The organism is Halomonas chromatireducens (genome assembly GCF_001545155.1).
GTDB lineage: Bacteria > Pseudomonadota > Gammaproteobacteria > Pseudomonadales > Halomonadaceae > Halomonas > Halomonas chromatireducens.
This window is the reverse complement of the sequence record NZ_CP014226.1, coordinates 2,800,455-3,031,140: the sequence shown is the minus strand read 5'-3', so window position 1 is coordinate 3,031,140 and position 230,686 is coordinate 2,800,455. Positions and strand designations below refer to the sequence as shown.

Genomic DNA, 230,686 nt, shown 5'->3' with positions numbered 1-230,686 from the left:
TGACGCGTGTCAAATGGGCTACATGGAGAAAATCTAGTCAGCCTGGGTTGCCGGCTGCCTTGGCTGCGTGAAATACTCCGTCCCAGGTTTGATCCCTACGGTAATAAAGCGACGCTAATGACCCGTTCCATCGCGACATGGCTGCTCTTCCTGCTGGCTATCACCCTGGTGATGCCAATGGGCGTCATGGCGGGTGCTTCCCACTATAACCATGAAGATGCCTGTCTCAGCGTGACTTCGCTGGAGTCGGCCTCGGCAAGCCATGCCGCCGAAGCAACGACGGAAGATCATGAGCGCCAGTCGCTGAGCTGCTCCTCGACCGGTTTCTGTGCCGCCCTGGTGCCCCAGGCCTCCGGCATGTCCGCTGCATCGGCACCACCGCGCCCGATGCCCGTCCAGGCGTGGCCCTGGTCACCCAGCGATCGCCTCGATCGTCCTCCTCGCGTTTGAACAGCATTTCTTGACGTCATCTCCCGCCTGAGACGGGGGGTGATCGCTGTTCGAATAACGAGGAAACCGATTCCATGAAGCATCGTCACTTTCTGCTCTATTCCACACTGGGCGGGCTGGCTCTTTCCACATCCGGCCTGCTCAGCTATGTCGTGGCCGGCCGCCATGGCGGGACCTCCCGGTGCTTCATCGAGCATGAAGAGCTGGGCATGATGGCCACGGTTCGGATTCGCTGATTTACCACCTTATTCGCCGGCGACCTGCTCCCCGCAGGCTGTCGGCCAGCAACGAGTCAATGCACATGACACGATACCGATTGCTTCTTCCCCTGCTACTGCTGGCGCTGCCACTTGCCGGTTGCTCAGGTGAGCCCGAAGGCATCAGCCTCGAGGAACTGCGCCAGAAGACGCACATTCATGGCGTGGCCTTCGACCGCGCCGACAGCCAACGAATCCAACTGGCGACTCACCACGGCTTTCATGTCATAGATGCCGACGGCAGGGCACGACAGGTCTCCAGCGAGACACACGACTTCATGGGCTTCTCGCCCCATCCGCAGGAGGCCGACACCCTCTTCGCCAGCGGCCACCCGGCGCGCGGTGGCAACCTCGGCGTCATGGTTTCCACCGATGGCGGCAGTTCCTGGGAGCAGCGTTCCGCCGGCGTCGATGGGCCGGTCGACTTCCATCAGATGACGGTCAGCGAGGCCGACCCCGACGTACTCTATGGCGCCTATGCCGGTCGGCTGCAGGTTAGCCGTGACGGGGGGCATGAGTGGCAGGTGCAGGCCGCTGTACCAGAGGGGCTGATCGATTTGGCGGCATCCAGTCGAGACCCGGATCACCTCTATGCCGCCACCCAGTCGGGGCTATTGATGAGCCCCAATGGCGGGCAGCGCTGGCGGCAGGGTCATCCCCAGCGCAACCCGGCCAGTGTCGTGGTGGCGAGCGGTGGCGAACTGTATGCCTTCATGCTTGGAGTGGGGCTGATCAAGGCCGATGAGGCGACCCGGGAGTGGGAGCCGCTCAGCGGCGACTGGGGCGAGCGCTACTTTACCCACCTGGCGGTGGACCCCGCGGACCCGCAGCGCCTCGTGGCTGCCGACAACCAGGGCGTGCTGCTGCTCAGCGAAGACGGCGGCAGGGAGTGGTCAAGCCTGTGACCTCCGCTCCCTCATATACTGCAACCGACATGGATGAATCATGATGGACTATCCCCAGATCGACTCGGTGGCCATCGCCATCGGACCGCTGCAGATCCACTGGTATGGCCTGATGTACGTTGTCGGCTTCGTTGCCGCCTGGCTGCTGGGGCGCTATCGTGCCCACCGCCTGGGGCTGAGCCACGATGACATCGGCGACCTGCTCTTCTATGCGGCCATCGGCGTCGTTGCCGGTGGGCGCCTGGGTTACGTGCTCTTCTACGGCATGGATCAGTTCTTTGCCAACCCGCTGTGGCTGTTCAGCATCTGGGACGGGGGCATGAGTTTCCACGGTGGGCTGATCGGGGTTCTGCTCGCCGCGCTGCTGTTTGCGCGCAAGAAACGCCTGGCCTTCTTCCAGTTGACCGACTTCATCGCCCCGCTGGTGCCGATCGGCCTGGGGGCCGGGCGTATCGGCAACTTCATCAATCATGAGCTGCCGGGCCGGGTGAGTGAACTGCCCTGGGCCATGCCGTTTCCCCACATGGGGCCGGAGCCGCGTCATCCGTCGGCACTCTACGAGTTCGTGCTGGAGGGGGTCGTGCTGTTCGTGGTGCTGTGGTGGCTTTCGAGCCAGCCACGCCGCCGCGGCTTGATTTCCGGCATGTTCCTGCTGCTCTATGGTGTGTTCCGCTTTGCCGTCGAGTTCGTGCGCCTGCCCGATCCGCATATCGGCTTCATCGCGTTCGGCTGGGTGACCATGGGCATGCTGCTGACCCTGCCAATGATCATTGGCGGCGTGGCACTGATAGTATGGTCGCGTCAACAGGTCCAGGACACGAAAGCGGCACTGACGCCGAGCCGAGAGACCTGACGGCATGCAATAGGTCATGACTGACCCGACAAGCGATGCGATGGGAGGAGAGTTATCCATGCAAGGAAGCCGGAATGCTGCGCCTCAGTCCAGGGTCGGGCACGAGGAGGCACAAAGCTCGGAGGGCGCGCCAGGTAGCGGCCCAGGCAAGCGTCGCAAGCGCTGGAGCAAGCTTGTTCTGTTCATGGTGCTGGCTCACCTGGTGGGACTGGCTTCCTCCGTCGAGGCCCTGATGTCGAGCCGAACGTCCGAAGGGGCCATCGCCTGGATCGTGTCCCTCAATACCGTGCCGTACGTGGCGGTGCCCACCTATTGGGTATTCGGGCGAAACAAGTTCGAAGGCTATGCGATGTCTCGTCGCGACGAGGACTCAGGGATCACTCGAGCACTGTCCGGAAAGCTCAATGAGTTGCGCTCGCATCGGGTCGAGTCGACGAGGAGCAGCCACTATCTGGATGGCGTGGAGCGCCTGGCCAAGTTGCCGCTGATGGGCGGCAACGAGACAACGCTGCTGATCGATGGTGAAGAGACGTTCGAGAGTCTGTTTGCAGGGATCGAGGCTGCCGAGCGCTATCTGCTGGTGCAGTTCTATATCGTCAGGGACGACGATATTGGCACCGAGTTTCAGCAGCGCTTGATCCAGAAGGCGAGGGAGGGGGTGGCGGTCTATTTCCTCTATGACGAGATTGGCAGCTACGCCTTGTCGAGTGACTATGTGAAGGAGCTGGAGGCGGCGGGTGTCAATGTCCATCGCTTTCACTCGACACGGGGGCCGGGAAACCGCTTCCAGCTCAACTTCCGCAACCACCGCAAGGTGATGGTGGCCGACGGAGCCACGGCGTGGCTCGGCGGATTCAATATCGGAGACGAATATCTGCACGGGGAGGAAGGTATCGGGCCGTGGCGAGACACCCATCTCAAGATCGCAGGGCCGGCGGCGCTGGCCCTGCAACTGGTGTTTCTCGAGGATTGGCACTGGGCCACGGAAGAGCTGCCCGAGCTACCCTGGGAGCCGGTGGTGCGCTCCGAGCAGGATGCACCGGTACTGATCCTGCCCTCCGGCCCGGCGGATCGCTTTGAAACCGCCAGCCTGATGGTTCAGCAAGCCATCCACTCTGCCCGGGAGCGAATCTGGTTTTCGAGCCCTTACTTCGTGCCGGACGAGGGCGTGCAGTCGATGCTCAAGCTGGCCGCGATCAACGGGGTGGACGTAAGAATCCTGATCCCGGAGCAGCCTGACAATCTACTGCTCTACTACGCTGCATACGCTTTTCTGGGGCCGCTCTTGGATGCCGGCGTCGAGATCCATCGTTATGAAGCCGGTTTTTTGCACGGTAAGGCGTTCCTGGTAGACGATGTCAGCGCCGCGGTTGGAACGGTTAACCTGGACAATCGTTCGTTTCGATTGAATTTCGAGATTACCGCAATGGTGATGGATCCGACGTTTGCGGCCGATGTCGAAGCGATGTTCGAGGCGGATTTTGCTCGCTCCCGTCGAATGGAGCTCGAGGAGATCGAGAATCAGCCGCTATGGCATCGCGTGGCTGCCCGGGGGGCTTACCTGTTTGCTCCCGTTCTCTAGATCTTTCCCAGACAATCGAAGCCAGGTCGATGACGTGTTTCCGGTATATCGCCGTAGAAGTGTAAGGAGGTCGATATGATGACGACTAACCTTTCAATGACCTTCCACCCCTGTGGTGAAGGTTGCGCAAGAGGCAATGAAGAATGAAACATAATGGCAGCAATAGCGCATGGCCATCGCCATTTCGCCCCCGTCCAGCGGTATGGGCTACTGTACTGAGCCTGGTGCTCACTGGTGCCATGCTGATGTCGGCCGCTGCGCTGGCCGACGAGCCCGACGAGGAAGCGGCATCCGAATGGCCGAAGGGGCACCATCCGTTACCGGAGGCAGGCGACGTCATCGGCGAGAACTATACCGTCGAGGCTCGGGAGGAGGAGACGCTGCTCGATATCGCTCGTGACCACAACGTGGGTTACGAGGAGATCCGCCTGGCCAACCCAGAGGTGAGCGTATGGCTGCCCGGCGAAGGTACCGAAGTGGTCATCCCAGGGCGACACATCCTGCCCGCCGTGGCTCGGGAAGGCATCGTGATCAACATTGCCGAGCTTCGGCTCTACTACTACCCGCCGGTCTCCGAGGGTGAGACGCCTCGGGTCGAGACCTACCCGATAGGCATTGGGCGCGAAGGGTATGACACCCCGCTGGGCAAGACCAAGACCACCATGAGGCTGAAGGACCCGGCCTGGTATCCGCCACGTTCCATGCGTGAAGAAGCGGCCGAGAGGGGCGAGCCGGCTCCCGCCGTGGTGCCGCCGGGTCCGGACAACCCCCTGGGCCGTCACGCCATCCTGCTGGACATCCCAGGCTACCTCATCCATGGAACCAATGATCCGGATGGCATCGGCATGCGTGCCAGCCGTGGCTGTATCCGCATGTTCCCCGAAGATATCGAGACTATCTTCAACCGTGTACCCGTGGGTATGCAGGTCAATATCATCAACCAGCCGATCAAGGCTGGCTGGGATGGCGATATGCCCTATGTGCAGGTCTTCGAGACGCTCGAGGACCAGGAGTACGGTATGGCGGCACTGATGGAGACCCTGTCTTTGCTGGAGCGCAACAGCGACGAGCCTTCCGTGCCGTTGAACTATGAGCAGCTGCGCTACCTGCTGGAGAACCCCAACGGCGCGGTCGTGGCACTGGAGCAGGCGCCGGAGCCTGAACCGGCGCCTGAATCGGAGCCTGAAGCGGGAGGGCTGTATGACGAGCTCGCTACCCTATAGATGCCAGGGCGTGTAAGGCATGACCAGCAAGAGGACGGGCGCCCAAGGCGCCCGTTTTTTTTCCGCATTGGCTAGAAGCCTGTCGGACGATCGGTCAAATCCGACAGGCTTCTAGTGCTGGTGGTCGCCGGACTGGCCATCCGCCAGGGTATAGCGGATATAGAGCACCACGGACCAGATGTCGTCTTCGTCCAGCTTCTCCTGGAAGCGGGGCATGGCGCTGGCCTTGTTGCCCTCTTTTATCAGCCAGGCGTATTCACCGGCCGCATGAGCGGCGCCATGCAGGGCCAGATTGGTCGGGCTGGGGTCGTAGTAGGCAGCGGCGGGTGCCAGCCCGTTTCCTTCTCCGCTAGGTCCGTGACAGGCCGAGCAATAGCGCTGATAGACCTGCATCCCCTGAGCCAGGGTCTCGGCATCGGGCTCCAGCGGGCTTTCGCGCTCAGCCCACTCCTGTGGTGCCGCCCATCCATGACCTCCATCCCCATGGGCGTGGTCAGCGTCGCCGTGAGCGGCATGGTCATCGTTGCCATGGGCGTGGTCATCGCCGCCGTGAGCGGCATGGTCATCGTCGCCGTGAGCGGCATGGTCATCGTTGCCATGGGCATGGCCATCATCACCATGTGCCGCATGGTCATCGTTGCCATGGGCATGGCCATCATCACCATGTGCCGCATGGTCACCGTCGCCATGGGCGTGGTCATCGTCGCCGTGAGCGGCATGGTCGTCGTTGCCATGGGCATGGCCATCGTCGCCGTGAGCGGCATGGTCGTCGTTGCCATGGGCATGGCCATCGTCGCCGTGAGCGGCATGGTCGTCGTTGCCATGAACATGGCCATCGTCGCCGTGTGCCGCGTGCTCTTCATTGCCATGGGCGGCATGAGCGTGGTTGTCCTCCGAGCTGTGTCCATGGCTCTCATCGGCATGGCCAGGGCTGGCCAGGGCGAGGGCGAGTGCCAGGCCGCCTGCAAGCACGATGGAAAAACGAAGCAGTCGGCCGCGATCCTGAGTGGCCACCTGAGTGGCAGAGTGGTATCGATTAGGGGTAGTCATGGGTTGCTCCTGAATACGGTCAAGCGTATGACGACGCGCTGGTCGCATCGTTTCGGTAACGGTATTCAGGCGAATCTGGGGGGGCGCTTGAGCAGATAAGCGGGTGATGGTGGAGAGTGCCCCGGCATGAACAGCGGCTGCTGCGTCATGGCATAGGCGGGAATAACGGCATGACCGGCGGTACCCGTCATGCAGTGGCTGTTGCCGATGCAGGACGAGGTGCAGTCTGACGTTTCCGAGTGGTTGTCCTGCGAACACTCGTCATGGCTGCTCTCCTGGCTCGCGTGATGGGAGGCATCGGACATGGCATCGATACTGGCCGCAGCAACGCCACCCGCCGAGAGGGCGAGAGCGAGGCAGAGATAGGCGAGTCGGACCATGAATCGACGCATGCGGAGCGGAACCTCGAAAACGTCAGGCGATTGAACACTACCGATCATCGCTGCTATGCCGTGATCAGGCAATCGCCAGGTAGTCTTGGCAGGGCTTGATCAACCGATTCCTGATCTCGGTCAGGAATCGGTCAACCGTCTTGACGCGGAGAATCGAAGGGTTGGTTGATGATGCGCCGGGGGTGAAGGCGATTGGCAAGCCGAGGGGCAGGCGAATGGCCTCGCTCCGACTTATCCCCGGGTATCGAACGACAGCACGCCGTCCACATCGGAAAAGGTCATACGCATCTGCCAGGCGCCGGACATGGGCAGCGTTGATCTGGCGGCAAAGCTGTCGGGGCCGGTTTGCCGAGCGGTCACCGTCATCTCCATGTCATGACCGGGCATGGTGAATACGATGGGAACCTGCATGGCTTGCCTGGGAGGGCTGCCATCCGGGCCCCGCAGCCGGAAGGAGAGTCGCGCCTCCCTGTCGGCATCGATTGCCAGGCTGCCCGAAACGGCCCACTGATGCACGGTGCCGGAAAAATGTACCCCGCCCTGTTCGGTGCCGGGCTCTGCCGGCACATGGCCATCGACCTGAAGGGTGGTTTCGTTCCCCGCCATGAAGGGCATGGCGAACAATACGGCCAGCACCAGCAGGATAGGGATACCCAGTGCCAGCGCAATAAGGCGGGACGAACGAGCCGCTGGATCGGGGGCGGTGCGAGAGCCAGTCATGGGTGGACACTCCAGAGTGAGGTTGGGCAAGCGTACGGCTGACGGACCGGTTCATCATGCCATGTTGCCGCCGGCCTGGGGCAGGAGTCGCCACTCTCATGATGTCGGTCAAACTCTGCCGGCCATGTCGCCCCCTCGTACTGCAGGAAAGGAGCAGGTCATTCTGAAGCGAGGTAGCCGGCACTCTCATCCGAGGCAGGACCATTTGCTCCGTCAGTCAGCAGGCACCGTGGGTGGTCGCCGTGTGCGCCTCGGCAAAGGAGACCAGTCGACGCTTCTCCTCGTCCCACAGAACGAGTGGCACCGATGAGAGGCTTTGCCAGAGGGTGAGGCGGCCGATATGGCGGAGTCGGGGATGGTCGCGCAGCACTTCGGGCAGCCGGTAGGAGGGGATGCGGCTGCAGAGATGATGGACATGGTGGATCCCGATATTGGCGGTGAGCCAGCGCAGGGGACCCGGCAGGTCATAGTGGGAGCTGCCGTGCAGCGCCGTCTCGTGGAACGTCCAGTCGTCTTCGTGTTCCCACAGGGTCTCCTCGAACTGGTGCTGGACATAGAACAGCCAGACGCCGATCGAGGAGGCGAGAAGCGTGATGGGGAGTTGCACGAGAAGAAAGGGGATCACGCCGACCAGCCAGATCATGGCGGTGACGATCAGCGCGATCGCCGCGTTGGTGCTCATGGTGCTCAGCCAGGGCATCCAGCCTGCACGCATGAATCCCACCGGCAGGCGATGGTCCAGGATGAACAGGTACGTCGGGCCGAGACCGAACAGCACCAGCGGGTGCCGGTACAGGCGATAGCGGAGCCGCTGCCTTAGCGGCAAGCCCCGAAATTCGCGTACAGTCAGGGTATCGATGCCACCGATACGCGGGCGATCGAGATTGCCGGAGCTGGCATGATGGAGGGCATGGCTGTGCCGCCACAGATCGTAGGGCGTCAGGGTCAAGACCCCGATGGCTCGGCCGACCCAGTCATTGGCAGCGCGAGACGGAAAAAATGACCCGTGGCTGCAGTCGTGCTGGATCATGAACAGGCGCACGAGAAAGAACGCGGCAGGCACGGCGAACAACAGGCCGAGCCAGTAGCCAGCGCTCAGGGTGCCCCACATCAGTATCCAGAGGGCGGCGAAGGGGATTGCCGTGGCCATCAGTTCCACCACGCTGCGCATCAGGCGCGGCGTGCGGTACTCACCCAGGGCGCGCTTCAATGCCCGTGGCTCGGCGGTGTCGATAGTCGTTTTTGGGTCCATGACGGTAGGTTGGTGGCCGTCACGCCCCCTGTCTGTACGGAACCGCACGTATATCGGGGAGATCGTCGGCGGGGCCCCGCCTGTGCTGCTGGCGTCACGGCGTGCGCCTGAGGCGACCTCCCTACTGCTGCCGTGGTTCCGTCGGCAGCGCCTCCACCAGCCCCAGCGCCACGCAGAGCCGCACCAGCTCGGCCAGGTTGTGCGCCCCCAGCGCCTTCATGGCCCGCAGCCGGTAGACCTCAACGGTCTTGGCACTGATGTCGAGGTGTTCGGCGATCTCGCGGCTGGTCATGCCTTCGGCGACGTGGACCAGTATCTGCCGCTCCTTGGGACGGAGGGCGGCGTAGCGGGCCTGGACGGTTTCGAGCCTGGCCCTGGTCTGGCGCAGGCGCTGGTGTTCGGCCATGGCCTGCTGCACGGCATCGATCAGTTGCTGATGGTTGAAGGGCTTCTCGATGAAGTCGAAGGCCCCCGCCTTGAGGGCCGTCACCGCCATGGGCACGTCACCGTGTCCGGTCATGAAGATGATCGGCGCGATGTCGCCGCGCTCGTTCAGGCGCTGCTGGACCTGCAGGCCGCTGAGGCCGGGCATGCGCACATCGAGCAGTACGGCAGCGAAGCTGTCGGGTTCTGCGGCCAGGAAGGCATCGCCGTCGGCAAAGGCGTGGGTGGCCAGGCCCACGGAGTCCAGCAGCCAGGCCAGCGAGTCGCGCAGGGCCTCGTCATCGTCGACCACGGCGATGCGGGGCACAGCGTGGTCTGAATGGGCCGAAGGGGTGGTCACGCGTCTCTCCTGGGCGAGCGTTCAGGCGGAGGCTGGCCGGGTCGTCAGCGAGCCGGGTTCGGCCTGCAGTGTACCCGCAAAGGTGGCGCCGTCGGAACCGCTGGTCAGTGCCAGGTTGCCGCCCATGGCTTCCATCAGCGAATGACTGATGGCCAGACCCATTCCCAGGCCGTCGGGGCGGGTGGAGTGAAAGGGCTCGAAGAGATGTGTCGCCTGGGCCTCACTGATGCCGGGCCCCCTGTCGCTGACGGTGAAGGTGACTTCCCGGGGGCCGCTGCGCCAGGCGTGGATTGTGACCCGGTCGGCGCCATGCCGGTCGCGGCTCGCCTCCAGCGCGTTGAGCAGCAGGTTGACGAGCACCTGTTCCAGTGCCACCGGATCGGCCATCACCCGAGGCAGGGCGTCGGCCAGGTCAGGCTCGATGGCGACGCCAGCCTGCTGATACTGCCAGTCGCAGAGGCGACAGGCGGCGTCGACGATATCGGCCAGCACCAGCGGTCGAGGCCGTGTCTGGCCCTTGCGCACGAATGTGCGGATATGGCGCAGCCGCTCGTCCAGGCGCTGGACCTGCTCGTTGATACGCGAGAGGGGGTGCGCCAGGTCGCTGGCGGGTCGGCTCGGGTCGGCCTGCAGCTGCATCAGCGCGCCGCTGGAGTAGTTGGCGATGGCCGCCAGCGGCTGGTTGAGCTCATGGGCGATATTGGAGGCCAGCTCGCCGGTGGTGGCCAGCCGGTTGGCATGGGCGATCTGCTCCTGATGGCGCCTCGCCTGATCCTCGGCGGCCTTGCGCAGCCCGATATCGCGATTGAGCAGCGAGAGATGGTCGGGCTCGGCGCCGGGCCCGTGGTGGGCCAGTACCACGCTGAGTACCGGCACCGGCCCCTTGGGACCCGGCATTTCCAGCTCACCGCTCCAGGAGCCGTAGCGTGCCACGGCCGGCAGCACGATATCGCGCAGAATGACGAGCGAGGCCGGCGTATAGGCCTGGTCGAGGCGGGCGTCGAGGCCCTCCCTGGGCAGGCTCAGCAACCGACGCGCGGCCTCGTTGGAATAGATGAGTCGCTCGTTGCCATCGGCGAAGAGCACATAGTCGGTGGTCGACTCCACCACCCGGGCCAGGCGCTCCCGGTTGGCCTCGGCGCGGATACGCCGGCCCACGTCCCGGGAGACGCAGAGGATATCGAGCAGTTCGCCGGTCGCCGGGTCGCGGCGTGTGCGACTGGTGGTCTCGAACCAGACGTAGCGGCCATCCTTGGCCCGGAAGCGGTAGGTCTGCTGGTAGAAGCCATCGTGGTAGTAGACCCGGGGCGACTTGTTGAGCAGGTCGGCCAGGTCGGCCGGGTGGAAGTGATCGTAGGCGGAGGCGCCGATCAGCTCCTCGGGCTCGAAGCCGAGCAGCTCCCGCGACGCCTGGGAAGCGTAGAGAAAGGTGCCGTCGCGGGCGTGGCGGGAGATCAGGTCGGTGGTGCTCTCCGCCAGCCATTGATAGTGGCGTTTTTCCTCCTCGAGTGCGGCGTTGCGCGACTCCAGCTCGGCGCAGCGGGCCTCCAGGGCGGCAAGCCGTTGGCGCAGGCGGGCAGTGTCGTCGCCAGCCATCAGCGTGCCGGGTCCACCAGGCCGCCCAGCGAGGCGTTGCGTCGGAACCAGCCGGCAATGCTGGCGCGGGGCAGGCGGGTCGGCAGCACCTCGTGGGGAACGCGCTCGGAGAGAAAGCAGGCGAAGTTGCCGGCGGCAGGCGCTACGCGGGCCACTTCACGCTGCGGGTCGTCGTCGGCGAAGATCACCATCTCGCCGCCGCCATCGACGGGCCAGTCGGGGTTGAGGTAGCCCACCGTGGAGACCACCCGATTGGCGCGCCCTTGAAAGCTGTCCAGGTGCCTCTTGTAGAAGGCCCCGGGCGGGTAGTGGGCGAAATGGGCCTCGTACTCGAAGAGCCCCAGGAACAGTGCCTGATTGAGCTCACGCTGCAGGTCGGCCATGGCCTCGAGGTAGCGCCGCTGGGCCAGGCTGCCGCGATCGAGCCAGTGGATGGCATCGCCGCGGATATCGCGGCGCAGGGTGTGCTGCGGGCCCCGGCCGATGCCGGCCGACTCGAGCGCTTCGCTCTCGGCCAGGGTCATCAGTTCCCGGTACAGGTCGTGACACAGTTCGGCGTCGAGCATGGCCTCACCGATATACCAGCCCTGGTCGACCAGGGCGTCGACCAGCCGGGGAAGGGCGCTGACATCGAGGGCCGGGCGGGTGGCTGGGGGCATCGGGACGTCTCTTCTCCGTGGCGACAGCGGTGGTCAGGGCGTATGCGTCTCGCTGTGCAGCGTGCGCAGCAGGCGTTCGGGAAAATAGCACAGGCGGCCGGTCGGTGGCTCCTCCAGCAGGCTCACCGGGCGCCCGAACCCCTCGGCCAGCAGTTCGACCAGCATCATCGAGGAGAGCCCCCAGATCACCTGGCCGGCGGCATGATAGCTGGGTACATAGTGGAGGCGCCCATCCACCGGAATGACATCGGTATGGTGTCGCCTGTCCTCGAGGAACAGCGACAGTTCCACCTCGAAGATGGCATCGAGCTCGCTGGGGTCTGGCACCAGCGGCAGGTCGGGAGGAATCAGGCCGACATAAGGCGTGACCAGGATGCCGTGCAGCGATATCACGTCCGAGAGCCGCCCCAGCAGTTCGACCCGCTCCGGCGGCAGGGCGATCTCCTCCCGGGATTCCCGCAGCGCGGTGAACAGCAGGTCGGGGTCGGCCTCCTCGCGCTTGCCGCCGGGGAAGGCGACCTGGCCGCTGTGGGTGCTGAGGTGGCTGGCGCGGCGGGTGAAGAGCAGCGTCGGCTCGGGGCGGTCGACGATAGGCAGCAACACCGCGGCCTGCGGCATGTCGAGTCGCATGCGACACGGGGTATGTGCTTGCAGGCGTTTGCGAAGTTTCTCTAACATGGGGTTTCCATCGGGTTTGATTCGTTCTACCGGCCGCCATTGCCACCGTCAAGCCCGAAGCCGCGCGGTATCGCACCGCTCGTCAGCCTGCCAGGGAGCCCCATGAACTTCTGCAGCCATTGTGGCCATACCGTGCGTTTCGCGATTCCGGAAGGGGATGACCGGCCAAGATACCTGTGCGATGCCTGCGGGGCCATCCATTACCAGAATCCGCGTATCGTTGCCGGTACACTGCCGGTGAGCGGTTCGCAGGTTCTGCTGTGCCGGCGTGCCATCTCCCCGCGCAAGGGCTTCTGGACCCTGCCCGCCGGCTACATGGAGAACGCCGAGACCACCGTCGAGGCCGCCGTCCGGGAGACCCTCGAGGAGGCCTGCGCCGACGTCAGCATTCACGGCCTGTATACCCTGATCAACCTACCCCATATCAATCAGGTCTACATGATCTTTCGTGCCGATCTGGCGGGCGGCTTTGCCGCCGGGTCCGAGAGCCTGGAAGTGGCGCTTTTCGAGGAGCACGAGATCCCCTGGGACGAGCTGGCCTTCCCCACCATCGAGCGTACGCTTCGCCATTTCTATGCCGACCGTGGCGGTAACGATTTTCCGCTGCATATCAGCGATATTACCGCCGAGGATCGCGAGCGCTACTTTGGCTCGGCCTGATGTCTGGGTTGGCGACACTCAGAAAGTCTCCAGTTTCCACACATCGAAGGCGGGTTCCTCATAGGGGTGAGCGGCTCTCAGGGCCGCCACCGCTTCCTCTATGAGATCATCCTCGCAGACCAGCTCCACCTTGAGCTCCTCCACCCGCTCCAGGTCGCCGACCTGGCCGATATGCGGGCTGGCTCCGTCCAATGGGCGGAACTGCCCCGTGCCCGGTGTCTGGAAGCAGCAGGCCTCGTAGTTGCCTATTCTCCCAGCGCCGGTCACGAACACGGCTTCCTTGACGGCTTCGGCGTCCTCGACGGGGACGTAGAACGCTAACTTGTACATATCTTGATCTCCTCTCTTTTCCTTCTCTTCTCTGCTCTATTCCTGTTCTTCTCTCGTTGGCTCGCTGTGATGGCAGCGACGGCACTGACAGGACCGTGACGTCGGTGGGGCGAGCGAAAAAAATGTTGTACAAGTGCTGAACTAGTTGTCCAGATAATGTACAAACATACTACCGTGTACAAGGATTCGGGCATCGCCCTCACTCCTGCCGGTCAATTTCACCGCCCTTCGGGGCAGCAAGACACCAAGGAGCATCACTAATGAATGCCTTTACCGTCACAGCACCCAAGTGGATCGGCGCCAGCTTTCTCGGCCTTGCACTCGCGACCTCAGCCCATGCCGGTAGCCATGATCATGCCCATGACGACATCGTCGATACTGCCATCGGCGCCGGGCAGTTCGAAACCCTGGTCGCAGCGGTTCAGGCGGCCGAGCTTGTCGAGGTACTCAAGGGTGAGGGACCCTTCACGGTTTTCGCACCGACCGATGAGGCCTTCGCGGCACTGCCCGAAGGTACCGTAGACACGCTGCTGCTGCCCGAGAACCAGGCCCAGCTGCAGGCGATACTCACCTATCACGTGGTGCCTGGAAACGTGATGGCCGCAGAGGCCATGGAACTGGACAGCGCCACCACCGTGCAGGGCCAGGACATCACCATCACCACCATGGATGGCAGCGTGATGATCAACGATGCCACCGTCGTCCAGGCCGATATCGAGGCCAGCAACGGCGTGATCCATGTGATCGATGGCGTTCTGATGCCGGAGTGAGACGAGCCCCGCATCTCGTCTCCCTTTACCGCTTGCCACTCTTCGGAGTGGCTTTTTTGTGCTCAGCTGTCCAGAAGCCTGTCGGGATTCGCAGTCGATGAGGGTCAAGCCCGACTGGCTCCCAGGTCTGGCTCACCGGATTCTGCCACGATGAACGCTCGGGCCTCGTTGCGCAGCCTGACCGCTTCGGACCAGTCCGAACTTCGGGGCTGGAGCGGGGCGCCCACCACGACATCTACCGTGCCGGGATGGGGCAGCCACTCCCTGCCGCGCAGCAACACACGACTCCCTCGAATGGCCACCGGTACTACCGCTACCTGGGCCTTGGCGGCCGAGACGAAGGCGCCCATATGGAAGTCCTGCACCCCGGGCTCCGGCCGAAAGGTTCCTTCGGGAAAGAATGCCGGCGATCCGCCTTGCCGGACGGTCTGGAGAACCTTTTCGGTGGTGTGGTTGGCCTCCCGCGTATTGTCGCGCTCGACGAACAGCACGCCCATACGCTGGAGTACGAACCGGGTGAGAAACGGCTGGCTGAGTTCGGCCTTGGCCAGATAGTGAAAGCCGTACGGGAACACGGCCGTCAGAATCAGCGCGTCCAGGTAGCTGGCGTGATTGGCCACCAGCACGCAGGGCTCGCGGTGGGGAAAGCGGGCCAGGCCATGTGCCCGGGTACGAATGCCCGTCAACAGCGAGGCGCTGCGGGCAATATAGTGGGCGACTCGCCAGCGCCAGGCGAGCCGGGGCAAGGGCAGGGCGAGGAGGGCGACCAGCGCCATGGCAATGCCGAAGATGGCCCAGGCATAGCCGGCATAGAGCCATTCTCCGGCTCGGCTGGCGCCATGGCGCCAGCGCTGCAAGGCCGAGCGTAGCGCCAGCCCGGTGACCTGTCGCCAGACGGGCGCCTGGCCCTTTTCCAACTGCCCGCTGCGGTAGCGCTCTGCCGTGGCACCGCGGCGGATCTTGCCGCTCGAGGTCTTCAGTACGCTGTGAGGTGGTACCAGGCGTATGTCGTCGGGCGGGAGGTTGACGATATCCACCGTTACGCTGGTGATCTCGCGGGTGATCGCATCCCGCTCTTCTGCGTCGTCGACATGGGTCTCGGCCACCACGACCAGTTCCTCGATGCCGCTTTCGGCATTGGGATTGCCGAATACCGCCACGCAGCCCTTTCTGACTCCCTCGAGACCGCCGATGGCCTCCTCGAGATCGTAGGGATAGATGTTGCGCCCACCGCGAACGAGGACATCCTTTCGCCGGCCACTGAGGTGGATGTCACCATCGGCGAGATAGCCCCTGTCCCCGGTGCGTAGCCACTCGCCGTGGCACAGCTTGCGGCTCTCCTCGGCGTTGTTGAAGTAACCCTGGGTGGCGGAGGGGCCGCGAAATTCGATGTCGCCTTCATGACGTTCAGGCAGCACTTCCCCCTGTGGATCGACGATACGAACTGAGTAGCCGGGTAGAGGCGGGCCGCAGTTGACGAAGGTCTGGGCGGCTTCGGGATCCGGTTCCGGCCGGGCCTCACCGGTGGTGGCGAAGACCTCGCGGTGGACGGCGTCGAGGATCACGCCGCGGCCGGGCGTGGCCACACAGAGCCCGACGGCGGCCTCGGCCAGCCCGTATACCGGCATCAGGGCCTCCTGGTGCAGCCCGCAGGGCGCCAGCGTCTCGGCAAAGCGCTCGAAGGTGCGAGCGCTGACCGGCTCGGCGCCGTTGAAGGCGATGCGCCAACTGCTCAGGTCCAGCGCCTCCAGCTGCTCCGGGCGTGCTGCACGAAGGCAGAGTTCGTAGCCGAAATTGGGCGACCCGGCGATCGTGCCCCGGTGGCGCTGGATCAGCTCCAGCCAGCGCAGCGGGTGCGACAGGAACGAGAGCGGCGACATCACCACCAGCGGGATGGCGTAATAGAGGCTGGCGAGCCAGGCCGCGATCAGCCCCATGTCATGGTAGAGCGGCAGCCAGCTGACGAACACGTCCTCGGGCGTGGCTTCCAGCCGCTTGCCCATGGCACGGATGTTGGCCAGCAGCTGCGCATGGGTCAGCATGACCCCCTTGGGGTCCCCGGTACTGCCTGAGGTGTACTGCAGCAGCGCCAGGCTCGAGCCCTCAGGTGTCATGGCCGCCGCGGTGTCACGTCCGTCGCAGAGCTCTGCCACCGTCACGATGGACCCGAGGTGCGGCGCGTCTGCGCGCAGCAGGTGGGCGACACGTCGCGCTTCGGGAACGGTGATCAGGACTTCCGCTCCGGCGTTGGTCAGAATGCGGCCATGGCGCCGCAGGTGCTCCTCGAGCTGTGCCGGCCGTGCCGGCGGGTAGATGGGTACCGGAACCGCACCGGCGCGAAGAATGCCCAGGAAGGCGATGAAGTAGTCCGGTGAGGTCGGCAGCATCAGGGCGACCCGGTCGCCGGCCTCGACGCCTCGGGCCAGCAGCGCCGCGGCGATGTCTCGGCCGCCCCGGTCGAGTTCACCGTAGCTCAGCGTCCGGGGCTGGTCATCATCGCCGTAGATGAACAGGTGGGGCCGGTCGGGGTGGCGCTCCAGGTGCCAGTCCATGGCCGCATTGAGCGTCTCGGCGCTTTCCGGCTCGCCCTCCACCGGCTCCAATGGGGTGGTGGGAGTAGCAGCCGGTTCATGCGCCGTCTCCACTACCGGGTCGGCGGCGGCATCTGCCTTGGCGGCCTTGCCCCGGGCGCTTTGCAGCGCATCCAGCAGCGCGGCGGGTGTCTCCGCCATCAGGGCCTCTTCGGGTAGCTTGACGTCGAAGGCGTGTTCGATTCGCAGGAGCAGCTCGGAGCGGGCCAGGCTGTCCAGGCCGAGATCCCGGTCCAGCCGCGATTGCAATGACGGGGAGCGTGGCGCAGTCCGGTCCGGCTGCAATTCGCGGGCCATCTCTTCAATGATGGCGAGCAGCCGCTGCTGTGGCGTCATATCTGTCGGCCGCTCGCGGTTGGAACGTTCCATCATTCGGCACCTCTCGTCATCCTCCCTGCGTATCCTGTGCTTCACTGTAGGCGTTCGGGTGCCAGGTTGTATAACGCCTGCGTTGTTCGCGTCACCCGATGCACGCCTTTGACAGGCGTTCTACTGCCGAAGACCATCAACACACCCACACATCGTCCGAAGAAGAGAGGGGCCATGGAAAGTACATTGACCTCGCTGCTGAAAGGCGCCGGACTCGATCCGCAGGGCGAGCCACTTCCGTTGAGCGGTGGCGATATCGCCGCCGTCTATTGGCTGGAGACCCGTCAGAAAACTGTGGTGATCAAGCGTGACGACTCCACCCGGCTGGATGGGGAGGCCGATGGGCTGCGTGCCCTGCGCGAGACGGGAACGTCGCTGTTGGTACCCGAGGTGCTGGCACTGGGCGACGGCTGGTTGGTAATGGAAGCCCTCGAGCGTATGTCGCCCTCTACGGCCAGTGCAGCGGCCCTGGGAGAGGGGCTGCGCCATCTCCACGGCCACACTGCAGCCGAGCACGGCTGGCCACGGGACAACGCCTGTGGGCGCACGCCCCAGCCCAATGCCTCTCTCGCCGATGGCCGGAATTTTCAGCGCGAGCGGCGCCTGCTGCCTCTGGCAAGGGCCTGCCATGAGCGCGGGCTGTTGGATGCCTGCCTGCGTGAACGGATCGAGCGTATTGCCCATGGGCTGGAAGCGTGGCTGCCCGATGTGCCGGCGAGCCTGGTGCATGGCGACCTCTGGTCGGGCAATGTGCTGTACACCCCGCGTGGGCCGGCGATCATCGACCCGGCGGTCTATTGCCACTATCCCGAAGTGGATCTGGCCATGCTGACGCTGTTCGGCTCGCCCCCTGACGCCTTCTTCGAGGCCTACTGGGAGGGAAACCGGCCCGATGACTGGTCGCGGCGCGAGGCATTGTTTCAGCTCTACCCGCTACTCAACCATCTGTTGCTGTTCGGTGGGGGATATCGCGATGCGGTTGCCCGAGCCACGGCCAGGGTCGAGTCGGGCGGCTGATCGGGCAGGCGACCCCCGTTCCTGGCCTATACTGATATTGATATCGGGCGGACGCACCGCCTGCAGGAATGTGAAGGAGAGCGTCATGTACACGCTCGTCAGGCGGTTGCCGCTGCTACTGCTCCTGGTGCTGCCGATTTGCGTCCTCGCCGACGAGGCGTCGACGGCATCGGGTGACCAGGACGTCTACTGGCACCCCCCCTACCTGGTGATCGATGTGCCTCATCAGCCGCCGGTCTCGGTGGTGCTGCCCGGCCCACTGCTGCCTTGGCAGCAGGGGTACTGGCATCGGGCACCGTCGCCGCCCCACCCGCCGAGCCCGCCGGGCGTGTTCCAGCGGCATGGTATGTGGCGCGACGATGTGGCCAGGCAGCGCCCCGACGGCGAGGCGCGCCGGGAAGGCACGCGCATCGAGTCTCATGCCGGCGGCACGATCACGCGTAGCCGCGTGAAAAGCGGCAGCCGCATCGAGACCCACCCGGGGGGCTCGGTAATCCGCAGCCGCCCCCGGGGAGAGTAGTGCCGTCATGGCCTCGGGCTAGCGGGCCTTCAAGCGGTTTTCCCGCCTCCTCGCCCAACTAAGCATGCGTTGCCACCAGGAATTCTCGAGGCGCTGTGGCCGGAGCGGCAGTCGTTGCCGGTGGGGGTGGGCGAGAAACTCGGCGATGGGGGCGACCTGGCTGTCACGGTCGAGCATGGGGGCATGGCCGCAGCCGGGCACCTCCAGGGAGACCAGGCCGGGCTGCGCCTCAGCCATGCTCAGGACGCTGTCGGCATCCAGCAGGGGAGATTCCGCACCACGTATCACCATCAGCGGGCAGCGGATCGCCCGCCAGTCGGCCCAGCTGTTGCGAGGCGTGTCATAGATGAATTGTTCGCCGATCCGTGGATCGTAGTGGTAGGTCCAGCTGCCGTCGGGCAGGCGTCGGGCGCTGCCCAGTGCCAGCTGGCGCCAGGCGTCATCGCCCTCGATGCCGAAGCCGCCATAGTGGCTGCGCAGCTCCGTCTCCAACTGGCCGAAGGTGGCGAAACGGTGCGGCCTGCCGAAATAGAGGGCCAGCTGCGTCAGGCCGTCGGTATTCAGTTCGGGCCCCACGTCGTTGAGCACCAGTCGTTCGATGCGATGGGCGCTGTCGGGCTCGGCCGCCAGCAGCATTCCCAGCAGCCCACCCATGGACGTGCCTACCCAGGGAACCTGTTCCAGCGAGAAGTGATCCAGCACAGCCAGCGCCACTTTCTTGTAGCGGTGATAGAGGTAGTCCTGGGCCGGAATGGGCGACCAGCTTGAGAGTCCGCGCCCCGGGGTGTCCGGCGCCAGGACTCGCCATTCAGGACCAAGCGCCCGGGCGAAGCCTTCGAAATCGCCGCCGTGGCGTGCCAGGCCATGCCAGGCAATCACGGTTCTCGGTGCGTCGGGGTGCCAGATGCGTACCGCTACTTCCAGCCCTCGCAGTGGAACCAGTTCCAGTGCATCCATGGGTCTCTCCGTGAAATCAGCTATGCTGCTATGCAGCATAGTCTGTTTCCCCTTCACTTGCCTCACCTCACTTGAGGGGAGGCAAGGCGAATTTGGCCAAGGCGCGGAGACCTTGTGCAAGGCTAGTATACATACAAGGTTGTAGCTATAATCCGTCGCACGCTAATAACCCGCCATGCGACCCCCTGCTGTTGGGCGTGTTGCCCCTGACGAACCACGATATGCAGCGGAGATCTTTTATGCATCAGTCACCCCCGGGAGGGAGTGCCCCCGTGAAATGGATTCTGGCGCTTGTGCTGCTGGCCACACTGCTCGCGGGCTGCGAGCAGGGCGACAACGCCGGTGGTGGCGCCATGGGAGGCGGCGAGCGTCCCCCGCCCCAGGTCAGCGTACTCGGAGTCGAGCCGCGCTCGGTCGATGTGGTCGAGGAGTATGCCGCCCGTGTGCGTGGCTCCCGGGAGGTGGAAGTGCGTGCGCGGGTGCAGGGCATCCTCGAGGAGCGCCTCTATACGGAGGGCCAGGTGGTCGAGGAGGGCGAGCCGCTGTTTCACATCGACCGCGAGCCCTATGAGATCGAGCTTCAGCGGGCGCAGGCAGAGCGCGCCAATGCCCAGGCGGAGTTGAACCAGGCCCGGCGCGAGTGGCAGCGTATCTCGACGCTCTACAACCAGAATGCGGTCAGCGAGCGTGAGCGTGACACGGCGCTGTCGGCTCGCGAACTGGCCGAGGCACGCTTCGCGCTCACCGAGACCGGGGTGGCAAATGCCGAGCTGAATCTCGACTATACCGAGGTGCGGGCTCCCCTGGCCGGGATGACCGGGCTCGAGAGCTTCCCGGAAGGCAGCCTGATCGAGCGGGGCACGCTCCTGACCACCGTGACCCAGCAGGACCCCGTCCACGTGCGCTTCTCGCTGCCCGAGGGCGACGCCACCCTGCAGCGCACCGCTCGCCGGGCCATGGCCGCCAGTGGTGGAGAGCATCAGCGGGAGGCGCTGCTGATCCTGCCCGATGGCAGCGAGTACACCGAGTCCGGCATCGTCGACTTCACCGCCAGCACCATCGACCCTCGCACTGGCAGCGTCTCGGCCCGGGCCGTCTTTCCCAACGCCGACGGCGATGTCGTGCCCGGGCAGTTCGTGCGTATCAAGCTGAAAGTGCAGACCCTCGACGATGTCTTCCTGATTCCTCAGGAGGCGGTGGGCCAGGGTCCCGAGGGGGCGAGCGTCTTCGTGGTGGTCGATGATACCGCCCAATCGCGCACCGTCGAGCTGGGCCCCGTTGTCGATAGCCGTCAGGTGGTGCTGGCGGGGCTCGAGCCGGGCGATCGTCTTGTGGTCAACGGTCAGGTCGCCCTGCAGGACGGCATGCCGGTTCAGGCCAATGAGGTCGAGAGCCACGAAGAGGCCCTGGAGGAAGCGGCAAATGCCGAGGCTTCTGCCGGAGAGACGTCTGGCGCCGAACTTGGGCCTGACGACGCCGAGGCCGATGTCCAGGCCGACGAGGAGGCATGATGTTAAGGCTATTCATCGATCGGCCGATCTTTGCCTCGGTCATCTCCCTCATCATCGTGCTGGCCGGCCTTGCCGCCCTGCGGGCGCTACCGGTGGAGCAGTACCCCGACGTGGTGCCGCCTCAGGTGGTGGTCCAGGCCCAGTATCCCGGTGCCAGCGCCGAGGTGATTGCCGAGGCGGTGGCCGCACCGCTGGAGCAGGAGATCAACGGCGTCGACAACATGCTCTACATGGAGTCGAGTGCCACCGACGCCGGCAGTCTGCAGATCACCGTGTCCTTCGAGATGGGGACCGATCCAGACCAGGCGGCGATCAACGTCAACAACCGGGTGCAGGCCGCCACGGCCCGGCTACCCCAGCAGGTGCGTAACCAGGGGGTTCGTGTCGAGGCACGCTCCACCAACTTGCTGATGGTACCGGTGATGTATTCGCCGGATGGCAGCCAGGATCCGCTTTTCATCTCCAACTACGCACTGCTCAACGTACTCGACGAGCTGGTACGGATCCCGGGCGTGGGGGACGCCTCGCTGTTCGGCGCGCAGGACTATTCGATGCGCATCTGGCTCTCTCCGGACAAGCTCGCCCAGTACGACCTGACGCCTTCCGAGGTGGCCGGCGCCATTCGCGAGCAGAACGCCCAGTTCGCCGCCGGCCGGCTGGGGGCAGAGCCATCGCCCGAGGACCAGGCCTTCACCTTCACGGTGACGACACGCGGCCAGCTCTCCGATCCCGAGGAGTTCGAACGCATCATCCTGCGCGCCGATGAAGAGGGCGGCACCCTGCGCCTTGGCGACGTGGCCCGCGCCGAGCTGGGTGCCCAGAACTACGCCTTTACTGCCACCTACAACGGGCAGGCGGCGGTGCCCATGGGCGTCTACCTGCAGCCGGGGGCCAATGCCCTGGAGACCGCCACTGCGGTGCGCGAGGCGCTGGACGCCGTGGCCGATCGCTTCCCCGAGGGTGTCGAATATACCGTGCCTTACGACACCACCGAGTTCGTCGAGATCTCCATACGCGAGGTGTTCATCACACTGCTGATGGCGGTGGGGCTGGTGGTACTGGTCACCTTCATGTTCCTGCAGCACCTGCGGGCCACCTTGATCCCCGTGATCGCCATTCCGGTATCGCTGATCGGTACCTTCGCCGGCATGCTGGCACTGGGCTTCTCGGTCAATCTCTTGACCCTGTTCGGCCTGGTCCTGGCCATCGGCATCGTGGTGGACAACGCCATCATTGTGCTGGAAAACGTCGACCGCCTGATCAACGAGCAGGGCATGCGCGCCCGTGAGGCCTCCATCGAGACCATGAAACAGGTGGCCGGTGCGGTGGTGTCATCGACGCTGGTGCTGGTGGCGGTATTTGCCCCGGTAACGTTCCTCGGTGGCCTAACCGGTGAGCTCTATCGCCAGTTCGCGGTGACCATCGCCATCTCGGTGGTGGTATCCGGCGTCGTGGCGCTGACACTGACGCCGGCCATGTGCGCCATGCTGCTCGACAAGCAGTCTCACACCGTGGCCAAGCCGTTCCAGTGGTTCAATGCCGGCTTCGACCGCTTGACCCGTGGTTTCAGCTGGCTGGTGAGCAAGCTGCTGCGCCACGCGGTGATCGGCGTGCTGCTGTTCATCGGCGTGCTCGCCCTGACGCTGTTCTCTCTGAGCCGTCTGCCCCCGGGCCTGGTGCCTCAGGAGGATCAGGGTGTGGCGCTTGTGGTCTATCAACTGCCGGCCGTCTCGGCGCTGGGTCGCACGGAGGCCGTGCGCGACCGGGTCTCGGCCATGCTCACCGAGATGGACGAGGTCGATGAATTCACCAGCTTTGCCGGTTTCGACATCATCGCCGGCTCGCTGCGCAGCAATACCGGGGTGGGTTTCGCTAACCTGGCGGACTGGGACGATCGCCGCGGGCCGGGTCAGGACGCGCAGTCGCTCACCGGCCGCATCATGGGCATGGGCGCCGGCATCGCGGAAGCCAACGTGTTCGCTTTCACCCCGCCGCCGATCATGGGGCTGTCGCTGACCGGGGGCGTAGAGGGCTACCTGCAGGTTCGCGGTGATTCCACGCCCCAGGAGATCCAGGCGATCGCCGGCGAGCTGGCGGCAGCCGCCAACGAGCGGCCCGAACTGTCCAACGCCCGCACCACCCTTGATACCAGCATTCCCCGCTTCACCGCCGAGGTGGACCGTGAGAAGGCGCGTGCAATGGGTGTGCCGATCAACCAGATCTTCGAGACCATGCAGAGCACCTTCGGCGCACTCTACGTCAACGACTTCACCCTGGCCGGCCGCAACTGGCAGGTCAACCTGCAGTCGGAGGGCGAGTTCCGCAGCCAGCCGGAGGACCTCAACAAGGTCTTCGTGCGCTCGGAGTATGGTGAAATGTTGCCGCTGAGTTCGCTGGTGACCCTCGAGCGCGAGCCGGGGCCGGACATCATCAACCGCTTCAATGTCTATCCGGCGGCCAAGTTCATGGCCGACGCGGCGCCGGGCTACACCACCGGCCAGGCCAAGGCGGCCATGGACGAGGTGGCGGCGCAGGTACTGGACCAGGGCAACACCCAGCTCGGCTGGATCGGCGAGGCGTTTCAGCTTGACGCCGCCGCCGGTGCCGGCGGGCTGGCCTTCGGCCTCGGCATGATCATGGTGCTGCTGATCCTGGCGGCCCAGTACGAGCGGCTGACACTGCCGTTGGCGGTGGTGACGGCGGTGCCGTTCGGCGTGCTGGGAGCGGCGCTGGCGGCGATGCTGCGCGGCTTCCCCAATGATGTCTACTTCCAGGTGGGGCTGCTGGTGCTGATTGGCCTGGCCGCCAAGAACGCCATCCTGATCGTCGAGTTTGCCGCTCAGAACCGGCGCGCCGGGATGAGCTCGACCGATGCGGCACTGGCCGCGGCACAGCAGCGCTTCCGGGCGATCCTGATGACGGCGTTGACCTTCATCATCGGCTCGCTGCCGCTGGTCTTCGCCACCGGCGCGGGGGCTGCCAGCCGACAGGAAATCGGCACCGTGGTAGTCGGCGGGATGCTGTTGGCAAGCTCCCTGGCCCTGATCTTCGTGCCGCTGGCCTACAAGCTGTTGGAGGATCTGGGGTCCTGGCGTCGCGATCGCAAGGCAAGCCGTCAGGGCGAGGAGCCGACCCATGCGTAACCGCTCACTGATTCGCACCGGTCGCCTGCCCGCGCTGGCATTGGCCACGGTACTGCTGGCCGGCTGTGCCATGGGGCCCGACTACCGGGCCCCCGAGCTGGCGCTGCCCGACGAGTGGCCCGAGCATGTGATGCTCTCCGCCGAGGCCCGCCAGGAGTGGCAGAGCTGGTGGTCCCGCTTCGAGGACCCGTCATTGGACAGGCTGGTCGAGCGGGCGGTCGACGACAATCTGGATATTCGCCTGCAGCTGGCGCGCATCGAAGAGGCGCGGGCGCGCCTGGGGCTGGCCCGGGCCGAGCAGTTGCCCTCGGTGGGCGCCCAGGCCGAGGCTTCGCGGGAGCGCACACCCGGCACGGCCTCCCCGCTGGGGCAGAGCTCTACCGGCAACCTGTTTTCGCTGGCCGGTGTGCTCAATTATGAGCTCGATCTCTGGGGCCGGCTGGATCGCGAGCGCGAGGCCTCCGAGGCTCTGCTCGAGCAGAGCGAGTTCGCCCGTGATGCGGTGCGGCTGAACGTGATCGCCGATGTGGTGGCCACCTACTTCGACCTGCGCAACGCTGAGCGTCAGCTGCGAATCACCGAGGAGACGGTGGCGTCCCGTGAGGAGACCTACCGGATCGAGCAGATTCGCTTCGACTCCGGCGAGACCGGTGAGCTGGCCCTGCGTCAGGCCCAGTCGGAGCTGGAAACCACCCGTGCCCAACTGCCCGGCCAGAAGCAGCGGGTCAGGATGCTTGAGGGTGCGCTGGCCATCCTGGTGGGAATGAGCCCGGCGGAGCTGATGGACGAGCTCGATTTCGGAGACACCCAGCTGGCGGATATCGTGCTGCCCGACAGTGTGCCTGCCGTACTGCCTTCCAGCCTGCTGCAGCGTCGGCCGGATATCCGCTCCGCCGAGGCGGGGCTGATCGCGGCCAATGCCTCCATCGGCGTCGCCGAGGCGAGCCGCCTGCCCACCCTCAACCTGGGCGGCTTCCTGGGCACCGCGGCAGGGGACAGCAGCGACCTGTTCACTACCGCCGCCCAGACCTGGGGGCTCTCCGCCACGGTCATGGGGCCGCTATTCGATTTCGGGCGCTCTCGCTCCCGGGTCGAGACTGCCGAAGCGCTGGCCGCCCAGGCCGAGGTTCAATACCGCGCTACGGTGAACCAGGCGTTCAACGAGGTCCGCAACGCGCTGGTCATCTTCGAGACCAGTGGCGAGCGCATCGAGGCGACACGCGCCCAGGTGGAGGCACTGGCGCGTACCCTGGAGCTGGCGGAAGTGCGCTATCGGGAAGGATTCGTCGGCTTTATCGAACTGCTCGATGCCCAGCGGGCACTGCTCTCGGCGGAGCTGGCGCTGTCGGAGGCGATGCGCGACCGCCTGACCGCCACCGCCACGCTGTTCAAGGCGTTGGGTGGCGGCTGGGAAGCCGAAGCCTGACGGTGGCGAAGACGTGAACGAAAACGGGCCGGATCCTCAGGGGATCCGGCCCGTTTTCATTGTGGTACCGCCAAACGTCAGGGCTCGCGGGCGAGCAGTTTCAGCAGCGTATCGACCAGCTCCATGCCGCGCTCGCTGATCGAGAAGTGTTCGTGGTTACGCAGCCAGTCGTGAAAAAGCCCGCCCAGGCTCGACTGCAGCAGCCGTGCTGCCAGTTCCGGTGTGATGTTGGGGCGCAGCAACCGATGCTCGCTGGCGACCGTGAAGTATTCGATGAGCGCGCCACAGGATTCCTCGGCCATCTCGTTCTGCATGGCCAGGGGATCGATTTCGCCAAACACTTCGCAGTGGTGGATCAGGATGGCGTGGACCCGTCGATAGCGGGGCTGCTCGAGCCGCGCAAAGCCCTGTCGGCAGGCCAGGCGAATCGCTTCGAGCGGCGCGTCGGCAAGTGCCGGATCATCTGCTTCGTCGACCAGTTCCTGAAAGGGCATGCGAACCCGATCGAGCATGGCGCGAAACAGGTCGGCCTTGTTGCGGAAATGCCAATAGACCGCGCCACGGGTCATGCCTGCCTGGCGAGCAATTTGTTCCAGCGAGGTACGAGCGACGCCACGTTCGAGAAATATCTCCTCGGCGGCATCCAGCAGGGCTTCACGGGTGGCAGCGGCTTCCGCCTTGGTGCGTCGGGCCATGGTAGTGGGCGTTTCTCCGTGACGGGGTATGACCATCATTCTACCGGAGCGGCCGGCTTTTTACATTCAACTCTGTATGGATGCGGCGTGAGGTCCGTCCTCGTCATTTTGCTGACATCGCGGTATAAGTGGGTGAACACTGTTCTGTTACAGGAAGCCTCAACATGGCTCGTGCTCCCTTCGAACTTGCTGGCGTCAAGGTGATGCCGGGAAACCGAATCCAGATCGATGTGCCGGTGGCACGCCTCTATACACACGCACCGTTGCACATTCCCGTGGAAGTGGTTCACGGGCGTCAGCAAGGGCCAATATTGCTGGTATGTGGCGGTATTCACGGTGACGAGATCAACGGCGTGGAGATTGTTCGCCGCCTGCTGCGCTCGAAACAGATACAGGGGCTGCGCGGTACCCTGGTGGCAGTGCCGATCGTCAATGTATTCGGCTTCATGCAGCACACGCGCTACCTGCCGGATCGGCGTGACCTCAACCGCTGCTTTCCCGGCAGTGAGTCGGGCTCGCTGGGAGGGCGTGTCGCGGCACTGTTCCGTGAGCAGATCGTCGACCACGCCACCCATATCATCGACCTGCACACCGGGGCCATTCATCGCACCAACCTGCCGCAGATTCGCGCCCAGCTCAGCCCCGGCAGCGAGACTGAGCGGATGGCCAACGCCTTCGGTGCTCCGGTGATTCTCAACGCCGAGCTACGTGAAGGCAGCCTGCGGCACTACGCACAGAATCGTGGTATTCCCGTACTGACCTATGAGGCCGGCGAGGCGCTGCGTTTCGACGAGTGGGCGATCACTCCCGGGGTGCGCGGTGTGCTGCGGGTCATGCGCCGGCTGGGCATGCTCACAGGAGAGCATCGGCGCCGGCTTCCGCCCGCGGCGGAACTGGCCAACGGCTCGAGTTGGGCCCGAGCGCCCATCGACGGCATCCTGCGCCCCAAGGTGCGTCTAGGAGCGCGTGTGGCGAAGGGCGAAATGCTGGGAAAGGTGGCTGACCCCTTCGGTAACGCTGAGGAGGCCGTCACCTCCATGGCCGACGGCATTGTCATCGGCATGAGCCGTCTGCCGCTGGCCAATGAGGGTGAGGCGCTGTTTCACATTGCCCGTTTCGATGAGATCGAAGAGGCGGAGAACGCCGTCGAAGGCTTCCATTCCAGCCTGGGGCCGCCGCCGGACTCGCTCTATTGAGGTCAGGCAGTCTCGGTCACCGGAGTCGTCTCCGGCACCAGGCTGAGCGCGTCGTCGTATACCCTCAGGCAGGCGCCGTCCAGGTGGCCGTTCTCGGATAAGTGGCGACGGAAGCGCCGCCCGCCCGGTCGACCCTGGAACAGGCCCAGCAGGTGACGGGTAATATGGTTGAGCTTGGCACCTTCCTCGAGCCGGCGCGAAATATAGGGACGAAAGGCACGGGCGGCGTCATGGCGGCTGGTTGCCGGACCCGTCACGCCGTAGAGCGCTTCATCCACGCCGGCCAGTAGCCAGGGATTCTGATAGGCCTCGCGGCCCACCATCACGCTATCGACCTGAGCGAGCTGTTCGCGGCACGCCTCCAGCGTCTTGATACCGCCGTTGATGCCGATATGCAGTTCCGGCCGACTCGCCTTGAGGCGATGTACCCGTGGGTAGTTGAGCGGTGGCACGTCGCGGTTCTGCTTGGGTGAGAGCCCCTGCAGCCACGCCTTGCGCGCGTGCACGATGAACACCTCGCAGCCGGCATCTGCCACCAGGGCGATGAAACGTTCCAAGTCGGCATCTTCGTCCTGGTCGTCGATCCCGATGCGACACTTCACCGTTACCGGAATCGAAACCGCCTCGCGCATGGCGCGCACCGCGGCCGCCACCTTCTCCGGATGCGCCATCAGGCAGGCGCCGATCAGATTGTTTTGGACCCTGTCGCTGGGGCAGCCCACGTTCAGGTTCACCTCATCGTAGCCCCACGCCTCGGCGATGGCCGCACACTCAGCCAGCTCGCCGGCATCGCTGCCGCCCAGCTGCAGCGCCAGTGGATGCTCCACTTGGTCGTAACCGAGGAAGCGCTCCCGCGGGCTGCCGTGGAGGATGGCCCCGGTGGTCACCATCTCGGTATACAGCAGGGCGCGCCGGGTCAGCGTGCGCACGAAGGCTCTCTGGTCCCGGGTAGTCCAGTCCATCATGGGGGCAACAGAAAAGGTTCGGTCAAGCTCAGGCATCGGCATCACTGGGTAGGGCGGAGGAAGGGCAATATTCTATCAGTTCTGGTCAATCCTTGACCATCTAAGGTACTGACCATCGCCGGGACAGCCTCATGCCGTGAACACCGCATACACCATCTGCAGCGCTAGCCCCATCAGCATGACGGCGAAGACCCGCTTGAGCAGCGCCACGGGGAGCTTGTGGGCGAGCCTGGCCCCGATGGGAGCGGTAAGGATACTGAAGGGCGCCATCAGCAGCAGGGCGGGAAGGTAGACGTAGCCCAGGGCGGCATTCGGCAGGCCCGGCGTGGCCCAGCCGTTGATGATGTAGCCCAGCGCCCCGCCACGGCGATGGGCAGCCCCACGGCCGCCGAGGTGCCGATGGCGCGGGGCAGCTTCACGTTGCACCAGGTCAGGAAGGGCACCGTCAGCGAGCCGCCGCCAATGGCCACCAAGGCCGAAATGCCGCCAATGCCGAGGCCGACACCGCTCAGGCCGACCGGGCCTGGCAGGCTGCGGCTCGGCTTGGGCTTCAGGTTTGCGAGCATCTGCAGCGACATCAGCACCATGAAGCAGGCGAAGAAGATGGCCAGGCCGCGGGTCGGGATCAGGGCGGCGATGAAGGTCGCCATGAAGGTGCCGATCAGTATGCCCGGCGTAATGACGCGTACGGTTTGCCAGCCCACGGCCCCGTGGCGATGGTGGGATAGCAGGCTGGCGGTGGCGGCGGGAATGATGGCAGCCATGGCGGTGCCCAGCGCCAGGTGGGCGAGGTGCTCGTGGGGCACCCCCTGCAGCACGAACAGTGAGGTAAGAATCGGCACCATGATACCGCCACCACCGATACCGAGCAGGCCGGCCATGATGCCGACCACGCCGCCCAGGGCAACGTAGGCCAGCCACCAGATGAGTTCCAAGGTCGCGTCTCCTGAAAGGGCTTCGCCAGAGTTGGCGGGCTATTGTACGGGAAGTGGGCTTCGGGCGGGGCCGGCGTGAGGCTATGCTATTGGCTGCACGGCCCGTCGATATAGGAAGTGCTTGCGGAGACATGGCACTGAGTGGGGCATGGCGTGAATGCAGGGGAAGGTGATGAGGATCGAGCGAGGGACCGATAGAGGGAATAAGAGAGAGCTGCCTGCTCATCGTGCCGTGGCTCACAGGGTGGCCATCGCCGGCCTGGAGGCCTTCAGCTTGGTCTCCGACAGAACGTTTCCCCGGCACGCCCACGACCAGTTCGGGGTTGGCCTGGTCGTCTCCGGCGGCCATCGCTCCTGGAGTAGCCTCGGCATGGTGGACGCCCGAGCCGGTGATCTGATCACGGTCAATCCCGGAGAGCTGCACGATGGCAGCCCGATGAATGGCATTCCCCGAGCCTGGCAGATGCTCTATTGCGACCCGGCCCTGGTGGCGTTCGGCTTGGAAGGAGCCCTGGATGGCGAGGGGAGCCGGCCGATCGAGTTTGCCAGGCCGGCTATTGATGATCCCCGGTGTGCGGCGCTGTTTCAAACCCTCATCGCCGTGGCAACGCGGCCTGGCAGTGAGCCGATGGCCATCGAGGAGGCGACGCTTCACTTCTTGGCCGAGGCGTTTCGTCGGCACGGTGCCTATCAGGCCCGCTGCGACGATCGTCTCCCCCGTATGGCAAGGGTGCGCCAGTGGCCGGACGAGGCGCCGGAGCAGACGGCCTCACTGGCAGATCTGGCTGCCCTTGTCGGAGTGAGCCGTTATCAATTGCTGCGCGGTTTTGTCCGCGAGACCGGCATGACGCCTCATGCCTATCGTGTTCAGCGGCGTGTGCGTATGGCAAGACAGTGCATCATCCAAGGCCAGACGCTGAGCCAGGCGGCGGCGGGGTCCGGCTTCGCCGACCAGAGCCATATGACCCGGGCCTTCACGCGGCAGTTGCGTATTTCACCCGGGCGCTACCGGGCGGCACTGGGATGACGTAGGAACCTGCAATTTCCTTCAAGACGCTCTACCCGATGGCGAGCACAGTGGTGGTGATCCAATGCTCGACCCACCTCAGCCATTGGGAGAGTCCTCTCGTGAGTATCGAATTTCTACTGATGTCCCTGGTCGTTGCCACCTTGCCTGGAACCGGGGTGATCTTCACTCTGGCTGCGGGAGTCACGCGTGGCGTGATGGCGGGGATCCTGGCGGCCGCAGGCTGTACCCTTGGCATCGTGCCGCACATGGTGGCCGCCACGCTTGGCCTCGCCCCCTTGTTGCATACCAGTGCCGTGGCCTTTCAGCAAAAATCCGCGTGAACCCTCGCCAGGGCGGGGAGCAGTCACCGGCTACGGCACTTTTGCGGCGGTCGTGCGCAACCATCTGTTTTCCAGGCCAGGGGTGTTGGCCTGGATGCGCCGAGGTTTGCGGCTGCCTTCGTGGCACTCGGCTTTCGGCTTGCCTTGATGGAGCGATAGCGGCGTGGCCGATGATCGTAGCTGATTTCCTACAGAGCGTGTAGGTGATTTCCTACAAACCTGGATAACCTGCGTTAAGCGTTTTTCCTGGCCAAGCTGGCATGGTGGAGGCATTGAGCAATGGAAGGCTCTACAGGGAAGATCGAGCCAGGAGGGCTCAGCAACCAGGGATGCGCGAACAGGAAGTTCGTGATGGACAGGAAAGGGAAGTGGAGATAGAAGCCCGGCCTTACGGCCGGGCTTTCTTGTGAGTGCCATGCGATTGGTGCCGGGCTCAATGAATAATCATCTGCTCTACGGAAAAGAAGGTAGGCTCGGCAGCAGCCATAGCCAATGCTGGTTACGCAGCGAATTTATTACCCATCTTGCGATCTTGATGAGCCATTCGGCGTTTCAGCAAAAATCCGCGTGAACCCTCGCCAGGGCGGGGAGCAGTCACGAGGAGGTGCAGTGCTGTTATTGCTGCAATTGCGTCGCCGTTGGGACGAACTGTTCAGGCTGGTGGTAGTCTAGAAGATCAATGTTCGGTTGGAGGAATTCATGAAGGTACGGCGTCGACTATCCTGCATTGGGTTGGTGGCTCTGCTGGCGCTGTCCGGCTGTGGTAACGAAACCGGGCCGGAAGAGGCCGGGCCGGAAGAAGACGCGGTGAATGAACAGGCGGAGGCGGTCGCGACCGATGAGGTGGGCATGGAGCCAGCCGAAGAGGTGGAGGAAAGAGAGCCGCTGGAAGTGGATGTCAGTCTGGCGGCCACTCTGCGTAACGATCGAAGATTGATGGTCGAAGGGGAAACCAACCTACCGGAAAGCGCGCGCCTGCTGATCGTGGTTGAACGTGAGCTGAGTGGTGTGCGTTGGCAATCTCGCACAGAGGTGCAGAATGGCCGTTTTGAAGCGGGGCCATTCGGTCCTGGAAGCGGGCTGCCGGATGGTGGCTATACCATTACTGTGAATCTGCCGGAGGCCAGTGTGCAGCCGCCGGCAATTCGTGAAGAGATCGGTAGCCAGGGGGAGTATCTGGCGGGCCCGCTGGTCCGGAGCTCGCGCCACGGCCTGGGGCAGGTGGCGACTTATTCACGACGCTATCTGATCGGCAACGAGCCTCGTCGGACAAGCGACGAGGTGGAAGTACTGGGAGTCGAGTGAACTGTCAGGGGTGGCTTAGCCCCCCTTCTGACACCAGTGCGCCAACAGCCTGCCAACCGGTTGGTCACTCTTCTGTAGCGGCGTGGCCTGGGTCGTTGTCGTTTTTTCTCCACTATAGAGCAACTCCCCGCTCCGGCTGCGTTCCAGCTGGCCGATGAACAGGCCCATTGCACCCTCTATCAAGTAGCGGCCAGGTTGGTCATAGTCTTTGATTGGCCCAAATGCGGCGAGATCGCCCGTGCCCAGATAGTCGAAGTGTTCACCTGGGGCAGGCGTGACCAGATAGCACGAACCTTGCCAGTTGGTACTGGCGAGAAAGGCCTCGGGTAGCGTGATGCGATTTGCGTTGGGGTCATGCCAGGGCGCTGGAGGTTGGCTACGCAGATAGAGTGGAGTGGGAAGCAGGTCGGCACTGTCATCTTCCAGCAGGCGGCGTAAGGGGCAGCCCAAGGCGTCGGCCAGGGCAACCAAGCGCTCGTGGCCGATCTGCTTGATGGCGCCGGACTCCCAATAGGAAATCGTCACATCAGAAACGCCGACTTTCCTTGCCAGTGCCGCCTTGTTGAGGCTCGCCTCTATCCGGAGCTGCTTGATGCGTGGGCCCAATGCGTGCATCTCTTGTTTCCTGCCAACGATGTAGAAAAGAAAGGGATAGTCAATGATCGGCATTAACTGTGCAAATTTGGCTGTTCAACGATAAAAAAACCTTCAAGAATCCCTCTGCAAGAAGCTTTAAAGAGCTGCTTGTCAAGCTTGTTTTGCGCTTGTACACAAGAAAGAGGGACGGGGCGGGCGGCGGGGGCGGTAGATCATGCTTGCGACGAAGTGTCTTGATCTTGGGCCCCTGATTTCTGGTATGGATTCTCGGGTACGGCTGCCTGTGTCGAGGCAGGTGCGTATAATGACGTCATGCTCATCCCTCAATGGATAAGGAAGACATGACCGTACGTACTCGTATTGCGCCGTCGCCCACTGGTGATCCTCATGTGGGAACTGCCTACATCGCCCTGTTCAACCTTTGCTTCGCGCGCCAGCACGGCGGGCAATTCATTCTGCGCATCGAGGATACCGACCGTGTCCGCTCCACGGCAGAGTCGGAGCAAATGATTCTGGATTCGCTTCGGTGGCTGGGCCTTGAATGGGATGAGGGTCCCGATGTAGGCGGCCCCCATGGCCCGTACCGGCAGAGCGAGAGGGGAGACATCTATGCCGAATATGCACGTCAGTTGATCGACGCCGGTCACGCCTTCAAGTGCTACCGCACCAGCGAGGAACTGGATGACCTGCGTGAGGCTCGCAAGGCGGCCGGCATGCATCTGGCATTGAAGCCCGCTGACCTGGCGTTGCCCAGCGATGAGCAGGAACGCCGCGAGCGAGAGGGGTGGCCCCATGTCGTACGCATGAAGGTCCCCACTACGGGTACCTGTCTGGTAGAAGACATGCTACGGGACACCATTGAGGTGGATTGGGCACAGGTCGATGCGCAGATCCTGCTCAAGTCCGACGGCATGCCCACCTATCACTTGGCCAACGTGGTCGACGACCATCTGATGGGCATCACCCATGTACTGCGCGGTGAGGAGTGGATCAACTCGGCACCGAAGCATCAGTTACTCTACGAATATTTCGGCTGGCAGATGCCGGTTCTGTGCCATATGCCGCTACTGCGCAATCCTGACAAGTCGAAACTTTCCAAGCGCAAGAACCCGACCTCGATCAATTACTATCGAAGGATGGGCTTCCTGCCCCAGGCCGTGACCAACTACCTGGGCCGGATGGGCTGGTCGATGCCCGACGAGCGCGAGAAATTCAGCCTTGACGAGATGATGACGCACTTCGATATCCAGCGAGTCTCGCTGGGCGGCCCGGTGTTTGATCTCGAGAAGCTGACCTGGCTCAACGGCCTTTATATTCGTGAGGACCTTGACGACAAGGCCTTCCTGAAGGCGTTGCTGGAATGGGCCTTCAACGAGGAGTACGTGGGGCAGATCCTGCCTCAGGTGCGCACCCGGGTGGAAACCCTTTCTCAGGTAGCACCCCTGGCCGGCCATTTCTTCTCCGGCCTGCCGGAGATCGAGGAGGGCGATTTCGACAGCGTGAAGCTTGGGCGGGAGGAGTTGGTCAAGCTGCTGCAATTCCTGGTCTGGCGCTTCGAGATCGCCCCGGCCTGGCACAAGGAGGTATTGCTCGGCGAGGTCAAGTCGCTGGCCGCGCATTTCGATCTCAAGATGAAGGACTTCCTGGCACCGGTCTTCATCGCCATTACCGGTTCTGCGGCGAGCACCTCGGTCATGGATGCCATGGCCATACTGGGCTCCGACATGACCCGGGCGCGCTTGCGCCACGCCATCGAGGTGCTCGGCGGGGTCTCCAAGAAGCAGGCCAAGCGCTTCGAAAAGGAGTACCGCGAGCTTGCCTGAGACGGGCCCCGGGAAATCGTCTTTATCTTGTTGACGAAGGCGAGGCTAATCAGTACCATACGCCTCGTCTTCACGAGATGCATGGGGCCTTAGCTCAGCTGGGAGAGCGCAACACTGGCAGTGTTGAGGTCAGCGGTTCGATCCCGCTAGGCTCCACCATCGAATACTTGAAATGCCGCCTTGCGCTCTGCGCCAGGCGGCATTTTTCGTATGCACTTGTCATATCCCAGATATTTCCCACACTCTATACGGACTCACTGGAAAAATTGGAGGTCCGTGTGAGCGATACCGATCTGGGGCTCATGGATGCCAGCCAGCTACGAAGTCTCTTCGAATCGCATGACGCTTCCGTGTCGGCGGTCATCCTGGCACTCTATACGCTGTTTATCGTCGCCTACCTGCTGTTCAATCCGGGACTCGACTACTACACCTGGAGCGGCCTGTTCGCCCAGACCTGGATGCGCATCTTTTCACTGCTGGCCTTTATCTCTCTTGCCGCTCACGCCTGGGTCGGTCTGTGGACAGTTACCACGGATTACATGAAGTCGACCGGTGCTCGTGTCGGCACCCAGCTCGTCATCATCCTGGCCATTTTCGTGTTCCTGGTCTGGGGCATTCTAGTTTTGTGGGGAGCCTGAATACATGTCAACCATGCGTAGTCTGACATTCGACGCCATCATCATCGGCGGCGGCGGCGCCGGCATGCGGGCCGCTCTCGAGCTGGCCAAGTCCGGCAAGAAGACCGCCGTGCTATCCAAGGTCTTCCCGACGCGTTCACACACAGTGTCTGCCCAGGGTGGTATCACCTGTGCCATTGCCTCCGCCGACCCCAATGATGATTGGCGCTGGCACATGTACGACACGGTCAAGGGCGGTGACTACATCACCGATCAGGACGCCGCCGAATACATGTGCTCCGAAGGCCCCAAGGCGGTCTTCGAGCTTGAGCACATGGGCCTGCCGTTCTCGCGCTTCGAGAATGGACGCATCTATCAGCGTCCCTTCGGCGGACAGTCCAAGAATTTCGGCGAGGGTGGCCAGGCGGCGCGTACCTGCGCTGCGGCCGACCGCACCGGTCATGCTCTGCTGCACACCTTGTATCAGAATAACCTGAAGAACAACACGACCTTTCTCAATGAATGGTTTGCGGTCGATCTGGTCAAGAATGCCGATGGCGACGTGGTGGGCTGTATCGCCATGTGCATCGAGACCGGCGAAGTGGTGCATGTCAAGTCCAAGGCCACCGTGCTGGCCACCGGCGGCGCCGGGCGTATCTACGCCTCCACCACCAACGCCCTGATCAATACCGGCGATGGCATCGGCATGGCGCTGCGTGCCGGCTTCCCCATGCAGGACATGGAGATGTGGCAGTTCCACCCCACCGGCATCTATGGTGCCGGGGTGCTGGTCACCGAAGGCTGTCGCGGTGAGGGTGGCTATCTGGTCAACAAGGACGGCGAGCGTTTCATGGAGCGCTATGCGCCCAACGCCAAGGACCTCGCCGGCCGTGACGTGGTTGCCCGCTCTATGGTCATGGAGATCCTCGAGGGCCGTGGCTGCGGCGAGAATGGCGATCATGTCTATCTCAAGCTGGACCACCTCGGCGAAGAGGTGCTCAACAAGCGCCTGCCCGGCATCAGCGAACTCTCCAAGATCTTCGCCCATGCCGATCCGACCAAGGCACCTATTCCGGTGGTGCCGACCTGCCACTACATGATGGGCGGGATCCCCACCAACGTTCATGGCCAGGCGATCATGCAGGATGCCGACGGCAACGACCAGATCGTGGGCGGTCTGTTTGCTTGTGGCGAAGCGGCCTGCGTTTCGGTACATGGTGCCAACCGCCTGGGCGGCAACTCACTGCTCGATCTGGTGGTGTTCGGCCGGGCTGCCGGCATGTTCATCGAGAGTGCGCTCAATGAAGGCATCGAGTACCTCGAAGCCAGCGAGTCCGATATCGACAATGCCATGAAGCGCATCAATCGCTGGAACGAGTCCAGCGGGGGTGAGTCGGTCGCCGACCTCAAGGTCGAGCTGCAGAGCATCATGCAGAATGCCTTCGGCGTATTCCGCCAGGAAGACAACATGCAGGAGGGCGTCAAGAAGCTTGCCGACCTGCGTGGCCGCATTGCCGAAGCGCACCTCGTCGACAAGTCCGGCGCCTTCAATACGGCTCGCATCGAGGCCCTTGAGCTCGATAACCTGATGGAAGTGGCAGAAGCTACCGCGATTGCGGCCCTGGAGCGCAAGGAGAGCCGTGGTGCACACTCTCGCTACGACTATCCGGACCGCGACGATGTCAACTGGCTGAAGCACTCCATGTACTTCCCGCTCGAGAAGAAGGTCGGTAAGCGCGACGTCAACTTCAAGCCGAAGACCGTTGACACCTTCGAGCCCAAAATCCGTACCTATTAAGGGGGAGTCACGATGTCCATGCTTCAGGTATCCATTTACCGCTACAATCCGGAAACCGACTCCGCGCCCTACATGCAGGAGTACCAGGTGGACACTCAGGGCCGCGACCTGATGGTCCTAAACATTCTGGAGATGCTCAAGGCCGAAGACACCACCTTGGCCTATCGCCGCAGCTGCCGCGAAGGCGTGTGCGGCTCCGACGGCATGAACATGAACGGCAAGAACGGCCTGGCCTGTATCACTTCACTTTCCGAAGTGGTCAAGAACAACAAGCTGGTGCTGCGACCGCTGCCGGGCCTGCCCGTGGTGCGTGACCTGGCGGTCGACATGGGGCTGTTCTACAAGCAGTACGAGCGCATTCAGCCCTACCTGCAGAATGACGAGCCGGCGCCCGCCATCGAGCGCTTGCAGTCGCCGGAAGAGCGCGACAAGCTTGATGGGCTCTACGAGTGCATCCTGTGCGCCTGCTGTTCGACCTCCTGCCCGTCGTTCTGGTGGAACCCGGACAAGTTCGTCGGACCGGCGGGGCTGCTGCAGTCGTACCGTTTCCTGGCCGACTCGCGGGATACCGCCACCCAGGCACGCCTCGCCGAACTGCAGGATCCGTTCAGCGTATTTCGTTGCCGCGGCATCATGAACTGTGTGGCGGTGTGCCCCAAGGGGCTCAACCCGACACGTGCCATTGGCAAGATCCGTGACATGCTGCTTGCGAATGCCACTTAAAACGTGGCCCAGGGCTTGCTATCATGGTTGCCGGAATCTGGCCGCGGCGAGTTGTCGCGGTCGTTCCCGTGCAGCAGGTCAAGAGCCGGTGCCATAGGTACCGGCTCTTGACCATGAAATTCAAGGATTCCGGCCTGGCGGCCGGAGCCGCCGGATAAGGAAGACGCCCTTCCGGCAGGGCACCAGCCAAGCCGTCACGGCTGGCCCGTGACGGCGCCGACAACACCCCATCAGTGTAGGGTGACCGAGAGATGCAACAAGGCATAATGGAGTTGATGTGGAACAGCTCCCACGTGAGCGGCAGCAACGTTCACTATGTGGAAGCGCTCTACGAGCAATACCTCGCCGACCCAGGTTCCGTCCCCGAAGAGTGGCGAACCTACTTCGACCAGCTGCCCAGCGTGGAAGGCGGCTCTACCCACGACGTTCCCCTCAGTCCCGTGCGTCATCAGTTCGAGCAACTGGGGCGTGCACGCCGAACGACGACGGCCGCCGCGGATAGCGGAGAGAGCAAGAAGCAGGTCAAGGTCCTTCAGTTGATCAACGCCTACCGCTTCCGTGGCCACCAGAAGGCCGATATCGACCCGCTCGACCTGCGTAGCCCGGTACCGGTACCCGACCTGGACCTCTCCTTTCATCAGCTTTCCAAGGACGACCTGGATACCGAGTTCCAGACCGGTTCTTTCTTTTTGGGGATCGACAAGGCACCGCTGCGTGAGATCGTCGAGGCGTTGGAGCAGACCTACTGCCGCTCCATCGGCTGCGAGGTCATGCATATCGTCGACACCGAGGAGAAGCGTTGGCTGCAGCAGCGTTTCGAGTCGGTTCGTTCGTCACCCAAGTTCAGCGACGACGTGCGCAAGCACCTGCTGGAGCGGCTCACCGCTGCCGAGGGGTTGGAGAACTACCTGGCATCCAAGTATCCGGGCACCAAGCGCTTTGGCCTGGAAGGTGGCGAGTCCTTCATTCCGATGATGGACGAGCTCATCCAGCGAGGGGGTGGTTACGGTGTCAAGGAGGTGGTCATCGGCATGGCCCACCGCGGACGCCTCAATCTGCTGGTCAATATACTCGGCAAGAACCCCTCCGAGCTTATCGACGAGTTCGACGGCAAGAAGCTGATCGAGCGAGGCTCCGGTGACGTCAAGTACCATCAGGGCTTCAGCTCCAATGTGATGACGCCGGGCGGTGAAGTCCATCTGGCGCTGGCCTTCAACCCCTCCCACCTGGAGATCGTCTCTCCTGTGGTCGAGGGCTCCGTGCGGGCGCGTCAGGATCGTCGCGACGACCTGGAAGGCACCAAGGTCCTGCCGATCAACATCCATGGTGACGCGGCCTTCGCCGGCCAGGGCGTGGTCATGGAGACGTTCCAGATGTCCCAGACTCGCGCCTACAAGACCGGCGGCACGGTTCATATCGTCATCAACAACCAGGTCGGTTTCACCACGTCGCATCCGCAGGATACCCGCTCCACCGAGTACTGCACCGACATCGCCAAGATGGTCCAGGCGCCGATCTTTCACGTCAACGGCGACGACCCGGATGCCGTGTTGCATGCGACACAGGTGGCACTGGACTACCGTCAGCAGTTCAAGAAGGACGTGGTCATCGACCTGGTCTGCTATCGTCGTCGCGGCCACAACGAGGCCGATGAGCCTTCCGGCACCCAGCCGATGATGTATCGCAAGATCAAGGAGCATCCCTCGTCGCGCACGCTCTACGCTCAGCGCCTGGTAGAGCAGGGCGTGCTCTCCGAGGACGATGCCAAGGCAATGATCGAGACCTATCGCGAAGATCTCATGGCTGGCAACCATGTGGCCAACGCCTTGGTGCAGGAGCCCAACACCTCACTTTTCGTCGATTGGCAGCCGTACCTGGGGCATGAGTGGTCCGGGCATGCGGAAACTGGCGTCGAGATGAAGCGCCTTCAGCGTCTAGCTGGCAAGATGTGCGAGATTCCCGACGGCGTCGAGGTGCAGCGCCAGGTGGCCAAGATTTACGAAGACCGCCGCAAGATGCAGGCCGGCGGTTTGGGCCTCAACTGGGGCTTTGCCGAAACCCTGGCCTACGCCACGCTGCTCGATGAAGGGCACCCGGTGCGCATCACCGGCCAGGACGTGGGTCGCGGTACCTTCTCCCACCGCCATGCGGTAGTGCATAACCAGAAGGATGGCAGCGTCCACGTGCCGCTGCAGCACATGGGCGACGGCCAGCCGCGCTTCACCATCCATGATTCCTTCCTCTCCGAGGAGGCCGTACTGGCGTTCGAGTACGGGTATGCGACAACAGCGCCTAATCACCTGGTGATCTGGGAAGCGCAGTTCGGTGACTTCTTCAACGGCGCCCAGGTGGTGGTCGATCAGTTCATCTCCTCCGGCGAGACCAAGTGGGGACGCCTGTGCGGCTTGACCATGCTGTTGCCTCACGGCTATGAGGGACAGGGGCCGGAACACTCATCCGCGCGGCTCGAGCGCTTCCTGCAGATGTGTGCCGAGCACAACATGCAGGTCTGTGTGCCGACCACGCCGGCACAGATATTCCATCTGCTGCGTCGCCAGGTGATCCGCAAGCTGAGAAAGCCCCTGGTGGTGATGACCCCCAAGAGCCTGCTGAGGCACAAGGAAGCCGTTTCCAGCCTGGACGACCTGGCCAACGGCCACTTCCATATGGTGCTGCCGGATCAGGGCAGTCTCGATGCCGGTCAGGTCAAGCGCGTCATCATGTGTGCCGGCAAGGTCTACTACGACCTGGCGGCCTGGCGTGAAGAGAACGAGCGCAATGATACGGCAATCCTGCGTATCGAGCAGCTCTACCCCTTCCCCAAGGAGGAACTCTTCGAGGCGCTCAAGGATTACGTCAACCTCGAGTCGGTGGTGTGGTGTCAGGAAGAGCCGCTCAACCAGGGGGCCTGGTACTCGAGCCAGCACCATATGCGGGCAGTCGCTGACATGCTCAACAACGGCCTGGGCGGAGAACTGAAGTTTGCCGGTCGCCCGGCTTCGGCGGCACCCGCCGCGGGCTACATGTCCGTGCATACAGAACAGCAGCGCCAGTTGGTGGAAGACGCCTTCAACGTCTAAGTAACACCACCGGGACGAGAGAGAACATACAAGGGAAACGACATGGCTACCGAGATCAAAGCGCCCACCTTTCCGGAATCCGTTGCCGAAGGCAGCGTGGCTGCCTGGCACAAGAAGCCCGGAGACAGCGTTGAGCGCGATGAACTGATCGTCGAGATTGAAACGGACAAAGTGGTCCTTGAAGTCCTTGCCCCCGAGGCGGGCACGCTAAGCGAGGTCATGGCCGAAGAGGGCGATACCGTCCAGTCCGAGCAGGTGCTCGGCAGAATCGGTGAAGGCAAGGCATCGGGTGGCGAAAAAGGCGGAAACAAGAGCGAGAAAAAAGCCGACGCCAAGGCCGACAAGGATGATGCCGCCAAGAGCGATGCGAAGGCGGAAAAGCCGGCCGGTGGTGGCAAGCAGCACCAGGTAAAGGCACCCACCTTCCCCGAGTCGATTCAGGAAGGCACCGTGGCCACCTGGCACAAGCAGGTGGGCGAGGCGGTCAAGCGCGATGACGTTCTGGCCGATATCGAGACCGACAAGGTGGTGCTCGAGGTGGTGGCACCTGCGGACGGCACGCTTGCTGAAATCAAGGCTGAAGAGGGCAGTCAGGTCGAGTCCGAGGCCGTGCTGGCAATCTTCACTGAAGGGGCGGCCGGTCCCGCAACAGCAGCTGACAAGACGCCGGCAGCTTCCGCCGATGACGGTGCCGGCGACGAAAAGGTGGGAGACAAGATTCTCGCGCCTGCGGCTCGCAAGATGGTTGCCGAGCACGACCTTGACGTCAGCAAGATCGACGGCACTGGCAAGGGTGGGCGTATTCTCAAGGAGGACGTGCAGCGCGCTGTCAATGAGGGCAGTGCCAAAAAGGCCGCGAAGCCGGCTGCCGCACCCAAGCAGGCCACTGCCGCGCCAGCCGTCGAAGGCGAGCGTCCCGAGAAGCGGGTGCCGATGAGCCGCCTGCGCAAGACCATTGCCAAGCGTCTGGTCGAGGCACAGCAGACCGCCGCCATGCTGACCACCTACAACGAGGTGGACATGGGGGCGGTAATGAGCCTGCGGGCCCAGTACAAGGACACCTTCATCAAGACCCACGATGTCAAGCTTGGCTTCATGGGCTTCTTCGTCAAGGCGGCTTCCGAGGCGCTCAAGCGCTTTCCGGACGTCAATGCCTCCATTGATGGTAATGACATCGTCTACCACGGCTATCAGGACATCGGCGTCGCGGTCTCCACCGATCGGGGCTTGGTAGTGCCGGTGTTGCGTGACACCGACAGCATGAAGATTGCCGATGTCGAAAAGGGCATCGTCGACTTCGGCAAGCGTGCGCGTGACGGCAAGCTCGGCATCGACGAAATGCAGGGCGGTACCTTCACCATCACCAACGGCGGGATCTTCGGGTCGTTGATGTCTACACCGATTATTAACCCGCCCCAGACCGCCATCCTGGGTATGCACAAGATTCAGGAACGTCCCATGGCAGTGAATGGCAAGGTGGAAATTCGTCCGATGATGTATCTGGCCGTCTCCTATGATCACCGCATGATCGATGGAAAGGACGCGGTACAGTTCCTGGTTACCATCAAGGAACTGCTCGAAGATCCGGCTCGCCTGCTGCTGGATGTCTGAGCGACGCCCGATTCAACGGACTCAAACGCGAACCGATCAAGGAAAACCACATGGCCGATAAATTTGATGTGATCGTCATCGGTGCGGGCCCCGGGGGCTACGTGGCCGCCATCCGCGCCGCACAGCTGGGGCTGAAGACTGCCTGCGTCGAGAAGTGGATCGGCAAGGAAGGCAAGGTCGTATTCGGCGGTACCTGCCTTAACGTGGGCTGCATTCCCTCCAAGGCGCTGCTTGAGGCTTCCCACAAGTTCGTCGAAGCCAAGCACGACTTCGCCGACATGGGCATTCAGGCCGGTGACGTCAGCATGGACGTCAAGAAGATGATGGCCCGTAAGGATACGATCGTGAAGAACCTCACCGGCGGTATCGCCGGGCTGTTCAAGGCCAACGGCGTGACCGGTATCGAGGGCACCGGCAAGGTTGTCGGTGCGAAGCAGGTTGAGGTCACCGATCAGGATGGCAAGGCCACCACCTACGAGGCCGACAATATCGTTATCGCCGCCGGCTCGGTACCGGTCGAGATACCCCCGACTCCGCTGACCGAGGGCCTGATCGTCGACTCCACCGGCGCACTGGAGTTCCAGGAAGTGCCGAAGCGCCTGGGCGTGATCGGAGCCGGTGTCATCGGCCTGGAGCTGGGCAGCGTCTGGAGCCGCCTGGGCAGTGAAGTGACGGTACTCGAGGCCATGGACAGCTTCCTGCCGATGGTGGATAGCGCCATCGCCAAGGAGACTCAGAAGCTGCTCAAGAAGCAGGGCCTGGACATCAAGCTGGGGGCGCGCGTCACCGGTTCCGAGGTCAAGGGCCAGGAGGTCGTCGTCAAGTACACCGACTCCGACGGCGAGCAGGAAATGACCTTCGACAAGCTGATCGTCTGTGTCGGTCGTCGCCCCTATACCCGGGGCGTGGTGGCGGACGGTGTCGGCGTTGGCCTGGACGAGCGTGGCTTCATCCATGTGGACGACCAGTGCCGTACCAGTGTGCCTGGCGTCTATGCCATCGGCGATTGCGTGCGTGGACAGATGCTGGCCCACAAGGCCTCCGAAGAGGGAATCATGGTTGCCGATATCATCGCCGGTCACAAGGCTGAGATGAACTACGACGCCATTCCCTGCGTTATCTATACCTTCCCTGAGGTGGCCTGGGTCGGCATGACTGAGCAGGATGCCAAGGCCAAGGGCATCGAGGTCAAGACCGGTTCCTTCCCGTTTGCCGCGAGCGGCCGTGCCATGGCCAATAACGCGACGGAAGGTCAGGCCAAGATCATTGCCGATGCCGAGACCGATAGGATCCTGGGCATGCATATCGTTGGCCAGCATGCGGGCGAGATGATCGCTCAGGGCGTGATCGCCCTGGAGTTCGGCTCCAGCGCCGAGGATCTGGCGCTGACCTGCTACGCTCACCCGACCATGTCGGAAGCCGTGCATGAAGCCGCGCTGGCGGTGGAAGGGCATGCCATCCATATGGCCAATCGCAAGAAGCGCAAGTAAGCCAGCTCGCGCACAGCTCAATAACAACACGGATTAGGCAACAACTAGCGTCACCCACGCGGGTGGCGCGTCGTACCCGGCCATGTATCGGGTACGAACGGGGGCAACCCGGGATAGATCGCATTCGGCGGTATTCCGCGGTTGCCGTTCGAGTCACATGCAACCAATGGCATGAATCGATGAACCTTCACGAGTATCAAGGCAAGCAGCTGTTTGCCGACTATGGTCTTCCGGTATCCAAGGGCTTTGCAGTCGACACCCCCGAGGAAGCGGCGGAAGCGTGCAAGAAGATCGGCGGCGAGATGTGGGTCGTCAAGGCTCAGGTCCACGCAGGCGGCCGCGGCAAGGCCGGCGGTGTCAAGCTGATCAAGAGCCCGGAGGAGGCCAAGGCCTTCGCCGAGAAGTGGCTGGGCAAGAACCTGGTTACCTTCCAGACCGACGAGAAGGGACAGCCGGTCGCCAAAATTCTGGTTGAGACCTGCACCGATATCGCCGATGAGCTTTATCTGGGGGCGGTTGTCGACCGTACTACCCGCCGAGTGGTCTTCATGGCCTCCACCGAGGGCGGTGTAGAAATCGAGAAAGTGGCAGAAGAAACGCCCGAGAAGATTCTCAAAGTCGAGATTGACCCGCTGGTCGGTGCGCAGCCGTACCAGGCGCGTGAACTGGCCTTTGCCCTGGGCCTCAAGGGCGATCAGGTCAAGCAGTTCACCAAGATCTTCCTGGGCCTCTCGCGCCTGTTCCACGAAAAGGACCTGGCGCTGCTCGAGATCAACCCGCTGGTGATCACCGACGAAGGCAACCTGCACTGCCTGGACGCCAAGCTCGGCCTGGACAGCAACGCGCTGTATCGTCATCCGGACCTGCAGGCCATGCGCGACCCTTCCCAGGAAGACGAGCGTGAAGCCGAAGCCGCTGCCTGGGACCTCAACTACGTGGCCCTGGAAGGCAACATCGGTTGCATGGTCAACGGCGCCGGTCTGGCCATGGGCACCATGGACATCATCAAGCTCAGTGGTGGCCAGCCAGCGAACTTCCTCGACGTGGGCGGCGGTGCCACCAAGGAGCGCGTGGCGGAAGCCTTCAAGCTCATTCTCTCCGACGACTCCGTGAAGGCTGTTCTGGTGAACATCTTCGGCGGTATCGTGCGTTGCGACATGATCGCCGAGGGCATCATCGGTGCCGTAGAGCAGGTCGGTGTCAACGTGCCGGTGGTGGTGCGCCTGGAAGGTAACAACGCCGAGCTGGGTGCCGAGAAGCTGGCCTCCAGCGGTCTGAACATCATCGCTGCTACCAGCCTGACTGACGCGGCACAGCAGGTCGTCAACGCGGCGGAGGGCAAGTAATGAGTATCCTGATCGACAAGAACACCAAGGTCATCTGCCAGGGCTTCACCGGTGGCCAGGGGACCTTCCACTCCGAGCAGGCGCTTGCCTATGGCACCAAGATGGTCGGCGGCGTGACACCGGGCAAGGGCGGCCAGGAGCACCTGGGCCTGCCGGTGTTCAATACCGTCAAGGAGGCGGTCGAGAAGACCGGCGCCGAGGCCAGCGTGATCTACGTGCCGGCCCCGTTCTGCAAGGACTCGATCCTGGAAGCCGCCAATGCCGGCATCAAGCTGATCGTCTGCATCACCGAGGGCATCCCTACGCTCGACATGCTCGATGTCAAGGTGAAGTGCGACGAACTGGGCGTGCGGCTGATCGGCCCCAACTGCCCCGGCGTGATCACCCCGGGCGAGTGCAAGATCGGCATCATGCCGGGTCATATTCACCAGCCCGGTCGCGTCGGTATCGTCTCGCGCTCCGGCACCCTGACCTACGAAGCCGTCAAGCAGACCACCGACCACGGCTTCGGCCAGTCCACCTGTGTGGGCATCGGTGGCGACCCGATTCCGGGCTCCAACTTCATCGACATCCTCGAGCTGTTCGAGAAGGATCCGAAGACGGAAGCCATCGTGATGATCGGCGAGATCGGCGGCACCGCCGAGGAAGAGGCGGCAGCCTATATCAAGGCCAACGTCTCCAAGCCGGTGGTATCCTACATTGCCGGCGTCACCGCGCCTCCGGGCAAGCGCATGGGCCATGCCGGTGCCATCATCTCCGGTGGCAAGGGTACTGCGGATGAGAAGTTCGCCGCCCTGGAAGACGCCGGCGTGCGCACCGTGCGTTCCCTGGCCGAGATAGGCGATGCGCTGAAGGAAGTGACTGGCTGGTAAGCCTCGCTTTCATCAGACGTGTAAAGGGCGCCTTCGGGCGCCTTTTTTCGTTGTGCGCCAGGCATGGCGCGCAGCGCCTGACTGGCGCTGTTCCCGAGGGTGGTGCCTCGGGATGACTCGGGGGTGAAAGTCCCCTACGGACCCTGATAGCGGGAACCGTTAGCTAAACAGCAAGGGCGTCCGTCGCGAGGCGGAGTCTGAAGGAAGCTGGAGGCAAACTCCCGGCCCGACGAACAGAAATCGCATATGAGGCTGTCGCACCTGGGCGAGAGGGCAATGAAACTCGAAGCCCAATAGCTATCCGGAAGGGGCGGCAGTAGATGCGGCGGGTAGATGGGAGGAAGGTCGCGCGTCTTACCCTGGGAGGTCTGGTGGTCTGCCACGGTGCTACCGGCGTCGAGAGGCGACGGGATGGGCCACCAGACGTCAGCCGAGGCCATAGTAAGTGCCGGTTCACCGCGGCACCAAGGGCCGAACATGAAGAACCGCGAGTAGGCGATGACGTCTCGAGGATCGATCATGAAGACAGCAATGGGCGCTAACACCGTCACCCACCCAAAGGGGCAGGGGCAGTACCCCGCGTCCCGGCCGGTGGGCGTCGAGACGGTCCCGGCGTCGTCATCGTGGACGAAAGCGGAGCCTGCCCCGCTCATGGAGGCCGTGGTAGAGAAGGCCAACATGGCGCGGGCTTACCGTAAGGTGGTCGCCAACCAGGGTGCGCCGGGTGCCGACGGCATGACGGTGCACCAGCTGGCGGATCACCTGAAACAGCACTGGCCGACGCTGCGCGAGCGGCTGTTGGCCGGTGAGTACCACCCCAGCCCAATCCGAGCCGTTGAGATCCCCAAGCCCAAGGGCGGGACGCGACAGCTCGGCACCCCCACGGTCACTGACCGGCTGATCCAGCAGGCGCTGCTGCAGGTACTGACGCCGATCTTCGATCCGGGCTTTTCCGAATCGAGTTACGGCTATCGCCCGAAGCGCAGCGCCCAGCAGGCCGTCTCGGCCATGAAGACTCATGTTGGCGCCGGCCACCGTTGGGTGGTCGACCTCGACCTGGAAGCCTTCTTCGACCGGGTGAACCACGACCTGCTGATGGCGCGGGTCGCGCGTCGCGTTCGCGACAAGCGGATGTTGCGCTTGATCCGCCGCTACCTGGAAGCCGGGATGTTCCAGCACGGCCTGACCACCCCACGTCGGCAGGGGACGCCCCAGGGCGGGCTGTTAAGCCCGTTGATGGCGAATATCCTACTGGACGACGTGGACAAGGAACTGGAACGCCGGGGCCACCGCTTCTGCCGCTACGCCGACGACATGCAGGTGTATGTCAGGAGTCGGCGAACGGGCGAGCGGGTCATGGCCAGCCTGAGTGATTTTCTCGAGAGCTCACTCAGGCTCACGGTCAATCGTGCCAAGAGCGCGGTGGACCGGCCCTGGCACCGTGGGTACCTGGGCTACACGCTGACCCGGCACAAGCTGCCACGACTGACGTTGGCCAAGGCCAGTCTGCAGCGCCTGCTGCAGCGTATCCGCGAGATCCTCCGGCGTGGAAGAGGGCGCCACATACGGCGAGTGATCGACGAGCTGACCCCGGTCCTTCGGGGCTGGGCCAGCTATTTCGCCCTCGTCGATGTGAAACGCCCGCTGGAAGCGCTGGATCAGTGGATACGTCGCCGACTGCGCTGCGTAATCTGGCGGCAGTGGAAGCGCCCATGGACCCGACGCCGCAAGCTTCTGGCGCTGGGTCTGGACGAGCAGCGTGCCTGGAAGTCAGCGGGGAATGGGCGAGGTCCCTGGTGGAATGCCGGCGCCTCGCACATGAACCAGGCCCTACCGCGGAAGGGGTTCGACCGGCTGGGTCTGATCTCGGTACTCGAAACGGTAAGAGGGGCTTAGTCGTTCTTCATGAACCGCCGTATACGGAACCGTACGTACGGTGGTGTGGGAGGGCGCCGGGGGTGACCCCGGCCCCTACCCGATTAATGGCAGAGGCTCGAAGCCAGAGACCGAATTGACTTCCATAATGGATTATCGTAGCAATACGGTATGCACAGCAAATTGCCTGGATACGTTTCGTTGGCACTCATGCCCAGTACGATTAAGTGGATGCAGAGACGATATGAACATACAGCCTATTCACACCGAAGCGGACCTCGAGCGTGCTTTTGCCCGTATGGAAGCCCTATGGGGGGTTGAAGACGGTACACCGGAGGCGGACGAGCTGGAAGTGCTCTCTATCCTGGTCGAGAAGTACGAAGATGCGCATTATCCCATCGGGCCATCCGATCCCATCGAGGCGATCAAATTCCGCATGGAACAGCAGGGGCTGACACAGCGCGATCTTGAACCCTATATCGGCTCGAGCGGACGAGTCTCCGAGGTTCTCAACCGCAAGCGCAAGCTGAGCCTTCGCATGATCAAGCGGCTGCACGATGGCCTGAACATTCCTTATGAAAGCCTGATGGAGCAATCTGCAGCCTGATGCAGGAGCGACAGTGGGAGGTCGTCGCTGAAGTGGCATAGCGCCTTGCTGGAAGTTCCATCTTGATGCAGCACTCGAGCCTCAAGTTATAACCCTCCCAGCCGATAGGTTCCTCACCGGAGCATAGGAAGCGCTGTGCAAATCGCCGAGCGAGGTGAAGCGCAAGGCGCACGGAGCACAGGAACCGGAGCATATGGGGTATATGTGAGGATTCCGACCGGGCTGGCGCACCAGCACCGCGCAACGCAGCGATTCGCTCGCACAGGCATTTGGGCAGTGTTTCCCTATCGCGCCCGGAAGAGGGCAAACCCGTGGCCATCATCAACACCAATATCCTTTCCCTGATCGTGCATGCCAACCTGCGTGGCAGCCAGCAGGCGATGCAAACCGCCATGCAGCGGCTGTCGTCGGGTTTGCGTATCAACAGTGCCAAGGACGATCCGGCCGGCCAGGCCATCGCCAACCGCATGACGGCGCAGATCCGCGGGCTCAACCAGGCGGCACGCAACGCCAACGACGGCATTTCCGTGTCGCAGACCGCCGAAGGGGCGCTGAACCAGGTCAACGACAACCTGCAGCGAATTCGCGAGCTCACCGTACAGGCGGGCAACAGTACCCTGAGCCCCAGCGACCGCACCTCTATCCAGAACGAGATCGACCAGCGCCTTGACGAGATCGATCGCATCACCGAACAGACGGCCTTCAATGGCATTCGCGTGCTGGGTGAAACCCGGGGGCTGCATATCCAGGTTGGTGCCAACGACGGCCAGACGATCCGCCTGGATCTGCGGGTCATGGACCGGCATGCCTTGGGCCTGGCGGGCTTTCGTATCGCGGAAGGTGAGGGAGAGGGTGCAGGTGTGACCGAATCGCCGCTGACGGCGCTCGACGAGGCGCTCAAACGCACCGATCGACAGCGTAGCCAGCTCGGGGCGGTACAGAACCGCTTCGAGGATGTGATTACCAACCTGCAGAGCACGTCGCTCAATCTCTCGGCGGCCCGGTCGCGCATCCAGGACGCCGACTACGCCCGGGAAGTCTCCAACCTCGTGCGCGCCCAGATTCTGCAGCAGGCGGGCTTCGCCATCCTGGCGCAGGCGAACCGAGTGCCGGAGACCGTGCTGGCGCTGCTGCGCTGAGGCGTTCTCCCTGCCTGCAGCCGCTTTACCGCCTCGCCGGTCAACATCCGAAGAAAAATTTTTCGCCCATTCCCTAAAGTCCTTCCGAAAGATGCCGTTAATCAGGGTAACGGCCAACGGCGCCGTTGCGGCGGGTCCGGTAGACAGGACCGCAACACCAAGATCAGCGGGCCCGCCAATGGAGCCCCCAACGCTAGGAAGGAACATCACATGTCCGTGATCAATACCAACATCACTTCCATGATTGGCCAGTCCAATCTGAACAAGTCCCAGAACGCCCTGCAGACCTCTATGGAGCGTCTCTCCTCCGGCCTGCGCATCAACAGCGCTAAGGATGATGCGGCCGGTCAGGCCATCGCCAACCGCATGACCAGCCAGATCACTGGTCTGAATCAGGCGCAGCGCAATGCCAACGATGGTATCTCTGTAGCCCAGACCGCCGAAGGCTCGCTGAACCAGATTAACGACAACCTGCAGCGTATTCGTGAGCTGACTGTTCAAGCGGCTAACGGCACCAACTCTGCTGACGACCTTCAGTCTATCCAAGACGAAATCAACCAGCGTCTGGATGAGATTAACCGTATCTCTGATGAAACCAGCTTCAACGGCGTTAATGTTCTCAAGGAAGACAATGCCCTGAAGATTCAGGTTGGTGCTAACGATGGTGAGACCATCACCGTCAATCTGCAGCAGATCAACTCTGAGACTCTTGGTCTGGAGGGTTTTTCTGTTAAGCAGGCTTCTTTGAATGTTAGTAGCCCCATCAGCGTTTTTGATGATGGCACTGGCGCTGAAGCAATTGACTTTGAGGTAATTGCTGACAATCTTTCTGTGGCGCTTGGTGGTGCTGCAGGCGATATCGACGCATCTGAAGTCAAGCTGCGTTCAGTGCTTGATGATGCTGGCGATGCGACGGGCAACTATGTTGTTGAGTACAATGGAGAGTACTACGCAGCAGACGTGACGGCTGCAGATGATATAGACATCGAAACTGTGGAGGTTGATGGTGAAGATTATGCCGTGAAAGTCTCCAATAATGCTGATGGCGATCCCACTGGCTATATCTCTACCGAAGTAGGTAATCTAGAGGTTGGGGAGTTTGGTGCTTTCGCCGCCGTTGCTACTTGGGACTTGGATGACGCCGAGACCTATGAAGACGATATTTTTTCCGGCGCAGCGACTGCTAACCCGTTGGCAGCTCTTGATTCAGCCCTGAACAAGGTCGACAGTCTGCGCTCCGAGCTGGGTGCCGTACAGAACCGCTTCGAAGACGCTATCACCAACCTGAACACCAACAGCACCAACCTGTCTGCCGCTCGTTCGCGCATTGAAGATGCCGACTATGCAGAAGAAGTCGCCAACATGACCCGCGCGCAGATCCTGCAGCAGGCTGGTACTTCCGTACTGGCTCAGGCCAACCAGATCCCGCAGAACGTGCTGTCTCTGCTGGGTTAATCTGGCACTTGATCAGGTGGGGCAGTCTCTGTTCCACTCATCAAGACCCTACAGGCGCCCTTGTGGCGCCTGTTTTTTTAGGAGCTGACGATGACGACGGATGACTACGAGCGAGTCATTGGTGAGTTGGAAAACCTCATCGTTGAGACGCGCGCCACGCTTGTTCGCTTCGAGGAGACCGGCATGGACGAGCAGATGCCGGCTGATTACCAGCGGCTCCATGATATTTATACCAAGGCCGTCAACGACCAGCGAGCCTATACGCTGGCGATGCTCGATCTTCCAGCGCCAATTCCAGAAACATTCCAGCAGCAGGGGAGGGGGCATGAATGAACCGCAAAAGATCACATTGCATGAACTGCTTTACGAGATACTGCCGAAGCTGAAGGCGGCGGAGGCGATGATTCAGAATACCCTGATGGCGATACTCGAGGCGACAGAGGAGCCATTGGAGAAGGCGAGGCGCCGGTAACAGCAGGATGAGATGGAACTCGAGCTGTTTACCATTCGCCTGAATATCAAACACCTGCTCATTCGCTATTCGCAAGACGTTCAGGCGATGCGGGACAGCCAGGAGAGCGGCGCCGCAATCGGCGATGGGCCGATATTGTCACTGGATGACGGCGAGGCCCAGGCAATAGAGAAGGCCAAGATGCTGCACGAGCGGCTGGTTGCTATGCAGAAGGAGCTGGCCAAAGGGTAGCTCCCAGCCTTGCGGCCTCACCCGGCCCTTGTCGGCGTCAGGCGCATAGCAGCTCAGAACAGTACGCTTTCCATTCGAAATGCCTGATCAAGAAATTTGACATTTGTCAAATTTCTTACTCCCTTGCTCTCAATCTTCACCTGCCCAGGCCGATAACGGGGGAAGGCAGGCAACATCTGCTTGCGTTGACAATAACGATAACGATAACGATGGCCTTATCGCGGCCTGGTTCACCAGGGTGGCTGAGAGGCAGGAGAGCAACGATGAATTCCATAACGCTGGGCCGTTTTCCCGACGATGCCGAAGCTGGGCCGTCGGCAGCGCAAACCTCCCATTCACCACAGCAGCGCCGCCCACGGCTGGGCTTCAGCAGCCGCTTGACGCTGATGATCGTCTCGCTGGTGCTGATCTCGGTGATGCTGGTGGCGGGGCTGGTCTATGCCCAGTATCGCCAGTCCTTTACCCAGGCAACGGTCGACCAGCTGCAGGGCACGGGCGAGATGATGGCCGGTTCCTTTACCCAGTGGCTGGATGCGCGTCAGGACGAGATCGGCTACGTGGCGGGTCTCGATCCGGTGCGCCAGGTGGAGATCGAACCGATTCAGCACCTGCTGACGCGTCTGGCCGAGCAGAGCGGCTACTACGATACGCTGTTCTTCGTTGGCCAGGATGGCATCGGCGTCGCCGGCGTGAGCTATGACGGTGGAGCGGCGGTGTTGTCCAGCGACGATGCCCGTGCCTTCAATGTGGCGGATCGAGCCTGGTTCCGCGAGGCGATCCAGGGGCAGCCGGTCTTCTCCCAGCCGCTGGTATCGCGGGCCACGGGCAATCAGGTGAGCAACGTGGTGGCGCCGGTCTTCGCCGACAACGGCGATGTCGTGGGGGTGGTGCGTGCCGCGGTACGCCTCGACGTATTGTTCCAGCGCATGGCTGATATGTCCCTGGGCGGCAGCTCCGACACCTACCTGCTGGGGGGTGATGGCATGCCGGTTACTCCGGTGGCGGCGTTGGCGGGCGAGAGCCGCGAGCTTGCCACCCAGGCGGCGGTTGCCATCGGCACCGGCGAAACCGGCGTGGGACGCTACGCGGATGTCGCCGGAACGCCGGTAATCGGCAGCTACACCTACCTCCCGATGCTCGACTGGGGCCTTGTGGTGGAGGTGCCCGAGGCGGAGGCGCTGGCAGGGGTAACGCGCCTGTTCTGGATATTGGTGGGTATCAAGGCGCTTGTTGTCTCGATTGCCGTGCTGGTCAGCCTTGGCATGGTGCGTTCGGTGGTGAAGACGCTGGGCGGCGACCCGCAGCGTGCCGCGGAAGTGGTGAGAAGGGTGGTGCAGGGCGATCTGACCATGCGGGTGCCGGTAAAGCGCGGTGATACCACCAGTCTGCTGGCACACATGCACGAAATGCAGCAGAACTTGCAGGCGATGATGGGTGATATCAGGCAGACGGCCGAGTCGGTTAGCGTAGCCAGCAGCGAGATCGCCCAGGGCAACGAGGACCTGGCCAGCCGCACCGAGCAGCAGTCCTCCTCACTGGTCGAGACCGCATCCAGCCTCGAAGAGATGACCGCCACCGTCCGGCAGACGGCGGAATCGGCTAACCAGGCCCGCGAGTTGACCACCGATCTCGATGGCCAGACCCGCGAGGCGAGTGGGGTAGGGCAGCAGGCAGCGGAGTCCATGGGCAGCATCAAGCAGGCCAACCGGCGCGTGGAAAGCATCGTTGAGGCCATCGACGGCATCGCCTTCCAGACCAACCTGCTGGCGCTGAATGCCTCGGTCGAGGCGGCCCGGGCCGGCGAGCACGGCCGCGGTTTCGCCGTGGTGGCCACCGAGGTGCGTCAGCTTGCCGGCCGCTGCTCGGCCGAGGCCAACAAGATCCGCGAGCTGGTCGATTCCAGCGTGGCCAGCGTGGACGAAGGCGAGCGCCTGGTGAATTCCGCAAGCCAGCAGCTATCCACCATTGCCGAGGGCGTGAAGCGGGTTTCGAGTTTCATCAGCGAGATCGCCACGGCAGCCACCGAGCAGTCGTCGGGCATCGAGCAGATCAACATGGCGGTGAGCCAGCTCGACGAGGTGACCCAGCAAAACGCGGTGCTGGTTCAGGAAGGTACCGCTGCCAGCCACTCCTTGAACGACCAGGCCCGCGAGCTTGCCAGGCTGGTGCAGCGTTTCAAAATTGACGAGGCAATCGCCTAGCTGCTCGTGTGGTGGGGAAAAGCCTCGCGTGAAAAAGCTGAGTGGCAAGTGCTTGCGCCTTCCCACTCAGTTTTCCGGTAACGCCGCTGGGGCGACCACCCGGTGAGCCTGGACGTATTGTTACAGACCGACCAACCCGGCTGCAGTCTGTGCAGCAGCGGGCATGTTCACCCATCAATTCAGAAAATGCTAAAGCCCCACATTTGCTGGTCGATAAGGATAATTAGGCTGCCAGCCTTCTCCGATGCTTGGTGACTGTGCTGCTAGTGCCTTCGTCAAACGGATTGGCCGGATGCCGGCGGGGAGGCTGGCGTTTAGCGTCGACTTAAGCAGGGTATCGAATAGCAAGGGGTTTATCATGTCTGAAACACACGTTCATAGCCTTGAGTCCTGGTGTTCGTGGTGTGGGGAGTTTAGTCGTCATACTCTGTTTGAGGAAAGTAGTATTGGTCGTTCCACCTTCAAGTGTTCAGCCTGTGAATTTCTGACGGTCAAGTGCCGGCACTGCGAGAACATGGCTCGGGCAGCGCTTGGCGATAGCGCGAAAACAGAGAATGATGACGAAGAGCAGGGCGGCAGCTTATTTGGTGATTCCATCAAGCGTGTTTCTCAACTCTTTACAGAGAATTGGCATAACGAACTCTGCGCCGAGCATGATGGGACGATGCCAGATTTTACCAAAGCAAAAGCTACCATACTTGAACTTGGAGAATTCAAGCATTTGATGCGGCCACGCAAGACAAACCTCTATGGCCTTACCAAACAGGTAGGTGTGGTTGCTGGGGGTATTGTGGCGGTGGGCACGGGGGCCTATCTGGCGGCGCCGGGTATCGCCGCCGGGCTTGGGTCGACAGGGGCGCTTGGGGCAGCCTCCACTGGCACGGCAATCGGGACACTCAAAGGTGCAACACTTGCGTCGGCCTCACTGGCAAAGGTGGGAAGTGGCGGTCTGGCGATCATCGCGGCAACAGGGGCCGGGCTTGGTGGAAAAACAGGCTATGGTCTGGCGAACGCCTATCTCAAGGATATTCCCGACTATCATTTTACACTAAAACGAGCCACTTCTAGTGATTGCGGACATAGAGTTGTCGTGGTTAACGGCTTTTTGTCCGAGGATGACTTGGAGGCGCATGACTGGTGTGATGGACTGGCAGATCACTACAAGGATGCCCCGCTCTGGTATCTTAACTGGGAGGCCAAAACGTTGCGTAAGCTGGGCGGTATGTTGAGTGGCACCAGTCGAAGCGTTTTCTCCAGCAGTATCTTGTCCAGTGGAGTCGGTCTGGCATCGAAAGCGTTGGCTAAAGGAGTATCTCACGGGGGCATGGCAATGACAGCAGTAGGGCTTGCTTCTAATCCTTGGCATTCCGCCATGTTGAATGCAGAAAAGGCGGGATTGCTTTTGGCCGAAGCGATCAGTCGTACCGAAGGCAAGACTTTCACTCTGATGGGGCATTCGCTGGGTGCGAGAGTGGTTTTCTTTGCACTGCTGGCTCTGGTGTCAATGGCCATCAGAAGTGACCCACCAGCGGTCATTAGTTTTGACCCACCCGTGATCGTCAGCTGAGCGTTTTCTGCTTCAGCCGGTAGCTCTCCCCGCCGAGCAGATAGAGGTGCGAGTGGTGGATGATCCGGTCGACGATCGGCACCGCCACGTTGTCGTCGTGGAAGAACTCCCCCCAACTGGTGAAGTCCTTGTTGGTGGTGATGATCAGCGAGCGGTGCTCGTAGAACCGGTTGATCAACTGGAACAACGCGTAGCGCGCCTGCCGGCTCATCGGCAGGTAGCCGAGCTCATCGATCACCAGGGCGTCGACCTTGGCGAGCTTGTGCAGCGTCTTCTTCAGCTCGCCCTTCATCTCGGCCAGCTCCAGCTCCTCGACCAGGTCCAGGGCATTGCGGAACAGCACCCGGTAGCCGGCCTCGATGGCCTTCTGGCCGATACCGATGCTCAAATGGGTCTTGCCCACCCCCGGCGGACCGATGAATACCAGGTTCTCGCGGTTGTCGAGGAAGGCGAAGTCGAGCAGAGCGTTGATCTGGCGCTTGGTAATGGTGGTCTGATGCCGGTAGTCGAACCCCTCCAGCCGCTTGTCGCTGGGGAACCCGGCCTGGCGCCGGTAGAGGTCGATGCGCTTCGCCTCGCGGGTCTGGCGCTCGTGCTCGACCAACATGTCGGCGAAGGCCAAGTAGGAGACCTCGTTGGCCTCGGCCTGAGCCAGTAGGTCGGTGAGGTTACCGGCGATGGCGCCGAGGCGCAGGCTACGGTAGCGCCCGGCGGTCAACTCAAGCTGCCCCATGGGTCACCTCCTGCTGACAACCGGAGCGGCCAAGTTGGGCGTAGGGAGCCAGCTCCGCCGGCGTTGTACCCGGGCTGGCAGGCACGTCAGCGTCGTGATCCCGGCCCCGCGCCTTGGCCAGCCGGGCCGCCGCCAACCGCTCCTTGAGCCGCCTAGCCGTGAGGCGCTCCCGGGTAACCCAGTCGCTGACCAGCGCCAGGTCCAGATCGGGCTCGCCTTCCAGCACCTTCCTGGCGCCGCGTAGCTGGTCCTTGTAGTGATGCGGCATGCTATCGCGCAGTCGGGCGCAGAGTTGCTGTCCCAGCGTTTCACCGAGGCACTGAGCAATGGCTTGCTCCAGGTCGGCCTCCTGCTGGCGGTGATCACGGTAATGGTCGCTGTTGCGTAGCGTGCGGCCCTTGCCCAGATGCAGGGTATGAGCGGCGATCTCGTCGCCGCTCTCCAGGTCGTGAACCGTCAGCCGGTCGCCCGCTTCTTGAACTCCGACACGGCCCTGCTGGTAGGCCATCGGCACCGAGTACTTGTTGGCCTTCCAGGCGATCAACCCGGTCTTGTCGACCCGGCGCGGGGCCAGGCCGTCGTCCTCGCGGCCCACGCAGGCCGGGGTCAGGTAGGGGCGCAGATGGCGCCGCTCCTCGGCGTCGCACAGAGCCCTCGGCTGCTGACCGGTGGTGCCGTGTGTCCGCACGTTGGCGACGTCGTCGAGCCACTGCCGCAGGTAAGCGCGCAGGTCGGCCTCGTCTCGGAACACCTCGCCATAGAAGGCATCCTGCTTGGCGTACTTCACTCCGGCCTCGACCTTGCCCTTGCTCTCCGGGTCGTAGCCGCAGCAGGCGCGGATCCGGAAGCCGGCGGTGGTGGCGTACTCATGGAAGCGCTGGTTCACCTCCAGCTCGCGGAACTGCTCGCTGATCACCACCATCTTGGTCTGGTCGTAGACGCACTCCTCGGGCAGGCCGCCGAAGTAGCGGAACGCCTCGTCGTGCAGGCGGATGAAGGTGGCGGTATCGAGCGGCGACAGGCTGACGCCGACATAGGACAGGCGCGAGTAGGAGAGCACGAACACCACGAAGTACAGAGGGCGCGGCTCGCCGTCGATCATCACCTCGCGCAGCTCGCCCGGATCCACCTGGCACTGCACCCCTGGCACCATGTCGAGCACCGGCTCGTAGTAGCGCCGCTGCCGGCTGGCCACCGTGCTCTTCACCTGCTGCACGTAGCGACGCAGGGTGCGCTCGGAGACCGCCAACTCGCCGACCTTCTCGCGCAGCTTGCGGGCGACCTTGACGCTGCTCAGCTTGGGAAAGGTGCGCAGCAGGTAGACGATGTAGTCGCGGTGGGCGTCGAGCTTCTTCTCGCGCTCCCGGTTCGACTGCGCCGTCTCGATGGTGGCCACGTCCTGGCGCAGGTACTTGCGGACGGTGTTGCGAGAGATGCCTAGCTCCTGGCCGATGGCGCGGATCGACAGGCCCTGTCCGTCATCGTGTAACGCTTTGATCTTGTGAATCATTCCCCAGTCCTTCACATCTCCGTCCCGACCCTTGGCTGAGCCGACACGGTAGGTGGATGGTGGCAGCGCTGCCACCTCGGGGGTGGGTCAAAAGCGTTGGCCGGTACTGGGTCACTTTACTTGGCCATTAACATCTGGCCAGCAAGGGAGGAGAAAAGTACGTCAGGAATGCTGTGCTGATGGGTGGGGCAGTGGGCAATGATAGTGAGGTGGACTGGACGACCGCGGCTAGTGCCACCTCGGAGGGAATATACAATTGCTACTCGGAGCAAGATGGAGTGCTCAAGTGGCTCTATCGTATGGCCAATGCCGGCCTTTCCACGCCGGCGGGTCTTGTCCCGGTGCCTCATGGCGTGGAAGGCGTCGTCAATAGTGATTTCAGCAACTTGATAGGCGGGCACAATGAGTGGAAAGCCAACCTGGGTGCCGTGCTCGACCGCCTTGATCTGGGCCGTGATACCTTACTGGAAGCATCGACCGTATCGGCCGCCATGGAAGCCGAGGAAAAATAAGCTACGCCTTCCCGCTCAACTTGCCCGTACCGCCGCTGGCAAAGGCGGCACGGGCGATGATGTCGTAGTTGGAGAGGGAGCTCTTGCTGGATTCGAGCGTGCCGCTGCCGCGCTGCTGGCTTGTACACTGGCCGAGGTTTCCGTGGTATTGGGTTCGGGGCGCTCGGCGCTATGTCTTGCGCTGGCCTGCTGGGCCATTTCCAGCTGGGCGGTGAGCAGGTACTGGCGGGCCTGGGCGGCGACCTGATGGTCCTTGGGTGAGGGGTCGGCCGGGGCGAGGGCGGCGCTGATCACCTGCTGCATCTTGCCGATGGTGGCGCGGGGGTCGCCGGGCACCGGGCCGTAGTCGATGGGGACTTCGCCGGCCACGGCATAGCGCTGGCCGTCCGGGCCGCGTTCGAACTGGTAGCTCACCGCACCGGTGTACTGTCCGCCGGCGATCTGGTGGGCCAGCTCATGCTGGCGCACTTCGCGGTCGGTGGTCTTGAGGTGTTCGAGGTGACGCAACTCTTCCTGGCTCAGCGTTTCACCATTGGGCTTTTGTGCGGCCTCGCCCTCGGCGACCTTGCCCTGGGCCGCATCCTCGGCGGCCCTGCCGGTTGCCTCGGCTTTGCCTGGTTCACCCACCCGCCGTGCGGCTTCGGCGTTGCCGACAAGGCCGGCGCCGGGCTGCCAACTGCTGGAAGAGAAGGGCACGGGGCCGATGACAGTGGATGCATGCATGGTGAATGTCCGTAGGGCGGGCCGAATAGAGTAGAGTATTGGCGACTTTTGCGTTGACGGCAACAATGGCCAGTGGCCGATTGCGAGTATGAATGACGAACCATGCCTACCATCGACGTGGTGATCGAGCTTTCCCATGATGCCTGTCTGGCCCATTACGAGGGCCGGGTAGGGCAGGTGCATACCCGCAGCCTGGATGGCAGGAAGGTGATCTTTCCCGCCGAGGCGCTGCGCCGCGTGGTGACCCGTGACGGGGTGCATGGCCGTTTCCGGTTGACCTTTTCCGAAGCGGGGCGGTTTGTTTCGATACAGAAACTCTAGCCAGCTCATATGGCTTGATGCAGGTCAACAATACGTAACATTTACCGCAGGCTACGCTGTTACCATTTGCACACTTGGGCACACTTTGTGCTGAATGGGCTGCTGGAGAAGCGCCTGCCAAACAGAGGTCATTCGATGCTCGTCGGTAAACTGAAGCTTAAGCGAGACTCGGAGCGCCGCACACGCCTGCTTGACAGGCTGGCCGAACCGCCCGAGGCGGGCCATGAGCTATTCGTCGGCTTCAGCTCGTTGCGCGATACCTTCAGTCGCCACCACCACTCCCGTGATTTCTCCTTCGCGCACGCCCGCTACCTGCGCAGCCGCGTGCTGGCATTGGGTATCATCTTCGCCATACTCTCCCCGCTGTGGATCGTGGTGGATGCTCTGGTGCTGCCCACCGAGCTGCTGAAGTACACCCTTGTCGGGCGGGTTGTGCTCATATTGGGCCTCGTGGCCGTGCTGCTGCTTGCGCTCTACAGTCAGGAGCGGATTCGTCGCATCCGCCTTTGTGCAGGCATGTTGCTGGCACTGCCCGCGGCGTTCTATACCCTCATCCTCGTCATGCTGCCGCCACATGAACTGCATAACCTGGTGGGGTACGGATTCATCCCCTTCCTGCTGGTGGCATCGCTCAGTGTTTTTCCCTTCACGATACTGGAGTCGCTGTTCGCAGGCATCGCCATGCTGGCCCTGCAGGTGTTTTCGCAGATGGTCGACGGCAGTTGGCTTACCGGGCGCGGTGCCGAAGCGTTCTGGCTGCTGTCGAGCCTGTTGGTGGTTTCCATGGCGGCCAACCATTTCCAGCTGAGCCTGTTGCTGCGTCTCTATCGTCAGGCCACACATGACCCGCTGACGGGGCTATTCAATCGCGGCGCGCTGGAGGAACACCTGGCCAAGATCCAGGCCTGGCAGCGCGACACCGAGGGGCTGGACAGCGCCGGTAGCGTGCCCTGTTCGCTGCTTATGCTCGATATCGATCATTTCAAACAGATCAACGATACCTATGGCCACTCCGTGGGCGATGGCGTGCTATGTCAATTCGCCGAGCTGTTGATCGGGCAGACGCGCAAGCATGACTGTACGGCACGCTATGGCGGCGAGGAGTTCGTGGTGCTGCTGCTCGGCAGTGGCCAGGCCAGGGCCATGGAGGTAGCCGACCGTATCCGGTTTGCCGTGGAGACCTTCGAATTCCGCGACCGCGAGCGACAGCGCATTTCGATTACGACCAGTATCGGTGTCACTCAGCTGATGCAGGATGAACCCGCCCAGGAGGCACTCAAGCGGGCTGACGAGGCGCTTTACCGCGCCAAGCATGCCGGGCGCAATCGAGTCATTGCCGCCGCGCCGCTCTCTCCGGGCTGACGGGTTCCCCCTGACGCAGTGTTCGCCTGGCTCTGTCGATTGGCGCCTGCCCCCTTGCTGTTCCTTCTCTATTTCTTCCCTGCTGCTCTCTATTTCCACGAGAGCCTCAAGAGTTTTGCCAAACGGCCGATAAGCCGACTATCAGGACTCATTCACGAGCAGGGGGCGATATGCCCAATAACTCTCAGCAGGTGGCACTTCATACCTGGCTGATTCTGGTGCCGATATTGCTCATGGTCATGGGGGTGTTCAACGGCCTGGCGACCTGGCAGCTGCCGCTTGACTGGAACCCTTCCAAGGCAAGCATGCCCTTGATGTTGCTTGTCGGCGGCGGATTGCTCGCAACCATGTTGAATCGCCCCCGCTGGGCTCGGCTTTGCGGTGCCTTGCTGCTGCCTTTCGGGTTGTATGCGCCCATGCTAGCCCTGCTGCCGGGCGGGCATTGGAGCTCGCTGGAAATCTGGCCGGTGCCGATGGCACTATCCACCAGCATTACCCTGTTGGCGGTCTCGGCGTGCCTGCTGGCGGGCAAGGCAACCCGGCGGGCACGCCTGGGCTGGGTGTTGGCAGGGCTGGTTGTGGTCTCCATCGGAGGCATCAGCCTGGCCGAGGTTCTAAGGCCAGGCGTTATCATGCCCGGCCCCTGGGGTACGGCATTTACCACGCCTTTTACCGCCTTGCCGGCCCTGCTCACCGGGGTGGCCATGGTCCTTGTCGGTCGTCGCGCCTCGGCGCCGCCGGTACTCAGTCGCGTCATGGTACTGGCGTTGGCGGGGGGGGTGATGGCGAGCGGTCTCGCCTGGTATGCCCTGACCTGGCAGCAGTATGACGCCAAGCAGCGCCATGCAACGGAGCTGTTGGCCAACTTCAAGATCACGGCGGAACGAGCAATCGATACGCAGCAAGTGACGCTTCAGCGCATGTCTGAGCGCTGGGCCCATTTTGGCGGACGCCCGCCTCTCCCTTTCCGCGAGACGGAATTCGACAGTTACTTTCGTGATATGCCTAGCCTGGTGTCGCTCTATTGGCAGGATGAGAGTGAGCGGTTCCGGTGGGGGCGTGATCGGAGCCATGAGCTGTTGTTTCATGGCTGGGTGCGACAGGACGACGCTTGGCTGCTGGATTGGTTGGCGGTGGGCGGCAGCTACCCGCGCTGGGTGATACCTGACCCCCTGAGCCCCGAGCTGGCAGTGGTTTCGCTGCCGCTACCCGGTGCGGGCTATGGTCAGATGGTCAGCGTGCTTGACCTCGAGCGCCTGCTGGGGGAGGAGCTTAACGCCATCGTGACGCCCTTGATGCTCTCGCTGTACCGGCAGGACAGGCAGTTGGCTGCCAATCATGCTGCCGAGCGCGAGCTAGGCTTGAGGCTCCATCGGGGGCTGATCGTTCTGCCGGGCGGGGCCACCCTGGAAGCGCGGGTATATGACGCCGCCGTGGGGCCGTTGGCCTTCGGCGGCATGATGCCGCTGAACGTGGCGATCGGCGGGTTGATTCTCAGCTACCTGCTGGCCTTCAGCCTGGGTATGGCAAGCTTGAGCCGACGACGCTCGGTCTCCCTGGCGAGAACCCAGCGACACCTGCGCGCCCAGCAGCGTGTACAAACCCTGATCGCCCGTGATCAGCCGTTGTCCGATACGCTCAGGGCGATCTGCCGAATGGTGGAGGCGCAGGCTCCCGGCTCCCAGTGCTCGATCATGCTCTGCGGTGACGACCACAACACGCTGGAGAGTATTTATTCGGTCAGTCTGCCCGAGAGCTACTGTGAAGCGGTGCGAGGGGTCGGCGTGGGTCCGGGGGTGGGTACCTGTGGCCGAGCGGCTCATATTCGCGACTTTGTGGTCTGCGCCGACATTGCCCTCGATCCCTACTGGGCCGGCTATCATGACCTGGCCGCCGAGCATGGGCTTCGCGCCTGCTGGTCCTACCCGGTGATTGCCAGCGATGGGCGCCTGTTGGGCGCCTTTGGCACCTACTTCAAGGAACCGGGAGAACCGACCCGAGCCGATCGTCGACGCATCATCGAGTCGGCAGAGCTGGTCTCCCTGGCAGTGGAGCGGGAGCAGAACCGCCGTGCCCTGCGCGAGAGCGAGCAGCGCTACCGCTCGCTGTTCACCTATCATCCGGATGCGGTCTTCTCGCTCGATCTGCAGGGCTATTTCCTGACCGCAAACGATGCCTGCTGCAAGATTACCGGCTATACCCTGGAGCGCTTGATCGGCTCGCACTTCTCCGACTTGATCGAGCCAAGTGAACAGGCGCGCATTGCTCAGCTCTATCAGGACGCCGGCAAGGGCGAGGCATTCCGCTATACGCTGGCTCTCAAGCGGCAGGATGGGAGTTCGGTCTACCTCGACTTGACCAACCTCCCCATCGTCGTCAACGAGCGGGTCATCGGCTTCTATGGCATCGCCAAGGATATGACCGAGCGCTATCGGCATGAAACCGAACTACGCATCTTGCAGCGCAGCGTAGAGGCGAGCATCAACGGCGTGGTTATCGCCGACGCCCAGGCGAAGGGCATGCCCATCATCTATGCCAATGGGGCCTTCGAGCGCATGACCGGTTATACCCGCGAGGAGGTGCTGGGGCGCAACTGTCGTATCCTGCAGGGGCGTGAGACCGACCCCGACTCGTTGGATCAGATTCGTCGTGCCCTGGCCGATTTCGAGGAGGTAAACGTCACCCTGTGCAATTACCGCAAGGATGGCTCGCCTTTCTGGAACAACCTCTACCTGGCGCCGGTACGCGATACGGCAGGGGTGGTGACACACTTTGTCGGCGTGCAGCACGACATTTCCGAGCGCAAGGCCTACGAGGCGAAGCTCTCTTTCCATGCCAGCCATGATGCATTGACTGGCCTGGCCAACCGGTCGCTGTTCGAGGACCACCTGCTGCACGATGTGCAGCTGGCAAGAAGACACGGCAGGCACCTGGCGGTGCTGTTCCTCGATTTGGATGATTTCAAGCCGATCAACGACAGCCTGGGGCATGAAGTGGGGGACCAGGTGCTGATCGAGGTCGCCCAGCGCCTGGCCGATGAGCTGGACCCCGGCGATACGCTGGCACGGTTCGGCAGTGATGAGTACGTGATCCTGCTGCCGGAATTGAGCCGGGAAGAGGCGGCCTTGAGGCTCACTGAGCGCCTGCTGGCCTGCGTCGCCCGGCCGTTTCGTATCGCCGAAAACGAGCTCTATATCGGTGCCAGTGTGGGTGTCGCCTTCCTGTACGAGGGGCTTAAGAATCCGGTGGAACTGATCCAGCAGGCCGACATGGCGATGTACCGGGCCAAGCAGAAGGGGCGCAATGCCTGGGAGTGCTTTACCAGCGATCTCAATGACGAGGTGAGTTCTCGCATGGCCCTGCGCAATGACTTGCAGGAAGCCATCGAGGCAGAGAACTTCGAGCTGCACTACCAGCCGCTGCTGAATGCCGCCGATGGTAGCGTGGTTGGCTTCGAGGCGCTGGTACGCTGGAAGCATCCGGTCAGGGGCTATCTCTCTCCGGGGCTCTTTATCCCGCTGGCCGAGGACACCGGTCAGATCGGCCCGATCAGCGAGTGGGTGCTGAGACGCGCCTGTCTCGACATGTGCTTGCTGGCAGCCCAGGGCTACGGACACCACCGGGTTTCGGTCAATCTTTCGCCGCTGCAGTTCCATCGCCCCAACTTCATGACCAACCTGCAGCAGGCGCTACTGGAGACCGGTCTCGCGCCCGGCTATCTCGAGCTGGAGCTGACGGAAGGCATCCTGATGAACGACACCGCTGCGGCCATCGCCACGTTGCACAAGCTGCGGGATATGGGAATCGAAGTTTCCGTCGACGACTTCGGTACCGGCTACTCCAGCCTGAGTTACCTGAAGCAGTTGCCGATCGGCAAGATCAAGATCGATCGCAGCTTCATTCGCGATGTCACCACCAACCCCCATGACAGCGCCATCGTCCAGGGGATCATCTCCATGGCGCATCACCTGGGGCTCATGGTGGTGGCTGAAGGGATCGAGGAGGAGGCCCAGCGTGACTTCCTCGCCGAACACGGCTGCGATGTCTTCCAGGGTTTCTATTTTGCCCGTCCCATGCCCCTGGATGGGCTCAAGCGTTACATGATCGAGCACCATCAGATGGCTCCCGATGCCTCTGACCCACAGGCTGCGTCCCACTGATCGAGTGGAAGACGCAACGGGCAAGCAATATGCGGACGTCATTAAGCGGACGCTGTCCGTGTCACTCTGGCCTGAGCGTGGTCGGGCCGTTGGATTGACACATTGATACAGTCTTGGGCTGGCCCGGCTAGGAAGGGTTGGCCTGTACAGAAGAAGAGGCAAGGATGGCGAAGGCGCTAGATGACTTTGTTCGAGTCGGCAGTCCGGCAGAAATCGAATTGCTGCTGGAGTCGATGATTCAGCCGGGTGGAGCATCGCTGCTGCTTGACAAGCCCGAAAGCACACCGCTTCCGGTGGTGCTCATGGAGCAGGTGCCCGCGGAGTCGCTGATCGTGGATATCACCGCGGTGCGCGAAATCGGCGGTGAACTCAAGCGCGGGGTGGGATTTCGCCTGCTGGGCCAGGCTCACGGCAAGATCGTGCGCACCCCGTTGCTCAAGGTGGTGGATTCTGAAACCGTGGCCGGCAGGGTGGTCTGCCACTGCGAATACCCCCTCTATCTTGAAGAGATGCAGCGTCGAGAGGCATTCCGGGCCCGGCTGCGGCTGGGCATGGAGGTGGGTGCCATCCTGCGTGGCGATGGAGAAGGCGAAGCGACCGTCCAGGGCGACCTCAAGGATCTCTCGCAGCAGGGGTGTCAGCTGGAGCTGCCAGCCTCGGCCGCTTCGCTGCTGTCGGCGACGCCGATGATCGAGATCGAACTCTGTTTTCCCAATGGCACACGCTTTGCGATCAAGGCGAGGGCCTGCCATACCGTGGCCGACAGTGATCGTCAAACCATACGCGTTGGTTTCAGGTTCGAGGATTGCAAGGCCGACCAGGAACGCAAGCTGTGGTTCTTCGTTCGCGAGATCGAGCGGGAATCGTCTCGTCATGCGGAAGAGGCGGATGTCGGTCGCCTGCCCTCCATGCTCTTCCAGAGCCAGGCGGCTGCCTCGGCACCGGTGGGGCGGCGCAACCTGTTGAGCTACCCCACGCCCATGGCGCGCCGGCTGGCAAGGGTTGCCGGATACCTGGACGGCCAGCTGCTGGAATTGCAGCAGGGAGGGCGTATCGATGCGGTTCAGCTCTCCCGGCATGCCGATATGCTGCTGATGCTGGCCGATGAGGATATGGAGTCGCTGCTCTTCGCCACCCGCTGCCTGTCTCGGGAGCCACTGCTGGTGAGGCATGGGCTTTCGGTGGCCGCTCATATCCTGGCCCTTGCCGATGGCACCAAAATACAGCGGGATGTGCGCAAGGCGTTGGCAGCCAGTGCCATGGTGCATGACCTGGGCAAGGGGATGATTCCCGGACACCTGCTCTCGGCCACCTCGCTGGACGAGGGCGGTTACGCTCAGTTGAAGATGCATGTTGCGCTGCTTGGCAAAGCCATGGACGGATGCCAGTGGCTTTCGGCGGGCGTGGTCAAGGCGGTGGTGGGAGGAATCAACGAGCGCCTGGATGGCAGTGGCTATCCGGCCGGGCATGATGGCGACCATCTGCAGGAGCTATCCCGCATGAGCGCGGTGGTGGATGTGGTCGATGCCATGCGTCGCGACCGGCCCGACCGTCCGGCCTGGCGCATCGATGCCGTCTACCGGCATCTGCTGAGCAGTCCCGGCCAGTTCGATCCGCGCTGGGTGAAGCGCTATATCCAGCATTTTGGCTTGCGCCCGATCGGTTCGCTGGTGCGCTTCGGCAATGGCGACATGGCCTGGATACAGCGACTGGACCAGCAGGGCAAGCCATTTCAGGTGCAGCTGACCGAAGCCATTGAGCCCCCGGGCGAGGCGCTGGGCGAGGTGCTGCGCGGCAATGTGGTTGCCCGCCTGGGTGAGCCCGTCGAGGAGATACCTGTCTCCACTTGATTCCGGCGTGGCCCTCGGGCGCCATCTGCAGTGTGGAAATGGTGCCGGCAGCGGGATGGAAATTGGGATGCGGCCCGACACTAAAGTTATGCGCCGCTGAGCCGATACAGGGAAATAACCCCAAGGTCGCGGGCTTTTCGCCAGAACCCCTGGCGCCGGGCCTGTCAGAATAGCCGGGATGAAAAAGGAACCATCATGACCACAATCACGTCACTGGGTATCGGGTCAGGGCTCGACCTGAATGGCCTGCTGGATCAGCTCAATGCCGCTGAGCGGGGCAAGCTCGAGCCGATCAAGCTGCAGCAGAAAAGCCATCAGGCCAGAATCTCGGCCTATGGCAAGCTGCAGGGCGCCCTGGCGACTTTCCAGAGCGCGGCGGCCAAGCTCAACGACTCGAAGTTTTTCCAGAGCGTGGGCAGCAATGTGACGGGAAGTGGCGTGAAGGCGGCAGCTAGCGCCGCAGCCCAGCCCGGCCGCTTTGATGTTGCCGTCAAGGAGCTGGCGCGTGCCCAGAGCGTTGCGACGGGTGGTTTTGCCGAGGGCGCCAAGTTTGGCGGTGAACTGACGATGACCGTCGGAACGGGTGACAAGGCGAAAGCAGTCTCTATTGATCTTGCACCGAACAGTTCGCTCTCCGATCTTCGTGATGCCATCAATGCCAAGAAAGCGGGAGTGACGGCCTCCATCGTCAATGACGGCGACCCTGACAGCCCCTATCGCCTGGTATTGACCGCCAATGCCACCGGTGAGAATGCGGCAATCCAGTCGGTTGCTCTGGGAGGCGAAAATGGCTTTAGCTTCGACCTTGGCGCCGAACCCGATGCAGCAGGTAGCATGTCTCAAGTCGTGGCAGCCCAGAATGCCGTGCTGGAAGTCAATGGTATCCGCATCACCAGCCAGTCAAACCAGGTAAAGGGCGCCATCCAGGGTGTGACGCTGGACCTTTCCGAAACGACTGCTGAAGGTTCCTCAGTCACCGTTGTTGTCGAGCGCAATACCCTGGCGATTCGCGAGGCAGTCAGCGGCTTCGTCAAGGCCTACAACGATATGCGCAGCACGATCAGCGGCTTGACGAAATTCAATGCCGATACCGGGGATGCGGGCGAGCTGCTGGGTGACAATACCCTGCGCACCGTTGAGAACCGCATGCGCAGCGTGCTGGCCGGCGGCGTGGGCGAAGGCGAGCTTCGCATGCTGTCGGATATCGGCATTTCACTGCAGCGTGACGGTAAGCTCAAGCTCGATGAGGATCGTCTGAGCAATATTGTCGCCAATCAGCCCGAGGCGCTGTCGGCCTTCTTCGCCGGGCAGAACAAGGCCGGGGGCATGGCCGGCAAGCTCAATGAATCCCTGGATCAGATGCTTGGTGATCGAGGCCTGCTGGACAATGCCAAGCGCGGCCTGGAGACACGTCTCAGCAGTTTGGCCGACCGCTTCGAGCGCATGGAGCGTAGCATCGAGAAAACCATCGATCGCTATCGGATTCAGTTCGGCCAGCTCGACAGCATGATCGCCACCATGAACCAGACCAGTGACTATCTGTTCCAGCAGTTCGACATGATGAACGCTCAGCTGGGCCGCAAGAAATAATTGGCTGGCGAGCCGGGGCACGATGCCCGGCAGGGCCGGTCTCGTGATACGACGGTCGACCACGACAGGAGAATGACTGCCATGAGTACCATGCGAGGAGCCGCCGCCTATGGCCGCGGGGCCGGAGCTTATGCCCGGGTTGGCGTGGAAAGCGGCGTGATGTCGGCAAGCCCGCATCAGCTGATCGTGATGCTGTTCGACGGTGCCCAGGGCGCTATTCGTGCCGCTCGCATCCATATGCAGGCCGGCAATGTGGCAGAGAAGGGCAAGTCCATCTCGAAGGCGCTGGATATCGTCAACAATGGCCTTCTGGCCGCCTTGGATACCGAGAAGGGCGGCGAGATCGCCGAGCGCCTCGGTTCGCTCTACGACTATGTCTCGCGGCTGCTGTTGGCGGCGAATCTGCACAACGACCAGGAGAGTCTCGACCAGGCAGAGCAGCTGTTGGAGGACATCGCCTCGGCGTGGCGTGAGATCGGCGTCACGGGAGCGCAAGGCTGAATGGCCACCACCACTGCACGCGCTGTTCTGGAGGGTTATACCCAGCTCAGGCGCCAGGTCGCTATCATGCTCGAGCTGGCAAGAGCCGGAGAGTGGGACGTGCTGATTGAGCGTCAGTCCGGTTACCTCCAGTTGGCAGATCGTCTCCGAGAGCTCGACAAGGCGGCCGAGCTCGATGATGAGGGCGTTCAGCGCAAGGCCGAGCTGCTCGAGTCGATCCTGGCCGACGACCTGGCGATTCGAGAGCAGCTCCTTGCGCGTCGCAACGAGCTGGGACAGCTGATGGACAGTTCGCGTCGCCAGCGTGACCTGCACCGCAGCTACGGCAAGCAGGCATCCTCGGTGGTGAGCAGCGCTGATGACTTCGGCCAAGGAATCTCGTGAGTGGTATCACGCCTCTGCTGATACCCTGCTCCATCAGGTGCTGGGCAAACGCATCGATACGGCGCCGCCGCGTGACCTGAACGAACCGGTAAGGGCGGTGGATCCCGGCGAAGGGCCCAGGGCGCTGCATAGCGATTCACGGCTGGATGGCCGTCGCCCCGCTGCGGCTCCTCTCTCAGGCACCACGACTCCGTCACAGCGGGGCGATACACCTGCCGGCCAGACGGATACTGCCCGTTCGCCAGCCTCCATTCAGACCCACTTCAGCCCGTCGGCCCGTACCATTGCCGATCTCTTGGTGCGCTTCCCGGCGCCACCTTCGGTACTCTCTGCCACATCACCCCTGATGGCGCTGGACGAAGCGCCGAGTGCCTCGACGCTGGCGAGCCGTCTGCAGGCTGGCGTGCGCGACAGCGGCCTTTTCTATGAATCCCACCTTTCGCGCTGGTATCGCGGAGAGGTCAGCCGCCAGCAGTTGGAGCGCGAGCCGCAGATGTGGCGAACCCTGCGCTTCTCTCCGGCATCTACGGCGCCTGGTGCAGCAGCGCCGGATCCGCGAGCTGCCCCCGGGGCGACGGGGGCGGGCAGCCTGACGGCAGCCGCTCCGGGTTCGTTGGCGCCTCCGCTGGCTGCCGGTAGCGGAACGCTCCAGGGCCAGGCGGCTCAGGCCGGCACATATTCCACTACCGCTGGGCTGCTGCCGGGTAGTGCAGGGGGTGGCCAAGGGGTCGGTACTCAAGCGACAGCGCATGGCGGAAGTGGCGCTGAGAGCTCGGCTGCTTCGCTGCGCGATACGCCGGCGCCCGGTCGTGGTGCCGCTAGCCCTCTGCAGGCTGCCGGTGATGCGGGAGCTGCTGTTCGGGAGCAGGGAGAGGGCCTGTCTCGGGCCCGGCCGGCCGGTGGCGAGGCCATCCACGAGAGTCTTCAGGGCCTGGTTCGGCACCAGCTGGAGATGCTGGTGACGCCCATGCTGCGCTGGGAGGGCGATGTCTGGTCAGGCATCTTCATGGCCCTGATGGTGCAGCTGCCTGCTGGCGCCAAACGCGAAGGTGAAGGTGAGCAGGGCGATGACGGACAGTCGGAGCGGGAAACCTGGCACTCCGAGCTTCAGCTCAGGGTGCCCAGTCTAGGGGACATCCGTGTTGCGATGTGGCTGCGCGACACGGACGTCAGGCTCGAGCTGAAAACGCATGATGAGGGCACCTTGGTGACACTGCAGCGGGGTGTCGTAAGGCTCGAGGAGCGCTTGAAAGCGGCCGGCATGTCGACGGTGCTGATCGACGTTCGGCACTTGGGCGAGGAGGGTCCCAGTGACGGAGAAAGGACCTGAGAAGCGTCGGCAGGCAATTGCCCTGGCGTACCGGGACGGTGATGACGCGCCCCGGGTCATGGCGAAAGGCTATGGCGATATGGCTGACCGGATTCTGGCCGAGGCTAAGCGGCAGGGAATCTATGTTCATGATGCCCCTGAACTGGTAGCGCTGCTGATGGGCCTGGACCTTGATGAACGCATTCCGCCGATGCTCTACCAGACCATTGCCGAGCTGCTGGTGTGGGTCTATGAGCTCTCGGATACATCACAGGAACGTTAAGAAATGTAAAAAAATGTTATAATATATTTCGTAAACTTTTGTCTGTCAGTTTGTCAAGATGCGATTGTTCTTTTTTTTCCTTGTCTGGCCAAAGGGTTAACAAAAGAATGGCAGAGGCTTATTTTTCTCATCATTGATGTTGACATTCTAATGCTTTTGGCTGGTTGGCAACACCGTTTCAAAACCTCACAATGGAGGCCGTAGAAAGAACGTCCCTTTTCGAGTGCTGTTTTGGCTTTTGCTGATGCGCTTTCTTCGGCAGCCCTTGGCACTTAATGGACCAACATAAAAATATAAGGACACGCGGCCACCGCGTGCAGGGAACCGACATGAAGACCACGAATCACCTGGATGATATCCAGGAGCTCAACCTAGCCTATCTGTTGCTGGCTCAGCGCCTGCTCAACGACGACCGGCCTGCGGCGATATTTCGCCTGAAACTCGATGATGAGACGGCAGACCTGATTCAGTCGCTGGGTGCCGCCCAACTGACCCGCCTGGCCCGCACCAACCAGTTGCTCTGCCATTTCGGTCTCGATGGGGCCGAGCAGTTGCGTCAAGTCGTCGATAACCCCCGTGACAATGGATTGTCCCAGTTCCATGCTTCTCTGCTGATGGCAGGGCGTGGTGCGGGATCCATTGCACGGGGGGGCGAGGCATGACGCAACAGAAAAGCCTTGTTACTGAGATGCAGCAAGTTCAGCTGGCCATCGAGCTGATTGAGCTGGGTGCGCGTCTGCAAGTGCTTGAAACCGAGACCGACCTGAGTCGGGCGCGTCTGATACGTCTCTTCAAGGAGGTGCGCGGCATGTCCCCCCCCAAGGGGATGCTGCCTTTCTCCACCGATTGGTTCATCACCTGGTTGCCGAATGTGCATGCCTCGCTGTTCTATAATATTTTCCGCAGCCTGCGGGAGGACCAGCAGTGCGAGCGGATGCAAGCCTTCGTTACCGCCTATCGACTCTACAGTGAGCAGGTGAGCATCGACCAGGTCGAGCCGGTACTGGGCTTGACCCGTGCCTGGACACTGGTGCGCTTCTTCGAAAGCGACCTTTTGCAACAGTCGACCTGTACCCAGTGCAGCGGCCATTTCGTGGCTCATGCTCACTCTCCCGACCATGACTACGTCTGCGGTATCTGCATGCCGCCTTCCCGTGCCGGCAAGACCCGCAAGCGTCGTGAAAGAGAGGCGGCGCAGCTGGCACCGGTTGACCTCGAGCTACCCGCCGCGCGTTGCGCCGGCTGACGGGGCAGCCTGAGCTCGGTTGGCGGCGGGTATTGTTCGAATACCGGCCGCTTCAGGCCGCGCCCTGTTGTCACCGATCTTGGTCGGACTCTCTTCGCCGCCTCGGCCCTGTGCCGGGGCGGCGTTGTTTTTATTCGCTCTTCTATGCCTTTTTCGGGTTCTGCCCTCAAGTCGGGGCGAGCCTGGCCGATAACTGAAATATCGACAAGTCGCGTCCCTATTAAGGATATCGGTTGTGCTGATTCTGCTTGGCTATCTCGTTGTCATACTCTGCGTCTTCGGTGGCTTCGTGCTCGCCGGAGGGTTCCTGGGCCCGCTCTACCAGCCGACCGAGCTGCTGATGATCGGCGGGGCGGGGGTGGGCGCCTTCATCGCGGCGAATAACGGCAAGGCGATCAAGGCTACCTTCAAGATCTTCCCCAAGCTCAAGCGTACCCGGAACTACAACAAAGAGATGTACATGGAGCTGCTGGCAGTTCAGTTCAAGCTGCTGAGCAAGATCCGCCGCGAGGGCATGCTGGGTATCGAGCGAGATATCGACACTCCCCAGGAGAGTGCCCTGTTCCAGGAGCATCCCAGGGTGCTGGCCGACCCGATGATCATGGATTTCCTGACCGACTACCTGCGCCTGATGGTCAGTGGCGGCATGGATCCCATGGAGATCGATGAGCTGATGCTCCATGAGATCGAGACCTTCGAGCAGGAGGCGCATATTCCCGCGGATGCCATCGCCAAGGTGGGTGACGCCATGCCGGCATTCGGTATCGTTGCGGCGGTCATGGGCGTGGTCAAGGCACTGACCTATGCCGATGCGGGGCCCGATCAGATGGGGGAGATGATCGCCCACGCTCTGGTCGGCACCTTCCTCGGCATCCTGATGGGCTACGGCTTCATCAACCCGGTGGCCAGCAGTATCGAGCGCCAGATCAAGGAGGCCGAGAAGATGCTGCAGTGCATCCGCATCACGCTGCTGGCCAGCCTGCATGGCTATGCGCCGCAGCTGGCCGTGGAGTTCGGCCGCAAGGCGTTGCACACCGCCGAGCGCCCAGGCTTCACCGAGCTCGAGGAGTATGTCCGTAACGCCAAGGCGGGTGCGGTAGGCGAATGAGTGCCGCCGGCGACAAGCGCCCGATCATCATTCGGCGCAAGAAAGTGGTCCATGGCCACCATGGCGGCAGCTGGAAGATTGCCCTTGCCGACTTCATGACGGCCCTGATGGCGCTTTTCCTGGTGATGTGGATTCTGTCGGTGGCAAGCGAAGAGCAGCGCCAGGGTGTGGCGGATTACTTCAGTACGCCACTGACTACCGCTATCGGCGGCGGCGATCGGTCGGGCAGCACCCGTGTCATCCCGGGCGGCGGTCCCGATCCGGTGCATAGCGAAGGTGAGCGAGCGCGGATCGATACTCGCAGCCAGACACGGCCCAGTGATCAGCAGCGGCGCTTCTTCATGGATCTGCAGCGTCGTATCGAGGCGGTGATCGAGGCGGACCCGGAACTGCGCGAGCTGCGCCAGCAGATGCGCTTTGATCTGACGCCGGAAGGGCTGCGGATCCAATTGCTGGATACCGAGCAGCGGCCCATGTTCAACATCGGTAGCGACCGCGTCGAGCCGTATATGCGAAACCTGCTGCGCACCATTGCGCCGTTGCTGAACGAGCTGCCCAACTATTTGAGCATCGGTGGGCATACCGACGGCCTGCCCTTTGCCGGCGGTTATCGCGGCTACAGCAACTGGGAGCTGTCCAGCGACCGGGCCAATGCCTCGCGGCGTGAGCTGGGCGCCGGCGGCTTCGACTCGGATAAGTTGCTGCGGGTGTCCGGTTTTGCCGACCGCGTACCGCTGCCGGATACCGACCCGTTTGACGCTGACAATCGACGGATAGAGCTGCTGGTCCTGTTGCCCGAAGTGGCGGAGTACATTCGGCGGCCCAGTGTCCTCAATGGCCCTGGCGTACCCAGCCCCATGAGCTCGCGTCTGGAAGGCGAGGTGGAGCTGGCACCAGTGGAACAATTTACGGAAAGCCTGCGCCGTTCGCTCAATCCGGAGTGAGCGGGGCTTGGAACACATTCTGACACCAGGTGGTAATGCGCATGGATATCACGGATTTCTATGACACTTTCTTCGAAGAAGCCGAAGAGCTGTTGGCCGACATGGAACGCTACCTCCTGGAGCTTGACGTGGACGAGCCGGATACCGAAGAGCTCAATGCCATCTTTCGTGCCGCTCATTCGATCAAGGGGGGGGCGGGTACCTTCGGCTTCGATGCGTTGCAGAAGACGACCCATCTGTTCGAGAACCTGCTCGATCATACCCGCAAGGGAGAGCTCACCCTGCGCCGGGATATCGTCGATACCTTTCTGGAAACCAAGGACATGCTCAGTGATCAGCTAGACGCCTACCGTAATGGCGACGAACCCGATCAGGAGGCCTTCGAGCGCATTTGCCAGATCCTGCAGCAGCTGGCACTCGAGGAGATCGGACAGGACCTGGATGAAGGGGGGGCGGCGGCACCGGCCGTGAAAGCCGAGCTCGAGCCCGCCGCCACGCCAACCTCTGCACCTGAAGCGGAGCCTGCCGCCGGTGCCGGGCAACGCATCGTGACCCTGCTCAATGTGGGGGAGAAAGATCGTCAACTGCTGGTCGAGGAACTGGGACAGCTGGGCAAGGTGGTCTCCCATCAGGGTGATGAGCAGCGCTACGAGGTGGTACTCGCCTCCACCGACAGTGACGACGATATCGAAGCCGTCATGTGTTTCATCATCGATGCCGAACAGTTTCAGATCAGGCCTGTCGATGCCGCTCAGCCGGATGTTCCGGCCGATTCCCGTGTCTCTGCTGAAGAGGGGCAGCGGGTCATCACGTTGCTGAACGTGGGAGAAAAGGATCGCCAGCTTCTCGTCGAGGAGTTGGGGCAACTGGGCGACGTGGTCTCCCAGCAGGGTGACGAAGTCCGCTACGAGGTCGTTCTGGCTTCCTCGGTCAGCAATGACGATATCGAGGCGGTGATGTGCTTCATCGTCGACGCCGATCAGTTGCAGATCACCACGGATGGCGGGGCCGCCTCCCCCGTGGTGAATAAGGAAAAGGCAGGCGCGGCGGCGGTCCCGGCTGAGGCCGCCCCCAAGGCGGAACCCACGCCCAAGCCGGCCGCCAAGGCGCCAGCGAAAGCCAGCAAGCCCAAGGCCAAGGGCCCCGAGACCTCTTCCATCCGCGTTTCCGTCGACAAGGTCGACCAGATCATCAATCTGGTCGGTGAGCTGATCATTACCCAGTCGATGCTCGACCAGACGGTCAGCGACATGGATGCCGTTGCCGATAGTGCCCTGCTCAATGGCATGAGCCTGCTGCAGCGCAACGCCAGGGATCTTCAGGAATCGGTGATGTCGATTCGCATGATTCCCATGGATTTCGTTTTCAGCCGCTTCCCGAGGGTTGTTCGCGAGACAGCCGGCAAGCTGGGCAAGGAGATCGAACTGGTCACCGAAGGCGAGTCCACCGAGCTGGACAAGAGCCTGACCGAGCGGATCATCGATCCGCTGACGCACCTGGTCCGAAACAGCCTCGATCATGGTATCGAGATGCCGGAGGATCGTGTGGCCGCGGGCAAGCCCCGTACCGGTCGACTTACCCTCTCGGCTCAGCATCAGGGCGGGAACATTCTCATTGAGGTGATCGATGACGGCGCCGGCCTGAATCGCGACCGACTGCTGGCCAAGGCGCGTGAGAACGGTCTGCCCGTCTCGGACTCCATGAGCGATGACGAAGTCTGGCAGTTGATCTTTGCGCCAGGCTTCTCGACTGCCAAGGCGGTCACTGACGTTTCCGGCCGCGGTGTGGGCATGGATGTGGTAAAGCGCAACATTCAGGGCATGGGCGGCCACGTCGAGATCATGTCCAAGGCCGGTGAGGGCACGCGAATTCGTATCGTGTTGCCGCTGACCTTGGCGATCCTCGACGGCATGTCGATCAAGGTGGGTGGCGAGATGTTCATCCTCCCGCTATCGGCGGTGCTCGAGTCACTGCAGCCAGCCAAGGAGGATCTCTATGCCATGGCGGGCGACGACGTCGTACTCAAGGTCCGCGATGAGTACCTGCCGGTGGTGGCCGTTCATGAAGCCCTCGACGTGCCCGATGCCAAGACGAAGCTGACCGAGACCATTGCGGTCATCGTTCAGGGCGAAGGGCGTCGCTATGCCCTGCTGGTCGATGATCTGGTCGGCCAGCAGCAGGTCGTGGTCAAGAACCTGGAAACCAACTATCGAAAGGTGCCGGGCGTTTCGGCGGCAACCATTCTGGGTGACGGCAGCGTGGCCTTGATCCTGGATATCACCGGCCTGCATCGCCTCAGCCGTGCCAAGAAGGAGGTGCGCCGTCCCGAGCGTACCTATCAATCTCTCGAAGCCTTAACCGACAAAGAGCTGGAGACTTCCTCATGAACCAGACGACCGAAGCAGCCATGACTGCGGCCGAAGCCCACAACCGTGAATTCCTGGTGTTCTCGCTGGGCGAGGAGGAATACGCGGTCGATATCCTGAAAGTGCAGGAGATTCGTGGCTACGAAAACGTTACGCGTATCGCCAATGCGCCGGATTTTATCAAGGGTGTGACCAATCTCCGTGGCGTGATCGTGCCGATCGTCGATCTGCGCATCAAGTTCCACCTCGACAAGGTGGAATACGGCGGCCAGACCGTGGTGATCGTGGTCAACGTCGAGGACCGGGTCGTGGGCATCGTCGTCGATGGCGTTTCCGACGTGATGACGCTCTCGCCGGATCAGATCAAGCCGGCGCCGGAATTCGGCGTCACACTGTCCTCCGACTTCCTCAGCGGGCTCGGCAGTCTCGAGGATCGCATGTTGGTGATCGTGGATATCGACAAGCTGCTCACCAGCGATGAGATGGAGCTTGTCGAACGCGTGGCCGAATAGCCTTGACGCCACTCCAGTTTTTCCATTTTGGCCGATAGCTCTTGATGAGACGGGGCTATCCGGGCGGCCTGGTTTGGCTTGCCAATAACGATAATCGGGCTTAGGCCCTGCCGAACACGAGGGAATGAAGTGAAGCTTCTCGACAACCTGACTGTGCGAGCCAGCTGGACTCTGGTGCTGCTGTTCTTCGGCGGCATGATCGTCGCTCTCAGCGCGTTGGGGCTGTATGCCCTGCAGCAGGGGCAAGCCGCGGTCACCGAGATGGCTCCCCATGCCGGTGAGTCTGGTGCCTTGCTGTTGCAGGGCTTCGACGTGGTAGCTGGTTGGATGCGTTTGGCCATCATGGCGGTGCTGGTCGGCTCGGCGCTGGTGATGGCGGTTGTGATGTGGGGTATCACTGTCAACGTGCTGCAGCCGCTTGCCAGGCTGGTTGGCTATTTCGAGGGGCTAGCCCGGGGCGATCTCTCCCAGCCTGTGGAGAACCGTGGCAACAATGAGATCGGGCGGTTGTTCACATCGCTCAAGCATATGCAGGATGGCCTCTCTGCCACAGTGGGGACCGTGCGCAGCAGCAGCGAAGGCATCTACCAGGGAGCCCATGAGATCGCCCGGGGTAATGGCGAACTCTCATCCCGCACCGAGCAGCAGGCCGCTTCGCTGGCCGAGACCGCTTCCAGCATGGAAGAGCTCGCCTCCACCGTGGAGCAGAATGCCGACAATGCGCGCCAGGCCAGTCAACTGGCGGCCGAGGCATCACGTACCGCTGCCCAAGGCGGCGAAGTGGTCAGCGATGTGGTGTCGACCATGCACGACATCAGCGCCAGCTCGCACAAGATGGCGGACATCATCAGTGTGATCGACAACATCGCCTTTCAGACCAATATCCTGGCCCTGAATGCCTCGGTCGAGGCAGCCAGGGCCGGTGAGCACGGTCGTGGATTCGCGGTGGTCGCCCAGGAGGTTCGTAGCCTTGCCGGTCGCAGTGCGTCTGCCTCTGGCGAGATTCGTGCCTTGATCCATGCGTCTCGCGAAAAGGTGGACGTGGGTACCGCTCGCGTCGACCAGGCCGGCCAGACCATGGAAGAAATCGTTGCCGCCGTTCAGCGTGTCAGCGACATCATGGATGAGATTGCGTCGGCGTCGCTGGAGCAGAGCAATGGTATCGGCCAGGTGAACCAGGCCGTCACGCAGATGGACCAGGTGACCCAGCAGAATGCCACGCTGGTGCAACAGGCCGCCGCCGGAGCCACGCAGCTGGAGGCCGAAGCCGGGCGTCTGCGTGAAGCAGTACTGCGCTTCCGCTTGGCGGGAGAGGCGGGCGCTGCGGCGCAGCCTGCAAAACCCGCTTCCAATAAGGAGCGCGCGGACAAGGTGCTTCCCTCCCCATCGGTGCGCGACCCCCTGCCAGCCTCTCGGCGCAATGCCCAAGCGCCGTCAACTCAGGCATCTCGTAAGACTACGTCACCAAAAGAGGAAGAGGAGTGGGCCTCGTTCTGAGGTAAGAAGCTCCCAATCGGTGGAGGCGCGTCATCTTGCCCCGCCCCTGATGAAGCCAAGTGGTCAAGGAAACAGGAACATGCGTGACAACCAGCCGGTAACTCAGCGTGAGTACATACTGGATGACAGACATCTGCTGATCACCCGCACCGATCTCGAGGGTCGAATCACCTATGCCAATGCGGCCTTTGTCGAAGCCAGCGGTTTCAGTCACGAGGAACTGATCGGGGCGAATCACAACCTGATTCGTCATCCCGACATGCCATCCGAGGCGTTTGCCGACCTGTGGCAGGCGCTTAAATGCGGCGAAACCTGGCAGGGTATTATCAAGAACCGGCGAAAGAACGGGGACCATTACTGGGTCAAGGCTACGGTCACCCCGATCATCGAGAATGGACAATGCCTGGGTTACACCTCAGTGCGCACTGCGGTTTCGTCGGATGTAGCCACCGCCACCGGCCGTGCCTATGAGCGCTTGCGCTCAGGTCGCACCGGTCTTGCCATTCGAGCTGGCCAGGTGGTGCGTCGTGGCCCCCTGGGCTGGCTTGGGCGTATCAACCTGCATAGCATCCGTGCGCGACTTTCCATGCTCACTGCCTCAGCGCTGTTGCTGCTGGCGATCAGTGGCGGCGTAGGACTTTATGGGATTCAGGCCTCAGGAGAGCGCTTGGCGGAGCTGAACCAGGATGGTCTGCAGGATGTGATACGGCTGCAGCAGCTTGACCAGTTGATCAATGACGGCCCGCAGCGGCTTTCCGGCGAGGAGCGAATGGCGCTTCTTGGTGAACGACATGCTATTGCCGACGCATTGGCGGACGGCCGCGCTCGTCTTGCCGAGCTATGGCAGGAGTATCTTGCCCGGGAGGTCAACCAGACCTCGGTGGCCATGGCGTTTGATGATTCGCTTTCCGACTATCTCAACGAGCGCTTGGAGCCTATGACGGCGGCGTTGGGTGGCCCCGAGTCCTTCGATGCCATGATGGCGCTGAACAACCAAACAGCCGGGCTGCGTGAAAGTGCCGAGGGATTGTCGGGGCTTGTCAATCAACTGGTGGAACAGCAGCGAATCGCGGCGTTGAGCATGGCCGAAGACGCCGAGCGGGGTCAGCAGCAGATGCTTGTTGGCCAAACGAGTTTCATGGCACTTGGTTTCGTTTTGCTGTTGGCCATCAGCGTATGGATCATGCGTGCCATTACCCGGCCGGTGCGTCGCGCTGCGGACTTCACCTTGCAGATCGCCTCGGGCAACCTCGCAGTGGCTACACCCAAGCAGAGCCATGACGAGATCGGCGCGCTGCTGGGCTCCCTGGATATCATGCGCCGCAGCCTTTATAGCACCACCCATAGCGTTCAGCAGGGCATTGCGGTGGTGACGCCGGCGTCTCGCTCCATCGCCCGCGGCAACGAGGATCTTTCGGCCCGCACCGAGCAGCAGGCCGCCTCGCTGCAGGAAACCGCTTCCAGCATGGAGGAGATGACCACCACCGTGCAGCAGAATACCGACAACGCCCGCCAGGCCAGCGGGCTGGCCCTGGACAACGCCGGACGCGTGCGGGACACCGGCGAACTGATGCACGGCGTGGTGAAGACTATGGAGAGGATCACCGCCAGTTCCAACAAGATGACCGACATCATCAATGTCATCGACGGTATTGCCTTCCAGACCAATATCCTGGCCCTGAACGCTTCGGTGGAGGCGGCGCGGGCCGGTGAGCAGGGCCGCGGATTCGCCGTGGTGGCCAGCGAGGTTCGCAGCTTGGCGGGACGCAGCGCGGATGCCGCCAAGGAGATCCGCCAGCTGATCGATGGTTCCTCCAGTGAAATCAAGGAGGGCGCGGCCCAGGTGCAGAAGGCAGAAAGTGCCATGGCGGAAGTGGTGTCCGCGTCCACGCGGGTCAACGACATCATGGGCGAGATCACCGCGGCCTCCGAGGAGCAGAGCAGTGGTATCGGCCAGATCAACCAGGCGATCACCGAAATGGACCAGGTGACCCAGCAGAATGCCGAGCGGGTTCTGGAAAGTGCGCGTGCGGCCATTGATCTGCAGCATCAGGCGGAGATGCTCGACCGGATGATCCGCGTGTTTCGACTGAGCGGTGCCGGCCCCGAGACGGTGCCAGCTGTCGGGGAGGCGGATGCGCTTCAGTCAGGCGGCTCCGGGTGGAGTCCGGCGGCCACAACAGACTTGCGGCATGATCCGATGCCCGCGAGGCGTGAGACAGGCAGAGCGGGGCGGCCAGTGACCGAGGAGGAGTGGGCTTCCTTCTGAGCGATGTGGTGAGGGTGCGGGGTTATGGGATTCAGGCACTGGGGTTAGGTATGGGTTTGGCGCCCCGGGCGTGGCTAGGTGACAAGGGAAAATAACTATGCGCGACAATCAGCCGGTAACACAGCGTGAATACAAGCTGAGCGATCAGCACCTTTTGATCACTCGAACTGACCTCGAGGGGCGAATCACTTATGCCAATGCGGCATTCGTCGAGGTCAGTGGCTTCACCCATGAGGAACTGATTGGGGCGCACCATAATCTCGTCCGTCATCCCGATATGCCGCAGGAAGCCTTTGCCGACCTGTGGCAGACCCTCAAGCAGGGAGAAACCTGGCAGGGGGTGATAAAGAATCGTCGCAAGAACGGCGATCATTACTGGGTGCAAGCCACTGTCACTCCGATTCTCGAAGAGGGGAAGTGTCTCGGCTACACCTCGGTACGCGTCAAGGCCGATCCGGCGACAGCCGAAAAGGCCGCGCACGATTACGCCCGCCTGCGCGAGGGGCGTACAAGGCACCTGGCCTTCCGCCAGGGGCAGCTGGTTCGGCGCGGTCCGCTTGGGCTCATCGCACGGCTCAATCTGCATACCATCCGCGCCAAGCTGGTCATGATGACTCTGGTGCCCGTTCTGTTGCTTATGCTCAGCGGCGCGGCCGGTCTCTATGGCCTGCAGGTATCGGGGGACCGAGTTGCTCAGCTCAACAATAATGGCGTGCAGGATATCGCCGACCTCCAGCGTATCGATCAGCTTCTGAGTCAACTGATGATTGACCTGGAGCGCCCGGTACGCAATCCCCGTGCGCTGCGTCTGGAGCAGATCCATGAACTCGATGATGAGGTCAATGTCGTCATCGAGCGTGTCGAGAGCTCCTGGGAGAGTTTCCTGGAGGGCGAGGACGCCACACAGCCGGAGATTGCCTCCCTGGACGGGCAGCTCGAGGTTGCCGTTGAAGAAGGCATTCGACCCACGATGCTAGCCCTGATCGAAGGTAGCGGTTTCGCTGCCTACGAGGCTTTCAATGATGTGCTGCGCGCGCAAGTCGAACTGATCGGTCAAAGCATCAATGTATTGGTGGAGGACAAGCTGATCTTTGCCAATGCGCTGGCCGAGGAGGCGGCACAGGGTCAGGCGCTGATGCTGAAGGGGCAGGTCATTGCCGTATCGCTCGGCGTTGCCTTCCTTATCATGCTGGGACTCTGGACCATGGCCTCCATTACCCGGCCGCTGCGCCGGGCCGTGGACTTCACCCTGCAGGTCGCCTCCGGCAACCTGGCGGTGCGCTCGCCGGAGCAGCGGCGCGACGAAGTCGGGATACTGCTCAAGGCGCTGAATATGATGCGCAAGAGCCTCTACACCACGACCCATAGCGTCCAGCAGGGCATTGAAGTTGTGACACCGGCCTCGCGCTCCATCGCCCGCGGCAACGAGGATCTCTCGGCCCGAACCGAGCAGCAGGCCGCCTCGCTGCAGGAAACCGCCTCCAGCATGGAGGAGATGACCACTACCGTGCAGCAGAATACCGACAACGCTCGCCAGGCCAGCGGACTGGCCCTGGACAACGCCGGACGCGTGCGTGACACCGGTGAACTGATGCACGGCGTGGTCAAGACCATGGAGAGGATCACCGCCAGTTCCAACAAGATGACTGACATCATCAATGTCATTGACGGAATCGCTTTCCAGACCAATATTCTGGCCCTGAATGCCTCGGTGGAGGCGGCTCGGGCCGGTGAGCAGGGCCGCGGTTTCGCCGTGGTGGCCGGCGAGGTTCGCAGCCTGGCGGGACGCAGCGCGGATGCCGCCAAGGAGATCCGCCAGCTGATCGATGGTTCCTCCAGTGAAATCAAGGAGGGCGCGGCCCAGGTGCAGAAGGCAGAAAGTGCCATGGCGGAAGTGGTGTCCGCGTCCACGCGGGTCAACGACATCATGGGCGAGATCACCGCGGCCTCCGAGGAGCAGAGCAGTGGTATCGGCCAGATCAACCAGGCGATCACCGAGATGGACCAGGTGACCCAGCAGAATGCCGAGCGCGTCCAGCAGAGTGCCCGAGCGGCCAGTGACCTGCAGTATCAGGCAGAGCAGTTGGCTCAGGCAATCCGGGTATTCCGCTTGCGAGGTGCAGGGCCTGAGCAGGTTGAGGCGATTGAATCGGTGCAGCCAGCGGCCAGGGCGGAAGCCCCGCGTGCCAATGTGCCACCTCTGCAGCATGATCCCCGGCCGGTGAAGTCGTCACCATCGAAGCAGGGCAAGGCTGCGTCATCCATGGATGAAGAGTGGGAAACGTTTTGACGACTACAGAGCCAGGCTCCGGCGCAGACCCGGGTCAGTGGTCCGGTCTCGGCCAACTCGAGCGTGATCTGGTCCTGACCGACGAGGACTTCACCCAGATTCGCAAGTTGATCTATCAGCGAGCGGGCATCGTGTTGGCCGAGCACAAGCGCGAGATGGTCTACAGCCGTCTTGCAAAACGCTTGCGTCATCATGGACTGATCCGCTTCAGCGATTATCTTGCCAGGCTGGCGCGCCAGCCTGAGGCAAGGGAGTGGGAGGAGTTTACCAACGCCTTGACCACCAATCTCACCGCGTTCTTTCGGGAGATGCACCATTTCCCGCTACTGGCCGAGCATGTCCGCCAGGCCAGTGGGCCGGTGCGGCTCTGGAGTGCTGCTGCGTCATCGGGTGAGGAGCCTTACTCGCTCGCCATGACCCTGCTGGAAAGCCTTGGCCCGAAGGCATCCGATGCTCGCGTGGTGGCCACCGACATCGATACGGAAGCCCTCGCAAGGGCCAGGGCGGGGGTCTATCCCATCGAGCAGGTGCGCAAGCTCGATGAAGCGCGAGTGAAGCGGTTCTTCCAGAAGGGCAAGGGACGGCATGAGGGGTTCGCCAGGATTCGGCCCGAAGTCTCCTCGCTGGTGGATTTTCAGTCAATGAACTTGCTGGCGCCCCAGTGGCCGGTCAAGGGGCCCTTCGATGCGATCTTTTGTCGTAACGTCATGATCTATTTCGACAAGGAGACCCAGGCGCGAATTCTCGAGCGCTTTGCCCCGTTGCTCAAGCCCAATGGGCTGCTGTTTGCCGGTCACTCCGAGAATTTCTCCTATATCAGCAAGGTATTCCGGCTGCGGGGGCAGACCGTCTACACCCTTGCCAGCCACCGTTGAGTTTTCACTTCATCCTTTCGGCCTGCCAACGTTGATCGCCTGAGCGCTAAAGTTCTGGCCGGCCAGGCCGATGGTAGACCTATACATCATTCGCCCTGGGCCGTGTCGAGCGGCCCTTGTCATCAAGGAGGCCTCGTCTTGGGATCGAACAGGATCAAAGTGCTGTGTGTCGATGATTCAGCCCTGATTCGCGACCTGCTGAGCGAGATCATCAACTCCCAGCCGGATATGGAAGTCGTAGCCGTGGCGCCGGATCCCTTGGTGGCACGTGATCTCATCAAGCGTCACAATCCGGATGTGCTGACGCTGGACGTCGAGATGCCGCGCATGGACGGCCTCGATTTCCTCGAGCGTCTGATGCGCCTGAGGCCCATGCCGGTCCTGATGGTGTCTTCGCTGACGCAGGCTGGGTCTGAAGTCACGCTTCGAGCCCTGGAGCTGGGGGCCGTTGACTTCGTCGCCAAGCCGGCGCTGGGGATTCGCAACGGCATGATGGATTATGCCAACGATATCGCCGAGAAGATTCGCGCCGCCGCCAAGTCACGACCAAGACAGGCCCGGCGACCAGAGGCGGCCACACGGCCAACGCTGAAGGCACCGCTGGTCTCCAGTGAAAAGCTGATCATCATCGGGGCTTCGACGGGTGGCACCGAGGCGATACGCGCCGTACTGGAACCGCTGCCGGCCAACAGTCCTGCCATCCTGATCACCCAGCACATGCCGGGTGGCTTTACCCGTTCCTTCGCCGAGCGGCTCGACCGGCTGTGCCAGATCACGGTCAAGGAGGCCAGCGACGGTGAACGCGTGCTACCGGGCCACGCCTATATCGCCCCGGGTGACTCCCACCTCAAGCTGGCTCGCAGTGGAGCCAACTATGTCGCTCGGCTGGACGACGGCCCCCCGGTCAACCGTCATCGTCCATCCGTGGACGTGCTCTTCCATTCCGCCTCGACCCAGGCGGGGCGCAATGCCATCGGTGTGATTCTGACCGGCATGGGCAAGGACGGTGCGGCCGGGCTGCTCGAGATGCGTCAGGCAGGGTCTGCCACGGTTGCCCAGGACGAGGCGAGCTGTGTTGTGTTTGGCATGCCTCGTGAGGCCATCGCCTTGGGTGGGGCAGCCGAGGTGCTCGGCCTTGACGACATACCGGAACGCTTGATGGCTCTGGTGGCGGCCTCTGGCCGTGCACAGCGGGTCTAATCATAACAATCAAGACTGAAGACACTAGCGTCACAGAGCGCGAGGAACTGCCGATATGAGTCGATTCATCCGCAACATCAGCATTCACGTATCCGTGATTGTCGCACTGATCAGCTTTGCCGTCTTGATTGGCCTGGTAGCGACGCTGTCGGCACTCTCGGATCGCCAGGCGGGCCTGATACTGGCCGACCTGGACCGGATCAACGTGCAGCAGCTCAATGAAATCAATCGGGCCGATGCATTGCTTAATCAGGCACGGGTGAGCCTCGAGATTGCCTCCAACCAGGTCATGCTGGGACGTATGGCCCAGGCCAATGAGCAGCTTGCCCAGGCGGACGATTATCTCAACCGCTCGGAGCGGCGCCTCAGCAACTTCGCTGACGCTCCCAAGTCGTCCCAGGGCGTGGCCCTCGCTGGTGAGGTGGAATCGAACTTCACCAACGTGCTGGAGCTGGTGCGTCAACAGCATGTTGCTCTCGATGAACTCAATACCCCGGAGTTCGGGAATCTGCGCGATGAGCTGATCGAGCCGGCAGAGGCCCTGAGCGCCAGCATGGCGGCTTTCGTCGCCTACGGGTTCGATAGCGCTTCAGCGATGGTGGCAGACTTCCAGCAGCAGGCGGATCGCTTCGAGCTGATCAAGCTGGGGGCTCTCCTGCTGGCCGCTGCGGTGCTGCTGCTTGTCTATCTGGGGCTGCGGGCAACGGTCGTCCGGCCCCTGAACACGGCGGTCCAGCACCTGCAGACCATTTCCAAGGCCGACCTGACCGGGAAGATCCCGCAGGGGAGCCAGAACGAGATCGGCAAGCTGTTCAACGCCATGCGCAATATGCAGCAGAGCCTGGTGCGTATCGTCGGACAGGTGCGAGACAGCAGCGGGTCGATACATATCGGCACTCGCGAGATCGCCGGTGGTAACGCCGATCTCTCGTCGCGCACCGAGCAGCAGGCCGCATCGCTGCAGGAGACGGCGGCAAGCATGGAGGAGATCACCGCGACCGTTCGCCAGAACGCCGACAACGCCCGCCAGGCCAGCGGCCTGGCCCTGGATGCCTCAACCACCGCGGAGCGGGGCGGCGAGGTGGTCGATCGTGTCGTGCAGACCATGGGTGGTATCTCGGCCAGCTCGAAGAAGATCAGCGATATCACCAGCGTGATCGATTCCATCGCCTTCCAGACGAACATTCTGGCGCTGAATGCCTCCGTGGAAGCGGCAAGGGCCGGCGAACAGGGTCGAGGCTTTGCCGTGGTGGCCGGCGAGGTGCGCAATCTCGCCAGCCGCAGTGCCACTGCCGCCAAGGAGATCAAGGAGCTGATCGATGGTTCGGTAGCCCAGGTCAAGGAGGGCTCGACGCTGGCCGAACAGGCCGGGGAGACCATGGATGGGGTGGTGGCGGCGGTTCGTCGTGTCACCGACATCATGGATGAGATCTCCGCGGCCTCACAGGAGCAGAGTGACGGCATCGAGCAGGTCAGCCAGGCGGTGGGGCAGATGGATCAGGTGACTCAGCAGAACGCGTCGCTGGTCCAGCAGGCCACCGTGGCGGCTTCCTCACTGGAGGAGCAGGCCAGTCGACTGGAGCAGGCCGTGGCGGTATTCCGCCTGGCTGGAGACGCCCTTCAGGCCTCACACCAGACGCAGCCGGCGGAGAATGCCAAGGTCGGTACGGACCAGAGCCGTGCCGACCTGGCGGCCCGCACCCGCGTGCCGGCACTGGCGCAGCCTGCACAGCGACAGGTCGCTGAGGTGGACCCCAAGCCGCAGCGCAAGGCACGCAACGAGCCTGTGGCCGAGGGCGAGTGGGAAGAATTCTGAACTATGGCGGCGGAGAGTCCCGCCGTCAGTCAACTATTGCATGACACAAATGAGGAATCCCGATGGCTGACAAGAACATGAGCTTTCTGGTGGTCGATGACTTCCCGACCATGCGGAGGATCGTTCGGAGCCTGCTCAAGGAACTGGGTTACACCAATGTCGAGGAGGCCGAGGATGGCCAGGAGGCGTTGAGCAAACTCCGTTCGGGTGGCTTTGAGTTCGTGGTGTCCGACTGGAACATGCCCAATCTCGACGGACTGGAGATGCTCAAGCAGATTCGTGCCGACGACGGGCTCAAGGAGCTGCCGGTACTGATGGTCACTGCCGAAGCCAAGAAGGAGAATATCATCGCCGCTGCCCAGGCAGGCGCCAGTGGCTATGTGGTCAAACCCTTCACGGCCGCAACCCTGGAAGAAAAACTCAACAAGATATTCGAGAAAATGGGCAAGTGATTGCCGGGGATAGTTACCTGGCGAAGGAGACGACAAGATGAGCGCAAACGAGCAGCCCGGTGAGGCGCAGCCGTCCAGCGCCGCCGGTGAGGAACTGGTGCAGCGTATTGGTCAACTGACGCGCATGCTCAGAGAGAGCATGCGCGAGCTGGGCTTGGACAAGGAGATTGAAAAGGCTGCGGAAGCCATACCCGACGCCCGGGATCGTCTCAGCTATGTGGCGACAATGACCGAGCAGGCCGCCGAGCGTGCGCTGAATGCCATCGACCGGGCGCAGCCGCTGCAGGATTCCCTCAGCGATGATGCCGGGGCGCTGGACAAGCGCTGGGCAGAGTGGTTCGCGGAGCCCAAGGAGCTCGATGAGGCGCGCGAGCTGGTCAACGAGACGCGGTCCTACCTTGCCGGCGTGCCTGACAAGACCCAGGCAACCCAGAAGGAGCTGCTCGAGATCATGATGGCTCAGGATTTCCAGGACCTGACGGGCCAGGTCATCAAGAAGATGATGGATGTGATTCGCGAGATCGAGCACCAGCTAGTGCAAGTGCTCATCGACGCCGTTCCCGAGAACATGGACCGGGAAACCATGCAGCAGAAGGCCAACGATCAGTGGGAAAACGACCGCAAGCGTGAGGAGAGCCTGCTCAATGGCCCTCAGATCAAGCCTGCGGCTGATATCGTCACCGATCAGGACCAGGTCGACGATCTTCTCGATCAGTTGGGGTTCTAGAAGCCTCTCGAACTTAACGCTGGTTTACCGAGAACGGTCAAATCCGAAAGGCTCCTGGCCACTTACGTTTTCTCCGTTACCGCTTCCGCGTCGAGGGTCATGGTCGATAAGGCCACGATCATCGGCGCTTTTTGGCGTATTACCCTTCCCTTGAAGCCCCCACAATAGCCAGCGTGCACACGAACGTCCGGATGCCATGGCTGACCAGAGCAGTGATCAGGAAAAGACCGAAGAGGCCACGCCTCGACGACTCCAGAAGTCGCGCGAGGAGGGGCAGGTTGCCCGATCCCGTGAATTGACCACGTTCATGCTGCTGTTGGGCGGTGTGGTGGGCATGTGGTCGATGGGTGCCATGCTTTATGACCAGTTGGGTCTGGTAATGGAACAGGCCTTTCTCTTTGAGCGGCAGCAGGCCTTCGAGACGGGCCCCATGCTGGTCAACGTGCTGAACCTTGGGCAGCGCACGCTGTGGACGATGCTGCCGCTGTTCCTGTTGCTGGCCCTGATCGCCCTGGTGGCCCCGGCCCTGCTGGGTGGCTGGCTGATATCAGCCAAGTCGCTCAAGCCGCAGTTGTCGAAGCTGAACCTGTTCAAGGGCTTGAAGCGGATGTTCGGCGTGCAGGCCCTGGTCGAGTTGTTCAAGGCGATTGCCAAGTCGACGCTGATCGGTGGGGTAGGGATGGCATACCTTTACTTCAATCGGGGTGAGTACCTCTCGCTGCTCGATCAGCCAACGACACAGGCCCTGGCACGTGCCCTGATGATGGCGGCCCAGGCCTGCGGACTGATGGTGCTGACGCTGCTGGTGGTCATCCTGATCGACGTGCCTTATCAGCTATATAGCCATGCCAAGAAGCTGCGCATGTCCAAGGAGGAGGTCAAGCGGGAGCACAAGGAGAGCGAGGGCGACCCGCACGTCAAGGCCCGCATTCGCTCCCAGCAGCAGGCAATGGCCCGAGGCCGAATGATGAGCAAGGTGCCCGAAGCGGACGTCATCATTACCAACCCCACGCACTACGCGGTGGCGTTGCAGTACGACGAGAAACAGATGGGCGCGCCACGTGTCGTGGCCAAGGGGGCTGACATGGTGGCAGCGCGTATCCGGGAAGTGGGCCAGGAAGCTGGTGTACCCCTGCTTGAGGCCCCACCGCTGGCGCGGGCTCTGTATCATCACGTGGATCTCGACAGGGAGATCCCATTGACTCTGTATACTGCCGTGGCGGAGGTGCTGGCCTGGGCCTTCCGCCTCAAGCATGTGTCACTTGAGGGGGGAGACGTGCCACCTACGCCCGAGGATCTACCCATACCGCCAGAGCTGGCCGTGCCCGGTGACAATGACGAGGCTGATCGAAATGCATCACAGCGCAATGATTCGACCGGGGGGCGTCAATGAAGTCCCTTAGTCATATTATCGGTCGCCGCGACTGGATGGGCGACGTGCGCATGAAGCTGCTGGCAGGGCCGATCCTGATCCTCATGATCCTGGCCATGATGATCCTGCCGCTGCCGCCTTTTGCGCTGGACATGCTGTTCACCTTCAACATCGCACTGGCAATCATGGTCCTGCTGGTCAGCATGTTCACCCAGAAACCGCTGGATTTCGCCGCCTTTCCGGCGGTGCTGCTCTTTACCACGCTGCTGCGGCTTTCGCTCAACGTGGCTTCTACCCGTGTCATCCTGATGGAGGGGCATCAGGGTGGCGATTCCGCCGGCAAGGTAATCGAGGCCTTTGGCACCTTCCTGGTGGGGGGTAACTTTGCCGTCGGCCTGGTGGTCTTCCTGATTCTCGTCATCATCAATTTCATGGTAATCACCAAGGGTGCCGGCCGGATCGCCGAGGTGGGCGCTCGCTTCATGCTCGACGCGATGCCGGGCAAGCAGATGGCCATCGATGCTGACCTGAATGCAGGGCTGATCGGCGAGGAGGATGCCCGTAAGCGGCGTGCCGAGGTTGCCCAGGAGGCGGACTTCTACGGCTCCATGGACGGCGCCAGCAAGTTCGTGCGCGGCGATGCCATGGCTGGCCTGGTGATCATGGTGGTCAATATCATCGGCGGGCTGCTGATCGGCATGCTGCAACACGGCATGGGCTTCGGCGATGCGGCAAAGACCTATACGCTGATGACCATCGGCGACGGCCTGGTGGCGCAGATCCCGGCGCTGGTGATCTCCACCGCCGCTGGCGTTACTGTCTCCCGGGTAAATACCGAGGAGGATGTGGGTCAGCAGATGATAAGTCAGCTGTTCGTCAATCCTCAGGTGTTGATTCTGGCCGCGGTGGTCATGGGCCTTCTGGGCATGGTTCCGGGTATGCCCAACATGGTGTTCCTGCTCTTTACCGGCCTGCTGGCAGGCCTGGCCTGGATGCTGACTCGGCAGGCGGAGCAGCGGCTGGTCGAGCAGGAAATCAGCGCCGAACCGCCACCACCTCCCGAGGCCCCCGAGGCGAGTTGGGACGACGTGCAGCTGGTCGATACACTGGGGCTGGAAGTGGGGCACCGGCTGATCCCGCTGGTCGATCAGCGCCAGGCGGGCGAGCTACTGGGGCGCATCAAGAGTGTGCGCAAGAAATTTGCGCAGGAAGTGGGCTTCCTCCCGTCAGTCGTTCATATTCGTGACAACCTTGAGCTGGGTGCCAATACCTACGTGATTACGCTCAAGGGCGCAGAAATCGGCCGGGCCGAGGCATTCCCGGGCCAGTGGCTGGCCATTGATCCCGGCCAGGTGACGGGCCAGCTGCAAGGCACCCCCACTGAAGACCCGGCCTTCGGCTTGCCAGCGGTATGGATCGATTCCGGGCAGCGGGAGCATGCTCAGGTCTATGGGTATACGGTGGTCGATGCGGGGACCGTGGTGGCGACGCATCTCAACCACGTGCTGCACCGTCACGCTGCCGAGATGCTGGGGCGTCAGGAAGTCCAGAAACTTCTCGACAAGCTGGGCGAGGAGCAGAAGTCCCTGGTTGAGGACGTGGTGCCCAAGGCGATCAATTTGACCACGCTGCAACGTATCCTGCAGAACCTGCTGGAAGAGGACGTTTCGATTCGCGACATGCGTACTATTCTCGACACCTTGGCAGAGTATGCCCCTCAGCAGCAGGATGCCAATGAGCTGACCGCCCTTGTGCGAATCGCCCTGGGCCGGTCGATCACTCAGCAGTGGTTCCCGGGTCAGGACACGCTCAATGTCATTGGCTTGGAGGCACAGCTCGAGCAGGTACTGATGCAGGCGATGAACGGTAACGGTGCCCTTGAACCAGGGCTGGCGGAGACGTTGATGAGTCAGGCGGAGCAGGCGTTGACTCGCCATGAAGCAAGCGGGGAGCCCCCTGTCATGGTGGTGCAGCACAGCCTGCGGCCGCTGCTGTCTCGCTTCCTTCGTCGCCGGCTGCGTCATCTCGTGGTCATGTCACAGGCGGAGATTCCCGATGATAGGACACTGCGCGTCACGACGCTGGTGGGAGGTCGATAAGCGATGAGTGTCATGCGATTTACCGGCGTGAACAGCCGGGATGCCATGCGCCAGGTGCGCGAAGCTCTGGGCGATGAGGCCCTCATCCTGGCCAACCGGCGAGTAGATGACGGCGTCGAGATTCTGGCCATGGCCGAGTCGGCGGCGCCGGGTGGTAGCGACGATCCTCAACGGCACGCGCAGACGAACGCTTCTGCGCCTCCGGCTGCTGGACAGGGTGCGTCGAGTGCCTTCGAAGCCATGAGTGCGAGGCTGCTCGAGGAGATGCAGGATATGCGTGCGCTGTTGTCGCGCGAGCAGGCGCCGGCGGCGCTCGGTGGCCTTCGCGAACAGCTTCAGCATCTTTTGCTTGAGGCCGGCTTCCGTCAGGAGTTGGCCGGTGAGGTGGTCTCGGCCTTGCCGGAAGAGCTGGTCGGCCAGGATATGGATGCACGTGCCATGAGCTGGCTGCACCGCCAGTTGGTCAACCGTCTGGAGGGCCTCGACGACGAGGACGCTTTCCTGGATCGTGCCGGCATCGTGGCCCTGATCGGACCGACAGGCATCGGCAAGACCACTACTACCGCCAAGCTGGCCGCTCGCTACGTCATGCGTCACGGTACCCGCCCGGTCGCCCTGGTGACCACCGACAGCTTTCGTATCGGCGCCCACGAGCAGTTGCGAATCTATTCGCGGCTGCTCGATGTCCCCATGTATGCACTGAATGCCGACCAGCCGGTCTCCGACCTGCTCGAGCGCATGCGCGGCAAGTCTTGGGTCATCATCGATACGGTTGGCATGAGCCAGCGTGACCATCGTGTCATTGAGCAGGTGGCACACCTGCGTGGTGGCGATGCCCCGGTGAGACTGGTGCTGCTGCTCAATGCGGCCAGTCAGCCCGAGACACTGGAAGAGGTGGTGATCCGCTATCGCCAGGCGGCACAGGCGGCGGGTGCTGAACTCAGCGACTGCATCATTACCAAGCAGGATGAAGCCGGGCGCCTGGCGCCGGTGCTGGATATCGTGATGCGCCATGGCCTGCGCCTGCTGTTCGTCTCCCATGGCCAGCGCGTGCCGGAGGATATGTCCGTGGCCGACGTGCCGGCACTGGTTGACCGCGCCCTGGAGGCCCGCGTTGCCATGGCGCAATCCACGCCCCGTCAGGGCGCCGTGGAAGCGCCGGCGCGCTCCCCCAACCTGCTGGGGCAGGGGCGCCGCCTCTCCAGTACGCTGCTGGCCCTGCGGCAACGGCTGACAGGATTTCAGCAATTGGAAGCGGTCTGGGATCTGCTCGGCCTGCCGGCAGTCGTCCAGCAGCGGCGGCTGGAGTCACTGCTGTCCTCTTATCCAGCGTCCGAGCAGGCGCTGGGCATGCTGTGGAGCGAGCGTCGGCGAGTCAAGGGCGAGCGCTGGTCCATGCCGGATATCGCCATCGACCCGGAGGGGGGCTGGTTGGCGTTGCCACTGCTTCAGCACCGCCAGGTAGCTGGGCAACAGGCGCGACTGGAGGATGCATTGCAACGCTTGGCGGTCAGCGTGCATCTGCTACAGGGTTTGCCCGATGGCGAAGCGGCTGACTGGCTGGAGGAGAAGGCCATCACCTGGTGCAGCCAGGTGCGTGGCAGCCAGCGCGTCGAGCATGCCGGCGAGCGTCTGTCACTGTCGACGCTGGGTGAGCTGGCCGAGCCGCTGGGGGATGTGGCCTGTCGCTTTCGTGGGTCGCCGGGGCGCCTCGCCCTCTCGAGCCTGCCGGTGGCAGTGGCTCTCAAGGCAGGGAAGGGCGTGCAAGCGGTCTTGGTGCAAGCCTGGCTTGGCGATGTGCGTGATACGGAGAGCGGGCGCGTTCTGGCCAAGCGCTACTGGGTGACGCCGGCACGACTGGGGCGTGATCCGCAATCGTTGCTGGTGGCGCAGCTTCAGGGTGATGCGCTGCCGCAGTTGACGCGGCGGGCCTGGCAGCGGCTGGCCCCTTCGGAACTGGGGGAGGTGAGGCCCGATGTGCGTCTGCTGATGGCAAGTGGTCTTGCGACAGTTGCGGCGCATCTGGACCTGGCCGAAGACGAAGCGGCAATGGACCTGCGCGCCGAACTGTTGGGCCTGTCTGGAGGACGTCAGCGTCGCCGTGACGTGGCGCTGCTGGAATCCCTCATGCAACTGTTCATGGTACGTGATGCGATTCGGCATCTGGGTCTCGGTGAAAGGGAGTCAGGCTAGATGGGTATGGATCAGGCCGCCGGGCTACGCAAGTGGTCGAACATGACGCCAAGAGCTCCCCAGGAGGCGTGCCCCGACCACGTTGCTGCGATGCTGGTATCACTGGGAGGAGGCGCCGCTCCAGCTGGCCATGTCGGCTCGGCTCCCACGTCCTCTGCACAGGCCTCGGCGCAGCGCCCGAGGCGGCGTTTGGAATCGGACACGACCCTGATGGTATTGGGGCTTCCCGGCACCGGCGCGCATCATACCGGTAAGGTCACAGAGCTGTTCGAGGCCTGGGCCAACGAGGGTCGTGACTGGGTAGGCAATCCCCGGGCATGGCGGGTGGTGTCACTGCCTGCAGGCAGCCCGCATCTGCCGGTGCTTGCCGGCGAGCAGGCGCGTTGGGCGCTCTGGGTCGATGCAGATCCGGAGGCATTCCGTCGCGCCTATCGCGTGTTGAAGCAGGTAGCCGAGCGTGGTGGGCCGCAGCGGATGCTGCTGGTCCATCCGCCGAGCGTTGGACGACAGGGGCTGCTGAGTAATCTGCGTCATGCCGCGTCAAGCTATCTTGGTATCGAGCTGCTGGTATTGGCAAGATGAAGCTAATACAGCAGTCGTGGGCGAAACTGTTGCTGGGGCTGGGAGGCACACTCATTGCCAGCCTGGCACAGGCATCGGGCAGTTGGGTGGCCAGTGCCCCGGCAGTGCAGGTGGTTATGTCGGAGCGGCAGGTCCAGTCTGCGGATATGGTGCCGCCCACGGCCGAACTGGCCCGGAATCAGGTCATGGGGCGGGTGAGCTGGCAGTTCCAGACCTCGTCCGGCGCCGAGGTGAATGCCCGGCTATGTCACGCCGGTGGGTGTGTCACGTTGGCAGGGCCGCGGGGACACACCGAAGCATTCGCGGGCATACCGGCGGATTCGGCGCTCTACTTCCAGTTTGCGCTGCGGGAGCGCGGACAGCGAGCCATGACGTTGCAGGGGCTGCAGGTCATCGTGAACCACCATGAACAGGAGCGTGCCGCAGCGGGTTCATATGACGGCAGTCGGCGGGGTAGCGGGCGTTGTGACAGTTAACGGTACTGAAGCAAGCGAAACCTGTTGAGTGAATCAGCACCCTTTGAAATGGGCTGGCAGCCACGAGAGCAAGCGTATGTACACAGCACGAGGCAAGATAGATCAGGGGGACATGCTGGCGGAGTATCTTCCGCTGGTCAGGCGACAGGCGCTCTCCCTACAGGTGCGCCTACCGGCGAGCATCGAGCTGGATGACCTGATCCAGGCGGGTACGGTCGGGCTGCTTGAAGCCATGGGGCGTTTCGACTCCTCCCAGGGAGCAAGCTTTGCCACCTTTGCCAGCCAGCGCATTCGTGGCGCCATGCTGGATGAGCTCAGAAGCCGGGACTGGCTGCCCCGCAGCGTGAGGCGCAATGCCAGGGCGGTCGATGAGGCCGTCAGGCGGCTGGAGCAGCAACTCGGGCGACATGCCGAGGAGACAGAGATTGCCGCTGAGCTGGACATGGATCTGGCGACGTATCGCCAATTGTTGAACGATACCAACAGCGGGCACTTGCTGCCGTTCGAGGCGTTGCTGGCGGAGGGTGTGGAGCCCGGTATTGCAGACGCCACGGCGGATACGCCTTACAAGCAATTGATCGACCAGCAGAAGCGACAGCAGCTGGTGGAGGGGATCGAGGCGCTACCGGAGCGGGAAAAGCTATTGATGGCGCTCTACTACCAGGAGGAACTGAACCTCAAGGAAATTGGTGTCGTCATGGGCGTGACCGAGTCACGGGTCTGCCAGCTCCACAGCCAGGCGGTCAGCCGGCTTCGCAGCCGGCTGGGCGAACAGGCAGAGTAGCCGGCCCTTTTTCGATAGAGGCATGGCTCTACAGATTGTTCATCAAGGCGCGTGCGCTGGCCAAGGCATCCATGTAGCAGCTGTGCAACTGGTCAGCCGGGATGTCGTTGATGGATTCCTCCACCTGGCGCTCATGATTCTCGCAGAGCGTCAGTACCGCCCCCAAGGGCCCCGCACGCTCCTTTAATGCAGCCAGGATGTGAGGGTTGAGCGGTAGCTGCGCGAGCAAGGTGTCGCGATCTTCCTCGAGCAGGGCATCCATCATCGAAAAGAGACCGGTGGTAAAGGCGTCTTCGGCATCCAGGGTGGGGAAAGGGGCCGACAGGTTGCGGCACATGAATGCTCGGATCAGCGCCATGCGCAGGATGATCCTGGACGACGGCTGGAGGCTGGCTAGGGTCAGTGTAAGAATGAGCCGCCTTAGCTCGATCAGGCCGAGCACCTGCATCGCCCGATATAGATCGATCTCCTTTCCGCCGCGGTTGTAGTAGTTCGAGTTGGCACGCCTCAGTACGGCCACATGAAGGTGAGGTATCTGTACCACGAGTTCCTGAAGACGATGAATGTCACTGTCTTCCTCGTACAGCGCCCGAATCAATCGTATCTGTGCCGCGCGGTTACCGTGTCTCCCCCGGGGAGGGGAGGCGATGAAGCTGGGGCGCGCCAGATAGTGCCCGTTAAAGTAAGCGCAGCCGATCTCGCGATAGCGCTCGAGCTCTTCACGGTCATCGATGTTTTCCACCAGCAGCTTGATGTTACGGGCGGGGAGGCGTTCGAGAGTCTTGGCATCGATGTCATGGGGTGTCGTCACCAGAATGATGTCGGTTCTGGGGAGTAGCGCCTCGAGATACTGCATCACCAAGCTGGCGGGCAGGACGATGCGATAACCCCGTTCCCGCATGTCGTCCAGGCGGACGAGCAGCTTCTCATCCACCTCCGGCATATCGGCGATGCCGATGGCCATGCGCGGTGCCGGGGTAGGAAGCAGCTCCGGGCTGGCGAGCCATGCCATCGGCAGGTCGACGAAGAGCGTTCGCTCAGCCAGAAGGCCGGCATCACCGAGTTCATAAACTGCGCTGGACAGTGCCCGGGCAGTGTCGGCCATCGTGTCATCGGATTCGTTCATGCCACTTTGCCGATAGACCAGGCGGTCCGCCACATGAGCGTGCTCCGTGTCGTGAATCGGATGAAGTGCAATAGTGCAAGGATTGAAATCCGCTTGCTCTGGCATGTTGCTGGGCTCCCTGCTGAGTGAGATCTCACTCAGGACTTTGTCATGATGCGACTTCTGCGCGTATTCGATCGATTGAGGGTCTTGCCACCCAGCTACAGTTCCTGTCTCAGGGTGTGAAGCCGGGGCTCCAGGCCGGTAACCAGGCTCGCCAGGCTGGGGCGGGCATAGTAGAAGCCTTGTTGATGCGTCAATCCGTTGCGCCCCAGCCACAGCGCCTCTTCACGGGTTTCCACGCCCTCGGCGATGAGAGAGATGCCCAGCTCACTGCCAAGCCCGACGATGGCGCGCAGGATGGCCTGCCGGCGTGGGTCGCTGTCGCAGCCATCCACCAGGACACGATCGATCTTGAGTCGGTCCGGGCGAAGGTCGGTGAGCAGGTCCAGGTTGGCGAAGCCATTGCCGAAGTCATCGAGGGCGGTGGCAAACCCCATGCTGCGGTAGGCCTCGATGATGCCACGGAGATGCTCCTGGCTGCGGACCTTCTCGGTCTCGGTGATTTCAAAGACCAGCCGGTCGGTCGGCCAGCCCACCTTGGCAGCGATGGCCAGGGTCGCCTGGATACAGGCGGAAGGTTCGTAGACGGCATTGGGCAGGAAATTGATCGACAGGTCCTCGCTCATGCCCAGTTGGCTGGCGATCTCGATGGCCCGGACGCGGCAAGCCTGGTCGAAGCGGTAGAGCAGCTTGGGCGTGACCTGGGACAGGATGCTGTAGGCTGACTCGCCCGCTGGGCCGCGCACCAGGGCTTCATGGGTGGTGACGCGGGCGCTGGCAAGGTCCACGATCGGCTGGAAGGCCATGGTGAATTCGAATGGAAGCGGTCCGTCGCAGATGACGCAGCGTCCATCCTTTTCGGCGCATTGATGCATGGAGACTCCCATCGTCTCTGTCGGCTGTGGGGACCGGATTCCCCGTTACCTGTTACATCGGCAGACACGGCCGAAACTTGAGTCCCGTGTCTGCCCATGCTGAACGCTGCATACTTTGGAGGGTCAGCGAATTGCTTGACATAGATCATGTGCGGCCCGCTTCTCTGCAGCTCGCACCTCAAGTTTCGGCCTATCCCGCCGATTGATGCCCTAGACTCGAAGCCCCTATCAGGAGCCTGCATGAATCCTTCAACCATCATCGGTATGTTCGCCAGCGTCATTCTGCTGGTCAGCGTACTCTTCTTCACCGCCGAGTCGCCACAGAGTTTTCTTAACCTTCCCGGGCTTGCCATCGTATTGGCCGGCACCATGGCGGCCACCTTCATCAGCTATCCGCTGAAGGAGGTCGTTCGGGTGGTTCGTCTGGTGGGGCTGGTGTTTCGGCGCGAGAACACCTACATGCGAGATGACATCAAGGAGCTGGTGGATATCTCGCGGCTGTGGTTCAAGGGGGATGTCCGAGCCGTGGAGGAGGCTCTGGAAAAGGCGCGCAACCCCTTCCTGCGTACCGGCATCCAACTGGTGATAGCCAACACCAAGGAAGACGAAATCTTCGACCTGCTGCGCTGGCGCATCGCCCGACTCAAGGCGCGCGAGCATGCCGAGGCGCAGATATTCCGCACAATGGCCACTTACGCACCGGCCTTCGGCATGATCGGCACCTTGGTGGGGCTGGTGAACATGCTGGAGGTCATGGAGGCCGGCGATCTCCACGTCATCGGCCCTCGCATGGCCATCGCCCTGCTCACGACCTTCTACGGCATCCTGCTGGCCAACCTCGTCTTCAAGCCTATTGCTGTGAAGCTCGAGCGACGCACAGAAGAGCGTCTCATCGCCATGAACATGGTCTTCGAGGGCATCTCGTTGATCACCAAGCGGCGCCTGCCCTCCTTCATTGAAGAGACGCTCAACTCCTTCGTTGCGAATTATCATGACGAGATTCGCGATCCCATTGTCTCCGATCGTACGCGTGGAGAGGGCGAGGGTACCGGAAAAGGAAAGGGGCAGAATGCTTGATCGCGGTATGCGTGACATGCTCGCCCCTCCGACGGTAGAGGGCGATAGCGATGGCTGGCTGATGAGCTATCTCGATGTCCTTACGCTGCTCATCACCCTGTTTGTCTTGCTGCTCTCACTGGCAGGGAACGGTCTGGCCATCCAGGGCAGCCGGCATGGCGGCGATAGCGCTGCTTTCATCACCCCCCAGGCCGAAGCGGCGGCTCGCATGGTGGCAGGCTCCGGACTCAAGCCGCGCCATGATGGCCTGCAGCCGCAATTCTCCGGACTCGATATCGAGGGCATCAGCATGGCAGAGGGGCAGCAGGGCATTACGCTGCGTATCGATGACAACCTGCTGTTTTCCAGCGGCCAGGCGGACCTGACTTCTCAGGGGCGCGAGGTGCTGGGTCGGCTGCGTGAGCTGCTGCAATCCTTCGATGGCGACGTCTCGGTGGAGGGGCATACCGACAGCATTCCCATTGCCACGGCACGCTTTCCCTCCAACTGGGAGCTCTCGTCGGCGCGGGCCATCGCCGTGCTGCGGTACCTGGCCGAACTGGGCGTCGATATCGAGCGCCTGCGCGCGGTGGGCTATGCCGAGACCCGTCCCCTGGCAAGCAACGAGACGGCGGAGGGGCGCGCCGAGAACCGCCGGGTGGAGCTCCTGCTGAAGCAGGAGCTGGGTGCGCAGTGACGGAAGGCGAGACGATCTTACGGGCTCTCGAGCAATGATTCATGCTCGAAATCAGCCACGGCGGCGCTGGTCGGCATTGCAGGCCTCCATGATCTATACCATGGCGGTCACTCTAGTGCTGCTTGTCATTGTCTGGGCCTTGAAGGAGCGCCATGACCGCGAGCTGGATGCTGCCGAGGGTCGTGTGCTGGCACAGGCAGAGCTTATGGCGGAGTGGGCTTCAGGCACCTTCAACAGCACCGACAACACGCTGAGCGGCCTGGCCAACCTCTTTGCCCTCTCCATCGATGGCGATATCGATCAACGCTTCGCCAGGGCCTTTGAATCCCTGGTCTCTCAGCGCCAGCAGAGCCTGCCTTTCCTGGATGCGCTCGGCATCATCAGTCATACCGGTGAGACACTCTATACGATTGGAAACCCTGGGTTCCCGGGACATGACATGGAGGAGCGTGCCTTCATACGCAGGTTTCTTCAGGACTACGACCAAAGCCACTCCGATAGCTATTGGAATCCGGAGTCGGGCGATCATCGCATGCTCTACCTGAGGCGCATGTTCGATGCCGACGGGTTTTTCCTCGGTGTTGCGGCGGCACGACTGGATCTCTTCTTCTTGACCCATGCGCTTCAGCGGCTGACGCTTGATCCTGGCGAGAGTATCGCCTTCATCGACGGCAACCTGCGCCTGATCGCCCGGCGGCCGGATCTGGAGAGCCTGCCCATGACACAGGCGCTGGGCATGCAGGTCGATGCTCCGGCGGTAGCTGAACTCATTGCCGGCGATCGAAGTGGGGCCGTTACCATTCGCTCGCCATTGGCCGGGGACAGCCGGATCTTCGGTATCGGGCGAGTCGAGGGCATGCCGATCGTGGCCGCCGTGGGCTTCAGCGTACGCAGCGTGCTCGCTTCGTGGTATCAGCAAGTGGTGATACTGACCTTCGGCTGGCTACTGACTGCGGCACTCGGCCTGCTGATCTTGCTTCACTACCTGCGCCTTTCTCGCACGGAGGCAGAGCTTCAGTGCAGCGAACAGGCGCTGCGGCAGATCAACCACTCCCTGCAGGCGGAACTGCGCATCGCCGATATGGCGTTCGAGACGCACCTTGGCATGTTCATCACCGACGCCGACGGCATCATTCGTAAGGTCAATGTCACCTTCGAACGCATCACCGGTTACAGTGCCGATGAAGTGCTGGGTGAGAATCCGCGGCTGCTCAACTCCGGTCGCCATGATGCATCTTTCTACCGTGAGATGTGGGGCAGCATTCATGAGAAAGGCAGCTGGCAGGGTGAGGTCTGGAACCGGCGCAAGAACGGCGATACCTACCCGCAGTGGGTCACCATCAGTGCGGTAAAGGATGTGCAGGGGGAGGTCACCCACTATGTGGCGACGATCAGCGACCTGACGCACCGCAAGGCGGCCGAGCAGGAGGCGCATCGGCTGGCCTTCTTTGATCCGCTGACGGGGTTGCCCAATCGTCGCATGTTGCTGGACAGGCTGGCGGAGGCGCTCGAAGCGTCACGGCAGAGCGAACAGCAGAGCGTCTTGCTGTTCATCGACCTGGATGGTTTCAAGCATATCAATGACAGCCTGGGCCATCAGCTTGGCGACGAACTCCTGCAGCTCATGGCCAGGCGCATCCAGGCGGTCAGTCGCGATGTCGATCTGGTGGCCCGCCTTGGGGGAGACGAGTTCGTGATCCTGGCGGAGAGCCTGGGCGAGACTATCGACGGAACCTCGCAGGCGGCGGAGCGCCTGGCAACCAAGCTGCTGGGCAAGCTGACACAGCCCTGCTGGTTGGGCGAGCGTCGACACCTGCTCTCCGGGAGCATCGGCATCACCCTGCTCGGCGATGGTGTCGGGCGAGCGGAGGAGTGCCTGCAGCAGGCGGAGATGGCCATGTACCAGGCGAAGCAGGCGGGCCGCAATACGCTGCGTTTCTTCGATCCCGTGATGCAGGCGGTGGCGGTGCGACGCGCCATGATCGAGTCGGACCTGCGCCAGGCAGCCAGGCGCGATGAGCTGAAACTCTTCTATCAGATCCAGGTGGACGGCAAGTCGCAGGTGACCGGAGTCGAGGCGCTGCTGCGCTGGGAGCACCCGGAGCACGGCATGATTCCGCCGAATGATTTCATCCCTGTGGCTGAAGAGAGCTACCTGATCGTTTCCATCGGCAATTGGGTGCTGGAGACGGCCTGCCGACAGTTGGCGAGGTGGGCCAGTGATCCCCGAACTGCCGAGCTGACCATGGCAATCAATATCAGCCCGCTGCAGTTCCAGCAGCCGGATTTCGTGGCCAGTCTCTCGGCGGTACTCGAGACCACCGGTGCGCGGCCGGAGCGGTTGAAGCTGGAGCTGACCGAGACGCTGTTCATGGAGGAACCCGAGGCGGTGCGCGAGACGATGCGGCGGGTTCAGGCCATGGGGGTGTGCTTCTCGCTGGACGACTTCGGCACCGGCTACTCATCCCTTTCCTATCTCAGCTGCCTGCCGCTCGACCAGCTCAAGATTGATCAATCCTTCGTACGCACCCTGTTCCAGGATGTGTCGAATGAGATGATCTGCGCCACGATCATCAGCCTTGGGCGCAATCTGGGGCTGGAGGTCATCGCCGAGGGCGTGGAAACCCAGGCGCATCGCGACTGGCTGGAGGCCCACGGCTGCCATGCCTACCAGGGCTATCTCTATTCGCGGCCACTGCCCATCCATGCGTTGACAGGGCTGCTCGAGTCATCCACCTGTGCCGCCGGGCGCTGAGCCGGCGGCACAGGCGGGCCGGTCAGTCCTCCCCCCGCCCCAGCAGCAGGAACTCGATCAATGCCTTCTGGGCATGCAGGCGATTGCCGGCTTCCTGCCATACCACGCTGCGCGGGTCATCTAGCAGGGTCTCGCTGATCTCTTCGCCACGGTGGGCCGGCAGGCAGTGCAGGAACAGCACGTCGTGACCGGCCCGGTCGAGCAGGGCCTCGCTGACCTGGTAGCCGGCGAAGTCCGCTTCACGCTTGGCCTGTTCCTCCTCCTGACCCATGGAGGCCCAGACATCGGTGGTGATCAGGTCGGCATCGACAACGGCCTGCTGGGGGTCATGCAGAACGCTGACGCGATCGCCGGCGGCATCGAGAATGTCCTGGCGTGGTTCATAACCTTTGGGGCAGCAGATGCGCAGCTGGAAATCGAACTGCCGCGCGGCGTTGATCCAGGAGTGGCACATGTTGTTGCCGTCTCCGACCCATACGGCGGTGCGCCCCTTGACGCTGCCGCGCAGTTCGGTCCAGGTCATCACGTCGGCCAGCAATTGGCACGGATGGTAGTCGTCGGAGAGCGCATTGATGACCGGCACCGAACTGGCGGCAGCGAAAGCCTCCAGCCCCTCATGGGAGAAGGTGCGGATCATGACCGCATCGACCATTTCGGCCAGTACCCGTGCGGTATCCTCTATGGGCTCACCCCGGCCAAGCTGGGTATCGCGGGGAGAGAGGAACAGCGCATGGCCGCCGAACTGCGCCATGGCGGTCTCGAAGGAGACGCGGGTGCGGGTCGAGGATTTCTCAAAAATCATCGCCAGGGTGCGGTTGGTGAAGGGTGAGTAAGTTGGCCCCTGCGCACGCAGGCGGTTCTTGATCGTGATGGCGCGTTGGATCAGGTAGTGGAGCTCTTCCGGGCTCAGGTCCAGCAGGGTCAGGAAATGGCGTGTCGCCATGGGGATCTCTCCGCGCGAAAAAACCCCCATCCTATCCAGCCCGTAGGGGATGCGCAATGCGCCCGTCATCAGTAGAATGAGGTCATGAGCAAAAGCTGAGCGTCGTGGTCGGGTATTTTGCGGCGCCGTCAGTACCATTGATCCAACAGGAGCGCACATGAGCACCACCCTCGAGAACATTCAGCGCCAGATCAGCGAAAACCCCATCCTGATCTACATGAAGGGCACCCCGCAGTTGCCCCAGTGCGGCTTCTCCGCCCAGACCGTACAGGCACTGATGGCCTGCGGAGAGCGTTTTGCCTTCGTCAATATCCTGGATAACCCGGATATCCGCACCGAGCTGCCCAAATATGCCAACTGGCCGACCTTCCCGCAGCTGTGGGTCGAAGGCGAGCTGGTCGGCGGTTGCGACATCGTCGGCGAGATGCACCAGAACGGTGAGCTGGAGACCCTTATCAAGGCTGCGGCGGCACGTGCCAAGGAGCAGGAAGAACAAGGCGGTAACGCCTGATCGGTTAGTGTCTTGGACAGTCACTTGGGATAGTCGACAAGGACCCGCGAGGCGAACTCGCGGGTCCTTGACGTTCCGGCCGGGCCTGTGTGGGCGCTTTCTCTGCAAGCGCCCTACGTTGACGATCCGGGGATACGTACGCTCACCAGCCCAGTTCAGTCAGCCATGCCGTTCTGCCAGTTCACCTGGTTGCGACCTTGCTCCTTGGCCAGATAAAGCCCCCTATCGGCACGCTTGATTGCCGGCTTCAGTGAAGGCTCATCGGCCATCACCAACGTCACGCCCAAGGAGGCGGTGTAATTGAGCTTCCTCCCTGCGTTGAGTTCGTGGTCAACCTCTACCGGTGAGGTCTCAAGTGCCTGGCGGAGTCGCTCGGCTACCTGAAGGGCCTGATGCTGGGTGGTATCAGGGAGCAGGACGGCAAATTCCTCGCCGCCCATCCGGCACAGCACATCGCCCTCACGAAGCTGTTCCTTGGCCGTCCTGGCGAAAGCCTGCAGGACAATGTCCCCTACGTCATGGCCGTATTCGTCATTGATACGCTTGAAGTGATCCAGATCGATGACGATCAGGCCAAGCGGAGCTCCACTGCGTCGTGCTCGGGCTATCTCCATGGCCGCCTGATCTTGAAGAAAACGGCGGTTACCCAGCCCTGTCAGTGGGTCTGTCATGGCCTGTTGTGCCAGTGTCTCTTCCATCTTCTTGCGTTCGCTCAGGTCGAAGACCATTGCCCTAGAATGCACGAAGCCGTGAGCAGCGATGTACGCCGTGGCCTGGATGATAACGGGAAGCCGCTCCCCGCTACGCGTGAGCAGTGCGCATTCGGCCGATCCCTCCTGATCCGGACCCAGGACGCCCTGAAAGGCAGTGTCGAAGGCATCGCGAGTCTCGGGAGTGATGAAATCCCGATACAGTCGCTTGTCTATTACCTCAGCAGCGCTGTATCCCAGCCAATTGAGTTCGGTTCGATTGATTTTGACCACCCGGCCATCACTATCCAGTGAATGGTAGCCACAGGGCGCGTTCTCGTAGAGATCTCTGACATCATGAGCATATTGATGCGCCTCGTGGGAAAGCCGCTGCGTTCGGTGCCTCAGCCTCTGCTGCCGATGGTAGCTGATTGCCCAGAACACACCGAAGGTGATCGACAGTACGTAAAGCAGCAGGGTGATCAGTAGTGGTGTGACATCTTCCGCGAGAAGCTCGCCAAGGCTGGGCTTTTCAATGATGACGCCGAGTTGCCAGGGATCCCGCCCCGGTTGGCTGACTACCATGCCGGCCAGGCTTTGGTAGTGGTAGGTGCGGGTATCGTACGCACTGAATATGACCAGTCGGTTGCTGAGTGTTGTTTTGCCACGATGGCGTAACTGGAGGGCTTCCCAGACCTCGGGTGAGTCAGTCGCGAAGCTGCCGCCGAAGGAGAGCGGCCCCTGTGTTTCGGTAAGTAGCCAGGATCCCTCTGAATCCACCATAAAGGGATGACCCCAAGCATCCATGGCCAGATTCTGTTCAATGTCGGCGGCCAGGTACTCCCAATCCAGCGTGAATCGCAGAACACCTTTGCGAGTGCCCTCCGTATCGAAAACCGGCGTCGTGATATCCATCACAGCGATGCCAACCGTATGACCACTCTCATGTGGCAAATGACGGCGAGGTGGGGAGATGTAGAGATCACGAGGTGCAAGTGTCATCGCCTCCTGGAAGAAGATAGCGGTGACATGGTTTTCTGCCTGGGCTAGTGGATCATGGCCGACGCGCAGCAATTCTCGCCCGTCGAGGTCTATCAAGCTGAACTGGGTGTAGCGGACATAATGAGGCAACAACGTATCGAGCAAGGTGTGAAGTTGGGCTGCGGTGATCTGTTGCATCTCCTCCTGAAACGGAGACCGGGCGACTCCCACGCCACTGAGGTAACGCTTGAGCAATGGCATTTCGGCCGTTGCCAAAAGATGGTTGATGCTGGCGTTGACTTCTCTCTTCAATGATCTTTCGCCAGCTTCAATCTTGGCGTTGGCTATGGATATCGTGCTATCGAGACGAGCATCAAGGTGTGCCTGGAAAATTGGATACAGGGTGGCCGTTACGAGAATCACTGGCACCGTGACAGCCATGATCAAGCGGGCGGCAAGCAGCTTGAATGTCACCGGCGAGTCTCCTTGGCGATAGCTTGAAAAGGGAAAAGCGATACATGCTTCTTATAGGGAAAAATACCGTTTCCCTTGATTTTCCGTGACTTGGTCCCGTGTGCCATCAAGCAGGGTCAACGGGTAGAAGGTCAGGCAGGGCTCGGAGGCTTTCCAGCGGCATTGGCTTGGCGAAGTGGAATCCTTGAAGCAGGTCACACCCGCGCCGGATAAGATCTTGCTGCTGTTCATGTTCTTCGACACCTTCGGCCACCACCACCAGGCCCATGTGATGGGCCATGGCGATGATGCCTTGAACGATGGCCGCATTGCTGTGGTTGGTGAGCATGTCACGAATAAAAGCACGGTCCAGCTTGATCTTGTGGATAGGCAGGTCCCGCAGGTAGCTGAGACTGGAGAAACCAGTGCCGAAATCGTCGATGGCAACCGTGATGTTCATGCCACGAAGGGTCCGGATCATTTCGATGGCCTGTTTGGCCCCCCCCAGAAGAATGCTCTCGGTCATCTCCAACTCCAGCAGTTCGCTCGGGAGGCCGGTCTCGTCCAGAATGCGTCGTAGCTCATCGAGGAAACCGTCACGGCGGAACTGCAGCGACGAGATGTTGACGGCCACTGGAAACACGCGTTCGCCTTTGGCGTGAAGGTCGGCCAGGTTCTGGCAAGCCTGTCGAAGTACCCAGCGGCCCAGCGGTATGATCTGGCCTGTCTGCTCGGCGATAGGGATGAAAATTCCAGGCGACACCAGCCCATGTCTTGGATGGTGCCACCTGACCAACGCTTCGACGCTGCGGATCCGACCACTGACGGCATCCACGATGGGTTGGTAATAAAGCTCGAACTGGTTTTCGCATAGCGCAGTATAAAGGTCATGACGTAGCAGCGCGTGCTCGCTGATGTTTCGCCTTTCATCTCCTTCATACCACTGCCAGGTGTTGCGTCCCTGCTGTTTGGCCGCTTCCACAGCAATATCAGCGTGCTGTAGCAACTCATGGGCCTGATGAACATCCTCATCATTACTGGCAATCCCAATGCTGGTGCTGATATGCAAGGGACGCCCTTTGATGTCGAACGGGCGCTCCAAAGCTGAAAGTATCTGCTCAGCGGTGGCTTCCGCTTCGTCTCGGCACTTGAAGTCGGGCATCAGGAAGACGAACTCGTCTCCGGTGAGGCGTGCCAGGGTGTCGTTGGCGCCAAGCAATAGACGAAGACGATCGGCCACCGCCATCAGCAGTTGGTTGCCGATGGCGTGGCCCAAGCCGTCGTTGATTGCCTTGAAGCCATCAAGGTCGAGATACATCACCGCCAGCAAGCTCTGATCGCGCTTGCTCAAGCGAAAGTCCTGCTCGAGGAGAACCTCCAGCGCCGACCGGTTGGGCAAGTCAGTGAGCAGGTCGTGGGTGGCTTGATAAGCAATTCGGGCTTCCTGGTTTCGGTCTCGGGTGATGTCTACCATGGTGCCGATGAAGTGGGAGCAGCTGCCTGTCTCGTCGAAAACTGGGCTGATAGCCAGCCGATTCCAGAACGGCGTACCATCCTTGCGATAATTGACCAGCGTGACTTGAACGCTATTGCAGCTCGACAGGGCTTGCCGGATCGCCTCGACGTCGCCAGGGCGGGTATCATTGCCTTGCAGGAAGCGGCAGTTCATGCCGAGCACTTCGTCCAATGCATATCCCGTCAGCTGACTAAAGGCCTCATTGGCATAGACGAGGGGCATGTCTGGCTGGGTGGCATCAGCCATGAGAACCCCATTGGGGCTGGCCTCGATGCCCCGCTGGAGCAGACGTAGCTCGGATTGCTGACGCTTGCGCTGAGTGATGTCATGGCAAATGCCGTAGACGCCCACGATTTCGCCGTCGACCATCACTGGGAAGTTGGTCACTTCGAGGTGATAAGGGTGTCCTTCCGCATGGGTGCCCACGGTTTCGTATTGACGTGAAGTACCGGCCATGGCCGCATCGAAGGCCTCCTGGGTCAGCTCGCGGTGGTCGGCATCCACAAATTCGTTGAAGTGACGGCCAACAAGGGCCTTCTCGGGATAGCCCGTGATCCATTCCAGGGCGATATTGCCGCGCTGGAACTTGCCCTCTAGATCGAATTCATAGACCCCATGGGGATGGTTCACGAACAGCGAGCGGTGCCACTCGGACAGCGTTCGGTGATGACGGCTGTCGCGATCCTTGATAATCGCCAGGGCGACCAGGGCCGCGGCTTGGCGAAGTCGTCTCTTGCTCATTTCGCTGGGAGCGCTGGCCTCCTTGAAATACGTGCCGAATGTTCCCAGAAGTTCGCCCTTCGCGGTGACCACCGGGCTCGACCAGCAGGCACGAAGTCCCTCGGCAGAAGCCGCACTGCGGAAGCGCTCCCAACGCGAGTCAGTCTGGATGTCCTCCGTGATGACCTGCCGGCAAAGATAAGCGGCCGCCCCGAAAGAGGCCGCTGCAGTGCCGATAGGAACATTCTGGAGCCGCTCGAAATAGTTCCGAGAGAAGCGATGACTGGGAAACAGGCTGAGAGAGCAGCGCGTCGGGTCGTAACGCATGAAGGCCACCACCGCCCCGGGGAACTGGATGGCGATCCAATGGGCAATCGCTTCAAGGGTCTTCTCCAGCGGGGCCTGCTGGGCAATGAGTTCATGGACGCCCTGCTGGGCTTCCAGCAGGCTGAGTTCGTCGGTCACTTCAATATCTCCAGCAGTGTTAATGCTCTCCCTCGGGTGAGCATCCCAGGGGGCCCCATCAGGCCTCAGGGTAAGCAAATTGTGAGGTCAAAAGATCCTCTAATACTGCATTGGAGAATGAGTAAAGTAGGAATCACTTAACTGTGCCAACGTTCCTGTGACTGAGAAAAATGCCTTCTTTCAGTGCGTTGGTCAGGAATGGATTGTTGGCGTTATTGATGAGGGTTTCATTCGATTCAGGTATGAAATGAAATTGCAACAGTCAATTGCTGGGCTTATTGTCATTGCTGGTTTAATTAATGCTTATTAAGCGTGGTGTTCTTGGGTGTTTTTCTAACTTAACTTTGGCTATGGTAGATGCTAGACGATTTCAGAATACTCTTAATCAAAGTGACCTGCATCAAATTAATGTCAAATATATCTATGAGTGTATTGAACTGATGGCGTTTTAAGTGTTTGGCTCGGCCTTCGTCGTTGCGACAGCAGGAAGACAGGGTGGCAACGGCTGACCTGCCGGCTGACACTTTGGGCAGTCGCTTTGGATCGTCGACAAGGACCCGCGAGGTGAATTTGCGGGTCTGTGTCGTTTCTAGAATTCCTCCAGCCCCTGCTCCCGCTGTGCCAGGGCCCAGCCGCCGAGATCCTTGTAGCGATTGACGATGGCGCAGAAGAGTTCGGCGGTACGCTCGGTATCGTAGCGCGCCGAGTGGGCTTCCTGGTTGTCGAAGGCGATGCCAGCGGCGCGACACGCCCTGGCCAGTACCGTCTGGCCGTAGATGAGGCCTGACAGGGTCGCGGTATCGAAACTGGAAAAGGGGTGGAAGGGGTTGCGCTTGATGCCGCAGCGAGCGACGGCGGCATTGAGAAAACCGTGATCGAAGGCGGCATTGTGGCCCACCAGCACGGCCCGGGTGCAGCCATGGGACTTGATCGACTTTCGCACCGGCCTGAAGATCTCACCCAGTGCGTCGGATTCGCTGAGAGCGACACGCTGGCGCAGCGGGTCGTCGAGCTTGATGCCGGTAAAGTCGAGAGCCGACTGCTCCACGTTGGCGCCCGTGAAAGGCTGCACATGAAACGCGTAGGTGGCGTCCGGGATCAGGTTGCCTTCCGGATCCATGGTCAGCGTTACCGCGGCGATCTCGAGTATGGCGTCGCGTTCGGCATTGAAACCACCGGTTTCCAGGTCTACCACCACGGGCAGGAAGCTCCGGAAGCGCTGGGCCATCAGCTCGCGGGCGATCGCTTCACTCATGCGCCTCTCCTTATCGTGAGCATCGTGTTCCTTATTGGTCGGCTCGAAAGAAGTCGGGGCCAGGCCCCGCCGAATCCGCGAAAGTCTAGCAGTTTGCCGCTCGCACGTCCCGCCGCCGGTATTCGCCGGGCAACAGCCACGCTATACTTGACGGCTTATGATGCTTACCAGAAAGGAGCCCCGAATGTCCGATGTCAAGAAGGTCGTGCTTGCCTATTCCGGCGGGCTGGACACATCCGTCATCGTCAAGTGGTTGCAGGAAACCTACAGCTGCGAGGTCGTGACCTTTACCGCCGACATCGGTCAGGGCGAGGAAGTCGAGCCGGCACGCACCAAGGCCGAGGCCCTGGGCGTCAAGGAGATCTACATCGAGGACCTGCGCGAGGAGTTCGTTCGCGACTACGTCTACCCGATGTTCCGTGCCAACACCATTTACGAAGGCGAGTACCTGCTGGGCACCTCCATTGCACGACCGCTGATCGCCCGGCGCCTGATCGAGATTGCCAACGAGACCGGCGCCGACGCCATCTCCCACGGCGCCACCGGCAAGGGCAACGACCAGGTGCGCTTCGAGCTGGGCGCCTACGCGCTCAAGCCCGGGGTCAAGGTCATTGCACCCTGGCGCGAGTGGGACCTGACGTCCCGCGAAAAGCTGATGGCCTACTGTGAGCAGCACGACATCCCGGTCGATTTCTCCAAGAGCAAGAAGAAGTCGCCGTACTCCATGGATGCCAACCTGCTGCACATCTCCTACGAGGGCGGCATCCTCGAAGACCCCTGGGCCGAGGCGGAAGAGGACATGTGGCGCTGGAGCGTCTCGCCAGAGGCGGCGCCCGACCAGCCCACCTACGTCGAGCTCACCTATGAGCGCGGCGACATCGTCGCCCTCGACGGCAAGGCCATGATGCCCCACGAGGTGCTCGAGACACTCAACAAGCTGGGTGGCGACAATGGCATCGGTCGTCTCGATATCGTCGAGAACCGCTATGTCGGCATGAAGTCCCGTGGCTGCTACGAGACACCGGGCGGCACCATCATGCTCAAGGCTCACCGGGCCATCGAGTCGATCACCCTGGACCGTGAAGAGGCGCACCTCAAGGATGAGCTGATGCCCAAGTACGCCAAGGTGATCTACAACGGCTACTGGTGGAGCCCGGAGCGCCGCATGCTCCAGGCCGCCATCGACGAGACCCAGAAGAACGTCTCCGGCGTGGTGCGCATCAAGCTCTACAAGGGCAGTGCCAGCGTGGTCGGGCGCAAGTCGGAGCAGTCGCTGTTCGACGAATCCATCGCCACCTTCGAGGACGATGCCGGCGCCTACGACCAGAAGGATGCCGAGGGCTTCATCAAGCTCAACGCCCTGCGCCTGCGTATCGCTGCCGGTAAGGGCCGCAAGCAGGACTAAGGAAACGCTGATTTATTACTGCGCTCGATATCTTGGCCGCCAGCGGTGCTCGAAATCCTCACCTAGTACTGCATAGGCTCCGGTTTCTGTGCTCCGGTGGCGGCCAACCTCTCTTCGCTCGCAACATAAATCAGGCGTTCCCTGAAAGGATGCCTGTGGTGGCGCCGGCTTGGCCGACGCTCCTGTCTTGGGAGGTTGTATGTTAAAAAAACTGTTCTCTGGCCTGTTCGGTTCAGGTGACGATACGCCCAAAAGCGCGCCGGCTGCCGAGGCCGTCGAGTACAAGGGCTACCAGATCATTTCCGAGCCGGCCGACCAGGGTGGTCAGTGCCGCGTCAGCGGCTGGATCCGCAAGCCGGGCGCTGACGGTGAAATGCTCGAGCACCGCTTCGAGCGTTCCGACCTGGTGCCCGGCCGCGAGGCCTGTGACCAGCTGATGGTCAGCAAGGCTCAGCGCTATATCGATCAGGTCGGCGACGAGATGTTCAAGTCGCGCTGATTGCTCTTATCCATTAGGACAAGGGAAAACAGCACGGTGCAGTCGTAAACTGTGGGTAGCCTATTTTGGGAGCCTCCATGCGCCTACTGCACCGTGCCTCGCCTTGGCGTGAACTCTTTGCCGCCGACACTTTGCCCGCCCCCGAGACGCTTTCTACCTTGCTTGCCCCCCTGCGTGATGCGCTGACCGAGCTGGGCTCCGCCCCGGACCTGGCGGTGGCTCATGCCTGGCAAACACGTCTGGTCGAGGCGCTGCAGCGGCTCGATATTCCCGCCTGGCGCATCAGCCAACTGATCAGTGACCATAACGAACTGCTCTACCGCCGGGCCATCCAGCTTTCGCTCAACGAGATGAAGGGGCTGGGTTGGGGAGTGCCACCGGTCGCTTATTGTGTATTGGTCCTCGGCTCCGGTGCCCGCCATGAGAGCCTCCTGGGCCCGGACCAGGACAACGCCATGATCATCGCCGACTACCCCGATACACGGCATACCGAGATCGATGGTTTCTTCCAGTCACTGGGGGAGCGGTTCACGGCACGGCTGGATGAGGCGGGGATCCCGCTATGCACCGGCCATGTCATGGCGCGCTGGCCGATGTGGCGAAAGCGGCTCTCGGAATGGCGCGATCAATTGACGCTGTGGACCAGCGATCGGCGCATCAAGCGCGTCCAGCAGAGCAATATCCTGCTCGATTTCCATCCGGTGCATGGCGACGCTGGCCTCGTCGAATCACTGAGCGACCACGTTCAGCAACTGATGCCTCGCTCGAGCCTGTTCCTCGATGAGATGGCGGCACTGCTGAATGAGACACCCGTGGCTCTGGACCGTTTCGGGCGCCTGGCGGGCAACGGTGAGGGAGCGCCCCACGAGAATGCCATCAACCTGAAGCTGCAGGGTTTGATTCCGCTGGTCAATGCCGTACGGCTGCTGGCGCTTCGCCATGGAGTGAGTGTCATGGACACGCGGCTGCGCCTGCCCGCATTGGTGCTGAAGGACGCACTGACAGCTGCCCAGGCCCGCGGTCTTATCGCCGCACTGGATCGACTTCAGGACATCCTGTTGACAGCGCAACAGGCCAGCGTCAAGGCCGAGTCCACTCCCGATGGGTGGATCGATCTGGCGCGTCTGGAAGATGACCAGCGCCTGTTGCTTCGCCATGACATGCAGGCGATCCGCAGCCTGGTCAGGCTGGCACAGAGCCAGTGAGCAGAAGTGAGAGAAGGGCACCCCCCCGCATATGATCGGCTCATGAGCCATGAGAATATCGGACATGGCGGTACCTCATGTCAGGCTATGGGCAGCCCCGCCGCTTTCCACTCGGGGTACCCCTCCTCGAAGCGTCGAACTCGATAGCCGAGTTGACGCAGGCGCTGTACGGCCTCGTGCGACAGGACGCAATAGGGGCCTCGGCAGTAGGCCACGATCTCCCTGTCTTTAGGCAGCTTGCCCAGCATGTCTTCCAACTGCTCCAGTGGGATGTTGATTGCCTCGGGCAGATGGCCGGCCTCGTACTCCTCCTCGGGGCGCACATCCAGCAGTGCCACCTTGCCGCTTGCAAGCGCTGCCAGCAGTTCGTCCCGGCTGACCGCCTCCATAGCGCTATCGGCGTCATCATCCGCGAATAGCCGACCGACGAGACGCTCCATCTCGGCCAGGTTGGTCTCGGCCACCTGCCTGAGCAGGCCCAGCAGGTTGACGATCCGTTCATCGGTCAGGCGATAGATCATCTGCTTGCCGGAACGCTGGGCAGTGACGAGCCCCGCCCGACGCAGGTGTTGAAGGTGCTGGGAGGCATTGCCGATGGTCAGGTCGGCGGTGTTGGCCAGGGTTTCGACCGAGGCATCACCCTGGGCCAGGCGCTCCAGCAACGCCAGCCGATGCCCGTTTCCCAAAGCGCGGGCGACCAGGGCCAGCGTATCGAGCAGATCCTGTTGTGAGGTCATGGCGTCTCTCCGGGGGTGTGCATAAGCAACACAGCGTACGACTTGACAGGTGATGATATCTCTATCCATCATTCTATCAATTAATTGAATCATAGCAAGGAGGCGCTATGCAGACGCTAATCATTATCAACGATCCTCCCTATGGCACCGAACGCCTCTACAACGGCCTGCGGATGGCGCATGCACTGATGAAGCGCGAGGGTGAGGTTACGGTCTTCCTGATGGGGGATGCCGTGTCAGGCGCCAAGGCTGGGCAGAAGACCCCGGACGGCTTCTACAACGCCGAGCGCATGATCAAGCGCGTCACCACCAAGGGCAGCGTGCTGTTGTGTGGTACCTGTATGGATGCCAGGGGCATTACCGACGAGGAGGTGGTAAAGGGCGCCGAGCGCAGCACCATGGACGCCCTGGCTGAAGCCACCGAGCGGGCTGACAAGGTGCTGGTGTTCTAGTCCCACCCAAATAATCTCATTCTTCACGACCCATGGAGAGCATTGCTATGGCGCCGGTAAGCCGGGAAAAACAGAACGTGGCCATCCTGGTGACCAGCCAGGTGTTGTTCATGGTGGCGTCGATCACCGTGATGACGCTGAGTGGGGTGGTCGGCCAACAGCTGAGTCCCGATCCCGGTCTGGCCACGCTGCCCATCGCCATGATGATGCTGGGCACCGTGGTTTCGACCCTGCCAGCGTCCCTCTACATGAAGCGGGTGGTCAGGGTCGCCATGGGGCGCTCGGTCAGCCCGGAGAGCCAGGGCGGCAGGGGCCCCAGCCGCTCCACCACGTCGCTCTGGTTCAAGCGAAGCGGCAGCTGCAGCTCGCCATTGGTATCCGCACTGCCGGCCAATCGGCGTACCTCATGATGGCGTGGCACCGGGCCATCGGGGCCGATCTGCACGATCGTGGCCGACACACGGGACTGCGCCGGGTCCAGCTCCCACGCCGCCAGCAACGGTGACAGCAGCAGGGCCAGGCCGCTCGCCAGTCCAGCCGCTCGGCTCCTGTTCACACCCAGGCGATGGCATCGTTTCATCAGCGTCTCTCTCCATGGGCGATATACCCAATCATCGAGACACGGGAACCGGCCGGAAGTGCCCTGCCCGGCAGCGGAAAAGAAGGAACAAACGGGGAGCTTGCCTCTGGCCTCCTCCAGCCGCTTTCGCTATCATACGGCGGCGCAAGCAAGGGCCTATAGCTCAGTTGGTTAGAGCAGGGGACTCATAATCCCTTGGTCGCTGGTTCGAGTCCAGCTGGGCCCACCAAATTCTCTTCCCGCTTCATCCCAGAACATGTCAAAAACCCCGTCGCCATGGGCTTCATGAGATAGGCGACGTTTCATGACATGTCAGAAAGATTCTTGACATGCCCCCGCCAAAGGGGGCATCAATGGGGGCACAACCACACGTTGCCCATTTGGTGCCCCCATGAGCCAACGCCAGACGAACAAACTGACCGCCACCGCCGTTCGCAACGCCAAACCCCGCGACAGGACCTATCGCTTAGCCGATGGGGGCGGTCTCTATCTGGAGGTGACTCCGTCTGGTGGGAAATATTGGCGGCTGAAATACCGCTTCCATGGGAAGGAGAAGCGCCTGGCCATAGGCGTCTACGGCAATAAGGACGGCGATGTGTCGCTTGCTCAGGCTCGTGATGAGCGTGACAAGGCGAAAACGCTCTTAGCTCAAGGCTCTGATCCCAGCACCGTCAAGAGAATTGCGAAGCTGGAGGGCCGGGCCGGTGTGGCGAACACCTTCAGGGCCGTAGCGACTGAATGGCTGGAAGACGTTCACAAGCATAATGTCGTGCCGATGCACTACAGCAAGAACAAGAGGCGCCTGGAGCGCGATGTCTATCCCTACCTGGGCAGCCGTCCTGTAGCGGACATCGCTCCTCTCGAATTGCTGGAGTGTCTGCGTAAGGTCGAGAAGCGGGGGCATCTGGAAACCGCGATTCGCATCAAGACCGTTGTGGGCCAGGTGATCCGGTATGCCATCACCACGGGTCGAGCTGAGCGTGACCCAACGACCGACCTGCGAGGCGCATTGCGCCAGCCAACAGTGAGTCATTACGCGGCCATCACTGATCCCGAAGAACTCACCGGGCTCCTTCGGGCAATCGATGGCTATCGCGGCCACCCTGTCACAATCGCTGCTCTGAAGCTGGCTACTTTGCTGTTTGTTCGTCCTGGGGAATTGCGTCATGCGGATTGGAAGGACTTCGATCTCGATGAAGCAACCTGGAGCTTCTTGCCTAGCAAGAACTCACCGCCGCTGATCGTGCCGCTTCCTCGGCAGGCCGTGACGATTCTTCGTGAACTCTATCCTCTCACCGGTCGCGGGCACTTTGTTTTACCTGGCCTGCGCAGCAGTAAACGTCCGATGTCCGAGAATACGATGAAGGGCGCCTTAGACTCCATGGGATACAAGGGCAAGCAGACCGCCCACGGGTTCCGGGCCACCGCGAGGACAATCATCGCTGAGCGCTTGGATTACCCCGAGCATTACGTTGAGCAACAGCTGGCGCATAAGGTGCGGGATGCCAACGGCCGTGCCTATAACCGGACCAAGTTCCTGGATCAGCGGCGCGAGATGCTGCAGACCTGGGCGAACTACTTGGACGAACTGCGTGTGGGGCTGGATAACGCTGAGCAGTATCGTCATGGCAGAGAAGACGAGTCACGCAGAAACGCAGCTCCTGCGGCTGGCTAGGGCGCCGCTGATGGAGTCGTTGCACGCTAGCTCTGCTCTGCAGCAAGCAGCTACTGCCTTGCGCCTGAGGATGAGGCCTCGCTGAGCTGGCTGAAGATCAAAACGACGAGTTAGAAAGCGCTGTACCCCTTATAGGAGGTGGATCAATGAAATTCACCAGTATGAGGAACATGCCATGCGACTGATTCGCCGTCCCGAGGTTCTGCAGCGCTGCGGTTTCAGCAACTCGACCATGCATCGTCTTATCAAGGCCGAAGAATTTCCATCACCAGTACCGTTAGGGATCCGGGCTGTGGCCTGGGTCGAGGAGGATGTCGATGCCTGGATCCGTGAGCGTATCGATGGGCCGGATGACGATTAATTGTGCCCATATCTGCATGTAGGGCTAGATCACCTGCGTCACGCCGGGACACTATAGCAGGGCTGTCGAGATCGGCCCCGGCCTAGCGGCCCCGGCCTAGCGGCCCTGGCCGAAATACATGCCAGATTGTCTAGCCAGCCCCAGTCCTCTGCCGCCATGCTTGCTCCAAGCATGGCGGCTAGCCATCTGACCACCCGCTCGACACCAGCATCCATCTGATCGTGACCTCCCACTACGTGTACTTCCACCCCGCGTGCCTTTTGAGACCGCTGACCAACCGCTGGCTACAAAATCTATATGACTTCGCATCACATCTTGTTGCTTGCGTTGACCTGGGAGGCTGGTGCAACCCTGGCCTAGCGTATAGGCTGAATGTATTCGTTTGTAAGCTTTAGTGGTGGCGGTCGAATTTTGCGTAAGCCCATGACCTCAGTTTCTGAGTACCGAGACCTTCCGCATGGGTTGGGGTGCGGCTGGATTAGGTGCGTGAGTTGAAAGTGCATGGCTGACGGCCGGAATCGACCCAAAGGAGACGTGCCAGACCATGCTACGCACGGCAAGAAAATGCTGGACAGTTAACTTTTCAACGCACAAAGCTGTCAATCTATTTAGAGCGTGTGCAATATTTATTTAAAGGAGGCTCAACATTGTCAAATCTCCACCGTTATAGACTTTTTGTCAGTCACGCGTGGCGGTACAGTGAGCGCTACGAGCGTATGATAAATTTTCTCGATGCTTCTCCACGATTTATTTATGCGAATCATTCTGTTCCCGAAGATCGCGCATTTGATCGCATGAGCGTCGCGGAACTGAAAGAACAACTTCGCGAGCAGATCCGGCCCGTAGAGGTTGTCATCATCATTGGTGGGATGTACGTAGCCCACAGCGACTGGATACAGTTCGAGATCGATTATGCTGAGCTTCTTGGAAAGCCGATATTGGGCATCCGGCCACGAGGGGCTCAAGTTATGCCAGCAGCGGTTACGCAGGCTGCTGACGAGATAGTCAACTGGAATACTGACTCTATTGTTAACGCCATTCGAAGGCTGGCCTGATAATGGAGACGAATGACTATCCCGCCTTGTATCGTTCGGCCGATAGATCCTCGAGCACAGAACAGCACGAGTACCTTTCCCTTCTACGGACTGAGTACGGACTGCTCATTTTCGCCGCTATACTTAGTATGGGGTTTAGCGAGCATTCGCTCTACCATGTCTTATATGCATTAGTATTTGTACTAGCTGCCGCAGTCCTTCTTTTTCGAGCTGTGCGTAAGCCAGAACAGGACTGGTATCGTTGCCGCGCCCTCGCTGAGTCCATCAAGACATCCACTTGGCGATACATGATGCGCGCCGAGCCGTTCGTAGACGCTCCCACAGTCCAAGTACCCCGTGCGGAATTTCGCAATTTTTTGGCAGAGATACTTCGTGCCAACCGCCATATTGGCTCGGGAATCGCTGACGAGTTAGCAGCTGAGCATCAAATCACGCCGCGGATGGAGGAGATTCGGTCGCTCGATCTTGAAGCGCGTAAGAAGATGTACAAGGAGCAAAGGATTGATAATCAGCGTAAGTGGTATGCAAAAAAATCCTCTGATAATAGGGAGGCATCAAAAATATGGGTCGTCGCTACTATTTTAGTCTACATCGCTGCTACTGTTACAGTTCTTTTGAAAATTGCAAAACCTGAGTGGATTTTGCTTCCTACAGAGCCATTAATAGTCTTAGCAGCATCGTTCATTGGTTGGATCCAGATCAAGAAATTCAATGAGCTTGCTTCTGCCTACGCTCTCACAGCTCACGAAATTGGAATACTCCAACCACGCCTAGACGAGATAAATGATGAGGTTTCCTTTTCCGACTTCGTTAATGAGGCAGAGCTGGCATTTTCAAGAGAGCATACTCAATGGGTTGCGAGGCAGCATCAGGAATAGGAGAAGCATGATTGATGTTTCAGAATATCAAAAATATCCAGAATGTTAATTGGTAGGTTTGCATGTTTAATTTGCTGATGTTTAATGTTGACTGGACGTCTGGAAGAGTTAATGTTCCGGTCGGAAGAATTTTTGAGTATACAGAAGACCAGTTATCTACCCAGTTTCGTGACAGTAGCGGCAATCTCTTGCTGGACAGTTTAACATCCTTGCCGTGCATTTTTTGCGAGGAAGGAACTGAGGATGAGCTGGTTTATGTAGGGAAAATAATTAGAGCGCGAGTTGTTGGAAGAGACTTATCGTTGGAGATTGGCTTTGATAGCGAGGTCCCTAGCCTTAATAATGAATTTCTCTATACGAATCGTATTGAATTGAGTATGCCGCATGAGTTTGAGTTTTCAAGAAACCACTGGGCTGTTAAGGATGTTGACCTTTACCGTTTCTTGCTCCGCAATGTTCGGCCTCGTCGCCAACGACCGACAGTTTTTCAAATTACGGAACACGAGAATATTGAGCCTAATCTTGCCTCGGCGATGATGCCATTTGATGCAGCATTCGATGCGGTCTATGACAGTATCCGAGAAGCTACGGGTGATGTAGGTCTACGTTGCAGACGGGCTGATAACATTTGGGAGAATGCCGCGATCATCCAAGATGTGGTTTCTCTCATCGACCGCTCCCGCATAGTTATCTTCGATTGCACGGGTAGAAATGCGAACGTATTCTACGAGGCTGGAATTGCGCACACGCTCGGTCGTGATGCCATCCTAATCACACAAAATGAACATGACATTCCATTTGATCTTCGGCATCTCCGCTATGTGAAATATCTTAATAATTCTGAAGGACGTGCCTCGCTCACTCAGGCATTACAGACAAGGATGCGGACCTTGCTCGGGCACTAGCATGTGGCGCCTGTCTTGATAGTTGGTTGAATGAATAAACTTTGCGAGCCGACAGAGAATGTATGAGAAGGGATTACAATAAAGCGTTATAGCCGACGTTGTGCAATTTCTCAGTTGGACATTTTCGTTACCTGAGGATCATTACATGGCCGCTCTTGGTCGCTTGTGGAGTGCCAGTCTACTCTGATATATAATGTGTCTTCCGCTGGCGACACAAAGCGGCCAGTCAGATAATGGCGGCAGATACTCTCATAGGTATTAGGCCGCAATACCTTGTGGAGGTTAGTGTGATCGACATCGCGATTTTGCGCGAACTACGGGAGGAAGTTGAAGACATCCTCTCCAGTGTTACCGAAAATGCTCTCTATTCACGGTTCTCGTTCATGCGGAAAATGCCCGAGGCTAAGGGGCAATTTTGGGAATACGAACTTGTGTTTTGGACTGAAGACGATGATTTCCGATCCTTCCCTTGCGGGTGTTTCGTCGGTCCTGGAACCTTCCGTAACGTCTCAGTTGATATAAACACGTTCTTTGATAATAATGATAAGTTGTTGGCGGAGTTTATTGATTCAATCCAGTCTGGTTTCTTTAAAGAGCTGGTTCCTGTATTAAATCGTATTGAGGGTGAGCTCAATCGTGATAGGGAGTCAAGAAAGGATGGCAGTGGAGTCGCACTGAATTTATGCTCATACGTGACAACAGATGATGCATGGATCCGTGGAGTCTGTGAGGAATATATATTAATTTCCCACCAAAGCGAAGAGCGAGTCGGTGAACTTGAAATCGGATGTCAACAGAATGAGCGTTACCGGATTAAAGTGAAATCGGACATGGGGGATACGTATTTTTACGTGCCTTTCGATAAGGTGAAATGCTTCAAGAACCATGAGCGTGTTGAGGGGGTGCGAAATACTCCGTATAGAAAGTACCAGGTCGCGCTGTCCTTCGCTGGTGAGGATCGTGATTACGTCTCGGAGGTAGCCCGTATCCTCCGGCAGAAAAGGGTGCGCGTGTTCTATGATGAGTATGAAACAGCGTCACTATGGGGTAAGGATTTGTATGCACACCTTGATGACGTTTATCGTAAACAAGCTCAGTATTGTGTTGTCTTTCTTTCTCAGCACTATGCCAAGAAGTTGTGGACGAACCATGAGCGCGAGAGTGCTCAAGCGCGAGCATTTGAAGAGCAAAACGAGTACATACTACCTGTCAAACTTGATGAGATCGAGATTCCAGGGATTAGGCCGACACTTGGATATGTGGAAAAAACGCCCCCTGAGAAGCTTGCAGACTTGATATTCAGGAAAATTAATGGATTCTGTGAGGATTAGTTCTCTTTAAAGCTTGCGCTAAAAAGCGTATCAGGTGTGTTCATGGAAGGCTGAATGCCAGAAATGGGAGTCGGATTTTCCATGTCTATATGCGCCAGCGCAAAATCAGCATGATCTAATTTTTCGCTTCTGGCCGAATGGGGAAGGTCAGGCTATGCTGATGGAGCTGTTGAGACAGCTGGCGACCCAACACTATGCTTCCGGTGAAGACTTTGAGAAGACCCTGAAGTGCTATTGTGGACTATATAATCACCACATCCCGCAGAAGGCACTGCATCACCAGCCATCTATAACTGCGATGAAAGACTGGCAAGCCAATCGACCAGATTTATTCCACAAGTGGATAATCAATCACCCGGGCCCCGACATGATTAAATATGATGTTTTTATAAGCCACGCCAGCGAGGACAAAGACGATGTGGCTAGGCCGCTTGCAACTTGCCTTGACGAAGTTGCTAACCTAGTCGTTTGGTACGATGAATTTTCCTTAAGTGTATCTGATAGCTTATCTGAAAAAATAGACTATGGCCTTGCCAATAGTCGCTACGGTGTAGTCGTCATAAGTCCAGAATTTATAAACAAAAAATGGCCAAAGAAAGAGTTAAGAGGTTTAAATGCTGTGAATGTCGAGGGAAAAAACAAGATTATTCCCATTTGGCACCAGGTGACCATTGACGATGTTTTAGCTCTCTCCCCAACTCTTGCCGATATAGTGGCACTAAACACACGGGATGGCATAGAATATATTTGCAAAATAATATCTCAAAAAATTGTACCACTTGCGACAACAGTGGATTCTTTAATCGCCGAGGCACAAGGGTTAATTGAAAAGGGGAAGTATGATTTAAGCGTAATGGCTGCATCTAGAGCTCTTCGCGAAATTCTTGAAATATTAGCTTATAAAAGACTTACGGCACAGTATTTTAAAAAGAGAGGAATCAATAGATACTCTTTGTCGGAGCTGCTAGATCGTTTACATGCTACAGGAGGGATTGTTCCTCGTGATGCCGGCGCGCTAATTGATAGGAAAAAATTGAATTCCTTGCGAAACATAGCTGTGCATGGATCGAAGAAAAGGCGAATTAGTTTCAAAGATGCGGACAGGTTCCTAAAAGATGTCAGATTAATCAGATCCTCTAATGACATCTAATGAATAAGGGTAGATTGTGGTTTGCTTCGCTCACACAATCTACCCTTATTCATTAGGAGGCGTTCTCCGCAATCCGAGCCTTCACCACCTTCTGTACGAGAGGAGGCGGGATCGATCAGGCTTTCTGACTTGAAACATATGGTGCCTCTGATCGTGTTGTAACCTTAAAGTTGCAAAGCCCCCCCAGTGATCTTGCCCAGGAAGAGTACTCTCTGATCGTCCGCTTCTGGCCGATAGCTGCTGTATGCAATGTGGTCGTTTTCTTTACGCATGCTGACCGCCCCTCCAGGAGGCCATGGAGGGTCGGTTTCGCGTAAAGAAATTGCGTAAATTTTTCTATGCAAAGAAAACGTACGTTTTGATTTCACGTTAGAGCTGACTGAGCACGGCTCTCTTCGAAGTGGAAGGCGTTCTGCTGAGTGCTCCATCCGCACAGGAGGTATCGGCAGGGCGACCCATGCGGGTAGACATCGATGGACTCTTTCAGCCGCTCGAAGACAGCCTCGACCTCTTCCTGGGTCTGTACCTGGAAGACCATCAGCTTGTGGTCAGCCTGGGCCTGGAGGAGCTTGTTGAAGTCGTAGCGGATGCCCCAGAGACGGTTGTCGGACATCTCGATCTCCACCGCCAGCGGCATTCCGACCAGGTTTCGATTGGCATCCAGGCGACGCCACACCAAGTCATAGAGCCATTCTCCTCGGCTACCAGCCGGTAGCACCTGAAACCCGAGGCGCTGACCTTCTTCAGTCAGAGCGGTCTTGATGGCCCTGTTCTTGTCGGGGCTCAGCCAAATCTCGCGCTTCCATTGCGACGTATCATCTTTGTGCTTCTTAGCAGCTTGGGCCTTCTTCCGCTCGATAGCCTCGTGCTGCACAAGGCCCAATCGCTCGATCAGCCATGGGATCAGGTCCCAGTCATCCCGGCGCGCATCGGCCGCATCGCGAGAAGCGCCTTCAGGCAGCCACTCCAGCACTACCTTACCGCTCCCCAGACGCAGGATGCCGTCATGGGCCTGCTCGGCACCATAGGCCGAGCGCTCAACCATCATGTCATCCAACAGGCCGATCAGCGCGTCACGCAGGCCGTTAGCCTTGAGCGCTTCATAGTCCGCGTCTTCGAAGAACGGCGTGGCGACATCGAGGCGTCCATCGTCATTGATGGCACCAAAAATTAGCTCGCCGCGTAGCGCTTGGTGTTGGTCGTACTGAGCAATCAATGCTTCCAGTCGGCTCAGCTCTTTGTCCTTGGCGTTCATCTTCTAGCCCCTGCCTGTTCACGTTGCTGACATGCTACCACTACGGGTCTGTGTGGGAGGGGCCAGTCCTTGGCAGAGCCTACGGCTTGGATCACCATGTAAAGAAAACCAAGGTTTGTTTTCGATGGAGTGGCACGATGACACGAAAAGACGGAGAGCCGCGGCCGTACGGCCCTCATGCTTGCCAGCTGAGCCGTAACCGGTCACTATTCGGCTCATATTGTGAGCCGAATATCGTTGCCATTCGGCTCTTCCCCGTCTTGGAGCTCTGTCATGACCGATCACGCCTCAACATGGATCTGGCAGCATCCCGGCTGGCCGAACTTCACCTGGCAAGTGGCCGACGTTCAGCCACGGGTCCAGGCATGCTGGCGGGATCTCGGCATCTTGCTGGGACGATCGGGGGCCCTGATATCCGCGGATGACCAGGACGCTGAGGCGAGAGCCGCCCTGGATACGCTATTGCAGAATATCGTCACCTCCTCGGCCATCGAGGGAGAGCGTCTGAATGTGGCGTCAGTTCGCTCCTCCTTGGCCCGGCGCCTTGCCGTGGAGGAGCCGGAGGGCGCTACCTCACCACGCTCTGAAGGCCTGGCGGAGTTGATGCTGGATGCCACCTTCAAGCCTGACACGCCCCTGGACGACCAGAGGCTGTTTCAGTGGCATCGCTGGTTGTTCCCAGAGGCTGACGCCGCGCTGACAACGCTGCGGCCAGGGCAATGGCGCGGGGTGGAGCCAATGCAGGTGGTGTCGGGTCGCCTGGATCGTCCCAAGGTACATTTCGAGGCGCCGCCGCGAGAGGGGTTGGAACACGAGGTTGACCAGTTCCTCGTATGGTTTGAATCCAGCCGTCATGACTCGGCACTGGATCCCCTGGTCCGGGCCGGCCTGGCACACTTCTGGTTCGTGACGCTGCATCCGTTTGAAGACGGCAACGGCCGGATTGCCCGAGCCATTGCCGATCGTGCCTTGGCGCAGGCAGACCAGCAGAGCATTCGGCTGTATGCCATGTCGGCCGGCATCCTGGAGCGCCGCGCCGACTACTATCGCTGCCTTGAAGCGAGCCAGCGTGGCACGCCAGACCTGACGGCTTGGCTTGTCTGGTATCTGGAGACGCTGGATACCACCTTGCTGGATGTCTTGGCGCAGGTCGAGCGGACGCTGGCCAAGGCCCGCTTCTGGCAGCGCTTCAGGTCGGCCGGCCTGCTCCCCGAGCAGGTGAAGGTGCTGAACCGCCTGCTGGATGGAGGCGAGAGAGGGTTTGCGCACGGCATCAGTGCATCGCAGTACCAGAAAGTCGCCAAGGTGAGTAAGGCAACGGCCACCCGCCACCTCGTCGGACTGGTCGAGAAGGGGTGCTTGGTGAAACTACCTGGAGGAGGCCGCAGCACGCGCTATCAAGTACCGGACATGCACCGTCAGGACGACGGAGGGTAGGCGTCTTCTATGACGACGGAGCGCTCCTGAAGATACTTATCCTCTGCCTTCGGGAGCTCCAGGAAGGTCGTCCAGGAGGGACGCACAGGACGCAGGGTGACCACGTCTCCCTCCCGAGAGATGGCCTGTCAACGTCAGCGAAGGTTGGCCGGATTTCAGCGCTTAGCTGCAACTGGCTGCGACTGGGTGGAACTGGCTGCAACTGCTGGTGTGGGAAGCTGTGCTTGGCGCAATCAGGCTGGGCTTCCGAGTAGCGAGTAGATAGCACCATAACTTCCCTTAGGGAACCACTGAACAATTCGGTTCTGGCCTACTGAAGACTTCAGCATGGCCAGATCATCGTCTCAGTGGTCATTACATGACCACCTCAAGTGGCCTGTTTCACCTGGCAGCCGGGATATCCGGTTGCCAGGCCAGATTCAAGACACATTGGCCCCATCAGCATGGCCCCGGCACCGTCCCGCCAGCACCAGATTGCCGAGGGCAAACAGGGTGAACAACTGCGCCTGGTTCTTGGCCAGCCCCTTGTAGCGAACCTTCCGGTAGCCGAAGAGGTTCTTGATGACATGAAACGGGTGCTCCACTTTGGCGCGGATGCTGGCCTTGGCCTTCTCGAATGCCAGCAGCAGCGTTTTCATGGGACTGGCTTCCATCTGCTTGATGGCGCCGCGCTTTGCGGCGACACAGCACCGGGAGTCCGGGTCATCTTTATCTTCGCCTAGGTACTTCCACATGCCGAGGTAACCCGCGTCGCCGTATACCCGCTTGTCGTCATCCCGGACCAGATGGTCTGCCATGGTGACATCGGCCACGTTGGCCGAGGTGGCAGCGACACTGTGGGTCAGTCCAGTGACCGCATCGACGCCGATATGGGCCTTCATCCCGAAATGCCACTGGTTGCCCTTCCTGGTCTGCTTCATCTCCGGATCGCGTTGCTTTGCTTGGATCTTGGTGGAAGGGGCCGCGGCCACGATGGTGGCGTCAACGATGGTACCCTCGCGCATGAATAGGCCCTGCTCGGCCAGGCTGGCGTTGATCTCCTCGAAGATCCGCTGGGTCAGCGCATGCTTTTCCAGCAGATGGCGGAAACGCAGCAGCGTGGTGGCGTCCGGCAAGCTTTCGATGGCCAGGTCGATACCGACGAAGTCGCGCATAGCCTGGCTGTCGTAGATGGCATCTTCCAGCGCCTCGTCGGCGAGTGCATACCATTGCTGAAGGAAATAGATCCGCAGCATGCGCTCCAGGCCAATGGGCGGACGGCCCCGCTTGCCCACCGCGTTAGGGAAGTAGGACAGCGACAGCGCGTCTATCAGTCGTTGCCATGGCACCAGGGCATCCATCTGGGCCAGGAATCGCTCTCGGCGGGTGACCTTCTTCTTGCTCTGGTGCTCAGCCTGGGCGAACGAGATCTGCTTCATCGGGTGGCTCTATCAGACAGTGGCAGGAAGGTCAGATTCTACCCCCCGGTGGGCTGCCAGGCAGCTGCGCCGGGATTTATGCAGCGTTTCCCTAGGGGGGGGCTTGTCTGGCTATCGGGTTGCCGTAGCGGTCAATTAACGGTTCGGCAGGTACCAGCCGCCTGTTGAAAGCCCAGCCCTGGTCTCTCTCGGCAGAGTACGGCCTGGCCCCGCAGAGCCTAAAAAATGAGTCCAGATCGCGAAACAGTTTGCGATCCCGATGACTGTTAGGTAGCCAGCGATCCAGTTCCTGCAGCAGCCTGTACATTTCCCGGCCGCTTCCCCTGGCCCGATTCAGCACCATAATGCCGACCAGCATCTGACGACGAGCTTCCTCTTTTCGAACCCGGTTGCGTAATAGGTTCCGACGATACTCTACATCAGCCAACTGCTGCTCAGTGGTTTTACGTCGTTTGGCCATTTCAATCCTCCTAAGGTGTGGTAACGGCTGTATCAGCCCGAGCCATGAGGAACAAGGTGCCCTCACCTATCTATAAGGGGTACCGAGCACGCGTGCTCGGTACCCCTTATAGATAGGTGAGGGGCCCTTGTTCCTCATGGCTCGGGCTGATACAGCCGNACCCGACGCCGCAAGCTTCTGGCGCTGGGTCTGGACGAGCAGCGTGCCTGGAAGTCAGCGGGGAATGGGCGAGGTCCCTGGTGGAATGCCGGCGCCTCGCACATGAACCAGGCCCTACCGCGGAAGGGGTTCGACCGGCTGGGTCTGATCTCGGTACTCGAAACGGTAAGAGGGACTTAGTCGTTCTTCATGAACCGCCGTATACGGAACCGTACGTACGGTGGTGTGGGAGGGCGCCGGGGGTGACCCCGGCCCCTACCCGATTGAAGGAGTCTGGCGTCAGAGCTTGCGTTGAGACAAGTCGTCCAGATGAACTGGTTACCAGTGGAGGGTGAGCGTAGAGTTCATTGGGCGGATAAGCTCCTCGTTCTGTACGGGGTGCGTCTTCAAGGAGTGAGTCGCAGATGACGAATCACCATGGTCCGCCCAAGAGCCTCAAGGCCGCAACACCTGGCTGGAAGCTGGACTGCCAGCGGGGGTTGATGGCCTTCGTGGGCTGGTGGCTGGCTGCGCTCCTGGTCAGCGGGCTGCTCCCGTCGATGTCGGATAATTTGCCGATTTCTCCGCTGTGGGTGGCCAATTCACTGGCCTATGGAACAGTTCTGGCTATTGGGGTCAAGCCAGTCCCTTATTTTACCATGGCAGCCCTGACCTGGAATCTGGCACGCGGCGATACCCATCTTGAAGTACTCGTAGGTACCGCTGCCTTCGTGTTGTTGATGTTTTTTGTGGTGGTATTTTCCAGTTTGTTAGGACGGTATGTCGAGCGTGATCGGGCTCGGCGCCTGTTGCGCGTGCCCATCATTGCCTTAATGAGCGCTACGCTCTTTACCTTCGTTGGGGTCTGGCAGTTTTCCAATGGCCGACCAGCGCCGGAACTGATTATTGGCCTGTGGCTTTCCGAGGCGACGTCGGTATTGCTCTTCACTCCTTTGGCGAGGCAGTGGCTTCGTCATGGGGTTCAGACCTGGGCGCTGCCCGAAGTGAAGTCACGTCAATTGCCGATGATGTTGGCCTGGTCTGCTTTGGCAATTGCAGTGCTTGTGTTGATCTCGGCTATGGAAAACATGCCATGGGTACTCTCCAGTTGGCTTCCCTACTTGGCGCTGGTGATGCCGATCCTGGCCGTCTATCTGTTGCCGGTAGGGTTGCCTCGCCTGGTGGCACCATTGTTCATGCTGGCCTGGACGTTAGTGAACCTCAACCTGTACACAGATGCAGCAGGCGTATTGGATGAAACTGCCATGCTGCAGGGTCAGATGATCCTGTTCACGGCCGCGCTGGTTGGATTTCTTTCTATCGAGGCCGTTCACTCCTATCACCGGGCCAATCGGCGCCTGCAGCAGGCCAGTCGCCAGGATGGCCTGACAGGACTCAACAATGATCTCGGCATGACGGAGTCATTGGCGGGACGGAAGGTCGATGAACCTCATGCGTTGATCGGCATTCAGGTGCCGGACATAGATGATCTCGCCACGCTCATAGGGCTGGATGAGGTGCATGCCCTCGAGTGTTGCATTGCCGAGACATTGCGGGAAACGGTACCCACAGGATGTGTGGCATCAGCGCGTCTGCAGCCCGGTCTGTTTGCCCTGCTGGTGCCTATGAACGCGGCTCCTGCGACGGTCGCCCATGACCTGCGCGACGCCTTGCACAGTGCGGATCAGGATGGGGGGCTTAGTGTGGCACGGCTCGAGCTGCGAGTAGTCCTTGTGGAGAGTATCGAGAGCCACGATGCCCGACACCTGACTTCAATCTTGTTGATGGCTAGCGCCAGGGCGGCAACTCGGAAGGGAGAGCACTTTTATCACCATCATGGTGAGCCGGAACAACTGATCGAAGCCCATCGGGATGCCCTGTACCTGGTCGGCTATCTCCGCGATGCCTTGGCCGGTGAGACGCACAGTGGAAGCTTTGAAATCTTCGCACAGCCAATCCTCGATCTCCGGCAGCCAGAAGTGATTCGTGCTGAAATACTGCTGCGTTGGCGCCATGCCGATGGACGACTGCTTGGAGCGGGGGACTTTCTACCTATCGCCGAGCGTTTTGGTTTGATGCCTCGCCTAGATGCCTGGGTGCTGTCAAAGGTGCTGTCGATACTCAGCATGCACCCGGGTGGTGAAAGGCTTGATGAGGTGGCCATCAATATTTCCGGGGACACCCTGGCCGGCGCCGATCTGGTTAGTTTGCTGAGTGAGTGTCTGGCCCGCTACGGTTGGCCTTCGGATCGCCTCTGCCTTGAAATCACAGAGTCCATGGTGATTCACGATGTTCAGGTGGCGCGCGAGAATGTCAGGCAGCTTCACACGCTGGGAATCTGCCTGGCCATAGATGATTTCGGTACGGGGCATGCCAGCTTTTCTTATCTTCAGGATTTTCCTGTCCAGAAATTGAAGATAGACGGCCGATTCACCAAGGGTATCGTGCAGCGGGGTATCGATCGGGAAATCGTGCGTTCCACGTGCGCTATCGCCGATTACCTTGGGGCGAGAGTGGTCGCCGAATTTATTGAAACCTCTGATCAGATGGAGGTGTTGTCGCAGCTTGGTGTCCACTGTTTCCAAGGCTATGGCATCTGCCGTCCCATCCCGTTGGAAGTGTATCTGGAAGGGTTACAGCAAGGTCGCAGCATGATAGGCATGGAATTCGCCCAGGCACAGCAGCAGTGCCAGACCCCGGGCGGTTAAGCCCTAGGGTGGTTTTCATGACGTGTGCTGCATTGCACGTAGCAACAACTCGACAGGAGGCCTGCATGGCCAAGGTACCCGCCGCCTACCAGGCGACCCGCGGCTCGATTCTCGATGTCGATCGTGACTTCTATGCCCGCCTGACCGATCCCGCTGGCCGCGAGCGGATCGAACAGCTTACCGTGCCAATCCGCGATGGCTTGGCCTGGACGGTGCCGGCGGGGCACGTGATACGGCTCTCGACCCAGGATGGCCCTCAGGTCGGCGACTTCAACCTATGGAGCCTGCACAATCCCCGGGAGCGTTTCTGGGCATCACGTACCCGGCAGCTTCAGCGCGCCCATGTCTCGACATTCGACCGGCTCTGGTCGACGCTGCCCTACCTGCGCCCCATGGCGACCATCATCGATGACACCCTGGCCGGCTACGGCGTCGATGGCAGCGGCGTGGACGAGGAGGGCGGGCGTATCCACGACCTGCTAGGCACCCGCTGTGATCCCTACGTCAACCGGCTGCTGACTGGCGAGGATTTCGACCACCATTGCCACTCCAATCTGGTGCGCGCCGTGGCGCCTTTCGGCCTGACCGAATTCGACGTTCACGACGTACTCAACGTCTTCCAATGCACCGGGCTGAACGATGACGACCAGTACTTCATGAAGGCGTGTCCCGCGCAGGAGGGCGACTACCTCGAGCTGTTCGCCGAGATCGACCTGCTCTGTGCGCTCTCCTGCTGCCCCGGTGGCGATCTCTCAGTGGACCTATGGGGCCCCAATGCCCGTGATCCACTGGAGACCTGTCACCCCATCGGCGTGGAAGTGTTCCGCCTGGACGCTTCGCTACTCCAAGGTTGGAGGCCGGCGGAGCCCTCTCCCTATGCCGGAGGCCATGGCATGCGTGGGCCAGGCATTGATTGGGCTGAGAAAAAACGTGATCTGGCGGCCCGGAAAACAGGTCGCTGACAGCGGGAGGGGAGCCTAGAAAGCGTCGCTGAGGCTTCGGTCGCGGCCCGCCTGCTTGGCCTTGAGCAGTGCCTTGTCGGCACGCTTGAGGGTGGTTTGATGTGGCTCGCCGGGCCGGTGTTGGCATAATCCGGCACTTACCGTGACCGAGATCTTCTCGTCGGCGGCACGTATCGTTACCTCAGCAAGATGTGAGCGCAGCCGCTCCACAATGGTGCTGGCTTCGTTGCGGTCGGTATCGGCCAGCAGGAGCAGGAACTCTTCTCCTCCCCAGCGGGCGCACACGTCGTAGTCGCGCAGGGCTTCGCTCAATGCATGAGAGATGGCCATTAGAAGCTGGTCCCCGACATCATGGCCGTGGCAATCATTGATGCGCTTGAAGTGGTCGATATCCAGCAGTGTCAGAGTGAAACGGCGACGCTCCCTGACAAACGCCTCCAGGCGTTCGAGGATCAATCGGCGATTGGGGAGGCCGGTCAGCGGGTCGTGGGTCGAGGCTTGGTGCAAGGCCTGATTGCGCTCCTGTATGAGCGCTTGAAAGCCATCTGAGATGCGCGATAGCTTTTGCTGGCGGCGCAGGGTGCGTTGGTAGCGTTGCTCGGTGACCTGGCGAGCCTCCATGGCCAGCGACTGATAGCGGTCGGAGATGTCGATCAGACGCTGTATCTGCACTTGTTGCTCGCAATGGCGTTGATATAGGCGCTGCAGGGCGTCATGGAGCGGGTGTCCGGCATGTTCGCTTGCGTCGATCAGGGCGGCAACCTGTGCCAAAAACGCTTTGTCCTCCTTGTCTTTCATGGCTCCCCCCTTACAGGTGTGATGGCGAAGGGATAGCTGCAATCTTCGCGAAACTCATCGGCCAGCTCAGCGATACGCTCGTTGCGCGCATCGTAGTGCCAGGTGACCGAGACCTCGCGGCCGGTTTCGAAAGCTTCCTCGAGCAGGTCGAAGATATCCATCATCGCCTTTACCGAGCTGGTATTGAGGTAGACCAGTGCCAGCTCCAGATGAAGGGGGCGCTGCTCATGGGTGAGGAAGTGACGAACCCATAAAATCACCTGGTCGAAGAGTTCGTAGGAATTCTCCGGATAGGAGTCGCCTTGCATCGTCAGGCGCCCGGCTTGCCAATCGCTGCGAATAGCTGGCGTTGACAGGCTGCCGGGAATGTCGAGATCGGAAATCGTGGTTGTCATGGCAAGAGTCAAATCGTGGCTGTCAGGCTGAAGAAGCTGCGTTGATTCGGCAGCGGCTGTAACGCGGCTTGCAGGGGACGGCTGGACTTCCGGGCCATGTCGAGCAGGCCGAGGCCGGCGCCTCCATGGACTTCGGCATTCCTGGGGCGGCGCAGCTGCTGCTTGTAGGCCTGCTTGAGCGCTTGCTTGTCCAGCAGGGCGAGTGCCTCGATCGTGGCAACCAGGTGCTCACCGTCGGCCCGCTCGACCAGGTTGCCGGCACTTACCTGGTAGTGTCCTTGGCCGCTGTGTGCGACTGCCACCGTAGCTGCGCCCAGTTCCTCGTCATAGCCCTGGCGACGGGCATAGTGACGGATGTTCTGGGTCATCTCAATGTAGACGGAGAAGACGTCCATGGCCGCAGAGGGGGCAGCTTGCTGGGTGTCGAGATAGTTGCGCAGTGCCTTGCCGATCTCTTCGATCAGGCTACGTGATATGGGGCCATTGAAGCACAGCATGATGCGATCATGCTGATAGCTCTCCCTCATGCTCAGTAAATCCATGGCAATTCCTTGGCTTGCAATGCCTCCCCTACCCAGGATCAGGGGGGCGTGATGAAGCGGGCTCAGGGGCTTCCAGTGGCGCGCAGAATATCAGCAAGGTGATATCGTCTCGTTGGCTGTGAGGGCCTCGATAGTCGTCCAGGGCCTGTTCGAAAGCCGCCAACTGGTCATCGAGTGATGCCAAGGCATGGGCTCGCAGGAGTTCCTCGAAGCGGCTGTTACCGAAGCCGAAGCCATGGCGGCCTCCTGCTTGATCGAGCAGCCCATCGCTGCACAGATAATAGCGCCATCCCGAATGCATCGGAATGTACTGGTTGCTGTAGAGGGCCGGGCGACGATGCCCCAGTGCTCGTTTGTGGCCCTTGATGCGCTCGAGCCTGTCGCCGTCGCTGGCGTAGAGATCGAGCTTGGCTCCGGCATAGGTCAAGCGTTGCCGGGTCGGGTCGACCCAGGCCAGGCCGATATCCATGTTGGTGGCGATGGAGGAGGGCAATTGCGCTTCAGGCAGCAGCAGGCGTGTCTGGCGATCGATCTCATTGAGCACGGTAGCCGGGTCGTCGGCCCCTTCCTGGGCAATGGCGTGGTCGATGATGGCGCGTGCCAGCATGGTCATCATGGCGCCGGGCACGCCGTGGCCGGCGCAGTCTACGATACCGATCAGATAGCCCTTAGGCGTGGCGCGGAAGACGTAGAAATCACCGCCCACGGTGTCGCGTGGTTTCCACAGTACGGCGTGACAAGAGGCAAGATGTTCGCTGAGCTGGGTGTCGGGCAGGATGGCGCGCTGAATGATACTGGCGTACTGGATGGAATCGCCAAGCTTCTTGTGGGCGGCCGCCATGGCCGCATTTGCGGTTTCCAGCTCTTGCGTGCGCTGGCGTACCTGGGATTCGAGGTTGCGCGTATGATCCTCTACCTGGTGCCCCATGTGCGAGAAGGCCTGGGAGAGCTCGCCGATCTCGTCGCGACGTTCGGTGGGGAGTCGCGGGCGATAGTCGCCGTTGGCGATGGCGCGAGCCGACAGGGTCAATCGGTGGAGCGGCGACAGGATCAGGCAGTGTGTGGCATAGGCAAAGGCCGCTGTCAGGATGGCAAGTATCAGTAGCAGGCCCCCTACCAGGGGCCAGAACCAGCGCCCTTCGAGGATGCTGGCGGCCTGCATGTCCAGTGACGTGACCAGTAGCCACTGCAGCTCCGGGATGTAGCCCACCGAGAGCAGTCTCGGTGCGCCACCGATCTCGACGTGCAGGGACCGGATATCGCCGGGACGACGTATCGCTCCCTGCATCGCCCGCCTGAGATCGTCGCGCTGATCGGCGTTTTCTACCATGGACTGGATATGCTGCTCATTGTCGGTATCGAATGGGTTGCCACCCGCGCCGAGCGCCACGCGGGCTTGGTCGGGGTGGGCTTGAATCATGCCTCGGGGGTCGACAATCATTGGCGTGACCCCGGGGGCGCTGGCCCGGATGAAGTGTGCCAGGAAGTCGTCCAGGTCGAGGGCGCCACCGGCCAGGCCAAGCAGTTCCCCGTTGTCGCGCACCTTGACGTTGACCCTCAGCATGCTGCGCTGCAGGACATGATCGACGCTGATATCGATATCGTAGGTGGACGTACTGGTCATGGTGGCGAAATACCAGGCGTCCTCGGTCTCATCCCTGGAAAGACGATAGCGGGGAAGCGGCTCGGCGTCGCGTCGGTCGGCGAAGTAGTAGTCGTGAGTGGCGTGATCGATGATGAAATAGGCGTTGCTGCCGAACTGTTGGCGGAAGCCTTCGGCCTCAGCGAGAAAGCGTGCCCGGCGCTCGAGATCATCCGGTTGGCGTAGCCACTCGCGGGTGACCACCGAGTTGGCGAAACGTCGTGACAGCGCCAGTTCGCGGGATACGGGGGCAGAGATGCGATGCATCTGCAGCAGTGTGTACTGCTCGGCATAGGCCGTGGCGAAGTGGCGGCGTACCTCATCGACGGTCTTCCAACCGATGAACAGGGCTGGGATCAATGCCAGCAGGCACGCCAGCAGCAAGGTTGCGACCGACTTCCCACGCAGTCCGAGGTGTACTGCCATCGCGTTGGCTTCCCTGATCGGGTGGGCTCAGCCCCCATTGTCATGCTTTTTCATTGCCTTACCTTAAACCCTGAGTACACGCGGTTCCTCATTTCTCCATCTCCGCTTCGACAAGGTACTGGCAAGGGGCTCAGCGGGGCACCGCCATGCTAACGGGTCTGGCGTTTCCATGGGTTGCTGGCTCGACATCAGGGGAGTCGGCTTTTCCATGCATGTTGACTATCCATTCAGCTGGAATTCAGTTACCATCCATATGGATGGTATATGGAGTTCATATGGATTCCATTTGGATGGTTTCGCTGAGTGCTCCACCCCTTGGTTAATGAGGTAAAACATATGAGCGTGCATGAGCTACGGCGCAAGTCCGGCGACTCCAGCGAGAAGATCACCATTAACCTGGGGGTGGTCGACCTGGGGCAGATCGACCTGCTGGTCCAGGAGGGGTTCTATTCCAATCGCACCGATCTGATCCGCACGGCCATCCGTAACCAGCTGTCGAACCATGCCGAGGTGGTCAGGGAGACCGTGTCTCGCAAGGCCTTCGTGCTGGGACTCGAGCATTACAGCCGCGCAGATCTGGAAGCGCTGCAGTCGGCGGGAGAAACACTGCAGATTCAGGTCCTGGGCATGGCCAGCATTGCGGACGACGTATCGCCGGAACTGGCCCGTGCCACCATCGAGTCGGTGGTCGTCCTGGGCGCCCTGCATGCCAGCAAGGCGGTCAAGGCGGCCCTGGCGGATCGAATCCACTGAATCACTGAATAGGGTCATTGACGATGATCGACGCGCGACGAATGGAAGAAGCGACGCGGCTCACCCGCGCCGGGAAGCTGCATGAGGCCATGGCCATGCTCCAGGGCGCGATGCCCGGTGGGAAGAGCGGAACGGGGGACGAAGAAGCGCGGGATACCTGCGGCTCTGCGCGTAACGTCTATGAGGGGACCTGCCAGGTCATCGACGAGGAGGTGTCGGTGTCGAAGCCAGCGTCTGCGGAGTCGGGTTCGTCCCGGACAGGTGCAGCGACTGGGGGAGGGGCGCCATCCTCGGCGTTTGGCCATACCCGCCAGGCTGCCTCTGGGACGATACCGGGCGGTGAAATCGGGCTGCCTTCTGCCTGGCGCGAGAAGTGGCGCCAGTTGCGTGATTCCATGGCCCAGCCCGAGCAGGGGCGGGGCTCCAGCGAGACAGCACTGCCTGGCGCGTTCACCGCTGGCTGCTTTACCAACCATGCCGGCTCGCGCGATTACAAGCTGTATCTACCCAGCGGCTATCATGGTCAGGCACTACCGCTGGTGGTCATGCTGCATGGCTGCACGCAGAACCCCGATGACTTCGCCGCCGGGACCAACATGAACCGGCTGGCCGAAGAGCAACTTTTCTGCGTGCTCTATCCGGCCCAGCCGATGACCGCCAACAGTAACAAGTGCTGGAACTGGTTCAAGGTCGAAGACCAGCAGCGCGATGGAGGTGAGCCGTCGATCCTTGCCGGCATGACCCGCCAGGTTATCGACACGTACGGACTCGATGCTAGCCGGACCTATGTCGCTGGACTGTCGGCCGGTGGCGCCATGGCCACGACAATGGCGATGACCTATCCGGATCTCTATGCGGCGGTGGGCATGCACTCGGGGCTTCCTCACGGCGTGGCCCAGAGTCTCCCCGATGCATTGGGGGCAATGCAGGGAGGCACAGGTCCACTGGCCTCGTCGACACGAGTGTCTACGTGGGAGTCGCGGGTGCCTGCCATCGTCTTCCACGGTGATCGCGACACCACGGTGCATCCCAGCAATGCGGATCGCGTTGCCGCTCAGTACGCCGCCTCGCGTGCGGCTGGCGAGTCGACAAACAGCCGTGAGGGCAGTGCAGGGAAGACGGTGGAGCAGGGACAGGTCCCCAATGGCTACGCTTATACGAAGACCAGCCACCAGGATGCGGATGGGCGGTCGTGCCTGGAGCAATGGGTGATTCACGGTGCCGGCCATGCCTGGTCGGGTGGCGATGCTCGCGGTTCCTACACGGACTCCAAGGGGCCCGATGCGGCCAAGGAGATGCTGCGTTTCTTTCTTTCCCATGCCAAGTCCGCGGATCGGTCAGGTCGCAGCACGCCCTGAAGGGCAGCCTCGTGTGACATCGTCACCAAGGAAAACGCCTCGACACTGGTCGAGGCGTTTGGGTGTTGCAGCAGGAACTGTTCCTAGGTAGCAGGTCGTGCCACCAGCGAGCGGGTCTCCTCGCGGGCCTCGACCAGTTCCACGCGGGTGACGTCACCGAGCTTGTAGCGCTCTTCGCCTTCCACCTGGATACGGCCTTCCTTGTCGTCGATGACCACCTTGTCGCGGTCGCTGTGGATCATCGGCGCAGGAACGAACGCGGTCGCACCGTTGGCGGTCAGCCGGACGCGCATGCCGCCGCGGTTGATCGCGATGATCTCCGCCTCGAAGGCTTCCTGGGCCTTGGCAGCCGATGTCAGGTAGCGCACATAGAGCCAGTCCTTGACGTCGCGCTCGGCCATGCGATTCAGGCGGCGACGCTCGGTCAGCTGTTCTGTCAGTGCCAGGGTGGCTTCCGCCGGCGCCTGCTCACCCTTGAGCACTCGCTTGATCAGGCGGTGGTTGACCATGTCGCCATACTTGCGAATCGGCGAGGTCCAGGTGGCGTAGGCGGCCAGGCCCAGCCCGAAATGCGGCCCTGGGCGAGCTGACATGCTGGTGAAGCCCTGAAAACGGCGCAGGCGGGCATCCAGCCAGGCGTCGTCGCGGCTCTCCAAGGCACGCTTGAGCTCCTTGTAGCGGGGTAGCTCGGAGAGGGCCTCGAGTTCGACCTCGATCTCCTGGGCGGTGAGGAACTCGTGGGCGGCTTCGGCCTTCTCCGGCTCGAAGGCACGGTGGACATTGAAGATGCCGTGGCCCACCTTCTCCGCGAGCAGGTCGGCACAGCAGGCGTTCGCCGCGATCATCGACTCCTCGATCATGCGGTTGGCGATGCGTCGCTGCTCGGTGCGGACGTTGAGCACGTTGCCGGCCCGATCCAGTTCGAAGACATAGTCCGGACGATCCTTGAATACCAGGGCGTGCTCGGCGCGCCAGGCGCTGCGCGCCTCGGTCATGTCACGCAGCGCCTTGAGCTGAGGGGCGATCTCATCCGCCGGTGCCCAGTCGCCCTGGCCCTCGATCCAGTCGGAGACTCGGTCATAGGCCAGCTTGGCGTGGGAGCGCGCGGTGGCGGCAAAGAAGCGGTAGTCGCCGAGGCTGCCGTCGGCTTCCACTTCCAGGGAGCAGGCCAGCACCGGACGATCCTGGCCTTCCCACAGCGAGCAGAGGTCATCGGCCAGCTGCTCGGGCAGCATGGTGACGTTCTGGCCCGGCAGGTAGACGGTGAAGGCGCGCGTGCGAGCCTCCAGGTCGGCGGCATGCCCCTCCTGAACGTAGGCGGTGGGGTCGGCGATGGCCACCGTCAGTCGCCAGCCGCCATCCTCGCGGGACTCGATGCGCAGGGCATCGTCCATGTCGCGGGTCTTCTCGCCATCGATGGTGAAGAACGGCTCGGCGGTGAGGTCCTGGCGATCCAGGCCCTCGTCCAGTAGCGGCCATTCGGTGCCGGCGTCGGGGCACTCCTGCTCCAGAGCGTGTCTGGCCAGGGTGACGCGCCACGGCACGGCCGGGTCGTCGGTCTTGGCCCCCAGCTCGTCGATCTGGGCGAAGAAGCCGCGATCGTTCTCCTTGAGCGGGTGCCGCACCAGCCGCGACACGACCCAGTCGCCGTCGCCGATGCTCTCTTCGTCGAGGCTGTTCTTGATCCGCGACTTGAGCACGTTCTTGATCGAGGGGTGGTCGGGGACCACCGCAAGGCGACCTTCGCGCTTCTGCACCCGGGCAATGAAACGTGTCAGCCCGGGTTCCAGCAGAGCGTCGGGCTCGACCGAGGTCTTGTCGCCATTTTCGTGGATGGTGGCCTGGACGCGGTCGCCATGCAGCACCTGCTTCATGGCAGGCGGCGGCACGAAATAGGACTGGCCATCATCGGTTTCTAGAAAACCGAAGCCCTTGTCGGTGGCTTTGATCACGCCCTCGGCACGGGGCGTGGTCTTGCGAATCTGTTGCTTGAGCTGAGCGAGCAGCGGATTGTTCTGCAGCATGGTCACGAACGTGTGGCGGGGTAGGAGAGCCACTATACGGACTCCCGTGGCCGGCGCCAAACGCCACTATGTCCAGCGACGAGGAAACAGCAGGTTGTGACCAGAATAAGCCGACGACTGTGGCATTTGCTAGGCTGATAGCCGCCTTGAATACTGGACTCACTATGACGCCCCACCTCATCGTCTCCGACCTCGACGGCACCTTGCTGGATGCCAACCACGATCTCCATCCGCACACCATCGAGACACTGCGGGTCCTGGCGGATAGGGGCCACCACCTGGCCTTCGCCTCTGGGCGTCATTTCCGCGACATGCTGGCCTTCCGTGAGCGACTCGGGGTGCCGATCCACGTTATCAGCACCAATGGCGCTTACCTGCACGGCCCCGATGACCGGCTGCTCTCCGCCCGGCACCTGGAAGCAGAACTGGCTCTCGAGTTGATCGCCATGGAGCGCCATGACAGCGTACGGCTCAATCTCTACCGGGAGGAGGAGTGGCTGATCGACGCGGCTGAGCCAAGGCTGCTGGCCTATCACGCCCATACCGGCTTCGGCTACCGCATCTTCGAACCCGACGAACTCGATGGGGAAGGGGTGGGCAAGGTCCTCTACATCGGGAAGCCCGAGCGCCTGGCGGGGCTCGAAGCCCTGGTGCGGGAACGCCACGGCGAGCGGCTGCACGTGACCTATTCCACCGTCAATTCGCTGGAGATCATGGCCGGCGGGGTGAACAAGGGCACCGCGCTGCAGGCCCTGTTGGAGTCGTTGGGGGTCGAGTCGCGGCACTGCCTGGCCTTCGGCGACAACCTCAACGATACCGAGATGCTGGCCCTGGCCGGCGAGGCACATGTGATGGCCAACGCCCATCCCGAGCTCGCCGGGCGTGTTCCCCACGCGCGCAGCATCGGCCACCACGCCGAGGTGGGCGTGGCCGCATTGCTGCGGGAGCGGTTCGGAATATAAGACCTGTGGTCGATTACTACCTTGGTCTCAGATGACTTGTCGGGATCGCCGCACTTGACCATTATCGAAGCCCGACAATGACAACAATCACGGGCGTAGCCACGACACCGCCCCTTCCCATCGGACGACGATGACGACGACACCTGCCACCCTGATCGTGGTCGACGACGACCCTGAAATCCGTGAGCTGCTGGCCGACTATCTCGGACGCCACGGCTATCGTGCCCTGGTCGCCGAGGATGCCGAGGCGCTTCGTCGTCTGCTGATCCAGGAGACACCCGACCTGCTGATCGTCGACATCATGCTGCCCGGCGATGATGGCTTCACCATCTGTCGTGACGTGCGCCGAGACAGCCAGGTACCCATCATCATGCTTACCGCCAGCGCCGACGAGACCGATCGGATTCTTGGCCTCGAACTCGGCGCGGACGACTATCTCGGCAAGCCGTTCAATCCCCGGGAGCTGCTGGCGCGAATCAAGGCGGTGCTGCGACGTGCACGGGGCAACCAGCAGCCCCAGGACCCGGCACGCGCGCGGCTGGTCAGCTTCGGTGGCTGGCAGCTGGACCGAATGACCCGAGAACTGATCGATCAGGAGGAGCGGCGTATCCCGCTCTCCGGCGCCGATTTCCAGCTGCTGCAGGTGTTTCTCGAACACCCCGAGCAGATACTTTCCCGGGACGCGCTGTTCGAACTGACCCGTGGCCGGCCGGCGCCGCCGCTGGACCGTTCCATCGACGTGCATGTCTGCCGCTTGCGCCAGCGGCTTGGTGAGGATGCCCAGTACCATCAACTGATTCGTACTGTGAGAGGGGCTGGCTATGTACTTACCGCCCGGGTCGAAGCGCTGACGTGACGGATACCCGCTGGCAGCGGTGGCGTCGGTACCTGGCCCGCGGCCTGCCCAGGACGCTGCGCGGTCGCTTCGTGCTGATCATGATCGTCGGTGTGCTCGCCGCCCAGCTCGCTAGCTACGCCGTCTGGACCTCCCAGGTACGCTCCAGCCAGCTGGAGCAGCTCGACGAGCTGTCGCAGAATGTCGCCTACAGCGTGGCCTCGACCATGCGCTTCTTCCGCTCGTTGCACGTCGAGTATCGCCACATCGTGCTCGATCAATTGCGCAACATGGGGGGCACCCGATTCTTCGTCAGCGTCAACGAGCGTCGCATCCCCGTCGATGACATCGGCTCGGGGGCGGAGAAGGCGCTGGTGGTCGGCAATTCTCGCGCCATCCTCGGGCGCGAATTGAATATCGACGAGGTTCTGGTGGAGTTCTCCCGGGCAGAAACCCTGCGGGTCTACAACAATGAGGTGCTCCTGCACGACCTGCCGCCGCGTTGGGGCTAGCGCAGTCTGCTGATGGAGCCGTTGTCGCCGCCGATCCTGGTGGTGCAGCTGGAGCTCGAACCCGGTACCTGGCTCTACGTGGCGACCCTGCTACCGGTGGCAGACCTGTTCAACGAGTATCGCTGGCTCTCCGGCGAGCGTCTGCTGGCGGGGCTGGTGGTGCTGCTGACGGTGATCGGGCTCTCGCTGCTGGGCATCCGCAGCGTCACCCGGCCGTTGGCACGCCTGTCCCGGGCGGCCCGCCAGCTGGGCGACGACCTGGATGCGCCGCCGCTGCGTGAGAGCGGCCCCAGGGAGGTGATGGCCACGGCGATGGCCTTCAACCGCACGCAGGAGCGCATCCGGGAGCAGGTCGACGAGCGTGAGCGGCTCTTCTCGGCGATCTCCCACGACCTCAAGACGCCTATCACCCGCATGCGGCTGAGGGCCGAGATGCTTGACGACCCGCTTCAGCGCGAGCGCTTCTGCGCCTCCCTCGATGAGCTCGATCTGCTGGTCAAGGGTGCGCTGGCCTCGGTCAAGGGCTTTGATCTTCAGGAAGCGGTCGAAGAGCTCGAGCCGCGAGCGGTATTGGAAGAACTCGCCGACGAGCTCGCGCTCCAGGGCGGAGAGGTGACGATCCGGGGGGAAGGCCGCACCGCTCGCCGTCAAGCCGCTGGCGTTGAAGCGCTGCCTGGCGAACCTGCTGGAGAATGCCATCTTCTATGGCCAGCGCGCCGACGTGACGCTGGAAGACGATCCCTCCCGCCTGACGATCACCATCCGCGACCATGGGCCGGGCATCCCCGAGGGGCAGCGCGAGCGGGTCTTCTCGCCCTTCGTCCGTCTCGAACCGTCCCGCAGCCGCAATACCGGCGGCAGCGGCCTGGGGCTGGGCATCGCCCGGCATATCGCCCGGGCCTTGGGCGGCGATATCGGTCTCGACAACCACCCCGAGGGCGGGCTGCGGGTGAACGTGACGCTGCCCCGGCCGCGGAATATTACAGGGCTGTAATATTCCGGCAATACGACGCCAACACTTCGCAGGACTAGGTAACCCCTCCTGTCGCGCTTCCTGGGTTAGCGTGTCGTTATCCGGTGTCACGCCGGAAACATAACAACTCGAGGAGTTACGCCATGCCTTCCTTCAAGCGTAATTGTTTCACCGCAACGCGTTTCCCCAGGACCGGGCTTGCCCTGGCCACGGCCCTGGCCGCTTCCGTGTCACTGACCAGCGCCCATGCCGCCGGTGAAGTCGAGGTCCTGCACTGGTGGACCTCCGGCGGCGAGGCCCGGGCCGCCAACGTGCTCAAGGATCTAATGGAAGCCGAGGGGTACGGTTGGCAGGACTTCGCCGTCGCCGGTGGCGGCGGTGAAACCGCGATGACGGTACTCAAGTCCCGGGCCATGTCAGGCAACCCGCCCTCGGCGGCCCAGATCAAGGGGCCGGAGAATGAACCGCTCTCCAACCTGGATGCCAAGCTGCGGATGGACATGCGCACCGAGATCAAGAAGCTGCATCAGCGGCTCGGCACCACCATCGTCTATGTGACCCACGACCAGATCGAGGCGATGACCCTGGCCGATCGCATCGCGGTGATGCGCGACGGCAATATCCTGCAGCTGGGCACCCCCGACGAGGTCTAAAACGACCCGGTGGATATCTTCGTGGTGGGATTCATGGGCTTACCGTCGATGAATTTCATCACGGCTAGCCTGGGGGGCGGGGCAGGGCAATACCGGTTGCGTATCGTCACCGAGGGCGAAGAAGCGCTGGTGCTGCCTTGGCCTGTCTCTCGGGAGACCCCGGCCAGGGTCAGCGTGGCCGAGCCCACCGGAGCCGATATCCTGCTGAGGCTGCCGCTGGGGGATGGAGAGGTCACGGCCCGGGTCGGCCCCAAGTGTACGGTCATGCCGGGAGCGCGCCTGAATCTGCGCGTCGACATGGGGCGCGCCGTGCTCTTCGACAGCCAGTCCGAGCAGCGCCTGGCCTGAGGCGCGGGGTTCCCCGGTCGGTGTTGTTCGATAAAGGCCTGCTGCCACTGGTCGGGCAGCAGGTCAACGGTCGGTGATGCCCTTGCGCTCAGCGAACGGTAATGACGGTACACTCGGCGGCGTGGCTCACCTTGTGGGAAACGCTGCCCACGACCAATCCGCGCAGGTCGCTGAGCCCCCGGCTACCCATGATGATGGCTTCAACCCCGCGTGTCTTCGCTTCGCTGATGATGGAGCGGGCCGGGTCGCCACGGCCGATGGCGGTCTCGACCTTGGTCACGCCCTTGTCGCGCGCCGCCTGGGCGGCCTTTTCCACCACCTGCTGTCCGATGTCGTCGCGCTCCTGGCGGGACGCCTCGATGGCGATGGCGCCGATGCCCCAGACCAGCGTCGTCTCGTGGGAGAGCTCTTCGGGGATATGCAGGATGTGCAGGGTGGCGTCGGCCTGGTTGGCCAGTTGGCAGGCAACGGAAAGGGCTTTCTTGGCGTTTTCGGAGCCATCGACGGGAACCAGGATGGTATTGAACATGACAGTTTTCCTTCTTGGCAGGTAAGGGCTGATCCTTATGTTAGAGACTAGCGGCTCGGAGCCGAGCTGTCATGACCGGGGTCAAGAAGCGCGTGGCTACGACGCTTATTCCTTTACCTCGAGGCGACGCAGCTGCTGCCAGAGTTCGCTGCGCAGGTCGGCCATGCGCGGTGCGTCGCCAGCGTCGAAGCCGATCGGCCGCGTCAGTCGCTGGGTTCGCAGGCCCAGCCGCGCACTGAGCAGGCCCACCCCCATGCCCTGGCCGGCACGGGTCGAGAGCCTTCCGGCCAGGTTCAGCGAGAGAATCTCCATGCCCGCTTCGCTGGCCATCTCGGTCGCGCCGGCGAAGGCCATGTTGTAGAGCACGCTACGCAGCAGGCGCAGGCGGCTGGCATAGCCGAGCTCCAGGCCGTAGAGGCGGCATATCCGGTCGATCATTGCCAGGTTGCGCCAGGCGACCAGCGCCATGTCCACCAGGGTCAGCGGGCTCACCGCCACCATCACCGCGGTCTCGCCGGACATTCGAGAGATCAGGCGTCGCGCCTCCCGGTCGCGGGGTGCCAGCAGATGATGTGCCAGCAGCTGGCGCACCTCCGCCCCGCTATGGTGAGACTGGTGAGCGGACAGGAAGGCCTGCCAGTGAGGGTGGTCCTCATGAAGCTTCAGCTGTGTCTTGAGCAGTCTGGCCAGGCCCATGGCCTCGGCGGTGCCGACTTCCTGCAACTTGCCCAGTCTTGCACGCAGGGGGGCGTGGCGACGCGGTCGACGCAGCCGCCAGGCTTCCCGCAGCAGCGCACTGGCGCCCAGGCCGATGGCGCCCAGTCCCAGCAGGGCCCAGCCGCCGTTGAGCCAGTAACCGCCGGTGAGGGCCGCCGGTAGCCGCAGGGCTAGCTCTGCCGTGCCCAGGGCCAGGCTGCCGCCCAGCAGCGTAAGGAGGCCCCAGCGGCGCTTGCGTGGCCGGCCGAGGCTGGCAGCGAGGGCCTGCTCGGCAGGGCCATCGATGGGCTCCTCGATGGGGCGAGTCGGCAGTTCTGTGGCGAAATCCTGGCGCGGCCGTGGGGTGTCGCCACCGGGCGGCGGGGTTGGCTCATCCAGGGTGAAACGGCGACCGGGTCGGGGATCGGTGGGGCCGGGTGCTTCGTGGTCCTGGCCGGGGTGGCGGTTATCGCTCATCGCAGTTTGTCTCCGATCAGCCAGTCGAGGGCGGCGTCCAGGCGAATATGGGGCAGGGCGCCGCCTTCCCGCGGGGCGGGGCGGAAGGCTCGGAAGTCGAAGCCCTGCCGTGCCCAGAACTCCGCTTCGGGCAGCTGTGAGGGCACCTCGCCGGGAAACACCAGGACTTCCTCGCCTTCCAGGGTGGTGCCGCGCAGCGCCGGTGTGCGCTGCTTCTGGTGCTCCACGGCATGGGTTTCGGTGGCGCGAATCGCCGCCAGTGACAGCGCCTTGACCGGCACGTCGGCATAGCGCAGGTCCTGCAGGGGCTCGGCCAGCAACGCTTCCAGCAGCGAGGTCAGGTTGCCGTGCTGCTCCGGCGTCACGTGGTCGGCCTTGGTCGCGGCAATGGCCAGGCGATCGATGCGCGGGGCGAACAGGCGCGACAACAGGCTGCGCTTGCCGTAGTCGAAGCTCTGCATCAGCGTGGTGAGCGCCTGGGAGAGGTCCTCGAAGCGCTCGGGGCCGGCATTGAGCGCGCCCAGCACATCCACCAGCACGATCTGTCGGTCGAAGCGGCGAAAGTGGTCGCGATAAAACGGCCGCACGATGTGCTGCTGATAATGGCGAAAGCGGGCGGCCAGGGTGGCGTAGACGCTGTCGGGTGGCAGCTTGGCCAGTCTGGTGTCGTCGTAGTCCTTCAGCGCGGGCAGGGGAAAGAACTGCAGCACCGGCGCACCTTCCAGGTCGCCCGGCAGCAGGAATCGACCCGGCTGCAGGTTGGCGAAGCCCGCCTCCCGGGCGGCCTGCAGGCTGCGGGCATAGAGGCTGGCGATGTTGGCCAGCTCAGCCTCGTTGGCTTCGGCGGCGGGGTCGAGCCCGGCGGCGACGCTTTCCCACTCGGCGAGCAGGGCGCGGCGCTGTTCGCCGGCATTGGCCAGCATCGCCCGGCTCCAGCCGGGGTAATCATGGCCCAGCAGGGGCAGATCGAGCAGCCACTCGCCGGGGTAGTCGAACAGGTCCAGGCTCAGCTCGGCGGTTTCGCCCCGCAGCAGTCCGCGTCGCGCCGGACGATAGCGGATCGACAGGCGCAGCTCGCTGATACCGCGGGTGGGCTGCGGCCAGAATGGCGGGTCGGCGTCGAGGGCCGCCATGGCCTGGTCGTAGGGAAAGCGCGGCACGCCCAGATCTGGCTGGCTGACTCGCCGGGCGCCCAGCAGGCGACCCTCCCGAGCCACCGGCATCAGGTCGAGTCGGGCCTCCAGGCCGGCATGGCGAAGCTGGTTGACCAGCGAGGTGAGAAAGGCGGTCTTGCCGGCGCGCGACAGGCCGGTGACCGCCAGGCGAAGCTGGCGATCGCGTCCGCGCTCGATCAGGTTGGTCAGTTCCCGGGCCAAAGGCTGGCGCATCAGTGAGGATTCCCTTCGCAGCAAGCTCAGCCGCTAATGTGAGGGCGTTGGCGACGTCTGGCAAGGCGTTGCCGGCCCGGCAGGAGAGTGCAGGCGAGTATTGAGACAAGCGGTTGCGGGATGCCCGGCATCAGGGGGCCGTGGCCAGCATCTTGTAGAACAGCGGCAGGGCGGCAACCAGAAAGCCGATGACGGCCAGTGAATAACCCGGCCAGCGATGGCGCATGCGCTGGGCCAGGGTCAGGCCGACCAGGCAGATCGCCAGGCCGATCAGGTTGAAGACCAAGGTGAACATTTCGATCAGTTCCTGGGGGGACATGCGTGCTCCTGCAATTGACGACGGCTAACTGGGGGGATCGCCCTCAGAGTGCTACTGTCATCATATCAGGCTGCGATAACCGAACCGAATGCGGCCAGGGTGCGCGTTATCTGAACAGCGAGGATGTGACATGGGCGATACGCTACCGAGTGCCGACGACGTGGTCGGCTACTGGTTTGATGAGCTGTCCCCCGGACAGTGGTTTCGCAAGGATATCGAACTCGATACAGAGATCGGCCAGCGCTTCTTCGGCTTGCACCGGGCGGCCGCAGCAGGGGAGCTCTGGCAGTGGCGCCGGTCGGCCACGGGGCGTCTGGCCGAGATCCTTGTGCTCGACCAGTTTTCCCGAAACCTTTTCCGTGGCCTGCCGGGGTCCTTCACACAGGACCCCATGGCGTTGGTGTTGGCCCAGGAGGCAGTGGCGCAGGGCCAGGACCAGGAACTCGACATGAGCGAGCGCGCCTTTCTCTATATGCCCTACATGCACAGCGAGTCGCTGAAGATTCACGACGAAGCCCTGCGTCTGTTCGATCAGCCGGGTCTGGAGGATAACCTGGGCTTCGAGCAGCGACACCGGGATATTCTCCTGCGCTTCGGCCGCTACCCCCACCGCAATGCCATACTGGGTCGCGAGTCGACCGATGAGGAACTGGCTTTTCTCATGGAGCCCGGCTCGTCATTCTGAGCGACGCTTTCCCGTGGCCTCGTACTGAGGCACCATTGGGAACATCCGAGCATTCGGGCATCACAACAAGGAAGGAGAGACGATATGGGTTTGATCGCTTGGCTGATTATCGGTGGTCTCGCTGGCTGGATTGCCGGCAATATCATGCGTGGCGGTGGCTTCGGTATTCTGGCCAATATCGGCGTGGGTATCGTGGGTGCGGTGATCGGGGGATTTCTGTTCAGCTTGCTGGGACTGCAGGCCGGGGGTTTTATCGGTTCGCTGGTGACTGCGACCGTGGGTGCCGTGGTGCTGTTATGGATTATCTCGAAGGTCAAGGAGGCGTAGCGCGGTAAATGCCCTGACTGGAAGCAATACGGCCCGGTAATTACCGGGCCGTATTGCGTCTGGCCGTGACATTACCCACCGTGACATGGCTCGTCCGCTGGGCCTGTCCAAAGCCGAATGGGAAGGGCGGTTGTCGCCAGGCTTCCTCATCGAGTGGCGGCCATCGACGGACGGACTTTAACGCGATAAACGTTATCTTTTGTACGCATAACCTGAGCTGATTGGCAGCGAGTCGATGCCGGACTACCTTTCAATCGAAGCAGGTAGAAACCGATGGAACGATACTGCCACAGGAGCGTGACATGGCGAAAAATCCCCACACCAATCCCAATAGTGGCGAAGCCAACGATACGGACTTCAAGACCGACGAACAGAGCAAGTCGGAGAACCTGGAAAAGTACCGCAGCGATGCCACGGGGCATGACCTGCGCACCAATCACGGCACGCGGATTGCGGACAACCACAACTCGCTGAAGGCCGGCGAGCGTGGCCCCACGCTGATGGAAGACTTTGCCTTCCGCGAGAAGCTCAACCATTTCGACAATGAGCGCATACCCGAGCGTATCGTCCATGCCCGGGGTGCCGCGGCCCACGGCTATTTCCAGCCCTACGACAACGCCGCCCAGTACTCCAAGGCGGGGCTGTTCCAGGACCCCGGCAAGAAGACACCGGTATTCGTGCGCTTCTCGACGGTACAGGGTGCCCGCGGCTCCAACGACACCGTGCGTGACGTGCGCGGCTTCGCCACCAAGTTCTACACCGACGAAGGCGTCTGGGACCTGGTCGGCAACGATATGCCGGTCTTCTTCATCCAGGATGCGATCAAGTTTCCCGATTTCGTGCATGCGGTGAAACCGGAGCCGCACAACGAGATTCCCCAGGGCCAGTCGGCCCATGACACCTTCTGGGACTTCGTCTCGCTGATGCCGGAGTCCACCCATATGGTGCTGTGGACCATGTCTGACCGGGGCTTCCCGCGGCACTACCGCAACATGGAAGGCTTCGGGGTTCACACCTTCCGTCTGATCGACAAGCAGGGCACGTCGCGCTTCGTCAAGTTCCACTGGAAGCCGCTGGCCGGTACCTGTTCATTGATCTGGGATGAGGCGCAGAAGCTGTGGGGCCGCGACCCCGACTTCAACCGCCGCATGATGTGGGAGGACATCGAGAACGGCGATTTCATCGAGTTTGAACTGGGTATCCAGGTGGTGGAAGAGGAGGACGAGCACAGCTTCGATTTCGATATCCTCGACCCCACCAAGCTCATTCCGGAGGAGGTGGTGCCGGTTACCCTGATCGGCAAGATGGTGCTGAATCGCAACCCGGACAACTACTTCGCCGAGACCGAGCAGGTGGCCTTCAATCCCGGCCATGTGGTACCGGGCATCGATTTCTCCAACGACCCGCTGCTACAGGGGCGGCTGTTCTCCTACCTCGATACTCAGATGCTGCGTCTCGGCGGACCGAACTTCCACGAGATTCCCATCAACCAGCCGGTCTGTCCGTTTCACAACAACCAGCGTGACTCGATGCATCGTCAGACCATCAACAAGGGCCAGGCCTCCTACGAGCCCAACTCCATCGATGGTGGCTGGCCAAGCGAGACTCCGCCGGCGCCGGAGAACGGTGGTTTCGAGAGCTATCACGAGCGCATCGATGCCCACAAGATCCGTGCGCGCAGCGACTCCTTCGGCGACCACTACTCCCAGGCCACGCTGTTCTGGAACAGCCAGACCGACGTGGAGAAGGAGCACATCATCGCCGCCTACGCCTTCGAGCTTTCCAAGGTGCAGCGGCCCTGGCTTCGCGAGCGGGTGATCCAGGAGATCCTGCCCAATATCGATCTGGAACTGGCGCGTCGGGTCGGCGAGATGCATGGCGTCGAAACCCCGAGCAGCAAGCCCGCCCCGGCCGAGCAACTGGGCAAGAGTTCGCTTGCCGAATCGCCTGCCCTGAGCCTGATGGCGCGCCTGCCGGGCAATATCCGCTACCGCAAGGTCGCCATCCTGGTGGCGGATGGCGTCGATGCCGAGCAGGTCGAGGCGGTCAAGCAGAAGCTGTCGGCCGAGGGCGCCGAAGGCCTCGTCGTCGCGCCCAGCATGGCGCCGGTCAAGGGTGCCAATGGCCAGACCGTGACGCCGGACGCCATGCTCAACGGCATGCCGTCGGTGGCGGTAGATGCAGTGATCGTGGCAGGTGGTGACCAGAGCGCGACAGCCCTGTCCGAGTCCGGGCTTGGCCGCTACTACGTGCAGGAGGCCTACAAGCACCTGAAGGTGATTGCCGCCGTGGGTGAGGGACAAGAGCTGTTGGCAGCCGCCAATGTGCCCACCGGGGAGGAGGGCATCGTGCTGGGCGGCACGGTGGACGATATCTTCACCCCGTTCAGCCAGGCCTTGGGACAGCACCGCGTATGGTCACGCGACGGCAAGGCAAATGATATGCCGGCCTGAGCCTAGTTGAGCTAGACAGTAGATAGAGCACGCAAAAAACGCCTCACCGGCCATGGGCGGTGAGGCGTTCTTTTGAGGTCAGTCGTCGATCAGGCGGTGGCCTTGCTGCCCACCAGCTCCTTGAGCGACTCCTCGACGATGGCGAGGCCTTCCTCGAGGATCTCGTCCTCGATGGTGACGGGCATCAGGAAGCGGATGGTGTTGCCGTACAGGCCGCAGGAGAGCAGGATCAGGCCCTTCTCGCGGGCCTTCTTGCACAGCGCGCCGGCGAGGTCGGCATCCGGGGTGTGGTTCGCCTTGTTGGACACCAGGTCGAGTGCCGCCATGGCGCCCATGTTGCGGCCGTTGTCGACACAGTCGAAGTCCTCCTGCCATTGGGCGAAGCGCTTGGCCAGCTTGTCGCCCAAGGCCTGGCTCTTGCCCAGGATATCTTCACTCTCGAAGCCCTCGAGCACCGCCAGTGCCGCGGCACAGGCGGTGGGGCTGCCGGTATAGGTGCCGCCCAGGGAGTTGGGGCCGGAGGCGTCCATGTGCTTGTCGGTGCCCACCACGGCGGAGATCGGCATGCCGTCGGCCATGCTCTTGGCCATGGTGATGATGTCCGGCTCGACGCCGCTGTGCTCGATGGCGAACATCTTGCCGGTGCGCCCGAAGCCGCTCTGGACCTCGTCGACGATCATCAGCATGCCGTGCTCGTCGCAGATCTCGCGGATCGCCTTGAGGAAGCTGGCCGGTGCCGGATAGAAGCCGCCCTCGCCGAGTACCGGCTCCAGCACGATGGCGGCGGTGTCCTTGGGATTGGCGTCGGTCTTCAGTGCCATCTTCAGGCCGCGCAGCGCTTCGTCCTCGCTGACGCCGTGATAGGGCACCGGGTAGGGGGCGCGGAAGACGTTGCCCGGCATGGTCCCGAAGTCGGTGGCGTAGGGGGCGACCTTGCCGTTCATCGCCATGGTCATGAAGGTACGGCCGTGGTAGCCGCCGTCGAAGCAGATCACGTTGTTCTTGCCGGTGGCGGCCCGGGCGATCTTGACGGCGTTCTCCAGTGCCTCGGCGCCGGAGTTGGCCAGCATCACCTTGGCGTGGCCGCGCACCGGGGTCACCTGGCTGAGCTTCTCGGCCACCCTGACGTAGCCTTCATAGGGCATCACCGTCTGGCAGGTATGCATGACCTTGTCGAGCTGCGCCTTCACTGCCTCGACTACCTTGGGGTGACGATGTCCGATATTGAGCACGCCGATGCCGCCGGCGAAGTCGATGATGCGATTGCCATCGGCATCCCAGATCAGTGCATTCTCGGCGCGATCGGCGAACTGGGTCGCCGGGCTGGCGGCGCCATTGGCGACATAGCGCTGCTTGAGTTCGTTGAGCTGTGCGTTATTCATCAAACCTGTCTCCTTGGAAAGACGTTGCGGGCGATCAAAGGCCGCCGACACAGACGTATTTTAGTTCAGTGAATTCATCCAGGCCGTGGTGAGAGCCTTCCCGGCCCAGCCCCGATTCCTTGACGCCGCCGAAGGGAGCCAGCTCCGTGGAGAGGATCCCTTCGTTGATAGCCACCATGCCATATTCCAGGCCCTCCATCACATGCCAGATTCGCCGATAGTCTCGGGCATAGAAATAGGCCGCCAGACCGAATTCGGTGGCATTGGCCATGGCAATGGCCTCCTCATCGCTGTCGAAGCGAAAGACCGGCGCCAGGGGGCCAAAGGTCTCCTCCGTGGCGACCCGCATCTGGGGGGTGACATCGGCGATCACCGTGGGCTCGAAGAAGGTGCCGCCCAGGCCATGGGGCTTGCCGCCGCAGACCAGTCGGCCACCCTTTTCCAGGGCATCGGCGATGTGTGCCTGGACCTTCTCCACCGCGGCCCGGTTGATCAGCGGTCCCTGCACCACGCCGTCGTCCAGGCCGTTGCCCACCTTCATCTGTGCCACCTTGGCAGCCAGCTTGTCGAGGAAGGCGTCATAGACGCCATCCTGCACCAGCAGCCGGTTGGTGCAGACGCAGGTCTGGCCCGAGTTGCGGTACTTGGAGGCGATGGCGCCCTCCACTGCGGCGTCCAGGTCGGCGTCATCGAAGACGATGAAGGGGGCGTTGCCACCCAGCTCCATGGAGGCCTTCTTGACGGTGCCGGCGCACTGGGCCAGCAGGCGCTTGCCTACCGGCGTGGAACCGGTGAAGGAGACCTTGCGTACCCGCGGATCGGTGGTGAGCACCTCGCCGATCGCGGCGGGGGAACTTGCCGTGACCACGTTGAGCACACCGGCGGGGAAGCCCACGTCCTCGGCCAGCTTCGCCAGGGCCAGGGCGGTCAGCGGGGTGGCCTCGGCGGGCTTGATCACCACCGGGCAGCCCGCGGCGAGTGCCGGGGCACACTTGCGCGTGATCATGGCCAGGGGGAAGTTCCACGGCGTGATCGCCGCCACGACACCGATCGGCTCGCGAAACACCAGGATGCGCTTGTCGGTGCCGTGGCTGGGCAGTGTCTCGCCGGCCATGCGCTTGGCTTCCTCTGCGTAGAACTCCACGAAGGAGGCGCCGTAGGCGACCTCACCCATGGATTCGGCCAGCGGCTTGCCCTGCTCCAGCGTCATCAGCCGGGCAAGAGCCCCCTGGTTGGCCATGATGGCGTCGAACCAGGCCCGCAGGAGAGCCGCGCGCTGCTTGGCGGTCTGCCTGCGCCAGGCGGGCCAGGCGGCATCGGCAGCTGCCACGGCATCCCGGGCGGCGTCCGCGTCGAGATCCGCCACCTCGGCAAGCACCTCGCCGGTTGCGGGGTTGGTGACGGCAAAGCGATTAGGGCCTTCGCGCCACTGTCCGGCGATGTAGGCCTTGTCGATGATCATATCTGCAGGGAGTGGCATGGGGGCTCCAGGGGGAGTGGTGTTGATTATCTTGTCGCCTGAGTGTGCATTATTTAAAACGTTACGCCAAGCACTCTACTGTGGCGTGCTTTTTTTCCTGCTCCGTGTCATCGGCGCGAGCGGCACTTTCCGCTACACTAGGCGCCGATTTCCTGTTGGCGCGACATGACTGCGCCCTTTCCGTCGCGGCTGAACGTCGAGGTGAGCCTTGGTCGATCCCCTTTATGCCTGGTGGGCCCAACAGCTGGTGCTGTGTGATTGGGCCTTCGAGCCCGAACCCGTCAAGGTCGAGGCCGATGTGGCGACCTCGAGGCTGAGGGAGTTGGGTGTCACGGAGCGCGGCGAGCTCGGCTGGCGCCTGATCGAGGCATTCGGTATCAATAGCCCCGATCCGGCAGGACTGCTGGCCGCGCTCGAGCTCATCGCCCTGGCTGGCTCCGCCGGCTGGCTACCCGAGTCGCGTGTGCGCGACTGGGCGCTGCGACTTGCTGACGAGATCACTAGCCAGTACGCCAGCCTGGATGACTGGCACGAGGCGTTGCGCCATGCCAAGCGAGCCGAGGGCTGGGTGCGTGGTGACGATACCTTTGCGGAGGCCTGTGACGCCCTGGCGGTTCTTGAACACGATGGCGAGGGCATCACCTGGGACCGTATCTCCGAATGGGTGGTGGGCCGTAGCAAGACCCTGATGCTGTGGCCCGAGGCCCCGGAGGAGCGGGCATGGCGTCTGCGGGCAGCCTTCGCCCCGGTACTGGCTGCCCCGGCGGGTGTGGCCGACTGGCCCGAGGCGAAGGAGTGGCTGCTGGAGTATTGGCAGCTCGAAAGTCGCGAGGAACTGCTGCAGAGCCTGCTGTGGCTGGCAGGGCAGGGGCATCGCCAGGGCTGGGATCTGGATGCCACGCGTCTGCTGGATTCGGACGCTGCCGCACGCCAGGGCTGGCTCGATGGGCTGGCCGCCAGTGAGCGTGGCTATGGCAAGCTCATGCTGACGCTGGTGGAGCAGGGCGAGCCACTGGAGTGGGCCGCCTGGGACTGGCTGAGGTTGGTCGACCTGGCCTGGGCCGGGGCCTGCGTGGGCTGGCTCGACGAGACGGAAGCACGGGATTTTGCCACCCATGGCGCCGATCTGGTCCAGCGCCGATACAGCGACTGGTCGGCGGTGGCACGCGCCTATCAGCGTGGCCGCAGCCTGTTCGAGGGGCGAAACCGGCTCATGGACATGCGGGCCGACTGGGAGCTGCTTCTCCAGTCGCCGGTGAGCCCCTGGCGCGTGGCGCTGCAGGAGCTGCTGGACGAGGAGGTGCGTGAGGCGTCGCGCCATGCCATGACCGCCTGGCGTCGTTCTCCGCGCCACTGGGTGCTGGCGCTGGCCTCTGTGCGCGAGCCCGAGCTGGGAACCCGACAGGGGCCGCCCATGGCGGTCACGGTCGAGCGGCGCAACGATGCGCTGCGCTACCTGGACGAGACGCTGGGGCTGCACCCGGACGAAGGGGTGGAAGCCCTGTCCCGCTATTGGTTGCCCGCCCAGGCACATCACCTCAACCAGCTGGCCGCCGACGCGGCCCACGATGCCTTGCCGCAGGCCTTGACGCCTTTCGGCCGGCCCGAGGCCGCCGACCTGGCGACCCTGGTGAGTCTCCGCCAGGGCAGCCGTCATGCGGCTACCATTCATATGGCCGAGAAGTACGCCTTCTATCTGCAGATGGCCATGGACAGCGAGAGCTTTCAACCAGCCGCCCTGGAGGCACTCGCCGAAGCGTTGCGTGGCACCCTGTGCCGCTTCTATCCGGATATTCGGCGCCTGCTCGAGGCCTGGGCGCACTGGGAATCGCTGCTGCCCGAGGGCGAACACCCCCCATTGGTGGCCGAGATCCGTTGGCACCTCGACGACCCCGGCAGCCCTTTTCACTGGCTGGATTGGCAAAGTTCCGAATGGCAGGAGCCGGGGCCTCGCCCAACGCTTTCGCGCTTCACCGCCATGTCACTGGTCGGTCCGCTCAACAGTGCCGCCTGGAGTGAGCCTCATGTGGAGAGCGCACGGGAAGCCGTGTCGATCCGTGAATGGATCGACGGTCATTACGGCCTGCATGGGGAGTCGGAGCTGACCGAGTTTCTCGATTTCCTTCTCGAGGCGGGCGATCGGCAGGAGTACCAGATCAACTACGCGCCCTATACCCTCAATGAGCAGCGGCTCGCGTCAGAGATCGCCATGCTCGAATCCGGCGATTGCAGTGAGGAGGATCGCACCCACCTGCTGCGACTGCAGCGGGTGCGTGACAATGAGGATGGCTGCAACGAGCTGGACATGACCGCCTGGGACCTGGCCCAGGTGGTGGATCTGGCCATTGCCGGACGCCAATTGGGTTGGCTGGATGCTGCCGCCTTCAGCGTTATCCTGGATCGCGCCCATGCCCTGGCCGCCGGACACTACAGCGGTTGGGAAGCCTATGCTCACGGCCTCTATGCGGGCTTCTCCTTCTTCATGGGCGAGACCCCGGAGCGTGAGGCCTTCCTGGCCGGCTTCCGCCAGGCGCTGGTGGCCTGGCTTTCGGGTGCGCCTCCGCTGGCCGGACCCTGGGCGAGCCTGGACTTCCCCGGTGCCCGGCCACGCCACTGGGCGCCCCTGCATATCGATACATTGCCGGGTGATGGCAGAACATTACATTAGGGGCTCGCCATTTCAGGGCGATGTGGCTTATAGTCGTAAAGTTTGTTGAAACGGCTCCTTATACAGGGGCCTAAATCATGATAATAGCCAGTCGCCTCATAGGCCGCTCTGGCAGTGGTACAGGCAATGAAGCAAGATGCCGACGCACCACTACCACAGCGATTCCTGCGGGTTAATCAGGTAGAGCTCATGCTCGACCCGGGGAGGCGTGCGGCTCAGGGAACGAGGACGTTACCAAGATGGTAGCCACGAGATCGAGTCGTATCCTGATGCTCGGTGTGTCGCTGGCCCTGCTGGCCGGTTGCGCCAGCAGCACGAAGCAGTCGCAGAGCGGGGCCGACGACTACTTCGCCCTTAACCTGCCGGGTATGCCGGGATCCTGGAACCCCATGATGTCGCCGGTGGACAATCCCATTCTGCAAGCTCGAAGCCTGCATAATCCGCCTCCGGAGCTGGTTCGCCAGGCGCTGCTCGCCCAGCATGAGCGCTGGGCCGGAACGCCCTATCGACTGGGCGGTACCGGTGAACGGGGCATCGATTGCTCCGCACTGGTGCAGAATGTCTTCAGCGAAACCTTCCGCCTGGATCTGCCGCGCTCCACCGGAGAGCAGGTACATGCAGGGTCGCCGGTGTCGCGCGCGGAGCTTCAGGTCGGCGACCTCGTCTTCTTCCGCCCCCCGGGGCCCTACGATCACGTGGGCATCTACGTGGGTGACGGCTATTTCCTGCATGCCTCCACTTCTCAAGGCGTGATGCTCTCCGAACTCGACAATGTCTACTGGCAGCGCCATTTCTGGCAGGCTCGGCGGACGCTGGAGCCCACTACGCTGGCGCGGCGTGTCGCTTCGGCAGATGAAGGGTAGGATAGGTCGGGCCGGTTGGTGAATCACTAGAGCGAGTGTCGGTTCGCCTCGATGAACTCGGCGAAGGCGCTTTCCGCTCGGGAAAGGTAGGCCCCTTCGGCCCAGGCCAGAGACAGATCGAGCCAGGCCGGTGGGTCGAAGGAGACCGCCGCCAGCTCGGGTTCGTCGATCACCCGGCGCAGGAAGGTGGTGATGCCGAAGCCCTGGCGCACGATCGCCTTGGTCAGCGGAATCAGGTTCGACTGGAAGGCGACATTTGCCGAGTGGCCGGTCTGCTGTGACAGGGCATCGACGAACTCGCGATGAAAGTAGCCGTCCTGGAACAGCACCAGCGGCTCGGCGAAGAACTCCTCCGGACTCACCCCCTGCCTGCCAGCGAAAGGGTGAGTCCGTGGCACGCAGACCACCATCTCCTCGTGTACCAGCGGGCGTCGCTCCATTCGACGGCTCTGCTCGTCGTCGATCACCACCCCGAGATCCAGCTCCCCCGCGGCGATCATGTTCTGTAGTCGTCTGGCGCCGGCTTCCACCACGGTCAGGCGAATTCCCGGATGGCGCGACTTGAAGCCCATCAGCAGCGGCGGAAAGTAATAGGAGCCGAGCATCGACGGGATGCCGATGCGGACCTCGCCCTTGACCAGGCCGTGCAGCTCGCGCATGGCGAGGTGGGCGGCATCGGCGCGATCCAGCAACTCGCGGGCGTGACTCTGCAGGGCCTGTCCCTCCGGGGTGAGGCTGATGCGCCGCTCATGCCGATGAAACAGGGTCAGGTCCAGGTGGCGCTCCAGGTTGGCAATGGTCTGACTGATTGCCGACTGGGCGACGTGGAGCTCGCGAGCCGCGGCGCTGAATCCGCCCCGGTCGGCAACGGTGAGGAAAACGCGCAGTGCACGCAGGTCGAAGGGGAGTGACATGGTAGTCTCCTGAGACAGGCAGCTATAAGAGGATCAGATGGAAGTCATCTTTTTATGCTGTTTGCCTTATTATAGGCCGCAAGCGATCATGCCCGACAAGCCATCGCTGCAGGACATCGCATGATCACCGCACGTACCCCCGCCTGGTGGCGCGCCACCCTTGCGCTCTGCCTGGGCTCCTTCCTGGTCTTCGTCAACCTCTATGCCCCACAGCCGCTGCTGCCGGAGCTGCGCGAGGCCTATGGCGTCTCCACGCTGGGCATCAGCCTGATCATGTCGATCTCGACACTGGCCCTGGCGGGAGCGCTGCTGGTCTTCGGCCCGCTGTCGGACGCCATCGGTCGCGATACCATCATGCGGGTGACGCTGCTGCTGACGGGGCTCTGTTCGCTGGCACTGGCCTTCGCGCCCAATTTCGAGAGCCTGCTGGCGTTGCGCGCGCTACAGGGGTTCCTGCTCGGTGGTCTTCCGGCGGTGGCCATTGCCTGGATGGGGGACGAGTTCGACCGCCCCGCGCTGCTTTCGGCGGTGGGGCTCTATATCGGTGCCAACACCCTGGGGGGCATCGGCGGCCGCCTGATCGGCGGCGGGGCGGGAGAGCTGGGCGGTGCCAGCGCGGGCTTTCTGTCCGTGGGCCTGCTCACCCTGGTCGGCGTTGCCCTGTTCTGGAAACTGCTGCCGAGGGCGCGGGCGTTCACGACCCGGCGCTTCGAGCTGCGCGGTGCGCTGACAGACATTGCAGCACATCTGCGCCATCCGCTGCTGCTGGCGGCCTATCTGCTCGGTGGCATCAACTTCCTGATCTTCATCAACCAGTACAGCTACATCACCTTCCGCTTGGCCGATGAGCCGTTCGGCCTGGGCGCCCGTCTGCTGGGCATGATCTTCCTGACCTACCTGGGCGGCACCCTGAGCTCCATGCTGTCGGGGCGGCTGGCCGGCCACCTGGGGCAGCCGCTGTGCATGGTGCTGGGCATCCTGATCCTGCTGGGGGGAACGCTGGTCACCCTGTCGGCGTCGTTGCCCTGGATCATCGTCGGGCTGACGATCAATGCCGTGGGCTTCTTCCTGGCCCACTCCATGGCCTCGAGCTGGGTCAGCCGCCATGCCGAGAAGGCCCGGGGAAGCGCCTCTGCGCTCTATCTGGTCTTCTATTACGTGGGTGCCAGCCTGGGTAGCGCCTGGCTGGAGCCCTTTTGGCAATACGCGGGCTGGTCCGGCGTGGTGCTGGGCTCCTGGCTGCTGCTCGGCGTGACCTTGGGCATCGCCGTCTGGTTATGGCGTCGGGAGCGCGTGGTACAGCCCCTCGGCGTTGCCGGCTGAGGCGACCACTGGCCGAGCTGGCTCAGGGCTGGCCGAGGCCGCCGGCTTCAGTGCCCCAGACCTCTTCCAGGCGTCGTTCACGGCCGCAGGCGGCCTTGTAGTACTGGTAGCGCACCGGGTTCTTGCGGTAGTAATCCTGATGGTACTCCTCGGCCGGATAGAACGACTCGAAGGAAGCGATCTCGGTGGCGATGTCGCGCTCGAACCGTTCGGCCAGCTCGTCGCGGGTGCTCTCGGCCAGCTCGCGCTCCTCCTCGCTGCCATAGAAGATGGCGCTGCGGTAGGCTTCCCCCTGATCGCAGAACTGTCGGTCCACCGCAAAGGGGTCGATGTTGCGCCAGAACACATGCAGCAGGGTGGCATAATCGACCTGGTCGGGCTCATATTCCACCTTTACCACCTCGGCGTGGCCGGTGCCGCCGCCAACCACCTGTTCGTAGGTGGGGTTTTCCACATGACCGCCGCTGAAGCCCGAGGTGGTCGCGACGACACCCTCCACCTTGTCGAAGGCCTCCTCGACGCACCAGAAGCAGCCACCGCCGAAGATGGCCGTGGCGGTAGCCTCGGCGTCATCGCCCAGGGCGGGGCTGGCCATTGCCAGTGGCACTAGCGCAGGAATCAGCCATGGGAACCTCAGTGGCATTTTCATTATGGTGCACTCGCTGTAGCAGGGGGATGTCAGCCTTAGAGGGTGCGCTCATCGTCGGGGTTCCGTCTACCGCGAGATTACCGGATCGTGTAGAAGCCGTGTAAGGATAGCGGGCGGGCGCCGACGCAAGAGGACCGTACGACTCGATACAACGACTCGATGAATCAAGGGAGTGGAGCAGGTGGCAAAGCGACGTCTGATACTGGTGGCACTGATCGTCCTGGGGGTAGGGGCTTTTTTTCTCAGCGGGGCAGCTGACTTCCTGACCCTTGAGAACCTCAAGGCCGAACAGGCCCGCTTCCATGCGTGGCTGGCCGATGACCCTGTCACCGTCATTGGGGGCTTCTTCGTGCTCTATGTGGTAATGGCAGGGCTATCGTTGCCCGGTGCCACCCTGCTCACGGTACTCGGCGGGGCGCTTTTCGGCCTCGGCTGGGGCCTGCTGATCATCTCCTTCGCCAGCACCATCGGCGCCACCCTGGCGGCGGCGCTGGCCCGGACCCTGGCCCGCGGCCCCCTGGAAAAACGCTTCGCCCCGCAGCTCGAGCGCATCAATGCCGGTATTCGACGTGAGGGCGCCTTCTATCTGTTCACGCTGCGCCTGATTCCGCTGTTTCCCTTCTTTGTCATCAACCTGGTGATGGGGCTGACGCGGATGCGGCTGTGGACCTTCTACTGGGTCAGTCAGCTTGGCATGCTGCCGGGCACGGCGGTATTCGTGAATGCCGGCCGGGAACTGGGCAACCTGGAGAGCCTCTCCGGCATCCTGTCGCCGGGCCTGCTTGGCTCCTTCGTGCTCATCGGCCTCTTCCCCTGGCTGGCGCGGGGGGTGGTGGCCGTTGCCAAGCGTCGCCGGCTGGCGAGCCGCTACGACCGTCCGGCGCACTTCGATCATGACATCGTGGTCATCGGCGGCGGCTCCGCGGGCCTGGTGGCAAACTATATCGCGGCGGCGGGCAAGGCGCGGGGCGTACTGGTGGGGCGCGACAGGCTTGGCGGCGACTGCTTGAATACCGGCTGCGTGCCCTCCAAGGCGTTGATCCGCGCGGCCCGTGTCGCCAGTGAAGTGCGTGAGTCAGCACGGTACGGTATTCATGCTGGAGAACCACGGGTGGATTTCACGCAAGTGATGGGGCATGTCCATCATGCCATTCGCGAGGTGGAGCCCCACGACAGTCGTGAACGCTACGAGGGGCTGGGAGTCGAGGTGATTGCCGGCGAGGCCTGCCTGCTGGACCCATGGCGGGTGCAGGTCACGGGCGAGGAGGGAGAGCGGGTGCTCACTACCCGCCATGTGATCATCGCCAGCGGGGCGCGTCCTCGGGTGCCCGACCTCCCAGGGCTTGGCGATATCGAGGTGCTGACCTCGGACAACCTGTGGCAACTCGAGACCCTGCCTGGCCGCCTCGTCGTGCTGGGGGGCGGGCCTATCGGCTGTGAGCTGGGACAGAGCTTCGCCCGCCTGGGCAGCCAGGTGAGCCTGGTCGAGATGGGCAGCCAGCTGCTGCCGAGGGAAGATGTTGACACCGCTGCGGCGCTGCGTCAGCGGCTCGAGGCCGAAGGCCTGTCACTGTGGCTCGACACCCGGGCTGTCCGGGTGGAGGCGGGTGCCGGCCAGCAGGGGGGCCACGTGCTGGTGGTCGAGCGAGAGAGCTCGACAGGCGAGACGTTGACCGAGCGGCTCGACTTCGACGAGCTCCTGGTAGCGGTGGGGCGAGCGGCCAATGTGGCGGGGATGGGCCTGGAGGCGTTGGGGGTGGAAACCCGCAAGGATGGTACCCTGGCGGTGGATGAGAGCCTGCAGAGTGTGCTGCCCAATGTCTGGGCCTGTGGCGACGTTGCCGGCCCCTTCCAGTTGACCCATGCCAGCGCTCACCAGGCCTGGCACGCCACGGTCAATGCCCTGTTCGGTGAGTTCAAGCGCTTCCGGGTCAGCTACCGGGCGCTGCCGGCCGTCACCTATACCGATCCGGAGGTGGCACGGGTGGGGCTCAGCGAGAAGGAGGCGAGGGCGCAGGGCACCGAGTTTGAGGTGACGCGCTATGACCTCTCCGAGCTGGATCGGGCCATTACCGAAGGGTTGACGGAAGGCTTCGTCAAGGTTCTCACGGTGCCGGGCAAGGATCGTATCCTTGGCGCCACGGTGGTGGGGCATGGGGCCGGTGAACTGCTGGCGGAGTTCACCCTGGCGATGACGCACGGGATCGGCCTTAACAAGCTGCTGGGAACGGTGCATCCCTATCCCACCTGGTCGGAGGCGGCCAAGGCCAGCGCCGGGGTGTGGAAGAATGCCCACAAGCCGGAGCGGGTGCTGGGCTGGCTTGAGCGTTATTTCGCCTGGCGGCGGAGTGACTCGGCAGGGGCGCGAACGCCGGTGGCACCACGGCAGGCCGAGAACGAAACTCGGGACATGAGGAGCTGAGATGCTGGATCGCTGGACCATGCCTTTGGCTCAAGGACCCTTGAACCGCCTGGCTGCGAGGCTGGCAAGGCGTCGGATTCGCCCCGATCAGGTAACGCTATGGGCTTTCCTGGTCGGCATGCTGGCGTTGCCGCTGTTGATCTTGGAGTGGTATCTGCCGGCGCTGGTGGTCATATTGCTCAATCGCCTGGGCGATGGGCTGGACGGCGCCCTGGCACGGATGACGGGGCAGGAAAGCGATGCCGGTGGGTTTCTCGATATCGGCCTCGACTTCGTCTTCTACGCTGCCGTGGTGCTGGGATTTGCCCTGGCCGATCCGGAGGCCAACGCCCTGGCAGCGGCATTTCTGCTGTTCGCCTTTATCGGCACCGGAACCTCCTTCCTGGCCTTTGCCATCATGGCGACTCGCCACGGACTGGAGCGGCCAAGGTTCCAGCAGAAGGCCTTCTACTATCTGCACGGGCTGACCGAAGGTACCGAGACGGTTCTGGCTTTCGTCCTCTTCTGCCTCTTTCCGACTCACTTTGCGCTGCTGGCCACGCTCTTTGCCATGGCGTGCCTGGTGACGACCGCCACGCGGCTGTGGGGCGGTTACCGGACCCTGGTGGCGCTCCGATCACCCGGCCAGGAATGACGAAGGGGCAGCCGTGGGGCTGCCCCTTCGCTATCAGCAAAGCTGCGTGCTATAGCGGCCCGCGCTGGTGAAGTCGGCTCAGTGCTCGACGCCGCCTTCGCCATGCACGTGACCGTGCTCGATCTCTTCCTGGCTGGCCTCACGCACGTCGGCGATCTCGACGTCGAAGTTCAGCTTCTGGCCGGCCAACGGGTGGTTGCCATCGACGGTGACGGTATCGCCTTCGATCTTGGTCACGGTAACCATCAGCGGGCCGCCCTGGGTCTGAGCCTGGAACTGCATGCCCGGCTCCACGGCCTCGACACCCTGGAAGGCATCACGCGGCACTTCCTGAACCAGCTGCGGCTGCACTTCGCCGTAGCCTTCTTCCGGGGCAACGGTGACATTGAGTTTCTCGCCGCTCTCGCGACCCTCCAGCCCCTTCTCCAGACCGGGAATGATATTGCCGGCGCCATGGAGGTAAGTCAGCGGCTCGCGACCTTCCGAGCTGTCCAGCACCTCACCTGCATCATTGGTCAGGGTGTAGTGGAACGCGACAACAGAGTTCTGCGCAATCTGCATTGATTAACCTTTCGGTGAGTGCATGTACGAACCATGGTAACGCGCCATCCCCGGGCTGTCAGGGGGGCGGGACAATTTTCAGGATCTCGCACAGTATCCTGAACAGCATTCACGCCATTTGGCGTGTTGCGTACTCAAGGAACCGAGGCTACCCTAGCGGGATTCCTTTTTTCGGACCCTACACCAACCTTCCGTGGAGCACGTCGCATGACCGAAATCGTGATCTGGTTGATCGCCTTTGCCCTTATCCTGTTCTTCAGTATCAAGCAGTGGGATGACTCCGTCAGCGCTGGCCTGAACAAGGTGCTGCCTCGCATCATCAAGAGCGGCGACGAGAACCGCTGGATCTGGAGCGTGGCGCTTGCGATCCTGGGCGCGACCACCCTGGTGCGTCCGGTCGACATGCTGCTGACGGTGATCGTGATCGCAATTCTGGCGCTGATCGCCAAGAAAGTCGTCTGCTGGGCGATGGGCAGGGCCAACTTCCACTGAGCCGAGCCACTTGACAGCATACTGAAAGACAGAAGGCCCGCGGCAAATGCCGCGGGCCTTCTGGTTGGTGGGGCCGAAGTCGCCATCGGCTCCCAGGCGTGGCGTCGCTCAGTATGGCGCCACGCTGACGTTGGCACCGCTACCGATCATGCGCACGCGCTGTCCGGTCTGGAACTGCCGATCGGCCTTCTGTACCACGACGATGTTCTGGCCATCGTCACGACGGATCTCCATCTCCCAGGCGCGAACCCGGTTGGCGGACTCCTCCACCGCGGTGCCGGCCACCGCACCGCCAAGTGCGCCGGCAACGGTGGCGAGCTGTCGGCCGGAGCCGCCGCCTACCTGGCTGCCCAGCAGGCCACCGACCACGGCGCCGCCACCGGTGCCGATGGCCCCGCCCAGGCGACTGTCAGCCTGAATCTGGACCTGGCGCAGGGCGGTGATGGTGCCGAATGTCACGGTCTGGCTGGTCTGTGCCTGGCTGCCCCGGTAGACGTCGCCGCCCATGGGAGCGGTATTGGCACAGCCCGCCAGGGTCAACGCGCCAAGGGCCAGTACGGGAAGAAGACGCTTCATGAAAAACCTCCTGGGGAGCAGCACGGTGGGGGCTTTCCTGCCCGTTCTCGATACCGCCTTGTTATGGAAACGCTGTTTGCTAACTAGCTTACCCAGTCATCGATCCTTTGACCAGTATGAGCTGTTCTAGTGCCTTGTAGTATAGAGAGGAAGCGGTCAAACAATGTGCAAGTTTGCCTGATGTAATCAAGGGTAGTCGCCATGAAGATGGCTGCCACCCACAAAAAAGGGAGGCGCGAGGCCTCCCAAGGGTTCCAGTCGTTCTACTGCAAAGGGTGATCAGCCGAACTGATTCATGGTGTTGTCCTTGCCACCAGCCTTCAGTGCTGCTTCGCCGTGGAAGAACTCCTTGTGGTCGTCGCCGATGTTGGAGCCAGCCATGTCCTGGTGCTTGACGGTGGCGATGCCCTCGCGGATCTCGCGGCGCTGTACGCCCGCCACGTAGGCCAGCATGCCCTCGTCGCCGAAATAGCCCTTGGCCAGGTTGTCGGTGGACAGGGCCGCGGTGTGGTAGGTCGGCAGGGTGATCAGGTGGTGGAAGATACCGGCTTCCCGTGCGGCGTCACGCTGGAAGTTGCGGGTCCACTCGTCGGCCAGCTTGCCAAGCTCGGTGTCGTCGTACTCGGCGCTCATCAGGCTGGCGCGATCGTAGGCCGACAGGTCCTTGCCTTCCTTCTCCCAGGCATCGAATACCTGCTGGCGGAAGTTCAGGGTCCAGTTGAAGGAGGGCGAGTTGTTGTAGACCAACTTGGCATCCGGTACTTCCGCACGGATGCGGTTGACCATGGCGGCGATCTGGCCGACGTGGGGCTTCTCGGTCTCGATCCACAGCAGGTCGGCGCCGTTCTGCAGGCTGGTGATACAGTCCAGCACCACGCGGTCCTCACCGGTCCCCGGCTTGAACTGGAACAGGCCTGAGGCCAGGCGCTTGACCTTGACCAGCTTGCCGTTCTGCTTGATGACCACGTCGCCGTTGTCGATGTCGGAAGCCGAGGTGATCTCGTCGCCGTCCAGGAAGCTGTTGTACTGGTCGCCCAGGTCACCCGGCTCCTTGGTCACGGCAATCTTCTGGGTCAGGCCGGCACCCAGGGAGTCGGTACGGGCGACGATGACGCCGTCCTCGACGCCGAGCTCCAGGAAGGCATAGCGCACGGCGTTGATCTTGGCCAGGAAGTCTTCATGGGGCACGGTGACCTTGCCGTCCTGATGACCGCACTGCTTCTCGTCGGAGACCTGGTTCTCGATCTGGATGCAGCAGGCACCGGCCTCGATCATCTGCTTGGCCAGCAGATAGGTCGCCTCGGCGTTGCCGAAACCGGCGTCGATATCGGCGATGATCGGCACGACGTGGGTTTCGTGATTGTCGATCTTGGCGATCAGCTCGTCGGCGCGGGCTTTGTCCTCGGCCTTCTGGGCCTCTTCCAGATCGCGGAACAGGTGGTTCAGCTCCCATGCATCGGCCTGACGCAGGAAGGTATAGAGCTCTTCGATCAGGCCCGACACGGTGGTCTTCTCGTGCATGGACTGGTCGGGCAGCGGGCCGAATTCGCTGCGCAGGGCGGCGACCATCCAGCCGGAGAGGTAGAGATAGCGGCGCTTTGTAGTGCCAAAGTGCTTCTTGATGGAGATCAGCTTCTGCTGGCCAATGAAACCGTGCCAGCAACCCAGGGACTGGGTGTACTGAGCGGTGTCAGCGTCATAGGCGGCCATGTCCTCGCGCATGATCTTGGCGGTGTAGCGGGCGATGTCCAGGCCGGTCTGGAAACGGTTCTGAGCACGCATCCGGGCCACGTTCTCGGGGCTGATGCTCGCCCACTTGCCTTGCTGGGCTTCGCGCAGTTGAGCCAGAGCCTTGATGTCGTCTTTGTAGGACATGGGTACCATCCTTCCGATCAGAGGTGTAGTGATCGGCCTCGACTGCCGTATGAGGCGTATCGCTGCCTTGTCGATCGCTCGCTTGCGGCATCTCGCCGGGAGGGGCGCGATATGCTGCAACTGCGAAGTGATGTCAGGTTCCACCAGGGAAGAAGAGATGTCTCTACGGCCTTGGTCGAACCGATCACGAAAAGAAAACATCTGTTGGAATAGCCATCATTTGGCGATTACCGAACGTTCGTTTTAATTTCGTCCTGGTACCACTATGCGCCTTGAGCCGGGGGTTTCGCAATTGACACTTGGGGGGAGAGAGGGTTGTAACTCGACTACAAGAGCTGCGGGGAGGGGGCGATTCCTGTAGTCGAATTCCGGCACTGTGTCCGGCCGGTATGATGAGGTCAGCGCAGTGCCAGGCGCATGTTGCGGTGCGGAATACCGGCATCCATGAATTCATCACCGTAGGCGGTAAAGCCGAGGCGCTCATAGAAATCGAGAGCGTGGGTCTGGGCGGCAAGCTCCACTTGCTCATGGCCCAGATGGCGGGCTGCCTCGATGGTGGCTTCCATCAGGGCCGCGCCGATGCCCAGCCCGCGGGCCTCGCTCAGCACGGCGACGCGGCCGATATGTCCATCGGGTAGCAGCCTGGCGGTGCCCAGGGGAATGTCATGGCGCAGGGCGAGGAAGTGGCGGCAGGCGCCGTCACGGCCGTCCCACTCCTCTTCCCACGGCACCTGCTGCTCTTCGATGAACACCACGCGGCGTATCTCGGAGGCGACCTCCCCCAGCTGGTCCCAGTCGCCATCCAGTATCTGGATATCGGCCATGCTATTGTTCCTCCTCGTATTCCTCGGCCCAGCCTAGGCTGCCCGCGTCGACCAGGGCGACGAGCAGGGCGGCCGCGCCTTCTTGTTCAAGCAGGTCGGCATCGATAGGCGTGATGTCGGCCAGGGCGCGTGCCAGCGGCAGGGGGCAGTCGATGCCGTCGCCATCGACGAAGAGCGTCGTCCGGTCGCCGTCTGTCCGCCAGGCGAAGCGAGAGCCAGGGCTGCGGACCAGTTCCTCGCCGTCCTGTAGTGCAGCAACAAGGTCTTCGACCTCGGTGGGCTCCTCGCTGGGCACGAGCTGGTCGACGTACTTGGGCTGCGTCATGACACGACCGAACCACTGTGCCAGTTGAGCCGGGTCGTCGAGCGTGTCGAGAATCAGTGCGCGCATGCGGGCGACAGCGGCATCGTCGAGTTCCGCCGGGTCGGAGGGTGGGGTCATCCCCGCATCCGAATAGCGCAGCGAGGGGGGTAACTGCTCCCCCAGGTAGTCGGCAAAGGAGGTGATCGCCTCGTCCGCCGATGGCGCGCGAAAGCCCACCGAGAGGGTCATGCAGTCGCTGGATTCGCTGACCCCGTGATGGGCCCAGGCCGGCGGCAGGTACAGCATGTCGCCGGGCTCCAGTACCCAGTCGGCGCCGGCCTCCACCGAGAAGCGCTCGAGAATGCGCAGGTCGATGCCGTCGAGGATGGGAGCATCGTCGGCGACCTTGCCGCCCAGCTGCCAGCGACGCTGCCCGCTGCCCTGGAGCAGGAAGACATCGTACTGGTCCACGTGAGGGCCGACGCTACCGCCCGGGGGGGCGTAGCTGATCATGATGTCGTCGAGGCGCCAGCGCGGCAGGAAGTCGAAGTGCTCGAGCAGTTCGGCCACTTCGGGGACGAAGTGGTCCACCGCCTGCACCAGCAGCGTCCAGTTGCGCTCGGGCAGCCTGGAGAAGGTGGCCTCGTCGAAGGGGCCGTGGCTCACCTGCCAGGGGCCTTCGGCGCCGTGCTCCTCCACCAAGCGGGATTCGACGCCCTCCTCGCAGGCGAGCCCGGCAAGTTCGTCGGGCTCCAGCGGGCACTCAAGGTCGGGAAAGGCACCGCGGATCAGCAGCGGCCTGCGCTGCCAGTAGTCGCGCAGGAACTCGGCGGGGGAGAGGCCGCCAAGCAGGGTAAGGGGGGGGGCACTGCCCATGCTGTTTTCCTCGAGAAAGCTCATCGGTTGGCACCGGGTACCCACAGCACATCACCCGCGCCGTTGTCGTTGGCCTTGCGGGCTGCGACGAACAGCAGGTCGGAGAGGCGGTTCATGTAGCGCAGCACCTCGGGGTTCACCGGCTGCTCGATCATCAGCAGTGTGACCAGGCGTTCGGCGCGCCGGGCGACGGTGCGGGCCAGGTGGAGGTGAGCGGCCAACGGGGTTCCCCCCGGCAGGATGAAGGAGCGCAGGCTGGCGAGATCGGCGTTCATGGCGTCGATCTGGCGTTCAAGGAACTCCACCTGGGTTGCCGTGACCCTCAGGGGAGGATACGTCGGGTCTTCCTGTTCCGGCGTGCACAGGTCGGCGCCCACGTCGAACAGGTCGTTCTGCACGGTGGCCAGCATCTGCTGCAGTTCGCCTTCGGCATGCAGCTGGGCCAGGCCAATGGTGGCATTGGTCTCGTCCACGGTGCCGAAGGCTTCCACGCGACGGTCGTGCTTGGCCACGCGGCTGCCGTCGCCGAGCCCGGTGTCGCCCTTGTCCCCGGTACGGGTGTAGATCCTGTTGAGTTTTACCAATGCGCGTCTCCGATAAACCGTTGCAACTGCCTCAGAGCCTTCTGGCCTGAGCCTCGGCGTTGCCGATATAGGTGGCCGGCGTCAGCGCCTTGAGCTCGCTCTTGACCTCGGCCGGCAGGTCCAGCGTGTCGATGAAGGCGGCAAAGCCGGCCTGGTCGATGCGCTTGCCCCGGGTCAGCTCCTTGAGCTTCTCGTAGGGCTTCTCGATGCCGTAGCGGCGCATCACCGTCTGGATCGGCTCGGCGAGCACCTCCCAGCTGGCGTCGAGATCCTCGGCCAGGCGAGCCGGGTTGGCCTCGAGCTTGGAGATGCCCTTGAGTGCCGCCTGGTAGGCGATCAGGCCGTAGGCCAGGCCCACTCCCAGGTTGCGCAGCACCGTGGAGTCGGTGAGGTCGCGCTGCCAGCGTGAGATCGGCAGCTTCTGCGCCAGATGGCCGAGCACTGCGTTGGCCAGGCCCAGGTTGCCCTCGGAGTTCTCGAAGTCGATGGGGTTGACCTTGTGGGGCATGGTCGAGGAGCCGATTTCGCCCTCGACGGTACGCTGCTTGAAGTAGCCCAGCGAGATGTAGCCCCAGACGTCGCGATCGAAGTCGATCAGGATGGTGTTGAAGCGGCACACCGCATCGAACAGCTCGGCGATGTAGTCGTGGGGCTCGATCTGGGTGGTGTAGGGGTTGAAGGTCAGCCCCAGCCCCTCGACGAAGGTACGGGCGTTGGCCTCCCAGTCCACTTCGGGGTAGGTGGCCAGGTGGGCGTTGTAGTTGCCCACCGCGCCGTTGATCTTGCCCAGGATCTCGACGCTCTCGATCTGCTTGAGCTGGCGGCGCAGGCGATAGGCGACGTTGGCCATCTCCTTGCCCAGGGTCGTCGGGCTTGCCGTCTGGCCATGGGTGCGGGAGAGCATCGGCTGGGCGGCGTGTTCATGCGCCAGGCGTGCCACTTCGTCGGCGACCTGGTGCATTACCGGCAGCAGGCTCTTCAGGCCATCGGTGAGCATGACTCCGTAGGAGAGGTTGTTGATGTCCTCGCTGGTACAGGCGAAGTGTACGAACTCGGTGACGGCATGCAGCTCCGGCTGGCCCTCGATCTTCTCCTTGAGGAAGTACTCCACCGCCTTGACGTCGTGGTTGGTGGTGCGCTCGATTGTCTTGATGCGCTCGGCGTCTCCCAGGGAGAAGTTGCGCAGCAGGGCGTCGAGGAAGGCGGTGGCTTCCGCGGAGAGTGGCGGTACCTCGGTGATCCCTGGCTGCTCTGCCAGGCGCTGGAGCCAGCGGACCTCGACGACGACCCGGGCGCGGATCAGGCCGAATTCGCTGAAGTGTTCGCGCAGTGCCTCGGCCTTGCTGCCGTAACGGCCATCGACAGGGGAGAGGGCGGTGAGTGCGGAGAGTGGCAGGGGTGCGGCTTGCATGGTCGGGTTTCCGGTACGGTGGTAAAGGAGTGGGGAAGTGGGCAGTCAGCCCAGCTGATCCAGGGTGTTCTTCAGGGCGCCACGCTGGAAGACCAGCTTCCAGCGCCGTCCGCCCTGCTGGTGCCAGAGCAGGGCAAAACGGATGCCGGCGAGCAGGATGGCGCGCACCCGCTCGGGCATCATACGGGACTGCAGCAGGGAGGGGTCACCCTGTACCACGATGCGGGTCTTCAGCGTCGACAGCGTTTCCTGATAGGCCTCGCCGAGGCTGGCGATGACATTCTCGTGGGTGGCACCGAAGTGCTCGGCCTGGCCCTGAATGCGGGTCAGGCGCTGGCCCAGTCCCGCCATCATCTCGTCATCCTGGCGCAGCTTGTTCATCAGCAGCAGCAGGGTGAAGCCGTAGCGCAGTACCACCGGGTTGGACTGTTTGCGACCCACCACCGCTTCCAGTACGTCGAGTCCGCGGCGCAGGTTGTTGGGGTGGCCACCATAGATGGCTTCGAAGCTGTCGGGGTTAGTATCCAGCGTGGCGCGAATCAGGGTTTCCCAGGCGCGCGGTTCGACCTGGCCGGTGCGTGCCAGCTCGTCGACCAGGCTGGCGGACTGAAACACGCCGGCCAGTGCCAGGGCCTGACGGGCAGTGGGTGAGTCCGGGATTCGGTGAATCGGGGTTGCAGTCATGCGGCTGGCTCCGTGGCTTTCCAGGTGGCGCGGATCACGCCGCCGCCGAGGCAGATATCACCGTCGTAGAGTACCAGCGACTGTCCCGGGGTGACGGCACGCTGCGGGTCGTCGAAGTGTACCTCCACGCCGCCGTCGGCGAGGGTTTGCATCCAGCAGGGCACATCGGCCTGCCGGTAGCGGGTCTTGGCGGTAAAGCGTCCTTCTCTTGCCGGGGGCTCGCCGGCCACCCAGTCCATCGCTTCGGTCGCCAGGTTGTCGCTGTACAGCAGCGGATGGTGCTTGCCCTGCACGGCGACCAGCACGTTTCGCTCCAGATCCTTGGCGGCCACGTACCAGGGCTCCTCGGGGAAGTCGGCGAGCCCGCCGATGCCGAGCCCCTGGCGCTGCCCGAGGGTGTAGTACATGAGGCCCATGTGCTCGCCGATGACGTCGCCCTCGGGGGTCTCGATCACCCCCGGCTGGGCCGGCAGGTACTGCTGCAGGAAGTCGCGGAAGCGGCGCTCACCGATAAAGCAGATCCCGGTGGAGTCCTTCTTCTTCGCCGTGGCGAGCCCGTGGCGCTCGGCGACGGCGCGCACCTCGGGTTTTTCCAGCTCGCCCACCGGGAACAGGGTGCGTGCGATGGCGGCCTCGGGCACGGCATGCAGGAAATAGCTCTGGTCCTTGTTGATGTCAATACCCTTGAGCAGGCGCGGCTGGCCGTCCCGAACCCCCTGGCGAACATAGTGACCGGTGGCGATCTTCTCGGCACCGAGCATCTCGGCGTATTCGAGGAACACCTTGAACTTGATTTCCCGGTTACACAGGATATCCGGATTGGGAGTACGCCCGGCCTTGTACTCGGCCAGGAAGTGCTCGAACACGTTGTCCCAGTACTCGGCGGCGAAATTGGCGGTGTGCAGCCGGATGCCGAGCTTTTCGCAGACGGCTTCGGCATCCGCCAGGTCGGCCTTGGCGGTGCAGTACTCGGTGCCATCGTCCTCGTCCCAGTTCTTCATGAACAGGCCTTCGACCTGATACCCCTGCTCCAGCAGCAGCAGGGCGGAAACGGAGGAGTCGACGCCGCCGGACATGCCGACGATCACCTTGCCTGGGGTGGCGGTCATGGGCGCTCTCGGATTGAATGGGTCGCAAATGGGCGGGGATTATACCTTATCTTGCCGTGAGGCTTCGACCATCCCCCGTCACGGGCAGCAGCGGCAAGGGCGCAAAGCTTATTGACCGGTCGGCCAGTTAGCATTAAATTGGCAACATGAACAAACCAGCGACGACACGAGATCCCGAACAGACCAGGCTGCGCATCATGGAGGCGGCGGAGTCCCTCTTCGTGGAGCAGGGCTTCTCCGCCGTCAAGCTGAGTGAGCTGGCGCGTTCAGCCGATGTTACCAAGAGCCTTATCCATCACCATTTTGGCAGCAAGGAACAGCTGTGGGAGGCGGTCAAGAATCGTGCCTTCGAGCGCTATTACACTGGCCAGATGGCCATGCTGGAGGGGGCAGGCGAGCCGGATGCCATGCTTCTGCGGAATTCGGTGGAAGCCTACTTCCACTTTTTACGCGACAACCCCGGCGTAGTGCGGTTGTTCGCCTGGACCCATCTGGAAGGGGACAGTCATTGTGGAGAGCTCGACAACCAGCTCGTCGGTGCGGGTGCGGAATGGGTTCGCCAGGCCCAGATGCGTGGCCTGCTGCGTAAGGACATCAACCCAACCCATGTGATCGCGCTGTTCGTGATGACTTGCACGCAATGGTTCGAGGCCAAATGTCATCATCAACACTGGCCGGGGATGGGCAGCGACGAGGCTTTTCTGGAAGATTTCCTGAAGATCTTCATGGCCGGGGTCGCGCCGCAGAACTGAGTTTTTTTGCGCCAGTAATTGACTGGTCGGCCAGTTTGTTAAGGAGGAAAACAATAATATGAGGCATAGTCGAAGAGTGGGCGTGGCAATGGCAGCGCTGGGGCTGTTGGCGCTGCTGGGGGGCTGCGACAGGGCGCCGGCCGCCAGTCAAGCGCTGAATGCAACGGTCGATGCTCGGGCTGCCGTTCGCGTCAGCTCGGTGCGAAACAGTGCCGGCGAAGAGCAAATTCGCTTCCCCGGCATCGTCCGCCCGAAGGAGCGGGTGTCGCCGGCTTTCCTGCATGCCGGCGTGCTTCGGGAGCGCCTCGTGGAGCGTGGTCAGCGTGTCGAGAAGGGCGAGCCCCTGGCACGCCTGCATAATCCGGCCCTGGAGCCTGCCCTGGCCGGAGCCGAGGGGCGGGTGAGGGAACTCGATGCCCATCTGGCCAGGCTGGGCAGGGATGTTGAGCGGGCCCGGACGCTGCGCGAACGCAACCTGGTCGCCCAGGAGGAGCTGGATCGGCTGCTGTCGGAACGGGAGGCCACCGTCCAGGCCCGGGAGCAGGCGGTGGCCTCCCGTGACGACGCCCGGGCCCAGGTCGATGAGATGACGCTGCGGGCACCCTTCGCGGCCGACGTGGCCGACCTTTTTGTCGAGGCGGGTGACTTCGTGGCCGCTGGCGAACCGGTGCTGGCGCTTTCCGGTGTCGATGGCGTGGAGGTGGCGATTCGCGTCCCGGTGATGCTCGGCGCCCGGCTGAACGCGGGGCTGCCGGCTCAGGTGTCGCCGACGCTGCATGAAGGCCGCTTCCAGGGGCGGATCAGCAGCGTGGGGAGAGCCGGTTCGGCGCTGGTGCCGGTGGTGGTCGAACTCGATCCCGACACGCGTCTGGCCCCCGGCGAGTCGGTGCAGGTATCTCTTTCCGTTGCCATGAGGTCATTGTTGCAGGTGCCACTCTCAGCCGTGCAGGACCCCGGGGGGCATGCGCCCTATGTGCTGGCCCTGACGGATGACGAGACCGTGCGAAGGGTGCCGGTGGCACCGGGGCGACTGGCGGACGGCTGGGTGACCATCTCGGCCCCGCTCTCTCACGGCGACCGGGTGGTGGTGGCGGGCCAGGGGCGCCTGCAGCAAGGCGATAGCGTGCGGGTACTGCCATGAAGTGGCTGCATGCGACGCTGCACTTCAAGCGTCTGGTGCTGACCGTGACGGCACTGCTGGCGCTGATCGGGCTGGCCGCCTGGCTGACCATGGATCGCCAGGAGGATCCCTTCTTTCCCTACCGCTTCGGCCAGGTGCTGGTACCGTATCCCGGCGCGGAGCCGGAGCAGGTCGAGCGTCTGGTGCTCAACGCGCTGGAAGAGGAGCTGGCCCAGGTCGAGGAGGTCAACGAGCTCATTGGCACGGCGCGGCTGGGGGTGGCGCATGTCAACATCGAGATGCACGAGCATGTCTATGACACCGACGCCGCCTGGGAGCAGATCCGCATTGCGGTGAATCGGGCGTCGAGGAAGTTTCCCGACGGGGTGGGTGACGCCGAGATCAGCGATCGGGACTCCGACGCCCACGGCATCGTGCTGTCGGTGACTGGCTCCGATGACCTGCTTGAGCTGCGCGAGGCAGCCGAGCGGCTGCGGCGGGATCTGTTCCGACTCAAGGACATTGCGCGCATCGATCTGCTCGCCGACCCCGGGCAGCAGGTCATCGTCAGTTGGGACGATGCCCTGGCGGAACTGACCGGGCTCGATGCCCAGGCGCTGGGCGATCAGTTGGCTGCCCGCAACCTGACGTCCTCGGGAGGCAGCCTCTCCAGCGGCGGGCGCTCGGTGGTGCTCGACCCGGTGACGGAGTTTGGCAGCCTCGAGGATCTGGCCATGACGCCGATTCGCACGCGGCGTGGGGACGTCATTCCGCTGGGTGAGCTGGCGGATGTGCGGCTGTCGCCACGGGAGCCCGCCACCGAGCGGATCTGGCATGACGGTGAGCCCGCCGTGGCACTGGGCATCATTCTCGCCAAAGAGCGGGTCAATGCCGTCCGATTCGGCGAATCCCTGCGCAGCCTGCTCGACGAGGTGCGCCCCACCTATGCGCCGCTGCAGATCCAGGAGATGTTCTATCAGCCCCGCTGGGTGGAGCAGCGGCTGGCCGAACTCGGCGTCTCGCTGCTGCTGGGTATTTCCATTCTCGGCGTTCTGCTGTTCCTGACCATGGGGCTGAGGCTGGGATTCGCGGTGATGCTGATCGTGCCGCTGGTGACCTTTTCGGCCCTGGCCATCTATGCCATGGGAGGCGGCATCCTGCACCAGATCGCCGTGGCCGGCATGGTGATTGCTCTGGGTATGCTGGTGGACAACGCCATCGTCATGGTGGAGAACCTGCAGTGGCATCGCGACCAGGGGCTCTCGGCGGCGGAGGCTGTGTCGCGTTCGGTGCGAGAGCTTGCCGCGCCGCTGCTGGCGGCGACCGGCACCACCCTGGCCGCCTTCGTGCCGCTGCTGCTTTCCAGCGGCAATACCGCTGACTTCACCCGGGCGATTCCAGTGATGGTGATGCTGACCCTGGTGGTGAGCTATCTCTATGCCGTCTTCGTCACCCCCGTCTTCGCCGCCGCCATCCTCAAGCCCGGCGGCGGCTCACAGCGGCGCAGCCTGTCAGGCGCCGGTCGGCGGATCGGGCGCTTCGCCGTTCGCTGGCCCGGCGGCATACTCGCCGGAGCCGTGGTCCTGCTGATGGGCGCGCTGGCCATGGTGCCACTGCTCAACCACGACTTCTTTCCCGATACGGACCGCAACCAGCTGGTCATCGACCTGCACTTCGCCGAGGGTACGCATCTCGATTACACCGCCCATGAGGCGAGCGTGCTGGCCGCGGACCTGCGTGAGCGGCCGGCGGTGACCGGCGTACACCTCTTTGCCGGCTTCAGCGGCCCACGGTTCTATTACAACCTGGTCGAGCAGCCCCGTCAGGCGCATCTGGCGCGGCTGGTGGTCGAGGCAGAGCATGCCGACGATCTGGCCCCGCTGATGGCGTGGGTCCGGGACGTTACCCCGGAACGGTTGCCGGAGGCCGATGTGGTGGCGCGACGCCTGGGGCAGGGTCCTCCCGTCACCGCCCCCATCGAGATTCGCGTCTTCGCCGAGGAGCGCAGCCGGCTCGCCGAAGGCACAGAGCGCATTCTGGCGCTGGTGCGGGGTGCCGAGGGCGCGCGGGATGCGCGGCATACCCTGGGTGAAGGGCTGCCCACGCTGCGGCTGGAAGTGGACGATGCCCGTGCCGGCGAGTTCGGCCTGTCGCGGCGCGAGGTCGCCATGGCGGTGGCGGGTGCCAGTCGCGGCATCGAGGTGAGCACCTGGCGCGCCGAGCGGGAACCCGCGGCGCTGTTGATTCGCTCCCCGGAGGGTGAGCGTTTCCCCCTGTCTGCACTCGAAGGGCTGCGCCTGACAGCGGACAACGGCGACTCGGTGCCTCTCGGCGAGGTCGCCGCCCTGCGCACGACATGGCAGCCGGCGGTGATCCAGCATCGTGGCCTGCGCCGCATGACCACCGTGCTGGCCGAGGTGGCGGATGGCCAGACCTATGCCGGGGTGCTGGACGGACTATTGCCGCGGCTGGCGGAACTCGAGCTGCCGGAGGGAGTGACCTACACGGTGGGTGGGGCGGCCGAGTCGGCGGGGGATGCCAATACGGCGCTGTTCCAGACCCTGCCATTCGGCATCCTGTTGCTGGTCGTCTTCCTGCTGGCGCAGTTCAACTCCTTCCGCCAGCTGGGCATCGTATTGACCACCGTGCCGCTGGCGGCCATCGGCGTGATTCCCGGCCTGTGGCTGACCGGGCAGCCGTTCGGCTTCACCGCCATGCTGGGCGTCGTCGCCCTGGTGGGGATCGTGGTCAACAATGCCATCGTGCTGATCGACGTGATGAATACCAATCGCAGGCAGGGCATGCCCCTGGACGATGCGGTCGTCGGGGCGGTCGCTCGGCGCACCCGGCCGGTGCTGCTAACCACGGCCACCACCGTTGCCGGCCTGGTGCCTCTGACCCTGACCCAGTCCACGCTGTGGCCGCCCATGGCCTGGGCGATCATCTCGGGGCTCATCGCCTCGACCCTGCTCACGCTACTGGTGATTCCGGCGCTCTATCGGCTGGTCATGAAATGGTAAGCAGCAACTACCGGCCTTGTTGGAGCGCTCGGTTCGGCGCCCCGACTATGCGTCGCGACTGGCGCCGTCAGTTGCCCCGGCGAAGGATGCTCTGGTTAGCGCTGGCTCAGCATTCGTGGATGACGTCCATGGGATAAAAACGGCTGGCCAGGGCGTCGCGGATGCGGCGCAGCACCAGGGGGCTTCTCAGCCGGCCCTGGCGATCCAGCGCTTCGATCTCCTCCAGAGTGAGCCAGTGAACGGCAATGATCGCCGGGTCCAGCTCATTGCCCAGGTGGGCGAGGGCCATGCCGAAGAAGCCGTGGCTGTGAAAGGTCTGGCCGCCGGGCGCTTCGTAGACATAGAGCCCCAGGTAGTCGGTGATGCCGACCTGCCAGGCGCTCTCCTCGCGCAGTTCGCGCAGGGCGGCTTCGCGGATGCGTTCGCCGGGCTCGAGATGGCCGGCGGGCTGGTTGAAGAGCGTCTGTCCGCCATCCGGGGCTTCCTCCACCATCAGGAAGCAGCCGGCGCGCTCCACGACGGTGGCCACGGTGACATAGGGTTGCCAGCGGCTCATCGGTGACCTCCTTTGCGGCGAGGCATGTGCCGCGATGCGGTGCGTGGGGCGTGCAGGATCTCCCGGCGCCACTCTCCCGGCGCCAGGCCGTCGAGCTGCCATGGGCCGATGGCGACGCGCACCAGTCGCAGGGTGGGATGGCCCACATGGGCGGTCATGCGCCGCACCTGGCGGTTGCGCCCCTCGCTGATGGTCAGCTCCAGCCAGCTGGTCACCGGGTGGCGCTTGGGGTCCAGCGGCGGCGCGCGTGGCGGTAGCCCGCTCTCTTCCAGTCGTCGCACCCGGGCCGGTCGCGTCATGCCATCCTTCAATTTTACGCCATGGCACAGCGCCCGCAGCGAGGCTTCGCTGGGACTTCCCTCCACCTGCACTCGATAGGTCTTGGGCTGCTTGTGGCGTGGGTCGCTGATGCGGTGTATCAGCGCACCATCATCGGTGAGAAGGAGCAGGCCTTCCGAATCATAGTCGAGCCGGCCGGCGGCATAGATGCCTGGCACGTCGATCACATCGGCCAGGGTGGCGCGGTGCCCTCTTTCGCCGCCCTCACGGTCGGTGAACTGGGAAAGCATGCGGTAGGGCTTGTGCAAGAGATAGAGGGTGCTCATACAGCAAGCTTACCGGTAAGCCGGTCGGGATGGCAGGGGGAGTCGGGCCGTACGTCAGCCTTATTGCGCATACGCCATGGCGGGGTGGCTGGTATAATGCGCTCGCTCGCCGGAAGCGGCCTCGTCGTTACGGGGCCTGTCGTGACTTCGCCACCGGGGGTGGTGCCCAGCGCATTCCCCGCCATACAAATGAAAATAGAGAACCGTAGGTTGAGCACGCCGGGTCCGCCGTTCCAGACATCGTGAGCGCGCGCAACCGTTCCAGTTTCCTGCCACCGCAGTGACCAGAGAGATCAAAGCCAACATGTCAAAAACGCCGAAGATTATCTACACGTTCACCGACGAAGCGCCTGCGCTGGCGACCCATTCGCTGCTGCCGATCATCGACGCCTTCACTGACGCAGCCGGCGTCGACGTCGAGATCCGGGACATCTCCCTGGCGGCTCGGATTCTCTCCCAGTTCCCCGATTATCTTACCGACGAGCAGCGCGTCGAGGATCACCTGGCCGAGCTGGGTGCTCTGGCCAAGACGCCGGAAGCCAATATCATCAAGCTGCCCAACATCAGTGCCTCCATGCCGCAGCTGCGGGCGGCGATCAAGGAACTGCAGGGGCAGGGCTATAAGTTGCCGGACTACCCGGACGAGCCGAACAGCGACGAAGAGCGTGAGATCAAGGCGCGCTACGACAAGACCAAGGGCAGTGCCGTCAACCCGGTGCTGCGCGAGGGTAACTCCGACCGCCGCGCGCCCCGGGCCGTCAAGGAGTACGCCCGCAAGTATCCCCACCACATGGGGGAGTGGAGCCAGGCATCTCGGACCCATGTGTCGCACATGCATGGCGGCGACTTCTACCACGGCGAGAAGTCGATGACCCTGGATCGCGCTCGCGACGTGAAGATGGAGCTGATCACCAACAGCGGCCAGACCCTGGTGCTGAAGCCCAAGGTCTCGCTGCTCGAAGGCGAGATCATCGACAGCATGTTCATGAGCAAGAAGGCGCTGTGCGAGTTCTACGAGCGGGAGATCGAGGATGCCCGCAAGACCGGCGTGATGTTCTCCCTGCACGTCAAGGCGACGATGATGAAGGTCTCGCACCCGATCGTGTTCGGTCACTGCGTCAAGATCTTCTACAAGGAAGCCTTCGAGAAGCACGGAGCCCTGTTCGATGAGCTGGGGGTCGACGTCAACAACGGGATCGGGAACCTCTACGACAGGCTCGCCACCCTGCCCGAGAGCCAGCGTGAGGAGATCATCCGCGACCTGCACGCCTGCCACGACCAGCGTCCGGAGCTGGCCATGGTGGATTCGGCGCGGGGCATCACCAACTTCCATTCGCCCAGCGATGTGATCGTCGACGCCTCGATGCCGGCGATGATCCGCGCCGGCGGCAAGATGTACGGCGCTGACGGCCGCCTCAAGGATGTCAAGGCGGTGATTCCGGAGTCCACCTTCGCCCGCATCTACCAGGAGATGATCAACTTCTGCAAGTGGCACGGCGCCTTCGACCCGGCCACCATGGGTACCGTGCCCAATGTCGGCCTGATGGCCCAGAAGGCGGAGGAGTACGGCTCCCATGACAAGACCTTCGAGGTGCCGGAGGCCGGTGTCGCCAATATCACCGACCTGGAGACCGGAGAGGTACTGCTGTCCCAGGACGTCGAGCAGGGCGATATCTGGCGGATGTGCCAGGTCAAGGACGCGCCGATCCGCGACTGGGTCAAGCTGGCGGTGGAGCGTTGCCGCGATTCCGGCATGCCGGCGGTATTCTGGCTCGACCCCTACCGCCCGCACGAGAACGAACTGATCAAGAAGGTGAAGTCCTACCTCCAGGATCATGACACCACCGGTCTCAACATCCAGATCATGTCCCAGGTCCGGGCCATGCGCTATACCCTGGAGCGCGTGATCCGAGGCCTCGACACCATCTCGGTGACCGGCAACATCCTGCGCGACTACCTAACCGACCTGTTCCCGATCATGGAGCTGGGCACCAGCGCCAAGATGCTCTCCATCGTGCCCCTGATGGCCGGTGGCGGCATGTTCGAGACCGGGGCCGGTGGCTCGGCACCCAAGCACGTGCAGCAGCTCCTCGAGGAGAACCACCTGCGCTGGGACAGCCTCGGTGAATTCCTGGCCATGACTGCTTCCCTGGAGCACCTCGCCAAGCAGTATGGCAATGCCCGGGCGGCGCTGCTGGCGGATGCCCTGGACAAGGCCACCGGCCAGTTCCTCGAATCCAACAAGTCGCCCTCACGCAAGGTCGGCGAGCTGGACAACCGGGGCAGCCATTTCTACCTGGCCCTTTACTGGGCCCAGGCACTGGCCGCCCAGGACGAGGATACCGAGCTCAAGGGGTTGTTCGGCCGCCTGGCCGAGGTCCTGGAGGCCAAGGAGGCGACCATCCTTGAGGAGCTGAACGGCGTCCAGGGGCAGCCGGTGGATATCAAGGGCTACTACCATGCCGATCCCGAGCTGGCCCGCGCTGTCATGCGTCCGAGCAAGACGTTGAATGACGCCCTGGCGCTGGTTGCCCGGGATTGAAGGTATCGCGCTGAGCGTGTCGCACCGCCTTTTCCGGGTGGGCCCTCCGGCTACCGTCCGCCGCTCGGCGGACAGTAGCCTTTATGTGGAGGCGTCTGTTATGGGCCGGGTGGGGTGGTCGATGCTATACTCCGCGCTCCACTGAATAGACCAGACAGGGGAGTTCTCAATGGGGTTCCAGAAAATTGTCGTACCTGAAGGCGGCGAAAAGATTACCGTCAACGCTGACAACACCCTGAACGTGCCGAACGAGCCGATCATCCCGTTCATCGAGGGTGATGGTATCGGTGTCGACGTGACACCGGCGATGAAGATTGCCATCGATTCAGCCGTACAGCATGCCTACAACGGCGAGCGCAAGATTCACTGGATGGAAGTCTACGCCGGTGAGAAGGCCACTCAGGTCTACGATGCCGACACCTGGCTCCCGGAAGAGACCCTGGAAGCCGTCAAGGACTACGTGGTTTCCATCAAGGGCCCGCTGACCACCCCGGTGGGCGGTGGTATTCGCTCCCTGAACGTCGCCCTGCGCCAGAAGCTCGACCTCTATGTCTGCCAGCGTCCGGTTCGCTGGTTCGAGGGCGTGCCGAGCCCGGTGAAGAAGCCCGGCGACGTCGACATGGTCATCTTCCGCGAGAACTCCGAAGATATCTATGCCGGTATCGAATGGAAGGCCGGTTCCGCCGAAGCCGACAAGGTCATCAAGTTCTTCCGTGAAGAAATGGGTGTTACCAACATCCGCTTCCCGGAAAACTGCGGTATCGGCGTCAAGCCGGTCTCCGTTGAAGGTACCAAGCGTCTGGTGCGCCAGGCCCTGCAGTACACTGTGGACAACGACCGCGAGTCGCTGACCCTGGTGCATAAGGGCAACATCATGAAGTTCACCGAAGGTGCCTTCAAGGACTGGGGCTACGAGATCGCCAAGGAAGAGTTCGGCGCCGAGCTGCTCGACGGCGGCCCCTGGATGCAGTTCAAGAATCCCAAGACCGGCAAGAACATCGTTGTCAAGGACGTCATCGCCGACGCCATGCTCCAGCAGATCCTGCTGCGTCCGGCCGAGTATGACGTCATCGCCACATTGAACCTCAACGGCGATTATCTGTCTGATGCTCTTGCAGCGGAAGTGGGCGGTATCGGCATCGCGCCGGGTGCCAATCTCTCCGACACCGTAGCCATGTTCGAGGCAACTCACGGCACCGCGCCGAAGTACGCCGGCCAGGACAAGGTCAACCCGGGGTCGCTGATCCTTTCCGCCGAGATGATGCTGCGTCACATGGGCTGGGTCGAAGCTGCGGATCTGGTCCTCAAGGGCATGGAAAAGGCGATCTCCAAGGGCGAGGTCACCTATGACTTCCATCGCCTGATGGACGATGCCAAACTCCTGAAGTGCTCCGAGTTCGGCCAGGCCGTCGCCGACAACATGTAAGCGGCTCGGCGAGTACCCGGGGCCCTCGCCCGCCGCCTGGCGGGCGAGGGCCTTTTGTGTCAGCACCATTTCCGTCAGAACCATGAACCCTGTCGGCTCAGTGGCGTCCAAAGATATCCGAGATGCCTCGTGTGGCCGACTTGTCGAGATGGTAAGTGGCTTTTATGTTCAAGACAGAAGAACCGAACGCGTGGAGGCTGGTCGGTAGTGTTGCCGGCATGACTCGGCCGCCACGCCACGACGACCGCCCCGAGGAAGAGGGGGACGATGATCTTGCCGTCCAGTCCTCGGATCCCGAGGTGGCGCGTCCACCGATGTACAAGGTGGTGTTGCACAATGATGACTTCACCCCCATGGAGTTCGTGGTGGAGGTGCTTCAGAGCTTCTTCCGCATGGACAGTGAGACTGCGGTGCAGGTGATGCTGACGGTTCACACCCACGGAAAGGCCACTTGCGGCATATTTACCCGCGACATTGCGGAAACAAAAAGTCACCAGGTCAATCAATATGCAAGAGAGTGTCAGCACCCGTTGCTCTGCGATATCGAGGCGGCGGACTGACTCCCGGACATGGTCGAAGCGGGAATAGATTGGCAGTCGTTGAGGAAGAGACTTGCAACGGCGGCGTTTGTGCCCGATGTTGATGATGCCGGACCACGAAAGATCCGATGCAAGCCCTAAGCGGCGAGAAGGGGACTGCCATGCTGAGCAAAGAACTTGAACTGACCCTGAACACGGCGTTTACCGTGGCCCGCTCCAAGCGGCACGAGTTCATGACCGTGGAGCACCTGCTGCTGGCTCTGCTTGACAACGCCTCCGCAGCCGATGTGCTGAGAGCCTGCGGGGCCAACCTCGACAAGCTGCGGTCCGACCTGCAGGATTTCATCAACTCCACCACTCCGTTGATTCCCGAGGATCAGAACGACCGTGAAACCCAGCCGACTCTGGGCTTCCAGCGCGTACTGCAGCGGGCTGTGTTCCACGTGCAGTCCTCGGGAAAGAGCGAAGTCACCGGTGCCAATGTGCTGGTGGCGATCTTCTCCGAGCAGGAGAGTCAGGCGGTCTACTTCCTGAAGCAACAGAATGTGGCGCGGGTCGACGCGGTCAACTACATCGCCCACGGCATATCCAAGGTGGCCGGCCATGGCCACAGCCCCTCCTCGCCGCCGCCGGACTCCGAAGAAGCGGAAGAGGGCGGCACGGAGAACGGTACCAATCCGTTGACCGGCTATGCCACCAACCTCAACGAGCAGGCCAGGATCGGCAAGATCGATCCGCTGATCGGGCGCGAGCATGAGCTGGAGCGCGTCATCCAGATCCTGGCCCGGCGGCGCAAGAACAACCCGCTGCTGGTAGGTGAGGCCGGCGTCGGCAAGACAGCCATTGCCGAAGGTCTGGCCAAGCGCATCGTCGAGGAGGACGTTCCTGAGGTCATCGGTGACGCGGTAGTCTATTCGTTGGACATGGGTGCCCTGCTGGCCGGCACCAAGTATCGCGGCGACTTCGAGAAGCGCTTGAAGAGCCTGCTGGCAGAACTCAAGAAGCAACCCAATGCCATCCTTTTCATCGACGAAATCCATACGGTGATCGGTGCCGGGGCAGCGTCCGGTGGCGTCATGGACGCTTCCAACCTGCTCAAGCCGCTGCTCTCTTCCGGTGAGCTGCGCTGCATCGGCTCCACCACCTTCCAGGAGTTCCGCGGTATCTTCGAGAAGGATCGGGCTCTGGCGCGCCGTTTCCAGAAGGTCGATGTCCTAGCGCCCTCGGTGGATGACACCATCCGCATCCTCAAGGGGCTGCGTTCGCGCTTCGAGGAGCATCACCAGCTCAAGTACACCGATGCGGCCCTGGAGAGCGCGGCTCGGCTCGCGGATCGCTACATCAACGATCGTCATCTGCCCGACAAGGCCATCGACGTGATCGATGAGGCCGGCGCACACCAGCGGCTCTTGCCGCCGGAGGTGCGCATTGGCACCATCGACGTCGACCAGGTCGAGGCGGTGGTGGCCTCCATCGCGCGGATTCCGCCGAAGAGCGTCTCCAGCTCCGACCGCAAGCTGCTCGAGAACCTGGATCGCGATCTAAAGATGCTGGTGTTCGGTCAGGACGAGGCGATCGACAGCCTTTCCGCGGCGATCAAGCTCTCTCGTGCCGGCCTCAAGTCCCCCGACAAGCCGGTGGGCAGCTTCCTGTTTGCCGGCCCCACAGGGGTGGGCAAGACCGAGGTGGCACGCCAGCTGTCACGCATCATGGGCATCGAGCTGGTGCGTTTCGACATGTCCGAGTACATGGAGCGCCACACCGTGTCACGGCTGATCGGTGCCCCGCCGGGCTATGTCGGCTATGACCAGGGCGGCTTGCTCACCGAGGCGATCACCAAGCAGCCCCACTGCGTGCTGCTGCTCGACGAGGTCGAGAAAGCGCACCCGGAAGTCTTCAACCTGCTGCTGCAGGTCATGGACCACGGGCGGCTGACCGACAATAACGGGCGTGAGGCGGATTTCCGCCATGTGATCGTGATCATGACCTCCAACGCCGGGGCCGAGCAGCAGGCACGACGCTCCATCGGCTTCCAGTCCCAGGACCACTCCACCGATGCCATGGAGGTGATTCGCAAGACCTTCTCGCCGGAATTCCGCAACCGGCTCGATGGCATCATCCAGTTCCACTCCCTGCCAACCTCCGTGGTGCGCAGCGTGGTGGACAAGTTCCTGGTGGAGCTACAGGCGCAGCTCGACGAGAAGCGGGTCCAGCTGGATGTGGACATGGCAGCCCGCGACTGGCTGGCTGAGAAGGGCTACGATCCGAGCATGGGCGCGCGCCCAATGGCCCGTATCATCCAGGAGCGACTGAAGAAGCCACTGGCCGAGCTGATCCTGTTTGGCGAGCTGGCAGAGCATGGCGGGATCGTGCATGTCAGCGTGGAGGATGGCGAACTGCACCTCTCCACGGAGGCGGAGTTGGCCGACGCCCCTTGATGGGGCAAGGCTAGCACCCGCTCGACACAGCGCCCTGTCTTCGGACGGGGCGTTGTCGTGCGCGGGGAGCCGTTATCGTGCGAAAGGGTGCCCTGGCGCTATCAGCGTGAGCGGTAGACGATACGTCCCTTGGTGAGGTCATAGGGGGTCAGTTCGACCTTGACCTTGTCACCGGTGAGAATACGAATGTAGTTCTTGCGCATCTTGCCGGAGATATGGGCCGTCACGACGTGGCCGTTTTCCAGCTCGACGCGGAAGGTGGTGTTGGGAAGGGTATCGACGACGACGCCTTCCATTTCGATATGGTCTTCACGTGCCATATAGGCGGTTCCTCGCTGATGGTTACGATGACTTCCACTGACCGTGCCGGACGGCCCGAAGCCTCACTCGACGACAGCAGGCAGGCTGCTGTGCCGACAGATAGCGCGGTATTGTGCCGCAAGCTGGGCGTCAAGGCAAAGAAGGCCTTACTTCGAAGACACATTTGCGATGGGAAGCGTGCGCCGCCAATGTCGGCCGTCGAGTATCTCCAGGGGCTGGTATGCTTCCTTGTAGGCCATCTTGCGACAATTCCGGATCCAGTACCCCAGGTAGACATGGGGTAGATCCCGCAGGTACGCCTCCTTCACCAGGCTGAGAACGGCATAGGCGCCCAGGGAGCGGCGATACCACTGCGGATCGGGGTCAAAAAAGGTATAGATGGCAGAAAGGCCGTGTTCAAGATGGTCGAAGGCGGATACGGCCAGCAGTTGATCGCCGAGTCGGAATTCCAGCAGCCGTGAGTAGTCCTCGTCCAGGGTCAGGAAGGTGCGGTACTGTTCATGGCTTGGCGGGAACATGTCGCCATCGCTGTGGCGGGCGTATATGTAGCGTTCGTAGAGCGCATAGTGCTCCGCATCGAACTGCGCAGGTCGCTCGATCAAGCGAAGGTCCGTGTTGCGACGGCGAATGCGGCGCTGACTGCGGCTGGGCTGGAAGTCCTGCACCGGAATGCGAACCGAGAGGCAGGCGCTGCAGCCCTCGCAATGCGGGCGATACAGATGGCGCCCGCTGCGCCGGAAACCGAGCAGGGCAAGCGCATCGTAAACGCCCTGGCTATGGGACTCCTGGGGATCCAGGAAAAGCGTCGTCGCTTCGTGGCCTTCGAGGTAGCTGCAGGCGTGAGGCACGGTCAGGAAGAAGCGCAGATCCCGTACCGGGTGCTGAGGCGTATTGCTGCTCACTTCGGTCGCTCCCTATGTGCAAGCGGGTGTAGTCTCGGCGCAGGAGTCGTCTTCGGGCAGCGGCCAGTCGGGTAGCGGGTGGTCGCCGCTGGTCGAATGCGGTTTCGCCAGGCACTCTTCAAGATAGCCGATGAATTCGGCGCGGGCGATGTCGCAAGCCCCCAGGCTGGCTAAATGACGAGTATGCATTTGGCAATCGATCAGTCGACCATTGCCTTTTTGCATGGCGCGTACCAGATGGACCAGAGCTACCTTGGAGGCATCTCGGGTCATCGAGAACATCGACTCGCCGAAAAAGACCGGACCCAGGGCCACACCGTAGAGTCCGCCGACCAGTCGCTGGCCTTGCCACACTTCCACGGAGCGGGCGTAGCCCAGCCTGTGAAGTAGCAGATAGGCGTTACGCATCTCCCGGGTGATCCAGGTGCCGGGCTGGCCCGGCCTGGGGGCGGCACAGGCATCGACGGTCTCGAGGAAGGCACGGTTGAAGGTTACCCGGAAATTGCCATTGCGCAATCGCTTGGCCAGGCTGCGGCTGATGCGTAGTGCGTCGGGAAAGAGCACCATGCGAGGATCCGGGCTCCACCACAGGATAGGCTGATCATCGCTGTACCAGGGAAAGATGCCGCGCCGATAGGCGGTCAGCAGCCACTGGGGCGTCAAGGCGCCGCCAGCTGCCAGCAGGCCATCCGGGTCACGCAGCGCCTGTGACACGGGGGGGAAGCTAACCGGTTGTTCGGGAAGCCAGGGCAGCATGCTGCGGCGCTCCTTGTCGTTAGGTTGCATCTAGTCTGACGGTGGAGCGACTCTTCCTCAAGCAAAGGCCACGGCTACTGTGCCGAGGCCTGCTGTCCCGGTATGATGAGCGGCTGAAACCGGCAATACGAATGCTTCTGAAAGGCGCCGCCAGGTGCGGCGCGAGGGGGTTGGCGAGTTGAGTGCAAAGGAAAAGGGCGTGCCCCGGCGCGCGACGGCGGAGAATGCCCGGCAGACGGCAAGGCGCATGGGACTCCACCTGCACGGCGCAGCCCGCGAAGGTGCGATCATCCTGCTCCTGGCAGGCTGTGTGTTCCTGCTGCTGGCGCTGTTCAGCTATGAGCCGGCAGACCCCGGATGGTCCCATCGCGGGCCGGAAACCGGCGTCGACAACTGGATGGGGCCCATCGGGGCCTGGCTGTCTGACGTGCTTTACTCACTGTTTGGGGCCAGTGCCCTCTGGTGGCCCGGCATGCTGGGGTTTGCCGGCTGGTGGCTGATCCGTTCGCGCAAGGTTCGCATCGAGTGGGATGCAACAGGTGTCGCAGTGCGCCTGGGGGGGCTGGTGCTGCTGCTGCTTGGCACGACCACCCTGGGGGCGCTGCATTTCTACAGTCCCGAGAGCAAGTTGCCCTATGCGTCCGGGGGTATCCTCGGGGAGGGGCTGGTGGGCGCAATGATGCCGCTGGTCGATACCGGTGGCACGGGGTTGCTCGCCCTGTCGGCGATGCTCTGCGGCTTTCCGCTGTTCACCGGTCTGTCATGGCTGACGGTGATGGATGAGCTGGGGCATCGTGCCTTGCAGCTCTGGCGCTGGGCCGCCACCCCTTTTGGCCTGGTTCGGGAGCGCCAGGAGGCTCGGCGTGCCGAGCGCGATCACGACGAGGTGTCGAACGACGAGGAACCGTTTGACGAATCGGCAGCGGACGAGGGGGATAGGGTGTCGTCACCCGGCCGGCGTGGCTGGCGACGGCTGCTGCCCTGGGGCGGCGGTGGGGTGGAGCCGGCCATTGGCAGTGCCGCATCCCGTGAACCCAGCCTGTCATCCGGTTTCGGCGACGATGGCGAAACCGATATTCCGTGGGAAGTGCCCGAGCGGACGCCATCGGCAAAGCGGCCTGAAGCCGCCTATACCGCTCGTGAAGCGGCGCATGAGCAAGGCGCTGGTCCAGCGTCGGTTTCTCCTCCGGAGCCCTCCCTGGGGGCCGTTTCGGCTGCTGCTGCGGGTTCCTATCCCCTGAGTGCCAGTCGTCATGACGAGCCGGCATCGGTTTCCATGCCGCTGCGGGCCACGGAGGGTAAGGCCCCGATGGCCGATAGCGATACTGCGCGCAACGATCAGCGGGATGCTCCTGTCGAGGCGACGACCTCCATTGACGACCCACAGAGTCCCCGGCCGGAACAGGAGAAGGCAGGGGCGGCGGGTACGTCACGGCGTGAGCCGGGGCTCAGTGACTGGCAGCCCGATGAGCGGCAGGAGGCGAAGGAGCCGCGCTTAAGTTGGGACAGCCTGGTCGATGATCAGAATGAGAGTGGACCGGCCTTGACCGAGCCTGAGGCCGGGTCAGGTACAGAACGGGCCGGAGGCTATCCCGATCAGGCGGCCGGCCTGCGAGCCTGGCAGGAGGCGGCTACATCAAGAGAGGGGATTGCTCCCCCGGAGCCCTCGACAGACGAGCCTGGCGATGCTGCGCCGAGCGAGGAGCCGCAGGGCGAGGGACGTGTCGCCACCGCCGAACAGGCCCGCGCCGCGGCGGCCCAGCCTGATGGGCCCACGCTATGGACGGTGGAGCACCTGCAGAGCCAGCGTCCTCAGTTCGACGAGTTGGCCGAACCGGATGGTGAGCTGCCGAGCCTGCGCCTGTTGACGCCGGCGGAGCCGCACCAGCAGAACTATACGGAGCAGCAGCTGACCGACATGGCAGAGCTGCTCGAGACCCGGCTGCGCGAATATGGTGTCAAGGCCGAGGTCGTCAATACCTGGCCCGGACCGGTGATCACCCGCTTCGAGATCAAGCCGGCCGCCGGGGTCAAGGTCTCCAAGATCAGTAACCTGGCCAAGGATCTGGCGCGCTCGCTGATGGTCAAGAGCGTGCGGGTCGTCGAGGTGATTCCCGGTAGGCCAACGGTGGGCATCGAGATCCCCAACCCTCATCGCGCCATGATCCGCCTGCGGGAGGTGATCGACTCCGATCGCTACCAGCAGGAAGCCTCGCCGCTGACCATGGCGCTGGGGCAGGACATCGGCGGTGGCCCTGTCGTTGCCAACCTGGGCAAGATGCCCCACCTGCTGGTGGCCGGCACCACCGGTTCGGGCAAGTCGGTGGGGGTCAACGCCATGCTGATCTCCATGCTGCTCAAGGCCACGCCGGAGGAGCTGCGGTTGATCATGGTCGACCCCAAGATGCTCGAGCTCTCGGTCTACGATGGTATTCCGCACCTGCTGGCGCCGGTTGTCACCGACATGAAGGAAGCTGCCAATTCGCTGCGCTGGTGTGTGGCCGAGATGGAGCGCCGCTACAAGCTGATGGCAGCCATGGGGGTGCGCAACATCGCCGGCTTCAATGGCAAGCTGGACGAGGCGGAGCGGGCGGGCGCCCAGGTGGCCGACCCGCTGTGGGACCCTCAGCCCTGGGAGATGCACGAACCGCCCCCGGTACTGGAGAAGCTGCCCTACATCGTGGTGGTGATCGACGAATTTGCCGACATGTTCATGATCGTGGGCAAGAAGGTCGAGGAACTGATCGCCCGCCTGGCCCAGAAGGCGCGGGCCGCCGGTATCCACCTGATACTTGCCACCCAGCGCCCCTCGGTGGACGTGGTCACCGGCCTGATCAAGGCCAACATACCCACCCGCATGGCCTTCCAGGTCTCCTCGCGGGTCGACTCCCGCACCATCCTCGACCAGGGCGGTGCCGAGAACCTGCTGGGTCACGGCGACATGCTCTACCTGCCAGCCGGCTCCGGCCTGCCGACCCGGGTTCATGGCGCCTTCGTCGACGATGACGAGGTGCATCGCATTGTCGAAGACTGGAAGCGCCGCGGCGAGCCCGTGTATATCGAGGAGATCCTCTCCGGTGGGGTCTCGGCGGAGGCATTGACGGGCCTGGAGGCAGAGGGCAGCGAGGGCGGCGATGCCGAGCAGGACGCGCTCTACGACGAGGCGGTGCAGTTCGTCACCGAGTCCCGGCGCGCCTCGATCTCCGCGGTGCAGCGCCGCTTCAAGATCGGCTACAACCGGGCCGCGCGGCTGGTGGAGGCGATGGAGGCGGCCGGCGTGGTCTCTTCCATGGGCACCAATGGCGCTCGCGAAGTGCTGGCACCACCGCCGGTGGGGAACTGATGCCGGTTTCGTCCAAACATGCATCAAACGTGAAAGCGCCGGCGGCCATGCAACCCGCCGGCGCTGATCGGGTCCGATTGACAGGATTCCACATACGGACCCTGCTTAGGGAGATAGCGCTAATGACTGTAAAGAAGACCCTTGCCACACTGGCCATGACGCTTGCACTGCCGGTTGCCGCCCTTGCCAGTGAAGGTGCGGATCGCCTGGCCACGATGCTGGAGCCACTGGAGACATACCAGGCCAGCTTCGAGCAGCAGATCCTCGACGGCAGCGGCCAGCGCCTGCAGCAGGCGAATGGCACCATGTGGCTGTCGCGCCCCGGCAAGTTCCGCTGGGAGGTTGACGCCCCCTATCAGCAGGAGGTTATCTCCGATGGCAGCGAAGTCTATCTCTACGACCCCGACCTCGAGCAGGTCACCGTGCAGGCGCTGGATCAGAGAGTCACACACACGCCGGCGCTGTTGCTCTCCGGCAGTGCCAGTGAGCTGACCGAGAATTACGACGTGACGCGCCAGCAGCAGGGCAGCAACGAGGTCTTCCGGCTGGTGCCGAAGTCGCCCGACACCCTGTTCGAGGAGCTGGAGATGACCTTCCGCGGCGAAGAGCTGCGGGGGCTGGAAATGACCGACAGCACCGGCCAGCGTACCGCCATCGAGTTTCGTGACGTGCGCTTGAACCAGTCCATCGATGACAGCCGCTTCACCTTCGACATTCCTGACGGCACCGATGTGATCCGCGACACCCACTGATCGCCCTTCAGGAGCCCATGATGCAACCGCGCCGCCCTCGAGGCGGCGCGGCTGTTTCTGGCTCATTTTCTATCGCTTCTCTTCTGTCACCTGTCCGCGCGCTCACGCTCCGCTTTCATCGGCCTGGGCATCCAGCGCGGCACGCCAGGCCATCAGTTGGGCGTAGCGCTTCTCCTGGCCGTGATCGCTGGGCTGGTAGAACGGCTGGCGGGGCAGACCGTCGGGCCAGCAGTCGTGGGCGCTGCCCGCCGGGTAGCCTTCCGGTTCGCCGTGGGCGTAGCGATACCCCTGGCCATGGCCCAGCGACTCCATCAGCTTGGTCGGTGCATTGCGCAGGTAGCCGGGCACCTCCAGGCTCGGCTGGGCGGCCACGAACGCCTTGGCACGATGCCATGCCTGGTCGATGGCGTTGCTCTTGGGGGCCACGGCGAGATGAATGGCGGCGTGGGCAATGGCACGCTGGCCTTCGTAGTCCCCCAGGCGCAGGTAGGCGTCCCAGGCGGAGATGACCAGCGGCAGGGCGCGAGGGTCGGCGTTGCCCACGTCCTCCGAGGCGATGGCGGCCAGCCGGCGAACCACGTCCAGCGGGTCGCCACCGCCCTGGATGAAGCGGGCGATGTAGAGCAGGGCGGCGTCCTGCCGCGAGGAGCGGATTGACTTGTGGATGGCCGATAGCAGGTCGTAGTAGTAGTCGCCCTGCTTGTCGAAGGCGCTGGCCTGATGGCCCATCACCGCCTCCAGCGCTTCCCGGGGCAGGCGTTCGTGATCGCCATCGGCGACAGTGAAGTCGCAGGCCGTCTCGAGCAGGCCCAGGGCGCGCCGGGCATCGCCGGCGGCGGCCCGGGCGAGTATGCCGAGAATCTCGTCATCGACCGTGATATGGCGGCTGCCCAGGCCGCGTTCGTTGTCGCCCAGGGCCTGGCGCATCACGGTGATCAGTTCGGCTTCGTCGAGGGGCTTGAGCACGTGAACGCGCGCCCGAGAGAGCAGCGCCGAGTTGACTTCGAAGGAGGGGTTTTCGGTAGTGGCGCCGATCAGTGTCAGCAGGCCCGACTCCACGTGGGGCAGCAGGGCATCCTGCTGGCTCTTGTTGAGGCGGTGAATCTCATCGAGGAACATCAGCGTCGGCTGGCCTTGCCCCCGCGCCACCTCTGCTCGGGATGCCGCCTCGCGAATATCCTTGACCCCGGCCATTACCGCCGAGAGCCTCTCAAGCCGGGAGCCGGATTCCGTGGCAAGGATATCAGCCAGGGTGGTCTTGCCTACCCCCGGAGGGCCCCAGAGAATCATCGAGCGAACCGTGCCTGTTTCTGCCATGCGCCGTAGCGGCTTGCCGGGGCCCACCAGAGCCGGTTGGCCCACGTAGTCCTCCAGGCGGCGTGGCCGCATGCGGTAGGCGAGTGGTGCCGTGTCGTCATCGGCCTGGCCGAACAGGTCCATGGCGCTCTCCTTGTGGCTGGATGTTTCATCAGTGGTTACGATGATTCAAGAATTATGCAATACGACCTTGGGGGATATGCGGTGTTAGTCCAAAGGTACTAGGGTGATATGGCACCTTGCCCGACCGGTCGCCAGGGATTAAAGCGGCCCCGACAATGAACCTGTGTTCGTTCCGCGCATCCAACGCGTATTGCCCGCTTCATTCGATGGTAGAGGAGGCTTCGACATGCCCATGCTGACCCAGCTGCGTCAGGATCATGCCAATATGGCGCGCATGTTGCACGTCCTTCAGCTAAAGCAGAAGGCCCTTGCATCCGGCGAACGACCCAATTTCCAACTGGTCCGGGAGGTTGTCGACTACATACTCGACTACATGGAAGGATTTACAGTTCCGCTGGAGCGAGTCTGCACCGAGCGTCTCAATGTCCTGGCTCCTGAGAGCGGGGCCCTGACCGAGCGCCTGTCCAGCGACTATCAGGCCTTGCGCCAGCGCCTGTTACGGCTGTCCAGCGATATCGACATGATCCTGATGGATGCCGTGGTGCCCATGGATCGCTTCGCCGGGGACCTGAAGGCCTACCTCGATGCGCATCGGGCCTATCTGCGTGACGAGCGGGAGCTGCTCTTCCCGCTGATTCGCGAGCATTTCAACGATGAGGACCTGGAGCGACTGGCGGAAGCATTGCCCGACGGTGCAGCCGCTCAGCTTGAGCGGCTGCAGGCCGCCTACCCCGAGCTCTATGCCGAACTGCGGGAGATGCCCGAGCCGGCCACCTGACGGCTTGGGCCGGATGGGAGCCTGTCCCGCTTGCTGCTAGAATAAGCGCCTCACAGCAGCCGAGCGACCCCCACATGTTGGCCTATTTCCCATGTCCGGCCCAATACTGATCTTCGACTCCGGCGTCGGCGGCCTGTCGGTCATTGCACCGATGCGCCGCCGGCTGCCGAATGCCGCCCTGGCCTACGCCTGCGACAATGCCATGATGCCCTACGGCACGCGGCCAGATGACTGGCTGGTGACGCGCATCCTGTCGGTCTGCAGTGCCGCGGTGGCGGCCAGTGGCTGTAGTGTGCTGGTGCTGGCCTGCAATACGGCCAGCACCCTGGCACTCGATGCGTTGCGCGACCGGCTTGCGGTGCCTGTCGTGGGCACAGTGCCGGCCATCAAGCCCGCCGCAGCGTCGAGTCGCAGTCGACACATCGGCCTGCTCGCCACCAGTGCGACGGTGTCCCGACCCTATACCGATCGCTTGATCCGGGAGTTCGCCGCCGACTGCCGGGTCACCCGCGTGGCGGCCGATGCCCTGGTGGGCCAGGCGGAACGGCTGCTGGCGGGCGAGACGCCGGATCGGCGCATTGTCCACGACGCTACGGCACCGCTTTGGGCAGCCGAGGATCTGGACACGGTGGTACTTGGCTGCACACACTTTCCCCTGCTTGGCGCCTATATTGCCGAGGCGGCACCCCTCGGGGTGCGCATGATCGACTCCGGCGAGGCCATCGCGCGCCGGACGGCCCAGGTGATCACTTGCCCTGCGCCTCGCGGGGAGCGTGACCGCAGCTTTGCCACTGCCCTGGATAGTCGCCTGAGCCGGGCCCTCGAGGCGTTTGGCTTCGACGCGCCGCAGCTGCTATCCCTCGATTGATACTTTGTTCCTTGCCACGCCCACGACAGGAGTTGCCGTGTCCCTTCCCGTTGTCGATCCCGCGCGCTATGACCAGCAGCTCGAGGCCAAGCGCGAGCGTATCGTTCGCCAGTTCGGTGCAGTCGGGAGACTCCTGCGCGTCAATCAGCTCGAAATCGACACCGGGCTTCACCGGCAGGCCCAATTCCTCGATGCGGGCCTCAATGACCGCACGGCGGCCGATCAGCACCGCCGGCGCTGTGGGCCAGTGCGCTGACTTCTCTCTCGAGGGAAGCCGTTGCAGCCTGATAACTTTGCATGCTGTCGGCGCTGGTCTGGGTTGCCTGGTCTATCACCGGCCGCTGGATGAGGCCTGGGAGAGCGAAGCGCGAGCGCTTCAGTCCCAGTTGGGCATCTTCATCATCGGCCGCTCGCGCAAGCAGCGGCTGGTGCTCGAGCGCGACCACGTGTGGGAGCGCCTGGACGTGGACGGGCGTGCCTTCGTCTACCAGCAGGTGGAAAACAGCTTCACCCAGCCCAACGCCGAGATCTGTCGCGCCATGCTGGCCTGGGCCCGTGAGGTGACCCGCGGGAGCCAGGATCACGACCTGGTCGAACTCTATTGCGGCAACGGCAACTTCACCGTTGCGCTGGCGGAGAACTTTCGCCGCGTGCTGGCCACTGAAATTTCGCGCACCTCGGTGGCCAGCGCCCGGGAAAACCTGTCGGCCAATGGCATCGACAATGCGGTGATCGGGCGGATGTCCGCGGAGGAGTTTGCCGAGGCGCTCAAGGGGGAGAAGGGTGGGCGCCGGGTGGCGGAGATGGGGCTGGAGACATTCGACTTCGCCACGGTCCTGGTGGACCCTCCCCGGGCAGGCCTCGACGACGCGAGCTGCCGGCAACTGAGCGAGTATCCCCGTATCGTCTATATTTCATGCAGCCCCGATACATTGGCGCGGAATCTGGAAACGCTATGCCGCACGCACAGGGTCACGCGTTTTGCGCTGTTCGACCAGTTTCCCTGGACCCATCACTGCGAATGCGGCGTATTACTGGAGCGACACGCCACCTGAAGCGGTCTGTGAAATTCTTTTCTCTCGGGAAAGTCAAGTAGCAGATCGTCATATGGCGATGCCCAAGCGACATGCACCATGAGAAGGCTGGCAAGTCAGTAGGGTACGCGCCGGGGCTGCAGTAAGCTTGGCACCACGAGGCCAGTTGGCCGCGGTGAATCTACCCCAGGGCCGTAATGCTACGGCTCCAGGCAGCCGAGGTGAGGGATGCAATACGAGACGATCGAGACAGGCAGGCAGGATATTCTCAAGCAACTGCGTGAGCGCCTGGATAACCGTCTGGAGAAGGAGCGGGCCGAAGAGGTGGAAGCCTTCGCCCGCTATTTCTACGCTACGGTACCGCTGGAGGACCTGGCCGATCGTCGGCTGGACGATCTCTATGGTGCCACCCTGTCGGTCTGGCACTTCATCCAGCAGCATGACCCTGCTTCGCCCAAGGTGCGGGTCTTCAACCCCGACTTTGAAGAGCACGGCTGGCAGTCGTCACACACCTTCGTTGCCGTCCTGCATGAGGATATGCCGTTTCTTGTCGACTCGGTGCGCATCGAACTCAACCGTCGTGGCCTCACCGTGCATGCCATCCATAATGCCGTGATGGCGGTGGAGCGGGACGCCGGACACAAGTTGAAGCGGGTCTGCTCCCCACGGGAAGAACAGGCCCCCGACCATCGTGAATCCCTGATCGCCATAGAGATCGACCGTCACTCGACCCCAGCCATGCTGGCCGATATCGAGAACGCGCTGCACGATGTACTGCGCGACGTGCGCATCGCCGTGGGTGATTACGAGGCGATGAGCGGTCGGGCGCGTGGTGCCATTGCGGAACTACAGGACCGCTGTCCCGATCAGGTTGATCCCGGCGATCACGAAGAAGCCATTGCGTTCCTCGAGTGGCTGGTACGAGACAACTTCACCTTCCTGGGCTATGACGAGTACACCATCGAATCCGGCGCCGGTGGAGATCGCCTGGTCAGGGTCTCCGGCAGTGAGCTGGGTGTGTTTCGTCTCGACCTGCCGCGCTACCAGGAGCGCATCCGTACGGAACTGGGCGTCGAGGGCAATCGCTTCGTGCTGGTGCCCCAACTGCTGTCGTTCGCCAAGAGTGCCCACCATGCCCGTGTGCATCGGCCGACCTACCCGGACTATATCTCCGTCGATCGTTACGACGACCAGGGCCGGGTCATCGGCGAGCATCGCTTCCTGGGGCTGTTCACTTCTACCGTCTACAATGAGTCGCCGCGCAACATTCCGCTTCTGCGGCGCAAGCTCAAGGCGGTAATGGATATCGCTGGTTTCAACCCCAAGGGTCACAACGGCAAGCAGCTGCTGCAGATCCTGGAAGTCTATCCGCGTGACGACCTGTTCCAGATCGAGACCCAGGAGCTGGCCAGGACGGCGCTGGGCATCCTCGACATACGCGAGCGCCGTCGGGTGCGCATCTTCGTGCGTACCGACCTCTCGGGCCGCTTCCACTCCTGTCTGGTCTTCGTGCCGAGGGATGTATTCTCCACGGACCTGCGCCTGCGCATCCAGCAGATGCTCTGCGAGGAGCTCGACGCCACTTTCGGGGATTTCAACACCTATCTCTCCGAGTCGGTGCTGGCCCGAATCCAGTTCATCCTGCGTTTCAACAGCGACGTGCCCCGGGAGGTCAACCTCAAGCGCCTCGAGTCCAAGGTGGCTCAGTTGGCGCGTAGCTGGCGCGATGAGCTGCAGGAGGCGATGGTCGAGGGCTTCGGCGAGGAGCAGGCCAATGAGCTGATGGAGCGCTTCCGCGATGCCTTTCCCGTCAGCTATCGGGAAGATTTTGGTTGCCGCACGGCCGTCTTCGATATGCAGCATCTGTTCGAGCTGGATGAGGGTGAGCCACTGGCGCTCTCGCTCTACCGTCTGGTCGAGGAGGAGGGCAGCGGTGTCAATCTCAAGCTTTTCCAGCGTGACCGCCCGATTCCGCTCTCCGACGTGCTGCCGGTGATGGAGAATCTGGGGCTGCGCGTGATTGGCGAGCGTCCCTATGAAATTGATACCCCGGAGGTGCGCTACCTACTGCATGACTTCGACCTCGAACACCACACCAGCACCGAGGTCAGCCTGCAGCAGATGCGTGAGCCTTTCATCGAGGCTTTTCGGCGAATCTGGGTCGGTGAAGCAGAGAATGACTCGTTCAACCGCCTGATTATCGTGGCCAATCTGGATTGGCGCGAGGTGGCGATGCTGCGCACCTACGCACGCTATTTGAAGCAGATTCGCTTCGGCATGTCCCAGGACTACATCGCGGCGACCCTGGCCAATCATCCGGAGATTACCCGTGAACTGGTCAGGCTCTTCGCGCTGCGCTTCGATCCGGCTCATCGTCCCGACGAGGAGGAGGTGAATGCGTGCATCGAGCGTATCGTCCGCCATCTCGACGGTGTGGCCAGTCTCAACGACGACCAGCTGCTGCGGCGCTACATGGAGTTGATCCAGGCAACGCTGCGGACCAACTATTATCAGCGCAGCACCGAGGGGCGTGAAAAGGATTACATCGCCTACAAGCTCGATCCCCGGCAGATTACCGGCATACCAAAGCCATGCCCGGCCTTTGAGATCTTCGTCTGCTCGCCGCGGGTGGAAGGGGTCCACCTGCGCGGCGGCAAGGTGGCCCGGGGTGGTCTTCGCTGGTCCGATCGACATGAGGATTATCGCACCGAGGTGCTGGGGCTGGTGAAAGCCCAGCAGGTCAAGAATGCCGTGATCGTCCCGGTGGGGGCCAAGGGCGGCTTCGTCTGCAAGCGCATGCCCGAGGGTGCCGATCGCGACACCCTCCAGCAGGAGGGCATCGCCTGCTACAAGACCTTCATCCGTGCCCTGCTCGATATCACCGACAACCGGGTGGGCAGCGAGGTGGTGCCGCCCAGGGACGTGGTGCGTCACGACGACGACGACGCCTACCTGGTGGTGGCGGCCGACAAGGGCACTGCGACCTTCTCCGATATCGCCAACGAGATCTCCGCCGAATACGGCCACTGGCTGGGCGACGCCTTTGCCTCCGGCGGTGCCAACGGCTACGACCACAAGAAGATGGGCATCACCGCCCGTGGCGCCTGGGAGTCGGTGAAGCGCCACTTCCGCAGCCTGGGGCTGGATACCCAGCGGGAGGAGTTCAGCGTACTTGGTATCGGTGACATGGCCGGCGATGTCTTCGGCAATGGCATGTTGCTGTCCGACAAGATCCGCCTGGTGGGTGCGTTCAACCACCTGCATATCTTCGTCGACCCCAATCCGGATGCCGCGGCCACCTTCGCCGAGCGTCAGCGACTCTTCGCCATGCCGCGTTCGAGCTGGGAGGATTTCGATGCCGGCCTGATTTCCGAAGGCGGCGGGATCTTCAAGCGCAGCGCCAAGTCGATCGCGATAACGCCACAGATGAAGGACGTCTTCGGCATCACCGAGGACCGGCTCTCGCCCAACGACCTGCTTCGCGCCATGCTGCGATCGCCGGTCGACCTGCTGTGGAACGGCGGGATCGGCACTTACGTGAAGGCGAGCGGCGAGACCGATACCGAGGTTGGCGACAAGGCCAACGATTCGCTGCGAATCAATGGTCGGGAACTGAGGTGTCGCGTGGTCGGCGAGGGCGGCAACCTGGGCCTGACCCAGCGCGGGCGCATGGAAGCCGCCGAAAATGGCGTGAAGGTCTTCACGGACTTCATCGACAATGCCGGCGGGGTGAACTGCTCGGATCATGAGGTCAACATCAAGATCCTCATCGATGAAGTGGTCAAGCGTGGTGACATGACCGACAAGCAGCGCAACCAGCTGCTCGCGGACATGACCGAGGAGGTCGCCGACCTGGTGATTCTCGACAACTATCGCCAGACCCAGGCGATCTACCTATCACAGATGCTCTCTCAATACGGTATCGGGCCCTATCGTCGCTTCATCAGCGAGCTGGAAGCCCAGGGGCATCTGGATCGGGAGCTGGAGTTCCTGCCGGTCGACGAGACGATCCAGGAGCGTGCCACTACCGAGCAGGGCATGACGCTGCCGGAGCTCTCGGTACTGATCTCCTACTCGAAGAGCGTGCTCAAGGGCGCCGTGCTCGCCTCCGACGTGCCCGACGACCCCTATATCCAGCAGTATCTGGAGCGGATCTTCCCACCGGTCCTGGTCGAGCGCTTCCGGGACGAGATGTACGATCACCGCTTGAAGCGCGAGATCGTCACGACCCAGGTGGCCAACGACCTGGTCGATCACATGGGCATCGTCTTCGTGCGTCGCCTGATCGACTCCACCGGGGCCAGCCGTGCCGATGTCGCCCGTGCCTATATCGTCGCCCGGGACAGCTTCCAGCTGGCTGACACCTGGGAGCAGATCGAGGCCCTGGACAACCAGATACCGAGCGACATCCAGTACTCCATGATGCTCGACCTGATGCGGCTGATCCGTCGTACCACCCGCTGGTTCCTTCGCCAGCGGCTGGGGCTCTCCACTCGGGATGCCATCGAGTACTTTGCCCCCCGGGTGGCACAGCTTCAGGAAAGCATCGGCGAGCTGCTCCGCGGTGAAGAGCATGAGCGCTGGGAGCGCAAGCGTGACGAGCTGATCGAGGCGGGTGTGCCGGAAGGACTGGCCTGTAGCGTGGCGGCAGCAGGCAGCCTGTACGGGGCACTGGGCGTCATACAGGCAGCACGTCAAAGCGATGAGAAGCCGCAGCGTGTCGCCGAAGTGTTCTATGAAGTTGGCAGCCGGCTGGAGCTTCCATGGATGATCCAGCAGGTGACCAATCTCGAGGTGGGAGACAGCTGGCAGGCCCAGGCACGCGAAACCTTCCGCGACGATATCGACCGGCAGCAGCTGGCGCTGACGGTCAGCGTGCTGAAATCGGAGGATGGGCGCGAACCGGAGGAGCGGGTCGACAACTGGCTGCAGATGCACAGTTCCCTGCATGAACGCTGGTGTCGTTTGATCGCCGAAGTTCGCAGCGGAGGCAGCCAGGCCAGTTTCCCGCTGTTTGCCGTGGCGGTCCGTGAGCTGGTCGACCTGGCGGAGAGCAACGGCGAGAGCTGACCGGCCCGGCCGCTCAGGCTGTCACCTTCAAGCCTGGCTCGTCATCAAGGCAACGAACCCCGCTACGGCGGGGTTCGTCGTCATGGGCGGGCAGCGCTGCTATAATCGCGCCCGCCTGTTGTCCTTGACCTGTCGTCCTAGACCCCTGGAGATGCCCATGTATGCGCTTGCCCGTTCGATCCTGTTTCGACTCGATGCCGAAACCGCACACGGGTACGCACTCTCTGCCCTGGACCTGGCGCATCGCCTGAAGCTGGCCGCACGATTGGGTGGGGCGCGGGTCGACGATCCGGTGGAGCTGATGGGGCTAAGGTTTCCCAACCGGGTGGGGTTGGCGGCGGGGCTGGACAAGAACGCCGATCACCTCGATGCTCTGGGCGCACTGGGGTTCGGCTTCGTCGAGGTGGGCACCGTGACGCCGCGACCCCAGGAGGGTAACCCGAAGCCTCGCCTGTTTCGCCTGCCGGAGCAGGCGGCGATCATCAATCGCATGGGCTTCAACAATGCCGGGATCGACCACCTGGTGGCCCAGGTGAAGAAGAGCCGCTTCGATGGCGTCATCGGCATCAATATCGGCAAGAACCTGACTACCCCGGTGGAGCAGGCCGTGGACGACTACCTGGTTTGCCTGGAAAAGGCCCATGCCCACGCCCACTACGTGACCGTCAACATTTCGTCGCCCAACACGCCGGGGCTGCGCAACCTTCAGTTCGGCGAGCACCTGGATGCCTTGCTGGGCACCCTGCGCGAAGCCGGCAGCCGGCTGGATCAGCAGGCGGGACGTCGGGTACCTCTGGCGGTCAAGATCGCGCCGGACATGACGCCAGAGGAAGTGGGGATGGTCGCCGCCAGTATTTCGGCCAATGGCATCGATGCGGTGATCGCCACCAACACCACCGTGTCGCGGGACGCCGTCGCCGGGCTGGCGCATGCCGACGAGCAGGGTGGGTTATCGGGGCGGCCCGTGTTCGAGCCCTCCAACGCCGTCATTCGCGAGCTGCGCCGCCACCTGCCCGAGATGCCCATCGTCGGCGTTGGGGGAATCGACAGCGGTGAGGCGGCCATGGCCAAGGTGGCGTCCGGTGCCGATCTGGTCCAGCTCTATTCGGGCTTTATCTATCGTGGCCCGGCCCTGGTCGGGGAGTGTGCCAAGGCGCTCAAGACGGCGCGGGGCTGAAAAGACAAGAGGCGGATACAAGAAAGCCCGTGATGCGACTCACGGGCTTGTGTCGTTACCGCCTAGGATGGGCGGCAAGGGACGGTTGATTGGGTGGGAAATGCGTTACAACACCATGGGGTTCTTGTGAATGCCGGAGACGCCGGTCATACCGGCCCATTGATCCCCACGTCCTTCACGCCAACCACTCATCCAGTATTCACGTATATTGACATCCTGACTGGGACAGTCGTCGCGGGAGCGCCCGGAAATGCCTGCCTTGTAGCCATGGAGGTAGGCGCGCTGGAAGCGATCACGTTTCTGTCTTTTCATCGGATGACCTCTCGTAAAGGTACCAATTTGGGGCGCACGACATGTACGACCCGACGTTCCACCGCCCGCATAACCGTGTGAAACGGCAGAGCGAATGGGTGCAAGTCCAAACAGGACTCGCCAAGAGAACGCATGCATCCTTACAGTAGCTACTAGGACTAGTCTTAGCGCATTTCGGGTGTCATTGTCGACCTATCTTTCGTCAAAAGCCGGACTCAATTTTGTAACAAAAGGAACATGCCCGACCCGAGGGGCGGGAACGACACCATGAGCGAGTCACTCCAAACTGAACTCCATGCCTTCCTGGCCACTTGCCCCAAGGGGCTCGAAGAGCTGCTGGCCGACGAGCTGCGTGCCCTGGGGGCCGAGCCGATCAAGACCACCGTGGCAGGCGTCCACTTCCAGGGCGACCTGGCAGCCGCCTATCGTGCCTGCCTCTGGTCGCGCCTGGCCAATCGCATCGTGCTCTGCCTGGTACGCGAGGAGGGGATCGAGAGCCCCGATTCGTTGCGCCAGGCGGTCACCACCGTGGACTGGACCCGCCACCTGCGAGCCGGTGCCTCGCTGGCGGTGGATTTCCATGGCCGCTCCGAGCAGGTCCGCCATACCCGCTTCGGTGCCCAGACCGTCAAGGACGGTCTGGTCGATGCCCTGCAGACGGCGGGAAGGCCGCGGCCCGACATCGACCTGAAGGACCCGGACCTTCGCCTCTATGCCAACCTTCATCGCGGTCGATTGACGCTTGGCGTGGATCTCTCCGGAGAGAGCCTGCATCGTCGTGGCTACCGTCGTGACGTGGGCCATGCGCCGCTGAAGGAGAACCTCGCCGCTGCCCTGCTGCTGCGGGCAGGATGGCAGGAGCGCCTGCGTGCCGGTGAACACCTGGTGGATCCCCTCTGCGGTGCCGGCACCCTGCTGATCGAAGCGGCGCTGATGGCCGCCGACATGGCCCCCAGCCTGAGCCGGGTACGCTTTGGCTTTCACGGCTGGGCGCAGCACGACGAGATTCTGTGGGCAGAGCTCAAGCGCGAGGCGGAAGCGCGTGCCAGCATCGGCCGCAAGCGCTGTCGCAATCGCTTGTTCGGGTTTGACCAGAGCCCACCGGCGCTGGCCGCGGCCAAGGCCAATGCCATGCGAGCCGGTATTCCGGCCCTTGTCACCTTCAAGGGCGCCTCGCTGGAACAGCTCCAGCGGCCCGACGAGCTCGATGAGGCGGCGCGGGGGCTGGTGATCGCCAACCCTCCCTATGGGGAGCGCCTGGGGGAACTGCCCGAGCTGGTGGCGCTCTATGCCGAACTGGGCGAGGGGGTGCGCCGCGCATTCCCCGGCTGGCGGCTGGCCGTCTTTACCGGCAACCCCGATCTTGGCCATCGCATCGGGCTGAGGGCCGACAAGCAGTACTCGCTGAAGAACGGGCCGCTCGATGCCAAGCTGCTGTTGATGAACGTGACGCCGGCTGCCGGCGCGGAAAGTCCGGTGAAAGCGGAAGGGCCGGCGCGCAGCGAAGGGGCGCAGATGTTCGCCAACCGTCTGGAGAAGAACCGCAAGCGGTTGAAAAAGTGGCTCAAGCAGTCCGGAGAGACCTGTTACCGGCTCTATGACGCCGACATGCCGGAGTATGCCCTGGCCATCGATGTCTATGACGACCGGGCCCACGTACAGGAATATGCGCCACCCCGCTCGGTGAATGCCGACCAGGCCCAGAAGCGTCTCTTCGATGCCCTGCAGGTGATTCCCGAGGTGCTGGGCATCGACTCGAGTCGGGTGGTGATCAAGCGCCGCGAGAAGCAGAGTGGCAAGGAGCAGTATCGCAAGCAGGCCAGCACCGGGGAGCGCTTCCAGGTGCGCGAGGGGCGTGCCCGGCTGTGGGTCAATCTGCGTGACTATCTCGATACCGGCCTGTTTCTCGACCACCGTCCGGTGCGGCGCATGCTGGCCGAGATGGCGCCCGGCACGCGCTTTCTCAACCTGTTCTGCTATACCGCCGTGGCCACGGTTCAGGCGGCTCTGGGCACCGAGGAGGCGGGCGGCGCTTCGGACAGCATCAGCGTCGACCTCTCCAATACCTACCTGGAGTGGGCGCGGGACAACTTTGCCTTGAACGGGCTTGATCCGGCGAGGCACCGGGTGGTACGCGACGACTGCCTGCGCTGGCTGGAGACCGCCAGGGCGCAGTTCGACCTGATCTTCCTCGACCCGCCCACCTTCTCCAACTCCAAGAAGATGGGCGGTACCCTGGACGTGCAGCGTGACCATGGTCGGCTATTGGAGCTGGCCATGGCGCGCCTGGCCCCTGGCGGTACCCTGGTGTTCTCCAACAATCAGCGTCGCTTCCAGCTAGACCCGGAAATGGCCGAGCGCTATGCGGTGCAGGAGATTTCGGCAAAGACCTTCGACCCGGATTTCCAGCGGCGTCCCGACCTGCATCATTGCTACCTGATTCGCCACCGGGAGGATGCATGATTCGACTTAGGCTCTACACCACCCTGGGCTGCCATCTCTGCGAGCGGCAGGAGTCTCTGCTGGCCCTGCTGTTGCAAAGTGATTACAACCTCGAGAAGATCGAGATCAGCGACGATGAGGCCCTCATCGAACGCTACGGGGTGCGCATACCGGTGCTGGCGGACGAGGCGGGGGAGGAACTCGACCGCGGCTTCGAGCCGCCGCGCCTGGCGGCGTGGCTGGCCGAGCGGCACTGGCTGGATGAGGCCGCCTGGCAGCGTCTGAATGCGGGCGAGTCCGAGCCACGGGAGGAGGAGCGAAAGCCGTCTGGCCCGCGGCCCGCGGGGCGGCGCTATCTCCTCTGAGTCGGCTACGTTGACGCAGCGTAATCACGGTACTGTTTCTCGGTGGTATCACTTCTATAACGTTATTGTTATATCAACAGTTGCGAAGGATGGGTTCGAACGCTCAGGGGGGCTTGAAATGGATGCACCGCAACCAAGGCGGTGGCAGTACATTGCTCTGGGCTCTATTTTGCTACTGTCGCTTGTGTACACGGTGCCGAGCGCTGCGGAACCCGGCGGGATATTGCTAACCGAGGAAGAGCGGCTCTTCCTGGAGCAGAACGAACCCATCGTCTTCGTCAGTCAGACCCGCTACCCCCCCTTCGAATTCATCGACGCCAACCAGCAGCGTCGCGGCATGATGGTGGAACTGGCTCAGTGGATAGCTACCGAGGCCGGCTTTCATGCCGAATTCACCGACACCGTCTTCCAGCAGGCGCAGCAGCGTGTACTGAGTGGGGATGCCCATGTCCTTACCAGCTTTTTCTACAGCGAAGCCCGAGACCAGCAGTTCGACTTCACTCAGACCGTTTTCGAGGTTCCAGCCTCAATCTTCGTCGCCACGCAGCGGCCCGATATCGCTATGGTGTCGGACCTCGATGGCAAGCGCGTGGCTACGCAGCGCAGTGACTACGCCAAGGAGTTTCTCGCCACGCTCGATCTCGATTTCGAGCTGGTCGAGACAGACGACTTCGCCAGTGCGGCACAGGCGGTGATAGAGGGCAGCGCCGATGCCATGGTCGGCGACGAGCAGATCGTGCTCTATTACCTCTACAGCAACGGTCTGCACGAACTCATGAAGCGGGTGGGCGAGCCGCTGTATGTCGGACTCAACGCCATGGCGGTGGCAGAAGGGAATCATCTGCTCCAGTCGATCCTGGACAAGGGGGTCGACCATGCCCGCGCCAGTGGCACGCTCGACCGGTTGCACGAGAAGTGGGTGGGGGCCGAGCTGCCGGGCAGGTCCTTTGCCTGGCAGGCGTACTGGCCTTACGCGGCGGGCCTGGCACTGCTGGTTGCCATGGTCGTGGCCTGGAACGTCAGGCTTCGCCAGCTGGTATCGCGCAAGACAGCGGAACTGGAGTTGGCCGCCAGCGTATTTCGGCATGCGCGGGAGGGCATCGTCATTACCGATGCCAAGGGCGATATCATCGAAGTCAACGAGGCCTTCACGCGTATCACCGGTTACCAGCGCGATGAGGTCATGGGCAAGAACCCGCGTCTCCTGCAGTCGGGCCATCAGGAAGTGGGCTTCTATCGGGCGCTGTGGAAGGAGCTGCTGGAGAAGGGCGCCTGGGAAGGAGAGCTCTGGAACCGGCGCAAGAACGGCGAAAACTACCCCGAACTGCTCACCATATCGAAGGTCTGCGACAAGCAAGGCCAGACTTCTCACTTCGTGGCCGTGTTCACCGACATCAGCCGCCAGAAGGAGCATGAGCGTCAGCTCGAGAGCATGGCGTTCTTCGACGGCCTGACCGGACTGCCGAACCGAATCCTGCTGGCCGACAGGCTGCGCCAGGCGATGCTGGCGGCGCGGCGCAGCGGATGCAAGGTGTCATTGGCGTACATCGACCTGGACGGCTTCAAGGAGATCAACGACCGGCTCGGTCACGACGTTGGCGACAGGGTGCTGGTGACCATTGCCGAGCGCCTGACGTCGGCCCTCCGTGAGGCTGATACGGTGGCCCGCCTGGGAGGCGACGAGTTCATCATCGTATTCCCGGAGCAGAGGGATGTGGTGACTGTGAGTGGCCTGATCGTTCGGCTCTTGCGCCATATCGCCGAACCCATCGACATCGAAGAGACCTTGCTGCAGGTCTCGGGCAGCATCGGCGTGGTTCATTTCTCTCCCGAAGACGAAATCGAGCCCGAGCAGTTGATTCGCCAGGCGGACCAGGCCATGTATCAGGCCAAGCAGGCGGGCAAGAATCGCTTTCATATTTTCGATGCCGAACACGACCGCGCGGTGCGCGGACATCATGAAAGTGTCGAACGCATGCGCCAGGCCCTGGCCGATGACGAGTTCGTGCTCTACTACCAACCCAAGGTCAACATGGCCACCGGCGAGGTCCTCGGTGTCGAAGCGCTGATTCGCTGGCAGCACCCGGAGCGTGGCCTCCTGGCTCCAGCCTCCTTCCTGCCGGCCATCCAGCAACATCCTCTCGCCATCGTCCTGGGTGAGTGGGTGCTGGCCGAGGCGCTGAGTCAATTCGATGCTTGGGTCGACGCGGGCATCAGGCTACCGGTCAGCATCAATATCGATGCCATTCAGATCCAGCAGGGCGATTTCGTCGAGCGCCTGCGTGCCGAAGTCGAGTGCCACCCCAGTCTTGGGCCCGGCGATCTGGAGCTGGAGGTGCTCGAAACCAATGCGTTGGAAGATATTCCCCATGTGGCAAGCGTAATGAGCTCATGCCGCGCATTTGGCGTTGCATTCGCGCTGGATGACTTCGGCACCGGATATTCCTCGCTATCGTATCTACGGCACTTTCCCGCCAGCGTGTTGAAGATAGACCGCAGCTTCGTTCGCGATATGCTCGATAACCCTGCGGATCTGACGATGCTAGAGGCCGTGCTTGGGTTGGCCGTTGCCTTCCGTCGGGGCATCATTGCCGAAGGCGTGGAGACACTGCTGCACGGGCGCATGCTGCTGGCGATGGGCTATGAGTTGGGCCAGGGCTATGCCATAGCCCGCCCCATGCCCGCAGACGCGATTCCGGATTGGCTACAGACCTGGCGTCCCGATGAATCCTGGCGGCAACGACAATGTGCCCTGCCTGAGGAACGACAGGCCATTTATGCCATGGTCGATCATCGCGCCTGTGCCGCAGGCGTGCTGAACTATCTGAGAGGCGCACAATCCGAACCCCCAGAGGCAAACTGCAACCAATGTCGCCTGGGAGTGTGGCTGTCCTGCCGGGAGCGAGGCCAGGCTGGATTAACACCGAAGATGAAGCGGATCGCCAGCCTTCACGCCAGCTATGGCCAGCTTGCTCAGGAGGCGCTGCTGCTCAAGCCAGGCGGAAGCAGTGAAGACCTGCACCAGCATGCGAGTCAGGTGGCGCAGGTCAGCGAGGAGTTGCAGGACGTTCTTCAATTCTGGATAAATGAAAGCAACCTTGCCCAAGGAAAACTATAGAGAATCCAGCAGTGAGAGCTGCCGGACCGCTGCTTGCCCCTCGGCGCTCTCGGCCTCTACTTCCAGCACCTTGCGTAGGCCGCGTGAGGCCTGAATGGTGGTCTCATCACCCAGCCACATCATGGCCTGGCCATGATCCTCGGCGAGTATATGTTTCAAGCCACCGAACTGGGTGCCGATCTGTCCCCAGGCGCGGCTGAAGATCCAGTCGCCGAACATGTCCTGGTGGATATGCACCAGTACATAGTCATGGTCACTTTCCCAGCGAATGATCACGAAGGCTCCAGCAAGTCGGGCGCCGCCGGGTAGCGGCGTGCCAATGTCAGGTGGCGGTATTGTAAGGGTTCGAGCAGACTGGACAAGTACCGTATCAAGGAGAGTTTTCGTGAGAATTGTGGTCGATGCCAACGTGCCCGCCGCCGACGCCTGTTTCGGCGAACTGGGCGAGTTGATTCGCCTGCCGGGGCGCGAGATCGACGCTGCGGCACTGCGTGATGCCGATGTCGTGGTGGTGCGCTCGATCACCCGTATCGATGAGGCGGTGGTGGATGCGGCCATGAGCGGCAAGTCACGGCTCCGCTTCGTCGGCACCTGTACCATCGGCACCGACCCTGTGGATACGCGGGCCTTGGCTCGCCACGGAGTCAGCTTTGCCAGCGCGCCCGGATGCAATGCCGAAGCAGTGGTGGACTACGTGCTGAGCAGCCTGCTGACCCTGGCCGAGCGACAGGGCTGGCAGCTGTCCGAGCGCCGCGTGGGTATCGTCGGGGTCGGCAACGTGGGCGAGCGGCTGCGCAAGCGTCTGGCGGCCATGGGTATCGAGTGCCTGGCCTGCGACCCGCCCCGGGCCGAGGCGGAGGGTGCCGAGGCGGGCGTGCCGCATTTTGTCGACCTCGATACCCTGATCGACGAGTGCGACGTGCTGTGCCTGCATACGCCGCTGGTGCGCGAGGGACCCCACGCCACCCGTCATCTGTTCGATGCCCAGCGGATTGCGCGGCTAGAACCGGGCACGGTACTGCTTAACGCCGGGCGTGGCGACTGTGTCGATGGGTTGGCCCTGCGCCAGCGCCTGACCGGGCTGGGGGACATCAGTGCGGTGCTGGACGTCTGGGAATCGGAGCCGAAAATCGATGCCGCGCTGCGTGATCTGGTCGAGATCGCCACCCCCCATATTGCCGGGTACAGCATGGACGGCAAGCTGCGCGGCTCCCATCAGGTCTATGCGGCGCTCTGTCGTTACCTGGGGCTGCCGGCACGGCTGACGCTGGATTCACTGCTGCCGGCACCGCCTGTGCCCAGGCTGGTGCTGGATGGTGGCCTGGAGCCTGAGGACGCGTTGAGGCGCTGCCTGCGTGCGGTCTATGACGTGCGCCGCGATCACGATTCGCTGTATCGCGAATCGCGCCAGCGCGGTATGGCCGCCGGTTTCGATGCCTGCCGGGCCGATTATCCGCCGCGGCGTGAATTAGCCACCCTCGAGGTCGAGTTGCGCGAAGGAGCCAGGGAGCTGGCCCCGCTGCTCGAGGGCATGGGCTGTCGCGTGGATTGATAACATGGTTTGACAACGTGGTTCGATAAAACGCAGAAAGCCCGCCATGGCGGGCTTTCTTGCTTATTGGCCAGGAGAGGTCGGTTAGGGAAGCGATTCGCTCGCGCAGGCACTTGTCCAGTAGTTCCTTAGCGGTAGGCCGCTTCCTTCAGCGCGCGAATGCGATCATCCAGCGGGGGGTGGCTGGCGAACAGCCGTTCCATCAGCGACTTGGTCTGGCCCTTGGTGATAGCCATGGCGCGCAGGGTGTCCGGCATCTGGTCGGGCATCTGGGTTTCGGCCTTGAGCCGGGCCAGGGCATTGATCATGGCACCGGAGCCGGCGAGTTGCGCACCGGCGGCGTCGGCGCGGTATTCGCGGAAGCGCGAGAACCAGGCGACGATGGCCGAGGCGATGATGCCGAAGACGATCTCGGCGACGATCACCACCGCGAAGTAGCCCATGAAGCCCAGCCCCGCGCCATCGGTGCGGCTCTTCAGGAAGCTGTCCACCAGGTGGGCCACCACACGGGCGAAGAACATCACGAAGGTGTTCACGACGCCCTGGATCAGCGCCAGGGTGACCATGTCGCCGTTAGCCACGTGGCCGATCTCGTGGGCCAGCACCGCGCGCACCTCTTCGGGGCGCATGCGATTGAGCAGGCCGGCGGATACCGCGACCAGGGCGTCGTTCTTGTTCCAGCCCGTGGCGAAGGCGTTCGACTGCTGAGCGGGAAAGATGCCCACCTCTGGCGTCTTGATGCCGGCATCCCGTGACAGTTCGGCGACGGTATCGAGCAGCCACTTCTCGGTGGCATTGCTCGGCGTCTCGATCACCACGGTGCCGGTGGAGCGCTTGGCCATCCATTTGGAAATGAACAGCGAGATCATCGAGCCGGCCATGCCGACGATGAAGCAGAAAATCAGCAGGGCATTGAAGTTGATGCCCTGGCCACGCAGGTAGCCTTCAACTCCCAGCAGGCGCAACGTGATGCTGGCAACCACGATAACCGCCAGGTTGGTGCCCAGGAAGAGCAGTATTCTCATCATCGTTCGGAAACTCCGGTCATTATCCAGGAAAGGTGGGCCGCGTTGGCCGCGGCTGAAATAGATTGATGTTTAGATACGGCCGGTTACTCCGGGTTTCAAGTCGCACCCGAAATAATGACCCTCGGGGTGGCGTCAGGCAGCGCGAGCCGACGTTGGTTACTGACGGTAGCGCGACAGGAAGCGGCCGAAGCGATCCAGGGCATCCCCCAGCTGGTCGGCCCAGGGCAGCGTGACGATGCGCACATGATCCGGTTCGGGCCAGTTGAAGGCGGTGCCCTGTACCAGCAGGATCTTCTCCTGCAGCAGCAGGTCCAGCACCAGCTTCTGGTCGTCCTGGATGGGGTAGACCTTGGGGTCGAGCCGCGGGAAGGCGTAGAGCGCGCCCTTGGCCTTGGTGCAGGAGACGCCGGGGATGGCATTCAGCTTTTCATGGGTGATATCGCGCTGGGCCAGCAGGCGCCCGCCGGGCAGGATCAGGTCGTTGATCGACTGATAGCCGCCCAATGCCGTCTGGATCGCGTGCTGGGCCGGCACGTTGGCGCACAGGCGCATGGAAGCCAGCATGTTGATGCCCTGGATGTAATCCCGGGCACGCTGCATCGCCACGCTGCCAGAGAGGGTCATCCAGCCGGAACGGAAGCCGGCGCAGCGGTAGCTCTTCGACAGGCCGTTCATGGTCACCACCAGTTGATCTTCATCGGCCAATGCACCGGTGGAGATGTGCTCGGTACCGTCGTAGAGGATCTTGTCGTAGATCTCGTCGGAAAACACCACCAGGTCGTGCTCCCGGGCGATGGCCAGCAGTTCGCGCACCACCTCGGGAGGATAGACCGCCCCGGTGGGGTTGTTGGGATTGATGATCACGATGGCGCGAGTATGGCTTGTCACCTTGGCACGCACATCGGCGATGTCCGGTGCCCAGTCGGCCTGCTCGTCGCAGCGATAGTGCACGGCATGTCCGCCGGACAGATTGGCGGCGGCGGTCCAGAGGGGATAGTCGGGGGCCGGGATCAGCACTTCGTCGCCGTCGTTCAGCAGCGCCTGAAGGGCCATCACGATCAGCTCGGAAACGCCGTTGCCGATGAAGATGTCCTCTATCCCGACGCCGGGAATCTCCTTGCGCTGACACTCCTGCATGATTGCCTTGCGCGCCGAATAGAGACCCTTGGAGTCGCAGTAGCCCTGGGCAGTCGGCAGGTTGCGCATCACATCCTGGAGGATTTCCTCCGGCGCCTCGAAGCCGAACGGCGCCGGGTTGCCGATGTTCAACTTGAGGATGCGCTGGCCTTCGTCCTCCAGCCGCTTGGCGTGTTCGAGCACGGGGCCGCGGATGTCGTAGCAGACGTTGTCGAGCTTATGCGATTTCCTGAAAAGGGAGGGCGTGTCCATGAGGTGTCCGAATTCCAGTGGTGTCCAGTGGCTGCCCGATCAGTTTGGCCGTCGGTCAGCGCTGTTGATTATGCGGGCTCGCTGTCATCGCCGCTATCGTTATCCTGCGCGGCCGCTTCTGCCTCCGCTTCCGTGGGAAGCGGCGGTGGGATGTCGTCCGGGGTCTCCAGGGGCAGTCGCCCCCGCTTGCCGTCGCGTAGTTCGTGGAGCAGCACCCCGGCACCCCGATGCAGGTCGACCTCGCCGCCGGCACGCAGGCCGCCTCGGCGGCTGGCGATGTCACGCAGGATGGCATGGCCGTCGAAGCCGGCCAGGGCCAGCAGGTCGATCCGCTGAGGACCGTCGGCCTCGACCCGGTCGGCATCGGGGTTGGGCGCGTAGTCGGGCAGGTCGTTGAGCTTGTAGCGGCTCCTGAGCGCCTCGGGATAGCGCCTGGCCAGTTCGGCGGCGGTAACCACGGCGACATCGACATAGTCGATGGCGGTGTCGCGAATGGCGCCAGTGGCGGCCAGCCGGTAGGCGCTGGCCTGGTCCTCGATCTTCGGCCACAGCACCCCGGGCGTATCGATCAGCGCCACCCGGCCGGTGATGCGCACCTTTTGCTGGCGCTTGGTCACGGCGGGTTCGTTGCCGGTCTTGGCAATGCTGCGCCCGGCCAGGCCATTGATCAGGGTCGATTTACCCACGTTGGGTATGCCCATGACCATGACCCGAACGTCGCGGTCGGCTCGGATATGGCCGGCCAGCTCATGGCACAGCTTGGGAATGCGCTTGAGCTCCCGGGCATTGGTGGTGGTCACGGCCAGGGCACGTGTATCGGGCTGGGCATCGAAGTAGGCGACCCATTCGCGGGTGCGCTCCGGGTCGGCGAGGTCGGCTCGCGACAGGATCTTCAGCACCGGCGTGTGGCGGGTCAGGCCGGCCAGCATGGGGTTGGCACTGGAGTAGGGCAGGCGTGCGTCGAGTACCTCGATCGCCACGTCAATCTCTGGCAGTGCCTCCTGGATCTGGCGGCGCGCCTTGTTCATGTGTCCCGGATACCAGCCGAGCATTGCACCACTCCCGCAAACCGATAGAAAAAGGCCGCCCATCATAGCAGAAGGGCGGCCCAGGCAGTTGGCGAGACTTACTCCCCCGGGTGGAAGCTGATCGCCACGGAGTTGATGCAGTAGCGCAGCCCGGTGGACTCCGGCGGGCCATCGGGGAAGACATGGCCAAGATGGGCATCGCAGTGGGAGCAGACCACTTCGGTGCGCTGCATGCCATGGGTACCGTCCGGCTTCTCCTCAACGGCGGCCTTGCCCAGCGGCCGGTCGAAACTCGGCCAGCCGCAGCCGGCGTCGAACTTGTGTTCATTCTCGAACAGCGGTGCGTGACAGCAGACACAGTGGTAGATGCCGTGCTCGTCGCTGACCTGGTGGTCGCCGGAAAAGGGCGGCTCCGTGCCTTTCTCCCGGGTCACGCGATACTGCTCCGGGCTGAGCTGAGCGCGCCATTCGGCATCGCTTTTCTCGATCTTCTTGCGCATGGCATCTCTCCTCCTGGGGGCGGTGCTTTCCATCGTGCCATCCATGTCGGAACTGGCCTTCATGTCTCCCATGAGACAACGGATGTGCCTGGGATTTCCAGCCCCGCGGCGTTCAAGGTCGACGGTTGACAGCTCCGGGGCGCTTGAGTAAGATTCGCGCCACCTCGTTGAAGCGAGACGGCTGCGTCCCATTCGTCTAGTGGTCCAGGACACCGCCCTTTCACGGCGGGAACAGGGGTTCGAACCCCCTATGGGACGCCACTCGTTTTGTCAGGTTGCGGAGTGCGGGAATAGCTCAGTGGTAGAGCATCGCCTTGCCAAGGCGAGGGTCGGGAGTTCGAATCTCCTTTCCCGCTCCAAATCCTGCTTCGGCAGGTATGAGCAAGTCTAGGTGAAGGTCGTGAGCTGGTAAGCCAGCTGGCCGATCTCCACTACTGCTCAAGCGGTTACGGAAGTCATTGCGTCCCATTCGTCTAGTGGTCCAGGACACCGCCCTTTCACGGCGGGAACAGGGGTTCGAACCCCCTATGGGACGCCACTCTTCCAGTATGCGTTACCGATAGCTTAGACTGTCAGACAAGCGGGAATAGCTCAGTGGTAGAGCATCGCCTTGCCAAGGCGAGGGTCGGGAGTTCGAATCTCCTTTCCCGCTCCAGTTCGTCCCATTCGTCTAGTGGCCTAGGACACCGCCCTTTCACGGCGGGAACAGGGGTTCGAACCCCCTATGGGACGCCATACAGTCTGATGTATCCAGGCAATACCGATAAGCGGGAATAGCTCAGTGGTAGAGCATCGCCTTGCCAAGGCGAGGGTCGGGAGTTCGAATCTCCTTTCCCGCTCCAGTTTCTTTTTCCAAATTCGAATGTGCCAAGGCTCGGCCCGAGAGCCGGGGCGCCGGACCGTCGAATCTCCTTTCCCGCTCCAGTTTCTTTTTCCAAATTCGAATGTGCCAAGGCTCGGCCCGAGAGCCGGACCGTCGAATCTCCTTTCCCGCTCCAGTTTCTTTTTCCAAATTCGAACGTGCCAAGGCTCGGCCCGAGAGCCGGGGCGCCGGACCGTCGAATCTCCTTTCCCGCTCCAGTTTTCTTCTCAATCTCCAAGATGCCAAGGCTCGGCCCAGGAGCCGGGGCGCCGGACCGTCGAATCTCCTTCCCGCTCCAGTTTCTCCCCCTATAGAATTTGATTACCTTGCCCATGGGCGAGGGCTTCTGCGTTTTTCCCGGTCACGACTTGAAAAAATGCTTCGCGCCCTAATCTCTTGAACTCGCATTCTGTCCCAACGCAAGCTACCCCAACCCAAGGATGTTTCATGGCCGAACCGGCGCTGTCGATCCGTGGCCTGACCAAGGTCTACGGCAATGGCTTTCACGCCCTCAAGGGTATCGATCTCGACGTCGAGCAGGGCGACTTCTTTGCCATGCTGGGCCCTAACGGTGCCGGCAAGTCCACGACCCTCGGCATCGTATGCTCGCTGGTGCAGAAGAGTGCCGGCAAGGTTTCGATCTTTGGCATCGACATCGACAGTAACTTCGCCAAGGCCAAGTACCTCATGGGCGTGGTGCCACAGGAATTCAACTTCAACCAGTTCGAAAAGGTGATCGATATCGTGCTGGCCCAGGCGGGCTACTTTGGCATGACTCGCCGCGAGGCACTGCCCCGGGCCGAGCGGTTGCTGAGGGACCTGGGGCTTTGGGATAAGCGCAACGGTAACGCCCGCATGCTCTCCGGCGGCATGAAGCGCCGCCTGATGATCGCCCGGGCGCTGATGCATCGCCCCCAATTGCTGATCCTCGACGAGCCCACTGCCGGGGTCGATATCGAGCTGCGGCGCAGCATGTGGGAGTACCTGCGCCGCATCAATCGCGAGCAGGGAACCACCATTATCCTGACCACCCACTATCTCGAGGAGGCGGAGAGCCTCTGCCGCAACGTGGCGATCATCAACCACGGTGAGATCATTCGTAACACCAGCGTGCGAGGTCTGCTCGCCGAACTCGATACCGAGACCTTCCTGCTCGACCTGACCCATCCGGTGAGCGAGGCGCCGGCCATCGAGGGCTTCGACGTTCGCCAGGTGGACGCCGCTCAGCTGGCGGTAGTGGTGCATCGCGGACAGCGTGTGAACGATATCTTCACCGCGCTGAGTGAGCAGGATATTCAGGTGGTTTCCATGCGCAACCGAGCCAATCGGCTGGAAGAAATGTTCGTTACCATGGTCGAGCAGGGCAACGAGGCAAAGGCAGAGGCCGAACGCACGGAGGCCCGTTCATGAATCCGATCCAGACCGCCATCGCCCTGTGGACCCTGGTACACAAGGAGATCAAGCGCTTCACGCGGATCTGGCCGCAGACACTCCTGCCGCCTTCGATCACCATGACCATGTACTTCATCATCTTCGGCAACCTGATCGGGGCGCGCATTGGCGAGATGGATGGCTTCAGCTACATGGATTTCATCGTCCCCGGGCTGATCATGATGGCGGTGATTACCAACAGCTACTCCAACGTGGCTTCGAGCTTCTTCTCCAACAAGTTCCAGCGCTCCATCGAGGAAATGATGGTCTCGCCCATGCCCAACTGGGTAATCCTGGCCGGCTTTGTGCTCGGTGGCATGGCCCGCGGATTGGGGGTGGGGCTTATCGTCACCATCGTGTCGCTCTTCTTTACCCGCATCAGCGTGGCACATCCATTCCTGACCATCGGCGTGGTGGTGCTGACCGCAGCACTGTTCTCCATCGGCGGCTTCATCAACGCACTGCTGGGCAAGAAATTCGATGACATCTCGATCGTGCCGACCTTCATCCTGACGCCGCTGACCTACCTGGGCGGGGTCTTCTACTCGATCTCGCTGCTGCCGACCTTCTGGCAGGGGGTATCGATGCTCAACCCGATCCTCTATATGGTCAACGTGTTCCGCTACGGCTTCCTGGGTGTCTCCGACATCCCGGTGGGCTGGGCGCTGGTCGCGATCGTCACCTTCATCGTGGTGCTGTTCGGCATCGCCCTATGGATGCTGGAGAATGGCAAAGGCATCAGGAGTTAAGAATATGGATCGCCCTGACACCCTCGAGCACGCCCCGCTGGGGCGCGAGTCCGCCTACCCGGAGCGCTACGACGCCGGGCTGCTCTATCCCATTCCCCGTGCCGCCAATCGGGCTCCACTTGGCATCGAGGAGGGCAGCCTGCCCTTCGTCGGCGAGGACGAATGGCATGCCTTCGAGGTGAGCTGGCTCAACGGGCGTGGCAAGCCGATTGTCACCGTGGCGCGCTTCCGCCTGCCGGCAGACTCGCCGAAACTGATCGAGTCCAAGTCCTGGAAGCTCTATCTCAACGGCTTCAACCAGACCCGCTTCGACAGCCGCGAGCAGGTGATCGACACCCTGGTGGCGGACCTTTCCGCCGCCGCGGGTGCCCCGGTCTCCGTTGAGCTGTTCGGTGTCGACGACGACGCCCTTGCCGTACAGCGCCTGCCGGGCGAGTGCCTGGACGAGCTGGATATCGAGATAGCCGATTACACGCCCAGCGCCGAGCATCTGCGGGTAACAGAGGAGGTCGTCGAGGAGACGCTATACTCGCATTTGCTCAAGTCAAACTGCCCGGTGACCGGCCAGCCCGACTGGGGCAGCGTGCTGATTCGCTATCGTGGACCGAAGCTCGACCGTGAAGGCCTTTTGCGCTACCTGATCGGCTATCGTCAGCATCAGGATTTCCACGAACACTGTGTTGAGCACATCTTTACCGACCTGATGGCCCGGGCGCGCCCGGAACGGCTGCTGGTGCTGGCGCGCTACGTGCGTCGCGGCGGGCTGGATATCTCTCCCTGGCGCAGATCGATATGCTCAAGGCCGCCGTGGCAGATCGCGATCCCGGCGGGCTGCGCCCGGTACACTACCTGGAGCAGCAGGCAAGCCTCAGCGAGTCGGCCGCCTTCGTTAGAGTGCGACAATACCTCAATAGGAGAGCGACATGGATGCGATGACGCTGCTGCATGAACGCAGCTCCATGGGCAAGCTCATGGGGCCGCCGCCTGGCCCCGAGCAACTCGATGCGATCTACCGGGCCGCGCTGAGGGCACCCGATCACAAGGAGCTGCGGCCCTGGCGCTTCATCGAGTTTTCGGGGGAGGGGTTGGCGCGTCTGGGCGAGCTGTTCGCCGAGGCCGAGTTCCGCGAGGACCCGGAAGTCAGCGATGCGGCTCTGGATGCCGTGCGCAAGAAGCCGCATCGGGCCCCCATGATCATTGCCGTGGTCGCGAAGGTGACACCGGATATACCCAAGGTGCCGAAGATCGAGCAGGTGGTCTCGGCCGGCTGTGCCGGCCACGCCATCCTGCTGGCGGCCCACGCCCTGGGGCTGGGTGCCATGTGGCGCAGCGGAAAGTACGCCTTCGATCCAACCGTACGTAAGGGGCTCGGCCTGGATGAAGACGACGAGCTGATTGCCTTCATCTACCTGGGGCAGCTCGGGGGGCGTCACCGTCCTGTTCCCGAGCACCGCCTCAGCGACTTTGTCGAACGCTGGACCTGACAATGCGCGAAGTCGGCATACCCCATCCACGCCTGTCGCTGCCCGAACCTGGGCAACGGGACGTCCCGCAGGCCTTCCTGGCCTGGCTCAGTGATGCGATCCCCATGGTCGAACACCTGGGCATTCATGAGATGCGTTGGGAAGGGGAAAGCCTTGTGTTGGAGCTTTCTCTGGTGCCCAACCTCAACGACAAGGGCACCGGCTTCGGCGGTGGACTCACTGCCCAGACCACGTTGCTGGGCTGGTGCTGGACCACTCTGTGGCTGCGAGAGCGCGGCTATGCGCGCGACGTCGTAGTGGCCGAAGCCACACAGCGCTTCCTGGCGCCGGTCACCGGTGACTACCGACTCACCTGTGCTCCCGAGAGTGTGCAGGGTCCCGAGAGGCTCGATGAGCGTTTGGCGAGCCGTGGACGAGGGCGGATCGGCCTGGTTCAGCAGCTCTGGTGCGATGACACGTTATGCCTGGAAGCGCATGGCAATTACGCCGTGCTGCCCGCTGCCTGAAGGCGTCAGAACCAAAAACCGGCTTGCAAACGCGCACTTAAGCCGTTAGACTTTGCGCCGTTCTGACGTGCAAGGCACAGCCCAAGGGCGTGAGGACCACAATGTGGAGGGGTGTCCGAGTGGTCGAAGGAGCACGCCTGGAAAGTGTGTAAGTCGAAAGGCTTCGAGGGTTCGAATCCCTCCCCCTCCGCCACTAATTCCGAGAAAACCGGCTTAACGAGCCGGTTTTTTTGTCGCTGGTCAAACAGCAAGGGTGACATCCACCCTCGTATCGCCCTGGGTTGGTGATGCTCTCCGGTCCTGGCCATGCGCTTCGTGAGCTACCACACTGGAGCGAACATGCCGCCATCAGGGAGATCAGATGAAACGCCGTTCCGTAGCCTCGGTTCGTCCCGCCTATCGCGACGATATCGGCGACCTGCAGACTCGCCGGCCCTTGCCGGGGCCGGGTGTGCAGCAGGTCGACCCATTCCTGTTTCTCAACCACCACGGTCCGCAGGTCTACCCGCCTAACAATGGCGGGCTGCCGTTCGGTCCGCATCCGCACCGTGGCTTCGAGACGGTGACCTTCATTCTCGATGGCAGTCTGGCGCACCATGATTCCGGCGGCCATGCGAGTGTGATCGAGGCCGGCGGCGTGCAGTGGATGACCGCTGGCTCGGGCCTCGTGCATGCCGAAATCTCGCCGCCGGAGTTCAAGCAGCATGGCGGTGCGCTCGAAATCCTTCAGCTGTGGGTTAACCTGCCTTCGCGCCTGAAGATGGTGGCGCCGCACTATGTGGGGCTGCAGCAGGAAGATATACCCGACGTATCCCTCGACGAGGGGCGGGTGACGCTCGAACTTATCGCGGGGGAGCACGCTGGTGAAACCGGGCCGGTCGAATCGCTGACGGGGGTGTTCATGTCGGTGGTTCGCCTGGCTGCCGGAGGGCGGGCTGAACTGCCGGCGCCGTCAGGGCGTAACGTGTTTCTCTATGCGGTTTCCGGGCAGGCGCGTGTGGCAGGCGAACAAGTGGAACCCTGGCATCTGGTCGAGATTAACCACGATGGTGATATTCTTGTCATCGAGGCCGAGACTCAGTGTTGCTATCTCTTCGGGCATGCCGACCCCATCGGTGAGCCGGTCGTTACCCATGGCCCCTTCGTCATGAACACGCAGGAAGAGATTGTCCAGGCGGTGCGTGACTACCAGGACGGAAAATTCGGCTCGGGGCTTTCGCTGTGAGCCTTTATAACTGCCATGAAACACCTGCAGCGAAAGGGGCGATCAATTTGCGAATCGACACACTGCCTGATCTCGTCACGCGCTACGCAAACGATTACCCAGGCAAAAGCCCAGCAATCCCAATAGCGTGATCCCGGCAGTGGCCTTGAGCGTTGCCAACCAGCGAAGCCAGCGCGGGGCCATCGGCCTGTTCTCTCGGGAGCTGGTCGGCTGGTCGGTAAGGAAGAAACACCATATGGCCGTCCCTGGTCATATGGTGCGTGCTGAAGGAGCCGAGCTTGATTAATCCGCTTCAACGCCTTCGGGCAGTTCGAACGGAATGCCTTCGGGGGGACGGAAGTTCACCGGTATCTCACCGGTCAGTGCTTCCTGAAAGGCCACCAGTTCGTCCAGCGCTTCACTGTCGAGGTCCTGGCCAAGCTGAACCCGAGCCATGACAGCGGTAGCGCGACGCAAGTTGTCGACTGAGCCGTCATGGAAGTAGGGACCGGTCTTGGCCACATTGCGCAGCAGAGGGACGCGGAAGAAGAAACGATCATCCTCTTCTCCGGTCGCGTCCATCAAGCCGGACATGATCTCGGGAGAGCCGGTATGCTCCCAGTAGTTCTCCATCACGCCGAAGCGCTGCAGCATGGTGCCCCCGATCAGTTCGCCACTGTGACAGCCGGAACAGCCGGTATTCATGAAACGATCCAGCCCCTTCACTTCCAGCTCACTCATGGCGTCGTCGTCACCTTCGAGCCAGGCATCGAAGGGCGCGGGTGTGCGCAGCGTAGTCTGATAGAATTCCAGTGCCGCGCCGTAGTTCTCCGCCGATACGGGGTCGGGGTCGTTGGGGAAGGCGGCCTGGAAAAGCTCTTCGTAACCATGCTCCTTGAGCACTGGCAGGATATCGGAACGGTCGTCGAAGCCCATCGACCCGGTAATCGAGCCCATGGCCTGGGCCGCACCGCTTTCACGGTCCGCCAACCAGCGCAGCCCGGGGGTTTCCATTGAGTGGAATACGGTCTGGGACTGCATGGTACGGCCACCGCGTGCGTTGATAGAACGGTCGCGACTGTCCGAGCCCCAGTTTTCCTGGAAATGGCAGCTCGCGCAGGCCACCTCACCGTTGGAGGAGAGGCGCATATCCCAGAACAGGGCCTGTCCCAGTTCGGCGATAGGGTTAACAATGTCCTCTTCCGGCGTCGCCTGGACGCTTCCCATCACTCGATTGGCTCGATCCCGCAGTTCATCATAATCCATGGCCCATGCGCCGCCCGCAAACATCGCGCCAGTCACGGCCATGATCAGTACTTGTTTTTTCATTTTTTTCCCCTACTGATCCATCATAAAAGTCAGTGCCACTGATCATCAAAGGTAACCTATATCAAGCATCAGTAGTGCAGCAAGCAGGGGGCAAGCCATGTGCGAGATACTTGACCATGGTCAAACGCGTCTATTCGTTAATGATCTATAAATATATAAATATTCTGATTTTTCGTGCTTTTTGTGCCAATGCGAGCATTCTCTGGAAGCGCATCGCGGTGGCCTGCTGGACAAGGATGGCAAGCTGCCTCGGCTGAACCGTGCCATGATGGCCGCCCCAGGGGCCGCTCTGGCAATGGAACGGGGGCGGGGAGGCTGTCACTTCAATGGGGCTGCGCTCCAGGCCCGGCTGTCGAAACAGCCAGCTGCCCAGCGAGCGTTCCCCGAGCCGGTCGATCATCAGTGCCGTCGACACTGCGCCGATTTCCTCGAAGGACTTCAGTGTCGAGGGCTTGCCGCAGCTGCGCTTTATCGGCGAGGTGCTCGACGTGACCGGTGAGCTGGGTGGATATAACTTCCAGTGGGCCTGGGCCTCGGGGGTGGCGTGTGGGCTTTCACTGTAAACGAGAAGCACACGAAAAACCTTACCCAACATAACCGGATATTCTCTGGGGCATTGCTAAGCTGGAAAAATCGGTTCGTCCCGGATGTGGCTAGTCATCAGGAGTGTGCCTACCGGCCCTATCCGGGCTTTCGTTCCCTGCCGGGTACCCACTTCTACCCAACCCAGGCACGCTGGGCATTTTCCGGTTTTCGGCTAGCCAGAGAGGTATGACATGGACCCGCTCGTACGCTTTCACAACCAGCATCCGCCGGAGGCAGCGGGTTCGCTTTTCGAGGAACTGCTTGCCGGGCTTGCCGCTACGCCCAAGCATACCTCCCCCAAGTTCTTCTACGACCGACGCGGCTCCGAGCTGTTCGCTGCCATCTGCGAGCAGCCGGAGTACTACCTGACCCGCACCGAGGAGGCGATCCTGCGCGCGGCTGCCGCTGATATTGCCGAGATGGTGGGCCGTGACGCGACCCTCATCGAGCTGGGTAGTGGCGCCAGCCGCAAAGTGCGCCTGTTGCTAGAAGCGCTGCATCCAGTCTGCTACCTGGGCGTGGATATCTCTCGCGACTTTCTGCTGGCGAGCACCCATCGCCTGGCAAAGGACTACCCCTGGCTTGAGGTACACGCCGCTTGCGCCGACTTCACGCGCCCCATGGCCTGGCCGGAGGGGCTGGCGGGAGAACGTCCGGTGGCCTTTTTTCCCGGTTCGAGCATAGGGAATTTCACTCCCGAGGAGGCAAAAGGCTTCCTTGAGGGGCTGGCGACGCTACTGCCCGCCGGCGGTGGACTGCTGATCGGCGTCGACCTTATCAAGGACCGCGCGATTCTCGATGCTGCCTATAACGATGCCGCCGGTGTGACCGCGGCCTTCAACCTCAACCTGCTGGAACGACTGCGACATGAGTTCGAGGCCGAGGTGGAGCCGCAGGAGTTTCGCCACAGCGCCTTCTACAACGAGGCCGATTCGCGCATCGAGATGCATTTGGTGAGCTTGCGCAACCAGGCCATCCGCGTGGCGGGGGAGCGGGTCGACTTCGAGGAGGGCGAGACCCTGCATACCGAAAGCTCGTACAAGTACAGCATTCCCGGCTTTCGTAAGCTTGCCGGAGGAGCTGGCTTCGTACCGCGGGCGTACTGGACGGATCGCCACGCGCTGTTTTGCATCCATTATCTGGAGGTGCGGCCTGATGGCTTCGCCGGAAATCCGGTCTATGCTGCATAACAGAACCACGCTGTAAGCAGAGGGCCGCCATGACCATGATAGCGATTCAGGACTCCTCCGATTCCAAGGCGTCTCCGTTCGCCGACCATATCGTCGATGAAGCCGTGCGCCAGGCAGAAGAGCGGGGCTGGCAGGCAGTGCGTCTCTCCGAGGTCGCACACAGTCTCGAGTTGCCGATGTCCGTGGTATTGGAGCGCTTTCGCGACATGGATGACGTGGCCAACGCCTGGTTCCAGCGTGGCTGGCGGGCCATGCTTGCGGAGAAACCGAACACCTTCGAGGATTGGCCTGAGCGGATCCGCATCGAGCACTGCCTGCTGGCGTGGTTCGACGCCTTCGCCGCCCATCGCCGGGTCACCGTGCAGATGCTGCGGACCAAGGCCCACCTGCCGCATCTGCATACCTGGGTACCCATGGCCTTCGACCTGTCGCGCACCGTGCAGTGGCTGCGCGAGGCCGCCCGGCTGGAAGCGCGCTATGGTACCCGGCGGGCTCAGGTGGAGGAGGTGGCACTGACCAGCCTGTTTGTCGCCACCCTAGCCGTCTGGTCCTGCGACAGCAGCGCTGGCCAGCGCCGTACCCGACAGTTCGTCGAGCGCCGGCTAAAACGCGGGGAAAGCTGCATGAAATGGGTCCCGGGGATGAAGCGAAAGGCTGCCAGCCCGGCTTCGGCTTCCCTATAGCGGGTAGTTACCATCGGTGAAGAAAGCAGCTGTTGGAGCGCCGTTCCCATCGAGGCCGGCACCGGTAGGCGCCTTGGCGGAAGCTGCCAACGCCTGGCGGCAATCTCCAGCATTGGTAACACCGCCGGGAGTCCTTCGGCCTCCAGTCGCGAGCTGAAGCTGCTCCAACATTAGAAAAAACGCTGTTGGAGCGCTGGTTTCCATCGCGACTGGCGCCGCCAGGCGCCTTGGAGGAGGCTGAAACGCCAGCGGTTATATCGGTGCCTTACAGAAAGCGACCACCGGAGGCTATCGCCACGGTGACAAGGCCGATAATCAGGTTGATCCCGATCCAGCGGCGTATTTCCGCCAGCAGCTTGCCTCCTTCGAGCCAGGCATGACCTTCCACTGCCGCCTTGAGGCGTGGGTAGGGGGCGAAATAGATGTACCCGAAGATGCCCATCATCACCAGACCGGTGAGCAGCATCAGATGGATGTGCCAACGGGCGCCGGCCATGCCGAATACGGCTAAGAGCATCCATAGCCCCGTGCCGAGCAGCACGATAACGGTCAACCAGACCCAGGGAAAGAAGCGCTTGAATACGCCAACCCAGAGCGGCAGCCGCTGCGGCGGTTCCAGTTGACTCGCCGCTATCGGGCGCAGGATCATCCAGGCGAAGAACATGCCGCCGACCCAGATGACCGCGGCAAGCATGTGCAGGGTAATAGCAAGTGCCATGGTCGTACTCTCCTGGGAAACACTGCACAAATGCCTACACGAGCGAATCGCTGCGTTACGCGGTGCCGAAGCGTCGGACCGTCGGAATCCTCACATATACCCCATATGCTCCGGTTGACTCACAGCCTTCGGCTTCTCGCCCCTTCGGGGCCAGCCTACGGCTGTTTGTCGCTTCGCTCGGTTCTGTGCTCCGGGCGCCTTGCGCTTCATCTCGCTCGGCGATTTGTTCAGCGATTCCCTGACGTGTCCCGCCTATCTCAGCGGAACTGATTGAACAGCCGGCGTGCGCGATTGAGCAGCAGGGCGCCGGCAGCGACACGCTTGCCGACACGAACCAGCGAGGAGGGGTGTCGGGCGCTCTGCAATACAGCAAGGCCGCCCGCAGCGAGTATGACACTCCTGAACCGCATCAGGGAGCGCCAGCCATCGTCGAGGGGCCGGCTGGCTTCGCGCCAGCGGCTGGATTCCACCAGGATATCGATGCGCTGCTGTTCTATGGTTGCAAGCAGTTGGACCTTGCGTTCGGCCCTGCTGGGGGGCTGGTCCTGCTGTCGCTCAGCGGCGCGGCTCGTCACGGGTACTCTCCACCAGATCACGGTTCATCAGGTTACGGTCGGTGGCCAGTTGAGCCAGCGTATCCTTCAGCAGGGTATGGCGCCGTGCCTGGCGTATCACCAGCAGGGCAAGCAAGAGACCTCCTCCGAGCAGCACGGCGGCACTGATCGTAATGGCAGCCAGGCGGTGTGTGTCCCAGAAGAACACCACCACCAGCAGCATCAGCATGCCAAGGCCCAGCAGCATCAGCAGCAGGCTCAGGCCGGATAGCAGCAGCAGGGTAAACAGTCGTGCTTTTTCTTCTTCGAGCTCGAGCACGACGAGACGCAGGCGCGTCTCGCCGACGGCAAGCAGGCTGTTGAGCAGCCGCTTGCCGGCGCTGAACAGCCGTTGAACCGGTCCCTGGCTCGACTCCATCAGCGACGCCCGATAAGCATGCCGATGACGATACCGGCGGCGGCACCCAGGCCAACGCTGGTCCAGGGGTTGTCGTGAACGTAGCGGTCACAGGCATCCACCTGATGGGTCACTGAATCACGCGCTTCGTCATAGAGGCGCTCGCCACGTGACTCGAGTCGGTCGCGGGTCTCTTTCAGTCGTTTCTCGGCGCGCGCTCGTAGCTCCTTGATGTTGCTCCGGGAGTCGTCGGCGGTAGCGCTGACCAGATCCTCGATCGTCTGAGTGAGATGGTGCAGGTCTTCCTTGAGTTTATGCGTGGTGTCGTCGGTACTGGGTTTGCGAGATGCCATGACGGTCTTCCTTTGACGATGAATGACAGGCTCAGCATAGCATTCGTTGGTGTGACTTCAATGCACGTCATTGTGTTGCAGGCGTTCAAGGATAGCCTCAACGGACACTGCCGCTGCCGGAAAACATAGGATTGAGGCTGAAGCCAACGCTCAGGCGGTGGTTGCGATGATCGTAATCGATCATGCTCTCCCCGTAGCCGTAGTAATATTGGACATGCCCGCGGATATTCCCGAAAAAGGGCCAGGAGTAGTCGATCTGTGAGCCCAGGTTGCCCGCGCTGGGATTGCCGCGCACCATCAGGCTGGCCTCCTGGTCGCCGTTGATGCGCCGTGCAACGGTGACATCGCCATAGCCCATGTAGCGGTCGATGTCGGGGTTGTCATCACTGGTCTGCGATTCCGGGAAGCGCCAGTGCGGTGCGACGGCAACCGCCCAGTCTCCGCGCTGAAAGACGCTCTCCAGGTACGCGCGGTTCCAGCTGCGTGACAAGGGCTCGGAGCGTCCATTGGAGAGATGGTTGAGGGCAACGCGGTTGCGGGTATTGGTCCAGCCGAACATGCGCCAGTTGGTGTCCAGGTCCAGGAAGATTTCCGGCTCATAGTTGGTTTCCCGGAAGGGGGAGGAGGCATCGGTATTATAGGCCTGCCACCAGCTGCGCTGGGTGAAGGCAAAGTAGAGGTCGCCGGTGTCACCGAACAGGTCTTCGGCGATGTTGACCTTGGCGCTGAACTGGAACTTGACCTCGAGGTCGTTGGGGCCGTTATCGGCCGAGATGTCACGAAAGGCCGGATGATTGGGGTTGGTGGTGTAGCTCAGCGGAAAGAGGTAGTTGCGCCGATGGGTCGTGATTGCGAAAGGATTGCGGGTCGACTCGCGCTCCAGCTGGCGACGCTGAGCCATCTCTTCCTGTACCACGTCATCCGGGTCGGCCGCCATCTCGGGGTCCTCGGGGAGCGTTTCCAACTGGCGCTGAAGGGTATCCAGTTCGCTGGACAGGGCCTCGATGCGGCTTTCCAGGGCCTCTCGTTCAATATCTCTCTGGGGGGTGGCTTGGGCCAGGGCAACGAGCGGCAGCACTCCCAGCAGACTGGCACCGACGAACAGGATGGAACGAATGGTCATTAGGGCAACTCGAAGCGAGGCATTTGAGTTCCGTTTCTACCATGACGCCGACGCAAGTCAACTGCTGACGACAATCATTGCCAAGTTCGTTCGGTAGGCCGAGAATCGGGCCGGGCAAGGGGCTCTTGTCAAAGAGGATATCGTGTACGCCATTTTTGTTTCTGCCGGTGCCATCCGGTCCACGCTTCTGGGGCTCTGTCTGCTGGTCGGTTTGCTGTTGCTGCCGGGTGCAGCGGCAGTAGCCGATGAAGACTTGCCCGATAGAGCAGCGGTGGAGGCGCGCCTGGATGAACTGCGTCCTGCCGAAGGGGAAGGCGTAAGTGAAGCCGATCAGCGTGCCATCGAGGCATTGGAGGCGACGCTTGAAGCGCTGGAGCAGTTGGCGGGGGTCGAAGAGCGTCTAACCGCTCTCGAGCAGCGACTCGACGAGGCCCCCGGGGAACTGATGCGGCTCGAGCGGGAGCTGTTGCAGGAAGAGGAGGCCGCGCGCGAGCGGTCGGCCACCGAGCTGGATGACCAGCCCCTCGAGGAGCTCGAGTATCGTCAGCAGGAGGCGGTTTTCGAGCTGCAGCAGCTCCAGGACCGTCTGGCCGAGGTCAACACCCAGTTGCTTTCTGCCCAGACGCTTCCCGAGCGGGCGCAGCAGGCCATTTCCGATGCGATGCAAGCGGCTGAGCGATCCCGACGCGCCCTGGATGCGTTGGAGGGGCAGGGGTTGACCGAAGATGCGCCGCAGCTGTGGCAACGCCTGGTCGAGCGGCGTCTGGCCGAGCGATCCCTGAGGCTGCACCAGCGCCAGTTGGGCAGCAATACCCGACTGCGTGAGCTGGCACAGCAGCGGCGCGACCTGTTGACGCAGCAGGTGACCCGACAGGAGACCGAGCTCGCCATATTGCAGAGCGTCATCGATCGGCAGCGGCGGCTTGCATCGGAGCAGGCCATTGCCGATGCCGCCCGGGACGACCCGCTGCTCGAGGCGGGTCACCCGGTGCTGGAGCGGGCACAGCAGGTCAATCGTGAACTCAGCCTGGAGCTGCTTCGGGCCAATGATCGTATCAATGGCCTGGTGCGGGAAAGCCTGGCACTGCGCAGCCAGCTCGACCATGTGCGCCAGCTGCAGCGCAGCCTCAATGAGCAGATCGATGCGATCCGCGGCAGCCTGCTGCTGTCGCGTATTCTGCGTGAACAGCGTCGCTCACTGCCCCAGGTGGATGCCCGGGGCGACCTTCAGGATGAGATCGCTGACCTGCGCTTGCGGCAGTTCGACCTGGTGCGACAGCGCGATATGCTGCGCCAGGGCGAGCGCCTGGCCAACCAGCGCCTGGAGGAGGCGGGAGTGGAGGTGACGCCGGCACTGATCGAGTCGCTGCAGCACCTCTACCAGTCGCGGCGTGAGCTGGTGGATCAGCTTGAACAGAGCTATGGCAACCTGTTGAGCTCGGCTATCGAGTTCCAGCTCAACCAGCAGCAGCTGCTGGAAACGTCGAGAGAGCTGCGCAGCACTATTGACGAGCAGCTCTTCTGGATCGCCAATACCCGTCCGCTGGACCTGGCCTGGTTCCGGCAACTGCCGGCGAACCTGGTGCTGGAGTGGCAGGTGGGGGAGTGGCGCGAGGCGCTGCCACATCACTGGCGGATCCCGGATGCCAAGGCGCTGCTCGGGTTGCCTTTTCTTTTGCTGTCGCTGGCGCTGCTCTGGTCACGCCGACGCATCCAGGCCATGCTGGTGGCACTGCACGATCAGATAGGTCGGCTGCGCAGCGACTCCCAGGGCCATACGCCCCAGGCGGTCGCGCTGAACGCATTGCTGGCGCTCCCGGGCCCCCTGGCCCTGGGTGGCCTCGGCACTGCGCTGGTGGCCGATGGCCAGGGTATTGCCTCGGGGCTGGGGCTGGCCTTCTGGCACCTGGCCCTGGCCTGGGCCTTCATTGCCTGGTCGCGGCGACTGCTGGTGCGTGACGGTGTGGCGACCAAGCATTTCTATTGGCCGGCGGGGTATGTCGCCCGGCTGCGTGAGCTGCTGCGATGGCTGGGCCTGGCACTGGTGCCGACACTGCTGATCTCCACCCTTGTGCGGGATGGCGAGATCAGCCTCACCACGCGCCCCCTGGCCATGACGCTGCTGCTCGGCGGCCTGCTGGCCATGAGCGTACTGCTGGCACGCCTTATCATGGCCCATACGCCGTTCTTCGGGGTCAAGCTGTTCCGCCTGGTCCTGGGGCTGGTCTTGGCGGCGGTCCCGCTGGCGCTCGTCGGCCTGATCGTTTCCGGCTACGAATACACGGCACTGAGCCTGGTGGGGCGCTTCGTCATTACGCTCTACCTGCTGGCCATGTGGATCCTGGTCGAGGCCACGGTGGTGCGCGGGCTGGCGGTGGCGGCCCGCCGGCTGGCCTTCAAGCGAGCGCTGGCTCGTCGTCGGTCTCAGGTGCAGGAGGGGGCCGAAGGTGGGGTGGAAGTGGTTGAAGAGCCGCCGCTGGACATGGAGCAGATCAACCAGCAGTCGCTGCGCCTATCCAAACTGATTCTGTTGATCGGTTTTGCGCTGCTGCTCTATCTGGTCTGGTCGGACCTGCTCACGGTCCTGGGCTACCTGGAGCGCGTTGCCATCTGGGAGGCCTCCGACGGCGTGGGGGCGGACCTGGTCACCAGCGCCCTCTCGGTGGCCGATATCTTCACCGCGCTGCTGGTGTTCGGCTTCACGCTGATAATGGCGCGCAACTTGCCCGGCCTGCTGGAGGTAATGGTGCTGTCGCGGCTGGAGTTGAAGCAGGGCAGCGCCTATGCGATCACCTCGCTGCTCTCCTACACCATCGTCGGTACCGGCCTCATCGTGGCGCTGGCGACCCTGGGGGTGGCCTGGAGCCAACTACAGTGGCTGGTGGCAGCACTGGGCGTGGGGCTCGGCTTCGGCCTGCAGGAGATATTCGCCAACTTCGTCTCGGGCCTGATCATCCTCTTCGAGCGCCCGGTGCGCATTGGCGACACCATCACGCTTGGCAATCTCTCCGGTACGGTGAGCAAGATCCGTATACGGGCCACCACGGTGACCGACTTCGATCGCAAGGAGATCATCATACCCAACAAGACCTTCGTCACCGACCAGCTGATCAACTGGTCGCTGTCGGATACGATCACCCGGGTGGTGCTCAATTTCGGCGTGGCCTACGGCTCGGATCATCGTCTGGTCCATCAGCTGTTGCGCCAGGCGGCCGACGAGAATCCGCGGGTACTGGCTGAGCCCGAACCGCAGGTGTTCTTCATGGACTATGGCGATAGCACGCTGAATTTCGAACTTCGTGTCTTCGTCAACGCCCTGGGGGATCGGCTTTACGCCACCGACGAGATCAACTGTCGTGTCGGGGAGCTGTTTGCCGAGCACGAGGTGGACATTGCCTTCAACCAGCTCGAGGTATGGCTGCATCGCCCCGATGGTGCCAGCAGGAAGGTGGTGAGCGGGCCGGCCGGCCAGCGAGTCGATCCCGCCCACCCCGCTCCCGGGGCCCATGGCGACCCCGGCGATATCAGTGCAGGGGACAGCGACGGTGGCGGTGATGGCGGGCGGTAGGTGTGCCTGGCTAGTCCTTCTCAACCCGCACGGCGTGTAACAGGAACTCCCGGTTCCCGTCGCCGCCGAGCAGAGGGCTCTCCTGCCAGTGAAGGATACGGAAACCGGCGTCAGCGCAGCCGCTGCGAAGCCGGGTTTCCACGGCGAGGTAGCTTGCCGGGTCCTTCACGATGCCGCGGCCGTCGACGCCCCCCGGGCCGAGTTCGAACTGCGGTTTGACCAGGCTGAGCAGCTCGCCACCGAGGGGCAACAGGGCGGCGAGCTGGGGCAGTATCAGCGTCTGTGAGATGAAGGAGACGTCCATTACCGCGATGTCGGGTCCCTCGGCGCCCTGGGCGGCCAGGGCCGCATGGAGTCGCGGTTCGTCGGCCATGGCCCGGGCGTTGAGCCCCTCCAGGCAGGTGACCCGCGGCTCGCCACGCAGTTCGGCATCCAGCTGACCGTGGCCTACCTCCACGCCGACCACATGGCGGGCTCCGTAGCGCAGCGCGCAATCGGTAAAGCCGCCGGTGGACTGGCCCACGTCCAGTATCAACTTGCCCTCGAGATCGAGCCCCAGCGCCTCGATCAATGCCTCGAGCTTGAGTCCTGCCCGCGATACATAGCGCTCCTCAGGATCCTCCGTGACCGTGAGGCGGCAATCCTCGGCGAGTTTCTCGCTCGGCTTGTCGAGCACCCGTCCGCTGCTGGCAACGCTGACGCGGCCGTTGCGGATCAGTCGCTGGGCCCGTGTGCGCGAACGGGCGAGGCCCTGGCTGACGACTAGCTGATCGAGGCGGGGCATGGGCGTCTCCGGCAAGCAGGTTTGCAAGGATGAGATGGCAAGTATGGGTGTCAAGAAGCTGGGCCGGCATTATGGCATACTCATTTCGTTAGCCGGTTAACATAAGGGAGAGTAATGGGGCGCGCTGCAGGTTGGGCATTGGCGAGGTCATTGGGCATCGGAGCGCTGGGCGGGCTGCTTTTCCAGCTCACCGGCCTGCCGTTGGCCTGGATGCTGGGGCCATTGGTGGCCAACCTGCTGCTCTCGGCGCGGGGCGTCGATGTCCGCGTCCCCGAAGGCCTGCGTGAGGCCTTTCTCGGCGTGCTGGGCCTGGTGCTGGGTAGCCAGGTCACGCCGCAGCTGGCCGATCGGGTGCTGGACTGGCCGCTGTCGGCGGCGCTGCTGCTCGTCGGCGTGGCGGGTTCCACGGCGGGGGCGGCGGCCTGGTATCGTCGCTGCGGCTTCGACCCGGTGAGCGCCTGGTTCGCCTCTGCGCCCGGGGCCATGACCGCGATGATCCTGATGGGCGAGAAGTGCGGCGGCGACCCCCAGCGCATCGCCATTGCCCAGTCGCTGCGCATCATCCTGGTGGTGCTGTGGTTGCCGCCCCTGTTCTGGCTCTGGGAGGGCGGTGCCGCCGGCCAGGTCGAAGCGGCGGCGGTGGCATCGGCTCACCTCTGGATGCTATTGATGCTGCCGCTGCTGATCATGCTGGGTAACCGGCTCAGGCTGCCCAGCGCGTCGCTGATGGCTCCCCTGCTGTTTGCCGCGGTGCTGTCCGGCTTCGATATTGCCAGCCTGCAGCTCCCCGACTGGGGGCTGAACGTGATGCTCTGGGTGCT

198 protein-coding genes, 9 tRNA genes and 6 pseudogenes (1 of these 213 running past the window's edge) are annotated in these 230,686 nt (G+C 62.4%); 141 read left to right on the top strand and 72 right to left on the bottom strand.

What is annotated here, in order from left to right; genetic code table 11:
• The first annotated feature begins 117 nt into the window (after nt 1-117).
• The 6 genes from LOKO_RS13970 to LOKO_RS13950 all read left to right on the top strand — a co-directional run bounded on the left by LOKO_RS13970 (nt 118) and on the right by LOKO_RS13950 (nt 5,270).
• Nucleotides 118-450 (top strand): hypothetical protein, encoded by a 333-nt coding sequence (locus LOKO_RS13970; RefSeq protein ID WP_066450652.1) that lies wholly within the window; start codon nt 118-120, stop codon nt 448-450.
• 74 nt (nt 451-524) lie between these two features.
• Nucleotides 525-686, top strand: coding sequence for a hypothetical protein (locus tag LOKO_RS19690; RefSeq protein ID WP_158509950.1), 162 nt, complete (start codon nt 525-527; stop codon nt 684-686).
• 65 nt (nt 687-751) lie between these two features.
• Complete coding sequence (locus tag LOKO_RS13965) at nt 752-1,612, top strand: WD40/YVTN/BNR-like repeat-containing protein (protein ID WP_066450647.1); 861 nt, start codon at nt 752-754, stop codon at nt 1,610-1,612.
• Between the two features lie 40 nt (nt 1,613-1,652).
• Nucleotides 1,653-2,465 (top strand): prolipoprotein diacylglyceryl transferase, encoded by an 813-nt coding sequence (gene lgt, locus LOKO_RS13960; protein ID WP_066450644.1) that lies wholly within the window; start codon nt 1,653-1,655, stop codon nt 2,463-2,465.
• A 184-nt stretch (nt 2,466-2,649) separates the two neighbouring features.
• Nucleotides 2,650-4,047, top strand: a complete 1,398-nt coding sequence (gene cls, locus LOKO_RS13955; protein WP_201025415.1) for a cardiolipin synthase — start codon at nt 2,650-2,652, stop codon at nt 4,045-4,047.
• 245 nt (nt 4,048-4,292) lie between these two features.
• The gene (locus tag LOKO_RS13950) at nt 4,293-5,270 is read left to right on the top strand and encodes a L,D-transpeptidase family protein (RefSeq protein ID WP_335339189.1); all 978 of its coding nucleotides are present in this window, start codon (nt 4,293-4,295) and stop codon (nt 5,268-5,270) included.
• 111 nt (nt 5,271-5,381) lie between these two features.
• Here LOKO_RS13950 and LOKO_RS19510 read toward each other — a convergent pair whose 3' ends face one another.
• Entirely contained in the window at nt 5,382-5,675 is a 294-nt protein-coding gene (locus LOKO_RS19510; protein WP_417935404.1) for a c-type cytochrome, read from the bottom strand.
• Between the two features lie 63 nt (nt 5,676-5,738).
• Between LOKO_RS19510 and LOKO_RS19505 the strand changes: the two genes are divergently transcribed.
• Nucleotides 5,739-6,419 (top strand): hypothetical protein, encoded by a 681-nt coding sequence (locus LOKO_RS19505; RefSeq protein ID WP_144439668.1) that lies wholly within the window; start codon nt 5,739-5,741, stop codon nt 6,417-6,419.
• On the opposite strand, the gene LOKO_RS13940 is transcribed toward LOKO_RS19505, so the two are convergent.
• The 7 genes from LOKO_RS13940 to LOKO_RS13910 form a co-directional block, all read right to left on the bottom strand.
• The gene (locus tag LOKO_RS13940; protein ID WP_144439667.1) at nt 6,386-6,712 is read right to left on the bottom strand and encodes a hypothetical protein; all 327 of its coding nucleotides are present in this window, start codon (nt 6,710-6,712) and stop codon (nt 6,386-6,388) included. The genes LOKO_RS19505 and LOKO_RS13940 overlap by 34 nt on opposite strands.
• 231 nt (nt 6,713-6,943) lie before the next feature.
• Nucleotides 6,944-7,432 (bottom strand): FixH family protein, encoded by a 489-nt coding sequence (locus LOKO_RS13935; protein ID WP_066450625.1) that lies wholly within the window; start codon nt 7,430-7,432, stop codon nt 6,944-6,946.
• Nucleotides 7,433-7,649: 217 nt separating this feature from the next.
• Entirely contained in the window at nt 7,650-8,684 is a 1,035-nt protein-coding gene (locus tag LOKO_RS13930; protein WP_066450622.1) for a fatty acid desaturase, read from the bottom strand.
• A gap of 121 nt (nt 8,685-8,805) precedes the next feature.
• The gene (locus tag LOKO_RS13925; RefSeq protein WP_201025327.1) at nt 8,806-9,468 is read right to left on the bottom strand and encodes a response regulator transcription factor; all 663 of its coding nucleotides are present in this window, start codon (nt 9,466-9,468) and stop codon (nt 8,806-8,808) included.
• 21 nt (nt 9,469-9,489) lie between these two features.
• The gene (locus LOKO_RS13920) at nt 9,490-11,064 is read right to left on the bottom strand and encodes an ATP-binding protein (RefSeq protein ID WP_066450619.1); all 1,575 of its coding nucleotides are present in this window, start codon (nt 11,062-11,064) and stop codon (nt 9,490-9,492) included.
• Nucleotides 11,064-11,723, bottom strand: a complete 660-nt coding sequence (locus tag LOKO_RS13915; RefSeq protein ID WP_066450616.1) for a 2OG-Fe(II) oxygenase — start codon at nt 11,721-11,723, stop codon at nt 11,064-11,066. The genes LOKO_RS13920 and LOKO_RS13915 overlap by 1 nt, the downstream gene beginning before the upstream one ends.
• 33 nt (nt 11,724-11,756) lie before the next feature.
• A complete protein-coding gene (locus LOKO_RS13910; protein ID WP_083517599.1) occupies nt 11,757-12,401 on the bottom strand; it encodes a CoA pyrophosphatase in 645 nt (214 codons plus the stop codon).
• A 102-nt stretch (nt 12,402-12,503) separates the two neighbouring features.
• On the opposite strand from LOKO_RS13910, the gene LOKO_RS13905 reads away from it, so the two are divergent.
• Entirely contained in the window at nt 12,504-13,061 is a 558-nt protein-coding gene (locus LOKO_RS13905; protein WP_066450610.1) for an NUDIX hydrolase, read from the top strand.
• Between the two features lie 18 nt (nt 13,062-13,079).
• Here LOKO_RS13905 and LOKO_RS13900 read toward each other — a convergent pair whose 3' ends face one another.
• Entirely contained in the window at nt 13,080-13,391 is a 312-nt protein-coding gene (locus LOKO_RS13900; RefSeq protein ID WP_066450607.1) for a YqfO family protein, read from the bottom strand.
• A gap of 260 nt (nt 13,392-13,651) precedes the next feature.
• Here LOKO_RS13900 and LOKO_RS13895 point away from each other — a divergent pair, with 260 nt between their 5' ends.
• Complete coding sequence (locus LOKO_RS13895; RefSeq protein ID WP_066450604.1) at nt 13,652-14,161, top strand: fasciclin domain-containing protein; 510 nt, start codon at nt 13,652-13,654, stop codon at nt 14,159-14,161.
• 104 nt (nt 14,162-14,265) lie between these two features.
• Here the strand turns inward: LOKO_RS13895 and LOKO_RS13890 are convergent, their stop codons facing one another.
• On the bottom strand, nt 14,266-17,124 hold the full coding sequence (locus LOKO_RS13890) for an AMP-binding protein (RefSeq protein ID WP_066450602.1): 2,859 nt from the start codon (nt 17,122-17,124) through the stop codon (nt 14,266-14,268).
• Nucleotides 17,125-17,295: 171 nt separating this feature from the next.
• Between LOKO_RS13890 and LOKO_RS13885 the strand changes: the two genes are divergently transcribed.
• Together LOKO_RS13885 and LOKO_RS13880 are read left to right on the top strand one after the other, a co-directional pair.
• On the top strand, nt 17,296-18,138 hold the full coding sequence (locus LOKO_RS13885; RefSeq protein WP_066450601.1) for a fructosamine kinase family protein: 843 nt from the start codon (nt 17,296-17,298) through the stop codon (nt 18,136-18,138).
• Nucleotides 18,139-18,223: 85 nt separating this feature from the next.
• Nucleotides 18,224-18,658 carry a hypothetical protein gene (locus tag LOKO_RS13880; protein ID WP_066450598.1) on the top strand — a complete coding sequence of 145 codons (435 nt, stop codon included), beginning with the start codon at nt 18,224-18,226 and terminating at the stop codon, nt 18,656-18,658.
• A gap of 18 nt (nt 18,659-18,676) precedes the next feature.
• Here LOKO_RS13880 and LOKO_RS13875 read toward each other — a convergent pair whose 3' ends face one another.
• A complete protein-coding gene (locus tag LOKO_RS13875) occupies nt 18,677-19,615 on the bottom strand; it encodes an alpha/beta fold hydrolase (RefSeq protein WP_066450594.1) in 939 nt (312 codons plus the stop codon).
• 272 nt (nt 19,616-19,887) lie between these two features.
• On the opposite strand from LOKO_RS13875, the gene LOKO_RS13870 reads away from it, so the two are divergent.
• From LOKO_RS13870 to LOKO_RS13860, 3 genes are read left to right on the top strand one after another with little or no spacing between them, the layout of a single operon-like run.
• Nucleotides 19,888-21,126: an efflux RND transporter periplasmic adaptor subunit gene (locus tag LOKO_RS13870; protein WP_235588870.1), complete on the top strand. Its 1,239-nt coding sequence runs from the start codon at nt 19,888-19,890 to the stop codon at nt 21,124-21,126.
• A complete protein-coding gene (locus tag LOKO_RS13865; RefSeq protein ID WP_235588869.1) occupies nt 21,123-24,269 on the top strand; it encodes an efflux RND transporter permease subunit in 3,147 nt (1,048 codons plus the stop codon). The genes LOKO_RS13870 and LOKO_RS13865 overlap by 4 nt, the downstream gene beginning before the upstream one ends.
• On the top strand, nt 24,262-25,695 hold the full coding sequence (locus tag LOKO_RS13860) for an efflux transporter outer membrane subunit (protein WP_066450587.1): 1,434 nt from the start codon (nt 24,262-24,264) through the stop codon (nt 25,693-25,695). Before LOKO_RS13865 ends, LOKO_RS13860 begins: the two co-directional genes overlap by 8 nt.
• A 77-nt stretch (nt 25,696-25,772) precedes the next feature.
• Here LOKO_RS13860 and LOKO_RS13855 read toward each other — a convergent pair whose 3' ends face one another.
• Complete coding sequence (locus LOKO_RS13855) at nt 25,773-26,390, bottom strand: TetR family transcriptional regulator (RefSeq protein ID WP_066450584.1); 618 nt, start codon at nt 26,388-26,390, stop codon at nt 25,773-25,775.
• Nucleotides 26,391-26,554: 164 nt separating this feature from the next.
• Between LOKO_RS13855 and LOKO_RS13850 the strand changes: the two genes are divergently transcribed.
• Nucleotides 26,555-27,586, top strand: a complete 1,032-nt coding sequence (locus tag LOKO_RS13850; RefSeq protein WP_066450581.1) for a succinylglutamate desuccinylase/aspartoacylase family protein — start codon at nt 26,555-26,557, stop codon at nt 27,584-27,586.
• 2 nt (nt 27,587-27,588) lie between these two features.
• Here the strand turns inward: LOKO_RS13850 and dusA are convergent, their stop codons facing one another.
• The 3 genes from dusA to LOKO_RS13840 form a co-directional block, all read right to left on the bottom strand.
• Nucleotides 27,589-28,587, bottom strand: a complete 999-nt coding sequence (dusA, locus tag LOKO_RS13845) for a tRNA dihydrouridine(20/20a) synthase DusA (RefSeq protein WP_144439666.1) — start codon at nt 28,585-28,587, stop codon at nt 27,589-27,591.
• Between the two features lie 93 nt (nt 28,588-28,680).
• Nucleotides 28,681-28,854, bottom strand: a complete 174-nt coding sequence (locus tag LOKO_RS20370; protein WP_250636937.1) for a TSUP family transporter — start codon at nt 28,852-28,854, stop codon at nt 28,681-28,683.
• A complete protein-coding gene (locus LOKO_RS13840; protein ID WP_250636933.1) occupies nt 28,821-29,486 on the bottom strand; it encodes a sulfite exporter TauE/SafE family protein in 666 nt (221 codons plus the stop codon). Before LOKO_RS13840 ends, LOKO_RS20370 begins: the two co-directional genes overlap by 34 nt.
• Before the next feature lie 274 nt (nt 29,487-29,760).
• Here LOKO_RS13840 and LOKO_RS13835 point away from each other — a divergent pair, with 274 nt between their 5' ends.
• The 3 genes from LOKO_RS13835 (at nt 29,761) to LOKO_RS13825 (ending at nt 32,141) form a co-directional block, all read left to right on the top strand.
• On the top strand, nt 29,761-30,513 hold the full coding sequence (locus LOKO_RS13835) for a helix-turn-helix transcriptional regulator (protein WP_235588867.1): 753 nt from the start codon (nt 29,761-29,763) through the stop codon (nt 30,511-30,513).
• 101 nt (nt 30,514-30,614) lie between these two features.
• Nucleotides 30,615-30,836: a LysE family transporter gene (locus tag LOKO_RS19940; RefSeq protein ID WP_083517738.1), complete on the top strand. Its 222-nt coding sequence runs from the start codon at nt 30,615-30,617 to the stop codon at nt 30,834-30,836.
• A gap of 699 nt (nt 30,837-31,535) precedes the next feature.
• Nucleotides 31,536-32,141 carry a hypothetical protein gene (locus LOKO_RS13825; protein ID WP_066450571.1) on the top strand — a complete coding sequence of 202 codons (606 nt, stop codon included), beginning with the start codon at nt 31,536-31,538 and terminating at the stop codon, nt 32,139-32,141.
• Nucleotides 32,142-32,156: 15 nt separating this feature from the next.
• Here the strand turns inward: LOKO_RS13825 and LOKO_RS20290 are convergent, their stop codons facing one another.
• Complete coding sequence (locus tag LOKO_RS20290) at nt 32,157-32,810, bottom strand: helix-turn-helix domain-containing protein (protein ID WP_083517597.1); 654 nt, start codon at nt 32,808-32,810, stop codon at nt 32,157-32,159.
• A 269-nt stretch (nt 32,811-33,079) separates the two neighbouring features.
• Here LOKO_RS20290 and gltX point away from each other — a divergent pair, with 269 nt between their 5' ends.
• The 20 genes from gltX to LOKO_RS13730 all read left to right on the top strand — a co-directional run bounded on the left by gltX (nt 33,080) and on the right by LOKO_RS13730 (nt 55,645).
• Nucleotides 33,080-34,561: a glutamate--tRNA ligase gene (gltX, locus tag LOKO_RS13815; RefSeq protein ID WP_066450562.1), complete on the top strand. Its 1,482-nt coding sequence runs from the start codon at nt 33,080-33,082 to the stop codon at nt 34,559-34,561.
• Between the two features lie 83 nt (nt 34,562-34,644).
• A tRNA-Ala gene (locus LOKO_RS13810) sits at nt 34,645-34,720 on the top strand.
• A gap of 143 nt (nt 34,721-34,863) precedes the next feature.
• The gene (gene sdhD / locus LOKO_RS13805) at nt 34,864-35,199 is read left to right on the top strand and encodes a succinate dehydrogenase, hydrophobic membrane anchor protein (RefSeq protein WP_066452364.1); all 336 of its coding nucleotides are present in this window, start codon (nt 34,864-34,866) and stop codon (nt 35,197-35,199) included.
• Between the two features lie 4 nt (nt 35,200-35,203).
• Complete coding sequence (gene sdhA, locus LOKO_RS13800; protein ID WP_066450559.1) at nt 35,204-36,976, top strand: succinate dehydrogenase flavoprotein subunit; 1,773 nt, start codon at nt 35,204-35,206, stop codon at nt 36,974-36,976.
• A gap of 12 nt (nt 36,977-36,988) precedes the next feature.
• Nucleotides 36,989-37,699: a succinate dehydrogenase iron-sulfur subunit gene (locus tag LOKO_RS13795; protein ID WP_066450558.1), complete on the top strand. Its 711-nt coding sequence runs from the start codon at nt 36,989-36,991 to the stop codon at nt 37,697-37,699.
• Between the two features lie 251 nt (nt 37,700-37,950).
• Complete coding sequence (locus LOKO_RS13790; RefSeq protein ID WP_066450556.1) at nt 37,951-40,779, top strand: 2-oxoglutarate dehydrogenase E1 component; 2,829 nt, start codon at nt 37,951-37,953, stop codon at nt 40,777-40,779.
• A gap of 42 nt (nt 40,780-40,821) precedes the next feature.
• A complete protein-coding gene (gene odhB, locus LOKO_RS13785) occupies nt 40,822-42,390 on the top strand; it encodes a 2-oxoglutarate dehydrogenase complex dihydrolipoyllysine-residue succinyltransferase (RefSeq protein ID WP_066450552.1) in 1,569 nt (522 codons plus the stop codon).
• A 50-nt stretch (nt 42,391-42,440) separates the two neighbouring features.
• Complete coding sequence (gene lpdA / locus LOKO_RS13780) at nt 42,441-43,880, top strand: dihydrolipoyl dehydrogenase (RefSeq protein WP_066450548.1); 1,440 nt, start codon at nt 42,441-42,443, stop codon at nt 43,878-43,880.
• Between the two features lie 179 nt (nt 43,881-44,059).
• Entirely contained in the window at nt 44,060-45,226 is a 1,167-nt protein-coding gene (gene sucC, locus LOKO_RS13775; RefSeq protein ID WP_066450541.1) for an ADP-forming succinate--CoA ligase subunit beta, read from the top strand.
• Nucleotides 45,226-46,098 carry a succinate--CoA ligase subunit alpha gene (gene sucD / locus LOKO_RS13770; RefSeq protein WP_066450539.1) on the top strand — a complete coding sequence of 291 codons (873 nt, stop codon included), beginning with the start codon at nt 45,226-45,228 and terminating at the stop codon, nt 46,096-46,098. The genes sucC and sucD overlap by 1 nt, the downstream gene beginning before the upstream one ends.
• Before the next feature lie 519 nt (nt 46,099-46,617).
• Nucleotides 46,618-47,994, top strand: a complete 1,377-nt coding sequence (ltrA, locus tag LOKO_RS13765) for a group II intron reverse transcriptase/maturase (protein ID WP_083517596.1) — start codon at nt 46,618-46,620, stop codon at nt 47,992-47,994.
• A gap of 131 nt (nt 47,995-48,125) precedes the next feature.
• Nucleotides 48,126-48,200 (top strand): type II toxin-antitoxin system HigB family toxin, encoded by a 75-nt coding sequence (locus tag LOKO_RS20520; protein WP_083517737.1) that lies wholly within the window; start codon nt 48,126-48,128, stop codon nt 48,198-48,200.
• A 17-nt stretch (nt 48,201-48,217) separates the two neighbouring features.
• Nucleotides 48,218-48,580 (top strand): helix-turn-helix domain-containing protein, encoded by a 363-nt coding sequence (locus LOKO_RS13760; protein WP_066450531.1) that lies wholly within the window; start codon nt 48,218-48,220, stop codon nt 48,578-48,580.
• Between the two features lie 311 nt (nt 48,581-48,891).
• Entirely contained in the window at nt 48,892-49,719 is an 828-nt protein-coding gene (locus tag LOKO_RS13755; protein WP_066450529.1) for a flagellin N-terminal helical domain-containing protein, read from the top strand.
• 210 nt (nt 49,720-49,929) lie between these two features.
• Nucleotides 49,930-51,174: a FliC/FljB family flagellin gene (locus LOKO_RS13750; RefSeq protein ID WP_066450527.1), complete on the top strand. Its 1,245-nt coding sequence runs from the start codon at nt 49,930-49,932 to the stop codon at nt 51,172-51,174.
• A 90-nt stretch (nt 51,175-51,264) separates the two neighbouring features.
• On the top strand, nt 51,265-51,507 hold the full coding sequence (locus LOKO_RS13745; protein ID WP_066450524.1) for a hypothetical protein: 243 nt from the start codon (nt 51,265-51,267) through the stop codon (nt 51,505-51,507).
• The gene (locus LOKO_RS19685; protein ID WP_158509949.1) at nt 51,500-51,646 is read left to right on the top strand and encodes a hypothetical protein; all 147 of its coding nucleotides are present in this window, start codon (nt 51,500-51,502) and stop codon (nt 51,644-51,646) included. Before LOKO_RS13745 ends, LOKO_RS19685 begins: the two co-directional genes overlap by 8 nt.
• A 12-nt stretch (nt 51,647-51,658) precedes the next feature.
• Nucleotides 51,659-51,877 (top strand): hypothetical protein, encoded by a 219-nt coding sequence (locus LOKO_RS13740; RefSeq protein WP_066450522.1) that lies wholly within the window; start codon nt 51,659-51,661, stop codon nt 51,875-51,877.
• 263 nt (nt 51,878-52,140) lie between these two features.
• The gene (locus LOKO_RS13735; RefSeq protein WP_066450520.1) at nt 52,141-54,078 is read left to right on the top strand and encodes a methyl-accepting chemotaxis protein; all 1,938 of its coding nucleotides are present in this window, start codon (nt 52,141-52,143) and stop codon (nt 54,076-54,078) included.
• 358 nt (nt 54,079-54,436) lie between these two features.
• The gene (locus LOKO_RS13730) at nt 54,437-55,645 is read left to right on the top strand and encodes a DUF726 domain-containing protein (protein ID WP_083517736.1); all 1,209 of its coding nucleotides are present in this window, start codon (nt 54,437-54,439) and stop codon (nt 55,643-55,645) included.
• On the opposite strand, the gene istB is transcribed toward LOKO_RS13730, so the two are convergent.
• Together istB and istA are read right to left on the bottom strand one after the other, a co-directional pair.
• Nucleotides 55,638-56,378 (bottom strand): IS21-like element helper ATPase IstB, encoded by a 741-nt coding sequence (gene istB, locus LOKO_RS13725; RefSeq protein ID WP_066450514.1) that lies wholly within the window; start codon nt 56,376-56,378, stop codon nt 55,638-55,640. The genes LOKO_RS13730 and istB overlap by 8 nt on opposite strands.
• Complete coding sequence (gene istA, locus LOKO_RS13720) at nt 56,365-57,888, bottom strand: IS21 family transposase (protein ID WP_066450510.1); 1,524 nt, start codon at nt 57,886-57,888, stop codon at nt 56,365-56,367. Before istA ends, istB begins: the two co-directional genes overlap by 14 nt.
• 134 nt (nt 57,889-58,022) lie before the next feature.
• Between istA and LOKO_RS13715 the strand changes: the two genes are divergently transcribed.
• Nucleotides 58,023-58,400 carry a DUF726 domain-containing protein gene (locus LOKO_RS13715; RefSeq protein ID WP_417935403.1) on the top strand — a complete coding sequence of 126 codons (378 nt, stop codon included), beginning with the start codon at nt 58,023-58,025 and terminating at the stop codon, nt 58,398-58,400.
• Nucleotides 58,401-58,415: 15 nt separating this feature from the next.
• Here LOKO_RS13715 and LOKO_RS13710 read toward each other — a convergent pair whose 3' ends face one another.
• The gene (locus tag LOKO_RS13710; RefSeq protein WP_083517595.1) at nt 58,416-59,123 is read right to left on the bottom strand and encodes a putative metalloprotease CJM1_0395 family protein; all 708 of its coding nucleotides are present in this window, start codon (nt 59,121-59,123) and stop codon (nt 58,416-58,418) included.
• Between the two features lie 102 nt (nt 59,124-59,225).
• Between LOKO_RS13710 and LOKO_RS13705 the strand changes: the two genes are divergently transcribed.
• From LOKO_RS13705 to LOKO_RS13565, 29 genes are all read left to right on the top strand, one after another.
• Nucleotides 59,226-59,444, top strand: a complete 219-nt coding sequence (locus LOKO_RS13705) for a DUF2835 domain-containing protein (protein WP_066450502.1) — start codon at nt 59,226-59,228, stop codon at nt 59,442-59,444.
• A 135-nt stretch (nt 59,445-59,579) separates the two neighbouring features.
• The gene (locus LOKO_RS13700) at nt 59,580-60,806 is read left to right on the top strand and encodes a GGDEF domain-containing protein (protein WP_066450499.1); all 1,227 of its coding nucleotides are present in this window, start codon (nt 59,580-59,582) and stop codon (nt 60,804-60,806) included.
• A gap of 170 nt (nt 60,807-60,976) precedes the next feature.
• A complete protein-coding gene (locus tag LOKO_RS13695; protein ID WP_066450496.1) occupies nt 60,977-64,966 on the top strand; it encodes a sensor domain-containing phosphodiesterase in 3,990 nt (1,329 codons plus the stop codon).
• A 164-nt stretch (nt 64,967-65,130) separates the two neighbouring features.
• Entirely contained in the window at nt 65,131-66,816 is a 1,686-nt protein-coding gene (locus LOKO_RS13690; protein ID WP_066450491.1) for an HD domain-containing phosphohydrolase, read from the top strand.
• A 195-nt stretch (nt 66,817-67,011) separates the two neighbouring features.
• Nucleotides 67,012-68,406, top strand: coding sequence for a flagellar filament capping protein FliD (gene fliD / locus LOKO_RS13685; protein WP_066450488.1), 1,395 nt, complete (start codon nt 67,012-67,014; stop codon nt 68,404-68,406).
• An 81-nt stretch (nt 68,407-68,487) separates the two neighbouring features.
• Nucleotides 68,488-68,907 (top strand): flagellar export chaperone FliS, encoded by a 420-nt coding sequence (gene fliS / locus LOKO_RS13680; RefSeq protein WP_066450485.1) that lies wholly within the window; start codon nt 68,488-68,490, stop codon nt 68,905-68,907.
• Nucleotides 68,908-69,291, top strand: coding sequence for a flagellar protein FliT (locus LOKO_RS13675; RefSeq protein ID WP_066450482.1), 384 nt, complete (start codon nt 68,908-68,910; stop codon nt 69,289-69,291).
• Nucleotides 69,266-70,621, top strand: coding sequence for a flagellar hook-length control protein FliK (fliK, locus tag LOKO_RS13670; protein ID WP_066450479.1), 1,356 nt, complete (start codon nt 69,266-69,268; stop codon nt 70,619-70,621). The genes LOKO_RS13675 and fliK overlap by 26 nt, the downstream gene beginning before the upstream one ends.
• Nucleotides 70,602-70,883, top strand: coding sequence for an EscU/YscU/HrcU family type III secretion system export apparatus switch protein (locus tag LOKO_RS13665; RefSeq protein WP_066450476.1), 282 nt, complete (start codon nt 70,602-70,604; stop codon nt 70,881-70,883). Before fliK ends, LOKO_RS13665 begins: the two co-directional genes overlap by 20 nt.
• Before the next feature lie 329 nt (nt 70,884-71,212).
• Entirely contained in the window at nt 71,213-71,545 is a 333-nt protein-coding gene (gene flhD, locus LOKO_RS13660) for a flagellar transcriptional regulator FlhD (protein WP_066450474.1), read from the top strand.
• On the top strand, nt 71,542-72,129 hold the full coding sequence (gene flhC, locus LOKO_RS13655) for a flagellar transcriptional regulator FlhC (protein ID WP_066450472.1): 588 nt from the start codon (nt 71,542-71,544) through the stop codon (nt 72,127-72,129). Before flhD ends, flhC begins: the two co-directional genes overlap by 4 nt.
• Before the next feature lie 235 nt (nt 72,130-72,364).
• On the top strand, nt 72,365-73,237 hold the full coding sequence (motA, locus tag LOKO_RS13650; RefSeq protein WP_066450469.1) for a flagellar motor stator protein MotA: 873 nt from the start codon (nt 72,365-72,367) through the stop codon (nt 73,235-73,237).
• Nucleotides 73,234-74,181 (top strand): flagellar motor protein MotB, encoded by a 948-nt coding sequence (gene motB / locus LOKO_RS13645; RefSeq protein WP_066450466.1) that lies wholly within the window; start codon nt 73,234-73,236, stop codon nt 74,179-74,181. The genes motA and motB overlap by 4 nt, the downstream gene beginning before the upstream one ends.
• A 41-nt stretch (nt 74,182-74,222) precedes the next feature.
• The gene (locus tag LOKO_RS13640; RefSeq protein WP_066450463.1) at nt 74,223-76,568 is read left to right on the top strand and encodes a chemotaxis protein CheW; all 2,346 of its coding nucleotides are present in this window, start codon (nt 74,223-74,225) and stop codon (nt 76,566-76,568) included.
• Nucleotides 76,565-77,059, top strand: coding sequence for a chemotaxis protein CheW (locus tag LOKO_RS13635; protein WP_066450461.1), 495 nt, complete (start codon nt 76,565-76,567; stop codon nt 77,057-77,059). Before LOKO_RS13640 ends, LOKO_RS13635 begins: the two co-directional genes overlap by 4 nt.
• 129 nt (nt 77,060-77,188) lie before the next feature.
• On the top strand, nt 77,189-78,556 hold the full coding sequence (locus LOKO_RS13630) for a methyl-accepting chemotaxis protein (protein ID WP_066450459.1): 1,368 nt from the start codon (nt 77,189-77,191) through the stop codon (nt 78,554-78,556).
• 79 nt (nt 78,557-78,635) lie between these two features.
• Nucleotides 78,636-80,825, top strand: coding sequence for a methyl-accepting chemotaxis protein (locus LOKO_RS13625; protein WP_066450456.1), 2,190 nt, complete (start codon nt 78,636-78,638; stop codon nt 80,823-80,825).
• 97 nt (nt 80,826-80,922) lie between these two features.
• Nucleotides 80,923-83,115, top strand: a complete 2,193-nt coding sequence (locus LOKO_RS13620; protein ID WP_066450453.1) for a methyl-accepting chemotaxis protein — start codon at nt 80,923-80,925, stop codon at nt 83,113-83,115.
• A complete protein-coding gene (locus tag LOKO_RS13615) occupies nt 83,112-83,990 on the top strand; it encodes a CheR family methyltransferase (protein WP_066450451.1) in 879 nt (292 codons plus the stop codon). Before LOKO_RS13620 ends, LOKO_RS13615 begins: the two co-directional genes overlap by 4 nt.
• A gap of 138 nt (nt 83,991-84,128) precedes the next feature.
• Nucleotides 84,129-85,190 carry a protein-glutamate methylesterase/protein-glutamine glutaminase gene (locus tag LOKO_RS13610; RefSeq protein WP_066450448.1) on the top strand — a complete coding sequence of 354 codons (1,062 nt, stop codon included), beginning with the start codon at nt 84,129-84,131 and terminating at the stop codon, nt 85,188-85,190.
• A gap of 55 nt (nt 85,191-85,245) precedes the next feature.
• On the top strand, nt 85,246-87,006 hold the full coding sequence (locus LOKO_RS13605; protein WP_066450447.1) for a methyl-accepting chemotaxis protein: 1,761 nt from the start codon (nt 85,246-85,248) through the stop codon (nt 87,004-87,006).
• 62 nt (nt 87,007-87,068) lie between these two features.
• Nucleotides 87,069-87,458: a chemotaxis response regulator CheY gene (gene cheY / locus LOKO_RS13600; protein WP_043514138.1), complete on the top strand. Its 390-nt coding sequence runs from the start codon at nt 87,069-87,071 to the stop codon at nt 87,456-87,458.
• A 37-nt stretch (nt 87,459-87,495) separates the two neighbouring features.
• Nucleotides 87,496-88,185: a protein phosphatase CheZ gene (cheZ, locus tag LOKO_RS13595; protein ID WP_066450435.1), complete on the top strand. Its 690-nt coding sequence runs from the start codon at nt 87,496-87,498 to the stop codon at nt 88,183-88,185.
• Nucleotides 88,186-88,381: 196 nt separating this feature from the next.
• Nucleotides 88,382-89,578, top strand: coding sequence for a flagellar biosynthesis protein FlhB (gene flhB, locus LOKO_RS13590; protein ID WP_066450432.1), 1,197 nt, complete (start codon nt 88,382-88,384; stop codon nt 89,576-89,578).
• Nucleotides 89,575-91,656, top strand: a complete 2,082-nt coding sequence (flhA, locus tag LOKO_RS13585; RefSeq protein WP_066450430.1) for a flagellar biosynthesis protein FlhA — start codon at nt 89,575-89,577, stop codon at nt 91,654-91,656. The genes flhB and flhA overlap by 4 nt, the downstream gene beginning before the upstream one ends.
• Before the next feature lie 3 nt (nt 91,657-91,659).
• Nucleotides 91,660-93,849, top strand: coding sequence for a flagellar biosynthesis protein FlhF (gene flhF / locus LOKO_RS13580; RefSeq protein WP_201025326.1), 2,190 nt, complete (start codon nt 91,660-91,662; stop codon nt 93,847-93,849).
• Nucleotides 93,850-94,431 carry a hypothetical protein gene (locus tag LOKO_RS13575; protein ID WP_144439665.1) on the top strand — a complete coding sequence of 194 codons (582 nt, stop codon included), beginning with the start codon at nt 93,850-93,852 and terminating at the stop codon, nt 94,429-94,431.
• On the top strand, nt 94,428-94,907 hold the full coding sequence (locus LOKO_RS13570; protein ID WP_066450427.1) for a flagellar protein FlhE: 480 nt from the start codon (nt 94,428-94,430) through the stop codon (nt 94,905-94,907). The genes LOKO_RS13575 and LOKO_RS13570 overlap by 4 nt, the downstream gene beginning before the upstream one ends.
• Before the next feature lie 76 nt (nt 94,908-94,983).
• Nucleotides 94,984-95,691 (top strand): RNA polymerase sigma factor FliA, encoded by a 708-nt coding sequence (locus tag LOKO_RS13565; protein ID WP_066450426.1) that lies wholly within the window; start codon nt 94,984-94,986, stop codon nt 95,689-95,691.
• A 28-nt stretch (nt 95,692-95,719) separates the two neighbouring features.
• Here LOKO_RS13565 and LOKO_RS13560 read toward each other — a convergent pair whose 3' ends face one another.
• Nucleotides 95,720-96,922, bottom strand: coding sequence for an EAL and HDOD domain-containing protein (locus LOKO_RS13560; protein WP_083517591.1), 1,203 nt, complete (start codon nt 96,920-96,922; stop codon nt 95,720-95,722).
• A 95-nt stretch (nt 96,923-97,017) separates the two neighbouring features.
• Complete coding sequence (locus tag LOKO_RS13555; RefSeq protein ID WP_066450419.1) at nt 97,018-97,794, bottom strand: EAL domain-containing protein; 777 nt, start codon at nt 97,792-97,794, stop codon at nt 97,018-97,020.
• A 240-nt stretch (nt 97,795-98,034) separates the two neighbouring features.
• Between LOKO_RS13555 and LOKO_RS13550 the strand changes: the two genes are divergently transcribed.
• The 3 genes from LOKO_RS13550 to LOKO_RS13540 all read left to right on the top strand — a co-directional run bounded on the left by LOKO_RS13550 (nt 98,035) and on the right by LOKO_RS13540 (nt 102,302).
• Nucleotides 98,035-98,871 (top strand): motility protein A, encoded by an 837-nt coding sequence (locus LOKO_RS13550; RefSeq protein WP_066450415.1) that lies wholly within the window; start codon nt 98,035-98,037, stop codon nt 98,869-98,871.
• A complete protein-coding gene (locus LOKO_RS13545; RefSeq protein ID WP_066450412.1) occupies nt 98,864-99,547 on the top strand; it encodes an OmpA/MotB family protein in 684 nt (227 codons plus the stop codon). The genes LOKO_RS13550 and LOKO_RS13545 overlap by 8 nt, the downstream gene beginning before the upstream one ends.
• A gap of 88 nt (nt 99,548-99,635) precedes the next feature.
• Entirely contained in the window at nt 99,636-102,302 is a 2,667-nt protein-coding gene (locus LOKO_RS13540) for a bifunctional diguanylate cyclase/phosphodiesterase (RefSeq protein ID WP_158509947.1), read from the top strand.
• Between the two features lie 22 nt (nt 102,303-102,324).
• On the opposite strand, the gene argF is transcribed toward LOKO_RS13540, so the two are convergent.
• Entirely contained in the window at nt 102,325-103,245 is a 921-nt protein-coding gene (gene argF / locus LOKO_RS13535) for an ornithine carbamoyltransferase (RefSeq protein ID WP_066450408.1), read from the bottom strand.
• A 157-nt stretch (nt 103,246-103,402) separates the two neighbouring features.
• On the opposite strand from argF, the gene grxD reads away from it, so the two are divergent.
• Nucleotides 103,403-103,756 (top strand): Grx4 family monothiol glutaredoxin, encoded by a 354-nt coding sequence (gene grxD / locus LOKO_RS13530; RefSeq protein WP_066450406.1) that lies wholly within the window; start codon nt 103,403-103,405, stop codon nt 103,754-103,756.
• A 155-nt stretch (nt 103,757-103,911) separates the two neighbouring features.
• On the opposite strand, the gene LOKO_RS13525 is transcribed toward grxD, so the two are convergent.
• The 3 genes from LOKO_RS13525 to rnt all read right to left on the bottom strand — a co-directional run bounded on the left by LOKO_RS13525 (nt 103,912) and on the right by rnt (nt 109,835).
• Nucleotides 103,912-105,900: a diguanylate cyclase gene (locus tag LOKO_RS13525; RefSeq protein ID WP_235588866.1), complete on the bottom strand. Its 1,989-nt coding sequence runs from the start codon at nt 105,898-105,900 to the stop codon at nt 103,912-103,914.
• A 106-nt stretch (nt 105,901-106,006) separates the two neighbouring features.
• Entirely contained in the window at nt 106,007-108,580 is a 2,574-nt protein-coding gene (locus LOKO_RS13520; protein ID WP_066450403.1) for a sensor domain-containing protein, read from the bottom strand.
• 589 nt (nt 108,581-109,169) lie between these two features.
• Nucleotides 109,170-109,835 carry a ribonuclease T gene (gene rnt / locus LOKO_RS13515; protein WP_066450400.1) on the bottom strand — a complete coding sequence of 222 codons (666 nt, stop codon included), beginning with the start codon at nt 109,833-109,835 and terminating at the stop codon, nt 109,170-109,172.
• Between the two features lie 184 nt (nt 109,836-110,019).
• On the opposite strand from rnt, the gene LOKO_RS13510 reads away from it, so the two are divergent.
• The 3 genes from LOKO_RS13510 (at nt 110,020) to LOKO_RS13500 (ending at nt 112,944) form a co-directional block, all read left to right on the top strand.
• Nucleotides 110,020-111,240 (top strand): argininosuccinate synthase, encoded by a 1,221-nt coding sequence (locus LOKO_RS13510; protein ID WP_066450397.1) that lies wholly within the window; start codon nt 110,020-110,022, stop codon nt 111,238-111,240.
• A 199-nt stretch (nt 111,241-111,439) separates the two neighbouring features.
• Nucleotides 111,440-111,739 carry an HlyU family transcriptional regulator gene (locus tag LOKO_RS13505; RefSeq protein WP_066450391.1) on the top strand — a complete coding sequence of 100 codons (300 nt, stop codon included), beginning with the start codon at nt 111,440-111,442 and terminating at the stop codon, nt 111,737-111,739.
• Nucleotides 111,740-111,816: 77 nt separating this feature from the next.
• Complete coding sequence (locus LOKO_RS13500) at nt 111,817-112,944, top strand: DUF294 nucleotidyltransferase-like domain-containing protein (protein WP_066450390.1); 1,128 nt, start codon at nt 111,817-111,819, stop codon at nt 112,942-112,944.
• Between the two features lie 80 nt (nt 112,945-113,024).
• Here LOKO_RS13500 and LOKO_RS13495 read toward each other — a convergent pair whose 3' ends face one another.
• Nucleotides 113,025-113,681 (bottom strand): ArsR/SmtB family transcription factor, encoded by a 657-nt coding sequence (locus LOKO_RS13495; RefSeq protein ID WP_066450389.1) that lies wholly within the window; start codon nt 113,679-113,681, stop codon nt 113,025-113,027.
• Between the two features lie 107 nt (nt 113,682-113,788).
• On the opposite strand from LOKO_RS13495, the gene LOKO_RS13490 reads away from it, so the two are divergent.
• Nucleotides 113,789-114,133 carry a DsrE/DsrF/TusD sulfur relay family protein gene (locus LOKO_RS13490; RefSeq protein WP_066450388.1) on the top strand — a complete coding sequence of 115 codons (345 nt, stop codon included), beginning with the start codon at nt 113,789-113,791 and terminating at the stop codon, nt 114,131-114,133.
• 16 nt (nt 114,134-114,149) lie between these two features.
• On the opposite strand, the gene LOKO_RS19680 is transcribed toward LOKO_RS13490, so the two are convergent.
• Complete coding sequence (locus LOKO_RS19680; RefSeq protein ID WP_066450386.1) at nt 114,150-114,350, bottom strand: hypothetical protein; 201 nt, start codon at nt 114,348-114,350, stop codon at nt 114,150-114,152.
• Nucleotides 114,351-114,377: 27 nt separating this feature from the next.
• Nucleotides 114,378-114,713 (bottom strand): hypothetical protein, encoded by a 336-nt coding sequence (locus LOKO_RS13480; protein ID WP_201025325.1) that lies wholly within the window; start codon nt 114,711-114,713, stop codon nt 114,378-114,380.
• 152 nt (nt 114,714-114,865) lie between these two features.
• Here LOKO_RS13480 and LOKO_RS13475 point away from each other — a divergent pair.
• The 9 genes and pseudogenes from LOKO_RS13475 to LOKO_RS18935 all read left to right on the top strand — a co-directional run bounded on the left by LOKO_RS13475 (nt 114,866) and on the right by LOKO_RS18935 (nt 122,068).
• Nucleotides 114,866-114,942: transfer RNA gene (locus LOKO_RS13475), tRNA-Ile, on the top strand.
• A 162-nt stretch (nt 114,943-115,104) separates the two neighbouring features.
• A complete protein-coding gene (locus LOKO_RS13470; protein ID WP_083517590.1) occupies nt 115,105-116,388 on the top strand; it encodes a tyrosine-type recombinase/integrase in 1,284 nt (427 codons plus the stop codon).
• Nucleotides 116,389-116,563: 175 nt separating this feature from the next.
• Nucleotides 116,564-116,749, top strand: a complete 186-nt coding sequence (locus LOKO_RS13465) for a helix-turn-helix transcriptional regulator (protein ID WP_066450379.1) — start codon at nt 116,564-116,566, stop codon at nt 116,747-116,749.
• Nucleotides 116,750-117,396: 647 nt separating this feature from the next.
• Entirely contained in the window at nt 117,397-117,804 is a 408-nt protein-coding gene (locus LOKO_RS13460; protein ID WP_066450376.1) for a TIR domain-containing protein, read from the top strand.
• 2 nt (nt 117,805-117,806) lie between these two features.
• A complete protein-coding gene (locus tag LOKO_RS13455; RefSeq protein ID WP_201025324.1) occupies nt 117,807-118,682 on the top strand; it encodes a DUF4231 domain-containing protein in 876 nt (291 codons plus the stop codon).
• A gap of 62 nt (nt 118,683-118,744) precedes the next feature.
• Entirely contained in the window at nt 118,745-119,587 is an 843-nt protein-coding gene (locus tag LOKO_RS18940; RefSeq protein WP_083517589.1) for a hypothetical protein, read from the top strand.
• 287 nt (nt 119,588-119,874) lie between these two features.
• Entirely contained in the window at nt 119,875-120,918 is a 1,044-nt protein-coding gene (locus LOKO_RS13450; RefSeq protein ID WP_066450372.1) for a toll/interleukin-1 receptor domain-containing protein, read from the top strand.
• Between the two features lie 178 nt (nt 120,919-121,096).
• A pseudogene (locus LOKO_RS20750) lies at nt 121,097-121,285 on the top strand (IS481 family transposase); the annotation flags it as partial.
• A complete protein-coding gene (locus LOKO_RS18935; RefSeq protein ID WP_470303298.1) occupies nt 121,286-122,068 on the top strand; it encodes a TIR domain-containing protein in 783 nt (260 codons plus the stop codon).
• Nucleotides 122,069-122,432: 364 nt separating this feature from the next.
• On the opposite strand, the gene LOKO_RS13445 is transcribed toward LOKO_RS18935, so the two are convergent.
• Nucleotides 122,433-123,323: a hypothetical protein gene (locus tag LOKO_RS13445; protein WP_066450367.1), complete on the bottom strand. Its 891-nt coding sequence runs from the start codon at nt 123,321-123,323 to the stop codon at nt 122,433-122,435.
• A gap of 273 nt (nt 123,324-123,596) precedes the next feature.
• On the opposite strand from LOKO_RS13445, the gene LOKO_RS13440 reads away from it, so the two are divergent.
• Nucleotides 123,597-124,760 carry a Fic family protein gene (locus LOKO_RS13440; protein ID WP_066450358.1) on the top strand — a complete coding sequence of 388 codons (1,164 nt, stop codon included), beginning with the start codon at nt 123,597-123,599 and terminating at the stop codon, nt 124,758-124,760.
• Nucleotides 124,761-125,179: 419 nt separating this feature from the next.
• On the opposite strand, the gene LOKO_RS13435 is transcribed toward LOKO_RS13440, so the two are convergent.
• Both LOKO_RS13435 and LOKO_RS13430 read right to left on the bottom strand, forming a co-directional pair.
• Nucleotides 125,180-126,178: an IS5 family transposase gene (locus LOKO_RS13435; protein WP_066450355.1), complete on the bottom strand. Its 999-nt coding sequence runs from the start codon at nt 126,176-126,178 to the stop codon at nt 125,180-125,182.
• Between the two features lie 91 nt (nt 126,179-126,269).
• The gene (locus LOKO_RS13430; protein WP_066450352.1) at nt 126,270-126,638 is read right to left on the bottom strand and encodes a hypothetical protein; all 369 of its coding nucleotides are present in this window, start codon (nt 126,636-126,638) and stop codon (nt 126,270-126,272) included.
• A 563-nt stretch (nt 126,639-127,201) separates the two neighbouring features.
• Here LOKO_RS13430 and LOKO_RS13425 point away from each other — a divergent pair.
• Together LOKO_RS13425 and LOKO_RS13420 are read left to right on the top strand one after the other, a co-directional pair.
• A complete protein-coding gene (locus LOKO_RS13425; RefSeq protein WP_066450349.1) occupies nt 127,202-129,484 on the top strand; it encodes an EAL domain-containing protein in 2,283 nt (760 codons plus the stop codon).
• A 65-nt stretch (nt 129,485-129,549) separates the two neighbouring features.
• A complete protein-coding gene (locus LOKO_RS13420; protein WP_066450348.1) occupies nt 129,550-130,446 on the top strand; it encodes an urea carboxylase-associated family protein in 897 nt (298 codons plus the stop codon).
• A gap of 15 nt (nt 130,447-130,461) precedes the next feature.
• Here LOKO_RS13420 and siaD read toward each other — a convergent pair whose 3' ends face one another.
• From siaD to siaA, 4 genes are read right to left on the bottom strand one after another with little or no spacing between them, the layout of a single operon-like run.
• Nucleotides 130,462-131,244, bottom strand: a complete 783-nt coding sequence (siaD, locus tag LOKO_RS13415; RefSeq protein ID WP_083517586.1) for a biofilm regulation diguanylate cyclase SiaD — start codon at nt 131,242-131,244, stop codon at nt 130,462-130,464.
• Nucleotides 131,241-131,639: a biofilm regulation phosphoprotein SiaC gene (gene siaC / locus LOKO_RS13410; protein WP_262488933.1), complete on the bottom strand. Its 399-nt coding sequence runs from the start codon at nt 131,637-131,639 to the stop codon at nt 131,241-131,243. The genes siaD and siaC overlap by 4 nt, the downstream gene beginning before the upstream one ends.
• 8 nt (nt 131,640-131,647) lie before the next feature.
• Nucleotides 131,648-132,181, bottom strand: coding sequence for a biofilm regulation protein kinase SiaB (gene siaB / locus LOKO_RS13405; RefSeq protein WP_066450347.1), 534 nt, complete (start codon nt 132,179-132,181; stop codon nt 131,648-131,650).
• A 28-nt stretch (nt 132,182-132,209) separates the two neighbouring features.
• Nucleotides 132,210-134,249: a biofilm regulation protein phosphatase SiaA gene (gene siaA / locus LOKO_RS13400; protein WP_066450346.1), complete on the bottom strand. Its 2,040-nt coding sequence runs from the start codon at nt 134,247-134,249 to the stop codon at nt 132,210-132,212.
• Between the two features lie 336 nt (nt 134,250-134,585).
• Here siaA and LOKO_RS13395 point away from each other — a divergent pair, with 336 nt between their 5' ends.
• A complete protein-coding gene (locus LOKO_RS13395; protein ID WP_066450343.1) occupies nt 134,586-135,002 on the top strand; it encodes a CopG family transcriptional regulator in 417 nt (138 codons plus the stop codon).
• A gap of 23 nt (nt 135,003-135,025) precedes the next feature.
• Entirely contained in the window at nt 135,026-136,360 is a 1,335-nt protein-coding gene (locus LOKO_RS13390; RefSeq protein ID WP_083517585.1) for an extracellular catalytic domain type 1 short-chain-length polyhydroxyalkanoate depolymerase, read from the top strand.
• A gap of 83 nt (nt 136,361-136,443) precedes the next feature.
• Here LOKO_RS13390 and LOKO_RS13385 read toward each other — a convergent pair whose 3' ends face one another.
• A complete protein-coding gene (locus LOKO_RS13385; protein WP_066452356.1) occupies nt 136,444-138,384 on the bottom strand; it encodes an exoribonuclease II in 1,941 nt (646 codons plus the stop codon).
• Nucleotides 138,385-138,548: 164 nt separating this feature from the next.
• On the opposite strand from LOKO_RS13385, the gene LOKO_RS13380 reads away from it, so the two are divergent.
• The 5 genes and pseudogenes from LOKO_RS13380 to LOKO_RS20445 form a co-directional block, all read left to right on the top strand.
• Entirely contained in the window at nt 138,549-139,346 is a 798-nt protein-coding gene (locus tag LOKO_RS13380; protein ID WP_066450339.1) for a Cof-type HAD-IIB family hydrolase, read from the top strand.
• A 130-nt stretch (nt 139,347-139,476) separates the two neighbouring features.
• The gene (locus LOKO_RS13375) at nt 139,477-140,202 is read left to right on the top strand and encodes a response regulator (protein WP_066450334.1); all 726 of its coding nucleotides are present in this window, start codon (nt 139,477-139,479) and stop codon (nt 140,200-140,202) included.
• Between the two features lie 80 nt (nt 140,203-140,282).
• Nucleotides 140,283-141,687 (top strand): annotated as a pseudogene (locus LOKO_RS13370) (ATP-binding protein).
• Between the two features lie 122 nt (nt 141,688-141,809).
• Nucleotides 141,810-142,124, top strand: a pseudogene (locus LOKO_RS20450) (sugar ABC transporter substrate-binding protein); the annotation flags it as partial.
• Nucleotides 142,125-142,667: pseudogene (locus LOKO_RS20445) on the top strand (ABC transporter ATP-binding protein); the annotation flags it as partial.
• Nucleotides 142,668-142,755: 88 nt separating this feature from the next.
• Here the strand turns inward: LOKO_RS20445 and LOKO_RS13355 are convergent.
• The 4 genes from LOKO_RS13355 to LOKO_RS13340 all read right to left on the bottom strand — a co-directional run bounded on the left by LOKO_RS13355 (nt 142,756) and on the right by LOKO_RS13340 (nt 146,076).
• Nucleotides 142,756-143,196, bottom strand: coding sequence for a universal stress protein (locus LOKO_RS13355; protein ID WP_066450325.1), 441 nt, complete (start codon nt 143,194-143,196; stop codon nt 142,756-142,758).
• Between the two features lie 105 nt (nt 143,197-143,301).
• On the bottom strand, nt 143,302-144,369 hold the full coding sequence (locus tag LOKO_RS13350; protein ID WP_066450323.1) for a YcjF family protein: 1,068 nt from the start codon (nt 144,367-144,369) through the stop codon (nt 143,302-143,304).
• A complete protein-coding gene (locus LOKO_RS13345) occupies nt 144,366-145,757 on the bottom strand; it encodes a YcjX family GTP-binding protein (protein ID WP_066450316.1) in 1,392 nt (463 codons plus the stop codon). Before LOKO_RS13345 ends, LOKO_RS13350 begins: the two co-directional genes overlap by 4 nt.
• 130 nt (nt 145,758-145,887) lie before the next feature.
• Nucleotides 145,888-146,076: a hypothetical protein gene (locus tag LOKO_RS13340; protein WP_066450311.1), complete on the bottom strand. Its 189-nt coding sequence runs from the start codon at nt 146,074-146,076 to the stop codon at nt 145,888-145,890.
• 130 nt (nt 146,077-146,206) lie between these two features.
• On the opposite strand from LOKO_RS13340, the gene LOKO_RS13335 reads away from it, so the two are divergent.
• The 3 genes from LOKO_RS13335 to katE all read left to right on the top strand — a co-directional run bounded on the left by LOKO_RS13335 (nt 146,207) and on the right by katE (nt 149,541).
• The gene (locus tag LOKO_RS13335; RefSeq protein ID WP_066450310.1) at nt 146,207-146,761 is read left to right on the top strand and encodes a DUF924 family protein; all 555 of its coding nucleotides are present in this window, start codon (nt 146,207-146,209) and stop codon (nt 146,759-146,761) included.
• 84 nt (nt 146,762-146,845) lie between these two features.
• The gene (locus tag LOKO_RS13330; RefSeq protein WP_066450308.1) at nt 146,846-147,088 is read left to right on the top strand and encodes a GlsB/YeaQ/YmgE family stress response membrane protein; all 243 of its coding nucleotides are present in this window, start codon (nt 146,846-146,848) and stop codon (nt 147,086-147,088) included.
• Between the two features lie 221 nt (nt 147,089-147,309).
• Nucleotides 147,310-149,541 (top strand): catalase HPII, encoded by a 2,232-nt coding sequence (katE, locus tag LOKO_RS13325; protein ID WP_417935371.1) that lies wholly within the window; start codon nt 147,310-147,312, stop codon nt 149,539-149,541.
• An 89-nt stretch (nt 149,542-149,630) separates the two neighbouring features.
• Here katE and gabT read toward each other — a convergent pair whose 3' ends face one another.
• Both gabT and LOKO_RS13315 read right to left on the bottom strand, forming a co-directional pair.
• On the bottom strand, nt 149,631-150,923 hold the full coding sequence (gene gabT, locus LOKO_RS13320; protein ID WP_066450298.1) for a 4-aminobutyrate--2-oxoglutarate transaminase: 1,293 nt from the start codon (nt 150,921-150,923) through the stop codon (nt 149,631-149,633).
• A 34-nt stretch (nt 150,924-150,957) separates the two neighbouring features.
• Nucleotides 150,958-152,403, bottom strand: a complete 1,446-nt coding sequence (locus LOKO_RS13315) for an NAD-dependent succinate-semialdehyde dehydrogenase (RefSeq protein ID WP_066450295.1) — start codon at nt 152,401-152,403, stop codon at nt 150,958-150,960.
• Nucleotides 152,404-152,611: 208 nt separating this feature from the next.
• Between LOKO_RS13315 and LOKO_RS13310 the strand changes: the two genes are divergently transcribed.
• Nucleotides 152,612-155,071 carry a DUF1266 domain-containing protein gene (locus LOKO_RS13310; protein ID WP_066450292.1) on the top strand — a complete coding sequence of 820 codons (2,460 nt, stop codon included), beginning with the start codon at nt 152,612-152,614 and terminating at the stop codon, nt 155,069-155,071.
• A gap of 239 nt (nt 155,072-155,310) precedes the next feature.
• The gene (locus LOKO_RS13305; RefSeq protein WP_066450289.1) at nt 155,311-155,934 is read left to right on the top strand and encodes a C40 family peptidase; all 624 of its coding nucleotides are present in this window, start codon (nt 155,311-155,313) and stop codon (nt 155,932-155,934) included.
• A 26-nt stretch (nt 155,935-155,960) separates the two neighbouring features.
• On the opposite strand, the gene LOKO_RS13300 is transcribed toward LOKO_RS13305, so the two are convergent.
• Nucleotides 155,961-156,848 (bottom strand): LysR family transcriptional regulator, encoded by an 888-nt coding sequence (locus LOKO_RS13300; RefSeq protein ID WP_066450288.1) that lies wholly within the window; start codon nt 156,846-156,848, stop codon nt 155,961-155,963.
• 120 nt (nt 156,849-156,968) lie between these two features.
• Here LOKO_RS13300 and LOKO_RS13295 point away from each other — a divergent pair, with 120 nt between their 5' ends.
• Complete coding sequence (locus LOKO_RS13295) at nt 156,969-158,171, top strand: MFS transporter (protein WP_066450285.1); 1,203 nt, start codon at nt 156,969-156,971, stop codon at nt 158,169-158,171.
• A gap of 22 nt (nt 158,172-158,193) precedes the next feature.
• On the opposite strand, the gene msrA is transcribed toward LOKO_RS13295, so the two are convergent.
• Entirely contained in the window at nt 158,194-158,820 is a 627-nt protein-coding gene (msrA, locus tag LOKO_RS13290; protein WP_066450282.1) for a peptide-methionine (S)-S-oxide reductase MsrA, read from the bottom strand.
• 181 nt (nt 158,821-159,001) lie between these two features.
• On the opposite strand from msrA, the gene LOKO_RS13285 reads away from it, so the two are divergent.
• A complete protein-coding gene (locus tag LOKO_RS13285; RefSeq protein WP_083517733.1) occupies nt 159,002-161,242 on the top strand; it encodes an FAD-dependent oxidoreductase in 2,241 nt (746 codons plus the stop codon).
• A gap of 1 nt (nt 161,243) precedes the next feature.
• Nucleotides 161,244-161,876: a CDP-alcohol phosphatidyltransferase family protein gene (locus tag LOKO_RS13280; RefSeq protein WP_066450279.1), complete on the top strand. Its 633-nt coding sequence runs from the start codon at nt 161,244-161,246 to the stop codon at nt 161,874-161,876.
• Nucleotides 161,877-161,954: 78 nt separating this feature from the next.
• On the opposite strand, the gene LOKO_RS13275 is transcribed toward LOKO_RS13280, so the two are convergent.
• On the bottom strand, nt 161,955-162,437 hold the full coding sequence (locus LOKO_RS13275) for an FKBP-type peptidyl-prolyl cis-trans isomerase (RefSeq protein ID WP_066450276.1): 483 nt from the start codon (nt 162,435-162,437) through the stop codon (nt 161,955-161,957).
• A 207-nt stretch (nt 162,438-162,644) separates the two neighbouring features.
• Between LOKO_RS13275 and LOKO_RS13270 the strand changes: the two genes are divergently transcribed.
• Complete coding sequence (locus LOKO_RS13270; RefSeq protein ID WP_066450263.1) at nt 162,645-162,929, top strand: hypothetical protein; 285 nt, start codon at nt 162,645-162,647, stop codon at nt 162,927-162,929.
• A gap of 108 nt (nt 162,930-163,037) precedes the next feature.
• On the opposite strand, the gene LOKO_RS13265 is transcribed toward LOKO_RS13270, so the two are convergent.
• The 8 genes from LOKO_RS13265 to mnmA all read right to left on the bottom strand — a co-directional run bounded on the left by LOKO_RS13265 (nt 163,038) and on the right by mnmA (nt 171,172).
• Complete coding sequence (locus LOKO_RS13265) at nt 163,038-163,505, bottom strand: outer membrane lipoprotein (protein WP_066450259.1); 468 nt, start codon at nt 163,503-163,505, stop codon at nt 163,038-163,040.
• 279 nt (nt 163,506-163,784) lie between these two features.
• Nucleotides 163,785-165,380, bottom strand: a complete 1,596-nt coding sequence (locus tag LOKO_RS13260; RefSeq protein ID WP_066450255.1) for an isocitrate lyase — start codon at nt 165,378-165,380, stop codon at nt 163,785-163,787.
• A 398-nt stretch (nt 165,381-165,778) separates the two neighbouring features.
• Nucleotides 165,779-166,204, bottom strand: coding sequence for a GNAT family N-acetyltransferase (locus LOKO_RS13255; RefSeq protein ID WP_066450253.1), 426 nt, complete (start codon nt 166,202-166,204; stop codon nt 165,779-165,781).
• Between the two features lies 1 nt (nt 166,205).
• The gene (locus LOKO_RS13250; RefSeq protein ID WP_066452355.1) at nt 166,206-167,384 is read right to left on the bottom strand and encodes a ribosomal protein uL16 3-hydroxylase; all 1,179 of its coding nucleotides are present in this window, start codon (nt 167,382-167,384) and stop codon (nt 166,206-166,208) included.
• Nucleotides 167,385-167,404: 20 nt separating this feature from the next.
• The gene (locus LOKO_RS13245; protein ID WP_066450250.1) at nt 167,405-167,968 is read right to left on the bottom strand and encodes a cob(I)yrinic acid a,c-diamide adenosyltransferase; all 564 of its coding nucleotides are present in this window, start codon (nt 167,966-167,968) and stop codon (nt 167,405-167,407) included.
• Between the two features lie 31 nt (nt 167,969-167,999).
• A complete protein-coding gene (purB, locus tag LOKO_RS13240) occupies nt 168,000-169,364 on the bottom strand; it encodes an adenylosuccinate lyase (protein WP_066452354.1) in 1,365 nt (454 codons plus the stop codon).
• 60 nt (nt 169,365-169,424) lie between these two features.
• On the bottom strand, nt 169,425-170,063 hold the full coding sequence (gene hflD, locus LOKO_RS13235; RefSeq protein WP_066450249.1) for a high frequency lysogenization protein HflD: 639 nt from the start codon (nt 170,061-170,063) through the stop codon (nt 169,425-169,427).
• Nucleotides 170,060-171,172: a tRNA 2-thiouridine(34) synthase MnmA gene (gene mnmA, locus LOKO_RS13230; protein ID WP_066450246.1), complete on the bottom strand. Its 1,113-nt coding sequence runs from the start codon at nt 171,170-171,172 to the stop codon at nt 170,060-170,062. The genes hflD and mnmA overlap by 4 nt, the downstream gene beginning before the upstream one ends.
• 146 nt (nt 171,173-171,318) lie before the next feature.
• Between mnmA and LOKO_RS13225 the strand changes: the two genes are divergently transcribed.
• The 3 genes from LOKO_RS13225 to LOKO_RS13215 are packed head-to-tail and all read left to right on the top strand — an operon-like array spanning nt 171,319 to nt 176,064.
• Nucleotides 171,319-171,924, top strand: coding sequence for a TetR/AcrR family transcriptional regulator (locus LOKO_RS13225; protein WP_083517584.1), 606 nt, complete (start codon nt 171,319-171,321; stop codon nt 171,922-171,924).
• A gap of 58 nt (nt 171,925-171,982) precedes the next feature.
• Nucleotides 171,983-173,065 carry an efflux RND transporter periplasmic adaptor subunit gene (locus LOKO_RS13220; protein ID WP_083517583.1) on the top strand — a complete coding sequence of 361 codons (1,083 nt, stop codon included), beginning with the start codon at nt 171,983-171,985 and terminating at the stop codon, nt 173,063-173,065.
• Nucleotides 173,062-176,064: an efflux RND transporter permease subunit gene (locus LOKO_RS13215; RefSeq protein ID WP_066450239.1), complete on the top strand. Its 3,003-nt coding sequence runs from the start codon at nt 173,062-173,064 to the stop codon at nt 176,062-176,064. Before LOKO_RS13220 ends, LOKO_RS13215 begins: the two co-directional genes overlap by 4 nt.
• Nucleotides 176,065-176,170: 106 nt before the next feature.
• Here LOKO_RS13215 and LOKO_RS13210 read toward each other — a convergent pair whose 3' ends face one another.
• On the bottom strand, nt 176,171-176,620 hold the full coding sequence (locus LOKO_RS13210; RefSeq protein ID WP_066450236.1) for an NUDIX domain-containing protein: 450 nt from the start codon (nt 176,618-176,620) through the stop codon (nt 176,171-176,173).
• Nucleotides 176,617-177,225, bottom strand: coding sequence for a pseudouridine synthase (locus LOKO_RS13205; RefSeq protein WP_066450233.1), 609 nt, complete (start codon nt 177,223-177,225; stop codon nt 176,617-176,619). Before LOKO_RS13205 ends, LOKO_RS13210 begins: the two co-directional genes overlap by 4 nt.
• 304 nt (nt 177,226-177,529) lie before the next feature.
• On the opposite strand from LOKO_RS13205, the gene LOKO_RS13200 reads away from it, so the two are divergent.
• The 4 genes from LOKO_RS13200 to clpA all read left to right on the top strand — a co-directional run bounded on the left by LOKO_RS13200 (nt 177,530) and on the right by clpA (nt 184,170).
• Nucleotides 177,530-179,767: an NADP-dependent isocitrate dehydrogenase gene (locus LOKO_RS13200; protein ID WP_066450223.1), complete on the top strand. Its 2,238-nt coding sequence runs from the start codon at nt 177,530-177,532 to the stop codon at nt 179,765-179,767.
• Between the two features lie 169 nt (nt 179,768-179,936).
• Nucleotides 179,937-181,193 (top strand): NADP-dependent isocitrate dehydrogenase, encoded by a 1,257-nt coding sequence (gene icd / locus LOKO_RS13195; RefSeq protein ID WP_066450220.1) that lies wholly within the window; start codon nt 179,937-179,939, stop codon nt 181,191-181,193.
• A 164-nt stretch (nt 181,194-181,357) separates the two neighbouring features.
• Nucleotides 181,358-181,753, top strand: a complete 396-nt coding sequence (gene clpS / locus LOKO_RS13190) for an ATP-dependent Clp protease adapter ClpS (RefSeq protein ID WP_066450215.1) — start codon at nt 181,358-181,360, stop codon at nt 181,751-181,753.
• Nucleotides 181,754-181,893: 140 nt separating this feature from the next.
• Nucleotides 181,894-184,170, top strand: coding sequence for an ATP-dependent Clp protease ATP-binding subunit ClpA (clpA, locus tag LOKO_RS13185; RefSeq protein WP_066452353.1), 2,277 nt, complete (start codon nt 181,894-181,896; stop codon nt 184,168-184,170).
• 101 nt (nt 184,171-184,271) lie between these two features.
• On the opposite strand, the gene infA is transcribed toward clpA, so the two are convergent.
• From infA to aat, 3 genes are all read right to left on the bottom strand, one after another.
• Entirely contained in the window at nt 184,272-184,490 is a 219-nt protein-coding gene (gene infA, locus LOKO_RS13180; RefSeq protein WP_010627817.1) for a translation initiation factor IF-1, read from the bottom strand.
• Between the two features lie 147 nt (nt 184,491-184,637).
• Nucleotides 184,638-185,393, bottom strand: coding sequence for an arginyltransferase (locus LOKO_RS13175; protein WP_066450213.1), 756 nt, complete (start codon nt 185,391-185,393; stop codon nt 184,638-184,640).
• A 12-nt stretch (nt 185,394-185,405) separates the two neighbouring features.
• On the bottom strand, nt 185,406-186,149 hold the full coding sequence (gene aat / locus LOKO_RS13170; protein ID WP_066450209.1) for a leucyl/phenylalanyl-tRNA--protein transferase: 744 nt from the start codon (nt 186,147-186,149) through the stop codon (nt 185,406-185,408).
• 247 nt (nt 186,150-186,396) lie between these two features.
• Between aat and LOKO_RS13165 the strand changes: the two genes are divergently transcribed.
• Both LOKO_RS13165 and lolA read left to right on the top strand, forming a co-directional pair.
• Nucleotides 186,397-189,492, top strand: a complete 3,096-nt coding sequence (locus LOKO_RS13165; RefSeq protein ID WP_083517732.1) for a DNA translocase FtsK — start codon at nt 186,397-186,399, stop codon at nt 189,490-189,492.
• Nucleotides 189,493-189,614: 122 nt separating this feature from the next.
• Nucleotides 189,615-190,244, top strand: coding sequence for an outer membrane lipoprotein periplasmic chaperone LolA (lolA, locus tag LOKO_RS13160; RefSeq protein WP_066450202.1), 630 nt, complete (start codon nt 189,615-189,617; stop codon nt 190,242-190,244).
• A gap of 102 nt (nt 190,245-190,346) precedes the next feature.
• Here the strand turns inward: lolA and LOKO_RS13155 are convergent, their stop codons facing one another.
• Complete coding sequence (locus LOKO_RS13155; RefSeq protein ID WP_066450201.1) at nt 190,347-191,684, bottom strand: replication-associated recombination protein A; 1,338 nt, start codon at nt 191,682-191,684, stop codon at nt 190,347-190,349.
• A 232-nt stretch (nt 191,685-191,916) separates the two neighbouring features.
• Here LOKO_RS13155 and LOKO_RS13150 point away from each other — a divergent pair, with 232 nt between their 5' ends.
• From LOKO_RS13150 to LOKO_RS13125, 6 genes and pseudogenes are all read left to right on the top strand, one after another.
• Complete coding sequence (locus tag LOKO_RS13150; RefSeq protein WP_066452352.1) at nt 191,917-192,462, top strand: hemerythrin domain-containing protein; 546 nt, start codon at nt 191,917-191,919, stop codon at nt 192,460-192,462.
• A 91-nt stretch (nt 192,463-192,553) separates the two neighbouring features.
• The gene (gene murI / locus LOKO_RS13145) at nt 192,554-193,330 is read left to right on the top strand and encodes a glutamate racemase (RefSeq protein ID WP_066450199.1); all 777 of its coding nucleotides are present in this window, start codon (nt 192,554-192,556) and stop codon (nt 193,328-193,330) included.
• Between the two features lie 37 nt (nt 193,331-193,367).
• Entirely contained in the window at nt 193,368-193,586 is a 219-nt protein-coding gene (locus LOKO_RS19675; protein WP_066450197.1) for a hypothetical protein, read from the top strand.
• Nucleotides 193,587-193,650: 64 nt separating this feature from the next.
• Nucleotides 193,651-194,385 (top strand): annotated as a pseudogene (trmA, locus tag LOKO_RS13135) (tRNA (uridine(54)-C5)-methyltransferase TrmA); the annotation flags it as partial.
• Nucleotides 194,386-194,592: 207 nt separating this feature from the next.
• Nucleotides 194,593-199,434: an NAD-glutamate dehydrogenase gene (locus LOKO_RS13130; protein WP_066450194.1), complete on the top strand. Its 4,842-nt coding sequence runs from the start codon at nt 194,593-194,595 to the stop codon at nt 199,432-199,434.
• A gap of 157 nt (nt 199,435-199,591) precedes the next feature.
• Nucleotides 199,592-200,611 carry a quinone-dependent dihydroorotate dehydrogenase gene (locus LOKO_RS13125; RefSeq protein ID WP_066450191.1) on the top strand — a complete coding sequence of 340 codons (1,020 nt, stop codon included), beginning with the start codon at nt 199,592-199,594 and terminating at the stop codon, nt 200,609-200,611.
• A gap of 105 nt (nt 200,612-200,716) precedes the next feature.
• Here the strand turns inward: LOKO_RS13125 and rmf are convergent, their stop codons facing one another.
• Entirely contained in the window at nt 200,717-200,923 is a 207-nt protein-coding gene (gene rmf / locus LOKO_RS13120; protein WP_043516906.1) for a ribosome modulation factor, read from the bottom strand.
• Nucleotides 200,924-201,190: 267 nt separating this feature from the next.
• On the opposite strand from rmf, the gene rlmKL reads away from it, so the two are divergent.
• From rlmKL to LOKO_RS13105, 3 genes are all read left to right on the top strand, one after another.
• On the top strand, nt 201,191-203,386 hold the full coding sequence (gene rlmKL / locus LOKO_RS13115; RefSeq protein ID WP_066450187.1) for a bifunctional 23S rRNA (guanine(2069)-N(7))-methyltransferase RlmK/23S rRNA (guanine(2445)-N(2))-methyltransferase RlmL: 2,196 nt from the start codon (nt 201,191-201,193) through the stop codon (nt 203,384-203,386).
• The gene (locus tag LOKO_RS13110) at nt 203,383-203,730 is read left to right on the top strand and encodes a glutaredoxin family protein (RefSeq protein ID WP_066450185.1); all 348 of its coding nucleotides are present in this window, start codon (nt 203,383-203,385) and stop codon (nt 203,728-203,730) included. The genes rlmKL and LOKO_RS13110 overlap by 4 nt, the downstream gene beginning before the upstream one ends.
• Before the next feature lie 223 nt (nt 203,731-203,953).
• The gene (locus LOKO_RS13105) at nt 203,954-206,848 is read left to right on the top strand and encodes an EAL domain-containing protein (RefSeq protein ID WP_066450183.1); all 2,895 of its coding nucleotides are present in this window, start codon (nt 203,954-203,956) and stop codon (nt 206,846-206,848) included.
• On the opposite strand, the gene LOKO_RS13100 is transcribed toward LOKO_RS13105, so the two are convergent.
• On the bottom strand, nt 206,843-207,124 hold the full coding sequence (locus tag LOKO_RS13100) for a hypothetical protein (protein ID WP_066450170.1): 282 nt from the start codon (nt 207,122-207,124) through the stop codon (nt 206,843-206,845). The genes LOKO_RS13105 and LOKO_RS13100 overlap by 6 nt on opposite strands.
• A gap of 109 nt (nt 207,125-207,233) precedes the next feature.
• Here LOKO_RS13100 and pdxB point away from each other — a divergent pair, with 109 nt between their 5' ends.
• Entirely contained in the window at nt 207,234-208,400 is a 1,167-nt protein-coding gene (gene pdxB / locus LOKO_RS13095) for a 4-phosphoerythronate dehydrogenase PdxB (protein ID WP_066450167.1), read from the top strand.
• A 128-nt stretch (nt 208,401-208,528) separates the two neighbouring features.
• Here the strand turns inward: pdxB and htpX are convergent, their stop codons facing one another.
• From htpX to msrB, 4 genes are all read right to left on the bottom strand, one after another.
• Nucleotides 208,529-209,428, bottom strand: a complete 900-nt coding sequence (gene htpX, locus LOKO_RS13090) for a protease HtpX (RefSeq protein WP_066450164.1) — start codon at nt 209,426-209,428, stop codon at nt 208,529-208,531.
• A 156-nt stretch (nt 209,429-209,584) separates the two neighbouring features.
• Nucleotides 209,585-210,817, bottom strand: coding sequence for a pyridoxal phosphate-dependent aminotransferase (locus LOKO_RS13085; RefSeq protein ID WP_066450161.1), 1,233 nt, complete (start codon nt 210,815-210,817; stop codon nt 209,585-209,587).
• A 68-nt stretch (nt 210,818-210,885) separates the two neighbouring features.
• Entirely contained in the window at nt 210,886-211,869 is a 984-nt protein-coding gene (gene ylqF / locus LOKO_RS13080) for a ribosome biogenesis GTPase YlqF (protein WP_066450156.1), read from the bottom strand.
• A 74-nt stretch (nt 211,870-211,943) separates the two neighbouring features.
• Nucleotides 211,944-212,345 carry a peptide-methionine (R)-S-oxide reductase MsrB gene (gene msrB / locus LOKO_RS13075; RefSeq protein WP_066450153.1) on the bottom strand — a complete coding sequence of 134 codons (402 nt, stop codon included), beginning with the start codon at nt 212,343-212,345 and terminating at the stop codon, nt 211,944-211,946.
• A 185-nt stretch (nt 212,346-212,530) separates the two neighbouring features.
• Here msrB and LOKO_RS13070 point away from each other — a divergent pair.
• From LOKO_RS13070 to LOKO_RS13010, 13 genes are all read left to right on the top strand, one after another.
• Nucleotides 212,531-212,606, top strand: a tRNA-Glu gene (locus LOKO_RS13070).
• Nucleotides 212,607-212,629: 23 nt separating this feature from the next.
• A tRNA-Gly gene (locus LOKO_RS13065) sits at nt 212,630-212,704 on the top strand.
• 103 nt (nt 212,705-212,807) lie between these two features.
• Nucleotides 212,808-212,883: transfer RNA gene (locus LOKO_RS13060), tRNA-Glu, on the top strand.
• A gap of 42 nt (nt 212,884-212,925) precedes the next feature.
• Nucleotides 212,926-213,000: transfer RNA gene (locus LOKO_RS13055), tRNA-Gly, on the top strand.
• A gap of 4 nt (nt 213,001-213,004) precedes the next feature.
• Nucleotides 213,005-213,080, top strand: a tRNA-Glu gene (locus LOKO_RS13050).
• A gap of 32 nt (nt 213,081-213,112) precedes the next feature.
• Nucleotides 213,113-213,187 (top strand) — tRNA-Gly (locus LOKO_RS13045).
• Nucleotides 213,188-213,654: 467 nt separating this feature from the next.
• Complete coding sequence (locus LOKO_RS13040; protein WP_066450152.1) at nt 213,655-214,617, top strand: ABC transporter ATP-binding protein; 963 nt, start codon at nt 213,655-213,657, stop codon at nt 214,615-214,617.
• Nucleotides 214,614-215,387, top strand: a complete 774-nt coding sequence (locus LOKO_RS13035) for an ABC transporter permease (protein WP_066450000.1) — start codon at nt 214,614-214,616, stop codon at nt 215,385-215,387. The genes LOKO_RS13040 and LOKO_RS13035 overlap by 4 nt, the downstream gene beginning before the upstream one ends.
• Nucleotides 215,388-215,391: 4 nt before the next feature.
• Nucleotides 215,392-216,336 carry an NADPH-dependent 7-cyano-7-deazaguanine reductase QueF gene (gene queF, locus LOKO_RS13030; RefSeq protein ID WP_083517581.1) on the top strand — a complete coding sequence of 315 codons (945 nt, stop codon included), beginning with the start codon at nt 215,392-215,394 and terminating at the stop codon, nt 216,334-216,336.
• Nucleotides 216,311-216,871: a nitroreductase family protein gene (locus LOKO_RS13025; protein ID WP_066449995.1), complete on the top strand. Its 561-nt coding sequence runs from the start codon at nt 216,311-216,313 to the stop codon at nt 216,869-216,871. Before queF ends, LOKO_RS13025 begins: the two co-directional genes overlap by 26 nt.
• Before the next feature lie 2 nt (nt 216,872-216,873).
• A complete protein-coding gene (locus LOKO_RS13020; protein ID WP_066449993.1) occupies nt 216,874-217,377 on the top strand; it encodes a YiiD C-terminal domain-containing protein in 504 nt (167 codons plus the stop codon).
• 105 nt (nt 217,378-217,482) lie between these two features.
• Nucleotides 217,483-217,570 (top strand) — tRNA-Ser (locus LOKO_RS13015).
• A 168-nt stretch (nt 217,571-217,738) separates the two neighbouring features.
• On the top strand, nt 217,739-218,602 hold the full coding sequence (locus LOKO_RS13010; protein ID WP_066449990.1) for a pirin family protein: 864 nt from the start codon (nt 217,739-217,741) through the stop codon (nt 218,600-218,602).
• A 282-nt stretch (nt 218,603-218,884) separates the two neighbouring features.
• On the opposite strand, the gene LOKO_RS13005 is transcribed toward LOKO_RS13010, so the two are convergent.
• Nucleotides 218,885-219,910 (bottom strand): cytochrome-c peroxidase, encoded by a 1,026-nt coding sequence (locus LOKO_RS13005; RefSeq protein ID WP_066449987.1) that lies wholly within the window; start codon nt 219,908-219,910, stop codon nt 218,885-218,887.
• Between the two features lie 410 nt (nt 219,911-220,320).
• Between LOKO_RS13005 and LOKO_RS13000 the strand changes: the two are divergent.
• From LOKO_RS13000 to LOKO_RS12990, 3 genes and pseudogenes are all read left to right on the top strand, one after another.
• Nucleotides 220,321-220,473 (top strand): annotated as a pseudogene (locus LOKO_RS13000) (NAD(P)/FAD-dependent oxidoreductase); the annotation flags it as partial.
• A gap of 213 nt (nt 220,474-220,686) precedes the next feature.
• Nucleotides 220,687-221,685 (top strand): L-histidine N(alpha)-methyltransferase, encoded by a 999-nt coding sequence (egtD, locus tag LOKO_RS12995; protein ID WP_066449980.1) that lies wholly within the window; start codon nt 220,687-220,689, stop codon nt 221,683-221,685.
• Nucleotides 221,686-221,714: 29 nt separating this feature from the next.
• The gene (locus LOKO_RS12990; protein WP_083517580.1) at nt 221,715-222,368 is read left to right on the top strand and encodes a ubiquinone biosynthesis protein COQ9; all 654 of its coding nucleotides are present in this window, start codon (nt 221,715-221,717) and stop codon (nt 222,366-222,368) included.
• 265 nt (nt 222,369-222,633) lie between these two features.
• On the opposite strand, the gene LOKO_RS12985 is transcribed toward LOKO_RS12990, so the two are convergent.
• The 5 genes from LOKO_RS12985 to LOKO_RS12965 form a co-directional block, all read right to left on the bottom strand.
• Entirely contained in the window at nt 222,634-223,086 is a 453-nt protein-coding gene (locus LOKO_RS12985; RefSeq protein WP_066449978.1) for a CopD family protein, read from the bottom strand.
• Nucleotides 223,087-223,343: 257 nt separating this feature from the next.
• The gene (locus LOKO_RS12980; RefSeq protein ID WP_066449975.1) at nt 223,344-223,661 is read right to left on the bottom strand and encodes a YqjK-like family protein; all 318 of its coding nucleotides are present in this window, start codon (nt 223,659-223,661) and stop codon (nt 223,344-223,346) included.
• Nucleotides 223,642-224,058 carry a phage holin family protein gene (locus LOKO_RS12975; RefSeq protein WP_066449972.1) on the bottom strand — a complete coding sequence of 139 codons (417 nt, stop codon included), beginning with the start codon at nt 224,056-224,058 and terminating at the stop codon, nt 223,642-223,644. Before LOKO_RS12975 ends, LOKO_RS12980 begins: the two co-directional genes overlap by 20 nt.
• The gene (locus tag LOKO_RS12970; protein WP_066449970.1) at nt 224,058-224,390 is read right to left on the bottom strand and encodes an ElaB/YgaM/YqjD family protein; all 333 of its coding nucleotides are present in this window, start codon (nt 224,388-224,390) and stop codon (nt 224,058-224,060) included. The genes LOKO_RS12975 and LOKO_RS12970 overlap by 1 nt, the downstream gene beginning before the upstream one ends.
• A gap of 97 nt (nt 224,391-224,487) precedes the next feature.
• The gene (locus LOKO_RS12965) at nt 224,488-225,513 is read right to left on the bottom strand and encodes a phospholipase A (protein WP_066449967.1); all 1,026 of its coding nucleotides are present in this window, start codon (nt 225,511-225,513) and stop codon (nt 224,488-224,490) included.
• 151 nt (nt 225,514-225,664) lie between these two features.
• On the opposite strand from LOKO_RS12965, the gene mscK reads away from it, so the two are divergent.
• Nucleotides 225,665-229,081 carry a mechanosensitive channel MscK gene (gene mscK / locus LOKO_RS12960; RefSeq protein WP_066452350.1) on the top strand — a complete coding sequence of 1,139 codons (3,417 nt, stop codon included), beginning with the start codon at nt 225,665-225,667 and terminating at the stop codon, nt 229,079-229,081.
• A 10-nt stretch (nt 229,082-229,091) separates the two neighbouring features.
• Here mscK and LOKO_RS12955 read toward each other — a convergent pair whose 3' ends face one another.
• Nucleotides 229,092-229,865, bottom strand: a complete 774-nt coding sequence (locus LOKO_RS12955) for a TlyA family RNA methyltransferase (RefSeq protein ID WP_066449964.1) — start codon at nt 229,863-229,865, stop codon at nt 229,092-229,094.
• Between the two features lie 114 nt (nt 229,866-229,979).
• Here LOKO_RS12955 and LOKO_RS12950 point away from each other — a divergent pair, with 114 nt between their 5' ends.
• A protein-coding gene (locus tag LOKO_RS12950; RefSeq protein ID WP_066449961.1) for an AbrB family transcriptional regulator crosses the window boundary here: on the top strand, nt 229,980-230,686 show its 5' portion. It continues 331 nt past the right edge of the window; the window shows 707 of its 1,038 coding nt (coding positions 1-707); its start codon is at nt 229,980-229,982; the stop codon falls past the right edge of the window.

Excerpts from the sequence above, each read along its gene's own strand:
- LOKO_RS13260 (WP_066450255.1), bottom strand. The coding sequence starts at position 165,380 with ATGTCCTACAAAGACGACATCAAGGCTCTGGCTCAACTGCGCGAAGCC.
- LOKO_RS13920 (WP_066450619.1), bottom strand. The coding sequence starts at position 11,064 with ATGGCTGGCGACGACACTGCCCGCCTGCGCCAACGGCTTGCCGCCCTG.
- LOKO_RS13040 (WP_066450152.1), top strand. The coding sequence starts at position 213,655 with ATGGCCGAACCGGCGCTGTCGATCCGTGGCCTGACCAAGGTCTACGGC.
- mnmA (WP_066450246.1), bottom strand. The coding sequence starts at position 171,172 with ATGACCGCCACCCCAGGCAAGGTGATCGTCGGCATGTCCGGCGGCGTC.
- LOKO_RS13270 (WP_066450263.1), top strand. The coding sequence starts at position 162,645 with ATGACCGAAATCGTGATCTGGTTGATCGCCTTTGCCCTTATCCTGTTC.
- LOKO_RS18935 (WP_470303298.1), top strand. The coding sequence starts at position 121,286 with ATGATTAAATATGATGTTTTTATAAGCCACGCCAGCGAGGACAAAGAC.
- msrB (WP_066450153.1), bottom strand. The coding sequence starts at position 212,345 with ATGCGCAAGAAGATCGAGAAAAGCGATGCCGAATGGCGCGCTCAGCTC.
- LOKO_RS13850 (WP_066450581.1), top strand. The coding sequence starts at position 26,555 with ATGGCTCGTGCTCCCTTCGAACTTGCTGGCGTCAAGGTGATGCCGGGA.
- istA (WP_066450510.1), bottom strand. The coding sequence starts at position 57,888 with ATGATTCACAAGATCAAAGCGTTACACGATGACGGACAGGGCCTGTCG.
- LOKO_RS13695 (WP_066450496.1), top strand. The coding sequence starts at position 60,977 with ATGCCCAATAACTCTCAGCAGGTGGCACTTCATACCTGGCTGATTCTG.
- LOKO_RS13005 (WP_066449987.1), bottom strand. The coding sequence starts at position 219,910 with ATGAAAAAACAAGTACTGATCATGGCCGTGACTGGCGCGATGTTTGCG.
- LOKO_RS12955 (WP_066449964.1), bottom strand. The coding sequence starts at position 229,865 with ATGCCCCGCCTCGATCAGCTAGTCGTCAGCCAGGGCCTCGCCCGTTCG.
- LOKO_RS13215 (WP_066450239.1), top strand. The coding sequence starts at position 173,062 with ATGAAGTGGCTGCATGCGACGCTGCACTTCAAGCGTCTGGTGCTGACC.
- LOKO_RS13730 (WP_083517736.1), top strand. The coding sequence starts at position 54,437 with ATGTCTGAAACACACGTTCATAGCCTTGAGTCCTGGTGTTCGTGGTGT.
- LOKO_RS13130 (WP_066450194.1), top strand. The coding sequence starts at position 194,593 with ATGCAATACGAGACGATCGAGACAGGCAGGCAGGATATTCTCAAGCAA.
- LOKO_RS13790 (WP_066450556.1), top strand. The coding sequence starts at position 37,951 with ATGCAACAAGGCATAATGGAGTTGATGTGGAACAGCTCCCACGTGAGC.
- lgt (WP_066450644.1), top strand. The coding sequence starts at position 1,653 with ATGATGGACTATCCCCAGATCGACTCGGTGGCCATCGCCATCGGACCG.
- LOKO_RS13745 (WP_066450524.1), top strand. The coding sequence starts at position 51,265 with ATGACGACGGATGACTACGAGCGAGTCATTGGTGAGTTGGAAAACCTC.
- infA (WP_010627817.1), bottom strand. The coding sequence starts at position 184,490 with ATGGCACGTGAAGACCATATCGAAATGGAAGGCGTCGTCGTCGATACC.
- fliD (WP_066450488.1), top strand. The coding sequence starts at position 67,012 with ATGACCACAATCACGTCACTGGGTATCGGGTCAGGGCTCGACCTGAAT.
- LOKO_RS13940 (WP_144439667.1), bottom strand. The coding sequence starts at position 6,712 with ATGCGTCGATTCATGGTCCGACTCGCCTATCTCTGCCTCGCTCTCGCC.
- LOKO_RS13950 (WP_335339189.1), top strand. The coding sequence starts at position 4,293 with ATGTCGGCCGCTGCGCTGGCCGACGAGCCCGACGAGGAAGCGGCATCC.
- LOKO_RS13350 (WP_066450323.1), bottom strand. The coding sequence starts at position 144,369 with ATGAGCGATAACCGCCACCCCGGCCAGGACCACGAAGCACCCGGCCCC.
- ylqF (WP_066450156.1), bottom strand. The coding sequence starts at position 211,869 with ATGCTCGGCTGGTATCCGGGACACATGAACAAGGCGCGCCGCCAGATC.
- LOKO_RS13465 (WP_066450379.1), top strand. The coding sequence starts at position 116,564 with ATGCGACTGATTCGCCGTCCCGAGGTTCTGCAGCGCTGCGGTTTCAGC.
- LOKO_RS13300 (WP_066450288.1), bottom strand. The coding sequence starts at position 156,848 with ATGTCACTCCCCTTCGACCTGCGTGCACTGCGCGTTTTCCTCACCGTT.
- sucC (WP_066450541.1), top strand. The coding sequence starts at position 44,060 with ATGAACCTTCACGAGTATCAAGGCAAGCAGCTGTTTGCCGACTATGGT.
- LOKO_RS13250 (WP_066452355.1), bottom strand. The coding sequence starts at position 167,384 with ATGGGCAGTGCCCCCCCCCTTACCCTGCTTGGCGGCCTCTCCCCCGCC.
- flhF (WP_201025326.1), top strand. The coding sequence starts at position 91,660 with ATGAGTGTCATGCGATTTACCGGCGTGAACAGCCGGGATGCCATGCGC.
- gabT (WP_066450298.1), bottom strand. The coding sequence starts at position 150,923 with ATGAATAACGCACAGCTCAACGAACTCAAGCAGCGCTATGTCGCCAAT.
- LOKO_RS13910 (WP_083517599.1), bottom strand. The coding sequence starts at position 12,401 with ATGTTAGAGAAACTTCGCAAACGCCTGCAAGCACATACCCCGTGTCGC.
- rlmKL (WP_066450187.1), top strand. The coding sequence starts at position 201,191 with ATGAGCGAGTCACTCCAAACTGAACTCCATGCCTTCCTGGCCACTTGC.
- LOKO_RS13880 (WP_066450598.1), top strand. The coding sequence starts at position 18,224 with ATGTACACGCTCGTCAGGCGGTTGCCGCTGCTACTGCTCCTGGTGCTG.
- LOKO_RS13010 (WP_066449990.1), top strand. The coding sequence starts at position 217,739 with ATGAAACGCCGTTCCGTAGCCTCGGTTCGTCCCGCCTATCGCGACGAT.
- LOKO_RS13085 (WP_066450161.1), bottom strand. The coding sequence starts at position 210,817 with ATGGACACGCCCTCCCTTTTCAGGAAATCGCATAAGCTCGACAACGTC.
- LOKO_RS13900 (WP_066450607.1), bottom strand. The coding sequence starts at position 13,391 with ATGTACAAGTTAGCGTTCTACGTCCCCGTCGAGGACGCCGAAGCCGTC.
- LOKO_RS13965 (WP_066450647.1), top strand. The coding sequence starts at position 752 with ATGACACGATACCGATTGCTTCTTCCCCTGCTACTGCTGGCGCTGCCA.
- sdhD (WP_066452364.1), top strand. The coding sequence starts at position 34,864 with ATGGATGCCAGCCAGCTACGAAGTCTCTTCGAATCGCATGACGCTTCC.
- LOKO_RS13970 (WP_066450652.1), top strand. The coding sequence starts at position 118 with ATGACCCGTTCCATCGCGACATGGCTGCTCTTCCTGCTGGCTATCACC.
- LOKO_RS12985 (WP_066449978.1), bottom strand. The coding sequence starts at position 223,086 with ATGGCACTTGCTATTACCCTGCACATGCTTGCCGCGGTCATCTGGGTC.
- flhB (WP_066450432.1), top strand. The coding sequence starts at position 88,382 with ATGGCTGACCAGAGCAGTGATCAGGAAAAGACCGAAGAGGCCACGCCT.
- cheZ (WP_066450435.1), top strand. The coding sequence starts at position 87,496 with ATGAGCGCAAACGAGCAGCCCGGTGAGGCGCAGCCGTCCAGCGCCGCC.
- LOKO_RS13455 (WP_201025324.1), top strand. The coding sequence starts at position 117,807 with ATGGAGACGAATGACTATCCCGCCTTGTATCGTTCGGCCGATAGATCC.
- LOKO_RS13280 (WP_066450279.1), top strand. The coding sequence starts at position 161,244 with ATGCTGGATCGCTGGACCATGCCTTTGGCTCAAGGACCCTTGAACCGC.
- LOKO_RS13420 (WP_066450348.1), top strand. The coding sequence starts at position 129,550 with ATGGCCAAGGTACCCGCCGCCTACCAGGCGACCCGCGGCTCGATTCTC.
- LOKO_RS13915 (WP_066450616.1), bottom strand. The coding sequence starts at position 11,723 with ATGCCCCCAGCCACCCGCCCGGCCCTCGATGTCAGCGCCCTTCCCCGG.
- siaB (WP_066450347.1), bottom strand. The coding sequence starts at position 132,181 with ATGGATTTACTGAGCATGAGGGAGAGCTATCAGCATGATCGCATCATG.
- rnt (WP_066450400.1), bottom strand. The coding sequence starts at position 109,835 with ATGAGTGAAGCGATCGCCCGCGAGCTGATGGCCCAGCGCTTCCGGAGC.
- LOKO_RS18940 (WP_083517589.1), top strand. The coding sequence starts at position 118,745 with ATGTTTAATTTGCTGATGTTTAATGTTGACTGGACGTCTGGAAGAGTT.
- grxD (WP_066450406.1), top strand. The coding sequence starts at position 103,403 with ATGAGCACCACCCTCGAGAACATTCAGCGCCAGATCAGCGAAAACCCC.
- lpdA (WP_066450548.1), top strand. The coding sequence starts at position 42,441 with ATGGCCGATAAATTTGATGTGATCGTCATCGGTGCGGGCCCCGGGGGC.
- LOKO_RS13885 (WP_066450601.1), top strand. The coding sequence starts at position 17,296 with ATGGAAAGTACATTGACCTCGCTGCTGAAAGGCGCCGGACTCGATCCG.
- LOKO_RS13165 (WP_083517732.1), top strand. The coding sequence starts at position 186,397 with ATGGGACTCCACCTGCACGGCGCAGCCCGCGAAGGTGCGATCATCCTG.
- LOKO_RS13435 (WP_066450355.1), bottom strand. The coding sequence starts at position 126,178 with ATGAAGCAGATCTCGTTCGCCCAGGCTGAGCACCAGAGCAAGAAGAAG.
- LOKO_RS13445 (WP_066450367.1), bottom strand. The coding sequence starts at position 123,323 with ATGAACGCCAAGGACAAAGAGCTGAGCCGACTGGAAGCATTGATTGCT.
- LOKO_RS13500 (WP_066450390.1), top strand. The coding sequence starts at position 111,817 with ATGCGCCTACTGCACCGTGCCTCGCCTTGGCGTGAACTCTTTGCCGCC.
- LOKO_RS13265 (WP_066450259.1), bottom strand. The coding sequence starts at position 163,505 with ATGAAGCGTCTTCTTCCCGTACTGGCCCTTGGCGCGTTGACCCTGGCG.
- siaA (WP_066450346.1), bottom strand. The coding sequence starts at position 134,249 with ATGGCAGTACACCTCGGACTGCGTGGGAAGTCGGTCGCAACCTTGCTG.
- LOKO_RS13855 (WP_066450584.1), bottom strand. The coding sequence starts at position 26,390 with ATGGCCCGACGCACCAAGGCGGAAGCCGCTGCCACCCGTGAAGCCCTG.
- LOKO_RS13385 (WP_066452356.1), bottom strand. The coding sequence starts at position 138,384 with ATGCTGCAGAACAATCCGCTGCTCGCTCAGCTCAAGCAACAGATTCGC.
- htpX (WP_066450164.1), bottom strand. The coding sequence starts at position 209,428 with ATGATGAGAATACTGCTCTTCCTGGGCACCAACCTGGCGGTTATCGTG.
- LOKO_RS13560 (WP_083517591.1), bottom strand. The coding sequence starts at position 96,922 with ATGCCAGAGCAAGCGGATTTCAATCCTTGCACTATTGCACTTCATCCG.
- LOKO_RS13480 (WP_201025325.1), bottom strand. The coding sequence starts at position 114,713 with ATGAAACGATGCCATCGCCTGGGTGTGAACAGGAGCCGAGCGGCTGGA.
- flhA (WP_066450430.1), top strand. The coding sequence starts at position 89,575 with ATGAAGTCCCTTAGTCATATTATCGGTCGCCGCGACTGGATGGGCGAC.
- clpS (WP_066450215.1), top strand. The coding sequence starts at position 181,358 with ATGTTCAAGACAGAAGAACCGAACGCGTGGAGGCTGGTCGGTAGTGTT.
- LOKO_RS13510 (WP_066450397.1), top strand. The coding sequence starts at position 110,020 with ATGTCCGATGTCAAGAAGGTCGTGCTTGCCTATTCCGGCGGGCTGGAC.
- LOKO_RS13355 (WP_066450325.1), bottom strand. The coding sequence starts at position 143,196 with ATGTTCAATACCATCCTGGTTCCCGTCGATGGCTCCGAAAACGCCAAG.
- egtD (WP_066449980.1), top strand. The coding sequence starts at position 220,687 with ATGGACCCGCTCGTACGCTTTCACAACCAGCATCCGCCGGAGGCAGCG.
- LOKO_RS13895 (WP_066450604.1), top strand. The coding sequence starts at position 13,652 with ATGAATGCCTTTACCGTCACAGCACCCAAGTGGATCGGCGCCAGCTTT.
- flhC (WP_066450472.1), top strand. The coding sequence starts at position 71,542 with ATGACGCAACAGAAAAGCCTTGTTACTGAGATGCAGCAAGTTCAGCTG.
- LOKO_RS13205 (WP_066450233.1), bottom strand. The coding sequence starts at position 177,225 with ATGAGCACCCTCTATCTCTTGCACAAGCCCTACCGCATGCTTTCCCAG.
- cls (WP_201025415.1), top strand. The coding sequence starts at position 2,650 with ATGGTGCTGGCTCACCTGGTGGGACTGGCTTCCTCCGTCGAGGCCCTG.
- LOKO_RS13750 (WP_066450527.1), top strand. The coding sequence starts at position 49,930 with ATGTCCGTGATCAATACCAACATCACTTCCATGATTGGCCAGTCCAAT.
- LOKO_RS13550 (WP_066450415.1), top strand. The coding sequence starts at position 98,035 with ATGAATCCTTCAACCATCATCGGTATGTTCGCCAGCGTCATTCTGCTG.
- LOKO_RS13575 (WP_144439665.1), top strand. The coding sequence starts at position 93,850 with ATGGGTATGGATCAGGCCGCCGGGCTACGCAAGTGGTCGAACATGACG.
- LOKO_RS13390 (WP_083517585.1), top strand. The coding sequence starts at position 135,026 with ATGATCGACGCGCGACGAATGGAAGAAGCGACGCGGCTCACCCGCGCC.
- queF (WP_083517581.1), top strand. The coding sequence starts at position 215,392 with ATGGATCGCCCTGACACCCTCGAGCACGCCCCGCTGGGGCGCGAGTCC.
- LOKO_RS13690 (WP_066450491.1), top strand. The coding sequence starts at position 65,131 with ATGGCGAAGGCGCTAGATGACTTTGTTCGAGTCGGCAGTCCGGCAGAA.
- LOKO_RS13740 (WP_066450522.1), top strand. The coding sequence starts at position 51,659 with ATGGAACTCGAGCTGTTTACCATTCGCCTGAATATCAAACACCTGCTC.
- LOKO_RS13905 (WP_066450610.1), top strand. The coding sequence starts at position 12,504 with ATGAACTTCTGCAGCCATTGTGGCCATACCGTGCGTTTCGCGATTCCG.
- LOKO_RS13545 (WP_066450412.1), top strand. The coding sequence starts at position 98,864 with ATGCTTGATCGCGGTATGCGTGACATGCTCGCCCCTCCGACGGTAGAG.
- LOKO_RS13375 (WP_066450334.1), top strand. The coding sequence starts at position 139,477 with ATGACGACGACACCTGCCACCCTGATCGTGGTCGACGACGACCCTGAA.
- LOKO_RS13110 (WP_066450185.1), top strand. The coding sequence starts at position 203,383 with ATGATTCGACTTAGGCTCTACACCACCCTGGGCTGCCATCTCTGCGAG.
- LOKO_RS19690 (WP_158509950.1), top strand. The coding sequence starts at position 525 with ATGAAGCATCGTCACTTTCTGCTCTATTCCACACTGGGCGGGCTGGCT.
- gltX (WP_066450562.1), top strand. The coding sequence starts at position 33,080 with ATGACCGTACGTACTCGTATTGCGCCGTCGCCCACTGGTGATCCTCAT.
- LOKO_RS13605 (WP_066450447.1), top strand. The coding sequence starts at position 85,246 with ATGAGTCGATTCATCCGCAACATCAGCATTCACGTATCCGTGATTGTC.
- LOKO_RS13335 (WP_066450310.1), top strand. The coding sequence starts at position 146,207 with ATGGGCGATACGCTACCGAGTGCCGACGACGTGGTCGGCTACTGGTTT.
- LOKO_RS13620 (WP_066450453.1), top strand. The coding sequence starts at position 80,923 with ATGCGCGACAATCAGCCGGTAACACAGCGTGAATACAAGCTGAGCGAT.
- fliK (WP_066450479.1), top strand. The coding sequence starts at position 69,266 with ATGACTTCGGCCAAGGAATCTCGTGAGTGGTATCACGCCTCTGCTGAT.
- LOKO_RS13505 (WP_066450391.1), top strand. The coding sequence starts at position 111,440 with ATGTTAAAAAAACTGTTCTCTGGCCTGTTCGGTTCAGGTGACGATACG.
- icd (WP_066450220.1), top strand. The coding sequence starts at position 179,937 with ATGGGGTTCCAGAAAATTGTCGTACCTGAAGGCGGCGAAAAGATTACC.
- aat (WP_066450209.1), bottom strand. The coding sequence starts at position 186,149 with ATGCTGCCCTGGCTTCCCGAACAACCGGTTAGCTTCCCCCCCGTGTCA.
- LOKO_RS13425 (WP_066450349.1), top strand. The coding sequence starts at position 127,202 with ATGACGAATCACCATGGTCCGCCCAAGAGCCTCAAGGCCGCAACACCT.
- LOKO_RS13640 (WP_066450463.1), top strand. The coding sequence starts at position 74,223 with ATGGATATCACGGATTTCTATGACACTTTCTTCGAAGAAGCCGAAGAG.
- msrA (WP_066450282.1), bottom strand. The coding sequence starts at position 158,820 with ATGAAAATGCCACTGAGGTTCCCATGGCTGATTCCTGCGCTAGTGCCA.
- LOKO_RS13495 (WP_066450389.1), bottom strand. The coding sequence starts at position 113,681 with ATGACCTCACAACAGGATCTGCTCGATACGCTGGCCCTGGTCGCCCGC.
- ltrA (WP_083517596.1), top strand. The coding sequence starts at position 46,618 with ATGAAGACAGCAATGGGCGCTAACACCGTCACCCACCCAAAGGGGCAG.
- LOKO_RS13395 (WP_066450343.1), top strand. The coding sequence starts at position 134,586 with ATGAGCGTGCATGAGCTACGGCGCAAGTCCGGCGACTCCAGCGAGAAG.
- argF (WP_066450408.1), bottom strand. The coding sequence starts at position 103,245 with ATGGCGACACGCCATTTCCTGACCCTGCTGGACCTGAGCCCGGAAGAG.
- LOKO_RS13735 (WP_066450520.1), top strand. The coding sequence starts at position 52,141 with ATGAATTCCATAACGCTGGGCCGTTTTCCCGACGATGCCGAAGCTGGG.
- murI (WP_066450199.1), top strand. The coding sequence starts at position 192,554 with ATGTCCGGCCCAATACTGATCTTCGACTCCGGCGTCGGCGGCCTGTCG.
- LOKO_RS20290 (WP_083517597.1), bottom strand. The coding sequence starts at position 32,810 with ATGCCGATCATTGACTATCCCTTTCTTTTCTACATCGTTGGCAGGAAA.
- LOKO_RS13155 (WP_066450201.1), bottom strand. The coding sequence starts at position 191,684 with ATGGACCTGTTCGGCCAGGCCGATGACGACACGGCACCACTCGCCTAC.
- LOKO_RS13225 (WP_083517584.1), top strand. The coding sequence starts at position 171,319 with ATGAACAAACCAGCGACGACACGAGATCCCGAACAGACCAGGCTGCGC.
- LOKO_RS12990 (WP_083517580.1), top strand. The coding sequence starts at position 221,715 with ATGACCATGATAGCGATTCAGGACTCCTCCGATTCCAAGGCGTCTCCG.
- LOKO_RS13020 (WP_066449993.1), top strand. The coding sequence starts at position 216,874 with ATGCGCGAAGTCGGCATACCCCATCCACGCCTGTCGCTGCCCGAACCT.
- LOKO_RS13255 (WP_066450253.1), bottom strand. The coding sequence starts at position 166,204 with ATGGCCGATATCCAGATACTGGATGGCGACTGGGACCAGCTGGGGGAG.
- LOKO_RS13275 (WP_066450276.1), bottom strand. The coding sequence starts at position 162,437 with ATGCAGATTGCGCAGAACTCTGTTGTCGCGTTCCACTACACCCTGACC.
- LOKO_RS12965 (WP_066449967.1), bottom strand. The coding sequence starts at position 225,513 with ATGACCATTCGTTCCATCCTGTTCGTCGGTGCCAGTCTGCTGGGAGTG.
- fliS (WP_066450485.1), top strand. The coding sequence starts at position 68,488 with ATGAGTACCATGCGAGGAGCCGCCGCCTATGGCCGCGGGGCCGGAGCT.
- LOKO_RS13305 (WP_066450289.1), top strand. The coding sequence starts at position 155,311 with ATGGTAGCCACGAGATCGAGTCGTATCCTGATGCTCGGTGTGTCGCTG.
- LOKO_RS13795 (WP_066450558.1), top strand. The coding sequence starts at position 36,989 with ATGTCCATGCTTCAGGTATCCATTTACCGCTACAATCCGGAAACCGAC.
- LOKO_RS13125 (WP_066450191.1), top strand. The coding sequence starts at position 199,592 with ATGTATGCGCTTGCCCGTTCGATCCTGTTTCGACTCGATGCCGAAACC.
- LOKO_RS13295 (WP_066450285.1), top strand. The coding sequence starts at position 156,969 with ATGATCACCGCACGTACCCCCGCCTGGTGGCGCGCCACCCTTGCGCTC.
- LOKO_RS13825 (WP_066450571.1), top strand. The coding sequence starts at position 31,536 with ATGAAGGTACGGCGTCGACTATCCTGCATTGGGTTGGTGGCTCTGCTG.
- LOKO_RS13025 (WP_066449995.1), top strand. The coding sequence starts at position 216,311 with ATGGATGCGATGACGCTGCTGCATGAACGCAGCTCCATGGGCAAGCTC.
- LOKO_RS13430 (WP_066450352.1), bottom strand. The coding sequence starts at position 126,638 with ATGGCCAAACGACGTAAAACCACTGAGCAGCAGTTGGCTGATGTAGAG.
- LOKO_RS13705 (WP_066450502.1), top strand. The coding sequence starts at position 59,226 with ATGCCTACCATCGACGTGGTGATCGAGCTTTCCCATGATGCCTGTCTG.
- LOKO_RS13340 (WP_066450311.1), bottom strand. The coding sequence starts at position 146,076 with ATGTCCCCCCAGGAACTGATCGAAATGTTCACCTTGGTCTTCAACCTG.
- LOKO_RS13635 (WP_066450461.1), top strand. The coding sequence starts at position 76,565 with ATGAACCAGACGACCGAAGCAGCCATGACTGCGGCCGAAGCCCACAAC.
- LOKO_RS13935 (WP_066450625.1), bottom strand. The coding sequence starts at position 7,432 with ATGACTGGCTCTCGCACCGCCCCCGATCCAGCGGCTCGTTCGTCCCGC.
- dusA (WP_144439666.1), bottom strand. The coding sequence starts at position 28,587 with ATGCCTGAGCTTGACCGAACCTTTTCTGTTGCCCCCATGATGGACTGG.
- LOKO_RS13860 (WP_066450587.1), top strand. The coding sequence starts at position 24,262 with ATGCGTAACCGCTCACTGATTCGCACCGGTCGCCTGCCCGCGCTGGCA.
- LOKO_RS13760 (WP_066450531.1), top strand. The coding sequence starts at position 48,218 with ATGAACATACAGCCTATTCACACCGAAGCGGACCTCGAGCGTGCTTTT.
- LOKO_RS13035 (WP_066450000.1), top strand. The coding sequence starts at position 214,614 with ATGAATCCGATCCAGACCGCCATCGCCCTGTGGACCCTGGTACACAAG.
- LOKO_RS13700 (WP_066450499.1), top strand. The coding sequence starts at position 59,580 with ATGCTCGTCGGTAAACTGAAGCTTAAGCGAGACTCGGAGCGCCGCACA.
- LOKO_RS13865 (WP_235588869.1), top strand. The coding sequence starts at position 21,123 with ATGATGTTAAGGCTATTCATCGATCGGCCGATCTTTGCCTCGGTCATC.
- sucD (WP_066450539.1), top strand. The coding sequence starts at position 45,226 with ATGAGTATCCTGATCGACAAGAACACCAAGGTCATCTGCCAGGGCTTC.
- LOKO_RS19505 (WP_144439668.1), top strand. The coding sequence starts at position 5,739 with ATGACCTCCATCCCCATGGGCGTGGTCAGCGTCGCCGTGAGCGGCATG.
- LOKO_RS12975 (WP_066449972.1), bottom strand. The coding sequence starts at position 224,058 with ATGGAGTCGAGCCAGGGACCGGTTCAACGGCTGTTCAGCGCCGGCAAG.
- LOKO_RS13345 (WP_066450316.1), bottom strand. The coding sequence starts at position 145,757 with ATGCGCCAGCCTTTGGCCCGGGAACTGACCAACCTGATCGAGCGCGGA.
- cheY (WP_043514138.1), top strand. The coding sequence starts at position 87,069 with ATGGCTGACAAGAACATGAGCTTTCTGGTGGTCGATGACTTCCCGACC.
- rmf (WP_043516906.1), bottom strand. The coding sequence starts at position 200,923 with ATGAAAAGACAGAAACGTGATCGCTTCCAGCGCGCCTACCTCCATGGC.
- LOKO_RS13565 (WP_066450426.1), top strand. The coding sequence starts at position 94,984 with ATGTACACAGCACGAGGCAAGATAGATCAGGGGGACATGCTGGCGGAG.
- LOKO_RS19685 (WP_158509949.1), top strand. The coding sequence starts at position 51,500 with ATGAATGAACCGCAAAAGATCACATTGCATGAACTGCTTTACGAGATA.
- siaD (WP_083517586.1), bottom strand. The coding sequence starts at position 131,244 with ATGAAAGACAAGGAGGACAAAGCGTTTTTGGCACAGGTTGCCGCCCTG.
- LOKO_RS13220 (WP_083517583.1), top strand. The coding sequence starts at position 171,983 with ATGAGGCATAGTCGAAGAGTGGGCGTGGCAATGGCAGCGCTGGGGCTG.
- LOKO_RS13875 (WP_066450594.1), bottom strand. The coding sequence starts at position 19,615 with ATGGATGCACTGGAACTGGTTCCACTGCGAGGGCTGGAAGTAGCGGTA.
- LOKO_RS13625 (WP_066450456.1), top strand. The coding sequence starts at position 78,636 with ATGCGTGACAACCAGCCGGTAACTCAGCGTGAGTACATACTGGATGAC.
- LOKO_RS13470 (WP_083517590.1), top strand. The coding sequence starts at position 115,105 with ATGAGCCAACGCCAGACGAACAAACTGACCGCCACCGCCGTTCGCAAC.
- LOKO_RS13555 (WP_066450419.1), bottom strand. The coding sequence starts at position 97,794 with ATGCATCAATGCGCCGAAAAGGATGGACGCTGCGTCATCTGCGACGGA.
- LOKO_RS13930 (WP_066450622.1), bottom strand. The coding sequence starts at position 8,684 with ATGGACCCAAAAACGACTATCGACACCGCCGAGCCACGGGCATTGAAG.
- LOKO_RS13890 (WP_066450602.1), bottom strand. The coding sequence starts at position 17,124 with ATGATGGAACGTTCCAACCGCGAGCGGCCGACAGATATGACGCCACAG.
- LOKO_RS13440 (WP_066450358.1), top strand. The coding sequence starts at position 123,597 with ATGACCGATCACGCCTCAACATGGATCTGGCAGCATCCCGGCTGGCCG.
- LOKO_RS13200 (WP_066450223.1), top strand. The coding sequence starts at position 177,530 with ATGTCAAAAACGCCGAAGATTATCTACACGTTCACCGACGAAGCGCCT.
- LOKO_RS13540 (WP_158509947.1), top strand. The coding sequence starts at position 99,636 with ATGATCTATACCATGGCGGTCACTCTAGTGCTGCTTGTCATTGTCTGG.
- LOKO_RS13150 (WP_066452352.1), top strand. The coding sequence starts at position 191,917 with ATGCTGACCCAGCTGCGTCAGGATCATGCCAATATGGCGCGCATGTTG.
- LOKO_RS13380 (WP_066450339.1), top strand. The coding sequence starts at position 138,549 with ATGACGCCCCACCTCATCGTCTCCGACCTCGACGGCACCTTGCTGGAT.
- LOKO_RS12970 (WP_066449970.1), bottom strand. The coding sequence starts at position 224,390 with ATGGCATCTCGCAAACCCAGTACCGACGACACCACGCATAAACTCAAG.
- LOKO_RS13210 (WP_066450236.1), bottom strand. The coding sequence starts at position 176,620 with ATGAGCCGCTGGCAACCCTATGTCACCGTGGCCACCGTCGTGGAGCGC.
- LOKO_RS13710 (WP_083517595.1), bottom strand. The coding sequence starts at position 59,123 with ATGCATGCATCCACTGTCATCGGCCCCGTGCCCTTCTCTTCCAGCAGT.
- LOKO_RS13315 (WP_066450295.1), bottom strand. The coding sequence starts at position 152,403 with ATGCCACTCCCTGCAGATATGATCATCGACAAGGCCTACATCGCCGGA.
- LOKO_RS13490 (WP_066450388.1), top strand. The coding sequence starts at position 113,789 with ATGCAGACGCTAATCATTATCAACGATCCTCCCTATGGCACCGAACGC.
- odhB (WP_066450552.1), top strand. The coding sequence starts at position 40,822 with ATGGCTACCGAGATCAAAGCGCCCACCTTTCCGGAATCCGTTGCCGAA.
- LOKO_RS13330 (WP_066450308.1), top strand. The coding sequence starts at position 146,846 with ATGGGTTTGATCGCTTGGCTGATTATCGGTGGTCTCGCTGGCTGGATT.
- LOKO_RS13570 (WP_066450427.1), top strand. The coding sequence starts at position 94,428 with ATGAAGCTAATACAGCAGTCGTGGGCGAAACTGTTGCTGGGGCTGGGA.
- flhD (WP_066450474.1), top strand. The coding sequence starts at position 71,213 with ATGAAGACCACGAATCACCTGGATGATATCCAGGAGCTCAACCTAGCC.
- sdhA (WP_066450559.1), top strand. The coding sequence starts at position 35,204 with ATGTCAACCATGCGTAGTCTGACATTCGACGCCATCATCATCGGCGGC.
- istB (WP_066450514.1), bottom strand. The coding sequence starts at position 56,378 with ATGGGGCAGCTTGAGTTGACCGCCGGGCGCTACCGTAGCCTGCGCCTC.
- clpA (WP_066452353.1), top strand. The coding sequence starts at position 181,894 with ATGCTGAGCAAAGAACTTGAACTGACCCTGAACACGGCGTTTACCGTG.
- motB (WP_066450466.1), top strand. The coding sequence starts at position 73,234 with ATGAGTGCCGCCGGCGACAAGCGCCCGATCATCATTCGGCGCAAGAAA.
- LOKO_RS13675 (WP_066450482.1), top strand. The coding sequence starts at position 68,908 with ATGGCCACCACCACTGCACGCGCTGTTCTGGAGGGTTATACCCAGCTC.
- siaC (WP_262488933.1), bottom strand. The coding sequence starts at position 131,639 with ATGACAACCACGATTTCCGATCTCGACATTCCCGGCAGCCTGTCAACG.
- lolA (WP_066450202.1), top strand. The coding sequence starts at position 189,615 with ATGACTGTAAAGAAGACCCTTGCCACACTGGCCATGACGCTTGCACTG.
- hflD (WP_066450249.1), bottom strand. The coding sequence starts at position 170,063 with ATGACTGCAACCCCGATTCACCGAATCCCGGACTCACCCACTGCCCGT.